This is a genomic window from Noviherbaspirillum sedimenti, from assembly GCF_003590835.1.
In the GTDB taxonomy this organism is placed as follows: domain Bacteria; phylum Pseudomonadota; class Gammaproteobacteria; order Burkholderiales; family Burkholderiaceae_D; genus Paucimonas; species Paucimonas sedimenti.
Window position 1 is genome coordinate 4,306,741 of record NZ_QYUQ01000002.1, and the last position, 230,686, is coordinate 4,537,426.

Annotated in this window: 212 protein-coding genes, 1 tRNA gene, 1 other RNA gene and 2 pseudogenes (2 of these 216 running past the window's edge); 159 read left to right on the forward strand and 57 right to left on the reverse strand. The window is 60.1% G+C overall.

Features of this window, described 5'->3' with window-relative positions:
- The 3 genes in view from mutM to mutY are tightly spaced (at most 47 nt apart) and all read left to right on the forward strand, a layout consistent with a single transcriptional unit that may run on beyond the window.
- Positions 1-125, forward strand: partial view of a bifunctional DNA-formamidopyrimidine glycosylase/DNA-(apurinic or apyrimidinic site) lyase gene (mutM, locus tag D3878_RS20005; protein WP_119787084.1) — the 3' portion only. 697 nt of this gene lie to the left of the window's left edge; only the last 125 of its 822 coding nucleotides appear in the window; the start codon falls outside the window, past its left edge; it ends in the stop codon at positions 123-125.
- A 47-nt stretch (positions 126-172) separates the two neighbouring features.
- A complete protein-coding gene (locus tag D3878_RS20010; RefSeq protein ID WP_199688218.1) occupies positions 173-2,110 on the forward strand; it encodes a dynamin family protein in 1,938 nt (645 codons plus the stop codon).
- Between the two features lie 29 nt (positions 2,111-2,139).
- Entirely contained in the window at positions 2,140-3,264 is a 1,125-nt protein-coding gene (gene mutY, locus D3878_RS20015) for an A/G-specific adenine glycosylase (RefSeq protein WP_119787085.1), read from the forward strand.
- 26 nt (positions 3,265-3,290) lie between these two features.
- Here mutY and D3878_RS20020 read toward each other — a convergent pair whose 3' ends face one another.
- The 6 genes from D3878_RS20020 to ilvA form a co-directional block, all read right to left on the reverse strand.
- On the reverse strand, positions 3,291-3,947 hold the full coding sequence (locus tag D3878_RS20020) for an LON peptidase substrate-binding domain-containing protein (protein ID WP_119787086.1): 657 nt from the start codon (positions 3,945-3,947) through the stop codon (positions 3,291-3,293).
- Between the two features lie 16 nt (positions 3,948-3,963).
- The gene (gene rapZ, locus D3878_RS20025; protein WP_119787087.1) at positions 3,964-4,827 is read right to left on the reverse strand and encodes an RNase adapter RapZ; all 864 of its coding nucleotides are present in this window, start codon (positions 4,825-4,827) and stop codon (positions 3,964-3,966) included.
- 33 nt (positions 4,828-4,860) lie between these two features.
- Positions 4,861-5,799 (reverse strand): HPr(Ser) kinase/phosphatase, encoded by a 939-nt coding sequence (gene hprK / locus D3878_RS20030; protein WP_119788031.1) that lies wholly within the window; start codon positions 5,797-5,799, stop codon positions 4,861-4,863.
- A gap of 49 nt (positions 5,800-5,848) precedes the next feature.
- Positions 5,849-6,322, reverse strand: coding sequence for a PTS sugar transporter subunit IIA (locus D3878_RS20035; RefSeq protein WP_119787088.1), 474 nt, complete (start codon positions 6,320-6,322; stop codon positions 5,849-5,851).
- 187 nt (positions 6,323-6,509) lie between these two features.
- Positions 6,510-7,349, reverse strand: coding sequence for an NADPH-dependent 7-cyano-7-deazaguanine reductase QueF (gene queF / locus D3878_RS20040; protein WP_119788032.1), 840 nt, complete (start codon positions 7,347-7,349; stop codon positions 6,510-6,512).
- Between the two features lie 14 nt (positions 7,350-7,363).
- Positions 7,364-8,890: a threonine ammonia-lyase, biosynthetic gene (gene ilvA, locus D3878_RS20045; protein ID WP_119788033.1), complete on the reverse strand. Its 1,527-nt coding sequence runs from the start codon at positions 8,888-8,890 to the stop codon at positions 7,364-7,366.
- Between the two features lie 127 nt (positions 8,891-9,017).
- Between ilvA and D3878_RS20050 the strand changes: the two genes are divergently transcribed.
- The 13 genes from D3878_RS20050 (at position 9,018) to D3878_RS20110 (ending at position 24,867) form a co-directional block, all read left to right on the forward strand.
- Positions 9,018-9,509 (forward strand): YqaA family protein, encoded by a 492-nt coding sequence (locus D3878_RS20050; RefSeq protein ID WP_119787089.1) that lies wholly within the window; start codon positions 9,018-9,020, stop codon positions 9,507-9,509.
- Between the two features lie 175 nt (positions 9,510-9,684).
- The gene (locus tag D3878_RS20055; protein ID WP_119787090.1) at positions 9,685-13,680 is read left to right on the forward strand and encodes a DUF3683 domain-containing protein; all 3,996 of its coding nucleotides are present in this window, start codon (positions 9,685-9,687) and stop codon (positions 13,678-13,680) included.
- A gap of 2 nt (positions 13,681-13,682) precedes the next feature.
- The gene (locus tag D3878_RS20060) at positions 13,683-14,099 is read left to right on the forward strand and encodes a gamma-butyrobetaine hydroxylase family protein (protein WP_119788034.1); all 417 of its coding nucleotides are present in this window, start codon (positions 13,683-13,685) and stop codon (positions 14,097-14,099) included.
- Between the two features lie 80 nt (positions 14,100-14,179).
- Complete coding sequence (gene ubiE, locus D3878_RS20065; RefSeq protein ID WP_119787091.1) at positions 14,180-14,914, forward strand: bifunctional demethylmenaquinone methyltransferase/2-methoxy-6-polyprenyl-1,4-benzoquinol methylase UbiE; 735 nt, start codon at positions 14,180-14,182, stop codon at positions 14,912-14,914.
- Between the two features lie 28 nt (positions 14,915-14,942).
- The gene (locus tag D3878_RS20070) at positions 14,943-15,695 is read left to right on the forward strand and encodes a Tim44 domain-containing protein (RefSeq protein ID WP_119787092.1); all 753 of its coding nucleotides are present in this window, start codon (positions 14,943-14,945) and stop codon (positions 15,693-15,695) included.
- Positions 15,696-15,802: 107 nt separating this feature from the next.
- Complete coding sequence (locus tag D3878_RS20075; protein WP_420799551.1) at positions 15,803-16,381, forward strand: ubiquinone biosynthesis accessory factor UbiJ; 579 nt, start codon at positions 15,803-15,805, stop codon at positions 16,379-16,381.
- A gap of 12 nt (positions 16,382-16,393) precedes the next feature.
- Entirely contained in the window at positions 16,394-17,965 is a 1,572-nt protein-coding gene (gene ubiB, locus D3878_RS20080; RefSeq protein ID WP_119787094.1) for a ubiquinone biosynthesis regulatory protein kinase UbiB, read from the forward strand.
- 150 nt (positions 17,966-18,115) lie between these two features.
- Positions 18,116-19,579, forward strand: coding sequence for a high affinity choline transporter 1 (locus D3878_RS20085; RefSeq protein WP_119787095.1), 1,464 nt, complete (start codon positions 18,116-18,118; stop codon positions 19,577-19,579).
- Between the two features lie 99 nt (positions 19,580-19,678).
- Positions 19,679-19,972, forward strand: coding sequence for an FmdB family zinc ribbon protein (locus tag D3878_RS20090; protein ID WP_119787096.1), 294 nt, complete (start codon positions 19,679-19,681; stop codon positions 19,970-19,972).
- Between the two features lie 60 nt (positions 19,973-20,032).
- Complete coding sequence (locus D3878_RS20095; protein ID WP_119787097.1) at positions 20,033-20,665, forward strand: DUF502 domain-containing protein; 633 nt, start codon at positions 20,033-20,035, stop codon at positions 20,663-20,665.
- Between the two features lie 38 nt (positions 20,666-20,703).
- The gene (aspS, locus tag D3878_RS20100; RefSeq protein ID WP_119787098.1) at positions 20,704-22,509 is read left to right on the forward strand and encodes an aspartate--tRNA ligase; all 1,806 of its coding nucleotides are present in this window, start codon (positions 20,704-20,706) and stop codon (positions 22,507-22,509) included.
- 218 nt (positions 22,510-22,727) lie between these two features.
- A complete protein-coding gene (gene nudB / locus D3878_RS20105; RefSeq protein WP_119787099.1) occupies positions 22,728-23,231 on the forward strand; it encodes a dihydroneopterin triphosphate diphosphatase in 504 nt (167 codons plus the stop codon).
- Positions 23,232-23,301: 70 nt separating this feature from the next.
- Positions 23,302-24,867: an acyl-CoA synthetase gene (locus tag D3878_RS20110; protein ID WP_233556404.1), complete on the forward strand. Its 1,566-nt coding sequence runs from the start codon at positions 23,302-23,304 to the stop codon at positions 24,865-24,867.
- Between the two features lie 245 nt (positions 24,868-25,112).
- On the opposite strand, the gene D3878_RS20115 is transcribed toward D3878_RS20110, so the two are convergent.
- The 4 genes from D3878_RS20115 to D3878_RS20130 all read right to left on the reverse strand — a co-directional run bounded on the left by D3878_RS20115 (position 25,113) and on the right by D3878_RS20130 (position 29,415).
- On the reverse strand, positions 25,113-26,249 hold the full coding sequence (locus tag D3878_RS20115; RefSeq protein ID WP_119787101.1) for a porin: 1,137 nt from the start codon (positions 26,247-26,249) through the stop codon (positions 25,113-25,115).
- Between the two features lie 230 nt (positions 26,250-26,479).
- On the reverse strand, positions 26,480-27,808 hold the full coding sequence (locus D3878_RS20120) for an IS1182 family transposase (RefSeq protein WP_119783739.1): 1,329 nt from the start codon (positions 27,806-27,808) through the stop codon (positions 26,480-26,482).
- 64 nt (positions 27,809-27,872) lie between these two features.
- On the reverse strand, positions 27,873-28,952 hold the full coding sequence (locus D3878_RS20125; RefSeq protein ID WP_119783788.1) for an IS630 family transposase: 1,080 nt from the start codon (positions 28,950-28,952) through the stop codon (positions 27,873-27,875).
- 181 nt (positions 28,953-29,133) lie between these two features.
- Positions 29,134-29,415, reverse strand: coding sequence for a hypothetical protein (locus tag D3878_RS20130; protein WP_119787102.1), 282 nt, complete (start codon positions 29,413-29,415; stop codon positions 29,134-29,136).
- A 186-nt stretch (positions 29,416-29,601) separates the two neighbouring features.
- On the opposite strand from D3878_RS20130, the gene D3878_RS20135 reads away from it, so the two are divergent.
- The 10 genes from D3878_RS20135 (at position 29,602) to D3878_RS20180 (ending at position 41,170) form a co-directional block, all read left to right on the forward strand.
- Positions 29,602-30,516 carry a LysR family transcriptional regulator gene (locus D3878_RS20135; protein WP_119787103.1) on the forward strand — a complete coding sequence of 305 codons (915 nt, stop codon included), beginning with the start codon at positions 29,602-29,604 and terminating at the stop codon, positions 30,514-30,516.
- 44 nt (positions 30,517-30,560) lie between these two features.
- Positions 30,561-31,367 (forward strand): endonuclease/exonuclease/phosphatase family protein, encoded by an 807-nt coding sequence (locus D3878_RS20140; protein ID WP_119787104.1) that lies wholly within the window; start codon positions 30,561-30,563, stop codon positions 31,365-31,367.
- Positions 31,368-31,440: 73 nt separating this feature from the next.
- A complete protein-coding gene (gene clsB / locus D3878_RS20145; RefSeq protein ID WP_119787105.1) occupies positions 31,441-32,610 on the forward strand; it encodes a cardiolipin synthase ClsB in 1,170 nt (389 codons plus the stop codon).
- 20 nt (positions 32,611-32,630) lie between these two features.
- A complete protein-coding gene (locus D3878_RS20150) occupies positions 32,631-33,017 on the forward strand; it encodes an RNA-binding S4 domain-containing protein (RefSeq protein WP_119787106.1) in 387 nt (128 codons plus the stop codon).
- A 135-nt stretch (positions 33,018-33,152) separates the two neighbouring features.
- On the forward strand, positions 33,153-33,755 hold the full coding sequence (locus tag D3878_RS20155) for a TetR/AcrR family transcriptional regulator (RefSeq protein WP_119788035.1): 603 nt from the start codon (positions 33,153-33,155) through the stop codon (positions 33,753-33,755).
- Positions 33,756-33,770: 15 nt separating this feature from the next.
- Positions 33,771-35,561: an acyl-CoA dehydrogenase C-terminal domain-containing protein gene (locus D3878_RS20160; protein ID WP_119787107.1), complete on the forward strand. Its 1,791-nt coding sequence runs from the start codon at positions 33,771-33,773 to the stop codon at positions 35,559-35,561.
- 22 nt (positions 35,562-35,583) lie between these two features.
- Positions 35,584-37,983 carry a 3-hydroxyacyl-CoA dehydrogenase/enoyl-CoA hydratase family protein gene (locus tag D3878_RS20165; RefSeq protein WP_119787108.1) on the forward strand — a complete coding sequence of 800 codons (2,400 nt, stop codon included), beginning with the start codon at positions 35,584-35,586 and terminating at the stop codon, positions 37,981-37,983.
- A 30-nt stretch (positions 37,984-38,013) separates the two neighbouring features.
- Positions 38,014-39,210: an acetyl-CoA C-acyltransferase gene (locus tag D3878_RS20170; protein ID WP_119787109.1), complete on the forward strand. Its 1,197-nt coding sequence runs from the start codon at positions 38,014-38,016 to the stop codon at positions 39,208-39,210.
- Positions 39,211-39,214: 4 nt separating this feature from the next.
- Positions 39,215-39,985 carry an enoyl-CoA hydratase gene (locus D3878_RS20175; RefSeq protein ID WP_119787110.1) on the forward strand — a complete coding sequence of 257 codons (771 nt, stop codon included), beginning with the start codon at positions 39,215-39,217 and terminating at the stop codon, positions 39,983-39,985.
- A gap of 129 nt (positions 39,986-40,114) precedes the next feature.
- Positions 40,115-41,170 (forward strand): IS630 family transposase, encoded by a 1,056-nt coding sequence (locus D3878_RS20180; RefSeq protein ID WP_119787672.1) that lies wholly within the window; start codon positions 40,115-40,117, stop codon positions 41,168-41,170.
- Between the two features lie 25 nt (positions 41,171-41,195).
- Here the strand turns inward: D3878_RS20180 and D3878_RS20185 are convergent, their stop codons facing one another.
- Complete coding sequence (locus tag D3878_RS20185; protein ID WP_119787111.1) at positions 41,196-42,008, reverse strand: FadR/GntR family transcriptional regulator; 813 nt, start codon at positions 42,006-42,008, stop codon at positions 41,196-41,198.
- 216 nt (positions 42,009-42,224) lie between these two features.
- Here D3878_RS20185 and D3878_RS20190 point away from each other — a divergent pair, with 216 nt between their 5' ends.
- From D3878_RS20190 to eno, 11 genes are all read left to right on the forward strand, one after another.
- Positions 42,225-43,556 carry an MFS transporter gene (locus tag D3878_RS20190; protein ID WP_119787112.1) on the forward strand — a complete coding sequence of 444 codons (1,332 nt, stop codon included), beginning with the start codon at positions 42,225-42,227 and terminating at the stop codon, positions 43,554-43,556.
- A 48-nt stretch (positions 43,557-43,604) separates the two neighbouring features.
- Positions 43,605-44,531 (forward strand): L-threonate dehydrogenase, encoded by a 927-nt coding sequence (ltnD, locus tag D3878_RS20195; protein ID WP_119787113.1) that lies wholly within the window; start codon positions 43,605-43,607, stop codon positions 44,529-44,531.
- A gap of 12 nt (positions 44,532-44,543) precedes the next feature.
- Positions 44,544-45,821 carry a 3-oxo-tetronate kinase gene (gene otnK, locus D3878_RS20200; protein ID WP_119787114.1) on the forward strand — a complete coding sequence of 426 codons (1,278 nt, stop codon included), beginning with the start codon at positions 44,544-44,546 and terminating at the stop codon, positions 45,819-45,821.
- The gene (locus D3878_RS20205; protein ID WP_199688219.1) at positions 45,818-45,967 is read left to right on the forward strand and encodes a hypothetical protein; all 150 of its coding nucleotides are present in this window, start codon (positions 45,818-45,820) and stop codon (positions 45,965-45,967) included. Before otnK (D3878_RS20200) ends, D3878_RS20205 begins: the two co-directional genes overlap by 4 nt.
- 15 nt (positions 45,968-45,982) lie before the next feature.
- Positions 45,983-46,759, forward strand: a complete 777-nt coding sequence (gene otnI, locus D3878_RS20210; RefSeq protein ID WP_119787115.1) for a 2-oxo-tetronate isomerase — start codon at positions 45,983-45,985, stop codon at positions 46,757-46,759.
- 23 nt (positions 46,760-46,782) lie between these two features.
- Positions 46,783-46,962, forward strand: coding sequence for a hypothetical protein (locus D3878_RS20215; protein WP_119787116.1), 180 nt, complete (start codon positions 46,783-46,785; stop codon positions 46,960-46,962).
- 23 nt (positions 46,963-46,985) lie between these two features.
- On the forward strand, positions 46,986-47,972 hold the full coding sequence (gene denD, locus D3878_RS20220) for a D-erythronate dehydrogenase (RefSeq protein ID WP_119787117.1): 987 nt from the start codon (positions 46,986-46,988) through the stop codon (positions 47,970-47,972).
- Between the two features lie 16 nt (positions 47,973-47,988).
- Positions 47,989-49,617: an NADP-dependent glyceraldehyde-3-phosphate dehydrogenase gene (locus tag D3878_RS20225; RefSeq protein ID WP_119787118.1), complete on the forward strand. Its 1,629-nt coding sequence runs from the start codon at positions 47,989-47,991 to the stop codon at positions 49,615-49,617.
- A gap of 184 nt (positions 49,618-49,801) precedes the next feature.
- Positions 49,802-52,558, forward strand: a complete 2,757-nt coding sequence (gene ppc / locus D3878_RS20230; protein WP_233556405.1) for a phosphoenolpyruvate carboxylase — start codon at positions 49,802-49,804, stop codon at positions 52,556-52,558.
- A 92-nt stretch (positions 52,559-52,650) separates the two neighbouring features.
- Positions 52,651-54,084, forward strand: a complete 1,434-nt coding sequence (gene pyk, locus D3878_RS20235) for a pyruvate kinase (RefSeq protein WP_119788037.1) — start codon at positions 52,651-52,653, stop codon at positions 54,082-54,084.
- 65 nt (positions 54,085-54,149) lie between these two features.
- Complete coding sequence (gene eno / locus D3878_RS20240; protein ID WP_119787119.1) at positions 54,150-55,436, forward strand: phosphopyruvate hydratase; 1,287 nt, start codon at positions 54,150-54,152, stop codon at positions 55,434-55,436.
- A gap of 133 nt (positions 55,437-55,569) precedes the next feature.
- Here the strand turns inward: eno and denD (D3878_RS20245) are convergent, their stop codons facing one another.
- Positions 55,570-56,556: a D-erythronate dehydrogenase gene (gene denD, locus D3878_RS20245; protein ID WP_119787120.1), complete on the reverse strand. Its 987-nt coding sequence runs from the start codon at positions 56,554-56,556 to the stop codon at positions 55,570-55,572.
- 147 nt (positions 56,557-56,703) lie between these two features.
- On the opposite strand from denD (D3878_RS20245), the gene D3878_RS20250 reads away from it, so the two are divergent.
- The 17 genes and pseudogenes from D3878_RS20250 (at position 56,704) to D3878_RS20330 (ending at position 77,160) form a co-directional block, all read left to right on the forward strand.
- The gene (locus D3878_RS20250; protein WP_119787121.1) at positions 56,704-57,477 is read left to right on the forward strand and encodes a FadR/GntR family transcriptional regulator; all 774 of its coding nucleotides are present in this window, start codon (positions 56,704-56,706) and stop codon (positions 57,475-57,477) included.
- Positions 57,478-57,500: 23 nt separating this feature from the next.
- Entirely contained in the window at positions 57,501-58,769 is a 1,269-nt protein-coding gene (gene otnK, locus D3878_RS20255; RefSeq protein WP_119787122.1) for a 3-oxo-tetronate kinase, read from the forward strand.
- The gene (otnC, locus tag D3878_RS20260) at positions 58,766-59,404 is read left to right on the forward strand and encodes a 3-oxo-tetronate 4-phosphate decarboxylase (RefSeq protein WP_119787123.1); all 639 of its coding nucleotides are present in this window, start codon (positions 58,766-58,768) and stop codon (positions 59,402-59,404) included. The genes otnK (D3878_RS20255) and otnC overlap by 4 nt, the downstream gene beginning before the upstream one ends.
- Positions 59,405-59,416: 12 nt before the next feature.
- Positions 59,417-60,253 (forward strand): 2-oxo-tetronate isomerase, encoded by an 837-nt coding sequence (gene otnI, locus D3878_RS20265; protein ID WP_119787124.1) that lies wholly within the window; start codon positions 59,417-59,419, stop codon positions 60,251-60,253.
- A gap of 22 nt (positions 60,254-60,275) precedes the next feature.
- On the forward strand, positions 60,276-61,262 hold the full coding sequence (locus tag D3878_RS20270; protein ID WP_119787125.1) for a TRAP transporter substrate-binding protein: 987 nt from the start codon (positions 60,276-60,278) through the stop codon (positions 61,260-61,262).
- A 55-nt stretch (positions 61,263-61,317) separates the two neighbouring features.
- A complete protein-coding gene (locus D3878_RS20275; protein ID WP_119787126.1) occupies positions 61,318-61,830 on the forward strand; it encodes a TRAP transporter small permease in 513 nt (170 codons plus the stop codon).
- 18 nt (positions 61,831-61,848) lie between these two features.
- A pseudogene (locus D3878_RS20280) lies at positions 61,849-63,134 on the forward strand (TRAP transporter large permease).
- Positions 63,135-63,214: 80 nt separating this feature from the next.
- A complete protein-coding gene (locus D3878_RS20285; RefSeq protein WP_119787127.1) occupies positions 63,215-64,483 on the forward strand; it encodes a glycerate kinase type-2 family protein in 1,269 nt (422 codons plus the stop codon).
- 400 nt (positions 64,484-64,883) lie between these two features.
- The gene (gene aspA / locus D3878_RS20290; RefSeq protein WP_119787128.1) at positions 64,884-66,305 is read left to right on the forward strand and encodes an aspartate ammonia-lyase; all 1,422 of its coding nucleotides are present in this window, start codon (positions 64,884-64,886) and stop codon (positions 66,303-66,305) included.
- A gap of 35 nt (positions 66,306-66,340) precedes the next feature.
- A complete protein-coding gene (locus tag D3878_RS20295) occupies positions 66,341-67,648 on the forward strand; it encodes a dicarboxylate/amino acid:cation symporter (protein ID WP_119787129.1) in 1,308 nt (435 codons plus the stop codon).
- A gap of 105 nt (positions 67,649-67,753) precedes the next feature.
- Complete coding sequence (locus D3878_RS20300; RefSeq protein ID WP_119787130.1) at positions 67,754-68,509, forward strand: sulfite exporter TauE/SafE family protein; 756 nt, start codon at positions 67,754-67,756, stop codon at positions 68,507-68,509.
- A 30-nt stretch (positions 68,510-68,539) separates the two neighbouring features.
- Positions 68,540-70,414: a sensor histidine kinase gene (locus D3878_RS20305; protein ID WP_119787131.1), complete on the forward strand. Its 1,875-nt coding sequence runs from the start codon at positions 68,540-68,542 to the stop codon at positions 70,412-70,414.
- Positions 70,407-71,741, forward strand: a complete 1,335-nt coding sequence (locus D3878_RS20310) for a sigma-54-dependent transcriptional regulator (RefSeq protein WP_119787132.1) — start codon at positions 70,407-70,409, stop codon at positions 71,739-71,741. Before D3878_RS20305 ends, D3878_RS20310 begins: the two co-directional genes overlap by 8 nt.
- Before the next feature lie 152 nt (positions 71,742-71,893).
- Positions 71,894-73,327 carry an aldehyde dehydrogenase family protein gene (locus D3878_RS20315; RefSeq protein WP_119787133.1) on the forward strand — a complete coding sequence of 478 codons (1,434 nt, stop codon included), beginning with the start codon at positions 71,894-71,896 and terminating at the stop codon, positions 73,325-73,327.
- A gap of 4 nt (positions 73,328-73,331) precedes the next feature.
- Positions 73,332-74,141, forward strand: coding sequence for a shikimate dehydrogenase family protein (locus D3878_RS20320; protein WP_119787134.1), 810 nt, complete (start codon positions 73,332-73,334; stop codon positions 74,139-74,141).
- 13 nt (positions 74,142-74,154) lie between these two features.
- Entirely contained in the window at positions 74,155-75,555 is a 1,401-nt protein-coding gene (locus D3878_RS20325) for an FAD-binding oxidoreductase (protein ID WP_119787135.1), read from the forward strand.
- A 6-nt stretch (positions 75,556-75,561) separates the two neighbouring features.
- On the forward strand, positions 75,562-77,160 hold the full coding sequence (locus D3878_RS20330) for a GMC family oxidoreductase (protein WP_119787136.1): 1,599 nt from the start codon (positions 75,562-75,564) through the stop codon (positions 77,158-77,160).
- A gap of 38 nt (positions 77,161-77,198) precedes the next feature.
- Here D3878_RS20330 and D3878_RS20335 read toward each other — a convergent pair whose 3' ends face one another.
- The gene (locus D3878_RS20335) at positions 77,199-78,227 is read right to left on the reverse strand and encodes a LacI family DNA-binding transcriptional regulator (RefSeq protein WP_119787137.1); all 1,029 of its coding nucleotides are present in this window, start codon (positions 78,225-78,227) and stop codon (positions 77,199-77,201) included.
- Between the two features lie 214 nt (positions 78,228-78,441).
- Here D3878_RS20335 and D3878_RS20340 point away from each other — a divergent pair, with 214 nt between their 5' ends.
- From D3878_RS20340 to D3878_RS20365, 6 genes are all read left to right on the forward strand, one after another.
- On the forward strand, positions 78,442-79,656 hold the full coding sequence (locus D3878_RS20340; RefSeq protein WP_119787138.1) for an ABC transporter substrate-binding protein: 1,215 nt from the start codon (positions 78,442-78,444) through the stop codon (positions 79,654-79,656).
- Between the two features lie 67 nt (positions 79,657-79,723).
- A complete protein-coding gene (locus D3878_RS20345) occupies positions 79,724-80,596 on the forward strand; it encodes a branched-chain amino acid ABC transporter permease (protein ID WP_119787139.1) in 873 nt (290 codons plus the stop codon).
- Positions 80,597-80,610: 14 nt separating this feature from the next.
- Positions 80,611-82,398 (forward strand): branched-chain amino acid ABC transporter ATP-binding protein/permease, encoded by a 1,788-nt coding sequence (locus tag D3878_RS20350; protein ID WP_119787140.1) that lies wholly within the window; start codon positions 80,611-80,613, stop codon positions 82,396-82,398.
- The gene (locus D3878_RS20355; protein WP_119788038.1) at positions 82,382-83,086 is read left to right on the forward strand and encodes an ABC transporter ATP-binding protein; all 705 of its coding nucleotides are present in this window, start codon (positions 82,382-82,384) and stop codon (positions 83,084-83,086) included. The genes D3878_RS20350 and D3878_RS20355 overlap by 17 nt, the downstream gene beginning before the upstream one ends.
- Before the next feature lie 33 nt (positions 83,087-83,119).
- A complete protein-coding gene (locus tag D3878_RS20360; protein WP_119787141.1) occupies positions 83,120-84,121 on the forward strand; it encodes an NAD(P)H-quinone oxidoreductase in 1,002 nt (333 codons plus the stop codon).
- Entirely contained in the window at positions 84,108-84,872 is a 765-nt protein-coding gene (locus D3878_RS20365) for an SDR family oxidoreductase (RefSeq protein ID WP_119787142.1), read from the forward strand. The genes D3878_RS20360 and D3878_RS20365 overlap by 14 nt, the downstream gene beginning before the upstream one ends.
- A 25-nt stretch (positions 84,873-84,897) precedes the next feature.
- On the opposite strand, the gene D3878_RS23580 is transcribed toward D3878_RS20365, so the two are convergent.
- Positions 84,898-85,233 carry a hypothetical protein gene (locus tag D3878_RS23580; protein WP_147384049.1) on the reverse strand — a complete coding sequence of 112 codons (336 nt, stop codon included), beginning with the start codon at positions 85,231-85,233 and terminating at the stop codon, positions 84,898-84,900.
- A gap of 44 nt (positions 85,234-85,277) precedes the next feature.
- Here D3878_RS23580 and D3878_RS20370 point away from each other — a divergent pair, with 44 nt between their 5' ends.
- Complete coding sequence (locus D3878_RS20370) at positions 85,278-86,444, forward strand: efflux RND transporter periplasmic adaptor subunit (protein WP_119787143.1); 1,167 nt, start codon at positions 85,278-85,280, stop codon at positions 86,442-86,444.
- A gap of 9 nt (positions 86,445-86,453) precedes the next feature.
- Positions 86,454-89,537, forward strand: a complete 3,084-nt coding sequence (locus D3878_RS20375; RefSeq protein WP_119787144.1) for an efflux RND transporter permease subunit — start codon at positions 86,454-86,456, stop codon at positions 89,535-89,537.
- A gap of 67 nt (positions 89,538-89,604) precedes the next feature.
- Here D3878_RS20375 and D3878_RS20380 read toward each other — a convergent pair whose 3' ends face one another.
- A complete protein-coding gene (locus D3878_RS20380) occupies positions 89,605-89,859 on the reverse strand; it encodes a hypothetical protein (RefSeq protein WP_119787145.1) in 255 nt (84 codons plus the stop codon).
- Between the two features lie 218 nt (positions 89,860-90,077).
- Between D3878_RS20380 and D3878_RS20385 the strand changes: the two genes are divergently transcribed.
- From D3878_RS20385 to D3878_RS20395, 3 genes are all read left to right on the forward strand, one after another.
- A complete protein-coding gene (locus tag D3878_RS20385) occupies positions 90,078-90,584 on the forward strand; it encodes a hypothetical protein (RefSeq protein ID WP_119788039.1) in 507 nt (168 codons plus the stop codon).
- A 270-nt stretch (positions 90,585-90,854) separates the two neighbouring features.
- Complete coding sequence (locus tag D3878_RS20390) at positions 90,855-92,582, forward strand: sensor histidine kinase (RefSeq protein WP_158592341.1); 1,728 nt, start codon at positions 90,855-90,857, stop codon at positions 92,580-92,582.
- 21 nt (positions 92,583-92,603) lie between these two features.
- Positions 92,604-93,341, forward strand: a complete 738-nt coding sequence (locus D3878_RS20395; RefSeq protein WP_119787147.1) for a response regulator — start codon at positions 92,604-92,606, stop codon at positions 93,339-93,341.
- Between the two features lie 38 nt (positions 93,342-93,379).
- Here D3878_RS20395 and D3878_RS23930 read toward each other — a convergent pair whose 3' ends face one another.
- Entirely contained in the window at positions 93,380-93,550 is a 171-nt protein-coding gene (locus D3878_RS23930; RefSeq protein ID WP_158592342.1) for a hypothetical protein, read from the reverse strand.
- Between the two features lie 211 nt (positions 93,551-93,761).
- Between D3878_RS23930 and D3878_RS20400 the strand changes: the two genes are divergently transcribed.
- The 19 genes from D3878_RS20400 to cynS all read left to right on the forward strand — a co-directional run bounded on the left by D3878_RS20400 (position 93,762) and on the right by cynS (position 111,786).
- Positions 93,762-93,938 (forward strand): Flp family type IVb pilin, encoded by a 177-nt coding sequence (locus D3878_RS20400; protein WP_119788040.1) that lies wholly within the window; start codon positions 93,762-93,764, stop codon positions 93,936-93,938.
- Positions 93,939-94,023: 85 nt separating this feature from the next.
- Positions 94,024-94,221 (forward strand): Flp family type IVb pilin, encoded by a 198-nt coding sequence (locus D3878_RS20405; RefSeq protein ID WP_119787148.1) that lies wholly within the window; start codon positions 94,024-94,026, stop codon positions 94,219-94,221.
- Between the two features lie 39 nt (positions 94,222-94,260).
- Complete coding sequence (locus D3878_RS20410; protein ID WP_119787149.1) at positions 94,261-94,836, forward strand: A24 family peptidase; 576 nt, start codon at positions 94,261-94,263, stop codon at positions 94,834-94,836.
- 23 nt (positions 94,837-94,859) lie between these two features.
- Positions 94,860-95,480 (forward strand): methyltransferase family protein, encoded by a 621-nt coding sequence (locus D3878_RS20415; protein WP_119788041.1) that lies wholly within the window; start codon positions 94,860-94,862, stop codon positions 95,478-95,480.
- 113 nt (positions 95,481-95,593) lie between these two features.
- Complete coding sequence (locus D3878_RS20420) at positions 95,594-96,859, forward strand: ATP-binding protein (protein WP_233556406.1); 1,266 nt, start codon at positions 95,594-95,596, stop codon at positions 96,857-96,859.
- A 112-nt stretch (positions 96,860-96,971) separates the two neighbouring features.
- Positions 96,972-97,823, forward strand: coding sequence for a Flp pilus assembly protein CpaB (cpaB, locus tag D3878_RS20425; RefSeq protein ID WP_119787150.1), 852 nt, complete (start codon positions 96,972-96,974; stop codon positions 97,821-97,823).
- 25 nt (positions 97,824-97,848) lie between these two features.
- A complete protein-coding gene (locus tag D3878_RS20430; RefSeq protein ID WP_119787151.1) occupies positions 97,849-99,471 on the forward strand; it encodes a type II and III secretion system protein family protein in 1,623 nt (540 codons plus the stop codon).
- Positions 99,472-99,481: 10 nt separating this feature from the next.
- Positions 99,482-99,769 (forward strand): pilus assembly protein, encoded by a 288-nt coding sequence (locus D3878_RS20435; protein ID WP_119787152.1) that lies wholly within the window; start codon positions 99,482-99,484, stop codon positions 99,767-99,769.
- Positions 99,770-99,801: 32 nt separating this feature from the next.
- Positions 99,802-101,352, forward strand: coding sequence for a pilus assembly protein TadG-related protein (locus D3878_RS20440; RefSeq protein WP_119787153.1), 1,551 nt, complete (start codon positions 99,802-99,804; stop codon positions 101,350-101,352).
- Positions 101,353-101,357: 5 nt separating this feature from the next.
- Positions 101,358-101,852 carry a TadE/TadG family type IV pilus assembly protein gene (locus D3878_RS20445; protein ID WP_119788043.1) on the forward strand — a complete coding sequence of 165 codons (495 nt, stop codon included), beginning with the start codon at positions 101,358-101,360 and terminating at the stop codon, positions 101,850-101,852.
- A 9-nt stretch (positions 101,853-101,861) separates the two neighbouring features.
- Positions 101,862-102,371 (forward strand): TadE/TadG family type IV pilus assembly protein, encoded by a 510-nt coding sequence (locus tag D3878_RS20450; RefSeq protein ID WP_119787154.1) that lies wholly within the window; start codon positions 101,862-101,864, stop codon positions 102,369-102,371.
- A gap of 53 nt (positions 102,372-102,424) precedes the next feature.
- Positions 102,425-103,579, forward strand: a complete 1,155-nt coding sequence (locus D3878_RS20455) for a CpaE/TadZ family protein (RefSeq protein WP_233556407.1) — start codon at positions 102,425-102,427, stop codon at positions 103,577-103,579.
- A 42-nt stretch (positions 103,580-103,621) separates the two neighbouring features.
- Positions 103,622-104,992, forward strand: a complete 1,371-nt coding sequence (locus tag D3878_RS20460; RefSeq protein ID WP_119787156.1) for a TadA family conjugal transfer-associated ATPase — start codon at positions 103,622-103,624, stop codon at positions 104,990-104,992.
- Between the two features lie 6 nt (positions 104,993-104,998).
- Positions 104,999-105,976, forward strand: coding sequence for a type II secretion system F family protein (locus tag D3878_RS20465; RefSeq protein WP_119787157.1), 978 nt, complete (start codon positions 104,999-105,001; stop codon positions 105,974-105,976).
- A 36-nt stretch (positions 105,977-106,012) separates the two neighbouring features.
- Positions 106,013-106,957, forward strand: a complete 945-nt coding sequence (locus D3878_RS20470; RefSeq protein ID WP_119787158.1) for a type II secretion system F family protein — start codon at positions 106,013-106,015, stop codon at positions 106,955-106,957.
- 95 nt (positions 106,958-107,052) lie between these two features.
- Positions 107,053-108,039: a LytR C-terminal domain-containing protein gene (locus D3878_RS20475; protein WP_158592343.1), complete on the forward strand. Its 987-nt coding sequence runs from the start codon at positions 107,053-107,055 to the stop codon at positions 108,037-108,039.
- A gap of 48 nt (positions 108,040-108,087) precedes the next feature.
- Complete coding sequence (locus D3878_RS20480) at positions 108,088-110,391, forward strand: Ig-like domain-containing protein (RefSeq protein ID WP_119787160.1); 2,304 nt, start codon at positions 108,088-108,090, stop codon at positions 110,389-110,391.
- Between the two features lie 255 nt (positions 110,392-110,646).
- A complete protein-coding gene (locus tag D3878_RS20485; RefSeq protein WP_119787161.1) occupies positions 110,647-111,198 on the forward strand; it encodes a DNA-3-methyladenine glycosylase in 552 nt (183 codons plus the stop codon).
- A gap of 144 nt (positions 111,199-111,342) precedes the next feature.
- Positions 111,343-111,786 (forward strand): cyanase, encoded by a 444-nt coding sequence (gene cynS, locus D3878_RS20490; RefSeq protein WP_119788044.1) that lies wholly within the window; start codon positions 111,343-111,345, stop codon positions 111,784-111,786.
- A gap of 29 nt (positions 111,787-111,815) precedes the next feature.
- Here the strand turns inward: cynS and D3878_RS20495 are convergent, their stop codons facing one another.
- A complete protein-coding gene (locus D3878_RS20495) occupies positions 111,816-112,874 on the reverse strand; it encodes an AI-2E family transporter (protein WP_119788045.1) in 1,059 nt (352 codons plus the stop codon).
- A 140-nt stretch (positions 112,875-113,014) separates the two neighbouring features.
- Here D3878_RS20495 and D3878_RS20500 point away from each other — a divergent pair, with 140 nt between their 5' ends.
- Both D3878_RS20500 and D3878_RS20505 read left to right on the forward strand, forming a co-directional pair.
- Positions 113,015-113,437, forward strand: a complete 423-nt coding sequence (locus tag D3878_RS20500) for a hypothetical protein (protein WP_338016817.1) — start codon at positions 113,015-113,017, stop codon at positions 113,435-113,437.
- Positions 113,438-113,578: 141 nt separating this feature from the next.
- A complete protein-coding gene (locus D3878_RS20505; protein WP_119787162.1) occupies positions 113,579-114,397 on the forward strand; it encodes a protein phosphatase CheZ in 819 nt (272 codons plus the stop codon).
- On the opposite strand, the gene D3878_RS20510 is transcribed toward D3878_RS20505, so the two are convergent.
- The 4 genes from D3878_RS20510 to D3878_RS20525 form a co-directional block, all read right to left on the reverse strand.
- Positions 114,394-115,341, reverse strand: a complete 948-nt coding sequence (locus D3878_RS20510) for a hypothetical protein (RefSeq protein WP_147384051.1) — start codon at positions 115,339-115,341, stop codon at positions 114,394-114,396. The two genes, D3878_RS20505 and D3878_RS20510, sit on opposite strands and share 4 nt — an antisense overlap.
- Before the next feature lie 142 nt (positions 115,342-115,483).
- Positions 115,484-116,107 carry a trimeric intracellular cation channel family protein gene (locus D3878_RS20515; RefSeq protein WP_119787164.1) on the reverse strand — a complete coding sequence of 208 codons (624 nt, stop codon included), beginning with the start codon at positions 116,105-116,107 and terminating at the stop codon, positions 115,484-115,486.
- A gap of 179 nt (positions 116,108-116,286) precedes the next feature.
- Positions 116,287-116,601, reverse strand: coding sequence for a hypothetical protein (locus tag D3878_RS20520; RefSeq protein WP_119787165.1), 315 nt, complete (start codon positions 116,599-116,601; stop codon positions 116,287-116,289).
- A gap of 197 nt (positions 116,602-116,798) precedes the next feature.
- Positions 116,799-119,255, reverse strand: a complete 2,457-nt coding sequence (locus D3878_RS20525; protein WP_119788047.1) for a penicillin-binding protein 1A — start codon at positions 119,253-119,255, stop codon at positions 116,799-116,801.
- A 325-nt stretch (positions 119,256-119,580) separates the two neighbouring features.
- On the opposite strand from D3878_RS20525, the gene D3878_RS20530 reads away from it, so the two are divergent.
- Positions 119,581-119,841, forward strand: coding sequence for a hypothetical protein (locus tag D3878_RS20530; protein ID WP_119787166.1), 261 nt, complete (start codon positions 119,581-119,583; stop codon positions 119,839-119,841).
- 90 nt (positions 119,842-119,931) lie between these two features.
- On the opposite strand, the gene D3878_RS20535 is transcribed toward D3878_RS20530, so the two are convergent.
- The 5 genes from D3878_RS20535 to D3878_RS20555 all read right to left on the reverse strand — a co-directional run bounded on the left by D3878_RS20535 (position 119,932) and on the right by D3878_RS20555 (position 122,660).
- Positions 119,932-120,237, reverse strand: a complete 306-nt coding sequence (locus D3878_RS20535; RefSeq protein WP_119787167.1) for a hypothetical protein — start codon at positions 120,235-120,237, stop codon at positions 119,932-119,934.
- 401 nt (positions 120,238-120,638) lie between these two features.
- Positions 120,639-120,926, reverse strand: coding sequence for a hypothetical protein (locus D3878_RS20540; protein WP_119787168.1), 288 nt, complete (start codon positions 120,924-120,926; stop codon positions 120,639-120,641).
- Positions 120,927-121,003: 77 nt separating this feature from the next.
- The gene (locus D3878_RS20545; RefSeq protein ID WP_119787169.1) at positions 121,004-121,276 is read right to left on the reverse strand and encodes a hypothetical protein; all 273 of its coding nucleotides are present in this window, start codon (positions 121,274-121,276) and stop codon (positions 121,004-121,006) included.
- A gap of 122 nt (positions 121,277-121,398) precedes the next feature.
- A complete protein-coding gene (locus tag D3878_RS20550; protein ID WP_119787170.1) occupies positions 121,399-121,710 on the reverse strand; it encodes a hypothetical protein in 312 nt (103 codons plus the stop codon).
- A gap of 152 nt (positions 121,711-121,862) precedes the next feature.
- Positions 121,863-122,660 carry a DUF4184 family protein gene (locus D3878_RS20555; RefSeq protein WP_119787171.1) on the reverse strand — a complete coding sequence of 266 codons (798 nt, stop codon included), beginning with the start codon at positions 122,658-122,660 and terminating at the stop codon, positions 121,863-121,865.
- Between the two features lie 186 nt (positions 122,661-122,846).
- Here D3878_RS20555 and minC point away from each other — a divergent pair, with 186 nt between their 5' ends.
- The 3 genes from minC (at position 122,847) to minE (ending at position 124,830) form a co-directional block, all read left to right on the forward strand.
- Positions 122,847-123,608, forward strand: coding sequence for a septum site-determining protein MinC (gene minC, locus D3878_RS20560; protein WP_119787172.1), 762 nt, complete (start codon positions 122,847-122,849; stop codon positions 123,606-123,608).
- A 141-nt stretch (positions 123,609-123,749) separates the two neighbouring features.
- Entirely contained in the window at positions 123,750-124,565 is an 816-nt protein-coding gene (minD, locus tag D3878_RS20565) for a septum site-determining protein MinD (protein ID WP_119787173.1), read from the forward strand.
- 1 nt (position 124,566) lies between these two features.
- The gene (gene minE, locus D3878_RS20570; RefSeq protein ID WP_119787174.1) at positions 124,567-124,830 is read left to right on the forward strand and encodes a cell division topological specificity factor MinE; all 264 of its coding nucleotides are present in this window, start codon (positions 124,567-124,569) and stop codon (positions 124,828-124,830) included.
- A 45-nt stretch (positions 124,831-124,875) separates the two neighbouring features.
- Here minE and cls read toward each other — a convergent pair whose 3' ends face one another.
- Complete coding sequence (cls, locus tag D3878_RS20575) at positions 124,876-126,171, reverse strand: cardiolipin synthase (RefSeq protein WP_420799552.1); 1,296 nt, start codon at positions 126,169-126,171, stop codon at positions 124,876-124,878.
- 90 nt (positions 126,172-126,261) lie between these two features.
- On the opposite strand from cls, the gene rnpB reads away from it, so the two are divergent.
- The 18 genes from rnpB (at position 126,262) to lpxC (ending at position 146,189) form a co-directional block, all read left to right on the forward strand.
- An RNA gene (rnpB, locus tag D3878_RS20580) (RNase P RNA component class A) lies at positions 126,262-126,613 on the forward strand.
- Between the two features lie 508 nt (positions 126,614-127,121).
- A complete protein-coding gene (gene mraZ / locus D3878_RS20585; RefSeq protein ID WP_119787175.1) occupies positions 127,122-127,550 on the forward strand; it encodes a division/cell wall cluster transcriptional repressor MraZ in 429 nt (142 codons plus the stop codon).
- A 6-nt stretch (positions 127,551-127,556) separates the two neighbouring features.
- A complete protein-coding gene (gene rsmH, locus D3878_RS20590; RefSeq protein WP_119787176.1) occupies positions 127,557-128,525 on the forward strand; it encodes a 16S rRNA (cytosine(1402)-N(4))-methyltransferase RsmH in 969 nt (322 codons plus the stop codon).
- Positions 128,522-128,794, forward strand: coding sequence for a cell division protein FtsL (ftsL, locus tag D3878_RS20595; RefSeq protein ID WP_119787177.1), 273 nt, complete (start codon positions 128,522-128,524; stop codon positions 128,792-128,794). The genes rsmH and ftsL overlap by 4 nt, the downstream gene beginning before the upstream one ends.
- Positions 128,791-130,569, forward strand: a complete 1,779-nt coding sequence (locus tag D3878_RS20600; RefSeq protein WP_233556408.1) for a peptidoglycan D,D-transpeptidase FtsI family protein — start codon at positions 128,791-128,793, stop codon at positions 130,567-130,569. The genes ftsL and D3878_RS20600 overlap by 4 nt, the downstream gene beginning before the upstream one ends.
- Positions 130,569-132,104 (forward strand): UDP-N-acetylmuramoyl-L-alanyl-D-glutamate--2,6-diaminopimelate ligase, encoded by a 1,536-nt coding sequence (locus D3878_RS20605; RefSeq protein ID WP_119787178.1) that lies wholly within the window; start codon positions 130,569-130,571, stop codon positions 132,102-132,104. The genes D3878_RS20600 and D3878_RS20605 overlap by 1 nt, the downstream gene beginning before the upstream one ends.
- Positions 132,104-133,462, forward strand: a complete 1,359-nt coding sequence (locus D3878_RS20610; RefSeq protein WP_119788050.1) for a UDP-N-acetylmuramoyl-tripeptide--D-alanyl-D-alanine ligase — start codon at positions 132,104-132,106, stop codon at positions 133,460-133,462. The genes D3878_RS20605 and D3878_RS20610 overlap by 1 nt, the downstream gene beginning before the upstream one ends.
- Before the next feature lie 89 nt (positions 133,463-133,551).
- Entirely contained in the window at positions 133,552-134,721 is a 1,170-nt protein-coding gene (gene mraY / locus D3878_RS20615; protein WP_119787179.1) for a phospho-N-acetylmuramoyl-pentapeptide-transferase, read from the forward strand.
- A gap of 21 nt (positions 134,722-134,742) precedes the next feature.
- Entirely contained in the window at positions 134,743-136,242 is a 1,500-nt protein-coding gene (gene murD, locus D3878_RS20620; protein WP_119787180.1) for a UDP-N-acetylmuramoyl-L-alanine--D-glutamate ligase, read from the forward strand.
- On the forward strand, positions 136,239-137,444 hold the full coding sequence (gene ftsW, locus D3878_RS20625; protein ID WP_119787181.1) for a putative lipid II flippase FtsW: 1,206 nt from the start codon (positions 136,239-136,241) through the stop codon (positions 137,442-137,444). The genes murD and ftsW overlap by 4 nt, the downstream gene beginning before the upstream one ends.
- A gap of 100 nt (positions 137,445-137,544) precedes the next feature.
- A complete protein-coding gene (murG, locus tag D3878_RS20630) occupies positions 137,545-138,612 on the forward strand; it encodes an undecaprenyldiphospho-muramoylpentapeptide beta-N-acetylglucosaminyltransferase (RefSeq protein WP_119787182.1) in 1,068 nt (355 codons plus the stop codon).
- 13 nt (positions 138,613-138,625) lie between these two features.
- A complete protein-coding gene (gene murC, locus D3878_RS20635) occupies positions 138,626-140,026 on the forward strand; it encodes a UDP-N-acetylmuramate--L-alanine ligase (RefSeq protein ID WP_119787183.1) in 1,401 nt (466 codons plus the stop codon).
- Positions 140,027-140,047: 21 nt separating this feature from the next.
- Positions 140,048-141,034: a D-alanine--D-alanine ligase gene (locus D3878_RS20640; RefSeq protein WP_119787184.1), complete on the forward strand. Its 987-nt coding sequence runs from the start codon at positions 140,048-140,050 to the stop codon at positions 141,032-141,034.
- 18 nt (positions 141,035-141,052) lie between these two features.
- Positions 141,053-141,814, forward strand: a complete 762-nt coding sequence (locus D3878_RS20645; protein ID WP_119787185.1) for a cell division protein FtsQ/DivIB — start codon at positions 141,053-141,055, stop codon at positions 141,812-141,814.
- Between the two features lies 1 nt (position 141,815).
- Complete coding sequence (ftsA, locus tag D3878_RS20650) at positions 141,816-143,048, forward strand: cell division protein FtsA (protein WP_119787186.1); 1,233 nt, start codon at positions 141,816-141,818, stop codon at positions 143,046-143,048.
- A 225-nt stretch (positions 143,049-143,273) separates the two neighbouring features.
- Positions 143,274-144,470, forward strand: a complete 1,197-nt coding sequence (gene ftsZ, locus D3878_RS20655) for a cell division protein FtsZ (RefSeq protein ID WP_119787187.1) — start codon at positions 143,274-143,276, stop codon at positions 144,468-144,470.
- A 233-nt stretch (positions 144,471-144,703) separates the two neighbouring features.
- Positions 144,704-145,210 carry a peroxiredoxin gene (locus tag D3878_RS20660; protein WP_119787188.1) on the forward strand — a complete coding sequence of 169 codons (507 nt, stop codon included), beginning with the start codon at positions 144,704-144,706 and terminating at the stop codon, positions 145,208-145,210.
- A 43-nt stretch (positions 145,211-145,253) separates the two neighbouring features.
- Positions 145,254-146,189, forward strand: coding sequence for a UDP-3-O-acyl-N-acetylglucosamine deacetylase (gene lpxC, locus D3878_RS20665; protein ID WP_119787189.1), 936 nt, complete (start codon positions 145,254-145,256; stop codon positions 146,187-146,189).
- Positions 146,190-146,238: 49 nt separating this feature from the next.
- Here lpxC and D3878_RS24475 read toward each other — a convergent pair whose 3' ends face one another.
- Positions 146,239-146,526, reverse strand: coding sequence for a hypothetical protein (locus D3878_RS24475; protein ID WP_233556409.1), 288 nt, complete (start codon positions 146,524-146,526; stop codon positions 146,239-146,241).
- A gap of 286 nt (positions 146,527-146,812) precedes the next feature.
- On the opposite strand from D3878_RS24475, the gene D3878_RS20675 reads away from it, so the two are divergent.
- Entirely contained in the window at positions 146,813-147,775 is a 963-nt protein-coding gene (locus D3878_RS20675) for a M23 family metallopeptidase (RefSeq protein WP_119787191.1), read from the forward strand.
- On the opposite strand, the gene D3878_RS23935 is transcribed toward D3878_RS20675, so the two are convergent.
- Complete coding sequence (locus tag D3878_RS23935) at positions 147,767-147,919, reverse strand: hypothetical protein (protein WP_158592344.1); 153 nt, start codon at positions 147,917-147,919, stop codon at positions 147,767-147,769. The genes D3878_RS20675 and D3878_RS23935 overlap by 9 nt on opposite strands.
- Positions 147,920-147,976: 57 nt before the next feature.
- Between D3878_RS23935 and secA the strand changes: the two genes are divergently transcribed.
- From secA to D3878_RS20695, 4 genes are all read left to right on the forward strand, one after another.
- The gene (gene secA, locus D3878_RS20680) at positions 147,977-150,742 is read left to right on the forward strand and encodes a preprotein translocase subunit SecA (protein ID WP_119787192.1); all 2,766 of its coding nucleotides are present in this window, start codon (positions 147,977-147,979) and stop codon (positions 150,740-150,742) included.
- A gap of 107 nt (positions 150,743-150,849) precedes the next feature.
- A complete protein-coding gene (argJ, locus tag D3878_RS20685) occupies positions 150,850-152,088 on the forward strand; it encodes a bifunctional glutamate N-acetyltransferase/amino-acid acetyltransferase ArgJ (RefSeq protein WP_119787193.1) in 1,239 nt (412 codons plus the stop codon).
- A 20-nt stretch (positions 152,089-152,108) separates the two neighbouring features.
- The gene (locus D3878_RS20690) at positions 152,109-152,975 is read left to right on the forward strand and encodes an ATP-binding protein (RefSeq protein WP_119787194.1); all 867 of its coding nucleotides are present in this window, start codon (positions 152,109-152,111) and stop codon (positions 152,973-152,975) included.
- Between the two features lie 21 nt (positions 152,976-152,996).
- Complete coding sequence (locus D3878_RS20695; RefSeq protein ID WP_119787195.1) at positions 152,997-153,422, forward strand: NUDIX domain-containing protein; 426 nt, start codon at positions 152,997-152,999, stop codon at positions 153,420-153,422.
- 51 nt (positions 153,423-153,473) lie between these two features.
- On the opposite strand, the gene yacG is transcribed toward D3878_RS20695, so the two are convergent.
- From yacG to ispB, 9 genes are all read right to left on the reverse strand, one after another.
- A complete protein-coding gene (gene yacG, locus D3878_RS20700) occupies positions 153,474-153,650 on the reverse strand; it encodes a DNA gyrase inhibitor YacG (protein ID WP_119787196.1) in 177 nt (58 codons plus the stop codon).
- A 13-nt stretch (positions 153,651-153,663) separates the two neighbouring features.
- Positions 153,664-154,419 carry a cell division protein ZapD gene (gene zapD / locus D3878_RS20705; RefSeq protein WP_119787197.1) on the reverse strand — a complete coding sequence of 252 codons (756 nt, stop codon included), beginning with the start codon at positions 154,417-154,419 and terminating at the stop codon, positions 153,664-153,666.
- An 86-nt stretch (positions 154,420-154,505) separates the two neighbouring features.
- A complete protein-coding gene (coaE, locus tag D3878_RS20710) occupies positions 154,506-155,123 on the reverse strand; it encodes a dephospho-CoA kinase (protein WP_119787198.1) in 618 nt (205 codons plus the stop codon).
- A gap of 6 nt (positions 155,124-155,129) precedes the next feature.
- The gene (locus tag D3878_RS20715; RefSeq protein WP_119787199.1) at positions 155,130-155,996 is read right to left on the reverse strand and encodes a prepilin peptidase; all 867 of its coding nucleotides are present in this window, start codon (positions 155,994-155,996) and stop codon (positions 155,130-155,132) included.
- Entirely contained in the window at positions 155,996-157,228 is a 1,233-nt protein-coding gene (locus D3878_RS20720; protein WP_119787200.1) for a type II secretion system F family protein, read from the reverse strand. The genes D3878_RS20715 and D3878_RS20720 overlap by 1 nt, the downstream gene beginning before the upstream one ends.
- Positions 157,229-157,245: 17 nt before the next feature.
- A complete protein-coding gene (pilB, locus tag D3878_RS20725; protein ID WP_119787201.1) occupies positions 157,246-158,973 on the reverse strand; it encodes a type IV-A pilus assembly ATPase PilB in 1,728 nt (575 codons plus the stop codon).
- 348 nt (positions 158,974-159,321) lie between these two features.
- Positions 159,322-159,498, reverse strand: coding sequence for an NF038104 family lipoprotein (locus D3878_RS20730; RefSeq protein WP_233556410.1), 177 nt, complete (start codon positions 159,496-159,498; stop codon positions 159,322-159,324).
- Between the two features lie 145 nt (positions 159,499-159,643).
- Positions 159,644-159,720: transfer RNA gene (locus D3878_RS20735), tRNA-Pro, on the reverse strand.
- A 44-nt stretch (positions 159,721-159,764) separates the two neighbouring features.
- Positions 159,765-160,748: an octaprenyl diphosphate synthase gene (ispB, locus tag D3878_RS20740; RefSeq protein WP_119787203.1), complete on the reverse strand. Its 984-nt coding sequence runs from the start codon at positions 160,746-160,748 to the stop codon at positions 159,765-159,767.
- Between the two features lie 256 nt (positions 160,749-161,004).
- On the opposite strand from ispB, the gene rplU reads away from it, so the two are divergent.
- The 4 genes from rplU (at position 161,005) to proB (ending at position 164,046) form a co-directional block, all read left to right on the forward strand.
- Positions 161,005-161,316 carry a 50S ribosomal protein L21 gene (gene rplU, locus D3878_RS20745; RefSeq protein ID WP_119787204.1) on the forward strand — a complete coding sequence of 104 codons (312 nt, stop codon included), beginning with the start codon at positions 161,005-161,007 and terminating at the stop codon, positions 161,314-161,316.
- A 37-nt stretch (positions 161,317-161,353) separates the two neighbouring features.
- Positions 161,354-161,611, forward strand: coding sequence for a 50S ribosomal protein L27 (rpmA, locus tag D3878_RS20750; RefSeq protein WP_119787205.1), 258 nt, complete (start codon positions 161,354-161,356; stop codon positions 161,609-161,611).
- Positions 161,612-161,740: 129 nt separating this feature from the next.
- On the forward strand, positions 161,741-162,850 hold the full coding sequence (gene obgE, locus D3878_RS20755; protein WP_119787206.1) for a GTPase ObgE: 1,110 nt from the start codon (positions 161,741-161,743) through the stop codon (positions 162,848-162,850).
- A gap of 77 nt (positions 162,851-162,927) precedes the next feature.
- Positions 162,928-164,046: a glutamate 5-kinase gene (gene proB, locus D3878_RS20760; protein ID WP_119787207.1), complete on the forward strand. Its 1,119-nt coding sequence runs from the start codon at positions 162,928-162,930 to the stop codon at positions 164,044-164,046.
- A gap of 29 nt (positions 164,047-164,075) precedes the next feature.
- Here proB and D3878_RS20765 read toward each other — a convergent pair whose 3' ends face one another.
- Positions 164,076-164,636 carry a CNP1-like family protein gene (locus tag D3878_RS20765; protein WP_119788051.1) on the reverse strand — a complete coding sequence of 187 codons (561 nt, stop codon included), beginning with the start codon at positions 164,634-164,636 and terminating at the stop codon, positions 164,076-164,078.
- Positions 164,637-164,644: 8 nt separating this feature from the next.
- A complete protein-coding gene (locus D3878_RS20770; protein ID WP_233556411.1) occupies positions 164,645-165,223 on the reverse strand; it encodes an RNA pyrophosphohydrolase in 579 nt (192 codons plus the stop codon).
- Positions 165,224-165,421: 198 nt separating this feature from the next.
- Here D3878_RS20770 and D3878_RS20775 point away from each other — a divergent pair, with 198 nt between their 5' ends.
- The gene (locus D3878_RS20775; RefSeq protein ID WP_119787208.1) at positions 165,422-167,155 is read left to right on the forward strand and encodes a proline--tRNA ligase; all 1,734 of its coding nucleotides are present in this window, start codon (positions 165,422-165,424) and stop codon (positions 167,153-167,155) included.
- A complete protein-coding gene (locus tag D3878_RS20780; protein ID WP_233556412.1) occupies positions 167,156-167,839 on the forward strand; it encodes a lytic transglycosylase domain-containing protein in 684 nt (227 codons plus the stop codon).
- Positions 167,840-168,047: 208 nt separating this feature from the next.
- On the opposite strand, the gene D3878_RS20785 is transcribed toward D3878_RS20780, so the two are convergent.
- On the reverse strand, positions 168,048-168,530 hold the full coding sequence (locus D3878_RS20785; protein ID WP_119787209.1) for an SWIB/MDM2 domain-containing protein: 483 nt from the start codon (positions 168,528-168,530) through the stop codon (positions 168,048-168,050).
- Positions 168,531-168,816: 286 nt separating this feature from the next.
- Here D3878_RS20785 and D3878_RS24740 point away from each other — a divergent pair.
- A pseudogene (locus tag D3878_RS24740) lies at positions 168,817-168,975 on the forward strand (helix-turn-helix domain-containing protein); the annotation flags it as partial.
- A 204-nt stretch (positions 168,976-169,179) separates the two neighbouring features.
- On the opposite strand, the gene D3878_RS20790 reads toward D3878_RS24740, so the two are convergent.
- Positions 169,180-169,767: a response regulator transcription factor gene (locus D3878_RS20790; protein WP_119787210.1), complete on the reverse strand. Its 588-nt coding sequence runs from the start codon at positions 169,765-169,767 to the stop codon at positions 169,180-169,182.
- Between the two features lie 51 nt (positions 169,768-169,818).
- Positions 169,819-171,843 carry a sensor histidine kinase gene (locus D3878_RS20795; protein ID WP_420799553.1) on the reverse strand — a complete coding sequence of 675 codons (2,025 nt, stop codon included), beginning with the start codon at positions 171,841-171,843 and terminating at the stop codon, positions 169,819-169,821.
- A 150-nt stretch (positions 171,844-171,993) separates the two neighbouring features.
- On the opposite strand from D3878_RS20795, the gene D3878_RS20800 reads away from it, so the two are divergent.
- The 6 genes from D3878_RS20800 (at position 171,994) to D3878_RS20825 (ending at position 177,850) form a co-directional block, all read left to right on the forward strand.
- Entirely contained in the window at positions 171,994-172,986 is a 993-nt protein-coding gene (locus D3878_RS20800) for a TRAP transporter substrate-binding protein (protein ID WP_119787211.1), read from the forward strand.
- A 193-nt stretch (positions 172,987-173,179) separates the two neighbouring features.
- Positions 173,180-173,923 (forward strand): TerC family protein, encoded by a 744-nt coding sequence (locus D3878_RS20805; RefSeq protein ID WP_119787212.1) that lies wholly within the window; start codon positions 173,180-173,182, stop codon positions 173,921-173,923.
- Between the two features lie 68 nt (positions 173,924-173,991).
- A complete protein-coding gene (locus D3878_RS20810; RefSeq protein ID WP_119787213.1) occupies positions 173,992-174,417 on the forward strand; it encodes a universal stress protein in 426 nt (141 codons plus the stop codon).
- A gap of 273 nt (positions 174,418-174,690) precedes the next feature.
- On the forward strand, positions 174,691-175,668 hold the full coding sequence (locus tag D3878_RS20815) for a tripartite tricarboxylate transporter substrate binding protein BugD (RefSeq protein WP_119787214.1): 978 nt from the start codon (positions 174,691-174,693) through the stop codon (positions 175,666-175,668).
- A 196-nt stretch (positions 175,669-175,864) separates the two neighbouring features.
- Positions 175,865-176,326, forward strand: a complete 462-nt coding sequence (locus D3878_RS20820; protein WP_119787215.1) for a tripartite tricarboxylate transporter TctB family protein — start codon at positions 175,865-175,867, stop codon at positions 176,324-176,326.
- 21 nt (positions 176,327-176,347) lie between these two features.
- Complete coding sequence (locus D3878_RS20825; protein ID WP_119787216.1) at positions 176,348-177,850, forward strand: tripartite tricarboxylate transporter permease; 1,503 nt, start codon at positions 176,348-176,350, stop codon at positions 177,848-177,850.
- A 257-nt stretch (positions 177,851-178,107) separates the two neighbouring features.
- On the opposite strand, the gene ffh is transcribed toward D3878_RS20825, so the two are convergent.
- Complete coding sequence (gene ffh / locus D3878_RS20830) at positions 178,108-179,475, reverse strand: signal recognition particle protein (protein WP_119787217.1); 1,368 nt, start codon at positions 179,473-179,475, stop codon at positions 178,108-178,110.
- A 141-nt stretch (positions 179,476-179,616) separates the two neighbouring features.
- On the opposite strand from ffh, the gene D3878_RS20835 reads away from it, so the two are divergent.
- The 10 genes from D3878_RS20835 to D3878_RS20880 all read left to right on the forward strand — a co-directional run bounded on the left by D3878_RS20835 (position 179,617) and on the right by D3878_RS20880 (position 191,212).
- A complete protein-coding gene (locus D3878_RS20835; RefSeq protein ID WP_119787218.1) occupies positions 179,617-180,429 on the forward strand; it encodes a cytochrome C assembly family protein in 813 nt (270 codons plus the stop codon).
- Positions 180,426-180,677 (forward strand): PP0621 family protein, encoded by a 252-nt coding sequence (locus D3878_RS20840; RefSeq protein WP_119787219.1) that lies wholly within the window; start codon positions 180,426-180,428, stop codon positions 180,675-180,677. Before D3878_RS20835 ends, D3878_RS20840 begins: the two co-directional genes overlap by 4 nt.
- Before the next feature lie 11 nt (positions 180,678-180,688).
- Entirely contained in the window at positions 180,689-182,452 is a 1,764-nt protein-coding gene (locus D3878_RS20845; protein ID WP_338016818.1) for a sensor histidine kinase, read from the forward strand.
- Between the two features lie 42 nt (positions 182,453-182,494).
- Complete coding sequence (locus tag D3878_RS20850; protein ID WP_119787221.1) at positions 182,495-183,943, forward strand: sigma-54-dependent transcriptional regulator; 1,449 nt, start codon at positions 182,495-182,497, stop codon at positions 183,941-183,943.
- Entirely contained in the window at positions 183,930-184,556 is a 627-nt protein-coding gene (ampD, locus tag D3878_RS20855; protein ID WP_119787222.1) for a 1,6-anhydro-N-acetylmuramyl-L-alanine amidase AmpD, read from the forward strand. The genes D3878_RS20850 and ampD overlap by 14 nt, the downstream gene beginning before the upstream one ends.
- 338 nt (positions 184,557-184,894) lie before the next feature.
- Positions 184,895-187,840 (forward strand): ribonucleoside-diphosphate reductase subunit alpha, encoded by a 2,946-nt coding sequence (locus tag D3878_RS20860; protein ID WP_119787223.1) that lies wholly within the window; start codon positions 184,895-184,897, stop codon positions 187,838-187,840.
- Between the two features lie 85 nt (positions 187,841-187,925).
- Positions 187,926-189,095 carry a ribonucleotide-diphosphate reductase subunit beta gene (locus D3878_RS20865; RefSeq protein WP_119787224.1) on the forward strand — a complete coding sequence of 390 codons (1,170 nt, stop codon included), beginning with the start codon at positions 187,926-187,928 and terminating at the stop codon, positions 189,093-189,095.
- A 500-nt stretch (positions 189,096-189,595) separates the two neighbouring features.
- Positions 189,596-190,258: a histone H1-like repetitive region-containing protein gene (locus D3878_RS20870; protein ID WP_119787225.1), complete on the forward strand. Its 663-nt coding sequence runs from the start codon at positions 189,596-189,598 to the stop codon at positions 190,256-190,258.
- Positions 190,259-190,358: 100 nt separating this feature from the next.
- Positions 190,359-190,901, forward strand: coding sequence for a YggT family protein (locus D3878_RS20875; RefSeq protein WP_119787226.1), 543 nt, complete (start codon positions 190,359-190,361; stop codon positions 190,899-190,901).
- Complete coding sequence (locus tag D3878_RS20880; RefSeq protein ID WP_119787227.1) at positions 190,898-191,212, forward strand: DUF167 domain-containing protein; 315 nt, start codon at positions 190,898-190,900, stop codon at positions 191,210-191,212. Before D3878_RS20875 ends, D3878_RS20880 begins: the two co-directional genes overlap by 4 nt.
- Before the next feature lie 65 nt (positions 191,213-191,277).
- Here the strand turns inward: D3878_RS20880 and D3878_RS20885 are convergent, their stop codons facing one another.
- The 8 genes from D3878_RS20885 to D3878_RS20920 form a co-directional block, all read right to left on the reverse strand.
- Positions 191,278-192,210 (reverse strand): carbohydrate kinase family protein, encoded by a 933-nt coding sequence (locus D3878_RS20885; protein ID WP_119787228.1) that lies wholly within the window; start codon positions 192,208-192,210, stop codon positions 191,278-191,280.
- Between the two features lie 41 nt (positions 192,211-192,251).
- On the reverse strand, positions 192,252-193,583 hold the full coding sequence (locus tag D3878_RS20890) for a DUF3426 domain-containing protein (RefSeq protein WP_119787229.1): 1,332 nt from the start codon (positions 193,581-193,583) through the stop codon (positions 192,252-192,254).
- 3 nt (positions 193,584-193,586) lie between these two features.
- Positions 193,587-194,534, reverse strand: a complete 948-nt coding sequence (prmA, locus tag D3878_RS20895; protein ID WP_119787230.1) for a 50S ribosomal protein L11 methyltransferase — start codon at positions 194,532-194,534, stop codon at positions 193,587-193,589.
- Between the two features lie 9 nt (positions 194,535-194,543).
- A complete protein-coding gene (accC, locus tag D3878_RS20900; protein ID WP_119787231.1) occupies positions 194,544-195,920 on the reverse strand; it encodes an acetyl-CoA carboxylase biotin carboxylase subunit in 1,377 nt (458 codons plus the stop codon).
- Positions 195,921-195,953: 33 nt separating this feature from the next.
- Entirely contained in the window at positions 195,954-196,412 is a 459-nt protein-coding gene (gene accB, locus D3878_RS20905; protein WP_119787232.1) for an acetyl-CoA carboxylase biotin carboxyl carrier protein, read from the reverse strand.
- A gap of 85 nt (positions 196,413-196,497) precedes the next feature.
- Complete coding sequence (aroQ, locus tag D3878_RS20910; protein WP_119787233.1) at positions 196,498-196,935, reverse strand: type II 3-dehydroquinate dehydratase; 438 nt, start codon at positions 196,933-196,935, stop codon at positions 196,498-196,500.
- Positions 196,936-197,011: 76 nt separating this feature from the next.
- Positions 197,012-197,536 (reverse strand): TlpA family protein disulfide reductase, encoded by a 525-nt coding sequence (locus D3878_RS20915; RefSeq protein ID WP_119787234.1) that lies wholly within the window; start codon positions 197,534-197,536, stop codon positions 197,012-197,014.
- On the reverse strand, positions 197,533-198,150 hold the full coding sequence (locus D3878_RS20920) for a hypothetical protein (protein WP_119787235.1): 618 nt from the start codon (positions 198,148-198,150) through the stop codon (positions 197,533-197,535). The genes D3878_RS20915 and D3878_RS20920 overlap by 4 nt, the downstream gene beginning before the upstream one ends.
- Before the next feature lie 71 nt (positions 198,151-198,221).
- On the opposite strand from D3878_RS20920, the gene mpl reads away from it, so the two are divergent.
- The 8 genes from mpl (at position 198,222) to corA (ending at position 206,775) form a co-directional block, all read left to right on the forward strand.
- Positions 198,222-199,625 carry a UDP-N-acetylmuramate:L-alanyl-gamma-D-glutamyl-meso-diaminopimelate ligase gene (gene mpl, locus D3878_RS20925; protein WP_119787236.1) on the forward strand — a complete coding sequence of 468 codons (1,404 nt, stop codon included), beginning with the start codon at positions 198,222-198,224 and terminating at the stop codon, positions 199,623-199,625.
- Positions 199,626-200,210, forward strand: a complete 585-nt coding sequence (locus D3878_RS20930; protein ID WP_119787237.1) for a YqiA/YcfP family alpha/beta fold hydrolase — start codon at positions 199,626-199,628, stop codon at positions 200,208-200,210.
- Between the two features lie 2 nt (positions 200,211-200,212).
- Positions 200,213-200,890, forward strand: coding sequence for a chorismate--pyruvate lyase family protein (locus D3878_RS20935; protein ID WP_119787238.1), 678 nt, complete (start codon positions 200,213-200,215; stop codon positions 200,888-200,890).
- Complete coding sequence (locus D3878_RS20940) at positions 200,887-202,965, forward strand: ribonuclease catalytic domain-containing protein (RefSeq protein WP_119787239.1); 2,079 nt, start codon at positions 200,887-200,889, stop codon at positions 202,963-202,965. The genes D3878_RS20935 and D3878_RS20940 overlap by 4 nt, the downstream gene beginning before the upstream one ends.
- A 64-nt stretch (positions 202,966-203,029) precedes the next feature.
- Positions 203,030-203,917 carry a TonB C-terminal domain-containing protein gene (locus D3878_RS20945; protein ID WP_119788054.1) on the forward strand — a complete coding sequence of 296 codons (888 nt, stop codon included), beginning with the start codon at positions 203,030-203,032 and terminating at the stop codon, positions 203,915-203,917.
- 40 nt (positions 203,918-203,957) lie between these two features.
- Complete coding sequence (aroE, locus tag D3878_RS20950; RefSeq protein ID WP_119787240.1) at positions 203,958-204,773, forward strand: shikimate dehydrogenase; 816 nt, start codon at positions 203,958-203,960, stop codon at positions 204,771-204,773.
- A complete protein-coding gene (gene mtgA / locus D3878_RS20955; protein WP_119787241.1) occupies positions 204,770-205,465 on the forward strand; it encodes a monofunctional biosynthetic peptidoglycan transglycosylase in 696 nt (231 codons plus the stop codon). Before aroE ends, mtgA begins: the two co-directional genes overlap by 4 nt.
- Before the next feature lie 344 nt (positions 205,466-205,809).
- Positions 205,810-206,775, forward strand: a complete 966-nt coding sequence (gene corA, locus D3878_RS20960; RefSeq protein ID WP_119787242.1) for a magnesium/cobalt transporter CorA — start codon at positions 205,810-205,812, stop codon at positions 206,773-206,775.
- Between the two features lie 76 nt (positions 206,776-206,851).
- On the opposite strand, the gene hemL is transcribed toward corA, so the two are convergent.
- Together hemL and thiD are read right to left on the reverse strand one after the other, a co-directional pair.
- Positions 206,852-208,135 carry a glutamate-1-semialdehyde 2,1-aminomutase gene (gene hemL / locus D3878_RS20965; RefSeq protein ID WP_119787243.1) on the reverse strand — a complete coding sequence of 428 codons (1,284 nt, stop codon included), beginning with the start codon at positions 208,133-208,135 and terminating at the stop codon, positions 206,852-206,854.
- Positions 208,136-208,192: 57 nt separating this feature from the next.
- Positions 208,193-209,044, reverse strand: a complete 852-nt coding sequence (thiD, locus tag D3878_RS20970; protein ID WP_119787244.1) for a bifunctional hydroxymethylpyrimidine kinase/phosphomethylpyrimidine kinase — start codon at positions 209,042-209,044, stop codon at positions 208,193-208,195.
- A 95-nt stretch (positions 209,045-209,139) separates the two neighbouring features.
- Between thiD and D3878_RS20975 the strand changes: the two genes are divergently transcribed.
- The 6 genes from D3878_RS20975 (at position 209,140) to D3878_RS21000 (ending at position 219,517) form a co-directional block, all read left to right on the forward strand.
- Positions 209,140-209,292 carry a rubredoxin gene (locus tag D3878_RS20975; protein WP_119787245.1) on the forward strand — a complete coding sequence of 51 codons (153 nt, stop codon included), beginning with the start codon at positions 209,140-209,142 and terminating at the stop codon, positions 209,290-209,292.
- Between the two features lie 148 nt (positions 209,293-209,440).
- Positions 209,441-209,842: a response regulator gene (locus tag D3878_RS20980; protein ID WP_119787246.1), complete on the forward strand. Its 402-nt coding sequence runs from the start codon at positions 209,441-209,443 to the stop codon at positions 209,840-209,842.
- A gap of 22 nt (positions 209,843-209,864) precedes the next feature.
- Positions 209,865-210,230, forward strand: a complete 366-nt coding sequence (locus D3878_RS20985; RefSeq protein WP_119787247.1) for a response regulator transcription factor — start codon at positions 209,865-209,867, stop codon at positions 210,228-210,230.
- Positions 210,231-210,240: 10 nt separating this feature from the next.
- Positions 210,241-210,816 (forward strand): chemotaxis protein CheW, encoded by a 576-nt coding sequence (locus D3878_RS20990; protein ID WP_119787248.1) that lies wholly within the window; start codon positions 210,241-210,243, stop codon positions 210,814-210,816.
- Positions 210,817-210,876: 60 nt separating this feature from the next.
- Entirely contained in the window at positions 210,877-213,192 is a 2,316-nt protein-coding gene (locus D3878_RS20995; RefSeq protein WP_119788055.1) for a methyl-accepting chemotaxis protein, read from the forward strand.
- A 112-nt stretch (positions 213,193-213,304) separates the two neighbouring features.
- Positions 213,305-219,517 (forward strand): FimL-related protein, encoded by a 6,213-nt coding sequence (locus D3878_RS21000; protein ID WP_233556413.1) that lies wholly within the window; start codon positions 213,305-213,307, stop codon positions 219,515-219,517.
- A 12-nt stretch (positions 219,518-219,529) separates the two neighbouring features.
- Here the strand turns inward: D3878_RS21000 and D3878_RS21005 are convergent, their stop codons facing one another.
- Together D3878_RS21005 and D3878_RS21010 are read right to left on the reverse strand one after the other, a co-directional pair.
- Positions 219,530-220,609, reverse strand: coding sequence for an IS630 family transposase (locus D3878_RS21005; protein ID WP_119783788.1), 1,080 nt, complete (start codon positions 220,607-220,609; stop codon positions 219,530-219,532).
- A 174-nt stretch (positions 220,610-220,783) separates the two neighbouring features.
- A complete protein-coding gene (locus D3878_RS21010) occupies positions 220,784-221,137 on the reverse strand; it encodes a deoxyribodipyrimidine photo-lyase (protein WP_119787249.1) in 354 nt (117 codons plus the stop codon).
- A gap of 99 nt (positions 221,138-221,236) precedes the next feature.
- Between D3878_RS21010 and D3878_RS21015 the strand changes: the two genes are divergently transcribed.
- The 6 genes from D3878_RS21015 (at position 221,237) to D3878_RS21040 (ending at position 225,887) form a co-directional block, all read left to right on the forward strand.
- A complete protein-coding gene (locus D3878_RS21015; protein ID WP_119788057.1) occupies positions 221,237-221,896 on the forward strand; it encodes a YqgE/AlgH family protein in 660 nt (219 codons plus the stop codon).
- Between the two features lie 17 nt (positions 221,897-221,913).
- Complete coding sequence (gene ruvX, locus D3878_RS21020) at positions 221,914-222,303, forward strand: Holliday junction resolvase RuvX (RefSeq protein WP_119787250.1); 390 nt, start codon at positions 221,914-221,916, stop codon at positions 222,301-222,303.
- Positions 222,290-222,796, forward strand: coding sequence for a bifunctional pyr operon transcriptional regulator/uracil phosphoribosyltransferase PyrR (gene pyrR / locus D3878_RS21025; protein WP_199688221.1), 507 nt, complete (start codon positions 222,290-222,292; stop codon positions 222,794-222,796). Before ruvX ends, pyrR begins: the two co-directional genes overlap by 14 nt.
- The gene (locus D3878_RS21030; RefSeq protein WP_119787251.1) at positions 222,789-223,748 is read left to right on the forward strand and encodes an aspartate carbamoyltransferase catalytic subunit; all 960 of its coding nucleotides are present in this window, start codon (positions 222,789-222,791) and stop codon (positions 223,746-223,748) included. The genes pyrR and D3878_RS21030 overlap by 8 nt, the downstream gene beginning before the upstream one ends.
- Before the next feature lie 79 nt (positions 223,749-223,827).
- Complete coding sequence (locus tag D3878_RS21035; protein WP_119788059.1) at positions 223,828-225,114, forward strand: dihydroorotase; 1,287 nt, start codon at positions 223,828-223,830, stop codon at positions 225,112-225,114.
- Positions 225,111-225,887, forward strand: a complete 777-nt coding sequence (locus D3878_RS21040) for a lysophospholipid acyltransferase family protein (RefSeq protein WP_119787252.1) — start codon at positions 225,111-225,113, stop codon at positions 225,885-225,887. Before D3878_RS21035 ends, D3878_RS21040 begins: the two co-directional genes overlap by 4 nt.
- A gap of 28 nt (positions 225,888-225,915) precedes the next feature.
- On the opposite strand, the gene D3878_RS21045 is transcribed toward D3878_RS21040, so the two are convergent.
- Positions 225,916-226,734, reverse strand: coding sequence for a symmetrical bis(5'-nucleosyl)-tetraphosphatase (locus D3878_RS21045; protein ID WP_119787253.1), 819 nt, complete (start codon positions 226,732-226,734; stop codon positions 225,916-225,918).
- 266 nt (positions 226,735-227,000) lie between these two features.
- On the opposite strand from D3878_RS21045, the gene D3878_RS21050 reads away from it, so the two are divergent.
- The 3 genes in view from D3878_RS21050 to waaA are tightly spaced (at most 31 nt apart) and all read left to right on the forward strand, a layout consistent with a single transcriptional unit that may run on beyond the window.
- Positions 227,001-228,926 carry a polysaccharide biosynthesis protein gene (locus D3878_RS21050; protein ID WP_119787254.1) on the forward strand — a complete coding sequence of 642 codons (1,926 nt, stop codon included), beginning with the start codon at positions 227,001-227,003 and terminating at the stop codon, positions 228,924-228,926.
- Positions 228,927-228,957: 31 nt separating this feature from the next.
- Positions 228,958-230,334: a phosphomannomutase/phosphoglucomutase gene (locus D3878_RS21055; protein WP_119787255.1), complete on the forward strand. Its 1,377-nt coding sequence runs from the start codon at positions 228,958-228,960 to the stop codon at positions 230,332-230,334.
- Positions 230,335-230,356: 22 nt separating this feature from the next.
- On the forward strand, positions 230,357-230,686 hold the start of the coding sequence (gene waaA / locus D3878_RS21060) for a lipid IV(A) 3-deoxy-D-manno-octulosonic acid transferase (RefSeq protein ID WP_119787256.1). The gene runs 948 nt beyond the window's last position; only the first 330 of its 1,278 coding nucleotides appear in the window; it begins with the start codon at positions 230,357-230,359; its stop codon lies beyond the right edge, outside the window.

Sequence of the window (230,686 nt, forward strand, 5' to 3'; positions counted from 1 at the left end):
ACTTCCAGCAGAGCTATTTCGTCTACAGCCGCGCCGGCCTGCCGTGCCGCGTCTGCGGCAAGCCGGTGCGGCAGATCCAGCAGGGGCAGCGCTCGACCTTTTACTGTGTAAATTGTCAAAAGTGATGGCGAATGCTAGTGTAGCGAGACAAAAGAATGAATCCGGGGAACGCGTGAGCCATCTGATACAAAAATTTCAAGAATATAGTGGCTGGCGCAGCAGCGTAGTCGATGCGCTGGCGCGCTACCAGGACTGGATTGTCGCTGCCGGGCTCTCCGATGCCGCCTGTGAACAGCGCCTGGCGCAGTTGCGGGGGCGGCTGACCGATGACAAGTTGTCGATTGCCTTCGTCGCCGAATTCTCGCGCGGTAAATCCGAACTGATCAACGCCATCTTTTTCGCCGATTATGGCCAGCGCATCCTGCCGTCGTCGGCCGGCCGCACCACCATGTGCCCGACCGAGCTCTTGTACGATGAAACCTTCCCGCCCTGCATCCGCCTGCTGCCGATCGAAACCCGCGCCGAGGCGCTGTCGACTTCCGACCTGAAGGAACAGAACCAGGTATGGACCGTGCTGCCGCTGGATATCCAGTCAGGCGAGGGCATGCTGGAAGCATTCAGGCAAGTGAGCCTGTCCAAGCGCGTGCCGCTCGAGGAGGCGCAGCGCTATGGCTTGTACGACGAGGATGACCCGGAACAGCAGCAGACGGTGGGCGCCGATGGCCTGGTCGAAATCTCGCAGTGGCGCCATGCGATTGTCAATTTCCCCCATCCCCTGCTCAAGCAGGGCCTGATCATCATCGATACCCCCGGCCTGAATGCCATCGGCACCGAGCCGGAATTGACCCTGAACCTGATTCCGAACGCCCATGCGGTCTTGTTCGTCCTGGCCGCCGACACCGGCGTGACCCGGAGCGACATCGATGTCTGGCGCAACCATATCGGCGGCGGCGCCGGCCGCCTGGCAGTGCTGAACAAGATCGACAGCATGTGGGATGAATTGCGCTCGCCCGAAGAAGTGGCGCGGCAGATTGCCCGGCAGGTGGCCTCGGTGGCGCAGACCCTGGGTATTGAAGAACAGCAGATTTTCCCGGTGTCCGCGCAAAAGGGCCTGGTTGCCAAGATCAACCGCGACGCCCCCTTGCTGGCGAAAAGCCGGATCATGCAACTGGAGCAGGCGCTGTCGCAGGAATTGCTGCCGGCCAGGCAAGGCATCATTCGCGCCCAGTTATCCAGCGAGTTTCGTGAACTGGCCGGCGCCCGCCAGACCCTGCTGGCGGCACGCACCCGCAACGTCGTCGAGCAACTGGTCGAGTTGAAGAGTTTGCGTGGCAAGAACCAGAACATCATTGCCCACATGATGAAGCGCATCGAGATGGAAAAGCGCGAATTCGACACCAGCCTGGTCATGCTGCAAAGCACGCGCTCGGTATTTGCCCGGCTGTCGGCGAACGTCTACGCCCACCTCGGCATCGGCGTGCTCAAGCAGGACGTTCGCAAGGCCGCCGCAGCGATGGAACGCAGCATGTTCTCGGCGGGGTTCCGCGAATCGGTGAACGGCTTTTTCGATGCCACCCGCGACAATCTCTGGCAATCCGGCCACAAGATCGACGAAGTCGCCGAAATGATGACGGTGATGTACCGCAAATTCTCCACCGAGCATGGCCTGGCGCTGACCACGCCGATGCCATTTTCACTGAAAAAATATCGCGACGAACTTGACCAGATCGAGGCGGTCTATCACAAGCAGTTTGGCGCCGCCGCGCTGTTGACCACGCACCAGGCCGTCCTGATGCGCAAATTTTTCGATTCGATCGCCTCGCGCGTCAAGCACATTTTGTTGCAAGCCAATCGCGATGTCGACGCCTGGCTCAAGGTGGTGATGGCGCCGCTGGACGCGCAAATCCGCGAACACAAGCTGCAATTGAAACAGCGCCAGAAATCGGTCGAACGAATTTTCGAGGCGACCGACAGCCTGGAAGAGAAGATTACCTCCTTCGAGCAGATGCAGGCCGAACTGGCCCGGCAGCTGCAGGCCTTGCGCGCGCTGGAAGCCGGGCTGGCACAGGCGATCGCGAGCGACATGCCAACGCTTGCGGCCGCTGCATAAATTTCGCAGTAAAAATTGAACCCTTATCGATGAAACGTGTTGTTCCCGCGCCGGCCGCAGGCGATGGCCGGCAATTCGCCGACCCCACATTTTCCGCCACGGTAATTGCCTGGCAAAAGCAGCATGGCCGCCATGCGCTGCCCTGGCAAAATACCCGCGACGCCTACCGCATCTGGCTGTCTGAAATCATGCTGCAGCAGACCCAGGTGAGCGCAGTGATTCCCTATTACCTGCGCTTCCTGCAGCGTTTCCCCGACGTCGCGAGCCTGGCGGCGGCGCCGGTCGAGGACGTCATGGCGCACTGGAGCGGGCTGGGTTATTACACCCGGGCACGCAACCTGCATCGCTGCGCGCAGCGGGTGGTCGCCGAACATGGCGGCAACTTCCCGGCCGATCCCGCGATGCTGGCGGAGCTGCCCGGCATCGGCCGCTCGACCGCGGCGGCGATTGCGGCATTCGCCTGCGGCGCGCGCGCGGCCATCCTCGACGGCAACGTCAAGCGGGTGTTCGCGCGGGTGTTCGGCATTGACGGCTATCCCGGCGAGAAAAAGGTCGAGGATGCGTTGTGGCTGCGCGCCGAGGCGCTGCTGCCGCAGGCGGATATGACGGCGTACACCCAGGGCCTGATGGATCTCGGCGCCACTGTCTGCGCGCGCAGCCGGCCGGCGTGTCCCGCCTGTCCGCTGGCGACGCGCTGTGTCGCCTTCAATACCCTGCGCACAGCAGAGCTGCCGGTGCGCAAGCCGAAAAAGGCGGTGCCGCAAAAACACGCGGCGCTGCTGGTCATCCTGCACGAGGGGCAGGTATTGCTGCAGCAACGGCCCGAAACCGGCATCTGGGGCGGCCTGCTGTCGCTGCCGGAAGTGGGCGGTTTTACGCCGCTGGAAAATAATGCCGATGCGCTGCCGGCCCTGGCCGAACATGCGCTATTGCAGGCGGCGGCGCCTTATGGCGTGGCCGAAGGCAGCGAGCGGTTGCCGGTCATCGTTCACGTTTTTACGCATTTCAAGCTGCATATCACGCCCTACCGCGTGCGCCTGGCGCGCCGTTTGCCCATGGTGGCGCAGGACGGCCATGTCTGGCTGGCGGCGTCGCAGCTGGCGCAGGCGCCATTGCCGGCGCCGGTCAAGAAACTCTTGCTCGGGATCGCCTGACTATAGGGCCGGATTACAGGGTCTGACTACAGGATTTTGTGCTGCTGGAGATACTGGTGGATGATTGCCAGGCGGGCTGGTGCATCTTCCAGTTCCAGCAGCTTTTGCCGGGCCTTGAGCGGAATCGGCAGGATCTCGCTCCAGCGGTTGGCGACCCAGCCGCTCTGGTCGAATTGCAGCGGCGCAGCGATGGGATTGACGAACGCTTCTCCCTGTTCGGCACGGCCCTTGGCCTGGATCGCCGCGGCGATGGTTTTCAGCGCCTTGGCGCAGCTGAGATGCGCATCGCTGACTGCTTGCGTAGGGGCGTCGGCGGTGATCATCTCGATACGCGCTTCGAGCAGCTCGCTGGCTTGCCGGCGCGTTTCGAGAATGCGGAAGCGCTCGCCGCCACGCGTGCGCAGCAGCAGTACGCCCGGCTGGTCCATGTCCCAGTCGGTGATGTGGGCAAGACAGCCGACGCCTTCCGGCTCGGCGGCGGTTCCGACTTCCTGGCCCGCCTTGATCAGCACCACGCCGAAGGGCGTCTCGCGCTTCATGCAGTCGCGTACCATGTCGACGTAGCGCGTCTCGAACACCTTGAGCGGCAGCACGCCGCCGGGGAACAGCACGGTCTGTAGTGGAAACAGCGGCAGCCAGTCATCCGCCTGGGAGCGAATCAGCGAGAGGTGGGAAGATGCCATGGAATGTGCGTGGGGACTAGGCGAGTTCGCGATGCCGCAACACCACCCGCTCGGTTTGCTGGAAATGTCTTGCCAGTTGTTCGACCATATAGACGGAGCGGTGCTGGCCGCCGGTGCAGCCGATCGCCACCGTCAGGTAGCTGCGGTTGTCGTTCTTGAAGGCAGGCAGCCATTTTTCGACGAACTTGCGAATGTCGGCATACAGGTCGGTGGCTTCCGGTTGCGCCTGGAGAAAGGCGATGACCGGTTCATCCCTGCCGCTGAAAGGCCGCAGCGCCAGGTCGTAATACGGATTGGGCAGTACCCGCACATCGAACACCAGGTCGGCGTCGAGCGGCACGCCGAACTTGAAGGCGAAGGACTCGAACAGCAGGGTCAGCGGCGCCTTTTCGGATTCCACCAGTTCCTTGACCCAGGCGCGCAGCTTGTTGGCCGACAGCCCGGAAGTATCGATCACGTGGCCCAGTTTTTCGATCGAGCCCAGCATTTCGCGCTCGCGCAGGATGCATTCGGAAAGGGTGGGACGGTCGGCGGGATTCTGGTCGGCGCGCAACCGGTGCGACAGCGGATGGCTGCGGCGGGTTTCGGAAAAACGGTTGATCAGCGATTCGGTCTTGGCGGTCAGGAACAGCACCTTGACGTCGTGGCCTTCATCTTTCAGGCGCTTGATATCGGCCGGCAGGCCGGCCAGCGAATCGGCGCTGCGCGCATCCACCGCCACCGCCAGATTGGCGGCGCCTTCCTGCATGCGGGTGTCGACCAGCGCGCGCAACAGCGTTGGCGGCAAGTTGTCGACGCAAAAGTAGCCCGCGTCTTCGAGGGCGTTCAGGCAGACGGATTTGCCCGATCCGGAGATGCCGGTAATGAGTATGATGCGCATGACAGAATCATACCATCATGCGCTTGATCGATATCAGTCGCTGTCCATGGCTTTTTGCTGCCGGTCCATGAATTCCTTGAGGGTGTCGATGCCGCGCAATTGCAGGATGGTATTGCGTACCGCGGCCTCCAGCAGCACCGCAAGGTTGCGGCCGGCTTCGACAGGAATGATGACCTTGCGAATCGGCAGGCCCAGCACTTCCTCGGTTTGCGAATGCAGCGGCAATCGCTCGTAATTTTCTTCCAGGGTCTTGCGGCGCACCAGGTGGACGATCAGCTTCAGGCGCATCTTGCGGCGCACCGCGGTTTCGCCGAAGATGGTCTTGATGTCGAGCAGGCCCAGGCCGCGCACTTCCAGCAGGTTTTGCAGCAGCGGTGGGCAGCGTCCCTCGATCATGTTGGGGGCGATGCGGGCGAATTCGACGACGTCGTCGGCCACCAGGCCGTGGCTGCGCGAAATCAGTTCCAGGCCGAGTTCGCTCTTGCCCAGGCCCGACTCGCCGGTAATCAGCACGCCTACGCCCAGCACATCCATGAACACGCCATGCATGGTAATGCGCTGCGCCAGTTTTTTCGACAGGTACACGCGCAGGTAATCGATCACCTGCGCGGCCGGCAGCGGCGTCGAAAATAGCGGGATGTTGTGTTCTTCGCACACCTCGATGAATACCGGCGGCGTTTCCAGTCCCTGCGCCACCACGAAGGCCGGCGGGTTGCCGGCGACCAGTTCGGTGATCAGACGGTTGCGGCCGTTGGGCGACAGGCGCTTGTAATAATCGATCTCCTGGTGGCCGAAGACCTGGATGCGGCCGGGATGGACCAGGTTCAGGTGGCCGACCTGGTCGGCGGCAGAGGCGGCGTCGCCCGAAATCAGCTTTTCGCCCCCGGGGAATCCGGCAAACCATCCCAGTTCGAGGTGTTCGCGGTTTTCATCGAAGAGCTCCTGGATGGACAGGGGAGTAGAAGCGGGCATGATGGAGAACTGGAGCGGGGACAAGGGCTAACCTGGCCTGGTTGCAGGATTACGCTTCGTGGCTGATGCTGGAGCGCCAGCCGACGATCCGGTTGAAGACAGAGACCGGATCGGGATCGGCCGCCAGCGCTGCGCGCAAGGCGTCGTCGGAAAACATTTCGGCGATTTCCGAGAGGATTTCCAGGTGCTGTTGCGTGACATTGGCCGGCATCAGCAGGAAGATCAGCAGGTTGACCGGCTGGCCATCGGGCGATTCAAAGGGAATCGGCTCGGCCAGCCGCACGAAGGCCGCCATCGGCGCCTTCAAATCCTTGATGCGGCCATGCGGCACGGCGACACCGTGGCCCAGGCCGGTCGAGCCGAGCCGTTCGCGGGCGAACAGGTTTTCCGAGACGACCGAGCGCGCAATGCCGCAGTTGTTTTCAAAAATCAGTCCGGCTTGCTCGAAGGCGCGCTTTTTGCTGGAGACTTCCAGGCCAAGCACGACGTTTGCGGGCAACAGGATTTTAGCGAGATTGGTCATGGCATACTGAAATTGGTGCGGCGCACAAATACGGCGTCGAGGCAAATTATAGGCCGGTTTTGGGCTTGTGCAATCCCAATTTTCCGCTTGTTGGAAATGTGTCTAAAAAAAGCCGCAGGCATGCTTGACGGTTTCATCATATGCATGAGTCCGCTTCGGGCTTGCGGGACACCAAAGTAGTTAGTGTTCACTGTCGTGCATGGCGTGAATTTGCAGGGGGCTGCCCGGTGCTGAAATTGCTGCGCCAGGGGTTGATGTCGAGGCCGCCGCGGCGCGTATAGCGTGCGTACACCGACAATTTCTGCGGGCGGCACTGGCGCAGGATATCCATGAAAATACGCTCGACGCATTGCTCGTGGAATTCGTTGTGCTCGCGAAATCCGATCAGGTAACGCAACAAGCCTTCCTGGTCGATTTGCGCGCCGACATAGCGGATTTGCACGCTGCCCCAGTCCGGCTGGCCAGTCACCAGGCAATTCGATTTGAGCAGGTGCGACACCAGGCTTTCCTCGACATCGGCTTCGTCGTGCCGGGCGCTCAGCAAGGACGGATCGGGTCGGTACTCCGTTACCTCGATATCCAGGCGGTCGAGCAGCAAACCGCTCAATTCCCCCATCCGCAATTCGCCGAAGGCTTCCGGCAAGGTCAGCGCCACCTGCACCGGTGCGCCGAAGCCGCTGGATAAATCGGCGCGCAGCAGTGCCACCAGGGCGTCTGGGCTCGCCAGGCGGGTCTGGTTGAAGGAATTCAGGTAAAGCTTGAACGACTTGGATTCGATGATGTTGGGCGAATCGGCCGGCACGCTGAAGGTGGCGATGGCAACCTGCGGCTTGCCGCGGGCATTGAGCCAGGATACTTCATAGGCATTCCAGATATCCATGCCAAAAAACGGCAGGGTGCCGGCAATACCCAGTTCGGCGCGCTTTTCCGCGCGCGCGATCGGAAAAAGCAGCGAAGGATCGTATTCGCTGCGGTAAGTGGCCGGCTTGCCCAGTGGCGAAGCGGCGGCGATGCTGACATCGGACATGCTGGTTTCTTCCATCACCCCAAAAACAGTTTATACGCCGGATTTTCGCTTTCGTCCCAGTAGCGATAGCCGAGGCCGGCAAGAAATTGGCGGAACGCCTTCATTTCTTTTTTCGGCACCTGCAGACCGACCAGGATGCGGCCGACGTCGCCGCCCTGATTGCGATAATGGAACAGGCTGATATTCCAGTTCGGCGCCATCGATGCCAAAAAGCGCATCAGCGCACCGGGGCGCTCGGGGAATTCGAAGCGGTACAACAATTCATCCTGCGCCAGCGCGCTTTTGCCGCCCACCAGGTGGCGGATATGCAGCTTGGCCAGTTCATCCTGGGTGAGATCGAGCGCCTTGAAGCCGTGTTTTTCGAAATTCTTGACCAGTTTGGCCGATTCGTCGCGCGCGCCGGTCTGCACGCCGACGAACACATGTGCCTGCTTTTCATCGCTGATGCGATAGATGAACTCGGTGACATTGCGCGGCCCGACCTGTTCGCAAAAGCGCCTGAAGCTGCCGCGTTCTTCGGGAATCGTTATGGCCAGCACGGCTTCGTGCGCTTCGCCGACTTCGGCACGCTCGGCCACGAAGCCCAGGCGGTCGAAGTTCATGTTGGCGCCGCAGGCAATCGTCACCAGGGTTTGGTTTTTCAGCGGCTTCTTGCCGGCTTTGGCGCGTTCGACGTATTTCTTGGCGCCGGCAACCGCCAGCGCGCCGGCGGGTTCCAGGATGCTGCGGGTGTCCTGGAACACATCCTTGATGGCCGCGCAGACTTCGTCGGTATCGACCAGGATGATTTCGTCGACGTATTTTTTGGTCAGGCGGAAAGTTTCTTCGCCGACCAGCTTGACCGCGGTGCCATCGGAAAACAGGCCGACGTCGGGCAGGGTGACGCGGCGGCCCGCCTTGAGGCTTTTCGCCATGGCGTCCGAATCCATGGTTTGCACGCCGATGATCTTGATGTCGGGGCGCACTGCCTTGACGTAGGCCGCCACGCCGGAAATCAGGCCGCCGCCGCCAATGGCCACGAAGATCGCATGGATCGGCGCCGAATGCTGGCGCAGGATTTCCATGGCGATGGTGCCCTGGCCGGCGATGACGTCGGGATCGTCAAAGGGGTGAACGAAGGTCAGCTTGAGTTTCTTTTCCAGTTCCGACGCATGCTGGGCGGCATCGGAATACGAGTCGCCGAACAGCACGACTTCGCCGCCGCGCGCCTTGACGGCGTTGATCTTCAGTTGCGGGGTGGTGGTTGGCATCACGATCAGGGCGCGGCAGCCCAGGCGCTTGGCGGACAATGCCACACCTTGCGCGTGGTTTCCTGCGGAGGCGCAAATGACGCCGCGCTTGAGTTGCGCCGGGGTCAGGTTCGCCATTTTGTTGTAGGCGCCGCGCAGCTTGAAGCTGAACACACTTTGCATGTCTTCACGCTTGTAGTAAATCTGGTTGTCCAGGCGCGCCGACAGCGAATGGCCCAGTTCCAGTGGCGATTCGATGGCGACGTCATAGACGCGGGAAGTGAGGATTTTCTGTAGATAATCGGTGCTCATGGTTTCCAGAGGATGGGCGCCGGCGGAAAGCGGGGCGCGCAAATTAAGCTCTCATTATAATGGAGCCCCCCTGAACCGGCGGAAACTGGCCGAAAGCGCCGGGTTTTTCGCTTTTTTCGATTGTTTGATGCTTATTTCCGCCATCTATTGGTTGCTGGGTATGCTGGCGCTGCCGAACATCGGCCTCGCCGCGGTCTTCCTGGTCAGTTTTCTCGCGGCTACGCTGCTGCCGCTGGGGTCGGAGCCGACCTTGTTTGCCGTGGTCAAGGCCAATGAGGCCTTGTTCTGGCCGGCAATAGCGGTGGCGACCCTGGGGAATACCCTGGGTGGCATCGTCGATTACGGCATCGGCTACGGCGCGCGCCAGGCCTTTGCGCGGGAGCGCGCGACGCGCTGGTTCGGCTGGCTGGAGCGCTTTGGCGCCAAAACCCTGTTGCTGGCCTGGGTGCCGGGAATTGGCGATGCCCTGTGTACCGTGGCGGGCTGGCTGAAACTGCCGTTCTGGTCATGCGCACTGTACATGGCGATCGGCAAGTTCCTGCGCTATGTGGCCATCACGACGATCCTTTTGTATGTGCCCGACGGCTGGTGGCATCGCCTGGCGCACTTGCTGGGCTAGCGGCGTGTTTTTCTTGCCGGGTCCTGCCGGGCCGTCACGGGAACGCATAAGCCGTACGGAAGCCGGGGCGATTCCTGCCTGCTGCGCCGCGATACGGTAAAATGCTTCTTTAGGCATTGCGGGAAAGAGTCGAGCGCAGCACGGCCCCGTCCCCCACACATTTTATCTGGAACAGATGAACGCCCCCGCACAAATCCAGGCCCTTCTGGCCGACGCCCCGATCGGCGCCGCTCCCACGCGCTTGCGCGAAATTCCCTACAACTACACGTCGTTTTCCGACCGCGAAATCGTCATGCGCCTGCTGGGCGAGGATGCCTGGCGGCTGCTCGACGAGTTGCGCAGCGAGCGCCAGACAGGCCGTTCGGCGCGCATGCTGTATGAAGTGCTCGGTGATATCTGGGTGGTGCGGCGCAATCCGTACCTGCAGGATGACATGCTGGACAACCCCAAGCGGCGCCAGTCATTGATCGATGCCCTGAACCACCGTCTGGGCGAAGTCGACAAGCGCCGCCTCGATACGGCCGCCGCCGACGATCCGGCTGCGGCGCGCCGCAGTGCCCATGTCGGCACCCTGCTGGAAGCGGCGCGGCGCGCGGTGGCGGACTTTGCCGAGGAATTTCGCCAGACTTACGACTTGCGCAAGCGCGCCAACCGCGTGCTGGGGCGCTATACCGCCAAGGACAATATCAAGTTCGATGGCCTGTCGCGCGTCTCCCACGTTACCGACGCCACCGACTGGCGCGTCGAATATCCCTTCGTGGTGCTGACCCCGGACACCGAGGATGAGATGGCCGGCCTGGTCAAGGCCTGTATCGAGCTTGGTCTCACCATCATCCCGCGTGGCGGCGGTACCGGCTATACCGGCGGCGCCATTCCGCTGACGCCGATGTCAGCCGTCATCAATACTGAAAAGCTGGAGCAGTTGGGCGAAGTCGAGATGACCCGCCTGCCGGGTGTGGACCGCGATTACGCGACCATTTATTCCGGCGCCGGCGTGGTCACCAAGCGCGTTTCCGACGCCGGCGAGAAAGCCGGCTTCGTGTTCGCGGTTGATCCGACCTCGGCCGAGGCATCCTGCATCGGTGGCAATATCGCCATGAATGCCGGCGGCAAGAAAGCCGTGTTGTGGGGCACCGCGCTGGACAATCTGGCCAGCTGGAGGATGGTCGACCCCAACGGCGACTGGCTGGAAGTCACGCGCCTGGACCATAACCTGGGCAAGATCCATGACGCCCCGGTGGCCCGCTTCAAGCTGGAATGGACCCATCCGGCCGAACGCGGCCGCAAGAACGCGCCGTTCAAGACCGAGATCCTGGAAATCGAAGGCCGCCGCTTCCGCAAGGAAGGCCTGGGCAAGGACGTCACCGACAAGTTCCTGGCCGGCCTGCCGGGCATCCAGAAGGAAGGCACCGATGGCCTGATCACCTCGGCGCGCTGGATCCTGCACAAGATGCCGAAATTCACGCGCACCGTCTGCCTGGAATTCTTCGGCCAGGCGCGCGACGCGATTCCGTCGATCGTCGAGATCAAGGATTACCTCGACGCCGAAACCCGCAAGGGCGGCGCCATCCTGGCCGGTCTGGAGCACCTCGACGAGCGCTACCTGCGCGCGGTCGGCTACGCCACCAAGTCCAAGCGCGGCGTGTTGCCGAAGATGGCGCTGTTCGGCGACATCGTCGGCGACGATGAGGACGCCGTGGCGCGCGCCGCCTCGGAAGTCATCCGCATGGCCAACACCCGCGTGGGCGAAGGCTTCGTTGCCGTCTCGCCGGAAGCGCGCAAGAAATTCTGGCTGGACCGCGCCCGCACCGCGGCCATTTCGCGCCACACCAACGCCTTCAAGATCAATGAAGACGTGGTGATTCCGCTGAACCGCATGGGTGAATACACCGACGGCATCGAGCGCATCAATATCGAACTGTCGATCCAGAACAAGCTGGCCTTGCTGGATGCCCTGCGCGAATTCTTTGCCAAAGGCGATCTGCCGGTGGGCAAGAGCGAAGATGCCGAAGGCGAGGATATTTCCGACGCCGAACTGCTGGGCGACCGCGCCCAGCAAGCCCTGCAGCTGATCGACGCGACAAAGGCGCGCTGGTCGTACCTGCTGGAACATATGGACCAGCCGCTGGCCGCCACGCGCAACGACCTCATCGGACTGGGCCTGGAAAAGCTGGCGCTGGAATTCGACGAACGCGTGGACAGGCAGCCACAGGTCACGGTATTCCACGTGCTGCAGGACCGTACGGTGCGCGTGTCGTGGAAGAAGGAAGTGCGCGCCGCCCTGCGTCAGATCTTCAATGGCGCCGCCTACCGCCTGATCCTCGAGGAAGCCAGCGCGATCCACAAGAAAGTATTGCGCAGCCGCGTGTTCGTGGCGCTGCACATGCATGCCGGCGACGGCAACGTGCATACCAATATCCCGGTCAATTCCGACGATTACGAAATGCTGCAGGTCGCGCACCGCGCGGTCGAGCGCATCATGGTGCTGGCAAGGTCGCTCGATGGCGTGATCTCGGGCGAACACGGTATCGGCATCACCAAGCTGGAATTCCTGACCGACGCCGAAATGCAGGACTTCCGCGCCTACAAACAGCGCATCGATCCGGAAGGGCGCTTCAACAAGGGCAAACTGCTGAACCTGCCGGAGTTGCATGCCGACCTGCGCAATGCCTACACGCCGTCATTCGGCCTGATGGGCCATGAATCGCTGATCATGCAGCAAAGCGATATTGGCGCCATCGCCAACAGCGTCAAAGACTGCCTGCGCTGCGGCAAGTGCAAGCCAGTGTGCGCCACCCATGTGCCGCGCGCAAACCTGCTGTACTCGCCGCGCAACAAGATCCTGGCAACTTCGCTGCTGGTCGAAGCCTTCCTGTATGAAGAACAGACCCGCCGCGGCGTCTCGATCAAGCACTGGGAAGAGTTCGAGGACGTGGCCGACCACTGCACGGTCTGCCACAAGTGCGTCACGCCCTGCCCGGTGGATATCGACTTCGGCAATGTCTCGATGAACATGCGCAATCTGCTGCGCAAGATGGATAAAAAATCCTTCAACCCCGGTTCCGCGGCGACCATGTTTTTCCTGAACGCGACCGATCCGGCCACCATCAATGCCACCCGGCAGACGATGATCGGCTGGGGCTACAAGGCGCAGCGTTTCGGCCATGAGGTGCTGAAGAAATTCGCCAAGAAGCAGACCACGCTGCCGCCGGCCACGCATGGCAAGCCGCCGATCAAGGAACAGGTCATCCACTTCATCAACAAGAAGATGCCGGGCAACCTGCCGAAGAAGACGGCGCGCGCCTTGCTCGACATCGAAGATAACGAGGTCGTGCCGGTCATCCGCGATCCAAAGGCCACCACGGCCGATACGGAAGCGGTGTTCTACTTCCCGGGCTGCGGCTCGGAGCGCCTGTTCTCGCAGGTGGGTCTGGCCACCCAAGCCATGCTGTGGCATGTCGGCGTGCAAACCGTGCTGCCGCCAGGCTACCTGTGCTGCGGCTACCCGCAGCGCGGCGCCGGCCAGTACGACAAGTCCGAGAAGATGATCACGGATAACCGCGTGCTGTTCCACCGTGTCGCCAATACCTTGAACTACCTCGATATCAAGACGGTGGTGGTGTCTTGCGGCACCTGCTTCGACCAGTTGCAAAACTATGAATTCGACAAGATATTCCCGGGCTGCCGCATTCTCGATATCCACGAATATCTGCTGGAAAAAGGTTTGAAGCTGGAAGGCGTCAATGGTACGCGCTACATGTACCATGACCCCTGCCACTCGCCCATGAAACAGCAGGATCCGCTGAAGACGGTGAATGCCCTGATCACCACCGTCGACAATGTCAAGATCGAGAAGAACGACCGCTGCTGCGGCGAGTCCGGTACGCTGGCTGTGACGCGCCCGGACATCTCGACCCAAGTGCGCTTCCGCAAGGAAGAGGAAATGATCAAGGGTGCCGACAAGCTGCGCGCCGACGGCTTCACCGGTGACGTCAAGATCCTCACCTCCTGCCCGTCCTGCCTGCAGGGCTTGCACCGCTACGACGACGATTCCGGCACCGATGCCGATTACATCGTGGTCGAAATGGCGCGCCACCTGCTGGGCGAGAACTGGTTGCCGGAATATGTCGAGCGCGCCAACAATGGCGGCATCGAGCGCATCCTGGTGTGATGATGGCGGCGAGCGAACCGGGCAGCAGCACGCCGACCGCGCTGACGGTGCATACGCAGTCGCGCCTGCTGGAAATCGCCTTCGACGACGGCAGTGGTTTTTCGCTGCCATTCGAATTGCTGCGGGTGTATTCGCCTTCGGCCGAGGTGCGCGGCCACGGCGCAGGCCAGGAGGTGCTGCAGACCGGCATGCGCAACATCCTGGTCACGGCGCTGGAGCCGGTCGGCAATTACGCCGTGCAGCCGCATTTTTCCGACGGTCATAATACCGGGATCTATACCTGGGATTACCTGCACTGGCTGGGCGCCAACCAGGTGCAATTGTGGCAAGACTACCTCGGGCGCCTGGAGGCGGCCGGCCATGGTCAGGAGGCAGGACGGGACTTGCCCATGCCCCGAAAAAGCGGGCATGCGCATTAAGTAGCGTCAAATCCATGTGCCCTGGCAAGTATTGCCGGGCATTTTCACTTTATAATGCCAATTCACCAATAGTTCCTGCCATGACTAATAGCACCCATTTCGGTTACCAGACCGTCGCCGAGGAAGACAAGGTCAAGAAAGTCGCGGAAGTCTTCCATTCCGTGGCCGCCAAGTATGATGTCATGAACGACTTGATGTCGGGCGGCCTGCATCGCCTGTGGAAGACGTTCACCATCGCCCAGGCCGGCGTGCGGCCCGGCTTCAAGGTGCTGGATATCGCCGGCGGCACCGGCGACCTGGCCAAGGCCTTCGCCAAACAGGCGGGGCCTTCCGGCGAAGTCTGGCTGACCGACATCAATGAATCGATGCTGGGAGTCGGGCGCGATCGCTTGCTGAACAAGGGCATGGCGATCCCGACGGCCCTGTGCGACGCGGAAAAACTGCCGTTTCCCGATAATTATTTCGACCGCGTCAGTGTGGCTTTCGGCTTGCGCAACATGACCCACAAGGATGTGGCGCTGGCGGAAATGCGCCGTGTGCTCAAGCCGGGTGGCAAGCTGCTGGTACTGGAGTTTTCCAAGGTTTGGCAACCGCTGCAAAAGCCGTATGACGTGTATTCGTTCTCGGTGTTGCCGTGGCTGGGCAAGCGGATCGCCAACGATTCCGAAAGCTATCGTTATCTGGCCGAATCGATCCGTATGCATCCGGACCAGGAGACCCTGAAAACCATGATGCAGGATGCCGGCCTGGATAATGTCAATTATTTCAACCTGACTGCCGGCGTGGCGGCCTTGCATACCGGGGTCAAGCTGTAGCCTGTTGATTCGCCTGGGGGAGAAGTGCATGAAGAAACGTCTGAATGCCTTGCTGTTTGCCGCCGCCATCCTGGGCGTTTCTTCCCTGCGGGCCCAATCTGCCGAGCCGGAAGCCCAGACCCAAGCAGGGCTGGCGCCGCAGCCTGACGGCCTCTGGCAAGGATTGCTGGAACGCCCTGCGGTGCTGATCATGGCACTGCTGGCGTTGGTCATTTTGCTCGGCGTGGCGGTCGTATTATGGCGAAGGGCTGCCAGCAAGGGTGAGCCCGCCGGTTTCGACAACACTTATGACGACGGTTTTGAAACGATCCAGCCGGCCCGGCTGCCGCGCAAGGATCCCAACCTGCGTCCGCTTTCCCTCGATACCGTGACCGGCGCCAGGACCGATACGGTGGTTGCGCCCTGGAGCGTGCCGGCCGATTTCGACGTACCCCGCTTCCTGCGCAAGTCCAAGGCCGCCTTCATCCGCCTGCAGACCGCCTGGGACCAGGCCGACCTGAACGATATCCGGCGCTTCACCACCAAGGAATTGTTTGGCGAATTCTGCCGCCAGTTGAACGAGCGCGGCGATGCGCCAAATGTGACGGAAGTCGTGACGCTGGGGGCGGAATTGCATAGCGTGGAAACAGTGGGGGAGTATTCCATTGCGAAAGTAAAATTTTCCGGCATGATCCGCGAGGATGGGGCGGCGCAGGTGGCCCCATTTAACGAAGTCTGGAAGCTTTCCAAGCCGCTCGACGGCCACCGCAGCTGGATCGTGGCCGGGATCGAACAGTCTTAGCCGGGCCTGGCGCCCGGCATTTAGAGCGGCAATTGCCCGGCATTACCGGGCAAGCTGTTACACTGCAAGCCGTCCGCCGATCGCCGCGGACGGCTTTGATTTTTTGAATGATGACTTCCTTATTTTTACTCCCCCCTGCACCCTTGAACCATTTGCTGGCGCAGGAAGCCTGGGCGCGCGCCAAGCTGGCCGCGCATGCCGGCAAGATCGCCCGGCTGGACGCCGGTGTGCTCGCCGTGAACTGGCAAGTGACGGCCGAAGGCTTGCTGAAAACGGCGGAGTCCGGCGCAGCGCCGCACGTCGTGATCCGGGTGAGACTGGCAGACTTGCCGCTGATCATGCAAAATCGCGAGCGCGCGGTATCCTATGTCAGGATTGAAGGGGATGCCGATTTCGCCAATGCCATTTCGCAAGTGAGCCAGTCGCTGAAATGGGAAGCCGAAGAAGATCTGGGGCGCCTGATCGGCGATATCGCCGCGCGCCGGCTTGTCTCGTCGGCAAGGTCGGCGCTGGCAGGGGCGCGCACCCGCCGCTTGGCACTGGAAGAAAATATCGCTGAATATTTTCTTGAAGAAAATCCGATGCTCTTGCGCCCTGAGCCGGTTGCCGGTTTCGGCCGCGAGGTCGGCAAGCTGCGTGACGATATAGCACGTCTGGAAAAGCGCTTGCGCAAACTGGACCGATAAGATGGGTTTTTCATGTTGATGAAATTTTTACGGGTCTTGAAAATCGGCCGGATAGCCTTGCGCTATGGCTTGGACAATATCGCCATGTCCGGCCTGCGCGTGCCGCGCACCGCAGCGTTGTTTTCCCTGCTGTTTTTCTGGCGTGATATTTCGGCGCCGCGCGGCGAACGCTTGCGCAAGGCGCTGGAAGAACTCGGGCCGATTTTCGTCAAGTTCGGCCAGGTATTGTCGACCCGGCGCGACTTGCTGCCGCTGGATATGGCCGAAGAGTTGGCGCTGTTGCAAGACCGGGTGCCGCCCTTCGATCCGGACCTGGCGATCGCGGAAATCACCCGCTCGCTGGGCGCTCATCCTGACCGGCTATTTGCCTCCTTCGACCGCGTGCCGGTGGCGTCAGCCTCGATCGCCCAGGTGCATTTCGCCACCCTGAAAGACGGCCGGGAAGTGGCAGTGAAAGTATTGCGTCCGAATATGCACAAGTCGATCTCGGAAGATATCGGCCTGATGTATATCGCCGCCGGTCTGGTCGAGCGCCTGTGGGCCGACGGCAAGCGCCTGAAGCCGCGCGAAGTGGTGGCGGAATTCGACAAGTATCTGCACGACGAACTGGACCTGATGCGCGAAGCCGCCAACGGCAGCCAGTTGCGTCGCAATTTTGGCGAATCGAAGCTCTTGCTGGTGCCGGAAATGCACTGGGATTACTGCTCCAGCAATGTGATCGTGATGGAGCGCATGAGCGGCATTCCGGTTTCGCAGACCGAGCGCCTGGCGGCGGCCGGCGTCGACCTGAAAAAATTGTCGCGCGATGGCGTTGAGATTTTTTTCACCCAGGTCTTCCGTGATGGCTTCTTCCATGCGGATATGCATCCTGGCAATATCCTGGTCTCGACCGATCCGGCCACCTTCGGCCGCTATATCGCCCTCGATTTCGGCATCGTTGGCACGCTGACCGATTTCGACAAGGATTACCTGTCGCAAAATTTCCTGGCTTTCTTTCTCCGCGATTACAAACGGGTGGCACAGGCGCACATCGAATCCGGCTGGGCACCGCCGGAAACCCGGGTCGATGAGCTGGAGTCGGCGGTGCGCGCCTGCTGCGAGCCGATTTTCGACCGGCCCTTGAAAGATATTTCCTTTGGTCAGGTCTTGTTGCGCCTGTTCCAGACGTCGCGCCGCTTCAATATTGAAGTGCAGCCGCAACTGGTGCTGCTGCAAAAGACCCTGTTGAATATCGAAGGCCTGGGGCGGCAGCTTGATCCGGAGCTGGATTTGTGGAAAACCGCCAAGCCCTACCTGGAGCGCTGGATGCAAAACCAGATCGGCTGGCGCGGCCTGGTCGAACGTCTCAAGACCGAAGCGCCGCATTACAGCAAGCTGCTGCCGCAATTGCCGCGCCTGGCCCATCAAGTGCTTTCGCAATCGGCCCAGGGCAGCGGGCGCGATCGCGAATTGCTGCAAGCCTTGCTGGACGAGCAAAAGCGGACCAACCTGCTGCTGAACATGGTGATTTATTTCGCCGGCGGCCTGGTCGCCGGCATCGCTTTGATGCAGCTTTACTGGCGCTGGGGTAGCCTGCTGCAGTAGCGTGTCCATGAGGAAATTATGCGTGGTGCGTGCGCAACGCCCACGATCAAGACGACGGCAGCAGGATAGTCATCGTCTTTATTTTGTAAGTATGCTATTTGGCAAGCAATTTTCTTTATAATCGCGGGATTTTTACCCAAAGCGACCGCCATGAACTATACGCTTGTCTCCTTTGTCGTCCTGTATTTGCTGGGCACGCTCGCGGTGGGCGTCTGGGCCGGCACGCGCATCAAGAACACCAGCGATTTCGCCATCGCCGGCCGCAGCCTGCCGCTGATCATGGTGGTGACGACCACCTTCGCTACCTGGTTCGGCGCCGAAACGGTCATGGGGATTCCGGCCAAGTTCGTCCAGGGCGGCTTGAGCGCCATCGTCGAGGATCCGTTCGGCGCGGGCACCTGCCTGATCTTGGTCGGCATGTTCTTCGCCGCCAAGCTGTACAAGCACAATCTGCTGACTATCGGTGATTTCTATCGGCAGCGCTACGGCAAGGGGATCGAAGTGTTCTGCTCGGTGGCCATCATCCTGAGTTACCTGGGCTGGGTGGCGGCCCAAATCACCGCGTTGGGCCTGGTATTCTCCGTTTTGACCGATGGCGCGATGTCGCAAACGACCGGGATGATCGTCGGCACGCTGGCAGTGTTGGTCTATGTGGTGATCGGCGGCTTTCTCGCCGTCGCCTGGACCGATTTCATCCAGATGATCGTGCTGGTGATTGGCCTTTCCATCATCGCCTTCTTTGCCGCCGACCTGGCGGGCGGCGCCGGCCAGGTGCTGGATATGGCGTCGCAAGCCCAGCTGTGGAATTTCCTGCCGCCCCCCACATTCACTGAAATCGCCTTCTTTATCGGCGCGGCCCTGACAATGATGCTCGGCAGTATTCCTCAGCAGGACGTGTTTCAGCGGGTGATGTCGGCCAAGGATGCGCCCACCGCGCGCACCGGCGCCATCATCGGCGGCGTCAGCTACATCCTGTTTGCCTTCGTGCCGATGTTCATCGTCGCTTCCGCCGTCATTGTCATGGGTTCGGACGCGCTCGAGCTGGCAAAAAACGATTATCAGCGCCTGCTGCCTACCTTCATCATGACCAAGATGCCGCTGGTCATGCAGATCTTGTTTTTCGGCGCGCTGCTTTCTGCCATCAAGAGCACCTCGTCGGCGACCTTGCTGGCGCCTTCCACCAGTTTCGTCGAAAACATCCTGAAAAACCTGCGTCCCGAAATGACTGACAAGGAGCAGCTGTTTGCCATGCGCAGCGCGATCGTCGTATTTGCCGGGCTGGTGCTGGCCTATGCGATTTCGATGCAGGGCACTTCGATCTACGAACTGGTCTCCGGGGCTTATCAGGTGACGCTGGTCGGCGCCTTCGTGCCGCTGCTGACGGGCTTGTACTGGAAGCGCGCCACCACGCAGGGCGCAATCGTTTCGGTGGCCGCGGGCGTGGGCGTCTGGATTCTGTTCTTCCCGCAGGTGTCCGGCCTGGGCGAGCACTTTCCCGGCCAGCTTGCCGGTTTGATCGCTGCATTTGCCGGCATGTGGGCCGGTTCGATGATGCCGCAGGCGCTGAAGAACCGTCACGAGTTGGTGCAAGCGGTCGAAGGCTTGGGCGCCTGAGCAAACCTGCAGCGCAACGCGGCGGCGCCCTGTCCGCAAAAATCCCGGCAAAACCTTTATAATTCAGGGTTTTGTAAATTTTTTTAGCTGGGGATTTTCATGCCGATTTATGCTTACCGCTGCCAGTCCTGCGGTTTCGCCAAGGACGTGTTGCAAAAGATATCAGATGCGCCCTTGACCGATTGCCCCGAGTGCCAGCAGCCAAGTTTCAAGAAACAATTGACCGCCGCCGGTTTCCAGTTGAAAGGCACCGGCTGGTACGCTACTGATTTCCGCGGCGGTGCCAGTGCGACTGCGGCGCCCGCAGCGTCCGCCGAGCCGGCTGCGGCTGCCAGTAGTGCGACCGCTTCCGGTAGTGCCGCCGCCGACAGCAAGCCCGCATCGACCACCTGAGCACCGAGCCATCCTCATGACGCGCGGCGGCGGTGCCCGCCCGCGACGAAAGCACGAACCATGCGTAAATATTTCATTACCGGCTTGCTGATTCTGGTGCCCCTGGCGATCACGCTATGGGTATTGAACCTGATCATTACCACCATGGACCAGACCCTGCTGCTGTTGCCGCAGCAATGGCGCCCCGAGGTATTCCTGGAATTCAGCCTGCCCGGCATGGGCGTGATCCTGACGCTGCTGATCGTGTTTTTCACGGGGCTGGCGGCGCACAATTTCATCGGCCGGCGCGTAGTCATCCTGTGGGAAGCAATCCTGGTGCGCATCCCGGTGGTCAATTCGATCTATACCGCCGTCAAGCAAGTCTCCGATACCTTGTTTTCCTCGTCCGGCAATGCCTTCCGCAAGGCGGTGCTGGTGCAGTATCCCCGGCAGGGCAGCTGGACTATTGCCTTTTTGACTGGCACGCCCGGTGGCGACGTCGCCAACCACTTGCAGGGCGACTACATCAGCGTTTACGTGCCGACCACGCCGAACCCGACGTCCGGTTTTTTCCTGATGATGCACAAGTCCGAGACGGTCGAGCTCGACATGTCGGTCGATGCCGCGCTCAAGTACATCGTCTCGATGGGCGTGGTTGCACCGGAATTGGCCGAAAGGAAAACGCCAGAGGAACTGCCCAAGGTCGGCACCTGATTAACCCAACACCAGAAAATATATAACCGGAACCCGATATGTCAATGCGAACCCAATACTGCGGCCTTACCACTGAAACGCTGCTCGGCCAAACCGTCAGCCTGTGTGGCTGGGTGCACCGCCGGCGCGATCACGGCGGCGTGATTTTCATCGACTTGCGCGACCGCGAAGGCCTGGTGCAGATCGTCTGCGACCCGGACCGTGCCGAGGTATTCAAGAAGGCGGAAAGCGTGCGCAATGAATTCTGCCTGCGCGTGACTGGCCTGGTGCGCAACCGCCCGGAAGGCACCGGCAACGCTGGTCTCAAGTCCGGCAAGATCGAAGTGCTGTGCCATGAACTCGAAGTGCTGAACCCGTCGGTGACGCCGCCGTTCCAGCTGGATGACGACAACCTGTCGGAAACCACCCGCCTGACGCACCGCGTGCTGGACCTGCGCCGCCCGCAGATGCAAAACAACCTGCGCCTGCGTTACAAGGTGACGATGGAAGTGCGCAAGTTCCTCGATGCCAATGGCTTCATCGATATCGAAACGCCGATGCTGACCAAGTCCACGCCGGAAGGCGCGCGCGACTACCTGGTGCCGTCGCGCGTCAACCCGGGCAACTTCTTCGCCTTGCCGCAGTCGCCGCAATTGTTCAAGCAATTGCTGATGGTGGCTAACTTCGACCGCTATTACCAGATCGTCAAGTGCTTCCGCGACGAAGACTTGCGCGCCGACCGTCAGCCGGAATTCACCCAGATCGACTGCGAAACCTCGTTCATGAACGAGCAGGAAATCCGTGACATGTTCGAGGGCATGATCCGCGGCGTGTTCAAGAATTGTCTCGATATCGACCTGCCCAACCCGTTCCCGGTGATGGATTACGCCGAAGCGATGGGTGTGTATGGCTCGGACAAGCCCGACATGCGCGTCAAGCTGCAGTTCACCGATCTGACGGCGGTCATGAAGGATGTCGACTTCAAGGTGTTCGCTGGTGCGGCCAACATGGAAGGCGGCCGCGTGGTCGGCTTGCGCGTGCCCGGCGGCGCCGCCATGCCGCGTTCCGAAATCGATGCCTACACCGAATTCGTCGGCATCTACGGCGCCAGGGGCCTGGCGTACATCAAGGTCAATGAAAAGGCCAAGGCCCGTGACGGCCTGCAATCGCCGATCGTCAAGAACCTCCACGACGCCGCGCTGGCGCAGGTGCTGGAACTGACCGGTGCCGAGGATGGCGACCTGATTTTCTTCGGCGCCGACAAGGCCAAGGTAGTCAATGACGCCATCGGCGCCTTGCGCGTGAAAGTCGGTCATAGTGATTTCGGCAAGAAAAACGGCTTGTTCGAGGATGCCTGGCGGCCGCTGTGGGTGGTCGACTTCCCGATGTTCGAATTCGACGAAGACAACCAGCGCTACGTCGCCGCGCACCATCCGTTTACGTCGCCAAAGGATGGCCACGAAGACTTCCTGGAAACCAATCCGGGCAAGGCGATTGCCAAGGCCTACGACATGGTCCTGAACGGCTGGGAACTGGGCGGCGGCTCGGTGCGTATCCACCGCGCCGAGGTGCAGAGCAAGGTGTTCCGCGCCCTGAAGATCGATGCCGAAGAAGCGCAGCTGAAATTCGGCTTCCTGCTCGACGCCCTGCAATACGGCGCGCCGCCGCACGGTGGCCTGGCCTTTGGTTTGGATCGTATCGTCACCATGATGACCGGTGCAGAATCGATCCGCGACGTCATCGCCTTCCCGAAAACCCAGCGCGCGCAGTGCTTGCTCACGCATGCGCCGTCGGAAGTCGACGAGAAGCAATTGCGCGAATTGCATATCCGCCTGCGCGCGGTCGAGCCGGCGGTAAAAGGCTAAACCGGAGCGATTGCGTAATGATTGGGGAAAGTATCCTTGCAATTGGGGACAGAGTTAAGCGCAGTGGTACTCTGTCCTCAACCGATTAAGGTGAAAGCGGTACTCTGTCCCCAACTGATTAAGGTAGAGCGGCACTCTGCCATTGACTTGTTTTTGCTGGATAATAAAAGGCGCGGACTTCCGCGCCTTTTTTCGTATCGATACCGTCCTGGCCCTGCATGCACAAGCCCTACAAGATTCCCGAATCCGTTCTTGTCGTGATCCATACCGCCGAACTCGAGGTGCTGCTGATCGAGCGCGCCGACAAGGCCGGTTACTGGCAATCGGTGACCGGCTCGAAAGATGCCGAAGACGAGCCGCTGCGGCAGACGGCGGTGCGGGAAGTTTTCGAGGAAACCGGGATTTGCGTGGCAGCGGAGGGGGGCGCCTGTGCAGCGCAGGAAGGGTCAGTGCCGGCGCATCATCTGCGCGACTGGCAACTGACTAACGTGTATGAAATCTACCCGGTGTGGCGGCATCGCTACGCCCCTGGCGTGGTGAAAAACACCGAGCATGTTTTCGGCTTGCTGGTGCCGCGCACCATGCCGATCACCCTGAGTCCGCGGGAGCATGTCGCTCATGCCTGGCTGCCCTACCGGGAAGCCGCCGACCGCTGCTTTTCGCCGTCGAATGCGGAAGCGATACTGCAGTTGCCGCATTACCGGACGCATTGCCGCAATTAAGCATCCTGGTTTCGGTTTTGCCAACGCATGTAAAAACACCCGGGCGCAAGACATAAGGAAAATGGAAAAAATGACCGATGGTTTTTCAGGGCTGCGATCCAGCGCACTTGGCCTGGCGGAATGGTTGCGGCGCAGGACCCTGCGCGCGCCGCACCGGCCAGCCCTGACTTGTGATGATGTCACATGGACCTACGGCGCGCTGTGGGACCATGTCGAGCGGCTCTCGGCCGTGCTGCAGGCGCACGGTGTGCAGCGTGGCGACCGCGTCGGCTATCTGGACTTCGACGGTCCGATGTTCCTGGCAAGCCAGTTCGCCGCAGCCCGTATCGGTGCCATTTTCGTCCCCCTCAATTTCCGTCTGGCCGCGCCGGAACTGGCATTCATCATCAACGATGCCGGTTTGCGCCTGCTTCTGGCCGGACGCGAGCATCAAGGCGTCATCGACGGTATCCGCGCTGGTCTCTGCTGTTGCCATTATCTCAGCCTCGCGGATGCCGCGCCTGGCTGGCCAGCCGTGCCGGCGCTCATGGCGCAATGCAAGGATATTCCGCCACAGGCAAGCGTCGATGCGGATGACGTGGCCCTGCTGATGTACACCTCGGGGACCACCGGGCATCCCAAAGGCGCCATGCTGACGCACCAGAACATCTGGTCGCAGAACCTGAATGTCCTGCTGACGAAAGACCTGGTATCGTCCGACATCACGCTCGGTTTCGTGCCATTGTTCCATGTCGGCGGGATGTTGACGGTCACCTTGCCCACGCTGCTGGCGGGCGGGCATGTGGTTTTGCAGCGCGGCTTCGACGCCGGCGCCGTCCTGCAAGCCATCCCGCGGTATCGCATCACGCTCGCCTTTGCGGTGCCGGCGATGCTGCTGTTCATGAGCCAGCATGCGGATTTCGATCGCACCGATCTCGGCTCGCTGCGGCTGCTCTCGGTCGGCGGCGCACCAATGCCGGAGCCGCTGCTGCGCCTCTATGAGCAGCGCGGTATTCCGCTACATCAAGGCTATGGCATGACCGAGACATCGGCCACCATTACATTCCTGCATTCCGACCGGGCCGCCGACAAGCTGGGTTCCTGCGGCACGCCGGGACTGCTGACGGAGATTTGCCTGAAAGATTTGTCCGGGAAAATTATTTCCCAGGCAAATATCAAAGGCGAAGTGTGTGTGTCGGGAAGCAATGTGATGAAGGCTTACTGGAATAATCCGGAGGCAAGCGCGGCAGTGTTCGACACCGATGACTGGTTTCATACCGGCGATGTCGGATACCTCGACGACGAAGGATTTCTGTATCTCTGCGACCGTATCAAGGATGTACTTATCACTGGCGGCGAGAATGTTTATCCGGCTGAAGTGGAGAACGTGCTGTATGCGCATCCGGCCATCGCACAATGCGCTGTCGTCGGCGTCCCGGATGACAAGTGGGGGGAGCGCGTGGTCGCCGTCGTGGTGCTCAAGCCCGCCGCCGCCCTGACGCTGGAAGAATTGCGCAACTTTGCGGCGCCCAGGCTTGCCCGCTACAAGCTGCCGCGCGCACTTTATCTTGTGGATGCCTTGCCGCGCAATGCTGCCGGAAAACTGCAAAAGTTCCGCATTCGTGAACAACTCAAGGAAGTGGCCGCATTACCCTGATCCCAGGGTTGCATAATTGGAATCAATCGAATGCGGCATTAGGATGGCGTGGGCGGGCTTGTTACTTGGTGCGGCAAGGTGTTCCGCGCCCGGAAAAGCGGCGAGGCAGGGCATCCGCATGAATCTCCTGATAAATAAAGGGCTGGCGTCAGGTTGGTGGTAGTAAACATGAAACGGGCGCCGAAGCGCCCGTTTGTGTATTACTCGGAAAGTACTTGCCAGGGCGTAGCCCTGTGTCCGCGGAATCAGAATGTGTGCTTCACGCCCAGGGCAAGGGTCGAGGCCGTTTCACCGGCCACCAGACTCGATCCGGTGAAGGACGTGCCCGCATTGAAGGGTTGATAGACCCCGTTGGCATCGTTGTCGAGGCGACTGTAATACACCCCCACGTTGGTGCGCTTGGAAAGCGCATAGTCGTAGCCCACGGTGTACATCTTGGCACCCGTATCGTTACCGGTGTTCGCGGCGAGATTGGCATTCCCTGCGGATAAGTCGCCTGCTTTGGTAAAGGAAGCCAGGAAGGTGTTGTTGCCGAGGGTATAGCTGACCGGGATCGACCAGGCGGTGCGCGACGACTTGCCGCCGCCCACCGCTTCGCGGGAAGCACGGTCGGCCATCAGGCCAAGTTTGATGCCACCGAACTTGTAGGAACCGTGAAAGCGCAATTGCTGGTCATCGTTACTGCCGGCAGCGCGGCCTTCTGCGGTGAAGTCGCGGTAAGCCAGGGCGAGCGCCAGTGGGCCGTTGTTATAGCCGCCTTGCAGATAATACTCACGGCCATCCTCATATGTGGAGGTGCCATCAATTACGCCTTCATTACCGGCGCTGGCGGTGGAAATGCCGGCCACGCCGCTGAAACCGCTTACGACCGGTGAACGGTAAGTGACCGAATTGGCGCGCCGGGTGGTATCCAGGTTGCCGACTGCCTGATCCATAATGGAGTACGTCGCCAGCATGCTGGTCGGTATGGCAAGATTGTTGCCGGAGGCGGATACATACTCCGTCGTCAGGCCTTGCGTCGACATCCAGGAATGCTTGCCGACAGTAATTTGCCCCCAACCCCCTTTCAAGCCCACATAGGTCTCGCCGTTGGCCAGGCCAGCGCCGGTGCCGGTAGCTTGCGGCTGGTCAGCGTTGAAACGGTTTTCAACGTAGAACAGGGCTTTCAGGCCGCCACCCAGATCTTCGGTGCCGGTCAGCCAGAAACGCGAGTTGAGGTCATCGTCAACCCGCAGTTCATTGCTGGTTTGGCGCGCGCTGTTGCTGATCTTGTAGTTCTTTACGTTGGCGTGAAGTATGCCGCCGATCGAAACATTGGTTTGTGCTTGAGAACCGGTAGTGAACGCGCCCAGAACTGCGAGGGCAAGTAGAGATTTTTTCATTTTAATTTTTTAAAATAGTGACGTAAAAAATACATTGCGAAGTCAATGTTGATTTTTGTACTCGGTAATGGCGCTAGGAGTCTGCGCGGCAAACAGAATTTGAGCGAGCGAAACGGGCGCAACGCCAGCCGGGCTGATATTGGCCCGGCATTGAATTCTGAAATTGCTGACTGATAGGCGTTTTTGAGCTGCGGCGCGACACCGGAATGTGCGTTTTCCCCATTTTTAAACTACGCACACATCATATTTGCCATTCTTCGCAGGTTAAGCGCAGCGCAGACGAGTTTCCACTCTGCCTGGGCCTTGGCGATGCCGCGCATGCTAAATTGTCGGAAGCCCAGTACGTGCTTGATCCAACCATTTGGCGGTTCGGATAACCACTTGCGCCGCCGGTAGGCATCTTGGGTGGCGGTGGATTTGAATCGTTCTGCCATGGCCGCCGAGAGTGGGCGTTTGTTCGGATCAATCCCAAGCGCTTGTCTACCTTCGCGCCCAAGGGCAACGATGATCTCGGCGGGATGATCACGCAGCGTTTCAAACACGGCCTCGGATCGATAGCCTGCATCGGCGACGACCTGGTGCGGATCGTCGCCCGTATTCGCCTTGACCGCCGCCAGCACCGCGGGCAATTGACGGCTATCGGCGCCGCTATTGGTCAGTTCGGCAGCGACGATGATGTGCGCCGTATCATCGACTGCGGCTTGCGCGTTGTAGCTGTAATCGAAGCCGCCACCGGCGCGCTTCATGATCCGGCTTTCCGGGTCGGTAAAGTTGTCCTGGGCCTTGGGCTTGGGCTCACCGAACTTGTACTTGTATTTCGACTTCTTGAGCGCCTTACCATCGCCGTCTGGCGGCGTATTGTCGTCGTCAGCGCTGCGGCCACGCTCGGTATCTGCCTGACGCTGGCGTTCCTCCAGCCGTGCGCGCGCCGCGCCAATGGCTGCAAGCCGGTCCTCGCGTCGGCTTATCTCAGCTGGAATGTCCAGTGCCGGCTCGTTCTTCTCGGCCAGGTCGGCTGCCTTGGCCTTGGCCAGTAGCGCGTCGATCTGCGCCTTCAATTCCAGCTCCGATTTCTTCATGCGCTCATAACTCATGGCCTTGTGGCGCGATGCGTTGGCCTTAATCTTGGTCCCATCCACAGCGATGGTTCCCAACTTGACCAGGCCGCACTCGCGCGCCAACTTCACCACTTGCACGAACAAGTCGGACAACTCTTTCAGATGGAAAGCACGGAAGTCGCAGATCGTGCGGTGCGCGGGATAATTGCCAGCAGCAAGTACCCGGAAGGCAACGTCTTCATGCAGCTTCTTTGCCAGCTTGCGCGACGAGAACACCCCGGTCGCATAGCCATAAACCAGCACTTTGACCATCATCGCCGGATGAAAGGGCTGATTGCGCGGCCCGCCACCTGCATATCGCGCATGGAAGGTGCTCAGATCAAGCGCATCGATCGTATCGCTGATGTAGTACGCAAGATGGCCATCTGGTAGCCACTCTTGCAATGCAGGGGGAAGCAGCATTTGCTGCTGCGGATCGTAGGGAAGATAGCTCGATGTCATCACGAATCAACGTTTACGAATCTATTCGGATGACATCAGCGTTCTGCCGCGCAGACTCCTAGTGTCATGAGTTTGAAATTCGCAGACAAAATCGTTCAATACTGGCCATGATGTCATCAGCGGACTTGGTCCAGACAAACGGCTTGGGGGCGGCGTTATTGAGTTTGAGGTAATCGCGAATGGCGTCTTCCAATTGACGGGTCGAACGATGGGTTCCGCGGCGAATTTGTTTTTCGGTCAGCGTGGCGAACCAGCGCTCGACCTGGTTGAGCCACGAAGCAGAGGTCGGCGTGAAATGTACGTGGAAGCGCGGATGACGGGCGAACCAATTGCGGATGGTTGGTGTCTTGTGCGTACCATAGTTATCCATCACCAAATGAATGTCCAAATCGCTCGGAACGGAGGCTTCGATCGTGCGTAAGAATTTCAGAAATTCACTGCTGCGATGCCGCCGGTGCAACTGCCCGATGACTTCGCCCGTGGCAATGTCGAGCGCGGCAAACAAGGTCGTCGTGCCATGACGTTGGTAGTCATGGGTGCGCCGTTCTGCAACGCCAGGAGCCAGCGGCAAGATTGGCTGGGTCCGATCCAACGCCTGAATCTGGCTCTTCTCATCGACGCACAGCACCATCGCCTTGACCGGCGGATCGATGTACAGCCCCACGATGTCGCGGGTCTTCTCGACAAACAGCGGATCGGTGGATAGCTTGAAGGTTTCCTGACGATGCGGTTGCAAGCCAAATGCGCGCCAGATACGGCTGACCGCCGTTTGCGACAGCTTAGCTTCGCGTGCCATGGTGCGCGTACTCCAGTGCGTGGCGTTCGACGGTTTCTCTTCCAGCGTCTTGGCGATCACGGCATCGACGCGCGCATCATCGATCGTGCGCGGCGCGCCCGAGCGGGGGGCGTCCAGCAAACCATCCAATCTCATTTGCACAAAGCGCCCGCGCCATTTCGATACCGTCTGCCCCGTCACTGCAAGTTTGGCGGCGACCGCCTTGTTCTCCGCTCCGTCGGCACATTCCAGCACGATGCGCGAACGCAGAGCCAATGCTTGCGCCGTCTTGCGTCGGCGTGCCCAAGCATGCAATTGTTCTTGTTCTTCTGCGCTCAACACCAACGCCGCTTTCGGTCTGCCTGCCATATCATCCTCACTGTCGAAAACAATAAAACTGGGACAGCGAACAGGCAAAATAATTCAACGAATTTCAAACTCAGGACACTAGTGTCTGGCGGAGAAATGTAAAAACACCGGCAGGCGATGCCGCATGCCAGCTGGTGTTTTACTGGATGGCGTGCAGCGGAAAAATCCGGCTTTCTCTCGCTTACTTGCGGGTTGCCGAAGAGGCGGGATCTTGCGCGGTCACTACCCAGGGCTCCATCGTGTTGGCGAAATTCACGGCAGGCGTTGCCTGTTTGCCGATACCGGCGCCGGCACTGGCATTGGCTGCCTGAATATCCGGTCCGCTGGATACGCCTTTGTCCTGGGCGGTCACTTCATAAGGCGTCAGGGAATTCTGAAAAGTCACTTCAGGGGTTTCCACAGCATAGGCGCTGGCGGCGCAGAGAGTGGCGGCAACGGTGGCGATCAGTTTTTTTGCATTCATTTTTCATTCTCCGAAATTTCAGTTCAAGTATCCGAACGAGCGCATGTCTTACGATGCGATCGACTGCGGTTCTGGGGAGGAGCTTGCGTTCATGCGTTCCCGATGAGCAAACTTTATCGGTTTCTGATTCGGAGAAAAAGAATGTAAATCACAGTACACTATTGCGAAATCAGCAGGAATTGAAAAATGGATCGATTGCAATCAATGCGTGCGTTTGCGCGGGTCGTCGAGCACGGGGGCTTTGCCCGTGCCGCCCGCAGCCTGAACGTTTCGGACACGGTGGTCACCCGCCTGGTCGCCGACCTGGAAACCCATCTTGGCACGCGATTGCTTAACCGTACGACCCGCAAGCTGTCCCTGACGGAAACCGGTCAGGTGTATCTGGAACGCGTAAGCCAGATCCTGCTGGATATCGAGGATGCCGATGCGGCGGCATCCTTGATGTCGAAAACGCCTGCGGGGACCTTGCGCATCTTCTCTTCGGTTGGCATCGGCAAGTCCCAATTGTCGGCGCTGCTGCCCCGGTTTGCCGCAGTCAATCCGGAAATCGTCCTGGATACGACGTTTGCGGACAGGCCGGCGGACCTGGTAGAAGAGGGCTTCGATGTCGGCGTCCTGATCGGCACAGTTCAGCAATTCGATGCGACGATGATCGCCCGCCAGCTGTGCATCACCCAGACATTCCTGGTGGCCTCGCCGGGATATGTCAAAAAATACGGCGCACCGAAACGTCCTGACGATCTGACCAGGCATCAATGCCTTACCTATCCGTTCGAATCGGTAAGGCATCGCTGGACCCTGCACAATGCCCGGGGCAGTGTCGATGTCCCGATCACCGGCCGGGTGATCACCAACAGCGTCGACCTGTTGCGCGAATGTGCGCTGGCGGATATGGGGATATTCATTCTCCCCTCGTTTGCAGTCAGGGACGGCCTGTCGTCCGGGCGCCTGGTCCGCGTGCTGCCCGATTACCACCTTGAACGGCTGCCGATCATGCTGGTCTATCCGAGCCGCCGTCTTTTGTCGGCAAAAGTGCGGGCTTTCGTGGATTTCATGGTGGCACGCTTCCCCGACCCGGAAGCTGACAGTTGGCTGCCTTGAACCACCGTCACGTAGCCGGGCATGCCAGACGCTATAATTAAAAAATGAAATTGCGCATTGCCACCTACAATATCCACAAGGGCGTCTCATCCATCGGTAGCCGCCCGCGCATTCATGCCATGAAGAACGCCGTCGGCAATTTACATGCCGATATCCTGTTCTTGCAGGAAGTTCAGGGGCGTCATGATCTGCTGGCGGCGAAACATGCCACCAACTGGCCGGAAGTGGGGCAGCATGATTTCCTGGCGGGAGACGAGTCCTACCACGTTGCCTACGGCATGAACGCGGTCTATGACCATGGCCATCACGGTAATGCCCTGGTGAGCCGCTATCCGATTGCCTCGTTCAGCAACCAGGATGTTTCCGACCATGCATTTGAGAAGCGTGGCATCCTGCATTGCGTGGTGCGTCCGGCGGATTGCGGTACCGATATTCATTGCTTTGTGATCCACCTCGGCCTGTTTTCCGGCAGCCGAAAGCGGCAAACCCTGGCCCTGGTCGAGGCGGTCAGGGAACTGGCGCCGCCGGATGCGCCGCTGCTGATCGCCGGCGATTTCAACGACTGGACCAACCAGCTGAGCGCCAAGCTGCGCGCCGAACTGGGCGTGTGCGAAGTATTCGATGAAACCATTTCGCGGCGCGGTTTTGGCACCTATCTGCGGCGCCTGGCCGGGCGCGGTCCGACAATGGCGCCGGCGCGCACCTTTCCGGCCGCCATGCCATTTTTGCAGCTGGACCGGATTTATGTGCGCGGATTTACGGTGGAAAACGCCCGCGTCTTGCATGGCGGCTTGTGGTCCCGGCTGTCCGACCATGCGCCAATTGTGGCAACATTGCATTTAAAAAAATAAACACGGATCCCAATGCGCAGACCTGCCTGATCCTGTTGCGGCCGTTGCCCATTCCTGTCGATGATGATGATTTATGCGCTCGGTAAAATTTACCGCTGATAACATTGTTACCTTGCTCCATTGCGGCGCCGAATTTTTTCCGGCGCTGGCAGCGGCAATCGATGCCGCGGAAGTTGAAGTGTATTTTGAAACCTACATCTTTGCGGACGACGAAACCGGCACGCGCATCGCCGCGGCCTTGCAGCGTGCGGCCGCCCGCGGGGTCTTTGTCAATGTCATCGTCGACTGGCTCGGCACCGGCGAGGCGCAAAGCCTGCGCCTGAAGCAGGAATTCGCCCGGACAGGGGTGAATTTTCGCCGTTATAACCCGTGGTTCCGGCGCGGCATGAGCCGCATGCATCGCAAATTGTGCGTGGTTGACCGGCAGATCGGATTTGTCTCCGGCCTGAATATCAACGACGACATGCGCGACGACGAGGATAGCCGCGTGATCCTGCCGGCGCCGCGCTGGGATTTCGGGGTTTCCATCATTGGCCCGCTGGTGACGGAAATTCAGCAGGAAATGGAAGCGCAATGGGTCAGCATGGGGCGTTTGCAATTGAACTTGCGCGCGCGTCTCGAACGCCTGAAGGCGTATCGCCATCCACCGCCCGACGTGACGGTGGCGCCGGCCATGGCGGCGCTGGTGGTGCGCGACAACCTGCGCAACCGCCGTACCATCGAGCGCGCCTATCTGCAGGCACTGGGGCGCGCGCGCAACGAGGTTTGGCTGGCCAACCCGTATTTTGCGCCGGGACGCAAGATGCGGGTGGCGCTGGCGGCGGCTGCTGCCCGCGGGGTCAGCGTCACCCTGTTGTTGGGCGTCGGCCAGTTTCGCCTGCAGGATGCGGTGGCGCGCTCGTATTACCCGAAACTCCTGAAAAGCGGTGTGCGCATCCTTGAGTACCGCAAGACCCAGTTGCATGGCAAGGTGGCGGTGGTGGATGACCAGTGGGCAACGGTTGGCTCCAGCAATTACGATGGCTTGAGCCTGTTCATCAACCAGGAAGCCAACGTCGTGGTGCGGGATGTTGCGTTTGCCACTGCCTTGCGCCAGCAAATTGCCAGCGGCGTCGCCGACAGCGTGGCGGTGCGGCAGGAAGACTTTGCAAAAATTCACTGGTGCAAGCGCATCGGCTATCGCATTGCCTATTTTTTTTACCGCAATACCATCCGCTTCATCACCTGGGCTAACGAATCCTGATCAGCAAGCCGAGAGCGAACATGAATACCAGCAGCGCCGCCGTGCGCATCGACAAATGGCTGTGGGCAGCCCGTTTCTTCAAGACCCGTTCGCTGGCGACCGCTGCGGTCGATGGCGGCAAGGTGCGCTTGAATGGCGAACGGATCAAGCCGGCGCGCGGTGTCAAGCCTGGCGACACCCTGGCCATCGACAACGGTGCGACCGAATGGGAAGTGGAAGTGCGTGCGCTGTCGGAAACGCGTGGCCCCGCCGCCGTGGCCCAGACCCTGTACGAAGAAACTGTGCAAAGTATAGCCAAGCGGCAACATAACGACGAACAAAGGCAATTTTTGCATGAGCCGAGCGAGGCGATCCGTGGGCGGCCAACCAAGCGCGATCGTCGCAAGCTGGACCGCTCATCCTGGTAATCGTACACAATCTGCCGGTTACGCAAATTCCGCAAATCTTGTTTGACTTTTGCCACGCCATGCATAATAGTACGATCGTACGATTATTTGGCAATCGTTTCACAGGACAATGCACCCGGCATGGCATCACGACATTTGAGCAAGGGCGAGCAAACCCACGTCGCCATCCTTGACGCAGCGCTGGCCATGGCCAGCCGCGAAGGGCTGGAAGGCTTGACGATAGGTTTGCTGGCTGACAAGATGAGCATGAGTAAATCGGGCGTGTTTGCCCATTTTGGCTCGCGCGAGGAGTTGCAGATCGCCGTGGTCAAGCGCTACCACGATCAGTTCGAGCAAGAGATTTTCTTTCCCAGCATGAAGCAGCCGCGCGGCTTGCCGCGCCTGCGCGCCCTGTTTTCCGCGTGGGTCAGGCGCGTCACGATAGAGATCGCCTCGGGCTGCATCTATATCAGCGGCGCGGTCGAATACGACGACCGTCCGGGTGCCATCCGGGAAGAGCTGGCGGCGATGGTGCGTACCTGGCAGGGCAGCCTGCGGCGTTGTGTGCAGCAGGCGATCGACGAGGGCCATTTGCGCGCCGATACCGATCCTGACCAGATGGTGTTCGAAATGTATGGCCTGGTGCTGGCGCTGCACCATGATGCCCGTTTCATCCAGCGTCCGGGCAGCGTGCAGCATGCGCAAACCGGTTTTGAACGACTGATCGAGAGCTATCAAACCACGAACAATAGCAATTAACCTCAGGAGACCGTCATGGGACAATACGTCGCCCCCCTGCGCGACATGCAATTCGTGCTGCACGAATTGCTGCATGTCGAAGAAGAGTTGAAGCAGTTGCCAAAACACGCCGAACTCGACGCCGACACCATCAACCAGGTGCTGGAAGAGGGCGGCAAGTTTGCCTCCAGCGTCCTGTTCCCGCTGAACCATGCCGGCGACCGCGAAGGCTGCCGCCTCGACAAGGCCACGCATGCGGTCACCACCCCCAAGGGCTTCAAGGAAGCGTACCGGCAGTATGTCGAAGGCGGCTGGCCGGCATTGTCCTGTGATCCCGACTACGGTGGCCAGGGCTTGCCGCTGGTGGTCAACAATTCATTCTATGAAATGGTCAATGCCGCCAACCAGGCCTGGACCATGTATCCGGGCCTGAGCCACGGCGCCTACGAGTGCCTGCAAGCGCACGGCACGCCGGAACAGAAGCAGCTGTACCTGCCGAAGCTGGTGTCCGGCGAATGGACCGGTACCATGTGCCTGACTGAGGCGCACTGCGGCACCGACCTGGGTCTGTTGCGCACCAAGGCCGAGCCGGCGGCCGACGGCGCGTACAGTATCACCGGCGGCAAGATTTTCATCTCGGCCGGCGAACACGACATGGCGGAAAACATCCTTCATCTGGTGCTGGCACGCTTGCCGGATGCGCCGGCCGGCACCAAGGGCATTTCGCTGTTCCTGGTGCCGAAGTTCATTCCTGCTGCCGGCGGCACGCCGGGCGCGCGCAATCCCATCACCTGCGGCGCCATCGAGGAAAAGATGGGCATCCACGGCAATGCCACCTGCCAGATGAACCTCGACGGCGCCACTGGCTGGCTGATCGGCGAGCCCAACCGCGGCTTGCAGGCGATGTTCGTGATGATGAATGCGGCGCGCCTCGGCGTCGGCATGCAATCGCTGGGCCTGACCGAAGTGGCTTACCAGAACGCCGTCACCTACGCCAAGGACCGCCTGCAAATGCGCAGCCTCTCCGGGCCCAAGGCGCCGGACAAGCCGGCCGATCCCATCATCGTGCATCCCGACGTGCGCCGCATGCTGCTGACCGCGCGTGCCTGGGCCGAGGGCGGGCGTGCCTTCAGCTCGTATGTCGCGCTGATGATCGACCGCGAGCTGAACCACCCGGACGAGGAAGTCCGCAAGGATGCCGCCGATCAGGTGGCGCTGCTGACGCCGATCGTCAAGGCCTTCCTGACCGACAATGGCTTTGCCGCCGCGTCGGAAGCCTTGCAAGTGTATGGCGGCCACGGCTATATCGCCGAGTGGGGCATGGAGCAGTTTGTGCGCGATGCCCGCATCAACATGATTTACGAGGGCACCAACACCATCCAGTCGCTGGATTTATTGGGCCGCAAGGTGCTGATGGATAACGGTGCCAAGCTGCGCAAGTTCGGTGCGCAAATCCAGGCTTTCGTGGAAGAGCACGGTACCGACGAGGCGATGAGCGAATTCATCACGCCGCTGGCCGATATCGGCGACAAGGTGACGAAGCTCAGCATGGAAATCGGCATGAAGGCTTTCCAGAACCAGGACGAGGTCGGCGCCGCCGCCGTGCCTTACCTGCGCGTGGTTGGCCACCTGGTGTTTGCCTATTTCTTCGCGCGCATGGCGAAGATCGCGCTGGACAAGCAGGATAGCGGCGACAGCTTTTACAAGGCCAAGCTGGCGACTGCGCGTTTTTATTTCGCCCGGCTGCTGCCGGAAACCGCGATGCTGATCCGTCAGGCGCGCTCCGGTGCGGCCAGCCTGATGGCGCTCGATGCCGATTTGTTTTAAAGAACATAGAAAGGTTTAGTCCATGTCCAATTTCATCGTCAAGAAAGTCGCCGTGCTCGGCGCCGGCGTGATGGGCGCGCAGATTGCCGCCCACTGCATCAACGCCCGCGTGCCGGTCATCCTGTTCGACCTGCCGGCCAAGGAGGGGCCGAAAAACGGCATCGTCCTGAAAGCCATCGAGAACCTGAAAAAGCTCAGTCCGGCGCCGCTCGGCAACAAGGACGATGCCGTCCTGATCCAGGCCGCCAACTATGAGGAAAACCTCGACTTGCTGCAGGAGTGCGACCTGATCATCGAAGCGATCGCCGAGCGCATGGACTGGAAGCACGACCTGTACAAGAAAGTCGCGCCGCATATCGGCGCCAATACCATCTTCGCCTCCAACACGTCGGGCTTGTCGATCACGGCACTGTCCGATGGTTTCGATGCCGAACTCAAGGGGCGTTTCTGCGGCGTGCACTTCTTCAACCCGCCGCGCTACATGCACCTGGTCGAATTGATCCCGACTGGCGCTACTGCGCCGCACATCCTCGACCAGCTCGAAGGCTTTCTCACCACCACGCTCGGCAAGGGCGTGGTGCGCGCGTTTGACACGCCCAACTTCATCGCCAACCGGGTCGGCGTCTTCGGCATGCTGGCGACCATGATCGAGGCGGAAAAATACGGTCTTTCGTGCGATGTGGTGGATGACCTGACCGGTGCCAAGCTGGGCCGCGCCAAGTCCGGCACTTTCCGCACCGCCGACGTGGTGGGCCTGGATACCCTGGGCCACGTGATCCGCACCATGCAGGAGACGCTGAAAGAAGACCCGTTCTACGGCGCCTACGCGACGCCGCCGGTACTGGCCAAGCTGATCGAATCCGGCGCGCTGGGCCAGAAGACCGGCGCCGGCTTCTACAAGAAAGTGGGCAAGGATATCCTGCGCCTGGATGCTGCCAAGGGCGATTACGTGGCCGGCGGCGGCAAGGCGGATGAACTGATCGGCCGCATCCTGAAGGAAAAAGACCCGGTCAAGAAAATGCAAGCGCTGCGGGCATCGACCAACCCGCAGGGGCAATTCCTGTGGGCGATCTTCCGCGACGCTTTTCACTATATCGCGGTGCACCTGGAGTCAATCGCCGACAATGCGCGCGACATCGATTTCGCCATGCGCTGGGGCTTCGGCTGGAATGTCGGCCCGTTCGAGACCTGGCAGGCGTCCGGCTGGCAGCAGGTGGCCGCCTGGGTCAAGGAAGACATCGACGCCGGCAAGGCCTTGAGCAGCGCGCCGCTGCCGGCCTGGGTGTTCGAGGGTCCGGTGGCGCAAAATGCCGGCGTGCATACGCCGCAAGGTTCCTATTCGCCGAAGAAAAATGCCTGGGTGCCGCGTTCGGACTTGCCGGTGTACCGGCGTCAGGCTTTCCGCGCCCAGCTGGTCGGCGACAACGGTGCCAGCGGCAAGACCGCCGGCACCACCGTCTTCGAGGACGATGCGGTACGCATCTGGCACCAGGACGACGAGGTGCTGATCCTGTCCTTCAAGACCAAGATGCATGTAATCAGCCCGGAAGTGGTCGAAGGCATGAAGCGCGCGCTGGCTGAAGCGGAAAAAAACTACAAAGGCCTGGTGATCTGGCATGCCGACGCTGCCGAAGGCGGGCCGTTCTCGGCCGGCGCCGATCTGCAGGCGATGCTGCCGCTGTTCATGTCGGGCGGCGTCAAGGCCATCGAGCCGGAAGTCTCGCGCTTGCAGAATGCCCACATGGCGCTGAAATACGCCAACGTGCCGGTGGTGGCGGCGGTGGCCGGACTGGCGCTGGGCGGCGGTTGCGAATTGCTGCTGCATGCGGCAAAAAGGGTGGCCGCGCTGGAGTCCTATATCGGTCTGGTCGAGGTGGGCGTCGGCCTGATCCCGGCCGGCGGCGGCCTGAAGGAAATCGCCCTGCGCGCGGCGAAACAGGCGAAGGGCACCGATATTCTGCAATTCCTGAAAGAGACCTACATGCATGCGGCCACGGCAGCGGTGTCGAAGTCGGCGCTGGAAGCGCAGCAGCTGGGTTACCTCTCGGCCGACGATGTGATCGTCTTCAATCCCCATGAATTGCTGCACGTCGCCAAGGTGGAAGCGCGCGCCATGTACGACGCCGGCTACCGGCCGCCGCTGCGCGCGCCGTTCCCCGTGAGCGGCCGTTACGGCAGCGCCACCATCGGCGCGCAACTGCTCAACATGCGCGACGGCGGCTTCATCTCGGCGCATGACTACAAGCTGGGATCGATGATCGCCGATGTGGTCGCTGGCGGCGATATCGAGCCGGGCAGCCTGGTCAACGAGCAATGGCTGCTGGACCTGGAACGCAAGTACTTCATGGAGCTGCTCAACCATCCGAAGACGCAGGAACGGATCATGGGCATGATGCAGACCGGCAAACCAGTGCGAAACTAAAAAGCCAACACTTCAGAATAGAGGTTCAAGATGACCAAACAAATTCAAGAAGTCTACATCGTCGCCGCCACCCGCACCCCGGTCGGCAAAGCGCCGCGCGGCATGTTCAGGAACGTGCGCCCGGACGACCTGCTGGTGCATGCCATCCGCTCCGCCGTCGCCCAGGTGCCCAATCTCGATCCGCAACTGATCGAGGATGCGGTGATCGGCTGCGCCTTCCCGGAAGCCGAGCAGGGCCTGAACTTCGCGCGAATGGGCGTGCTGCTGGCCGGCTTGCCGAATACGGTGGGCGGCATCACCGTCAACCGCTACTGCGCTTCGGGTCTGTCGGCGATCGCGATCGCTGCCGACCGCATCCGCGTGGGGCAGGCCGACGTCATCATCGCCGGCGGCGCCGAATCGATGTCGATGGTGCCGATGATGGGCCACCATCCCTCGATGAACCCGCTGGTGCTGAAGGACGAGAATATCGGCATGGCCTACGGCATGGGTATCACCGCCGAAAAAGTCGCGCAGCAATGGAAAGTTTCGCGCGAAGCGCAGGATGAATTCGCCCTGAATTCCCACAGGAAGGCAATCGCGGCGCAGCAAGGCGGCGAGTTCGGTGACGAGACCACGGCGTTCGAGATCGTCGAAAAATTCCCCAACCTGGCCAGCGGCCAGATCGACGTGAAGACCCGTACTGCCGGCCAGGATGAAGGCCCGCGCGCCGACAGCAGCATCGAAGCCTTGGCGAAGTTGAAGCCCGTGTTTGCCGCCAAGGGCTCGGTCACCGCCGGCAACAGTTCGCAAATGTCGGACGGCGCCGGCGCCCTGATCCTGGTCAGTGAAAAAATCCTCAAGCAGTTCAACCTGACGCCGCTGGCGAAGTTCAGCTCGTTCGCCATCCGTGGCGTGCCGCCGGAAATCATGGGCATCGGCCCGAAGGAAGCGGTGCCGCTGGCGCTGCGCGCGGCCGGCATCACCCAGGACCAGCTCGACTGGATTGAATTGAACGAAGCCTTTGCCGCGCAGGCGCTGGCAGTCATAGGCGACCTGCAGCTCGACCCCTCCAAGGTCAATCCGCTGGGCGGCGCGATTGCCCTCGGCCATCCGCTCGGCGCTACCGGCGCCATCCGCGCCGCCACCGTGGTACATGGCTTGCGTCGCCGTAACCTGAAGTACGGCATGGTCACCATGTGCGTTGGCACCGGCATGGGTGCGGCTGGCGTGTTCGAGCGGGTTTGATGCCATGGAAATCTTAAGCAGCAATGCCGATGGCGTCTTCACCATCCAGTTCAACCGCCCGAATAAAAAGAATGCATTCACGGCCGCGATGTACCAGGCCATGAGCGATGCCATGCACGAAGCGGAGCGCGACGCGTCTGTGCGCGTGATCCTCTTTACGGGCAATGCGGATGCATTCACCGCCGGCAACGACCTGGAAGATTTCGTGAATGATCCGCCCATGAGCCCGGACGCCCCGGTATTCCGCTTCATGCAGGCGGTGAGCGACGCCGCCAAGCCGCTGGTGGCCGCCGTGGCGGGCAATGCCGTCGGCATCGGCACCACGCTGCTGCTGCATTGCGAACTGGTGTATGCCGCCGAAAATGCCAAGTTCGCGCTGCCGTTTTCCAAGCTGGGCCTGTGTCCCGAATTTGCCGCCAGCTTCTTGCTGCCGCAACTGGCTGGCTACCAGCGCGCAGCGGAAGCGCTGCTGCTGGGTGATGCCTTTGGCGCCGAGCAAGCGTATGACATGGGACTGGTCAGCCGGGTATTGCCGAAGGATGAGCTGTTTGCGTTCACGCAGGCGCAGGCTGCCAAGCTGGCGGCCTTGCCTGCGGCATCGGTACGCACCACCAAGCGCTTGATGAAGGCGCAGCAGCAGGCGGCGGTTGCGGCGCAGATGGCAGAAGAAATTCGCAATTTTGCCGCCATGCTACCCGCGCCGGCAGCCCGGGAAGCCGTATCGGCATTCCTGGAAAAGAGAAAGCCGGATTTCAGCAATCTTCCGCAGGAGTGATCCTGACAAGGCGGCAGGCCGTAAAGTGACACATAAGTTGGGATTATTGTCACATAAGGTGAGATTTTTGCCAGACTAGTGGACTGTAACATTTAAAAACGAAGTATACTCATGCTCATGGAGGGCATGATGATACTCACCAAAAGCGAACGCATGGAGCTCCAACAACAGGTCAGTGCGAGGAATGGACGGGCAGATACTGCACGTCGCGCCCGGCTGATTTTGCTGCTGGCCGATGGCCATACCTGGGCCGATATCCGCGCCAAGCTCGATTGCAGCGACAGCTTCATTGATCTCTGGAGCAAGCGTTTTTCCGCAGACCGGCTTGCCGGACTGTTTTCGCGCCATGCCGGGCGGGAACGCTACAAGGTCACCGACCGCATCGAGGCACGCGTACTGGCCCGAACCACGAAACACAAACCGGCCGATGGTTCGACGCACTGGTCGACACGCAAGCTGGCTGCCGAACTGGGCGGGGGGATTTCGCACATGGCGGTCGCGCGCATTTGGACCAAGCATGGCATCAAGCCGCATCGCCTCGAAGGCTATCTCGCCTCCAACGATCCCGACTTTGAAACCAAGGCCGCCGATGTGATTGGCCTCTACATGAATCCGCCCCAGCACGCGGCCGTGTTTTGCGTGGACGAAAAAACTGCGATCCAGGCGCTGGATCGGAAAGACCCAGTGCTGCCGTTGTCGCCCGGACGCGCCGAACGCCATGGATTCGAATACTACCGGCACGGCACGCTGTCGTTGTATGCCGCCTTCAACACCAGGACTGGCGAGGTGCTGGGCAAGACCGCTGTGCGACACACCTCGGCTGAGTTCGTGGCCTTCCTCACAGACATCGTCGCCAACCAACCCAAGGGCAAAGAAATCCACGTCATCGCCGACAATCTCTCCGCGCACAAAACCAAGCTCGTCGCGGCATTTCTGGAGGCGCATCCCACGGTGCATATGCATTTCACTCCTACATATTCATCCTGGCTGAATCAGGTCGAACTGTGGTTTGCAAAAATCGAACGCGACGTCATTGCGCGGGGCGTTTTCACATCGCTGACGGATCTCAAGAGAAAACTCATGCGTTACATCCGTCACTACAACACCCAGCCAAAGCCAGTGAAGTGGAAGTACTTCGATCCAAGCAAGCGAATCACTCCCGAATCAATTGTTACAGTCCACTAGTTGAGACTGGAGTGGTTCTCCTTTATCACTTGGCGTCTGCATCTTCACCTAGTGCAGACACCAGGTGGCGGGCCAGTTCTCCGCCATCGCCTCGCCAGAACTCGCGATCAGCCAGGCGGACACGCTGCGCAGCTTGTTCCATGTGTTCTCGGGCGGCTGCGCGGGCCAGTTCCGGATCGCCCGCCACAATCGCATTCACGATTTTTTCATGCTCGGCCTGTACCTGGCGCGCGAAATCTTTTCTTCTGGCTTCGTTGGCGCGGGTGACCTTGACCGCCGACTGGATCGTTTGCGCGAACATGTCGACGAAGCGGACCCAATAGGGATTCCCTGTTGCCATCGCTATCGACTGGTGAAATTTCGCGTCTTCCGCCACGCCGTCTGAACCGCCAGCTACTGCTTCTTCGATGCGCCGCAACGCGTATTCGATATCGGCAAGCTGTCCCGGACTGCGACGGACTGCAGCAAGCGCGGCCGTCTCGGCTTCTATCCCGCGACGTACCTCGATCACATTCAATAGAGATTGAATCGACTGTTCAGTGAGACGGTCGGTCCTCAAGGCATGCGCTGCTTCGGCGCTGCGCACGAAGGCGCCGCTTCCCTTGCGGGTTTCCAATATGCCTTCCGCTTTCAATGTCGCGATCGCCTCCCGAACCACGGTGCGGCTGACCCCGAAATGCAGCGCCATGGCTTGCTCGGACGGCAGGCGCGCGCCCGGCGCGAGATCTTCCAGGCGGATTTTGTTTAACAGCTGTTCGGCTACCCGGGAACCGAGCGTGCCGGTGGTGAAGCTGTTATCCGGGGAAGTCTTCAAATTGAACGGGTTTGTCTGATCCATCGTCTTTCCTTTCTCAGTGAATCAACCCACGCAATGGAGGGAATTCACCTAGCTGTCTAATAACTATACAGCATTAATCCTAAAGATATATCTTGACATACAGGATTCGCATATCTATCATACAAATATACATCTTTCATACAGCTTAGTGAAGCATCCAATAATAAAGCTCTTGTAAGGCTGCATCCTTTCAAAAAGCCAACATACGGAGACAGTATGACAACCAGTACCACGCAGACCGCCGGATCTGCAAAGTTCGTATCCTCATCGGCTGTCGGTATTGACGAAGCATCAACTTATCGCAAAGTCACCTGGCGCCTGATTCCCTTTTTGATGTTGTGTTACGTCGTCGCCTATCTCGACCGGGTAAACGTCGGTTTTGCCAAGCTGCAGATGCTGAACGACTTGAAGTTCAGCGAAACCGTGTTCGGACTCGGTGCCGGCGTGTTCTTTCTCGGCTATTTCCTGTTCGAGGTGCCCAGTAACGTGATCCTGCATCGGGTCGGCGCGAGAGTGTGGATCGCCCGCATCATGATCACCTGGGCCGTCATCTCCGGCGCGTTCATGTTCGTCACTACGCCGACCATGTTCTACATCATGCGATTTCTGCTCGGGATCGCCGAAGCCGGCTTCTTCCCCGGGATTATCCTGTACCTCACCTATTGGTACCCGGCGGAGCGCCGCGCACGGATCGTCACTACCTTCATGACCGCGATCCCCGTGTCGGGAGTGTTCGGCGGTCCCCTGTCTGGCTGGATCATGGAATCGTTCGCCGGCGTCAACGGCTTGTCCGGCTGGCAGTGGATGTTCGTGCTGGAAGCGGTACCGGCCGTTGTGATGGGTCTTGCGGTGCTGCTGTACCTGGATAACGGCATCCGTTCGGCCAAGTGGTTGAGCGAGGATGAAAAACGCTTGCTCGAAGAGCGCATCGCACATGATGCCAAAGGCAAGATCGAACATCAGTCGATCGGCGCGGTATTTGCCGATCGCCGGGTATGGTTGATGTCCCTGATCTACTTTTGCTGCGTCATGGGCCAATACGGTCTGACGTTCTGGATGCCCAGTTTGATCAAGGCGGCCGGCATCAAGGGTGTGCTCAACATAGGGTTGTTCACCGCCATTCCTTATAGCGCAGCAATCATTGCAATGCTGTTGCTCGGACGCAGCGCGGACCACAAGCGCGAACGCCGCTGGCACCTTGCCATTCCGATGTTGCTGGGTGCGGTCGGCCTGGTAGGCAGCGCGCTGGCGGGAACCAATACCGGGATTGCCATCGCCTTTCTTACCTTGGCCGCAGCCGGCGTGGTCGCGTCCGCACCATTGTTCTGGAGTTTGCCGACCGCGTTCCTGGGCGGCGCGGCGGCGGCGGCGGGCATTGCCGCCATCAATTCGGTCGGCAATCTGGCCGGCTTCGCCAGTCCGTATCTGATCGGTTGGCTCAAAGACCTGACGCAAAGCACAAACATCGGCATGTATGTACTGGCCGGCGTTCTTGTGGCCGGCTCGCTGGTTGTACTCAGCATACCGGCGCGCCTGGTCAATCGCTGAATCAGGCCTGGCGCGCCAGTCATCAATCTTCATTCAAGGAGCAATCAAATGAACCAGCAAGCGTGTCGTGTCGGAGTAATAGGTCTGGGCGCAATGGGAATGGGCGTCGCAGGGTCCCTGCTGCGCGCCGGTTTCGAGGTGTATGTGCGCGACGTACGGCAGGAAGCGATGCAGAAGGCAGTTGCTGCCGGCGCGCAAGCAGTCGTGTCCCCGGCGACCTTCGGCGAGTTGGACGTCTTGCTGATCTATGTCGTCAATGCGCAGCAAACCGAGCAGGTGCTGTTCGGCGAGCATGGCGCGGCTGCGCATCTCCGCCATGGCACCGTGGTGATCGGCAGTTCGACGGTAGCGCCGGAATTTGCCGAAATGCTGGGTGCGCGACTGAACGCAATGGGACTGCAATTCATCGACGCGCCGGTATCCGGCGGCGCCGTCAAAGCCGCGGCAGGCGAGATGTCGATGATGGCATCCGGCGCCCCTGAGGCATTTGCCCGTTGTGGCCCGGTGTTCGAGGCGATCTGCAGCAAGTTGTACCGGCTCGGCGATCAGCCGGGACAGGGTTCGAAAGTAAAGATGATCAACCAGCTGCTGGCGGGCGTACATATCGCGGCTGCCGCCGAAGCGATGGCGCTGGGATTGCGCGCCGGTTGCGACGCCGATGCCTTGTATGAGGTGATCAGTAATAGTGCAGGCAGTTCCTGGATGTTCCAGAATCGCGTGCCGCACATCCTGGCGGGCGACTACACGCCGTTGTCGGCGGTGAATATTTTCGTCAAGGATCTTGGCATCGTGCTCGATTACGCAAAGAAGAGCGTATTCCCGCTGCCCTTGTCGGCAGCGGCACACCAGATGTTCATGCAAGCCTCTGCCGCCGGACATGGCGGCGAAGACGACTCGGCCGTCGTGAAGATATTTCCCGGCATCGAACTGCCCGCGCCAAAGGCGGCAAGGCAGGCAACTGAACAAGCAGCCTGAACGGAGCGAAAAATGACCGTTTTATTGGGATGCATCGCAGACGATTTCACGGGCGGCACCGATTTGGCCGGCATGCTCGTGAAAGCCGGGATGCGTACGGTGCAGCTGATCGGCGTGCCGACCGAACCCATAGCGGACGATGTCGATGCAGTCGTGATCGCGCTCAAGTCGCGCACCAGCCCGGTCGACCAGGCGGTATCGGAATCGCTTGCGGCTTTGCGGTGGCTGCAAAGTGCGGGCTGCAAGCAAATTTACTTCAAGTACTGCTCGACCTTCGATTCCACGCCACGCGGAAATATCGGACCGGTTACCGAAGCCTTGATGACAGCGTTGGGCGCCGAGTTCACGATTGCCTGTCCGGCATTCCCGGCCAATGGGCGGACGATCTATAAAGGCTACCTGTTCGTCGGCGAGATGCTGCTGAGTGAATCGGGCATGCGGAATCATCCGTTGACGCCGATGACCGATTCCAATCTGGTGCGGGTCATGCAACAGCAGACCGAGCGCAAGGTCGGTCTGGTCGACAGCGCCGTGGTAGACCAGGGCGCTGCCGCAATCGGCGAACGTATTGCCGGTTTGCGCGAACGCGGATACGGCCTGGCGATCGTCGATGCCTTGTCCGATGTCCACCTCGAATCGATCGGCGCAGCCTGTGCCGACATGCCGCTGATAACCGGCGGCTCCGGCATCGCGCTCGGATTGCCGGAAAATTTTCGCCGTCGCGGATTGCTTTCCCGCACCGTTGCGGCCGATGTGCTTGCCGCGACCGGCGGATTGCGCGCCGTCATTTCGGGCAGTTGCTCCGTGGCGACGCAAAGGCAGGTAGCGCTGATGCGTGCATCCTTCCCCGCGTTCAAGATCGATCCCTTGCTTCTCGCGCGCGGCGAAGACCTGGTATCGGCTGCGCTCGATTGGGCCGGCGGCCGCATCGGCAAGCAACCGGTATTGATCTATGCCACGGCGACTCCCGAGACGGTCAAGCAGGCGCAGCTGGAACTTGGGGCTGAACAAGCCGGCGGCCTGGTCGAAAATGCGCTTGCAGAAATTGCCAAGGGACTGGTGCGGCTCGGCGTCGGACAAATGATCGTGGCGGGCGGCGAAACTTCCGGTGCGGTGGTCAACGCGCTCGGCATCAAAGGCTTGCGCATCGGCCCCGAAATCGATCCCGGCGTGCCGTGGACGACCACGTTGCCGCACGACGCAAGCGTACAGCCACTGGCGCTTGCACTTAAATCGGGTAACTTCGGCAGCGAGGATTTCTTCCTCAAGGCCTGGGACAAGCTGCAATGAACACCATGATCCAGACCGGACGGGATGAGACTGTGCTGCGCGAACAGATCGCCAAATTATTCCTGCTGTTGCGCAATACGCCAACCAATCCGTTGAACGGCAAGCAGATCGAAGAACTCAAGTCGGTCTTCAAGCTCGACCTTTAACCAAAGAGAACCGCAATGCCAAAATTTGCCGCCAACCTGACCATGATGTTTAACGAGCTTGCATTCCCCGAACGGTTTGCCGCCGCAGCCAAGGCCGGCTTCCAGGCCGTCGAATTCTTGTTTCCCTATGATCATGCGCCGCATGAAATTGCGCACTGGTTAAAGGAAAACCGATTGGAAAATGCGTTGTTCAATTTGCCGCCGGGGGATTGGGCCGCAGGCGAACGCGGGATTGCCGCGCTTCCCGGCCGCGAGGATGAATTCCGGACCGGCGTTGCGCTCGCGCTGGAATACGCGCAGGCGCTCGGCACGCAGCGCCTGCATGTGATGGCGGGTCTGTTGCCGCCGGGCGCGGAGCGCGGCCGTTATCTGGAAACCTATATCGAGAACGTGCGCCATGCCGCGCGCGAACTGGCAAAGCATGGCCGTACCCTATTGCTCGAACCGATCAACCCGCGCGACATGCCTGGCTATTTTCTCAATTCCCAGCACGAGGGACACGCGATCCGCGAAGCGGTGGGTGAGCCCAACGTCAAGGTGCAGATGGACTTCTACCATGCACAGATTGTCGACGGCGATCTCGCCATGACGCTCAGAAAATACTTCGGCGGTATCGGCCATATTCAGATCGCCGGCGTGCCGAGTCGCAATGAGCCGGACGACGGCGAGGTTGATTACCGCTATTTGTTCCGCCTGCTTGACCAGCTCGGCTACGACGGCTGGGTCGGCTGCGAATACCGGCCGCGCGGCCGCACGGAAGACGGGCTCGGCTGGCTTCGGGCGCTGAAATAAAACGCATTGGCGAGGAGACGAACATGTACCGGATCAATCAACCCAGCAAACAAGAAGTGCGCGCATGGCTCCTGCAGCGCCGCGCCGTCTCCCGGCCGCCACCGGATGTCGAGCAGATCCGGCGCGAACTGGCCTGGAGTGTCATGGCAGAAGGGGACGATGGAAATCGGGATCCGGCACAACCGCGGTTGGCCGGCAATTAGTTTCAATTACTGGAGTCGAAGATATGAACGTAATGATTACCGGCGGCGCGGGCTTTCTCGGACAGCGCCTTGCGCGCCGCCTGCTTGAACTTGGATACCTCACCGATTCGAACGGCAGCAAGCGGGCCATCGATCGGATTCTCCTGGTGGACGTGGTGCCGGCACATGATTTCGGCGATCCGCGCGTAGTCACGGTCGCCGGCGATATTGCCGATGCCGCTTTGCTGCACGATGTGATCGATACGCAGACGACATCCATTTTCCACCTTGCGGCAGTGGTCAGCGGGCAGGCTGAAGCCGACTTCGAACTCGGCATGCGGATCAACCTCGATGCATCGCGCCAGTTGCTGGATCGGTGCCGCCGCCTCGGACATCGCCCGAAAATCGTTTTTACCAGTTCGGTCGCCGTCTACGGCGGCCAGTTGCCTGCCATTGTGCAGGACAGCACCGCGCTCAATCCGCAGTCGTCGTATGGCATGCAGAAAGCGATCGGCGAATTACTGCTGAACGACTATAGCCGCAAGGGATTTGTAGACGGTCGCGTGCTGCGTTTGCCAACCATCTGCGTACGTCCCGGCAAGCCGAACAAGGCCGCTTCGTCCTTTGTCAGCGGCTTGATCCGCGAACCGCTCAACGGGAAAGAAGCTGTTTGCCCGGTCGCGCCCGATACTCGCCTGTGGCTGCTGTCGCCGCGCAGCGCGATCGAGTGCCTGATTGCCGGCCACGAGCTGGCGGCGGCTTCTCTGGGCAGCAACCGCATCGTCAATCTGCCAGGAATCTCGGTCAAGGTCGAGGACATGCTCGCCGCGCTGGCGCGCGTTGCCGGACCGGAACTGATCAAGCGCATCCGCTGGGAGCGCGATCCGATGGTCGAACGCATCGTCGGCGGCTGGCCCGGCGCCTGGAACGTCGCGGCGGCGCACGCACTCGGCCTCCTCGGCGATACCGATTTTGACAGCATTGTCAGGGCGTATATCGAGGATGACCTGGAACCCAATACTGTTTCCTGACACTGGAGAGCTTGAAATGAAAAACCAACGGGAATTACTGACGCTTTTCCCCGCGCAGCATGAGATACCCGATGCGCATCGCCTGCCGGCGCCGCTGCGGCAGCGAACCTACCTGGTCAACGGTGAACTGAAAACATGGGACGGCGAGGTCCAGCGTGTGTTGTCGCCGGTGTGCGTGCGTTCGGCCGACGGCGAACTTGAGCAGATCGAGATCGGCAGCTATCCCATGCACGATGAAGCGGCCAGCGACGCCGCGCTTGACGCGGCGGTCAATGCCTATGACAACGGCCGCGGCGAATGGCCGACCATGTCGGTTGCCCAGCGCATCGATTGCATCGAAAATTTCACGCGGCAGATGGTGGCGCAGCGGCAGCGTATCGTGCAATTGATCATGTGGGAAATCGGAAAAAGCCTGGCGGATTCTGAAAAGGAGTTCGATCGCACGGTGGAATACATCAAGGCGACCGTCGAAGCGTTGAAGGAGCTCGACAACAGCAACTCGCGCTTCACCGTGGTGGAAGGCACGATCGGCCAGGTGCGCCGCACACCGCTGGGTGTGGTTCTGTGCATGGGGCCGTACAACTATCCGCTCAATGAAACGTTTGCCACGCTGATTCCGGCCCTCATCATGGGCAATACGCTTGTGTTCAAACCTCCCAAGTTTGGCGTACTTCTGTTCGCTCCGCTGCTGGAGGCGTTTCGTACGGCGCTGCCAAAAGGCGTGCTCAACACCGTGTACGGGCCCGGTGCTGTAATCGTGCCGCGCATGCTCAATTCCGGCAAAGTCAACGTGCTGACCTTGATCGGATCGAGCAAGGTGGCGGACCATCTGAAGAAACAACCTCCCAAGGCGCACCGCCTGCGCGCGATCCTGGGACTGGATGCCAAGAACGCCGCGATTGTGCTGCCGGATGCGGATATCGAACTTGCGGTCAGAGAATGTCTGCTGGGAGCCTTGTCGTTCAACGGACAGCGCTGCACCGCGCTCAAGATGCTGCTCGTGCACCAATCGATTGTCGATAAATTCCTGCAGCGTTTCGTGGAAGAGCTGGACAAACTGAAGATCGGCATGCCGTGGGAGAAGGGCGTGCAGATTACGCCGTTGCCGGAACTCTCAAAAATTTCTTACCTGACCGACTGCATCAAGGATGCGCAACAAAAGGGCGCGCGGGTCATCAACGACGGTGGCGGAACGGTCTGCGGCACCCTGTTTTACCCGGCCGTGGTATATCCGGTGCGCGAAGGCATGAAGCTGTATCGCGAAGAACAGTTCGGTCCGGTAGTACCGGTCATGGCTTTCGACGACATTGAGACTGCTCTCGAATACGTGATTACGTCCGAGCACGGTCAGCAGGTCAGCATCTTCGGCACGGATCCGGACTTGATCGGAGCAATGGTCGATCCTCTGGTCAACCAGGTATGCCGCGTCAATCTCAATTGCCAGTGTCAGCGCGGCCCCGATGTATTCCCGTTCGCGGGACGAAAGGACTCGGCCGAGGGAACCTTGTCGGTGACAGACGCATTGCGGGCATTTTCGATCCGTTCAATGGTGGCCGCAAAGCAGACCGACGACAGCAAGCAATTGCTGGACGCGATCGTGCTTGGCCACAAGTCGAATTTCATCAATACACGTTTTATCTTGTAGTCGCCTGCCTCAGGCAGCGCCGGCTCCTGAGGAAAAAAGCAGTCCAAATTGAGGAAACGACCATGTCAGGCATTCGCGTCAAAACGATCTGCAGAGTTACCGCTTTATTCGGTTGGCTTTGCTTTATATCGCTTCGGGCCAAGGCGCAAGTCAACGTGCATGCGTTCAGAATCGGCAGCAGCTCATGATGCATTCTCCCAATGATGTTGAAGATGAGTTCCTTAGCCGAGATATTCGCCGTCTGAAAAACATCCTGAGTGACGTTATCCAATCGCTTCATGGGAATGACGTTTTCAATCGGATCGAGAACATACGCCAGTTGTCCATCCGGTTCCGCCGGGATCAGGATGAGCCTACGCGACTCGAGTTCGAGGCTGCGCTGCATGCGCTTTCGGAGGAGGAGACGAAACAGCTGATCCGCTCCTTCAGTTATTTTTCTCTGCTGGCCAACATTGCGGAAGACCAGCACCATATCCGGCTTGCGCACTCGCACCTGATTGCCGGATCGGCCGCCAGGGAAGGCAGTCTGGCGCACGCCGTCGACAGCGCCTTTCGCGCCGGTCGGGGCGACGCCTTCAAGGACTTCTTTGAACAAGCCTTTATCAGCCCCGTGCTTACCGCGCACCCCACCGAGGTCCAGCGCAAGAGCATTTTGAACTGCCAGACGGCGATCGCCCGCTTGTTGAATGAGCGCGACCGGATTCGGATGACGCAGGCTGAAGCGGCTCGGAACGAAGAAGGATTGATGCGCGGAATAGCGACGTTGTGGCAGACCAGGCTGCTTCGAACTGAAAAATTGTCGGTGATGGATGAGGTGGAAAATGGCCTGTCGTTCTTCGACAATACCATCTTGACGGAGCTGCCGAATCTGTACGCGTCGCTCGAGGATATGCTTGCCGGGCACGATGCCGGCTGGACCGGCACGGAACTGCCGGCATTCATGAAAGTCGGCAGCTGGATCGGCGGCGACCGCGATGGCAATCCGTTTGTCACGGCCGATGTTCTTCGCAGCACGCTTCAGAAGCAGTCTGAGCGGGCACTGGGTTTTTATCTGGCCGAACTGCACAAACTGGCTTCCCAGCTGTCTCTGGCACAAGCCTTGAGCGGCTGTACCGAGGAACTCAGGCAGCTCGCGGATCGTTCCGAGGACCAGTCGCCGCATCGACTCGACGAGCCATATCGCCGCGCGATATACGGCATCCATGCACGACTCGCCGCCACCAAAGCGGGATTTTCCAAGGTGGCGGAAGAGTCCGGCGGACCGTCTGGTACTGAGCCATACGGTTCCGCCGATCAACTGCAGTCGGATCTGGACGTGGTTCATCGGTCTTTGATGTCGAGCGGCTCCAGTATGCTGGCTCGAGGCCGATTACGGCATTTGCGCCACGCGGTAAAAATATTCGGGTTCAGCCTGGCGCCGATCGATTTGCGGCAGAACGCGGAGGTGCATGAGCGCGTCGTCGGCGAGCTGCTATTGCACGCCGCGCCTGGCATCGCATATGACCAGCTCGGCGAAAGCGAGCGCGTCGCATTGTTGCTGAAAGAACTGGAGTCGTCCCGGCCCTTGCTATCGCCTTTCGTGACGTATTCCGTGGAAACCATGTCGGAACTGGACATATTTCGCGTGGTGAAGGAGGCGCATCGAAAGTACGGCCGTGAAGCTGTCCCTAACTACATTATTTCAAAGGCCTCCAGCGTATCCGACCTTCTTGAAGTGGCGCTTCTATTGAAAGAATCCGGTCTTCTTCGACCGCATGACGCTACACTCGACGTCAACATCATTCCGCTGTTCGAAACCATCGACGATTTGCGCCAGGGTCCGGCCGTGATGGCGCGCGCCTTCAGCATGCCTCTGTACATGCGCTTGCTTGAGTCCAGGAATCGCATGCAAGAAATAATGGTGGGGTACTCCGACAGCAACAAGGACGGCGGTTTTCTCACCTCCGGCTGGGAGTTGTATAAAGCGGAAGTCGGCCTGGTTCAGGTGTTCAAGGAACACGGCGTCAAGCTTCGGCTGTTCCATGGCCGCGGCGGGTCGGTGGGGCGTGGCGGCGGCCCCAGTTATGAGGCGATTCTCGCGCAGCCGGCCGGCGCCGTCCAGGCAAGAATTCGCGTGACTGAACAAGGCGAGGTGATTACCGCGAAATATGCGAATCCGGAAGTCGGGCGGCAGAACCTCGAACTGCTCGTCGCAGCGACGATCGAGACGAGTTTGCCGCCGCAGCGGCAGACGGAGCCTGGCGCTGATCATCTCGCAGCAATGGAACAGTTGTCGGCGGAGGCGCTGAGCGCCTACCGTTCACTGGTTTACCAAACCGAAGGTTTTGAAACCTATTTCTGGGAGTCGACGGTCATCTCGGAAATCGCCGCACTCAATATTGGAAGCCGGCCGGCATCGCGAAAGCCATCTACATCGATTGAAGACTTGCGGGCTATTCCGTGGGTCCTGAGCTGGGCGCAATGTCGTTTGATGCTGCCGGGATGGTACGGGTTCGGCTCGGCGGTCCGCTGTTTTCTGGAAGCGCATCCTTCGGACGGGATGAAGATATTGAATCAGATGTATGCCGAATGGCCTTTCTTTTCTTCGCTCGTTTCAAATATGGATATGGTTCTGGCGAAAAGCGACATGGTCATCGCCGGCCGGTACGCTGCATTGGTCCAGGATGTCGCGCTTCGAGACTCCATATTCAGGCGGATATGTTCCGAGCACCAGTTGACCCTTGACGCGCTAAAGGCGATTACGGGACAAACAGGCGGGCCGGAAAAGAATCCCTTGCAACAGCGATCTGTTCGGCATCGCCTTCCTTATATCGATGCGCTCAATCACGTGCAAGTCGAATTACTGAGGCGGTTTCGGGAGCGGCGTCAGGACAAGAGCGCCCGGATTGGCATCCACCTTTCCATTAACGGCATCGCTGCCGGGCTGCGCAATAGTGGATAGGCATTCACAAAAAACTGCGCCGCACTTCGTCTTTTCACATCATTCACAGAAAGGAAGATGCGCCGGATCATGGCGTGTCGATCATCAATCACATGCTTAGAGCCACAAAAATCGTCGCCACCATCGGACCCGCTTCGAGCGACTTGGCGACATTGGTCCGTATGTTCGAGGCCGGCGTCAATGTCGTGCGCCTGAATTTTTCACACGGCAAGGCCCTGGATCATATCGACCGTGCACGGCTGGTACGTGAAGCAGCCGGCAAATGCGGACGCGAAGTGGCCATCATGGCCGACTTGCAAGGTCCGAAGATACGAGTCGGGAAATTCGAAAACGGGAAAATCCAGCTTGAAAACGGCGCCCGCTTTATTCTGGATGCCGAATGCGAATTGGGGAACGAGCAACGTGTCGGCCTCGACTATAAGGAACTGCCGCGCGATCTGAAACAGAACGATGTCTTGCTTTTGAACGATGGCTTGATCGTGCTGGTGGTCGACCAGATCATCGGTGCCGCAATTCATACGACGGTCAGGATTGGCGGCGAACTCTCGAACAACAAGGGCATCAACCGGCAAGGCGGCGGCCTGTCGGCACCGGCGTTGACCTCAAAAGACATGGAAGACATCAAGACGGCGATGAGTTTTCAAGCCGACTATGTCGCCGTCTCATTTCCAAAAAATGGAACCGACATGGTGATGGCGCGCCAGCTGGCCAATATCGCCGGCGAACCGCACCGCCACAAGCCGATGATGATCGCGAAGATCGAGAGAGCGGAGGCGATTCCGGCATTGCAGGAAATTGTCGATGCGTCGGATGGCATCATGGTGGCGCGCGGCGACCTTGCGGTAGAGGTGGGGAACGCGGCGGTTCCCGCCCTGCAAAAACGCATGATAAAAATGGCGCGCGCATCCAATAAACTCGCCATTACCGCCACCCAGATGATGGAGTCGATGATCGTCAACGCCATGCCGACGCGCGCGGAAGTGTCCGATGTTGCGAACGCCGTGCTGGACGGTACGGATGCGGTCATGACGTCTGCCGAGACGGCGTCTGGAAAATATCCGGTGGAAACGGTGGAAGCAATGGCTGCAATCTGTCTTGAGGCAGAGAAATCGGACACCTGCAAGCTCGACGCCGATTTCCTGAACACGACGTTCAACCGGATCGACCAGTCAGTTGCGTATGGAGCCTTGTTTATCGCGCATCACCTGCGCGTGAAGACAATCGCCGCATTGACGGATTCGGGTGCCACCGCGCTTTGGATGAGCCGCTATAACATCGACATTCCCATCATTGCCATCACGCCAAATGTCGCGACTCAGCGAAAATTAGCGCTTTACCGGAATGTCCGTACGCTGGAGTTGAAGCTATCGTACGACCGCGACGCTGCGTTGAACGCCGCAAAAGAGCTGCTGCTTGAGCGGCGCCTGGTTGCCAAGGGCGACACGATTGTGTTGACATGCGGAGAACCGATGGGTGAAGCGGGCGGCACGAACGGGCTCAAAATCATGAAAATCGGCCACCACTAAATCGACCGCGGTATTTCAGGTGTAGTTTCAGTTTTTATTGAATTAATTTAATGGAGTAAAAAGCAATGAGTACCATCATCGATGTCATCGGCCGCGAAGTAATCGATTCGCGCGGCAATCCGACCGTCGAATGCGACGTCCTGCTGGAATCCGGCGTGATGGGCCGCGCCGCCGTGCCCTCGGGCGCTTCCACCGGTTCGCGCGAAGCGATCGAATTGCGCGATGGCGACAAGAGCCGCTATTTCGGCAAGGGCGTCCTCCAAGCCTGCGAGAACATCAATACCGAAATTTCCGAAGCCATCATGGGCCTGGATGCCAATGAGCAGGCGTTCCTCGACCGCACCCTGATCGATCTCGACGGTACCGAGAACAAGGGCCGCCTGGGCGCCAACGCCATGCTGGCCGTGTCGATGGCCGTTGCCAAGGCTGCTGCCGAGGAATCCGGCCTGCCGCTGTACCGTTACTTCGGCGGTTCGGGCGCCATGCAGATGCCGGTGCCGATGATGAACGTCATCAACGGCGGCGCACATGCCGACAACAACCTCGACCTGCAGGAATTCATGATCATTCCGGTGGGTGCTCCGAGCTTCCGCGAAGCGATCCGCTACGGCGCCGAAGTGTTCCATACGCTGAAGAAGATCCTGCACGACAAGGGCCTGACCACCGCGGTCGGCGACGAAGGCGGTTTTGCACCATCGGTCGCCAACCATGAAGAAGCGATCAAGCTGATCATCCAGGCCATCGAGCAGGCAGGCTATGAGCCGGGCACGCAGATCGCGCTTGGCCTGGATTGCGCCGCTTCCGAGTTCTACAAGGATGGCAAGTACCACCTGTCCGGCGAAGGTCTGAGCCTGTCCTCGACCGATTTCACCAACCTGCTGGCCACCTGGTGCGACAAGTACCCGATCATCTCGATCGAGGATGCGATGGCGGAAAACGACTGGGAAGGCTGGGCCACCCTGACCAATGCCCTGGGCAAGAAGGTGCAGCTGGTGGGCGACGACCTGTTCGTCACCAACACCAAGATCCTGCGCGAAGGCATCCAGAAGAACATCGCCAACTCGATCCTCATCAAGATCAACCAGATCGGCACCCTGACCGAAACCTTCGCCGCCATCGAAATGGCCAAGCGGGCCGGCTACACTGCCGTGATTTCGCACCGTTCCGGCGAAACCGAGGATTCGACCATTGCCGATATCGCGGTCGGTTGCAATGCCCTGCAGATCAAGACCGGCTCGATGTCGCGTTCGGACCGCATGGCCAAGTACAACCAGCTCCTGCGCATCGAGGAAGATCTCGGCGACATCGCCAGCTATCCGGGCCGCAGCGCGTTCTACAATTTGAGTCAATAGGTTTGACTGGGCGCGGTGATTGGACGACCGCCTAACCACGACAAAGTGCCTGCTTTGGAAAAATTTAGCGCGATATCGACTCAAGGTCACTCGGCAAAGGCGCTTGCGCGCCTTTGCCGCCGCGCGAGCTTAATTAGGCGGCGATCTGCCCTTTCAGCTCATCTTCCACATAGGCACGCACGATGCTGTCAAAATCCGCGTCGCGCTTGAACCCCATGGCGTCGCCGCGTTTAGTATCGAAGTTGCCCGGCCAGGAATTGACGATCTTGATGATGGCGTCGTCGCGTTCCCAACGGATGCGCTTGACGACGTTGCTGCCGGCGACGCGCTCAAGCGCGGCCACCATTTCCTGCACCGTTGTTGCCAGGCCCGGCAGGCTTAATGCGCGGCTGTAGCCGAAGGCGCTGCCATCGATGTCGTGCCCGTGGATCAGGCTGTTGATTGCATAACGCGGCGAGAGCAGCCACATCGGCGTTTCCGGCGCAACCGGGCACACGGCTTCCACGCCATTGAGCGGCTCGCGGATAATGCCGCTGGCAAAGCTGGATGCCGCCTTGTTCGGTGCGCCGGGACGCACGCACACCGTTGGCATCCGCAGCGCGCGCCCGTCAATGAATCCCTTGCGGCTATAGTCGGTGACCAGCAGTTCGCCCATCACTTTTTGCGCGCCATACGAGCTTTGCGGCGTGAGCACCTGCGTGTCGGGCACTTTCGCAGGCAGGTCGCCGCCGAATACGGCGACAGAACTGGTAAACACGACCCGCGGACGGTTGCCGTTGTGGCGCGCGCGCTCCAGGATCAAACGGGTCGCATCGAAGTTGATGCGCATGCCCAGATCGAAATCCGCTTCGGCGTGACCGCTGACGATGGCCGCGAAATGGAAGATCGACTGGGTAGCCGGGCTGATGACAGATTCGATGGTTTTGGGATCAGCGATGTCGCCGGTCACGATCTTGATGCGCTCATCGGTAAAACCCTGCGCCGGCACTACGTCCAGCAGGGTGATGCGCGAAATCGGGGTTTGCTTTCCCTGGGCATCCGCCAGCGTGCCCCGCTCGAGAAGCTGCCTGGCCAATCGCGCCCCCAGCAATCCTGCACCGCCTGTAATCAATACTTCCATGTTGTCCTCTTGAAAATACGCGCCGAGGCGCGGTTACTTTGAAAATTGCTTTTAGGAAGTTTTTTAGACTTACCGAAGCAACTTGCCGTTTAACTTGTAAAGTTATATGATAAGCTCATATGTGATATTCACCAAACCAAAATTTGCATGGCTACCGATTCACTATTTCAAGTCGAACCCCTTGCCACTCAGGCAAAAATGCCGGAACGGGTGACGCTGGCTTTGCAAGAACTGATTCGCAAAGGCGCGTACCCGCCCAAATCGCGCCTGCCATCCGAAGCGGAAATGGCGCAGCATTTCGGTGTCAGCCGGACGGTGATCCGGGAAGCGGTAACGCGGCTGAAAGCGGAAGGCTTGGTGGAATCACGGCAAGGCAGTGGCGTCTTCGTGCGCGAAGCCGGCCTCGATACGCCATTCCGGATCGATCCCGGCGTGATCGATTCCATCCAGGAAGTGCTGCAGGTGGCAGAGTTGCGGCGCGGCGTCGAGGCTGAAATCGCGGCGCTGGCTGCGGAACGTGCGACCAAGCAGCAGATCAAGGAAATCGGCATGAGGCTCAAAGCAATCGATGCCGATGTTGCGGCCGGGGGCGATGGCGTGGCTGCCGATATCGAGTTCCACCGCAGCATTGCGCGTGCTACCGACAATCCGCATTTCCTCGCCCTGTGGGATTTTCTCAGCCAGTTCCTCAAGGGCACGATCAAGCTGACGCGCGCGTGGGAAGCACAGCGCAAGGAAAGCCGCAACCAGGTATTGGAAGAACATCGCGCGCTGTATGCCGCAATTATGCAGCGCGATCCGGAAGCCGCCCGCGCAGCCGCACGCAGGCATATGGAAATGTCATCTCACCGGATTCGCACCATCGATCCCGATTTTGTGGCGCAGAACGACCAAAAATTTGCCGGTAAGCGCGGCAGTTAAATAATCTTACAACAGACAATTGTATGGCTCTTTTACTCGGATGCATTGCCGACGATTTCACCGGCGCCACTGACTTGGCCGGCATGCTGGTGCGCGCCGGCATGCGCACGGTGCAAATGATCGGCGTGCCGCAAACACCCCTGCCCGGCGATGTCGATGCCGTGGTGATTGCATTGAAGTCGCGCACCATTCCCGCTCAGGAAGCGATCGAGGAATCGCTCGCCGCCCTGACATGGCTGCAGAATGCCGGTTGCCGCCAGTTTTATTTCAAGTATTGCTCGACCTTCGATTCCACCGACGCCGGCAATATCGGTCCGGTGACGGATGCGCTCATGCGCGCGCTGAATACGGATTTTACGATCGCCTGCCCCGCCTTCCCGGAAAATAAACGCACGATTTTCAAAGCTTACCTGTTTGTCGGCGATGTGCTGCTGAATGAAAGCGGCATGCGCGACCATCCGCTCACACCGATGACCGATGCGAATCTGGTACGGGTGCTGCAGCGGCAGACCAGCCGCAAGGTGGGCTTGATCAGTCATGACGTCATCGCTGGCGGCAGCGGCGCGATCAATGGCCATATCGCCGCGCTCAAGCGCGACGGCGTTGAGATCGCTATTGTCGATGCCGTCTCCAATCAGGACCTGATGATCATCGGCGAAGCGCTGGCCGACATGCCGCTGGTGACCGCCGGCTCCGGCATTGCGCTTGGCTTGCCGCAGAACTTCAGGAAGGCAGGATTGCTCAAGACAGGTGAGGCAGCGGATGCATTGCAAGTGCCGCAAGGCTTGCGCGCCATCGTCTCCGGCAGCTGCTCGGTAGCGACCAATGCGCAAGTCGCGCATTTCATCGAAGCCGGCCGCCCGGCATTTTCCATCGACCCGTTGCGCCTGGCAGCCGGAGAAGATGTCGTCGGTACGGCGCTGGCATGGGCCACACCCCTGCTGCAGGAAGGCCCGCCGCTGATCTATGCCACCGCCAAACCGGAAAGCGTGAAAGCCGCCCAGGCAAAACTCGGCGTGGAGCGCGCCGGCACGATCGTGGAAGAAGCGCTCGCATCGATTGCCAGAGGCCTGGTCGAGCGCGGCGTTCGTCAATTCCTGGTCGCCGGCGGCGAAACGTCGGGCGCCGTGGTCAAGGCGCTTGGTGTGACCGGCTTGCATATCGGTCCGCAAATCGACCCGGGCGTGCCATGGACGACGACCCTGGGCGAGAAGCCGCTGGCGCTTGCCCTCAAATCCGGCAACTTCGGCAGCGTCGATTTCTTCACCAAAGCCTGGAGCCTGCTGCCATGAATGAATCGGCACTGCGTGAACATATCTGTGAATGCGGCAAGTCGCTGTACGACCGCGGCCTGGCCACCGGCAGCAGCGGCAATATCAGCGTGCGCCTGGACGATGGCTGGCTGCTGACGCCCACCAATGCCTGCCTGGGCAAGCTCGATCCGGCCCGACTCTCCAAGCTGGACTGGCAGGGCAATCTGGTGTCCGGCGACCCGGCATCCAAGGAAGCCTTCCTGCACCGCGCGATGTACGAAGAGCGCAGCGGCGCCGGCGCCATCGTGCACCTGCATTCGACCCATTCTGCCGCGGTGTCCTGCATGTCGGGACTGGATGCGTGTGACTGCATTCCGCCGCTGACGGCCTACTTCGTGATGAAGATCGGCAAACTGCCTTTGATTCCCTATCATCGGCCGGGCGATCCCAAATTGGGCGACGCGATTCGCGGACTCGCCGGCAAGCATAACGCCGTGCTGCTGGCCAACCATGGCCCGGTCGTTTCAGGAAAGAACCTGGAAGCGGCACAGTATGCCACCGAGGAATTGGAAGAAACCGCGAAGCTATTCCTGCTTTTGCGCGGACATAATCCCCGCGCATTGAATGCAGAGCAGATTAATGAATTAAAACAAGTGTTCCAGCTGGATCAGTAACAAGGAAATATTGTGCCGAAATTTGCCGCCAACCTAACGATGATGTTCAACGAAGTGCCGTTCATGGAACGGTTTTCCGCCGCGGCGCAAGCTGGCTTTACCGCGGTTGAATTCCTGTTCCCGTACGAGCATGCGGCGGAAGACATCGCCCGCCAGCTGCGAGAGCATGGCTTGCAGAATGTGCTGTTCAATATGCCGCCGGGGGACTGGGGCGCGGGCGAACGCGGCATCGCGTCGCTGCCCGGACGCGAAGCCGAGTTTCGCGACGGTGTCGCCAAGGCCATTGAATATGCCAAGGCGCTCGGCACGCCGCGCCTGCATGTGATGGCGGGACTCTTGCCGGAAGGCGCAGACCGCGCCCGCCACCGTGCCGTGTATATCGACAATGTGCGCTATGCATGCCGGGAAGCGGCAAAGCATGGCATCACGATCCTGCTCGAACCGATCAATACGCGCGATATCCCTGGGTATTTTCTGAATACGCAAGCCGATGCACATGCCATCCGTGAAGAAGTTGGCGCGGAAAATCTCAAGGTCCAGATGGACTTTTACCACGTGCAGATCGTGGAAGGCGACATTGCCATGAAAGTGCGACGCTACCTTCCCCATATCGGACATATCCAGATTGCGAGCGTGCCAATGCGGCATGAGCCGGATACCGGCGAAGTCAACTACCCTTATTTGTTTGCACTGCTCGACGAATTGGGTTACGACGGATGGCTTGGTTGCGAATACCGTCCGGCCAAAGGCACCGTGGAAGGCCTTGGATGGATGCAAGCCTATACGACGAACCGAACTGTCACAGAAGATGAATCACCCCGCAGTACCGGCGATATTCGCCAAACTTAAATAAAGCCCTAGGAGACAAAGCATGAAAACTTTACGCGTAACCGCCATTGCCCTTGCTGTATCCAGTTTGGCATTGAGCTTCGTACCGGCTGCAGCAACCGCGCAAACCGTGATGCGCATCAGCGTCTCGACCGCGCAAAACTCGCACCAGGGCGTCGCCATCGACACCCTTGCCAAGGAAGTCGAAAAGCGCACCAACGGCCGCTACAAGATCCAGACCTTCTACGGCGGCGCGCTCGGCGGCGAGCGCGAAGCAACCGAAGCCGTGCAGCTCGGCACCCAGGAATTGACCTGGACCTCGACCGGCCCGATTCCGAATTTCGTGCCGGACGTGAAGATCCTCGACATCCCGTTCCTGCTCCGCGACTATGCGCATGCGCGCGCCGTGCTGGACGGCCCGATCGGCCAAGACATGCTGAAGAAGTTCGATGCCAAGGGAATCAAGGCGCTGGCCTGGGGCGAAAACGGCTACCGTCACATGACTAACAACAAGCGCCCGATCCACACGCCGGAAGACTTGAGGGGGCTCAAGTTGCGCACCATGGAAAACCCGGTGCACATCCAGGCTTACAAGGGCTTCGGCCTCATCCCGACGCCGATGGCCTTCACCGAGGTATTCACGGCAATGCAGCAGGGGACTGTCGATGGCCAGGAAAACCCGCTGTCGGTCATCGTCGCCAACAAATTCGAGCAAGTGCAAAAACACTTGAGCCTGACCGGTCATGTCTATTCGCCGGGTATCTTCCTGATGAACAAGGAAGCATTTGAAAAGCTGTCGCCGGCCGACCAGAAGGCATTCCTCGAAGCCGCCAAGGTCGCCGCCAAGGCCAACCGCGACCGCGTCGACCAGGATGAAAAGACGGCGGTAAAAGACTTGCGCGCCAAAGGCATGCAGGTGGTCGAGAACGTCGACCGAGCCAAGTTCCAGGCGGCGTTGACGCCGGTGTTCGCCGAATTTGAAAAGCAATTCGGCAAAGCCAACATCGACAAGATCCGCGACTACAAATAAGTGGCCAGTCCCATGCCCCGCGGATTGCGGGGCATTTCACCATTTCGGAACTCCTATGAACAAGTTCGAACAGATGTTCATCGCGGCCAACCGCTGGATATTGATTTTCCTGCTGGCGGCGATGTCGGTTATCGTCTTCGCCAACGTCGTCATGCGCTATGTGACCGATGCCTCGATCCCCTGGTCCGAGGAAGTGTCGCGCCACATGATGATCTGGCTGACCTTTATCGGCGGCGGACTGGTGCTGCGCAGCGGCGGCCATATCGCCATCGACAATCTGCAAGACGCGCTGTCGACCCCTGCGGCGCGCGCCATGCGCGGCTTCGTGCTGGCGCTGATGGTCATCTTCTTGCTGCTGCTGGTCTATCACGGCTGGAATTACGTCAGCCGCACGATGGTGCAGACCACCGCGGCCACCGAGATCCCGTTCGGCTACATCTATCTGGCCATGCCGATCGGCGCTGCGCTGATGCTGGTGCACCTGGCGCTCATCGCGCGCCGTTGGCTGCTGCATCGCGAGTTCATCGCCGACGAGGATTTCGATGCCACTTCCAGCGCCTCACTATAGTCAGGATAAAACATGAGCATGAGCCTAATTCTCGTCATTGCCGCCTGCGCGCTGCTGGCAATCGGCATGCCGGTGGCATTCGCCCTCGGTCTTGCGACCAGCATCGCCGTGCTTGCGGCCGGCAATTTTTCAATGATCGTGGTGCTAAAGGAAACTTTCACCGGGATCGACAGTTTTCCGCTGATGGCGGTGCCCTTCTTCATCCTCGCGGCGGAGCTGATGAGCGGAGGATCGCTGACCATGGTATTGCTGCGTTTCGCGTCGCAGTTCGTCGGCCACAAGCGCGGCGGCCTGGGCTATACCAACATCGCGTCGCTGACCTTCTTCTCCGGCATTTCCGGCTCGGCGCTGGCCGACGCGGCCGGCCCCGGATCGATGATGATCAAGATGATGGACAAGGCCGGTTACGACCGCGCCTACTCGGGCGCGCTGACCGCTTCGACGGCGATCGTCGGGCCGATCATCCCGCCTTCGATTATCATGATCATCTACGGCCTGCAGGACGAGCGGGTATCGATCGGCGCCTTGTTCATGGCCGGCTTCGTGCCCGGTATCCTGATCGCAATCGCCATGTCGGTGGTCAACTGGCGCATTTCCACCAAGCGCAATTATCGCGGCGAAGGTTGTTTTCCGCCTTGGAGCGAAGTCTGGCGTAATACGGTGCAGGCGGTGCCGGCGCTGATGCTGCCGGTCTTGATTCTGGGCGGCATGCGGGCCGGTTGGTTCACGCCGACTGAAGCATCTGTGGTGGCGGTATTCTACGCGCTCGTCTGCGGCAAATGGATGTATCGGACATTGGAATGGAAAGCCTTGCCGCATATTCTCATCCGCTCGGCGCTGCTGACGGCATCCGTCTTGATTATCATAGGATTTTCGGCGGCATTCGCATGGGTGCTGACGGTCGAGCGCGTGCCTTATGCAATGGCCGAATGGATCACGCAGTTGCAACTGTCGCCCTGGATGCTGCTGATCGCTATCAATATCCTGCTGCTTGTCTTCGGCATCTTCATCGAGCCGCTGCCGGGCGTGATGGTGCTGGTGCCGATCTTGGCGCCGGTGACTGCGGCGGCTGGCATCGACCCTATCCACTTTGCGATAATCGTGATCTTCAACCTCACGCTGGGCATGATCACACCGCCGGTGGGGGGCTGTTGTTCGTCACGTCAAATGTCGCCAAGATTCCGCTTCCGGCGCTGACCCGAGAGCTGAAACCATTTTTGTATGCGCATGGCGTGGTGCTGATTTTATTGACCTTCATTCCCTCGCTGTCGACGGGATTGCCGCATCTGCTAGGCTTTAAATAGGCCCATCGGCGAAAAGCAGCGCGGTTCGGCGGCGCCGGACCGCCTGCGCGTATAACAAGTCATTCACAAGGGATCTCACTATGACCGCGATCGATGCGCATCAGCTTTTGCTCGACATGTACGCCGGCGCGGTGGCCGCCGTCAGCGCTGAAAAATGTCTCCCGCCATTTTTGCCCGAACCGCCGGTCAATGGCCGCACGCTGGTCATCGGCGCCGGCAAGGGCGCAGCCGCCATGGCACAGACCGTCGAACGGCACTGGCAGGGCGACATGAGCGGCCTGGTGGTGACGCGCTATGGACACGGTGCCGCATGCCAGCGCATCGAAGTCGTGGAAGCTGCGCACCCGGTGCCGGATGAAGCAGGCAGGCGAGCTGCCGCGCGCATGATGGATATGGTGCGCAACTTGAGTGCAGACGACTTGGTGCTATGCCTGATCTCCGGCGGGGGCTCCGCCTTGCTGACCATGCCGGCGCCGGGCACCACGCTGGAACAGAAGCAGGCCTTGAACAAGGCGCTGCTCAAGAGCGGCGCGACGATTTCCGAAATGAATTGCGTGCGCAAGCATATCTCTGCCATCAAGGGCGGCAACCTGGCGCTGGCCTGCGCACCGGCCAGGGTGGTGACTTTGCTGATTTCGGATGTGCCCGGAGACGACCCGGGCGTGATCGCCAGCGGACCCACGCTGCCCGACCCCACCACCTGCGAAGATGCTTTGGCAATCTTGCGCAAGTACGCCATCGACATTCCCGATAATGTCCGGGAACATTTGGCGTCAGGTAAAGGCGAGACGCCCAAGCCCGGGGATCCGCGCTTTGCACGCAATGAGCACCATGTGGTCGCCACCGCGCAGCAGGCGCTGGAAGCCGCCGCGCAAGTCGCACGGGCGGCTGGCGTCACACCCTACATCCTGTCCGACGAAATGGAAGGCCAGGCACGCGACGTCGGGCTGGTGCATGCGGCGCTGGCCCGGCAGGCGGCGCTGCGCAATCAGCCGTTTGCCAAACCCTGCGTATTGCTCTCCGGCGGCGAGACAACGGTGACGGTACGCGGCACGGGCCGTGGCGGGCGCAACGCGGAGTTTTTGCTCAGCTTTGCCGCCGCGATGAATGGCTTGGGGGGCGTGCATGCGATTGCCTGCGACACCGACGGCATTGACGGCTCGGAAGACAATGCTGGGGCAATCTATGATCCTGAGTCCCTGACGCGCGCTCAGCAACTGGGCCTGAATGCGGCATCCATGCTCGACAATAACGATGGCTATGGATTTTTCAGCGCGCTCGGCGACTTGGTGGTGACTGGACCGACGCGTACCAATGTCAATGATTTCCGGGCGATTCTGGTCCTTTAAGTTCTGCATTTACTCAGTAGTCGGCAAGTAAGACAACATGTGCCAGGCTTTCCCGTATGGAGAAGGGCTAATTTTGTCGTCTTAGTTGGCGACGCCTGAGTAATGACAGTATCCGACCCAGTCCGCAATTCTGCCGGCCGGGTAACTTTGGAGCCCTCCCACAAATGTCAGAAGCAGTGGTCGTCGGCTGTATGACTAGTCGCACCTGACCCGTTCATTCGGATTTCCGAACACCCTTGCCGGATATTTTCCGGAAAACCGTCCGATGAGGCGCCACTTGAAGAAAATTACATAGAATAATCAATGGGTTGCGATTGATTTGTGATTGGCATGCTCCGTGCAATAGAGGCAGTACGCCGCGCACTCGCGTGGTAGCCAAACATATAACGGAGATACACCCATGAATGCAGCTACAACCCGCATCGAGCACGATCTGCTCGGCGACCGAGAAGTCCCCGGTGCGGTCTATTACGGCGTCCATACGCTGCGTGCGCTGGAAAATTTCGATATCACCGGCATTTCGATTGCCGTCTACCCTGACCTGATCCGCGCCCTTGCGCAGATCAAGCAGGCCGCCACCCAGGCCAACCATCAGCTTGGCCTGCTTGACGCCAGGCGCGCCGACGCCATTGTCGCCGCCTGTAAAGAGCTGATCGACGGCCGCTGGCATGAACAGTTCGTCGTCGATGTCATCCAGGGCGGCGCAGGCACCTCGACCAACATGAACGCCAACGAGGTCATTGCCAATCGGGCGCTGGAAATCCTCGGACACGCCAGGGGCGAGTACCAGCATCTGCACCCGAACCAGCACGTCAACATGAGCCAGTCGACCAACGATGTCTATCCGACAGCGCTCAAGCTTGCCACCTACGCCGGGATTTTCCGCCTGGTCGATGCCATGGCCTACCTGCGCTGCGCCATGGAGCGCAAGGCCAAGGAATTCGCTGACGTGCTGAAAATGGGCCGCACCCAGTTGCAGGACGCCGTGCCGATGACCCTCGGCCAGGAATTCTCCACCTACGCTGTCATGCTGGGCGAAGACGAGGAGCGCCTGAAGGAAGCTGCATTGCTGATTTGCGAGATCAATCTGGGCGCCACCGCCATCGGCACCGGCATCAACGCCCACCCGGATTACGCCGCGCTGGTGTGCCGCCGCCTGGCCGACATCAGCGGCGTGCCGGTGGTCACGGCGCCGAACCTGATTGAGGCAACGCAGGATTGCGGCAGCTTTGTGCAACTCTCCGGTGTGTTGAAACGCGTCGCCGTCAAGCTTTCCAAGGTCTGCAACGACCTGCGCCTGCTCTCGTCCGGCCCGCGCGCCGGCTTCGGCGAGATCAATCTGCCGCCGCGCCAGGCAGGATCTTCTATCATGCCCGGCAAGGTCAATCCGGTCATCCCGGAAGTGGTCAACCAGATCGCCTTCGAAGTCATCGGCAACGACACCACCGTGACCTTTGCCGCCGAAGCCGGCCAGCTGCAGTTGAATGCCTTTGAACCGATCATCGCCCACAGCCTCTTCAAGAGCGCACAGCACCTCGCCAAGGGGTGCAAGGCGCTGGCCGATTACTGCATCGATGGCATCACTGCCAACCGCGACACGCTGCGCGCCAGCGTCGAGCGCTCGATCGGCATCGTCACCGCGCTCAATCCCTACATCGGCTACGCCAACGCGACCGAAATCGCCGCCGAAGCCCATCTCAGCGGCCGTGGCGTCGCCGAGATCGTGCTCGAACGACAGCTGATGAGTGTCGAGCGCCTGGCCGAGGTGCTGCGTCCCGAAGTGCTGACCAAACCGCAAATGATTCCGGCCCTGGCTGCCTGAGCCGCGCCGTATTTCTAAACATTAAGGAAACCATCATGAAAATGAACCGGTTAACATCGCTGATCATGATTGCCATGGCACTCGGCGTCATTGTCGGCTACGCGTGCAATACGCTCGCCGGCAGCCCGGCTGAAGCCAAGGAAATTGCCTCCTACTTCGGCATCCTGACCGATATCTTTCTACGCATGATCAAGATGATCATCGCCCCGCTGGTCTTTGCCACCCTGGTGGCCGGACTGGCCGGCATGGGGGATTCGAAAGCGGTTGGCCGCATCGGCGTCAAAGCCCTTGGCTGGTTCGTCGCTGCATCGCTATGCTCGCTGGCCCTGGGGCTGGTGTTCGCCAACCTGTTCCAGCCGGGCGCGCATCTGGACGTGCCGCTGCCGGAGGTCGGCAGCGCGGTCGGTCTGAAAACCAGCGCCTTGAACCTGAAGGATTTCATTACCCATGTCTTCCCGAAGAATATCTTCGAGGCGATGGCCGGCAACGAAATCTTGCAGATCCTGGTGTTCGCGGTCTTTTTCGGGCTGGCCCTGGGCCAGTTGCATAACCGGGCGGCGCATAGCCTGGTGGGCACGCTCGAAGAAGTTGTGCATGTCATGCTCAAGGTCACCGACTTCGTCATGCGCTTTGCTCCGATCGGCGTCTTCGGCGCAGTGGCCGGCATCATTACGACCCAGGGGCTGGGCATGCTGGCGGTGTTCGGGAAATTCCTGCTGTCCTTCTACATCGCCCTGGCTGCCCTGTGGCTGGTGCTGATCGCGGCCGGTTACTGCGTGCTCGGCAAGGATGTCTTCCGCCTGCTCAAGCTGATCCGCAGCCCGCTGCTGCTCGGCTTTTCCACCGCGAGCAGCGAGTCGGCCTACCCAAAATTGATGGAGCAACTGGAAAAATTCGGCATCCGGGATCGCATCACCGGCTTCGTGCTGCCCCTGGGTTACTCCTTCAACCTCGATGGGTCGATGATCTATTGCACATTTGCCGCGCTCTTCGTCGCCCAGGCCTATGGCATCGAGCTGACCCTCACCACGCAGATCACCATGCTGCTGATCCTGATGATTTCCAGCAAGGGGATCGCCGGCGTGCCGCGCGCCTCGCTGGTGGTGGTTGCAGCGGTGCTGCCGATGTTCGGGCTGCCGGAGGCAGGTTTGCTGCTGATTCTCGGCATTGACCACTTCCTCGACATGGGACGGACGGTGACCAACGTGCTCGGCAATGCCATTGCCACCGCCGTCGTGGCCAAATGGGAAAACGGCATCGCTACGGTGGACGACGCCGTCGCCGAAGCCGAAGGCGCCCTGCCGGCTCCCGAGGATGCGCTGGCGCTTGCCAAGGCGGCATGAGCAGCGCCGCCTGAAATCTGACGTCTCTCCGGTGTGGCGCTGCCTGCGCTATACCGATTCCGGACCCGGCGGCATGCTTGCCGGGTCCATTTTTTTGCGAATCAAATGATAGTTGACTGGTACATCCTTGCTCCTGCCGCCTTCTTCGCCGGCATGGTCGATGCCGTGGTGGGCGGCGGCGGCCTGATCCAGATTCCGGTGCTGCTCGCCCAGTTTCCGCAGACGGCCATTCCGGCGCTGTTCGGCACCAACAAGGTGTCGAGCATCGCCGGCACCGGCGCTGCGCTCTGGCGCTATGCGCGCAGCGTGCGCATCCCCTGGGCCGTGGTGCTGCCCGCCACCGTCGCCGCGCTGATCGGCGCCTGGGGCGGCGCCGCGCTGGTCGCCTGGATTCCGCGCCAGACGATGCAGCCGATGATCGTCGTCCTGATGGTCGCCGTCGGCCTCTATACTTTCCTGAAGAAAGACCTCGGTCAGCAAGTGACGCGCGTGCTGCACGGCGGCGACCGCTGGAAGGGCGCATTGTTCGGCTTCGTCATCGGCGCCTACGATGGCTTTTTCGGGCCGGGCACCGGCAGCTTTCTGATCTTCGGCTTCGTCCGTCTTTTCGGCATGGATTTCGTGCAGGGATCGGCCAGCGCCAAGGTCATCAATTTCGCCACCAACCTCTCGGCGATCGCCTTTTTCGCCAGCCACGGCCCCATCCTGTGGAAGGTCGGGTTGATCATGGCGGCCTGCAACCTGGCCGGCGCCTATCTCGGCACCCACTTGGCGATAAGGCACGGCGCCGGCCTGATCCGCAAGGCTTTCCTCGGCGTCGTCGCCATTCTGGTCATCAAACAACTGGTGGAAATCCTCTAGAATAGACTTTCCAGCCGCCACGCCGCCGCCATGCCCAGCCGCCCCCTGCGCTATCTGCCGATCCTGATGCTGTTCCTCATCCTGACGGCGCTGAGCGGCTTCATTGCGCACCGTCTTGCCCTGCAACTCGGCTTGGCCGAATTGCAGGCAACAGGCCAGCACCGGCTCGACCTGTATACCGCCAGCCTGGAACGCGAAATCGGCAAATATGCGTTTCTACCCGGTACGCTCGCCCTCGAGCGTGATGTGCTGGCGCTGCTCAGGCAAGGCAAGGACGCCAGGTTGACCGCGCAGGTCAACGCCTATCTCGAGCAGCTCAACGACCGCGCCGGCACGCTGTCGATCTACGTCATCGACACCGCCGGTCATGTCGTCGCCTCCAGCAACTGGCGCAGCGCCGACAGCTTCATCGGCGAAGACCTCGCTTTCCGCCCATATTTCCTCGAGGCGATGGAAAGCGGCAGCAGCAACGGGCGTTTCTTCGGCATCGGCACCACGCGTGGCGAGCCCGGCTATTACCTGGCCTCGGCGCTGGCCGACGATGCCACGACGCTGGGCGTGGCCGTCATCAAGGTCAGCCTGGAGCAGTTTGAAAAGTCATGGACCACGGTCGAAGCTCCCGCCCTGGTGAGCGACGAGAATGGCGTGGTCATCCTCAGTTCGGTCGCCGACTGGAAATTCACCACGCTGCGCCCGCTCGACGATGCGACGCGCAGCGCCTTCGACCGCACCCGGCAGTACAACCGCCGCGCCCTGACGCCGCTCGGCCTGAAAGCGCTGCGCGAACTCGGGCACGGCGCACAGCTCGTCAGCATCGCCAGGGAGAGCCCCGGAATGGCTTTGCCCTCCCCGCTGGCCGGGCGCTTCCTGGCGCAATCGCGCGCGCTGCCCGGCACGCCGTGGACGCTGACCGTACTCTCGCATCTGGAGCAGGTCGACGATATCGCACAAAGCCGGGCTGCCGTGGCCGTCGCCGCCGCCGCGTTGCTCTTCCTGCTGGGCCTGATCGCCAACCAGCGCCGGCGTCACCTGAGAGACCGCCTGGCCGCGCGCGAAGCGCTGCAGACAGCGCACGACCAGCTGGAGCGTAAGGTGGACGAGCGCACCGCCGATCTCTCGGCTGCCAACCAGCAGTTGCAGGATGAAATTGCCGAGCGCATCCGTGCTGAGCGGACCTTGCGTGCCGCCCAGGACGGACTGGTGCAGGCAGGCAAGCTGGCAGTCATCGGCCAGCTATCGACCGGCATTGCCCATGAGCTCAATCAGCCGTTGGCTGCACTGCGCACGCTCTCCGGCAACAGCGTGCGCTTCCTCGATCGCGGCGACCTTGCTACCACCCGCACCAATCTGGAACGCATTGCCCAATTGGTCGATCGCATGGGGCGCATCACCGGCCAGTTGCGCAACTTTGCGCGCAAATCCAGCGGCCAGTTGCAGGCGGTGCCGCTGTGCCGCGCCATCGACAATGCGCTGGCGCTGCTCGAAGCGCGCCTGATTCAGGCCAATGCCGAGGTGCGCCGCAGCTGCCCGCTGCCCGAGCCGGTCGCCCTGTGCGACGTCAACCGGCTGGAACAAGTGCTGATCAACCTGATCGGCAATGCCCTGGACGCCATGGAAGGCCAGGACGCGCCTTGCATCGACATCGGCTGCGAACGCATCGGCCGCCAGGCGCGCCTGACGGTGCGCGATTACGGGCCAGGACTGGACGACGACGCCATCCAGCACCTGTTCGAACCGTTTTTCACCACCAAGCAGGCCGGTGTGGGCCTGGGTCTTGGCCTGACTATTTCCGCCGGCATCATTCGCGATTTCGGCGGCACCCTGGCTGGCGCCAACCATCCCGAGGGCGGCGCCATATTTACCCTGGAAATCCCCCTCTGTGACGAGAACGAACACAATGACTGAAGCCTTGAAAGTACTGATCATTGAAGACGACCCGGATGTCGCGCTTGGCTGTGAGCAAGCCCTGCAGCTCGAAGGCATCGCCGCCGAATGCGTCGGCAGCGCCGAGCAGGCCCGTCGCCGGCTGGGTCCCGATTTCCGCGGCATCGTCATCAGCGACATCCGGCTGCCGAAAATGGACGGCATGAGTTTTTTGCGTGAAATCCTGGGCATCGACCCGGAATTGCCCGTGGTGCTGATCACTGGCCATGGCGATATCTCGATGGCTGTGCAGGCGATGAAGGATGGCGCGCACGACTTCATCCAGAAGCCGTTCGCCCCGGAATACCTGGTCGAAGTGGTGCGCCGGGCGCTGGAAAAGCGCAGTCTCGTTCTGGAAGTGCGCGATCTGCGCCGCCAGCTCGAGCAGCGCGATCAGCTCGAAGGCCGGTTGATCGGCCGTTCGCTATCCATGCAAAAAGTCCGCAGCATGGTGGCCGGCCTGGCCAACAGTGCCGCCGACGTGTTGATTCATGGCGAAACCGGCACCGGCAAGGAGCTGGTCGCGCGCTGCCTGCATGAGGCCAGTGCGCGCCGGCACGGCAACTTCGTTGCCATCAATTGCGGCGGGTTGCCGGAAACCCTGTTCGAAAGCGAGATTTTCGGCCACGAAGCCGGGGCTTACACGGGCGCCGCAAAAAAACGCATCGGCAAGATCGAACACGCCAACGGCGGCACCCTGTTCCTCGACGAAATCGAGAGCATGCCGCTCGCCATGCAGGTCAAGCTGCTGCGCGTGTTGCAGGAACGCACGCTGGAACGTCTTGGTTCCAACACGCCGATTCCCATCGACTGCCGCGTCATTGCCGCGACCAAAACCGACCTGGTCGAGCTTGCCGCCAAGGGCGGCTTCCGCAGCGATCTCTATTACCGGCTCAGCGTGGCCACGCTGGATCTGCCGCCACTACGCGAACGGCGCGAAGATATTCCGCTGCTTTTCGAACATTTTATACTTCAAAGCGCGGCCCGCCATCAACGCCAGGTTCCAGAAATGACGCCCGGCCGCATCAGCCAACTGGTCGGCTATGGCTGGCCGGGCAACATCCGCGAACTGCGCAATGTCGCTGACCGCTGCGTCCTCGGCATCGAGAGCGGCTCTCCCCCTTTCGGCCAGCCGCAAACCGACGGCCCGACACCGCTCGCCGAGACGGTCGAGGCTTTTGAGCGCGCATTGATCGCCGATGCCCTGCGCCGCCATGGCAGCCTCGCCCGCACTGCCGAAGCGCTGGCCGTGGCCAAGACGACGCTGCACGACAAGATCAAAAAATACGGGCTGGATGAAAGTAGTTAGTTGGACTAGGCATCGCGTCTATCGCTTGCTTAATTGGCCACCATTTTGCGAAAAAATGAAGCGCTTCAAATTTATCTTTACATATTTTAATTTGTTTTGTAAATTAGGCGAATATTTAATATTGAAGCGCTTCAAATACAGGTGGTGTCCCCATGTTTAAAAATTATATTGCTGGTGAATGGATTGATGGCGTCGCCGCCAATTGCAATGTCAATCCTTCGGATACCAACGACATCGTTGGTGAATACGCCAGGGCGGATGCACGGCAGACTACCATGGCGGTGGATGCGGCCTTCGAGGCTCAGTGGGTCTGGCGCAAGCTGACGGCGGAGGATCGCGCCGACGCCATGGATCGCATCGGTAGCGAGCTATTGGTCCGGCGAGAAGAGCTCGGTCGCTTGCTGTCTCGCGAGGAGGGAAAAACGCTTGCCGAAGGCATAGGCGAAGTGGTCCGCGCCGGGCGAGTTTTCAAGTTTTTTGCCGGCGAAGCGCTGCGCCTGGGGGGAGAAAAGCTGCCGGGCATTCGCCAGGGCGTCGAGGTGGATGTCGTCAGGGAGCCCGAAGGGGTCGTCGGGATCATCACGCCGTGGAATTTTCCGATTGCCATTCCTGCCTGGAAAATCGCACCGGCGCTGGCCTATGGGAATGCGGTGGTGTTCAAGCCCGCCGACCTGGTGCCAGGGAGCGCCTGGGCGCTCAGTGAGATCATCGCTCGTGCCGGCAATTTGCCTGCGGGCGTTTTCAACCTTGTGATGGGACCCGGCTCGCAAGTGGGGGATACGATCGTGAAATCGCCCAAGGTTCGTGCCGTCAGCTTTACCGGTTCCACCGGGACCGGCCGTCGCATCGGCATCGAATGCATGACGCGTGGTGCGAAAGTCCAGCTTGAGATGGGCGGCAAAAATCCGCTGGTCATTCTCGATGATGCCGATATCGATGTCGCCGTATCGGTTGCCTTGAGCGGTTCCTTTTTCTCGTCCGGGCAGCGCTGCACCGCTTCGAGCAGGTTGATCGTGCAGGCTGGAATTCACGATGACTTCGTGGCAGCGATGATCGAGCGGCTGTCGCGTCTGAAAGTCGGCAATGCCTTGCATTCGGATACCGAGATGGGGCCGGTGGCGTCCCGGGACCAGCTGGATCAGGATATCGCCTACATTGAATCCGCCCGTGCCGACGGTTGCGTTCTCGCCTTCGGCGGCGAAGTCCTGCAGCGCGAAACGCCGGGCTACTACCTGTCTCCAGCACTGTTTACAGAAACCCGTAACCACATGAAGATCAATCGTGAAGAAGTGTTCGGGCCGGTCGCGACCGTCATCAAGGTTGGCGATTACGAGCAGGCGCTTGCCACCGCAAACGATACCGAGTTCGGCCTTTCTTCCGGGATTTGCACCACCTCCCTGAAATACGCGAGCGACTTCAGGCGCTCTTCCAGCGCGGGCATGGTCATGGTGAACCTGCCCACGGCGGGTGTCGACTATCACGCGCCATTCGGCGGACGCAAAGGGTCCAGCTATGGCGCCAGGGAGCAAGGCGCCTATGCACGCGAATTCTATACGTCTGTGAAAACTTCCTACACTCTGGCTTGAGATCATGAGAGAGATTACTGGAGCAACGCGGCTGTACGCCATCATTGCCGACCCCATCCATCACGTTAAAACGCCGCAGGCGATCAATCGGCTGTTTCAGGAGCAGGGCGCGGACTCGGTGATGGTGCCGATACATGTAAGCCCGGAAGGTTTGAGCAATGCCGTGGCGGGCCTGCGGGCCATGAAAAATCTGGATGGCTTCGTTGTGACCGTGCCGCACAAGACGTCAATCGTCGCCTTGTGCGACGAGCTGACCCCGGCGGCAGAACGCATCGGCGCAGTCAATGTCGTGCGACGCGACAAGGACGGCCGTTTGCACGGCGACATCCTGGATGGCCAGGGCTTCGTCGCTGGCCTGAAGCGGGAAGGCATCGACCCCGCCGGCAAGAGCGTTTATCTGGCTGGGGCGGGCGGGGCGGCAAATGCGATCGCCTTTGCCCTGGCGGACGCGGGTGTCAGGCATCTGACTGTCGCCAACCGCACGCAATCGAAAGCACGGGATTTGCTCGATCGCATCGTTTCGGCGTATCCGGGGCTTTCTTCTTCGGTCGGCACGGATGACCCTGCCGGCCATGATCTGGTGGTCAATGGCACTTCCCTGGGATTGCGGCCAGAGGATGCGCTTCCTTGCGACGCCAGCCGTCTCGATTTTTCCCAGACTGTCGCCGAAATCATCATGCAACCGGCGGAGACGCCGTTGCTGGCGGCCGCCAGGGAAAAAGGCTGCCGCATCCATTTCGGCGCCCCCATGCTGGCGTGCCAGATCGAATTGATGGCGGCTTTTATGAGCGGCTCGGGAAAACAATGTGGCTGAAGGGAAGATACGAATGAATCCGGATATTCTGATCGAGCGTTTTCTTGAGATCGTCGGTGATCGCGGCGTGATTACCGATCCAGCGGATCTTGAACACTATTGCACGGACTGGCGCGGCGTCTTCAAGGGAAAGGCGATGTGTGTCGTGCTGCCGCAGGCCACAGCGCAGGTCGCGGCGGTCGTCAGGCTGTGTGCGGCGGAAAATGTGCCTCTGGTTCCCCACGGCGGCAACACCGGTCTTTCCGGCGGCGCCACGCCGGACGACAGCGGTCAGCAGGTCATTCTCTCGTTGTCGCGCATGGCCGCGATCCGCAGCATCGATGGCATCGGCGAGACGATGGAAGTCGAAGCCGGCTGCATCCTGCAGGTGGCCCAGGAGGCCGCCGCCGAGAGCGGCATGCTGTTGCCGATCAGCCTCGCCGCGGAAGGTTCAGCCAAGATCGGCGGCATCCTGTCAACCAATGCAGGCGGCACCAATGTGCTCCGCTACGGCATGGCGCGCGGGCGGGTGCTGGGGCTGGAAGTGGTGACCGCGGAAGGCGAGATCGTCAATGGGCTGCGTCAACTACGCAAGGATAATGCCGGATACGACTGGAAACAGCTCTTCATCGGTACCGAAGGCACGCTCGGGATTATTACCGCGGCGGTGCTCCAGCTGGCCCCCATGCCGCGTCACAAGGCCACGGCCTTCATCGCGGTCGATTCGCCCGAGGATGCCTTGAAAGTGTTGCGGGCGGCGCGCCAGGAAATCGGCGAGGCACTGAACGCATTCGAATTGATGTCGGGGCCGTCGGTCGATCTGGTCGTGCGCCACCTGGGCATCGCCTTGCCGGTCGGCGCAGCGCCCTGGTACGTGCTGCTCGAAGCCACTTCATCGCTGGGGGGCTTGCGCGAAGGCGTCGAGCAGCTTTTCGAGAAGGTGTTCGAGCGTGAAGAGGCGAGCGATGGCGTGATCGCCGAGTCCGAACGGCAGGAGATGGAGCTGTGGAGCATTCGCGAGTCCATCACCGAATGCGAATCCCGCGCCGGACGCTCGGTGAAGCATGATGTTTCCGTGCCGATTTCCAGCATTCCGTCATTCCTGCAGGTTGCCAGCGAGGCGGTCGAGCGCGCGTTCCCGAATGTGCGCGTGAATGCCTTCGGCCACGCCGGCGACGGCAACATGCACTTTAATGTAATTGTGCCGCCGGAGACCGATGCGCTTGCGCTCAACCGGCTGGTGCATGATCTGGTTGTCCAGTACGGCGGCAGCATCTCCGCCGAACACGGCATCGGCCAGTACCGGGTCGGCGAACTCGTACGTTGCCGCTCCGAACCCGAGCTGAAGCTGGCGGTTCGGGTCAAGCGTGCGCTCGATCCCAGAAATTTATTAAATCCGGGAAAAGTGCTTCCCGCATTCTTGATAGCCAAGTAAAAAATAATGAGCAACTTCGATTACATCATTGTCGGCGGCGGTACGGCTGGATGCATACTTGCCAATCGTCTTAGCGCGTCAGGCAAACATCGCGTCCTGATGTTGGAGGCGGGCGGCGAGGCGAAAAGCATGTGGATCAATATTCCAGCCGGCTTTACCAAGCTGCTGGTCAATCCCAGGTACAACTGGCGCTTTCAGACCGAACCCGAGGCGAATACGCAGGGGCGTGTCATTGCGGTCCCCCGTGGCAAAGGCTTGGGCGGATCAACCCTGATCAACGGCATGATCTACGCGCGCGGACAACCTGAGGATTACGATTGCTGGGAAAAATCCGGGGCGCAAGGCTGGGGATTCAAGGATGTCGAGCCGTATTTCAAGAAACTTGAAAACTATTCGCCCGGTAATGACCGGCGCGGCCGCCAAGGTCCGATGTACCTTGAACAGGTCCGTGAGCGTTTTCCGGTATCCGACGCGTTCTTGCAGGCTGCGCATGAGGATGGGCATCCCTACAATGAAGACTACAACGCGGGACGTCAGGATGGATTTGGTTATTATCAGGTCAATCAAAACAAGGGGCGTCGCTGGAGTGTCGTTGACGCTTACCTGAACCCTGCCAGGAATCGGAAAAATCTGACGATCGAAACGCATGCCCATGTTCTTCGTCTGGACCTGAAGGGACGGCGCTGCGTCGGTGTCACGTACCGCAAGGGGGGCGCGGAATTTTCGGTCAAGGCGAATATTGAAGTGATCATGGCAGCCGGCGCCATACAGACGCCGCAGATTCTCGAGCTGTCCGGAATCGGCAACCCGGCACTGTTGCAATCCCTCGGAATCGCGGTGACGCATGCCTTGCCGGGCGTTGGTGAAAACTACATCGACCATTTTGCGACGCGCATGAACTGGCGGGTCAAGGACACGCTCACCCTCAATGAATTGTCCCGCGGTTGGCGGCTCATGCGGGCCGTCGCCGAGTACTATGCCCGCAAGAGGGGCATCCTGACCCTGGGCACAGGCCTGGTCCATGGTTTCGTTAAAACGGACCCGGCGCTGGCCACGCCGGATGCACAGTATTTTTTCGTTCATGCGAGCTATGCGAATGCCGCCGAGCGCAAACTGGATCGCCATCCCGGCATGACGATAGGCGTGGCGCAGTTGCGGCCGGAGTCGGTCGGCAGCATTCATATCCGTTCCGCCGATCCGCTCGCCGGGCCTTCGATTCGCCCCAATTTCCTGGCTGCCGAGGTCGATCGGCAGTGCATCGTGCGCTCGATGCAGATCGCCCGGCGGATCGTCGAACGGCCAGCCATGATGCCTTACGTTGAATCCGAGACGAGCCCCGGCGCCGCGGTGCAGCGGGACGAGGATTGGCTGGCGTTCGCACGCGCGAACGGGCAAACGATTTATCATCCGATTGGCACCTGCCGCATGGGCAAGGACGATGCCGCCGTCGTCGATCTTCGGCTCAGGCTGCAAGGCTTGACGGGCTTGCGGGTGGCCGATGCTTCGGTGATGCCGAAGATGGTGTCCGGCAATACGCAAGCCGCAGTCATGATGGTCGCCGAAAAGGCGGCGGACCTGATCCTGGAGGATGGTAGGGCGAGATGATGGGGGGAGGGGCGGCGCGCGCGTCGCCTCCAGCTATATCACTTATGTGGCGGGGGCGGCGCCAGGCTGCCTCTTTCGATGATTTCCGTTGTCAGGCGCTCGTCCTCGGTCATCTCCTGGTTTTCGATCAGGGCGACGATCTTTTTCGCGGTGCGTACGCCAATTTCGTTAATCGGCACGCGAACAGTCGTCAGCGGCGGCGTGGTGATGCGGGCGAAATCGATGTCGTCAAAGCCGGTGATGGATAGTGACGCCGGCACATCGATGCCGCGCCGGGCGCATTCATGAACGGCGCCGATTGCGTGAAGGTCGGTTCCGCATATGAGTGCGGTCGGGTGGTACTTTCCTTGCCAGAGTTTGTCTATCGCATATTCGCCGCCTTCGATTGAAAACGGCGCTTCGATGATCCACTCCACAGGGATATCCAGACCGGCTTCCTTCAGGCCCGCAAGAGTGCCGGACAGGCGGGCCCTGGAGCGCTCATTGTGCATGGTCGGGCCGCCGCAATAGGCAATGTGCTTGTGCCCTTTTGCAACAACCCGGCAAGCCATCTCGTATGCCGCGAAATGGTTCGAGAACCCGACCTTGTGCTGGTAATCCGTTTCATCGACCGACCAGGTGAGGACGTAAGGAAGGTTCCGCTGGCGAATCAGATTGAAAATACCATCATCGTGATCCGCGCCGATCAGAATGATGCCATCGATGCTGCGCTCGACAATGGCGCGCACGACGCTGAGCTCGCCCTCGGGGTTGTATTCATGGCTGCCTATGATGAGCTGATATCCGAGCTCGGCCAAAGTCTGCTGAAGGGAGTCGATCGAATTGGCAAACATGGGGTTCTTCAGCGTCGGATAGATCACGGCGATGGAACCCGTTTTCCGTGACGCAAGCGCCCTGGCGGCGCCGTTTCGAACATAACCCAGCTGGGATACGGCGGTCATGACCTTGGCAAGCGTTTTCGGCTTCACCTGGTTGGGGACTGACAGGGCGCGCGAGGCGCTGCCGAGCGAGACGCCGGCCAGTTTGGCAACGTCTTCCAGTCGGGCTAGGTTTTGGGGTTTGTTCATGACTGACTCCGGATGGCGTGCAAATCGCTGTGGTCGCGAGGATATACGGAATAGCCGGCAGGCGGCAAACAAATAAATTCTTGTAAAATGAAGCGCTTCAAAAAAATGTATGCTAATCTTTCCATACATGGAGATGCAAGGTCTCCATCAATAATAAAGCGCTTCATTTTGCTTGTATACATAAGTATCTTCAAATTAAAAAGAGGAGACATACATGAATAAATTCACTCGGAAGTGCCTGTCCCTGGCTGTGGGATTGGGCGTGTCGCTGGCCTCGGCCGGTTCTGTTTGCGCGGCTGACTTGAAAGTTGGCGCGCTGTATCCCTTTAGCGGCGGTTTGGCCTTGCTGGGCAACGAAAGTTTCCGCGGTCTCGAACTCGCGATCGAAGAACGCAACGCTGCCGGTGGCGTTGGCGGGCAGAAGATCGTCCTGGTCAAGGCGGATGCGGTTGACGCCAACCAGGCTGTCGGCGAAGCCCGTCGCCTGACGTCGGTGGAGGGCGTGTCGGCTGTGTTCGGTAGCTATTCCTCGGCGCTGGCGTTTGCTGCAACCCAGGTGACCGAACTGGCGGGCATTCCCTATTTCGAATTGGGGGCGGTATCCGATCCGGTCACGGGGCGCGGCTACAAATACGTTTTTCGCAGCAATCCGACTGCCAAGTCCTTTGCCGAAGCCATGCTGGACGGTGTGAAGCATGTCGTTGCCCCGGCCTTGAAGGTGGATCCGAAGTCGCTGCGCATTGCGATCATTCATGAAGACAGTCTGTACGGCACCACCATCGCCGGTTTTCAAAAGGAATTCGCCGCCAAGCAAGGCTTGAATATCGTCGAAACGCTGCCCTACTCGGCAAAATCCGTCGACTTGTCTTCGCTGATCCTGCGCCTGAAGGGCGCGAAGGCTGATGTCGTGCTGCAGACCTCGTACCAGAACGACACCATCCTCTTCTTTAGCCAGGCCAAGGCTGCCGGCTATAAGCCCAAGGCAGCGATCGGCGCCGGTGGCGGTTACTCGATGGCCGACACCGCCGCGGCACTGGGTGACACTCTGAACGGTGCGTTCAGCGCCGACTTTACCCAGTATGAAACCCGCGAGGATGGCGCCCCTGGCCTGTCCAAGTTTGTCGCCCTGTACCAGAAGCGCTATGGCAGCGCGCCGCGTTCCGGCCACAGCCTGGCCAACTATACCGGCGCGAAGGCATTCCTGGACGTGCTTGCCACAGCCGGTTCCACCGACAAGGACAAGATCCGTGCCGCAGTCCTGGCCTACAAGAAGAATGCCGGCACGACTCCCGCCGGATGGGGTTTCGAATTCGGCGAGGATGGCCAGAACAAGCTGGCCAGGGCCAACCTCATGCAGTGGCAAAACGGCAAGCTGATGACCGTTTACCCGAAAGCGGCCGCCGTGGCCGAGCCGGTGGTCGGCCGCTAATCCTGTCCTGATCTGCTTTCGCCGCGCGTCCCGCTAGCCGGGTAGCGCGGCGAATCAAGGGGTAAATATGGAAATTTTCTTCCAGCTCGTCTTGAACGGCCTGCTGCTGGGCGGCGCTTACGCCATCATCAGCATCGGTCTGACGCTGATTTTTGGTGTCGTGCGCGTGGTTAACTTTGCGCATGGTGAACTTCTGATGATCGGCATGTACGCCGTTTATCTGGCTGCTACCCATCTGGGCTTGCATCCTTACCTTTCCGCCTTGCCGGTTGCGCTGCTGTTGTTTGCGGTCGGGGCGCTGCTGCAGCGCTTCATCATCCAGCCGCTGCTGAAGGCGGATCCGCACATCCAGATCTTCGCCACCGTCGGCGTGTCGACTGCGCTGCTCAACCTGGGCTTGCTCGTCTTCGGCGCCAATGTGGTGCGGGTCCAGACGGCAATCGGCAGCGGCAGTTTCCAGTTTGGCGAATTCACCATTGTGAGCGGCCAGCTGCTTACCTTCCTGGTTGCCATCGTCCTGGTTGGCGCACTGCACTGGTTCCTGGGTAACACCTATACCGGCCGCGCTTTCCGCGCCGTGTCTCAGCATCGCTATGCGGCATCGCTCATGGGGGTCAATGTCGACCGCATGTATGTGTATGCGTTCGGCTTGGGCGCCGCCTGCGTCGGTCTGGCCGCCGCATTGCTGTCAACGCAATATCCGGTGTTCCCGACAGTCGGCAGCTATTTCACCCTGACTGCGTTCGTTGTGGTCGTGCTCGGCGGCATGGGTAACCTTTACGGGGCTTTGGTCGGCGCCTTGCTGATCGGCCTGGTCGATAGCCTTGCGGGTTATTACATCGCGCCCGATCTCAAGGAAGTCGTCTACTTCATCATCTTCATCTTCATTCTGATCGTTCGTCCGACCGGCCTGTTCGGCCTGGGGCGAGGATCTGAATAAACGGAGTACGCACCATGATCCCGAATCTGCGTCATCCGCGGACCTACGTCAGCCTGCTGTGCCTGTCGCTGCTGATCCTGGTTCCGCTGGGCTTCAATTCTCCTTTCGTGTATCACCTGTTCGTGCTGATCTGCATCTACGGTGCCTTGTCGACCGCCTGGAACCTGGTCGGCGGCTTCGCCGGACAGCTGTCGCTGGGGCATGCTGTTTTCTATGGCGCCGGCAGCTATGCCGCGGTACTGCTGACCATCCATTACGGGGTTTCGCCCTGGATCGGCATGTTCGCGGGCGCGGCAGTGTCGGCTGTGCTGGCGCTGCTGATGAGTTACCCGACGATGCGCCTGCGCGGTCCATTCTTCGCCCTGGTGACGATCGCCGTGCTTGAAGTGGTCAAGCTGCTGGTGATTCATCAGGGAAGCTGGACCGGCGGTTCGGCGGGCCTGAGCGTGCCGCTGAACATCGGCTTCAAGTGGATGATTTTCCGCGAGAAGACATCTTATCTCCTGGTCGCTTTCGGCTTCCTGATGATGACCCTCTGGGTGTCGTGGTACATCCGCCAATCCAGGCTGGGCTTCTATCTCCTGGCGGTCCGCGAGCGCGAGGATGCGGCGCAGGCGGTCGGGGTGAACACGGTCCGGGTCAAGATCCTGATCGCCGTGCTGTCCGGCGTCCTGACCAGCCTGGTCGGCACCTTCCATGCGATGTACCTGACTTTCATCGAACCGTCCGCGGCGTTCTCGCTCGACCTGTCGATCCAGATCGCCATGTTCTCCCTCATCGGCGGCCTCGGCAGCATCGGCGGCCCGCTGGCTGGCACCGTGCTCGTGCTGCCGATCGCGGAACTTGCGCGCGGCTGGCTCAGCAGCCTGGGCAGCGGCACGCATGGCTTCATCTATGGCGTCATCCTGGTCGTCGTCGTGCTCACCATGCCGAAGGGGATCGTGGGTCAGTTCGGCCTGCGCATCCGGAACCGGGTGGACCGCTTGCCCTATCTCGGTCCGCGCCGCGAGCACAAGGTTGCGGTCCAGGCGCACAAGGTCCAGCGTCCGCCGGTCGGCCAGCCTATCCTGCAGGCCGCCAATCTGAATAAGCGCTTTGGCGGTCTGAAGGCAACCGATGACGTTTCGCTGACCCTGCATTCCGGAGAAATTCTCGGCGTCATCGGTCCGAACGGCGCTGGCAAGACTACTGTGTTCAACCAGCTATCCGGGTTTATCCGGCCCGACAGCGGCACGGTCCAGATCATGGACAACCAGGGTAACTGGGTGCAGCCGGGCTCGCCGAATGAGTTCGCCAGGGCGGGTGTCGGCCGGACTTTCCAGATCGCCCAGCCGTTTTCCGGTCTCAGCGTCCTGGAAAACATCATGCTCGGCGCCTTCCTTCATACCCGCAATCGGCTGGAGGCCGAGCAGATCGCCCGTGAAGTGGCCGAGATTACCGAGCTGACTTTGCTGCTGGATACCGAGGCCAAGAACATGACGGTGGGCGGCCTGAAACGGCTGGAAGTCGCACGGGCGCTGGCAACCCGTCCCAAGATCCTGCTGCTGGATGAAGTCATGGCAGGCCTGAATCCATCCGATGTCGACAAGGCGATCCTGATGGTGCGCAAGATTCGCGACTCCGGCGTCTCGGTGCTGCTGATCGAACACCTGATGCAGGCAACCATGGCGCTTTCCGACCGGGTCCTGGTGATCAACACCGGCCAGGTCCTGACCAGCGGACTTCCTGAAGAAGTCGTCAAAAACACCGAGGTCATCCAGGCCTATCTCGGGAAAGGGTATGAACATGCTCAACGTGCGTGATTTACGGGCAGGCTACGGCAAGAGCGAGGTATTGCGCGGTATTTCATTCGATGTCCATCCGGGCGAAGTGGTCACCATCGTCGGCGTCAATGGTGCGGGCAAAAGCACCACGCTGCGGGCGCTTTGCGGGGCGGTTCCCGCCTTGGCCGGCACGATCAGTTTCGATGGCGCCGACATTACCAACCGCTCGTCTGCCGAGATTGTGGAGCGCGGCTTGACAATGATTCCGGAAGGGCGGCAGCTGTTTCCGTTCCTGACCGTCAAGGACAACCTGTTGATGGGGTCCTACAAGAAATCTGCGCGTGCCGGTTTCGATGAGCGTTTAGACGAAGTGCTGCAAATGTTCCCGCGCGTCGCCGAGCGCCTGGATCAGTATGCCGGCTCGCTTTCGGGCGGCGAACAGCAGATGGTGGCGATTGCGCGCGGGATGATGGCTGCGCCGAAGCTGATCATCTTCGACGAACCTTCGCTGGGCTTGTCGCCCCTGCTGGTCGAAACGATGTTTGAAGTCGTTGAAAAGATCGCCGCACGCGGAATTACCGTGCTGCTCGTCGAGCAGAATGTGTTTCATACGCTGCAACTGGCCGATCGCGGCTACGTCCTTGAAAACGGCGAAATCTCGCTTACTGGCACCGGGCAGGAACTGCTCAGGAGCGACCACGTGCGCAAAGCCTATCTGGGCATGTAGCCGGTTAATCCAGCATAAAAGGGGAATACAGCAGTGAAGCGGATAACACATGGCGCAGGCGGCGGCATCGACGTCTTGCGTATTTCGGAGGACGATCGGCCGAGCCCGGGAGCGGGGGAGGTATTGATCGAGGTGCACTATGCCGGCGTCAACCGGCCCGACATCCAGCAGCGTTCGGGCAGCTATCCACCGCCGCCTGGCGCCTCGCCCTATCTGGGACTGGAGGTCTCGGGAACCATTGCCGCGCTTGGCCCGGGGGTGTCTAACAGGAAGGTCGGCGATCAAGTGTGCGCGCTGACGCCGGGAGGCGGATATGCCGAGTTCTGCCTGGTGGACGGGCGGCATTGCCTGCCGATTCCTGCCGGTTTGACCCTGTTGCAGGCAGCAGCGCTCCCGGAAAACTATTTCACCGTCTGGGCCAATGTATTCGACCGCGCGCAATTGCAGGACGGGATGTCTATCCTCGTTCACGGCGGCTCCAGCGGCATCGGCCTGACGGCGATCCAGCTGGCGCATGCCTTCGGCGCAAAAGTCTTTACAACAGCGGGCAGTGCGAAAAAGCTGGAGGCTTGCCTGGCAGCCGGAGCAAGCGCGGCCTTCAATTACCGTGAGGAGGATTTTGTCGAAGCCATCCTGCGCGAAACCGATGGACGCGGCGTGGATATCGTTCTGGATATGGTGGGCACGCCCTATGTCGAGCGGAATATCCAGTGCCTGGCTGTGGAGGGGTGTCTGTTGCAGATTTCGTTCCTGATGGGGAGCCATTTCTCATTCGACGCGACGCCGCTGATGCGCAAGCGACTGACCCTGACCGGTTCGACCCTGAGAGGGCGCACCGACCAGCAAAAGGCGGAAATCGCCCGCAATCTCAAGGCCAATGTCTGGCCATTGCTGGCGGCGGGCAAGTGCCTTCCCGTCATCGATTCTGTATTCTCCTTTGAACAGGCAGGAGAAGCACATGCGTTGATGGAAAGCAGCCAACATATAGGAAAAATCATGCTTGCAGTGAAAGGAGACCGCGATGCGGCACAATAAGAAAATCGCCCTGGTGACGGGCGGAAGCGGCGGGATCGGGGCCGCCATCGTCGATCGCTATCTCGCGGAAGGCGCGGCGGTCGCGATTGTCGACTACAACCAGGAGCTGGGACAGCAGCAGGCGCGCCGACTTTCTGAAAAAGGCGGACGCGTGCACTTCGTCGCCGCCGATGTTGCCGATTTTGATGCATGCGCCAACGCCTGTCGCGAGATCGAACAGGTGCTGGGGCCTGTCGATATTCTCGTGAATAACGCCGGCATTTCGCCCAAACATGACGGCCGCCCCATGCCGATCCATATGATGGATCCAAAGGAGTGGCTCCAGGTTGTCGGCGTCAACCTGAACGGGGCTTTCAATTTTTCCCGCCTGGTTACCGGCGGAATGATCGAGCGTAAATATGGCCGGATTGTTTCGATGTCCTCGGTAGCAGGCAAGGCTTATCTTGGCGATATCGTCGCGGCCCACTACAGTACAACCAAGGCCGCATTGATCGGTTTTACCCGGCATCTGGCGGGCGAGCTCGGCCCCTATGGCATCACGGTGAATGCCCTGGCGCCGGGCCGCATCGCCACGCCCCTGGTGCGCACCGTGTCCGAGGAAGCCAACCTTGGCGTGATCAACGACACGCCGCTGCGCCGTCTTGGCGAGCCGAGCGAGGTTGCGGATGTCTGCTGCTACCTTACTTCGCCGGACGCCAATTTTGTCACTGGCCAGGTAATCGACGTCGCCGGCGGATGGCTGATGACTTGATTTATTGATCCGGCCATTAAATGTCTCAACTCGGCGCGACCGTAGTGTACGGGCTGCGCCGCCGAAGGCGTGTTCGAGCGCGTCTAAGCGTTAAAGCAACGCATTCATCCACGAAGCCGTACGGTGCGAAGCTGTACGGCTTTTTTTGCGGCATGATTCGCGCAACATTGAGCGCGTATTGTTTTTTTACAGATGCGAACCATGGAGCAACTGGCAGTTCGCTTCTGTCTTGTCCTTCCTGGATGCCGGAATTGTGATCGATTCCTCCTAAAACCCCGGCAAACCGTATTTTTACTGCAACGGTTTTTGCTTGCGACAGTACCGTTCTCCCTATAATGTATTTTTTGGCAATTGCGCTCACATATTGCCGCGCGCCTTGCCGCACAATCGAGACGAATGCCGTCCATGAAAAAAGTCAAAACCACTCCACTGGCGGTGTCCCTGCTGAGCTTAGTCATCGTTTCGACGCTGGCATTCGCGCTGCTATCCACGCGCTCGAATGCCGCCGGCGACAAGCCAGCGCAGCAGCAAGCCAGGCCGGCGCTGACGGTCACCACCATCCAGCCCGCAGCGGCCAGCCTGCCGCTGCGCCTGGCCGCCAACGGCAATGTCGCCGCCTGGCAGGAAGCCATCATCGGCAGCGAAGCGACCGGCTTGCGGCTGGCCGAGGTGCGCGCCAACGTCGGCGATGAGGTCAAGGCGGGCCAGCTGCTGGCGCGCTTTGCCGCCGAGACGGTGCAGGCCGACGTCGCGCAAGCACTGGCCAGTCTTCGGGAAGCCGAAGCGCGCGTGCAGGAAGCCGCAGGCAACGCCGAGCGGGCGCGCGCCTTGCAGGCCTCCGGCGCCATGAGCCGGCAGGAAGTCAGCCAGCTGCTGACGGCGGAATTGACCGCGAAGGCGCGGGTCGAGGCGGCCAGGGCGACACTGCAGGTGCAGCAGTTGCGTCTGCAGCAAACCCGCGTGGTGGCGCCGGACGACGGTGTGATTTCATCGCGCAGCGCCACCGTCGGCGCAGTGGCCGGTAACGGCGCGGAATTGTTCCGCATGATCCGGCAGGGGCGGCTCGAATGGCGCGCCGAAGTGACTTCAGCGGAGTTGCCGCGCATCCGCCCCGGCAGCGTCGCGACAATCACTGCTGCCAATGGCACGCAGGTGCAAGGGACCGTGCGCATGGTGGCGCCGACCGTCGATGTGCAAAGCCGCACGGCCCTGGTGTATGTGGACTTGCCTCGCGCGCTGCCGTCACTGGCGCCGCAGGCACAGGTGCGGGCCGGCATGTTCGCCCGCGGCGAATTCAATCTGGGTGAAACTGCCGCGCTGACCGTGCCGCAGCAGGCGGTGGTGTTGCGCGACGGTTTCACTTATGTATTCCGCCTCAATCCCGATTCCCGCGTCAGTCAGCTGAAAGTGCGCACCGGCCGGCGATTTGGCGAGCAAGTAGAAGTGCTCGAAGGCATCAAGCCGCAGGATCAGCTGGTGGCCAGCGGCGCCGGATTCCTTAACGAAGGCGACCTGGTCAAGGTGGTGCCGGCCGCAGTCCAGCCCGCCGCAGTCCAGCCCGCCGCGCGCTAGGGAGATCGCGTGAATTTTTCCGCCCTCTCGATCAGGAATCCGATCCCGGCGATCATGCTGTTCGTGCTGCTCGGATTGGCCGGGCTGCTGGCCTTCAAGGCAAACCCGGTGCAGGATTTTCCGGATATCGAGCTGCCGGTGGTGACGGTGACGGCGAGCTTGCCGGGCGCGGCGCCGGCGCAGCTGGAGACGGAAGTTGCGCGCAAGCTGGAGGATTCGATCGCCACGCTGCAGGGCGTCAAGAATATCTATTCCCGCATCCTCGATGGCTTGGTAGTGGTGACGGTCGAGTTCATTCTCGAAAAACAGATATCCGAAGCGGTCAACGAGGTGCGCGACGCGGTGGCGCGGGTGCGCGCCGACCTGCCGAGCGACTTGCGCGACCCCGCAGTGACCAAGACTTCGACCTCCGGGCGGGTGGTGCTGACCTTCGCCGCCGCCGCCGCGCAGGAGGCCGTCGCGGGCAGCCGCCTCGACCAGCAGGAACTGAGCTGGTTCGTCGATAACACCGTCTCCAAGCGTCTGTTGGCCGTGCCGGGCGTGGGGGCGGTCAAGCGCATGGGCGGCGTCTCGCGCGAGGTGCGGGTGGAACTCGACGCGGCGCGGATGGCGGCCCTGAACGTGTCGGCGCTGGATGTGTCGCGCCTGCTGCGGCTGGTGCAGCAGGAGGCGCCCGGCGGGCGCGGCGACGTCAGCGGCGCCGAACAATCGGTGCGCACCATCGCCACCGTGCGCACCGCAGCCGAACTGGCGCTGCTCGAGATCCCCTTGGCGACCGGCCGCACGATCCGCCTCGACCAGATTGCCAGCGTCACCGATACGGTCGCCGAGCCGCGCGCGCTCGCCACGCAGGACGGCAAGCCAGTGGCTGGCTTCGAAATCTTCCGCACCAAGGGCGCTTCGGAAGTGGCGGTGGCCGAGGGCGCACGTGCGGCCTTGGCGGAATTGCAGGCGGCGCATCCAGATATTGTGCTGCGCCAGGTGATCGACAATGCCGCACCGGTGGCGGAAAACTTTCAAGGTTCGATGGAGCTGCTGTACGAAGGGGCGCTGCTGGCGGTGCTGGTGGTGTGGTGGTTCCTGCGCGACTGGCGCGCCACGCTGGTGGCGGCTGCCGCCTTGCCGCTATCGGTGATTCCGACTTTTCTTGGCATTTATTACTTCGGCTATACCTTGAATACCGTGACGCTGCTGTCGCTGGCGCTGGTGGTCGGCGTGCTGGTGGACGATGCCATCGTCGAGATCGAAAACATTGCGCGGCATCTGCGCATGGGCAAGACGCCGATGCAGGCGGCGCTGGAAGCGGCCGACGAGATCGGCTTGGCGGTGATTGCCACTACCTTCGCGCTGGTGGCGGTGTTCCTGCCGACGGCTTTCATGGGCGGCGTGCCCGGGCTGTTTTTCAAGCAGTTCGGCTGGACCGCGGTACTGGCGATCCTGGCCTCGCTGGTGGTGGCGCGCCTGCTCACGCCGATGATGGCGGCGTACCTGTTGAAGCCGGTCGCGCATGCCGAACATGGCGATGGCTGGATCATGCGGCGTTACTTGGCGGTCATGCAATGGTGCCTGCGTCACCGGCTGGTGACGGCGATTGCCTCGGCGCTGTTTTTCATCGGCTCGCTGGCGCTGGTGCCGCTTTTGCCGACCGGTTTCGTGCCGCCAGCCGACCGCGCGCAAACCCAGATCAACATCGAGCTGCCGCCGGGCAGCACGCTGGCGGAAACCGCCGCCACGGCCGAGCGGGTGCGGCTGGCGGCGATGCAGGTCGCTGGCATCAAGGGCATCTTCAGCTCGATTGGCGGCGGCTCCAGCGGCGACGCCTTCGCGCCAGGGGCGGCGGCCGAGGCGCGGCGCGCGGTACTGACGCTGACCACCGCGCACCGCGGCGAACGCAGCGAATCGCTGCAGCAGATCGAGGCGGGCATCCGGGCGCGGCTGGCGGAGATTCCGGGAGCGCGCTTCACGGTCGGCCCGCCGGATACCGGCGTCAAGATGCAACTGGTGTTGCGCAGCGAAGACCCGTTGGCGCTGGCGGAAGTGGCGCGCCGCGTCGAGCGCGAATTGCGCACCCTGCAGGGAATCGGCAATGTGAATTCCAGCGCGGCGCTGGTGCGCCCGGAAATCATCGTGCGCCCGGACTTCGCCCGCGCCGCCGACCTGGGCGTGACGGCGGCCGCCATCGGTGAGACGGTGCGCGTGGCCACCGCCGGCGACTATGACATCAACCTGCCGAAGCTGAACCTGTCGGAGCGCCAGGTGCCGATCCGGGTCAAGCTGCCGGATGCGGTGCGTGCCGACCTGGCGGCCATCGAGCGCCTCACCGTGCCGGGCAAAAACGGCCCCGTGATGCTGGCCAATGTCGCCAGCGTCACGATGGATAGCGGCCCGGCGCAGATCGACCGTCTGAACCGCAGCCGCAACGTCATCCTGGAAGTGGAATTGGGCACGCGCGCGCTGGGTGAATTGAATGCCGAGGCGCGCGCGCTACCGTCGATGCAGAACCTGCCGCCGGCAGTGCGGATCGCCGAACTCGGCGACGCCCAGGAAATGCAGGCGCTGTTCGCCAGCTTCGGCACCGCCATGCTGATCGGCGTGCTGTGCATTTATGGCGTGCTGGTGCTGCTGTTCAAGGATTTCATGCAGCCGGTGACGATCCTGGCGGCGCTGCCGCTGTCGATTGGCGGCGCCTTCGTGGCGCTGCTGTTGACCGGCAATGCCTTGTCGATGCCGTCGATGATCGGCCTGATCATGCTGATGGGGATCGTCACCAAGAACTCGATCCTGCTGGTGGATTACGCGATCCTGGCGCGCCGCAAGGGCATGGGGCGCTTCGCGGCGCTGGTCGACGCCTGCCACAAGCGCAGCCGGCCGATCGTCATGACGACGATTGCCATGGGCGCCGGCATGTTGCCGCTGGCGCTGGGCTGGGGCGCCGACCCCAGCTTCCGCGCGCCGATGGCGAGCGCCGTGATCGGTGGCCTGATCACCTCGACCCTCCTGAGTCTGCTGGTGGTGCCGGCGGTGTTTACCTACATCGACGACTTGCAGGGCTGGCTACGCCGGCGATTTTTACCGCGAGCGCACGTAGACTGACACATCGCTGCTGTTGCCAAGTGCAGTTTGCCTATATTCGCCGGTCGCGCCAACCGTCAATCTCTGATCAGGAATGCATTCTGTTAGCGCTGCTTTGACCGAATCTGGCGCGCTTGAAAATTCGGCTCAGCGCAAAGCCGAGCCGGTCCTTCAGGGGCAGCGGCAGATTGGCCGGGCGCGGCGGACGAGCGGCTTCGCCGAACAGCAGCAGGTCTTCATAACGCATTGTGGCGGTGCCCAGATCCGGATAGATATCGCGTATCCATTTTCCCCAGGCGGTGGAATAGCTCCATACCTCATAACGACAACGGTGCATGCTCATTTCTCCCTGCTACTTTGTTATTCGCGTTCATGGCGATTTGCCACAGCGTGGCAAAATCTGCGTTATGAATAGTTATGCTATTGTTACCAGCGCGCTGCACTATGAGATTGCGCAAATTCATCATGCAGGAAGCTAAGGCGCGGCAGCGCCATTTGACCGGACTCGCATGCGCACATGGACACGATGCTGAAACAGCCAATTTTCAGGGGGATAACACCATGCATGCCAAGTTCCGAAAATTGTTGTTGCTGGCGGCGGGCATGCTGCTGTTCGCCTGCGACCAGAATGGCAAGCCGATCGAGGAGGCTGGATTGAACAAGCTGGGCAAGGGTGTTTCATCCGAAGCCGATGTGCGCATGGTCATGGGGAAGCCGGACACCGTATGGGAAGACGATGACGGCACCCGCACGCTTGAATATCCCAAGGGGCCGGAAGGGGCGCGCACCTGGATGTTTACCATCGACCGCTTCGGCAAGCTGCAGGATTATCGGCAAGCGCTCACCGCCGAGAATTTCGCCCGCATCCAGCCCGGTCTGAGTCGCGACGAGGTGCGCCGTATGCTTGGCAGGCCAGGCAGCGTGGTGCAATTCAAACGCAAGAACGAAGAAGTATGGGATTGGCGCTTCCTGGATGGCGTCGACACCAAGATGTTCAATGTGCATTTCGATATCGGCAGCGGCAAAGTCACGCAGACTTCTATCTCGGAAATTCACTTCGGCGGTTGAACCTACGGCCTTTGCCGACCTTTCGCTTCCCCTTTCAAATCTGCCATTCCGGCAGGGCGACTGCTGCGCAGTCGCGCCTCATGATGCCCAAACATTGATGTCAAATAAGTTTCTCAATATTAAAGAATATTGTTAGGAACTAAATTTCACGTAGGCATGAGTGAGATCAATTTCTCATAGTGCATAAAAGCGTCTACTTCTCACTGGGAGGAGGTTCCATGAATTCATGCGCTTTCTGATTTGGCGCAAATTTCATGGGACATGGGTTCGATGATGGAATTTGATACACCGGATAGTGAGCGCAAGCGCATCATGGTCAATGACAGTCGCGACACAAATGGAAAAAGCGCTTTCGGCCTGGCTGACGCCGGCGTCGAGGCAAGAATGGTCTGTGGCATCCGGCTGATGCTGGCCGTTTCGGCATTGCCGATGATCTGGGTCAATCCGGCTGGCTTGGCCGGTTTTTCGGAGTATGCCTTGCTGCCTGTTGGCGGCTACGCCATTTACAGCGCGGCGCTTGGCGTTTTTGTCATTCTGCGAAAACATTTCATCGTCAACAAGCGCATCCACTGGATCGATCTTGGCTGGTATGCATTGATCGTTTTTTATACGGGCGGCGTCAACAGTATTTTCTTCCTATTTTTCTTTTTCCCCATCTTGACTGCATCGTTTCATTGGGGGTTCGAGGAAGGGGCGCGGATCGCCATTGCGGCTGCGGCATTATTCATGGCCATTGAACTGTTTGTGCCGGATAGCGCCGAATTGCCGAGGCTGTTGCTGTGCACGACATTTTTGCTGGCGTTCGGCTACTTGTGCGCAAAATGGGGCGAGTCAAAAGTCGCGTCAGGGCGGCGGCTGGCGCTGCTGCGCGACGTCAGCCGCCTGTCCAATCCCCGCTTCGGCGTCGACCATACGATTACCAATGTCCTGGCCAGGATACGGGATTTTTTCCAGGGCAGCAGTTGCATCCTGGTGACGCGCGACGGCGATGCTGCAGTGTACGCGTTGCGCAGGGTGGGCGATGGCAATGCAAAGACTTCCACACTCGCAGAGAAAATCATGGCCGAAGCGGCGGCGCCGCTCATGGAGTTATCGCAGGCGAAAATCATCGCGTTTTCCCGGCCGAGCCGGACTGCCGTCTCGTTGTTCGGCTGCGCAGACGCCTACGATGTCAGCAAGGAAGCCTGGGAGACCTATGATCTTCGGCCCAGTCAAAAAGTGGCTAATTTGCTGGAGGCGGAATCGTACGTGAGCGTCCCGATACTCCTGAAAAATGGCGAAGGGCGGATTTACGTGACGTCCTCCCGCCGTGCCTTCAACAAGGCCGATGCGCTTTTCCTCAATCACGTGGTGGTGCAGGCATTCCCCGTCATCGAGAACATCGAGCTGCTTGACCGCATTGCCTCGCATGCCGCGCTGCGCGAGCGCCAAAGGTTCGCCTGGGACTTCCACGATACCGCCATCCAGCCCTATGTCGGCCTGAAGATGGGCTTGAGCGCCCTGCGCAACAAGGCCACAGAAGATAATCCGCTGATTCCGGAACTGGACAGACTGTTGCTCATGGCCGGGCAAGTCATTGGCGAATTGCGCGATTACGCCGGGATGGTCAAGTCCGGCGCGGGGGTGACCGAGCCTGTCTATCTGCTCTCGCTGCGAAGGCAGGCAACCCAGACCAGAGAATTCTACGGCGTCGATATCACAGTCAACGCAGGCAATGGCGTTGGTATCAGCGATCGCCTGGCGGCGGAAGTGCTGCAGATTGCCAGGGAAGGCATCAGCAATATTTGCAGGCATACGACCGCGCGGCGTGGTGCGATCGATATTCAGGCCGCAAACGGATGGCTTGCCATCCGGATCGAAAACGAAAGCGTCGGGGCACCGTCGCAGAAATTCATGCCGCGCTCCATCATGGAACGAACCGCTGCGCTCGGCGGCAATGTGATTGTGGAGCAGGATGTCAAATCCGGGACGTGCGTGCATGTCGAAATTCCGATTTGAAGGAATTTGAGGGAGCGAGCAATGAACTTGAATAAAAAACCAATACGCGTATTGCTGGTTGATGATCACCAGACGATGCTATGGGGTTTGGGGAAATTGATCGAGGGCGAAAATCCCAGGATGGAAGTCGTCGGCACGGCCAGCAATTGCGAAGAAGCCCGTGACAAGGCAGGCACGCTGATGCCGGACGTGATTCTGCTTGACCTCGATCTGGAAGGGAGAAGTTCGCTCGACTATCTCCCCGCCATGCTGGCCAATGGCGTGTCGCGCGCCCTGATATTGACGGCGGAACGCCAGCAAGCCATCCTGGACCAGGCCGTCCAGCACGGCGCACGCGGCGTGCTGCACAAGATCGCATCCGCCGAACAGGTATTGAAAGCCATCGAAAAGGTGCATCAGGGCGAATTGTGGATTGAAAATGAAATGCTCAGTCGCGTCCTTGGGAAATTCATGAGTCCGGCGACGAAGAGCGCCCCCGACCCGGAAATGGCCAGGATCGCGCAACTGACCCTCAAGGAGCGCAAGATCATCGATACCATCGTCCGTGAAAGCGGGGCATCCAACAAGGTGATTGCGCAGCGGCTTTTCATCTCGGAGCATACCTTGCGCAATCACCTGACCTCGATTTATCAAAAACTCGACCTGAGCAATCGGCTGGAGCTGTATGTTTACGCCGTCAAGCATGCCCTGGACAGTGCCCGCCAGGAGCCGCGGCCAGGCGACAAGCGCCGCGACGCCCGCGAGCCGTCCGTGGCCTAGTAAGCCGCCCTGGCGAAATAGGCTTTAGTACAAAAGTCCTACTCGCCACCGCGAAAAGCAGTCGTTTCGTACTCAAAGAAAAAGGACATTTTTCCGATGTCTGGCAATGCCAGAGCCCCTATAGTTGATTCATCAGCGCGGATGTTGTTGCCGACTGAGACAAGCCAGGCAAAGCGGTAAAAAAACATCTGGAGCGAAGTCTGCGTCATTGCGTTACTTCAGTTGGCAAGGGCACTTGGCTTGTTCCAATTCCTCGCTGGAAAGACGGGAATTGGTTGTCTGAATACAGTGGGAGGTTTCCGGGATTGTGGTCCCGCAAGGTTGCAGCACCGGTCAACAATAAAATCCACCGAGCAGAGCCTGTAGTAAGAACCTTAAGTAATGTTGAATTTTAATCTTAAATCTGAAAAGGAAATCACCATGAACTTCATCAAGAATTTTCTGCGGGAAGAAGACGGCGTAACGGCTATCGAATACGGTCTGATTGCGGCGCTGATTGCTATAGTCATCATCGCGTCCGTAGATGCGGTCGGCGATGCTCTCATCGTTGTTTTCGACAACGTCGAAACCGCATTAACCACCGGCGCCGCCCCTTAAGCAGACGGACGTCGCAGCTTAAAGATGTTCCCGGTAGATTTCTCTGCCGGGAACATTGTTCAAGAACCTGAAAAGCGAGTAAAAAATGCGACTTCATCGCCTGCGCAACCTGGTAGCTTCCGAAGATGCGGTCACCGCGATTGAATATGCCTTGTTGGCCGCATTGATCGCAGTGGTGATTCTGGGCTCTGTAACACTGGTTGGCAGCAGGACCCTTGACCTGTACCAGAGAGTTTCAAATTGTGTCGACTTCGCTGTGACCGGTAACGGCAATTGTTCCTGAAAACGCTATCCAAACATCTTTCGTAAAACCGGGACCCCTATGACCCAGCACGGATTATTTCATCTTGGCGGCTTCTCCATCGAAGTCAACGCGGCCATTTTGATTACGCTGCTCGGCGTTGCGTCATGCTTCGACATCAAGTCGAGGCGGATTCCCAACTGGCTGGTGGCTGCCGGACTGGTATTCAGCCTCGGCGCCCATGCTTTCCTCGGCAACGGCGGTTTCTCTGCGTGGGCCCTGGGTCTCCTGGTCGGATTCGGCCTGTTTCTTCCCCTCTATGTGGTGCGCGCCATGGGCGCGGGCGATGTGAAGTTGATGGGCATGGTCGGCGCCTTTCTCGGGCCCGCCTCAGCCGCTGGTGCCGTACTGACGACCCTCGTCGCAGGTGGAGTTCTCGCCATCGCCGTGGCGCTGTGGAGCGGCGCTTTACGGAACACCCTGGCAAACGTGCGATCCCTGATGATTCAAACGATGTTCAGGACCTTGCATGGCGGCAGCGTGCGGATAGAAGCGCTGCCGGCTTCAGCGGGCAAGCTTCCCTACGCTGTTGCTATCGCAGCTGGTACTTTTATTCACCTGCTTCTGATACGCAGCGGCCATGCGCTGTTCGCATGAACAGGCACGCAAAGGATATCGACATGAAACAACAATTGCAATTACCCGATTCGGCGGCGATTCACCTGCTGCTCGGATGCGTCATGGCAGCGCTGTGGGGATTGTTCGCCTATCGCCATATGCTTGCGTTTCATAACACCGGTGACTGGTCTTATTTGATGGTGTGTATTTCAGAAACGCTCACCGCAACGTTTTTTGTATTCCGCAGCGCGCCGGCGACGGTTTCAGCGGATCCGCTGGATTGGCTTTTTGCCTTGGCGGGAACCTTCACGCCGCTTTTCTTTGCGCCCGCGTCATGGGGGCTGCTGCCAGCGGCCAAGGCGCTCGTTTTTGTCGGCATCGGGATGCAAATTTTTGGCCTGCTCTCGCTAAATCGCAGCTTTGCGCTGGTCGCCGCAAAGCGAAAGATCAAGACCAGGGGAATGTACCGCTTGGTGCGCCATCCGCTGTACGCGAGTTACTGGGTGATCTTCACTGGATACATCCTGGCAAACACGACATGGATGAACTTTGTTCTCTACGTCATGACGATGGGGTTCCTGTTTGTCCGCCTGGTACGGGAAGAGAAACACCTAGCCCTCGACCCGGCGTATGGCCAGTACATGCAACAAGTGCGTTACCGCGTCATTCCATTCGTATTTTGATGATCATCGTACCGACCATCGAAACCCCTGCCAATGCGACTACGAGGGATTTGAACATGCTTACAAGTCAAACAGAAAGCAAGGTAATAAGCCTTGATTCAGCCTCTACATTATTGCCCCGCGCGCCACGCACCCCGGAGGAAACCGGCCTGCCGTTTTTGTTCCTGGTCGAATTGGTCTCTAAAGTGCTGTTCCTGCGCGGGCAGGTGGGACTCGTCGAGCTTTCCGCGCATCTCAAACTGACTGTCGGCGTGCTAGATCCGCTGATCGTCTTCATGCGCGCCGAGAAGCTTTGCGAAGTCACCCGCCGTGGCGGCAGCGGTACCGACGCTGACCTTACTTACAACCTCACTGATCTTGGCCGTACCCGGGCAACGGAGTTCATGAGCCGCAACGCCTATGCCGGCCCGGCGCCGGTAACCCTTGCCGCTTACTGCGCACAGGTCGAAGCACAAAGCGTGGCGCAGATGCACATCATGCGCGAGGACATGGCGAACGAATTCGCCGACATCGTGGTCAGTCCGATCGTGCTTGAGCAACTAGGCACGGCCATGAATTCCGGACGAGCCATTTTCGTTCATGGCCCGGCGGGCAGCGGCAAGACTTACCTGGCCGAGCGCCTGGCGGGCCTGTTGCATGGCGATATATTGGTGCCGCATGCCATCGTGGTCGATGGCGAAGTAGTGCAAGTCCATGATCCCGTCGTGCATCCACCGGTTGATGGCATGGCAGAACAGGCGGATGTGTTTGATAAGCGCATGCTGCTTGACGCCCGCTGGCTGCGGACCAGGCGTCCGGCTGTTCTGACAGGCGGCGAGCTCACGCTCGACATGCTTGACCTGCAGTTTGATCCAGGCACACGCTTTTATCAGGCGCCGCCACATCTCAAGGCCAACGGTGGAATCTTCATCATCGACGACCTTGGACGACAACGCTGCTCCCCGGCCGAACTGATGAACCGCTGGATCGTCCCGATGGACCGTCGCGTGGATTTCCTGTCGCTGCACACCGGTTACAAGTTCCTGGTGCCCTTCGATGTCATCGTGGTGTTTTCTTCCAACTTCCCGCCTGAACAGCTTGCCGATGGTTCCTTCCTGCGGCGGCTTGGCTACAAGATCCACGTCGGGCCGCTTACGGAAGCGCAATATGAACGCATATTCCGTCAGGTGTGCAAACAATTTGAAGTACCTTACTCTGACGATGCCTTCCACTACCTGGTGCACCAACACCATTATCAGGAAGAGCGTGCGCTGCTTGCCTGCTATCCGCGTGACATCCTTGCACAGGTTCGCGATCTTGCGCTGTACGAGGGCAGGGCGCCGAGTCTCGACCAAAGGGTGCTGGATTGGGCATGGAACAACTACTTCATCGGCGCCTGACGCCGATGCCATAAAAGAAGGAAGCAGGAGCGGGAGCGGGAGCAACGGTGGCAGGTCGCCAATGACAGGGCCGGCGTAAAACGAACATGTCGGGCCAATTAGGGGAAATCAAATGAGAAATACGCGTGCTTGGATAATGATGGTGGTGGCGATCGTCGTCGCATTCGGGGCAGTCATCGTGGCGGCCCGCTGGATCAATGCTCAAGCCTCCGGAACCACCAACAAGGTGGCGGTCGCCCTCGTAGATATCAGTCTCGGCGCCAGGCTGAGCCCGGAAATGGTCCGCATGGTCGACTGGCCCTCGAGCGCCATGCCGCCCGGCGCATTCACCGATGCCAAGCTGGTCGAAACGCGCGTTGCGCGCACCAGCATCCAGCTTGGCGAACCCATCATGGAAGGCAAGCTTGCGCCACCCGGAACCAAGGGCGGACTGTCCGCCGTGGTCGCGGATGGCAAGCGCGCCATGACCGTGCGCGTCAACGATGTGGTCGGCGTAGCCGGGTTCGCCTTGCCCGGCAATTTCGTCGACATCCTGGTCAATACCCAGGAAGAGGGAGCGAAAAACAATGCCAACAAGGACCTGAGCATTTCCAAGATCGTGCTCGAGCGCATTCTGGTGCTGGCCGTTGCCCAGGAATCGAGCCGCGACGAAACCAAGCCCAAGGTGGTCAATGCCGTAACCCTCGAACTCACGCCAGATCAGGCGGAAAAACTGGATCTGGCGCGTAGCGTCGGCACCCTCTCGCTGGTTTTGCGGAACCAGATCGACCCGAATCCGGTGAACACGGAAGGCGCGACCAAGACAACGCTGCTCGATGTAAAGGCAGTCCCCGTGGCAGTCCCCGCGCCGGCCGCCAAACCTGCCAAGGTGAAGCTGAAGCGCGCAGTCATCGTTCGCACGCCTGCCCCCGGATATCAAGTGGAGGTTATCAAAGGCCTGGACCGCAGCACCCAACAATTTTAAATAAGAATACCTAGGGAGGTAGCAAATGAGTACATTCTGCATCGGGGAAAAACCGGCTGTCTCGCGCATGGCGATCGCTGTGGCGGGCATGATAGTGACGGCATCACTGGCGCATGGCCAGGTAGCGGGGGAAGCCGGCGTGCTTGCCACAAAAAATAATCAAGCCAATGCGGCATCGAAGCCAGTCAAAGGCGCCGCCGTCAAACCCGCCGCTGTCAAGCCTGCGGATCTCAAGATCCAGTCGCCGATAACTCGATCCGGGTCATCCATGACTGGCAACGTGGAACTGGCGCCACAGATCAATCTTTCGGAAGGGAAGTCCACGCTGATGCGCCTGCCCCATCCCGCATCGCGTATGTCCGTAGGCGATGCGTCGATTGCCGATGTGATCCTGCTGAATCCAAGCGAGGTGTACATGCTCGGCAAATCGGTCGGCTCTACCAACCTGATCCTGTGGAACAAGAACAACGACGCGACCATCGTCGACATCTCCGTCGGCATCGATACCGTGGCGCTGCACGGGCGACTCGCCGAGCTTCTTGCCAGCGAGAAGGATATCAAGATCACGACTGCCGCGGATACCATTATCCTCTCCGGAACAGTTTCCGATGTGGTCAAGGCCGATCAGGTTCTGGCGCTAGCCAACGCCTATGTCCAGCGCAGCGCCCGCGGGGCGCAGGCCCGCGGCGCAGGGGCCGCTGCTCCGGCTGCTGGCGCTGCTCCGGGCGGTGCAGCGCCAGCAGCCGGCGGCGGCCAGGCTAATGTGCCCAAAGTCGTCAACATGCTGTCCATCGCCGCGCCGCAGCAGGTCATGCTGGAAGTGAAGGTGGCTGAAGTGTCCAAGACGCTGGTGGACCAGTTGGGCGCCAGCATCGGCGCCAGCAAAACGCGCGGAAGCTGGACTTATACCCTGCTTTCGAACCTGCTCAGCGGCAATCCCAGCCTTGTCGATGGCTTCAAGACGAACGGGAATTTCGCGACCCTGGATGCGCAAAAGCGCGACGGCCTGGTGAAGGTATTGGCTGAACCGACAATCATGGCGATCAGCGGGCAGGAAGCAAGCTTCCTGGCTGGCGGAAAAATCTTCATCCCGATTAGTCAAACCAATAATGGCGGCACGCCGACCATTACGCTGGAAGAAAAGGAATTCGGCGTTGCGGTGAAGTTCACCCCTACCGTTCTCGAAGGCGGCCGCATCAATCTCAAGGTGGCGCCCGAGGTTTCTGACCTGAACAAGGAAGGCGTGGGCATCACGGCAACGGGTGTCAGCACTACGGCGATCCTTCCTTCTTTCACCACACGCCGCGCGACCACCACAGTCCAGCTTTACGACGGCCAGAGCTTTGCCATCGGCGGCCTGATCAAGAACAACGTCACGGCCAACATCAAGGCGTTCCCGCTGTTGGGTGAAGTGCCAGTCCTTGGCGCGCTCTTTCGCAGCAGCGATTTCCAGACCGACAGATCGGAATTGGTGTTCATCATTACCCCGCATCTGGTCAAGCCGCTGCCGCCTGACTACAAGCTGCCGACCGACGCTTACATTCAGCCTAGCCGCGCCGAGTTTTTCCTGGGCGGCAAAATGGAAGGTTCGGCCCCGCCGGAAGAAATGATGCCAGCACAGCCTGCGACCGGCTTTGAACTCAAATAGGAGAGCAATCATGCATCGTACTCACTTTCGTACCGCAGGCGTGCCATGCGTGGCGTTATTGCTGCTGGCAGTTGCCGGCTGCGCATCGCAGACGCCGAATCTGGACCGGCATTTTGGCGAGGCCGTCAATCTGGTGAAAGCGCAGCAAACGATTAACCCCGACGCCTGGCGCAATGCCGATCCCGTCACAGGAATCGATGGCAAGGCGGGAAAGAGCGCTTATGACCAGTACCAGAAGTCATACAGGATGCCTGAGCCGCAGCCGAGTGCATTCACCATTGGGATTGGTGGCCGCTAAGTTAAGTGTGCCACGGACAAAAGGAGGTTGCGATGAGATCACCGTTTCGCTCACGACGTAGACAAAAAGGCGCGGTTGCCATCGTCTTCGGCTTAAGCGTTGTCACCTTGTTTGCGATGGGTGGCGTTGTGCTGGACCTCGGCCATCTGTATGTCGCCAAAGCGGAGCTGCAGAACGCGGCCGATGCCGCAGCGTTGGCGGGGGCGAAGGATCTCAACGAAACCCCCGCCGGCATCGACAGTGCTGTCCTTCAAGCGCAGGGCATAGCACAGAAAAACAAATACAACTTTTCCACAGACGTTACCCTCGCGCTAACGAATATTGAATTTGGCCCAAGCCCGGACGGTCCATGGTCCAGCGTTGGCGCCGCGAAAGCTAACCCGCAAGGCAAGACTTTTATCAAAGTGGATACCGGGGCGAAATATCTCAATACTTACCTGATGCGCGTCGCCGGCGCTGCCTTCAACACGGTAAATACATCCGGGTTCGCCGTCGCTGGCCGGTACGTCACTGACATCACGCCGATCGGGGTGTGCGCCGTTGATCCCGCGAATAAAACGGCAAAATACACCTACCCTACGACAGGTCAAACCGAACTGGTCGAATTCGGCTTCCGGCGCGGCGTGACTTACGATATTTTCGGCCTGAATCCGCTGGGCGGCGGCCCTTCTGATCCGTATCTGATTAACCCGGTTGACGCGCCGCCAGTTGGATGCAATCCCGCTCATTCCAGCGCCAACTTTACCGCGCCTTTCCTGTGCGGCGGGAACAGCGCCGTCATTTCGAGCGGCGTAGGTCAGGTGTATACCAACACCGGCTTGACGGCCTCTTTGGCAGAATCGCTCAATTCGCGTTTCGGTGACTATAAACCGTCTGGCAAGTGCATCCCAGCATCCGCTCCTCCGGATACGAACATCAGGGAATACCCTTGCAAGGGTCCTAGCAGCGATCCGCGATGCGTCAACACGACCCCCTCCTCTACCTGGATGGAGCCGGGTGGCAGCACTCTACCCAGCTGGCAGTCCGTGGAGGTAAACGCTGCAAAAAAGCCGAAATACCAGTTGCCCGCAGCCGGCCCGACGCCCGTTCCCAGTGCCGATCCTGCATTATTTGCTCAGTTCGCAAAATATGGAGTCCTGTGGTCCTATGGCCCGGCGTACCAGGCTGACGCCAGCACGCCACCGAAGGCCGGCGCTGCGTTCACGCCGCTAGAGGCTAATCTGAATCCGATGTACAACGCGACCGCCATTAACTACTTTGATACGGCCAACTATCCGGCGGCGGCGGGTGCTGGCTTTCCCGCTGGCACTCCCGCTGCGCCTTACAACCAAACAAGCGGACTTTACTTCCAGTCAGGTGGGGCAGCAGGCATACGCAATCGCCGCATCCTCAATATCGTCCTGGTGGATTGCCGCGTGCCTGCGGTCGGGTCGGCCTCTTGCGGTCGAATGGACGCGGTCGGCATCGGCAGATTCTTCATGCAGACGAAAGCCGACTTCACCTCGAGCCCTAAACGCCTGGACCTCGAGTTTGCCGGACTGATCAAGCCGGCTCCGAAGTCCGAGATCAAGATTTATCGGTGACCGACATGATCCTGCAACCATCCATCCCTTGCAAAAGACGTCCGGCACGCCAGCATGGCGCCGCCGTTATCGAATTCGCGTTGATCCTCGCCCTGCTGATCAGCCTGCTGGCTGGCATTTTCGAATTTGGCCGCGCCTTCTGGTATTACGATGCGCTCACCAAGGCCACGCGGGATGGGGCACGCGCAATGTCGGTCAGCGCCACGGCAGACATCGCCTCGGTCGGTGTTGGCCTTGCAAAAAAGGAAGTGGCGGACGCTGTGACAGCTGCGGGCGTACCGGATTTCACGGAAGGCAATGTCGCAGTGACCTGCCTAAATGATGCTTTCGATGACGCCGCTTGTACCGATGGCGCAACCCCGGGTGGCGTGCGGGTCCAGATCGTTGGCTACACGATGAGCATCGGTCAGTTCATTCCATTCCTGATCGGCGCAAGTTCTTCGTATTCGGCGACGCTTTCGCCGCACACCACGATGCGCTACATGCTGCCAGTTTTGTAAGAGAAAAAAATGCGAACCTTCCATCTGCCACCCGATAGTCAACGCGGCGCTGCTGCCGTCGAATTTGCGATTGTCTGCCTGCTGTTTTTCACCATCCTGTTCGCGATTCTTGAATTCGGTCGGATGCTCTACGTCTATAACACGATGCAGGAAGTGACCCGGCGCGCCGCGCGGGCAGCGGTCGTGCGCTGGATCGACCAGACGGCCTCCATCAAATCGATCGCCTTGTTCGGCGGCACATCGATTCCTGCTGGCGCCGAAGTGACAGCAGACAAAATCAATATTGCCTACTTGAATAAGGCTGGCGCTGTGGCCGCCCCGTTACCAGTCGACCCGGGCGACAACCTGTCAGCCTGCGGAGATGCTTTACGAACAGCCGAGTGCATCTACACCGTGCGCGTTTCCATCGACGGCGTGGCTTACAGTCCGATGGTCAGTCTGTTCAGTTTTCTGAACATCGCGCTGCCGACATCGGTTGTCACCATGCATGCAGAGAGCCTTGGATTTGAATCTAACTAAGCTACATCACATCACGCAGCCGGGGACTTAAATTGAAAATCGCCGCCATATCAATGAATGACAAACACCTTGCGGAGATAGCCAGGCTGCTCCGCGAGCGCAACCCGTCCGATCAGGTGGACATCGTTTCCGGCACGCTGGAAAAGCTGGCCGGGAACGTCGATCTCGCGCCGCCGGATGTGCTGGTGCTCGACCAGCCGTCGGTAGAGGACGGCGACCTGGAGCGGCTGGAACGATTGATTCATTCGTATCCGCGCATGGCTCCCATTCTTCTTTGCCAGCAGCACTCGCCCGAGTTTCTTCTCCGGGCCATGCGCGCCGGCGTGCGCGAGGTGTTGCCCTCTCCGGTGAGCTCCAGTAACCTGTTTCCCGCCATTGCCCGCATCGAGGAAAAGCTCGACAGCCGTTCGCAGGCCAACGGCAAGGTTCTAGCATTCATTTCCTGCAAGGGCGGCAGCGGCGCGACCTTCCTCGCCACCAACCTGGGGTATGCGCTGGCGACGCTGGAAAAAAAGCGCGTTGCCCTGATCGACCTGAATTTGCGGTTCGGCGACGCATCGCTGTTCGTGTCCGATCAAAAACCGGTGGCGACCCTGTCCGACGTGGCCCAGCAAATCCATCGGCTGGATCCTTCATTCCTTGCATCGAGCATGCTCAACGTAACGCCGAACTATGGCGTGCTGGCCGCCCCGGAAGACCCGGCGCATGCGAACGACGTCAAGCCGGAGCATGTCGATGCGATCCTCAAGCTGGCCCGGCGCCAATACGACTTCATCCTGCTTGATATCGGTCGCAGCCTGGACGCGGTCAGCGTTCGCGCGCTGGACCAGGCCGACATGATTTTTCCGATCCTGCAGACCACGCTGCCGTATATCCGCGATGGCAAGCGGCTTTTGGAGGTGTTCCGTTCCCTGGATTATCGCAAGGACAAGATTCATCTGATCGTGAACCGCTATGAAAAGAGCGGCGAAATCCGGCTGCGGGATCTGCAAACTGCTTACGGCGCCAGCATCTTCAGGACCCTGCCCAACCACTATGAAGCAGCGGCGGCTTCGGTCAACCAGGGAGTGCCGATATTGAAGCTTGCCAGGAGCAGCCCGATTTCAAAGTCCCTTCAGGAGTTTTCCCGGTCGCTGGCGGGAGACGCCACCGAGGCATCACAGGGTTGGTCACCGGGTTGGTTTTCGCGGGTTTTTCAACACGCTTGATGCGCCGCATTCAAGAATATGTTAGCCAAAGGAGATGTCGCCATGAAAGCAGAGAGCCTATCAATCAGAGACCGTCTGGGGAACGGCAATGCCAACGGCCATGCACAATTCGCAGGCCACCGCCCGGGCGGCATTGACAACCGCGCTTACCAGGCACTGAAGCACCGTATCCATCAAACCCTGCTTGATCGGGTTGACCTGGAAAGCATGCAGCGTCTTTCCCAAGAGCAGATTCGGGACGAACTCAGGATGCTGGTTGAACGCCTGCTCGAAGAGGAAATCGTCGTCATCAACGACATCGAGCGAAAAAACCTGACCCGCGACATCCAGAACGAGATGCTAGGTTTCGGCCCGCTGGAAACGCTGCTGGCCGATCCGTCCGTGTCCGACATACTGGTCAATACTTGCAAGCAGGTCTATGTGGAGCGGCGCGGCAAACTGGAACTGACCGACGTCACCTTCACCGATGATGCGCACCTGATGAAGATCATCGACAAGATCGTCTCGCGGGTCGGTCGCCGCATCGATGAGTCTAGCCCGATGGTGGACGCGCGCCTGCCCGACGGTTCACGCGTCAATGCCATCATTCCGCCGCTGGCCATTGATGGTCCCATCATGTCGATCCGCCGTTTTTCCGCCGAGCCGCTGCGCCTGGCCGACCTGGTCGAATACAAGAGCCTGACCGCCGACATGGCGGAAATCCTGCAAGGACTGGGCAAGGCCAAGCTCAACATCCTGATCTCCGGCGGCACCGGCAGCGGCAAGACCACCATGCTCAATGTCATCTCCGGTTTCATCGGCGCTTCCGAGCGCATAGTGACGGTCGAGGATGCGGCCGAGCTGCAGTTGCAGCAGCCGCATATCGTGCGCCTGGAGACGCGTCCGCCGAACATCGAAGGCAAGGGCGAGGTCACGCAGCGTGCGCTGGTGCGCAACGCGTTGCGCATGCGGCCGGACCGCATCATCCTCGGCGAGGTGCGCGGCGGCGAGGCGCTGGACATGCTGCAGGCCATGAATACCGGCCACGAAGGCTCGATGGCAACCATACACGCCAATACCCCGCGCGACGCGCTCACGCGGCTGGAGAACATGATCAGCATGGCGGCGGCGAGCCTGCCCACCAAGGCCATGCGGCAGCAGATCAGTTCGGCCATCAGTGTCGTGGTGCAGGTGGCGCGGCTGACCGATGGCAAGCGCAAGGTGATTTCGATTCAGGAGATTACCGGCATGGAGGGCGAGGTGATCACGATGCAGGAAATCTTCAGCTTCAGGCAGACCGGGCTGGGCGAGAACGGCGCCGTGGTGGGACATTTCTGTTCAAGCGGGGTACGCCCGCGATTCCTCGAGAGGCTGCGCACCTTCGGCATCGCCGTATCCGAAACCCTGTTCGACCCGACCAAGCAATATCACTAGACCGCCATGGACTACCTCTACTACCTCTTCGGTACGCTCATCTTCATCGCGGTCGTCCTCCTTGTCGAGGGCGTGTACCTCACCTGGAATTCCGCCAAGGGACCTGAAGCCGAGCGCGTCGCGCGCCGGTTACGCGTCATGTCGGCGGGCGGGAAGGGCGGTGACCAGGCCATTTCGATTGTCAAGGAACGGTTGCTGAGCCAGACTCCCACGATGCAGCGCATCCTGCTGCAGATCCCGCGCGTTGGCACGCTGGACCGCCTGCTGCAACAATCGGGGCTGTCCTGGAGTGTCGCCGAACTCCTCGGGATGAGCCTGCTGGCGTTTCTCGTCCCATTCTTTGCGGGTGGTTACTTTGCCGTGCCGTTGCTGCTCCGGCTGGCGGTCGCCGGCGCAGCAGCGACGCTGCCGATTTTTTATGCCATGAGGGCGAAGGACAAACGCCTCAATCGCATCGAGCAGCAACTGCCCGATGCGTTGGACCTCATGGGGCGGGCCTTGCGCGCCGGCCACGCCTTTCCGACCGCGCTGAAGATGGTCGGCGACGAGATGAACGATCCCCTGGCAAGCGAATTCCGCGCCGCTTTCGACGAGGTCAACTTCGGCATCGCCATGCCAGAGGCCCTGATGAACCTGGCAACGCGCGTTCCCAGCACCGATCTGCGCTACTTTGTGATCGCCGTTCTGATCCAGCGGGAAACCGGCGGCAACCTTTCCGAACTGCTGGCTAACATCAGCGCCATCATCCGCGACCGCATCAAGCTGATGGGCCAGATTCGCGTGCTGTCCGCCGAGGGCAAGATGTCTGCCTGGGTGCTGTCCTTGCTGCCATTCGGGGCGGCGCTCATGATCCAACTGACGAATCCGGAGTTTCTCGAGGTGCTGTACACCGATCCCGCCGGCCGCAAGATGCTGGCCGGCGCCGCCGTAATGATGGTGCTCGGCATCCTCGCAATGCGCAAGATTATCCGCATCCGGGTGTGAGATGAACCAGCCAGATTTTTCAGGAGCAATAGCGCCATGACCCCACTTCAATTTGCGTTTTTAGCCTTGCTTTTTCTGCTTGTGTTCGGTGTCGTAATGCTGGCACAGCGCCTGTTCGCTTCGAACCCCGTGCAGGACCGCCTGGATGCTGTCATCGGTCGGCCAGCCTCGGCTGCCGGCGGAGAGCCCAGTCCATGGGTGGCGCAAATCATCAAACTGACCGGCCCGCTGGCAAAGCTTTCCGTGCCCGATGATGGTTGGGAAAATTCAATCCTTCGTACCCGTTTCATGAATGCCGGGTTCCGCCACCGTTCCGCTCCGGCCATATTCTTCACAGCCAAAACCGTGCTGGCCGTTGGCCTGCCGCTGACGGCGTTTGTTGTCCTGAGTACCTCCGGCGCCAAGTACGGCGCCAACACTTTCCTGTTCTGGCTGCTCGGCGCGGCGGCCATCGGGTATTACCTGCCTAATATTTTGTTGAGTAACCTGATCGCGCGCCGCCAGCGCGAAGTCTTCGAGAGCTTTCCTGATGCGCTCGACCTGATGACCGTTTGTGTGGAGGCAGGGCTTGCGATGGACGCCGCGCTTGCCCGCGTCGCTACGGAGATCGGCTTGAAGAGTGCGGTTCTCGCCGATGAACTGCACCTGGTCACGCTCGAGCTGCGAGCCGGCAGCGCCAAGGAAAAGGCGTTGCGCAACCTGGCGCTTCGGACCGGCGTGGAGGATGTCGACGCGCTGGTAGCCATGCTCATCCAGGCGGAGCGTTTCGGCACCAGCATTGCCGATTCGCTGCGCGTGCAATCCGACCAGTTGCGCACCAAGCGTCGCCAGCGCGCCGAGGAACAGGCGGCAAAAATCGCGCTGAAGCTGCTGTTTCCGCTGATCTTTTTTATCTTCCCGTCGTTGCTGGTAGTGCTGATGGGGCCGGCATTCATTCAGATTTACCGCGTGCTGTTGCCCACCATGGGCGGCGGCAATTGATAAGGAGATAGCTGATGTTCAAACTCCGCCCGATCGTAGTTGTCTTGGGTGCATGCATGTTGCAGGCTTGCGTAGCGCCGCCCACTAAACAGGAAATGACCATACAGCCGCTGCTGCGGGTGCGCCATTCTGCTGACCAGAGCGCGGCAACCTACTATCAGCTCGGCAAATATTATCAGGAACGCGGCAACCTCGATCTTGCCCACAAGGCCTATACGCAATCGATCGCGCTCGACCGCCGGCAATTGGAAGCGCGCAACGCACTCGCCGCCATTTATTCCCGACAAGGCAGGCTGGATGAGGCGAAGGCCTTGCTGCTTCAACTCGTTGCCGACTTCCCCGCGGTTGCGCATCCGTATAACAACCTTGGTTATGTCTACTATTTGCAGGGTGATTTCAATGCGGCAGTGACAACCCTGCAACGCGCACTGGTGCTGGATTCAGGAAACGAGTGGGCACGTAACAATCTGAAGGCGGTGCAGACGGCACTGGCAAGCCATGGCGAGCGCGCTGCAGTCGCCATGGAGCTTTCCCCGCCGGCGCCCGCTACACGCCCGCAGGGGCTCGCAAACGTGGTCCCGCCGTCGGTGCCGCAATCGCGCATGGAGGTGGTGCAGATTGTGCCCAACGTGTATGAGCTCAAGCTGAAAGCCGCTGTCACGCCAGTCGTCGCTGAACGGTCTGTCGAGAAACCGGCTTTGGCAGCTGCGACCTCCGCCCCTGCTATCGTTACCGCTGCCAAAACGTTCAATGTGGAAATCGCCAATGGCAACGGCATCACCGGCATGGCAAGGCGGATGAGGCATGTGCTAGGCCAACGCGGCATCGCAGTGAATCGGCTTAGCAATCAACGTCCCTTTAAGCATCTGAATACGGAGATCCAGTATCGGGTCGGTTACAAGCAGGAGGCGCAAGCATTGCAGATCGCGTTGCGAGGCTATGCGGTTGTGGTACCGGTCAATGACTTTTCGGGCAATTCCGATGTGCGGCTGGTCCTGGGGAAAGACGTTGTCGCGCAGATGGCCCGGATCGAAGGCTCGGCTATCGAGTCGCCTTTGGCATTGAACGTGGCGACGAACTGAACGGATCACATTATTGACTTCGCATTGAATAACAATAGGGAGCGGAACATGTTTGAGAATATGAGACTCGCAAGGAAAGCAAAGTTTTTCGCGGTCGGCATGCTGGGTGGATTGCTGGTTGCTTGCGGCGGCGGCGGCGGGGCCGATCAAGGATGTACGAACCTCGATCCAGCGCGCAATCCGAATTTGCCGTCGTGCGGGGCAAGCACTGGCTCGGCCACGTCGACAACTTCGGCAGCTTCGGCAGCACTCGCCCCGCTTACGCTTTCATTGACCGACGCGGCCGGCGCGACCATCACATCGGTTTCTCCTGACCGCGCCGGAACGCTTCAAGCGTCAGTGAAAGACAGCAAGGGGAACGCCGCGCCAAACATCGCGGTCACCTTCACCACGACGGATAAAACAGGTGCGTTCGTGCCTTCGTCCGGCACGGCGTTGACCGATGCGAGCGGCGTGGCGCGGGTAAGCTTGCCAGCGGGGACCCAGGCAGGCGCATTCACGGTGACAGCCACCGCCGCCGTCGGCAGTTCGACTTCCACGGGAGCGGCCGGGTACACGGTCACGTTTCCGACGCTCACGCTGAATCCACTGACGATCACGCCCGCAAGCCTCTCGGCTGGTGGAACGGCAAGCCTCAGTGTGACTGTATTGAACGGGTCGAGCCCGTTCACTTCCGCGCAGTCCATCAGCTTCACTTCCCCGTGCGCGACTGCGGGAAAAGCGACGATCAGCTCGCCGGTTACCACGGTAAACGGTGTGGCGAGCACTTCATACACGGACAAGGGCTGTGGCGGAGCTGACACGATCACGGCTTCAACCAGCCTGGGCGGTGCGACCTTTACCCAGACCGGAACCGTGACCGTGCTGGGAGCGACAGCCGGCCAGATCGCATTCGTTTCGGCGCTACCGCAAAATATTGCATTGAAAGGCACTGGCGGCGCCGGTCGTCAGGAAAGCTCTACCTTGACTTTCAAGGTGCTTGACACGAATGGCAATCCTGTTTCCGGACAAAGCGTCGGTTTTTCCTTGAATACAAGGTTAGGCGGACTTGATCTGAGTCCATCACTTCCCCCTGCGCCCGCACTTGGAACGGTTTTTGCGACGTCAGCTGCAGATGGTGCCGTGTCCATTGTTGTCGTAGCCGGGACTGTCAATACACCGGTGCGCGTGACGGCGACCTTGGCTGGTACTTCGATCAGCACCTTGTCTGATCAGCTTGTGGTATCGACGGGCGTACCTGATCAAAACAGTTTTTCGCTGAGTACTCAGGTATTCAATGTCGAAGGCATGAATCACGACGGTTGCGAAGGCCCGGTTGGCTCGACGGTCAGGGTCAGTCTTGCCGACCACTTCAATAATCCTGTGCCCGATGGTACCGCCGTAAGCTTCACCGCCGAAGGAGGCGCGATCGATGCATCGTGTCTGACAGGTCTGATCCAGGTCCCGCAGACCGACGGCACCAAGGTTCTAAAGCCAGGTATTCCCGGCCAATGCAGCGTGCGGTTCTGCGCCGCAAGCCCGCGTCCCGCCGACGGACGCATAACTATCCTTGCTTATGCACTGGGCGAGGAAAGCTTTGCCGATACGAACGGAAATAACCTGTTTGAATCCGGTGAAGAATTCCAGGATCTGGGAGAACCATTCAGAAATGATCGCGCAATCACAAATCTGAACGCAAACGCAAACTGGGGCGTGATTGCAAACTCACTTGTTCCGGCGAACCCCGATAATATCTGGGCGACGGGCAACGCGACTCGGGCTCCAGGTGAAATATTCATCGACACCAATTCGAGCGGCACGTGGACTAGCTTAGGCGATGTAATTTATAATGGGGTCCTGAAGTCTCCTCAGACCTTCAACAATCAGGCGACTCATGTGCGCGGCGCTTTGGTTCAGGTGTTGTCCACGAGCGAGGCGAATATTACGGCGATTGACGCTGTGCCGGTCGCCTTGAGCCATTGTGTTGACGGCACGGCGTTTGCGAACACGGCAAAAACCATCCGCCTTGCCATTCGGGACGGTAACGTGACAGTATTTCCCGGTAATAAGGCGGGTGTCGCGCCACTGGTTCTGCCCTTTGATTTGCCCGGAAATATTCTACCGGCTGGTACAAAGATTGAGTTCACTGCTTCCAATGGCACGATACTGAGCGGCGCGAGCTTTATCGTGCCCAATACCAATGAGCCGAGCGCTGCAGCGTGGATATATCCGGTGCTTATTCAGAGCGATGCCGTACAAGGCGGCGCGCCAGCTCTTGCTTGCATCAACCAGGTCGCAAGTGGATTATTGACGGTGAAAGTGACGACACCGCTCGGGATAATCACAACGCAGTCTTACCCGGTTACCGATTAGTTCAATGTGGCCCTTCAGGGGTGGCCTGGATTTCCTTTGGCGGCAAACCTGACAGGGCCATGCGGTCACCAAAATAGTAGCAATGCTGGCTTCGAAAGGCGCATCGTAAAAGCGCCGACTTGGGGCTGGCATTGTGCAGAAATGGCAAAGAGCCTGTCTAGGCTATATAGACAGAATGGAATTCAGTAGTGTCCAGTTTATTTAAGCCGTACCGGCTGGAAACGCCAGTAAATTAAGAATGCCTGTACGAAAACGATGCGCAAGCTGCCCCGCTCCTTCTACGCGCGCGACACGGTCAAGGTCGCGCGCGAGTTGCTCGGCAAGTATCTGGTCCATGTGATTGACGGCGTGCCCCATATCGGCCGCATCGTCGAGACCGAAGCCTATATCGGTGTGCATGACCTGGCGGCGCATTCATCCCGGGGCATTACCCCGCGCACCAGGGTCATGTTCGGTCCGCCCGGTTTCGCCTACGTTTACCTGATATATGGCATGTACCACTGCATCAATGTGGTGACCGAGCGCGAAGGGAACGGCGCCGCCGTATTGTTGCGGGCGCTGGAGCCGATCCGCAACCTGGACGGCAAAACCAGCGGGCCGGGCCTGCTGTGCAAAGCGATGGGGATTGACTTGCGCCTGAATGCGCATGACTTGTCGAGCGACGATTTATATATCGCCGACGACGGCGCACCGCAATCGCAGACCATCGTCAATCGACCCCGCATCGGCGTCGATTACGCCGGCGAGTGGTCCGGTCGCGAATTGCGCTTTTATATCCAGGGTAATCCCTGCATATCGAAAAAATAATATTGCTTCCAAATGGGGCGCTGCCGCCGTACGCACCGAACTGATTCCCGCCTCTGCACTGAAACCGTGATCTTCGCGCGAATTCGCGCCATGTGATTGGCACGTGCCTTGCTTTTCTTTATTTACACCAACAAGGAGTGCTACATGGACCGCAATGAAGTGACGAAAAAAATCCTGACCACCAAAGTCAAAAACAAACTGAGCTGGGCAGCGATTGCCGAGAAAATCGGCCAGAGCAAGGAATGGACGACCGCCGCCATGCTGGGGCAGATGACCTTCGATGCCAGGCAGGCAGCCGTGGCCAAGGAACTGTTCGGTCTGACCGACGAGGAAACCGCCTGGCTGCAGATCGTGCCGTACAAGGGGTCGTTGCCGACGCCGGTGCCGACCGATCCGTTGATCTATCGCTGGTACGAGATCGTCAGCGTGTATGGCACCACCATCAAGGAATTGATCCATGAAGAGTTTGGCGACGGCATCATGAGCGCCATCGACTTTTCCATGGATATCACGCGCGAAGCCGACCCCAAGGGCGATCGCGTCAATGTCGTCTTGAGCGGCAAGTTCCTGCCGTACAAGCAGTACTGAGCCGCACCGGCACGCAAGGGCAACGCAAGCTAAGCCTTGCGTCCCTCCTTTTCAATGCGGAACAGGTCCCATGCGGCGATGAACAACGCCGCCACTACCGGCCCCAGCACGAAGCCGGTAAGCCCGAACAGCGCCAGCCCGCCCAGCGTCGAAATCAGCACGAGGTAATCCGGCATTTGCGTGTCCTTGCCCACCAGGATGGGGCGCAGCACGTTGTCGATCATGCCGATCACTAAAGTGCCAACGGCAATCAGGATGACGCCTTTCCAGAGCTCACCGGTGACCAGCAGGTAGATTGCCACCGGCCCCCAGACCAGCGCCGCCCCCACTGCCGGCAGCAGCGACAGGAAAGCCATCACGGCGCCCCACAGCAGCGCCCCCGGCACGCCGAGCAATGCGAAGGTCAGTCCGCCCAGCGCGCCTTGCGCCGCAGCCACCAGGATGTTGCCCTTGACCGTGGCGCGCAGCACGGTGTTGAACTTGCCGACCAAAAGCCGCTGGTGTTCGTTACTGATGGGGAGGGCGCGGCGGATACTGTCGGCCACGCTGGCGCCGTCGCGCAACAGGAAAAACAGCAGGTACAGCATGGCTGCGAAGCTCACCAGGAAATCGAAAGTGTCCTGGCCGATGTTGAATACCCGCGCCAGCATGACCTGGCTGCCCTCCGCCAGCACGGCGCTGAGTTTCGCCTGCAGTACCGTCATGTCGGTCCATCCCTGACGCGCCAGTATGCCGGCCAGCCAGTCCGGCAGCAGATGCATGATCTTCTGGTGGTAGGCGCCGAAGTCGAGCGGCGCGGCACGCAAGGCTTCGAGCAGCCGGGTGCCTTCGCTGACCAGCGAGGATACCAGCAGGATGAGCGGCAGGATCACGACCAGCACGCACAGCAGCAGCGTGACGGCCGCCGCCAGGTTGCGCCTGCCGCCGAAGCGCACCAGGAGCTTGCGAAACAGCGGCGAAAACAGGATGGCGAACGCCGCTCCCCAGAAGATGGCGCCAAAAAACGGCAGCAGGATCCAGCCGAATACGATGGATACGGTCGCCAGCAGGAACAGGAAGAATTTGTTTTGCAGTTCGGGATAAACCATATTGCTCCGCGCGCTGATACGTTGATCGATAAGTTGTTTGCATCGCAATATTACCTGAGAGCGCGCCGCCGCTTGCAAGAATTCGCCGGGATGGCGATACTCGACGTTTTTTGTATCGGCCTGGCGGAAAGTATGCAGCAATGATGGAAGACAGCGATAACGCGCGACAAGACGAGCTCAGGGAGCGCCCATGGATCGTTTTGTCGACCACGTATGACGTGGAAGCCTGGATCGACCAGTTCAACAGGGATTTGCAGCAGGCGGTCAAAAAGCCGCATGCCGGCCGCCACGGCATCTGCTTTCGGCTTGCGCATGGCGGCGCGCTATTCCTGCATACGTCCGGGGAAGGCGATGTCCTGCTGGATGTGACGCCGGAAGCGGCCTGGGTGACGCCGGTGATTGTCGCGGCCACCGGCTGCAACCCGCCGGCCTCGCAAATCTGGCCCTTGCCGGGCAGCCGGCTGACCGAACTGCTGCTGGGTCTGAGCAGCCTGATCGAGGCAACCAGGATCGTCACCGATCACGACTTCAGGATCAGGAAAAGGTCGTGGCAGGACGGCTGAAAGTGTCGCGCCGCGCGGCTTTTTTGGTGCGTCCGCTGGTGCGCTGGGGAAGGAAGCGTTGTACCATAGCCCGAGGCGCGTCGGCGCCATCCTGCAACCCTATGCCTGCGTTTGCGTGCATCCTTTACGGAGTGGCGGTTTATGTCGAATGAAACGGACGATCTGGAAGCCTTGTTCGAAGCCGAATCGGTGCGCTACGGCCAGACAGCGGCGGCTGAACCTGCTTCCGCACCGGCCGTTGCACTGTTGCCGGCAGATGAGGGCGGGCTGGACCGCTATTACCAGGCAGTGTCCGGGCTGTATCTGCGCGGTGCCGATGACGTTGCTGCATCGGCTGCCGATTCCGCCGCTGGTGCGCACTCCGCCGACGCGGTCGATGCTTCGATGTACGAGCGCCTGGGCAGCATCGTGCGCCAGCTGCATGATTCCCTGCGTTCGCTGGGCTACGACAAGTCGCTGGCCGAGGCCAATTCGCAAATTGCCGATGCACAGGACCGGCTTGCGCATATCGCCGCGCTGACCGAGCAATCGGCCGTGAAGGTGCTCAATACGCTCGAAGCAGCAATGCCGGCGCAGGAAGCCATGATCCGGCAGGGGCGCGAGATGGAAGAGCGCTGGGCACAGCTATTTGCCGGCAAGATCGGCATCGAGGAATTCAAGGTGCTTGCCGCCGATGCGCGCGCATTTTCCGCCAGCGTGGCCGCCGAGGGCGAGCGCGAAAAGGCGCGCCTGCTGGAAATCATGATGGCGCAGGACTTCCAGGACCTGACCGGCCAGATCATCAAGAAGGTCGTGGGCGTCACCCACGGCATCGAGCAAGACCTGGCCCGGCTGTTGCTGGACAATGCGCCGGCGCCGGTCAGGGAAAAGCATGTCGAGCTGATGGCGGGGCCTTCAACTCCGGGTGTGGCGCTGGTGCAGGGCGACGTCGACGACTTGCTGGCCGACCTCGGCTTTTAATTGCCGGGTGTCCCCGGCGCCAGTACCGGTTCGGGCTGACGCCGCAGCAATTCATGCAGGCGGCCTTCGTCCAGCACCTGCTGCAGATATCCCATGTTGCGTTCGATCGCCTCGATGTAAGGATTGGCGCCGCCGAACAGCGGTTCCACGAAACGGTAGCTGGCCCGGAAATCGGCATCGAGGCGTTTTTTTACCATGCCGGCGTAAAACGCCGGCGTCTTGCTCAGCAAATCCCAGCTTGAGTCGTATAACACCTCGATGCTGCCATCGGCATGGCGCCGTTTGGTGAGGCCGCCCAGTTCGAATTCCTCGTACAGGTAGTCACGGCATTTTTCCAGGTACACGCGGTCGGCCATTTGCGCGATGAGGTCGGCCGTGCCGATCAGGTGCCCCAGGCGCTGGTCGAGCGGGTCGTCCAGGCGGATCTGCTCCAGCGGGATTTCATAGCCCGTGAAATGGATCAGCTTGACGGCGCGGCGCGCCCAGTCGCCATGTCCTTCCTGTGTCAGGAAATGGCTGAGCAGGCGTCCACCGCGCGCGACATGGTGCAAGGTGTACTGGGCGCCATGCCAGCAGCGGCGGTCCTGGCGGCGCCGGATATAGCCGGCATCGTGAAACAGTGCGACGATGACGCCAAGCGCGAGCCGGCCGGCGCCCAGACGCCCGGAAGATGCATGCGCGCATTCATGGCCGGCCTGCATGCGCGCGCATGCCAGCGTCACATCGAGCGCGTGCTGCATGTCGTGGTAGAGCGTTTCGCAACCGTGGTAACCGGGCAGGGTGCCGGCATACAGGCTGGAGAAGACCTCGAACGCGCGGCTGATCAGACTGCGGTCGATTGCTGCATCTTCCTTGCCCAGCAATTCGCACACCGCGTTGCAGACCGCAGGGGGATCGGTCAGGTCGATGGTATGCGTGACATCCAGATGGTCGAACTCTTGCATGGCCGCGTTCTCCTCGCGTTGCTTCGGATACATTGTCCGTCGCATTGTTGCTATGTCAATGTTGCATTTTAAAATTTTATAATTAATGCAACTTATTGGCCATTATGCCAGCATTTTGTTCGATTAACGAGAGGCATCGCTTTCAGTCAAAACCGCGATAATCCGCGTTTTTGAAGCTGGGAAGTTGCCACCTGTAATGAATTGCCAGCATGCGGAACAACACGCCGCCGGCCAGCGCCGCCACCGAAGCGGTGCCGGCGCCAATGCCGAGTTGAAGCATCGCCACATAGGCAGCACCGGCTGCCAGGGACACCATGGCGTAGATTTCCTTTTGCAGCACCAAGGGCATCTGGTGGCATAACAAATCGCGCAACAAGCCGCCAAAGACCCCGGTCACCATGCCGGCAATGATGGCAATACTGAAATGGAGGCCGCCCGCCAGGCCGATATTGCAGCCGATGATCGTGAATGCCACCAGGCCCAGTCCATCGACCACTAGGAACAGATAGCGCAAATGGTGCAAATGACGCACGGTGAAGGTCGTCGCGATTGCAGCCAGGGTGGTGTACAAAAGATATTCCGGATGCTTCACCCAGCCGATCGGATAATGGTTGAGCAGGATATCGCGGATGGTGCCGCCGCCGAGCGCCGTGATGGTGCCGATCAGGCAAATGCCGAAGAGGTCCATGCCGCGGCGCATGGCCATGATGGCGCCGGACATTGCCTCCGCAATGATGGCAATGAGGTAAATTGTGGTGAGTAACATCTGTTCAGTATTCTTGTTGCACCCGGTATTTTCTCACCAACAGCAGATGATCGTCTGCGCAAAGTGGAATTTGACGGCTGCAGGCTTAGGCCAGTGCCACTGAGGGGGCGGCTGGCCGGCCTGGAATTACGCTACTGAACAGTGCTGCAGTGGCATGCGCGAAGGCACGCCTGAAAAAATCAGGGCGCCAGCGCGCCACTGTGACGGCGGCTCCATTGACGCAGCTTGCCAACGCCGATCGCCACGGCGGCGCCTGCTGCGGCAACCAGCGCGAATACGCCCGTCAGCATGGCAAGCATGACTACTGCGAGCGTCGTGAAAAGCGCCGCGCCAAGAATTTTCCAGCGCCACCAGGGACCCATCGCGGCCCGCAAAAACTGTTTCATGCCTGGTGCTGCGCCGGCCTGGCTTTGTGCGCCAGCTTGCGAGCGCCATTGCGATCCCGCCGCCGAACTTGCTTCATCGACCAGTTCCCACTCTGTTTTTTCCTGCATGCTGTACTCCTTCCTAAAAATGCGTGGATATCCCGGACAGTCTGGCTGGAGCATTTACGTTGCCTGCCGCCGCCGGGGGTATCGCAGCGAAACTCCATGATAAAGGCATTTACCATCAATTAAAATAGGAATTAATAGATGAATTTGTTCTGAAAAACAGAGGATTTGCCTACTCTTGCCGGGCTTGCGCCAAACGGCTACCGGCCATCTCTCGGCGCTTCCGTGACTTCCGCCGGGCGCGGCTGGCCGCCCGCCTGATCATTGCGCGTACCGCCCTGGAGTTCAATTTCGCGACGCACGCTTTCCAGGGCCTTGACCGGCTCTTCGATGGCTTTTTCGAATCGGCGCTGCTCGCGTTCAATGATTTGCGCGACATCGCGCGCCTGGGTGATGATGCGCTCGACTTCATCGAGCGGCGCCTCGGGCGCGGGTTCTTCTTCCGGTTCGACGGGCGATGGCGGCGCAGGCTGGGGCTTTTTCCGCCCCAGCAGGTCATCGATCTGTTGGAGCAGCGGGGCGAACATGCTGTCCTGCGGTTGCGGGAATTGCACGCGGCCGTCGACCATGTGCCCGTTCAAGGCCTGGCGGAAAAAGTCGCCCACCACCAGCAGGGCATTGTGGCCGCCCTGGCCCCAGTAATCGCTGCGCATGGTCACCCGCGCATCGTTGAAACCGACCCAGGAGCCGGTCACCAGGCGCGGGTGCATCAGGATGAACCAGCCATCGGTGTTGTTTTGCGTGGTGCCGGTCTTGCCGGCGACGTCGGCGACGATGCCAAAGCGCGAGATCAGCCCGCGGCCGGTGCCTTGCCGGACGGCGCCGCGCAGCATGTCGATCAATTCCTCGGCAGTTTCACTGGACATGGCGCGCTTGCTCTTGCTGGTGAAGCTGGCGAGCTGCCGCCCCTGCTTGTCCTCGATGCTGGCGACGAAGACCGGTTTGCGGTACTCGCCGCTGGCGGCGATGGTGCCGTAGGCGGAGACCATTTCCATCAGGCTGACCGGGCTGACGCCAAGCGCCAGCGCGGGCACAGCATCCAGCTCGCTTTGCTGGATGCCCATTTTGCGTGCCAGCGAGATGGTCCGGCGCGGGCCGACTTCCTGCATGACTTGCGCAGTGATGGTGTTCTTGGAATAGACGAGGCCTTCGCGCACCGTCATCATGCGACCGCTCGGCGCCGACATGTCCGTCGGGCGCCATACCGTGCCGTCGTCCATGGCGATTTCGATTGCCGTATCGGCGAAACGCCGGTCCGACGGCATGCCGTCTTCCAGCGCCGCGCCATAGACAAACGGCTTGAAGGTGGAGCCGGGCTGGCGCCGTGCCTGCGCCACGTGGTCGAACTGGTCGCTGCCGTAGTCGCGGCTGCCGACCCAGGCCCTGACTTCGCCGGTGGCCGGATCCATCGCCACCAGTCCAGCCTGCAGGCGGGTCTTGTCGGCGCGCAGGCGCTCCATGAAGGCGGCGTCGCGCTTGAGTTGCGCCAGCACGGCCTGCGGCGCTGCACCGGCTTCGACCGCATTGCGGTAAGCGCCGGTTTCGCGGATGAAGGCGTCGGCCAGGTCGTTCTTGCTGGCCCAGAAATGGCCAAAGGGCTTCACGTGCCGCTGCATGCCGAGGTAAGTGGCGGGGCTGGAGGAAATCAGACGCGCCGAGGGTGAGGCCCATTCGACGTCGGCTACCGCCTGCAATCCGGCCAGCTGGCGCTGCACTGCCTGGTTGGCGGCCGCCTGCAGGCGTGAATCGATGGTGGTGCGAATCACCAGGCCATCGGCGTAGATGTTGTAGTCGTTCTGGTCGGCCCAGTCGATCAGCCATTTGCGCGCGTGTTCGGCAAAATGCGGCGCCATGCCTTGCGGCTCCTGCTGGCGTTCGAAGTCCAGCCGCAGCGGGCGCTTTTTCAGGCTGTCGAACTCGGCCTGGGTAAGCACGCCGCGCTTGAACATTTGCGACAGCACCACATTGCGCCGCCGCTGTGCACGTTCCGGATTAAGCACAGGATTGTAGTAGCTGGTGCCCTTGAGCATGCCAATCAGGGTGGCGCTTTCCTGCACGTTCAGCCTGGCTGCCGGCTTGTCGAAATAGGTGCGCGCGCCCATTTCGATGCCAAAGGCGTTGTACAGGAAGGGCATGGTGTTCAGGTAGGTCACCAGGATTTCCTGCTTGGTGTAGGTGAGCTCGATCTTGAGCGCCGTGATCAATTCCTTGATCTTGCGGGTGATTGAGCGTTGCCGTCCGATTTCTTCCGGGTAGAGGTTGCGCGCCAGTTGCTGGGTCAGGGTGGAGCCGCCCTGCGGGTCGCCCTGCAAGGTGTGGAAGATGCTCGATGCCGTGCGCTTGAAATCGATGCCGTGATGTTCGTAGAAACGGTGGTCTTCGGTGGCGATCAGCGCCTTGATGACATGTGGCGAAATTTCCTTGAGCTCGACCCATTCGCGGTTGTTGCGGCTGAAGCTGGCCAGCTGCTTGCCATCGGACGACAGCAGGATGGCAGGCTGGTCCACCTTGGCCTTGCGCAGATCGGCGATCCCGGGCGTGAAGGGGATCAGCACGAGAGCGTAGGTAAACAGCAACACCAGCACAACCAGGACGAGCGATCCCAGTCCCTTGAAAAGGAAGCTTATCCTTGCGCCAGCTGGCAGGGAGGCGTCCATGCCAGCCTTGAAGTAGCCGAAAATGTGCAGATAAAGGCGTTTGAGCTGCGCAATGCGCTTGCGCCAGTTGAGACGTTTGAACCAGTTGTGATGCTCGCGATTTGCTTCCAATGTGATATCCCGTACTGAATTAGGCGGGCGCGGGCAAGGTGCGCGCCGGGCCATATTGTACGGTTTGTCGCATGGACGCGACAGATATGCTGCGAATTGCGGCTGATTGGAAAAAATGCAGCGGGTTTTTCAATCCTGATATTTCATTCCTGGCGCGCTTACCTAGAATGAAAAAATTGAAGAAACTGAAAAAAACAATTCAAGGGAGCTTACGATGGAAAAAGAAGATGCAATCGTGCTGATGCGTCAGCTGAGCGACCGCCTGACCCATACCTGGGCGCTGGAGGATCTGGTCTCGCCGTTCGCCGAATTCATGGCGCACATGGAATCCAGGGTTTCGGAAGAGGAGTTTGCTTTTCTTGGCACCATCGGTGCGATGATTTACCAGCGCGGTTCGAGTCAGTACGATGCCAGCGTGCAGGCAGACCAGTTACTGCGCAAATTGCAGCGCGGTTCGGAAATCGACGAGACGTGAACCTGTCGTAACGATCCTTCAGGAGCCGTTGCTGGCAACGGACCTTGCAATGTCAGGCCGGGCAAATTCAAGGAAATGCCGGGCTGTTGCTTACTCGCCTTCGCCTTCGGATTGCTTGGGCTTGAACTGTTCCGGGCTGATGCGGAATTTTTCGCGACGATCACCCATCAACAGGCGCAGTTCCCTGATGCTCAGGTCGCTGACTTCATGCATGCGGATCAGCAGCGACGCGCCCACCGGCAAACGACGATGGCGGATCTTGCTGATAACAGGGGGTGCCACTTCCAGCGCGCGCGATAGCGCGGCGTCGTTTTTCAATCCCAGCTTCTCGATCAGAGAATCCAGCAGGTTATTGGGATCGTATTCGGGCCGATTTAACAGTGGGTTGCTGTCCATAATCATCCTTGTAATTAATTTAATTAATTAATTTTATTACAGGTTAGGGTCAAAAGCATAATATTGATTTTTGACACTATTGTACTTCGGAATCTATTGCGATGCAGAATGACTATGTCACGGAACTGTAATACTATTCGCTCGCAGTTACAAAAATCCAAATCCGGAGAGGGTGGGAGACAGTGGCCGCAGCGAGAGGATTCTCGCTGCGTGCTACACAAACGCAGACGAGTTCTGCATGGTATTCATTTTGTGAATGTCAGTTATCGAAAAAATAAAGCAGACTTGGGGTCAGGATGTCAGTAAAGTTACACCTGTCTCCTCCAAGTCTCTATGAATTGGATTTAGCCCGCTCCGCAAGGAGGCGGGCTTTTTTTTGCTTTTTTTCTCCTGATGAGGGGCTAGCGTTTGCAATATGAGCGGCGAATCGCGTACGCGGGACGCCAGGTGGCACGGCGGTCACCCAGGAAAAGGCGCAGTTCCCGCATGCTGAGGCCGCTGGCTTCCTGCATCCATAACAGCATCGAGGCGGCGACTGGCAGATGTCCGTGCCGAATGGAAAAAATCACCTGGTTTGCCACGTTTAACCGGCGCGATAACGCAGTATCGTTGTCGAGATGAAGATGATGCAATAACGCATCAAGCAAGCGGGCGGGATCGTAGCTTGCGTTGGTATTTCTTTTGTTCATTGCCTTGTCATTCCTTTCAAGCGGATACGAATCCCTATTGATTTGGCCTCGCGCTTGAAGTTCCATTGGCAAGAAACTTATGGCGGGTTGGCGCCGTGCCTGCGATCCCGCCAGCGGCGCAGCCATGCTGGTAACTGGATGATCCAGGAAGGCAGGCTGGCGACCATGGCTTCGGTATTGTCGACGGTTTGGCGGAACTGCATGCGTTCTGCTGTATGTTCCTTGCCACAGGCGGCACATGCCAGCCTGGCATCCGAATAGAGTCGCGCCAGCGTTTCCTTGCGCTGCGCGCCGCAATGTTCGCAGCGGGTGGCGATCAGGATATCGGGCTTGAAGTAGTGTAGTGGCATGCGAATATCTCCGGACAGGAGTGGAACTTTAAAAATTCTACAAAATTTGCCAATTTTGCCGTTCGCTTTGCATCAAGGTGTGCTTTGCCCGGTGCGGTGCGGCGGCGCCGGATCGCTTGACTTTAATTGGTTGGCAAGATATTCACATGCGGCAAGCGGCGCACGCAGTCCAGTTCATTTCCTTCGGGATCTTTCTCCGCCAGCGCGTGCACCCAGCCAAGCACTTCGTCGGCGCTCACGACCCCGCTGATCAGGCTGGTTCGCAGGCGAAAGTAGGCTTCAAGTATCAGCGGATCGATTGCGATGTCGGGATCGATATCCGTTGACAGTGCAATCAGACTTTCGATATTGGCCAGTTCATTAACCAGGATTTCGCGCAATGCGCTTACGCCAGAAACGGCATCGTCTGTATGCCGTACACGCATCTTTTCCATTTGCTTGCCTCTTTATTTGCTGGCTTTCGGGAAGCCGCTTGCCAGGTGGCGGATTTCTCATGAGAGCAAGCAAAGCATGTGCCCGGGGATATGCGTCGAGGCAGCAATAATACGTGGCTGGATTGGGCAGCAACGGGTGCCGGCAGCAAAGCTTACGTTGCGCTGCGGTTCCTTTGAAAAAGGAACATATGCCAGACCAGGCTATAGGCGATCAACAGCAGGCCGAAGCTTGAGATGGCGGTAACCACCGCTTCACGCACGACATCCTGCAACGCCATCGCCTCATAGGAGACGCTAAAGGCTTGCGCCGCCATGCCGGTGCCGACCAGCGGCGGTGCGGCCAGCAGGATGCCAATGATCGTAAGGCGGTTGCGGCTGGCCAGGGTGGTGGGTGGCAATTGCTGCGGCATGGCAGCCTGCCGCAGCCAGCACCGGGTCCAATGCCACAGCAGCAAAACGCCGCCAACGGTGCTGGCATGCTGCAGCAGCTTATAAGGATAGACGTGATAGCTTCCCACGGAAAACAGGTGGGTGCTCAGGAACGGCAATATAAAGACGCTCAAAAATCCATAATGGGTGAACGCATCCCACGCGAGATGGGTGACGATGCCGAGCAGGAGCGATAGCAAGATCCTCTGACCGGATACGGACGGCAAGAGCGGTGCTGGCCGGGTAACGGCCAGACGCGCCGCAACCGCTGGCGGCAGCAGTTCGCACAAGGGCTTTTTCAGGAGCAGGTGAAATGCCAGGTAAAGGAGCATGCCAAGCGGCAGGCAAAACCAGAACATGCCCGCCAGGCTGTGGCTGTCGCTGCGGTCGACGTCGAAAGGCAGGAAATTCTGGAAATCCGGTGCCATGCTGCCAATGACCAGCGCCGACAGCACGACATGGCGGCGCAGTGCCCAGTGCAGGGGAATGACGGCGGCCGGATGGGCAAAGGTGAATGGCATGCAGGAAAAATCGATACAAAACGGGCATTATCCTTGAAAACGCCGTGTGGACGGAATCGCGACAGCAAGGAGTTTTCTTGCCCAATTGCGAAACTTGTCCCTATACTTGCCAGCCGCACTTCTATTGTGTTTTGTCAGTATTCGCCGCCACGCTATCGCATTTTCCGTTTTTTGAGTCTCGTTTTCATGTCAAAAATTCAATCTCGCAAGCCCGTCGAAATCAAGATTTCCACTGTTGTGGCAGTCTCGGTCATCCTGCATGAAATCGAACTACCCTTGCTGAGCCAGGCGATGGACGAGATGACAGGGGGCGCCGCCGATTATTTCGACGATGAGTTTGCCGTCATCGATGTCGGTGCCATTGACCTGAGCGGCAAGTTGGTGGACTGGCCGGCGCTGGTGGTCTTGCTGAAGTCCTATCGCCTGAACCCGGTGGCCGTCCGTAACGCTGCGCCCGAGTTGGCGCCGGAGATCATTGCCGCCGGCCTGAGCCTGGATGTGCTGGCGCCCGCGCCGCGGACGGCGGAGCCGGATGTCACGCCGCCGCCCGTAGAGCCGGTGGCCACGGCGGCGCCGGCCGCTGTTACCGTGCCGGCCGCACCGCCGGCTGCGCATACCCTGATCATCGACACTCCGGTGCGCGCCGGCCAGCGCGTCTATGCGCGTGGCGCCGACCTGGTGGTGACGGCGATCGTCAATGCCGGCGCCGAGCTGATTGCCGACGGCAGCATCCACGTCTATGCCCCGCTGCGCGGACGCGCGCTGGCCGGTGCTTCCGGTAATACCGCCGCGCGCATCTTTGCATTGAACATGGAAGCCGAGCTGGTTTCGATCGCCGGCATCTATAGCACCTTCGAGAATGGTTTCGCCGCCAATGTCTTCCACCATCCGGTGCAAGTGCGGCTGGAAGGCGACAAGATCGAACTGGTGCCGGTCAATCCGAATTAAAATTGCAATTTATTAATCATTTGGCGACGGCAAATTGTTTTTACCTTGCCTTGATCAGTTGAGGACAGAGTACCGCTTCGCTTAATTCTGTCTCGCAAGGAAAAATACGCTTTCCCGCAATATTTATAAAAGGAGCTTTTCGTGGCAAAGATTATCGTGGTGACATCGGGCAAGGGGGGCGTCGGCAAGACCACCTCGAGCGCCAGCTTTTCTTCCGGCCTGGCTCTGCGCGGCCACAAGACCGCCGTGCTGGACTTCGACGTCGGCTTGCGCAACCTCGACCTGATCATGGGCTGCGAGCGTCGCGTGGTGTATGACATGGTCAATGTCCTCAACAATGAAGCCACGCTGAACCAGGCGCTGATCAAGGACAAGCACTGCGAAAACCTGTTTGTGCTGCCGGCGTCCCAAACCCGTGACAAGGATGCCTTGACCGAGGAAGGCGTCGAGCGCGTCCTCAACGACCTGGTGGCGATGGGCTTCGAATATATCGTCTGCGATTCGCCCGCCGGCATCGAGCGCGGCGCGGTGATGGCGCTGACCTTCGCCGACGAAGCCGTGGTGGTGACCAATCCGGAAGTGTCGTCGGTGCGCGATTCCGACCGCATTCTCGGCATCATCCAGGCCAAGTCGCGCCGCGCCCGCAACGGCGGCGAACCGGTCAAGGAACACCTGCTGATCACCCGCTATGTGCCCAAGCGCGTCGAGGCAGGGGAAATGCTGTCATACACCGACGTCCAGGAAATCCTGCGCATTCCGCTGCTGGGCATCATCCCGGAATCGGAATCGGTGCTGCATGCCTCCAACCAGGGCAACCCGGCGATCCACATCGCTGGCAGCGATGTGGCGCTAGCCTATCAGGACGTGGTGGCGCGCTTCCTCGGCGAGGAAGTGCCGCTGCGCTTTGCCGATTATGAGAAGCCTGGCCTGCTCAAGCGTATTTTCGGAGGCAAGTGACATGGCGCTCCTTTCCTTCCTGTTCAATACCAAGCCAAAATCGGCCGCTGCCGCCAAGGAAAGGCTGCAGATCATCATCGCGCATGAGCGCAATGACCGCGATGCCCCGGATTTCCTGCCAGCGTTGCGGCAGGAATTGATTGCGGTGATTTCCAAGTACACCAAGGTCAGCCATGAGGACATCAAGATCTCGCTGGATCGCCAGGGTAATCTGGAAGTGCTGGATGTGAATGTAATATTGCCTGACGCAGTGTCGGCCAGGTAATTCGGCCTTGCCGTGACGCATGCCTGCCTCTCAAGCCTGCATGCGTCATAGCAGCGGCGCTGCCAGCGCCAGCGTATGTTCGACAATTTTTTCCAGGAGTGGCCGGGCTTGCCATTGCGCCAGCGTGATGTGGTGCGATTGCTGCAAGTCTTGCCGGAAAATGGCGATTTGCTGCTGCGCAAAATCTTCATTATAGATATTCAGGTTGGCTTCGTCATTGAGCCTGAACGAGCGGTCGTCGAAATTGGTGGAGCCGACCGATACCAGCAATTCATCCACGATCATTACCTTGCAGTGGAACATGGTCGGTTGGTACTCAAAAATTTCCACGCCCGCCTCCAGCAGCTTGCCCCATTGTCCGCGTGAGGCGCGGCGCACGATATCGGTATCGATGTGTTTTCCTGGTGTAATGATCTGCACTTTGACGCCGCGCCCGACGGCATCGATCAGCGCCTGCAGTACCAGTTCGTCCGGGACGAAATAAGAGCTCGACAGATAAATTGATTTTTTGGCTGCGGTAATCGCCAGCAGGTACATCAGCTCCATGCTTTCGCTGCCACCGGACGGTGAGCTGGAAAACATTTGCGCCGCACTGTCGCCCGCCGGCTGCTGCATCGGGAAATAGTCGGCGCCGTGCAATACCTTGCCAGTGGTTTGCATCCAGTTGTCCATGACGACCGCCTGCATCTGCGTCACCACCGGCCCTTCGACGCGAAAGTGCGAATCGCGCCAGTGATCGGGGTCCTGCGCATTGCCAGTCCATTTGTCGGCAATGCCGACGCCGCCGGTAAAGCCGATGGCGCCGTCCACCACCAGCAGCTTGCGATGGGTGCGGTTATTGATGCGGCTGATGTTATACCAGCGCAGCGGCCGGTATTTCAGCACTTCCACGCCTGCCTGCCGCATCTCGTCGATTTGCGCATCTTCCATCTTGCTGCTGCCGACCCAGTCCAGCAGCACATGCACCTTGACGCCGGCGCGGGCACGCTCGGCCAGCGCATCGGCAAATTGCCGGCCAATGTCGCCGGACCAGTAAATATAGGTTTCGAAGGTAATGGTTTGCTTTGCGGCGCGAATCGCTTCCAGCATCGCAGGGAAAATCCCATCGCCATTGACAAGCACTTCCACGCGGTTGCCTGGCACGATGGTCGGCCCCAGCATGACGCCCATCGTGCGCTGGAACTGCGGGTCATGCACCGTATACAGATGTGGAATGTCGCGCCGTATCTTCTTTTCACCCAGCGTGAAATTCGTCACGATGAACATGACGATCAACGTGGCAAGGACGCTGGCAAGGATAAGGAACATTTTGCTTTTGGCGGAACGCTGCTGCCACGTCATGATGGAGTGCCTGCTGAATGCCTCCCCGCACACTATCCCAGGACAAGCCTGACAAGGTTGGCATGTATCAATTGCGGTACAATCACGCCTGAAGCAAGCCAGACAGCCGCTGGCCGGCGGCATTCATGTCGCTGGCGGGAGGAAGGTCCGGACTCCACAGAGCAGGGTGACGGTTAACGGCCGTCCGCTGAAAGCCGCAAGCCTTTGGCTTCGGTATAAGGCGAGGAACAGGGCCACAGAGACGAGCGTATTCAGTTACGGTGAAACGCGGTAACCTCCACCTGGAGCAATTCCAAATAGGCACGCGTTGATGTTGCTCGCGGAGCGTGCGGGTAGGAAGCTTGAGCCGTGGAGTAATTCACGGCCTAGAGGAATGGCTGTCATAGCCGGCGGGGCAACTCGTCGGCCGTAACAGAATCCGGCCTATCGGCTTGCTTCATTTTTGCCGTGCGTCATGTCATCAGCACGCGTCGACACCAGGTTCCCCCTTCTTTTTCTTCCGACATACATTTCCATTGGGAACCTGATTTCAGTTACGCGGTCTCAAGCGACGCAGAACAAGCGACACAATGCTTACGGACTGAGCGCCTCGGAACGCCTGCGCAGGCGTTTTTGCAGATTATTTCCCTTCGGAATTTCTCCCATTAGAGTTGTTGTAATTATAAACACATGTGTTTATCTGAGAGCCTACTTTCATAGTTCTCGATAAGTACTTCATTTTTCTAGAAAAATCTCTAAAGATGCAATTCAAGGAAGTACGCTAAGTGTTTGACTGGAAAGAAAAAAAGTTCATTTCGTGTCCTGAATATTACTTGACCGCAAAAATTCCATCCTCTAAAGTGGGTGCAAGTGTCAAAAAGTGTATTTTTGTGGGGGGGCATTTCGCTCCATAGCGCGCCGCAAAATACTTTCCAGTTTCGCAGTAACAACAAAAAGTGAGGGTTTTCTCAGTGTTCCAGGGTGCGTCAGCCTTGAATCTCGATGCCAAGGGCCGGATGTCGATTCCGGCCCGGCATCGTGACGTCCTGTCGCTGCAATGCGAGGGCCGCATCACCCTGACCAAGCACCCGCATGGCTGCCTGCTGCTGTTTCCGCGTCCGGTATGGGAGCAGCACCGCGAACAGATCGCCGGCTGGCCGATGTCGGCGCGCGCCTGGCAACGCATTTTCCTGGGTAATGCCTCCGATGTCGAAATGGATACTGCCGGTCGCATCCTGATCGCGCCCGAATTGCGCAGCGCCGCCGGTTTGTCGCGCGACGTCATGGTGCTGGGGATGGGGAGCCACTTCGAGGTCTGGGATGCGGCCAAGCTGGCCGAAAGCGAGGCCGAGGCGATTGCCAAGGGCATGCCTGACGTGTTGAATGATTTTTCCTTCTAGCCCGCGATGACTTCTGATCAAGCGGTGCCAGAGTTCCAGCACCGTACAGTGTTGCTGGAAGAAGCAGTGGATGCACTGGATATTGCCGGCGCGCGCGCTGATGGCTGGTATGTGGACGGTACTTTCGGACGCGGCGGCCATAGTCGCCTGATCCTCGAGCGGCTCGCCCCGGCAGGGCGCTTGCTGGCATTTGACAAGGATTTGCAGGCGATCGCGGCGGCGCAATCGATCGCCGATCCGCGCTTTGGGGTGGTGCATGGCAGTTTCGCCGGCATGCACGAAGCGCTGGCGCAACGCGGCGTGTTGCAGGTGCAAGGGGTGTTGCTGGACCTGGGTATCTCCTCGCCGCAAGTCGATGATGCGGCGCGGGGTTTCAGTTTTCGCGGTGATGGTCCGCTCGACATGCGCATGGATACCACGCGCGGCATGTCGGCGGCAGAGTGGCTGGCCACCGAAGACGAACGAATTATCGAGAAAGTGATACGGGATTATGGGGAAGAACGGTTTGCTTTTCAGATTGCAAAGGCGATTGCTGCTCGCCGGGCAATCGAGCCAATTTCAGGCACACGACAGCTTGCCGAGATCGTGGCACACGCCGTCAAAACCCGCGAGAAGGGCAAGGACCCGGCAACTCGCACCTTTCAGGCTATCCGGATTTTCATCAATAAAGAGCTTGAAGAACTCGAAATAGGACTGGAGCAGGCGTTCCAGCTGTTGGCGCCGGGGGGGAGAATGGCTGTGATCAGCTTTCATTCGCTGGAGGATCGCATCGTCAAACAGTTCATGGCCGGCAAGGCACGACTGCCGCAGCCCGACCGCCGCCTGCCGATTCGCGCCGTCGATTTGCCGCAGCCGCTATTGAAACTGCTGGGCAAAGCGAAACCTTCCGACGCCGAGATTGCCGCCAATCCACGTGCGCGTTCTGCCGTGCTGCGCGTGGCGGAACGCCTGTCGCCTGCCGGGGAGCGCGCATGAGCGGCCGCCTGAGCCTGGGGCTGACCGTGATGCTGGTCGTGTGCGCACTGGCGCTGGTCAATGCACAGTACAAGTCGCGCCAGCTGTTCATCGAGCTGGAGCGCGCCCAAGCCGCCGCCAGGCAACTTGATATTGAATGGGCGCAGCTGCAACTGGACCAGTCGACGCTCGGCAAGCATGCCCGTATCGAAGCCAATGCCCGGCGCGACCTCGCCATGGTGGCGCTGACGCCGGCGCGCGCGCAATACCTGACGGCGGGGGCTCGGTGAGGCGGCCCTCGCTGCGTTCCGGTAGCGGCGCCAGGGTGGCGGCTTCCAAGGGCCTGCCTTTTTCCGCCAGTCCGGTGCTGGCGGTGAAGCTGCCGGCCTGGCGCTCACGTCTCGTGCTGTTCTTCCTGTTTGCCGCGTTTGCCGCCCTGATCGGCCGGGCGCTCTGGCTGCAGGGGATTTCCAACGAATTCCTGCAAAAGCAGGGCGCATACCGCTACGCCCGCACCCTCGAATTGCCGGCGACGCGCGGCAAGATCACCGACCGCAGTGGCCAGGTGCTGGCATCGTCGGTGCCGGTCAAGGCGATCTGGGCGATTCCCGAGGACGTCGCCGATGCGCCGCAAGACAAGCTGCGCATGCTGGCGCGCCTGCTGGAAATGAGCGAGCGCGATCTGAAAACCAAGCTTGATTCCGACCGCAGCTTCGTCTATCTCAAGCGCCAAGTCGAAATGGATATCGCCGACCAGATCGTCAAGCTCGGCATCGGCGGCATTTATACGCGCAAGGAATACAAGCGCTTCTATCCGCAGGGCGAAGTGATGGCGCATATCGTCGGCTTCACCAATGTCGAGGATGTCGGCCAGGAAGGCATCGAACTGGCGGCGCAGAAAGACCTGGCCGGTATCACCGGTAGCCGGCGTGTCATCAAGGACCGGCTCGGGCGCATCGTCGAGGATATCGAGGCAATCCGCGAACCACATGACGGCAAGGATCTGGCGCTGTCGGTCGACAGCAAGATCCAGTACATCGCTTTCACGCAGTTGAAGGAGGCGGTCGAGAAGTTTAGCGCCAAGGCAGCCGGCATCGTGGTGCTGGATGTGAAGACCGGCGAGGTGCTGGCACTGGCCAACATGCCGACCTATAACCCGAACCAGCGTTCCGGCCTGACCGGTGCGCAATTGCGCAACCGCGTGCTGACCGACACCTTCGAGCCAGGCTCGTCCATGAAAGCATTTTCGGTGGCGCTGGCACTCGAACGTCGCCTGGTAACGCCGGCGACTCAGATCCAGACTGCGCCGGGACGCATGACGATCGGTTCGGCGACGATTGGCGACGCCCATGCGCATGGCATCCTCACTGTATCGGAAGTGATCCAGAAATCCTCCAACATCGGCACTGCCAAGCTGGCGCTGCAGATGCCGGCGCAGGAAATGTGGGAAATGTTTACCACGCTGGGCTTTGGCCAGCAGCCACGCTTTGGCTTCCCCGGCGCGGTAGCTGGCCGGGTGCGGCCCTACAAGTCCTGGCGTCCGATCGAGCAGGCCACCATGAGCTATGGCCACGGCATGTCGGTGTCGCTGTTGCAGCTGGCGCGCTCCTATCTGGTTTTCGCCCGCGACGGCGATATCATTCCGCTGTCGTTCCACAAGATTGCCGATATGCCCGCCAGCCAGCGCGTGTTCAGCGAAAAAACCGCGCACGAAATGCGCGCCATGCTGGAGTCCGTAACCCAGCCAGGTGGCACCGCGACCCAGGCACAGGTGCCCGGCTACCGCGTCGCCGGCAAGACTGGCACTGCGCACAAGCTGGTGAACGGCCGCTATGCCAACAAATACATCGCATCTTTCGTTGGCTTCGCACCGGTTTCTGACCCGCGCATCGTGATCGCCGTGATGGTTGACGAGCCAACTTCCAAATCCTATTACGGCGGCGCCGTTGCGGCACCCGTATTCGCAGCGGTGGCGGCAAATGCCCTGCGGTCGCTGAATGTCTCGCCGGATTCCACCGTGACCGACATTATCGTTCCGCCGGAATCGCTCAGGGAGAGCCTGTGATGACCAGTCCGACACCGCTCCTGGACCAGATCGTGGCATGGCTGCAGGCGACCGCGCCGGCGGCGCAACTTGTCGCCGATTCGCGTGCCATTACTGCGGGCGACGTGTTTTTCGCTTATCCTGGCGAGGCTGCCGATGGCCGTCGTTTCATTGCGCAGGCCATCGCCGCCGGCGCCGCCGCGGTCGTGTACGAAGCAGAAGAATTTGAGTGGGATGGTAACTGGACCGTGCCGCAGCTGGCGGTCGCCGGCCTGAAATACCTGGCGGGCGAAATCGCCAGCGGTTTCTACGGCCAGCCCGAGCGCGACATGTTCGTGGTGGCGGTGACCGGCACCAACGGCAAGACTTCCTGCACCCAATGGCTCGGCGCCGCGTTGTCGCGTCTGGGTACGCCCACCGGCGTGGTCGGTACGCTCGGCACCGGTATTTACCGGGGCGGGGCGGCGCTCGACTTCGCTGTCACTGGTAACACAACGCCGGATGCCCTGCTGCTGCAAGCCAGCCTGAAGCAGATGCGCGAGGAGGGTGCCAGCGCGCTGGCGATCGAGGCATCCTCGATTGGCCTGTTGCAGCGGCGCATGGCCGGCATGCATGTGGACGTGGCGGTATTTACCAATCTCACGCGCGACCATCTCGATTACCACGGCGATATGGCGGCCTACGAGGCGTCCAAGGCCGCGCTGTTTGACTGGCCGGGATTGCAGCATGCTGTCATCAATCTGGATGACGAAATGGGCATGCGCCTGGTGCAGCGCCTGCGGGGCAATGCTTCACCTGCCACCCTGATCGGTTACAGTATCAGTGGCAAGACGGCAGCTGACGTGGCAGTACTGCAGGCCGAGCAGATCCGTACCAGCCATGCCGGCACCACGTTTGCGCTGAGTTCGCCGTTCGGCTCGGCACAGGTGAAAATCCAGCTGGTGGGACATTTTAATGTCAGCAACGTGCTGGCGATCATCGCGACCTTGCTGGCCAGGGGCGTGGAATGGCGCTTGGCGATTACCACGGTGGAAGCTTTGACGGCAGTGCCGGGGCGCATGCAGCAACTCGGCGGCCAGGATGCGCCGCTGGTGGTCATCGATTATGCGCATACGCCGGATGCGCTGGAAAAAACCCTGGCGGCGCTGCGGCCAATCGCGCAGGAACGCCATGGCGCTTTATGGTGCGTGTTCGGTTGCGGCGGCGACCGCGATCCGGGCAAGCGCCCGCAGATGGGCAAGGTGTCATTGCTGGCCGACCATGTGGTCGTCACCAGCGACAATCCGCGCAGCGAGGCGCCGGCGGACATCATTGCACAAATCATGCAAGGAATGGAAGGTTTGGAAAACATGAAACACACGCCGCTGGCGATCGAAGATCGCGCCGGCGCCATCCTGTGGGCGGTCAAGCACGCGGAAAAAAATGACGTGATCCTGCTGGCCGGCAAGGGCCATGAGACCATGCAAGAAATAAAGGGCCGGAAGCTGCCATTCCTGGACGCCGACCATGCGGCGCTGGCCCTGGCCACGCGCGCCATGCAGGGAGGAGGCTCATGATGCACGGAAAACTGGCGCAATTGCAGCCGCATCTGGCGAAAGCCCGTCTGACGCAGGATGCTGCCTTTACTGGCGTGTCCACCGACAGCCGTAGCGTTGCCGCAGGCAAGCTGTTTGTGGCGCTCAAGGGCGAGCGTTTCGATGCCCACGATTATCTGGAACAAGTCGCGGCGCAAGGCGCGGCTGCAGTGTTGGTTGAACGGGTGCCGGCCGGCTTTTCGCTGCCGGCCCTGGTGGTGCCGGATACGCGTGCCGCGCTCGGTGAAATGGCCGCCTGGTGGCGCCGGCAGTTCGTGTTGCCGGTCATCGGCGTCACCGGCAGCAATGGCAAGACCACGGTCAAGGAAATGATCGCCGCCATCCTGGCGGCAGCCCATGGCGCGGAACATATTCTGGCAACGCGCGGCAACCTGAACAACGACATTGGCGTGCCGCTGACGGTGTTCCGGCTGGACGCGAATTGTCGCGCCGCGGTCATCGAACTGGGCATGAACCATCCGGGCGAAATCGCCGTACTGACGGCGATCGCGCAACCGCTGGTCGGTCTGGTCAACAATGCACAGCGCGAGCACCAGGAATTCATGGCCAGCGTGGCGGCGGTGGCCGAGGAAAACGGCGCGGTGATCCGCGGCTTGCCGGCCGACGGTATCGCGGTGTTTCCGGCGGACGATCCATTCACGCCGCTGTGGCGCGGCTATGCCGGCGGCCGTCGCGTACTGGGCTTCGGTTTCAATCCAGAGGCCGAGGTGCGCGGCGAATACACGCCGAATGCTTTCGGCAGCGACATCAGGATCACGGCGGGAGCGCAACAGTTCAGCGTCAAGCTGGCGGCGGCCGGCGAACACAATGTCAGGAATGCCCTGGCGGCGGCGGCTTGCGCGCTGGCCATTGGCATCGATGGCGAGACGGTCAGGCGCGGGCTGGAAGCGTTCGCGCCGGTCGACGGTCGCCTGCAAAGAAAAACCGCCGTCAATGGCGCGCTGGTGATCGACGACACTTACAACGCCAACCCGGATTCGGTGCGCGCCGCCATCGACGTGCTGGCGCAGGCGCCGGCGCCGCGCCTGCTGGTGCTGGGCGATATGGGCGAGGTTGGCGACCAGGGGCTGCAGTTTCATCAGGAAGTGGGCGCCTATGCTGCCGCGCGCGGCATTGAACGCCTGCTGACCCTGGGCGAGATGGCGCGTGATGCCAGCGCCGCGTTCGGTCCGGGTGCCACGCATTTCGACAATATAGAAGAAATCAATCATGCCGCAGCAGCGGGCCTTGCGCCCAATGCCACCGTATTGGTCAAGGGATCGCGCTTCATGAAGATGGAGCGCGTGGTTACACATCTGGTTTCGGGAATTGCGGGATAGTGTTTTACGAATTGGGGACAGAGTTAAGCGCAGCGGTACTCTGTCCTCAACTGATTAGCAAATTTTAAGATTTTAGGAAACGCATTAGCATGTTGCTCTGGTTAGCACAATATTTTCAACAAGACATCGGCACTTTCCGTGTCTTCAATTTCATCACCTTCCGCGCGGTGTTCGCCACGCTGACGGCGCTGGCGATCGGCCTGTTCTCGGGACCGGCGGTGATCCGTACGCTGGCACGTCTGAAAGTCGGTCAGGCGGTGCGCACCGATGGCCCGCAAACCCATCTGATCAAGAGCGGCACGCCGACCATGGGTGGTGCCCTGATCCTGATCGCCATTGGCGTCTCGGTGCTGCTGTGGGCCGACTGGAGCAATCGCTTCATCTGGCCGGTGCTGATCGTCACGCTCGGTTTTGGCGCGATCGGCTGGGTCGACGATTACCGCAAGGTTGTCTACAAGGACCCGAACGGCATGCGCTCGAAGGAAAAGTATTTCTGGCAATCGCTGATCGGTCTTGCGGCAGCGCTGTACCTGGCGTTCTCGGTGTCGGCGCCGAGCAATAGCGGCGTGTGGGAACTGTTTCTCGCCTGGGTGCAGTCTGGTTTCAGCATGGACCTGCCGCCCAAGGCTGACCTGATCGTGCCTTTCTTCAAGACCATCAGCTACCCGCTGGGGGTATGGGGTTTCATCGCATTGACGTATTTCGTCATTGTCGGCACCAGTAACGCGGTCAATCTGACCGATGGCCTGGATGGTCTGGCGATCATGCCCACCGTAATGGTGGGAAGCGCGCTCGGCCTGTTCGCCTACCTGACCGGTAGCGTCACTTATGCCAAATACCTGCTGATTCCGCATATCCCCGGCGCCGGCGAATTGCTGATCTTTTGTGGTGCGATGGCGGGCGCCGGACTGGCTTTCCTCTGGTTCAATGCGCATCCGGCGCAAGTGTTCATGGGCGACGTCGGCGCGCTGGCGCTGGGCGGCGCGCTGGGCACCATTGCGGTGATCGTGCGCCAGGAAATCGTTCTGTTCATCATGGGCGGCATCTTCGTGGTCGAAACCTTGTCAGTGATGGCGCAAGTGATGTACTTCAAGTTCACCAAGAAGCGTTACGGCGTCGGCCGGCGCATCCTGCTGATGGCGCCGCTGCACCATCACTATGAACAAAAGGGCTGGAAGGAAACTCAGGTGGTGGTGCGTTTCTGGATCATCACCATGATGCTGGTGTTGTTTGGATTGTCTACTTTGAAGTTGCGATAAGTCGGGTTAAAGGTTAAATAAGTGGATTACCAAGGCAAACATGTTCTGGTACTGGGGCTCGGCGAATCGGGCCTGGCGATGGCGCTGTGGCTGGCACGCTGCGGCGCCTCGGTGCGTGTTGCCGATACGCGGGCGACGCCGGAGCGTCTGCCGGAACTGCAGGAAAAAATTTCGGCGGCAGAATTTGTCGCCGGCCCCTTCGGCGTCAGCCTGCTGGAGGGTATCGACTTCGTGGCGCTGAGTCCGGGGCTGGCGCCGGGACGGGAACTGGCCGAAATCGCGCCGGCAGCCGCCGAGCGCAATATTCCGCTGTGGGGCGAGATCGAGCTGTTCGCCCAGGCGCTGGCAGCACTCAAGGACGAACATGGTTATGCGCCGAAGGTCATCGCGATCACGGGCACCAATGGCAAGACCACCGTCACCAGCTTGACCGGCCTGCTGTGCCGGCGCGCCGGCCTCACTGTGCAAGTCGCCGGCAACATCAGCCCGGCCGCGCTCGATGTATTGCGCGCCGCGCTTGATGGCGACAACCTGCCGCAGGCCTGGGTACTGGAGTTGTCAAGTTTTCAGTTGCACAGCACTTTCAGCCTGCAGGCAGATGCCGCGACTGTGTTGAATGTTACGCAAGACCATCTCGACTGGCATGGCGACATGCAAGCCTATGCTGCCGACAAGGCAAAAATCTTTGGCGTCAGCACCGTACGCGTACTCAATCGTGACGATGCCTGGGTGATGCGCATGTCATCCCCGGCAGGTGTGCAATGCAGTTTCGGCGCGAACGAGCCGGACCAGGCAAACAGTTTCGGCCTGGTCGAGGAAAGCGGCATGCAATGGCTGGCGATGGCGGAAGCGGCCGAGGAAGGCCAGAAAAAGCGCCGCAAGAAGGGCAGCGATGAAGAACTGCCCGTGACGGTAAAGCGCCTGATGCCGGCCGATGCATTGAAAATCCGCGGCCGTCACAATGCCATGAACGCGCTGGCCGCGCTGGCTTTGTGCCGCGCCATCGACTTGCCGCTGGCGCAGCTATTGCATGGCTTGCGCGAGTATACCGGCGAGCCGCACCGGGTTGAGCCGGTGAGCTGCATCGGCGGCGTCGACTATTACGATGACAGCAAGGGTACCAATGTCGGCGCCACTGTGGCTGCATTGAATGGGCTGGGTTCCGACATGTCCGGTTCCAGCAGGAAGCTGGTATTGATTGCCGGCGGCGATGGCAAAGGGCAGGAATTCTCGCCGCTGGCCGAGCCGGTTGCAAGGTATGTGCGCGCGGTGCTGTTGATCGGCAAGGACGCCGGCGCCATTCGTGCCGCCCTGGCCGAGACCGGCGTGGCGCTGGACGAATGCAGCAGCCTGGAACAAGCCACGCAACGCGCCGCTCAGCTGGCGCAGCCGGGCGACGCCGTGCTGCTGTCGCCGGCTTGCGCCAGCCTCGATATGTTCAGGAATTATGCGCATCGCGCCCAGGTATTCATCGATGCGGTGCGCGATATCGCGGCTGGGCGCGGTGAGGTACTCGCATGAAATTCGCCATGCCATTCTTTTCCGGCGCAACGGCGCAACCGGTTCCCGGCATGGCGCAACGCTCCAGGATGATGGAGTACGACCAGCCGCTGGTCTGGGTGGTCGTGCTGCTGATGTTGTTTGGCATGGTGATGGTGTATTCGGCTTCGATCTCGCTGCCGGATTCGAGAAAATATGCGAACTACACAAACCATCATTTTCTGGCGAGGCAGGCGACCTTCATCAGCGTGTCGATGGTGGCTGCCTTGTTCGCCTTCCGGGTGCGCATCGAGACATGGCAAAAGTTGGCGCCCTACCTGTTCGTTGGCGTATTGATCCTGCTGGTGCTGGTGCTGGTGCCCGGCTTGGGCAAGGGCGTCAACGGCGCCAAGCGTTGGCTGTCGTTCAAGGTGTTCAACCTGCAGCCTTCGGAACTGATGAAGCTGGTGGTCGTGCTGTATGCGGCTGACTACACGGTGCGCAAGCAGGAATACATGCACAAGCTGACCAAGGGCTTTTTGCCGATGATGGGCGCGGTCGCCTTTGTCGGCTTGCTGCTCTTGCTGGAGCCAGACCTGGGCGCCCTGGGCGTGATCGTCTGCATCGCCATGGGCATCCTGTTTTTGGGCGGCATCAACGGTGTCTGGTTCGGCGGCATCGCCGCCACTCTGGTCGGTATCTTCACCATGGTGATCATGCTGTCGCCGTGGCGACGCGAAAGAATTTTTGCTTACCTCAATCCATGGGAAGAGGCAAACGCGCTGGGCAAGGCCTACCAGCTATCGCATTCGTTGATCGCTTTCGGCCGCGGCGAATGGTTTGGCGTGGGACTCGGCGGCAGCGTTGAAAAGCTGCACTACCTGCCGGAAGCGCATACGGATTTCTTGTTGGCTGTCATCGGCGAGGAGCTCGGATTCGTTGGTGTGCTGGTGGTGGTGGCGATGTTTTACTGGATCGTCAAGCGCGCATTCGAGATTGGCCGCCACGCCATCGCCGTGGACCAGACCTTTGCCGGATTGACGGCCAAGGGCATCGGCATCTGGATCGGCGTGCAGGCCTTCATCAACATGGGCGTGAACCTGGGCTTGCTGCCGACCAAGGGACTGACCTTGCCGCTGATGAGTTATGGCGGCTCGGGCGTGCTGATCAACTGCGTCGGTCTGGCGATCCTGTTGCGGATCGATTATGAAAACAGGGTCCTCATGCGCGGAGGCCGCGTATGAGGACCCTGTTTCGGCGCAGGCTAACTTTGCGCAGCAAAGTTAAAGGAGCGCAAGCGACTGGCCGGAGGCAAAACGCCTTGAATACTATAGGAGGTCGCGTATGAAGCGCCTGTTGATCATGGCGGCCGGCACCGGCGGGCATATTTTCCCCGGGCTGGCGATTGCGCAGACCATGCGCGAGCGCGGCTGGCAAGTGACGTGGCTTGGCACCGCGCACGGCATGGAGCGCGAGCTGGTGCCGCAGCGGGGCATCGCGATGGATACGATTGATTTTGCCGGCCTGCGCGGCAAGGGCTGGCAACATACATTGTCGGGCGCCTGGAAAATGGCGGCAAGCTTCGTGGCCTGTTTTCGCATCATCGGACGCAGACAGCCGGACGTGGTGCTGGGCATGGGCGGTTACGTGACTGTGCCGGGCGGCCTGATGGCAAGGCTGCGCGGGGTGCCTCTGGTGCTGGTCAACGCCGATGCCGCCCTGCTGTTGTCGAACAAGGCGCTGAGCGGCGCCGCGCAACGCGTATTGTTTGGCTTTCCGGCGGATTTCGGCAAGGCTGGGACAAAGGCGCTGGTGACCGGCAACCCGGTGCGTGGCGAAATCCTCGCACTGGCGGCGCCCGCCGAGCGTTTTGCCGGACGCAGCGGCCCGCTGCGCATCTTGATCGTCGGCGGCAGCCTGGGCGCGCGGGTATTGAACGAATGCGTGCCGCAGGCGCTGGCTGCCATGCCGGCGGCAACGCGACCGCAGGTGGTGCACCAGTCTGGCAGGCAGCATATCGATGCCTTGCGTGCGGCGTATGCGGCGGCGGAAGTGCAGGCGGAAGTGTTGCCCTTCATCGACGACATGGCGCGCCGTTACGCCGAGGCGGATCTGGTGATCTGCCGCGCCGGCGCCATCACGGTGTCGGAGCTGACGGCAGCCGGTGTGGCCAGCGTGCTGGTGCCGTTGCTGGCATCGACCACCACGCACCAGCGCGACAACGCCAGCTGGATGGCGGGGCAGAAAGCCGCCATTCATCTGCCGCAGAGCGAACTGAACCCGGACAGCCTGGCGCAGTTGTTGCGGAAACTGACTCGGGAGGACTGCCTGGTCATGGCCAAGGCAGCCCATGAAAACGGCCGGCGCGATGCCAATCAGGCGATTGCGCGGGTCCTGGAACAAGTAGCATGAATAGCAGGTACGAATGAAACACAAGGTTAAAAACATCCATTTTGTCGGCATCGGCGGCTCTGGTATGAGCGGCATTGCAGAGGTGCTGCTCAACCTCGGCTATACCGTGTCCGGCTCGGATCTCGGCAGTAACGCCGTCACCCAGCGCCTGGCTGGACTTGGCGCCAGGGTAGTGCAGGGACATGCGCCGGAAAACATCGGCGAGGCGGACGCAGTCGTCACCTCTACGGCAGTCAAGGCCGACAACCCGGAAGTGGTCGCGGCTCGCGAAAGGCGTATTCCCATCGTGCCGCGTGCGGTGATGCTGGCCGAGTTGATGCGCCTGAAGCAGGGCATCGCAATTGCCGGCACCCATGGCAAGACCACCACCACCAGCCTGGTGGCCAGCGTGCTGGCCGAAGGTGGACTGGACCCGACCTTTGTGATCGGCGGGCGCCTGACCAGCGCCGGCGCCAATGCCAAGCTGGGCTCCGGCGAATTCCTGGTGGCCGAGGCCGATGAGTCTGATGCTTCTTTCCTGAATCTGTCGCCATGCATCGAGGTCATTACCAATATCGATGCCGACCACATGGAAACCTACAACCACGATTTCGGCAAGCTGAAACAGGCATTCGTCGATTTCACCCAGCGCCTGCCGTTCTATGGCATTGCCATGCTGTGCCTCGACGACCCGCATGTGCGCGAAATCATGCCGCAGATTTCCAAGCCTGTCGTCACCTATGGCTTTCATGAGGAAGCGCAGGTGCGGGCGGTGGATGCCCGTGCTGTCAACAGCCACATGGAATTCACGGTGCTGCAGGAGGATTACGCGCCCCTGCATGTGCGCCTGAACCAGCCGGGCATGCACAATGTGCAAAACGCCTGCGCCGCGATTGCGATCGCGCGTGAACTGGGCGTCGATGACGCTGCCACGCAAAAGGCGCTGGCTGAATTCCATGGTGTCGGCCGGCGTTTCACCCGTCACGGCAAGATCGCGATCCCGGCGACGGAAGGAAGTGGGGGCGGTACGTTCACGCTGGTCGATGATTATGGCCACCATCCGGTGGAAACTGCCGCCACGCTGGCTGCGGCGCGCGGCGCTTATCCGGGGCAGCGCCTGGTACTGGCATTCCAGCCGCATCGTTATACCCGTACCCGCGACCTGTTCGAGGATTTCGTCAAGGTCTTGTCGAGTGTGGATGCGCTGGTGCTGGCCGAAGTGTATGCCGCCGGCGAACAGCCCATCATCGCCGCTGACGGGCGGGCGCTGGCACATGCCTTGCGTGTGCGGGGCAAGGTTGATCCGGTGTTTGTGGAAAACATCGTCGACATGCCGGCCACTATCCTGAGCCTGGTGCGGGACGGCGATGTAGTGGTTACGATGGGGGCGGGTTCGATCAGCGGCGTGCCGGGCAAGCTTGCGCAAGGCGCTTGAGCGAACGGGAGCAAAATGAATATGGGTAAACAGGACATGAGCAGGGAATTCGGTAAAGTAGGCGTTCTTTATGGCGGTCGCTCGGCCGAGCGCGAAGTGTCGCTGATGTCGGGCGCCGGCGTGCTGCAGGCTTTGCGCAACCAGGGCGTCGATGCGCACGGTTTCGATACGGGGCTGTGCAGCCTGTCGGAACTGGCGGCGGAAAAATTCGATCGTGTGTTCATCGCCTTGCATGGCCGTTACGGCGAGGATGGCAGCCTGCAGGGGGCGCTGGAACAACTGGGCATTCCATACACGGGCTCAGGGGTGATGGCATCGGCAATCGCCATGGACAAGGTGATGACCAAGCGTATCTGGCTGTCCCACGGCTTGCCCACGCCGCGTTTCGCGGCGTTCGACGCCCAGGCCACGCCGGCAGAGGAGTTGCACCGGACCGCAAGCGAGCTGGGCCTGCCGCTGATGCTGAAAGCGCCGCACGAAGGCTCGACCATCGGCATCAGCAAGGTCAACAGCGCAGCCGACCTGGAAGCCGGCTTTGCCCTGTGCGCGAAATACGATGAAGTGGTGCTGGCCGAGGAATTCATCAGCGGGCGCGAGCTGACCGTGCCGGTACTGGGCAAGGGACGCACGGCGAGGGCTTTGCCGATCGTCGAAATCCGCGCACCGCAGGGTAATTACGACTACCAGAACAAGTATTTCAGCGACGATACCCAGTACCTGTGCCCGGCCCCGCTGGACGTGGAACTGACGCAAACAATCCAGGCGCTGGCAGTGCGCGCATTCAATGCAGTGGGTTGCTCGGGCTGGGCACGTGTTGATTTCATGCTGCGCGCCACCGACAATGCGCCTTATCTGCTGGAGCTGAATTCTTCGCCTGGCATGACTGGGCATTCGCTGGTACCGATGTCGGCGAAGGCGTCTGGTGTCAGCTATGAAGAATTGTGCGTCGAGATCCTGCGCTCGGCGGCGCTGGAACTGCATCAGTCGCAGGACTGGAAACCGGAATAAGGGCATTGCGCAAGCGCCATGTGGAACGACGTCAAAATGTTGAATGCGGCAGCCGGCGCCTTGCTGGGACTGTTCGTGCTCGCATTGCTGGGCGGTGGCCTGTGGTGGCTGGCACAGAGGCCGATGTTCACCTTGAAGGAGATCCGCATCGAAGGCGCGGGAGCGGAGTTGCGGCGGGTGAATGCCTCGACCGTCAGGACCACGGCGCTGCCGCGCATCAAGGGCAATTTTTTCAGCGTCGATCTGAATGCCGTGCGTACGGCTTTCGAGGCTGTCCCCTGGGTGCGCAAGGCTGCTGTGCGGCGCGAATGGCCGAACCGCCTGGTGGTGACGCTGGAGGAGCATCTGCCGCTGGGAACCTGGGGTCAGGAGGGCCGCCTGCTGTCGGTGCAGGGCGAGGTATTCGTCGCCAACCTGGCAGAAGCGGAGGAAGACGGCAATTTACCGGAATTTTCCGGGCCGGACGGCAGCGAGAGGGAAGTGCTGATGCGCTACCGCGAGTTGCTGGCATGGTTTGCGCCGGTGAGCCTGGCGCCGGATGCGGTGCAGCTGTCCGGGCGCTATGCATGGACGGTGAAGCTGGACAATGGCATGACGGTGGAGCTGGGGCGCGAGCAGTCCAGCACTACCTTGAAGGAGCGTGTCGCGCGGCTGGTTGCGGTTTATCCGCAACTGGCGGCACGGCTGCAGGACCGGATCGAAAACGTCGATATGCGCTATCCGAACGGCATGGCATTAAAGGCGGGTGGTCTGGCATTGGGAATGGGGAAAACGAAATAACATGACAAAAGACGCAAAAAATCTGATCGTCGGTCTCGATATCGGCACTTCCAAGGTGGTGGCGGTCGTTGCCGAAGTGCTGCCCAATGGCCGGCATGAGGTGATCGGCCTTGGCCAGCATGAATCCAAAGGCCTTAAAAAAGGCGTCGTGGTCAATATCGAAGCCACTATCGAGTCGATCCAGCGCGCGCTTGAAGAAGCCGAGCTGATGGCCGATTGCAAGATCAGGAATGTCTTCACCGGCATTGCCGGCAGCCATATCCGCAGCTTCAATTCCAGCGGCATGGTGGCGATCAAGGACAAGGAGGTCACCGCCACCGACATTGCGCGCGTGATCGAGACCGCCAAGGCGGTCAACATCCCCACCGACCAGCAGCTTCTACATACGGTGCCGCAGGAATTCATTGTCGATAGCCAGGAAGACGTCCGCGAGCCGATCGGCATGAGCGGAATCCGCCTGGAAGTGAAGGTGCATATCGTCACCGGCGCAGTATCTGCTGTGCAGAATATCGTCAAGTGCGTGCGCCGTTGCGGCCTCGAAGTGTCCGACCTGATCCTGCAGCCCATGGCTTCGGCCGATGCGGTGCTGACGCCCGACGAGAAGGAGCTGGGCGTGGTGCTGGTGGATATCGGCGGCGGCACCACCGATGTGGCGATCTTCACCGAAGGCGCGATTCGCCACACTGCCGTGATCCCGATCGCCGGCGACCAGATCACCAATGACATTGCCATGGCCTTGCGCACGCCGACCGCAGAAGCCGAGGAAATCAAGCTGCGCTTTGGCGTTGCCAAGCAGGTGCTGGCCGATCCAAACGAGACGCTGGAGGTCCCTGGCCTGGGCGACCGTGGTTCGCGCACGTTGTCGCGCCAGGCGCTGGCGGCGGTGATCGAGCCGCGCGTCGAGGAATTGTTCGCGCTGGTGCACCAGGTGGTCCGCGAATCCGGCTACGAGGAAGTATTGTCGTCGGGCGTCGTGCTGACCGGCGGCACGACAATGATGCCGGGCATGGTGGAAATGGCCGAGGATATTTTTCTCAAGCCGACCCGCCTTGGGATGCCTGAATACAGTGGCCAGTTGGCCGACGTGGTGCGCAGCCCGCGTTATGCCACCGTGCTGGGCCTGCTGCTGGAAGCGAAGAAGCAATACCTGCGAGGCCATATCGTCAGCCGCCAGGATGGTTCGGCAAAGGCGATCTGGCAGCGCATGAAGGAATGGTTTTTGGGTAACTTCTAGCAAATTGGGGACAGCGTTCCTGCTATTGCGGGACAGAGTTAAGCGAAGCGGTACTCTGTCCTCAACTGAATATAACTAAATAGATTTTTTGGTTTTGTTATTTGCAGCGGTATTTTCGCAGTAGTTTTTTATTTTTATGTAACCACCCGCAGTTAGCAGTTGCTAGGCGCCACACCGCGTGGTGCCTAACGACTGAAAACTGCATACTAATGATAGGGAGTCATCATGGAAATCGATATGCTGGACAATGCATCTTTGGGTACAGTGATCAAGGTCGTGGGGGTCGGCGGTGCCGGCGGCAATGCCGTCCAACACATGATCAACAAGGGTGTGAGCGGCGTGGAATTCATCGCTGCCAATACCGATGCACAGGCGCTGGCGCAATCCAAGGCGCATAACGTCATCCAGATCGGTGAAACCGGCCTGGGCGCAGGCATGAAGCCGGAAGTCGGCCGCCAGCTGGCGGAAGATTCGCGTACCCGTATCGAGGATGCCTTGCGCGGCGCGCACATGGTGTTCATCGCCGCAGGCATGGGCGGCGGCACCGGCACCGGCGCTGCACCTATCGTGGCACAGGTTGCCAAGGAGCAGGGCGCCCTGACCGTGGCGGTGGTTTCCAAGCCGTTCTCCTACGAGGGCAAGAAGTGCATGGAAATCGCCGACGAAGGCCTGGAAGCGCTGAGCCAGCACGTCGATTCCCTGATCGTGATCCTCAACGAGAAGCTCGAAGAGATCTATGAAGACGACAGCATGATCGAATGGCTGCAGCATGCCGACGACGTGCTGAACAATGCCGTGGCCGGAATCGCCGAAATCATCAATGTGCCGGGCCACATCAACGTCGACTTCAACGACGTCAAGACCATCATGGGCGAGCAGGGCAAGGCCATGATGGGCACCGCCACCGCGTCCGGCATCGATCGTGCGCGCATCGCCGCCGAGCAGGCTGTGGCATCGCCGCTGCTGGACGGCATTGATCTGTCCGGCGCGCGCGGCGTGCTGGTGAATGTTACCGCCAGCCGTGGCCTGAAGGGCAAGGAAATCAAGGAAGTGATGGCGACCGTGCGCGCATTTGCCGCACCCGACGCCTCGATTGCCCAGGGCATTGCCTACGATGACACGATGGGCGACGATATCCGCGTCACCGTGGTGGCCACGGGACTGGGCCGCGCGCGCAAGAACGTGCAACTGGTACAAACGCCGATGCTGCGTACCGGTACGCACAACGAGCCGATCGCTGCCATGGGCGGCAACCAGCTTGGCACCGGCATGGCGCAATCAGCCGCGCCTGCTTTTGAAGGATTGAAGGCGCCAGCGGTGTGGCGTCACAATTCCTCGGCGTCGGAAACCGTGCGTGCGCTGGAAAAGAATGGCATGGAAACCTACGATATTCCTGCCTTCCTGCGCAAACAAGCCGACTGATTCCTTGTTCTGCAGGAATCTGCAGAACAAGGCATACTGAGGTTCCAACGCGTTGCGGGACAGCGTATTTTCCGTTGCGGGATAGAGTTAAGCGAAGCGGTACTCTGTCCCCAGCTGATTAAGGTGAAAGCGGTACTCTGTCCCCAACTGATTAACGTCAAAGCGGTACTCTGCCGCCAACATTCTAGAAGCGCGCTACCCGCCGGTGGCGCGGTTTTTTTTAAAGGATTCTCATGACCATCCAGATCGGTGACCGTTTGCCCGCAGGTGAGCTGCGTGAATTTATTGAAGTCGAATCCGAGGGCTGCTCCCTTGGTCCCAACAAATTCAACGTTGGCGATCTGGCAGCGGGCAAGAAGATTGCGATTTTCGCCGTGCCCGGCGCATTTACCCCGACATGTTCGGAAAAGCATGCGCCCGGCTATATCCAGCATGCAGCCGATTTCAAGGCCCTCGGCGTGGATGAAATCTGGTGCATCGCCGTCAACGATCCTTTCGTGATGGGCGCGTGGGGACGCGAACTGAAGGCCACCGGCCTGGTGCGTATGCTGTCCGATGGTAATGCTGAATTCACCAAGGCGCTCGGCCTGGATGCGGATTTCAGCAAGGGTGGCCTGGGTACGCGCTCGCAGCGTTATTCGATGCTGGTCGAAGATGGCGTCGTGCGGCAATTGAACGCCGAACAAGCCGGCAAATTTGAAGCGTCGGATGCGGAAACCTTGCTGAAGCAACTGGGATAATTTTCGTTACAATAAAACCTCGGTAAATCCATATAGCCCCGGCATGCTCAAACAACGCACCGTCAAACAACTGATCAAGACCATCGGTATCGGCCTGCACTCCGGCACCAGGGTTGACCTGACGTTGCGTCCGGCGCCGCCGGATACCGGCATTGTGTTTCGCCGCGTCGACCTGGCCCCCCCCGTTGAGTTGCCGGCCAGTGCAGTGGGGGTGGGCGACACCCGCATGGCATCGACCCTGGACAAGGATGGGGTGAAGGTCTCGACCGTCGAGCATCTGATGTCTGCCTGTGCCGGGCTGGGCGTCGATAACCTGTATATCGATCTGACTGCGGAAGAAATCCCGATCATGGATGGCTCCGCGTCTTCGTTTGTATTTCTGCTGCAGCAGGCCGGCTTGCAGGAGCAGGAGGCCGCGAAGAAGTTCATTCGGGTCAAGCGGACGGTGGAAGTGCGCGAGGGCGAAGGCGACAAGCTCAAGTGGGCGCGCCTGGAGCCTTACAATGGCTTCAAGCTGAAATTCTTCATTGAGTTCAATCATCCGGCGGTTGACCGTACCGGTCAGATCGCCGAGGTCGATTTCGAGGCCGAATCCTATGTCAAGGAAATCGCCCGCGCCCGCACCTTCGGCTTCATGCAGGACGTCGAAACCTTGCGCGGAATGGGCTTGGCCCGTGGCGGTTCGCTGGAAAACGCCATCGTCATGGATGAGTATCGGATCCTGAATCCGGATGGCTTACGCTATGAAAATGAATTCGTGCGGCATAAGATTCTCGACGCCATAGGCGACCTGTATCTGGTCGGTCACCCGTTGCTCGCTGCCTATGTCGCCCACAAATCCGGCCATGGCTTGAACAATCAATTGCTGCGCGCGCTGCTGGCGCAGCCGGATGCCTACGATATCGTCACGTTCGATTCGCTCGAGCAAGCCCCGCGCAGCTATACCCTGCAGGCCGGCGAGGAGTGGGCGCTCGCCTGAAAGGGGTCGGGGACGGATTCATATTCACGCAAGGGTGGACCACACCCCGCTAGCCGCCACCCTGGTGGCGACTCAGCATGGCTTGCAGCGCGGCCTTCAGGCCGGAATTGCGTGATGATGGTTCAAGCGCATCTTCTAGTGCGGCAAATGCCGTCAAAGCGCGATTTGACAGCGCAATTTGCTTGGAAGTATTTGATTTTTCGTGGATTTTCCCAACTTGCACTTTGATGCGGATTGCGTTAACCTGCCAGCCTTGTTGCTGCAAAAAATTTTGCAATTTTGGCAATTGCTGCTTCAGTTTGCTTGCAAGCGCCGCATTCGGTGCGGCAAGCACCATTTGGCCTGCTTCCAGGTTCAGTACCGAGCAAGTTTCAAACATGACAGGTAGCGCCGTGGCGCAAGCCTTTTCCAGGGCGCCCAGGCGCTCCAGGGTGGGGAGCAGCGTGCCCAGCTGGTCATGTGTTTGCAAAAAGTCCGTGACGCCCAGTGCCGTCCGGGCAGAGCCGCCGCGGGACGGGCGTTTCTGTGGATTCTGTGGTTGCTGTGGGTAAGGGGATGAATATGAGGAAGCCATTTGCCCACCTTATCACACCTCCGCAGGCAGAGCGAGTAACGGAGCCTAGATGCAAATCATAGTTTTACATCCGCGTTTCAGCGCCAGGACGGTGACCCTGACCAGCCGTCACATTGTCGCTTTAGGCGTGCTTTTTCTGGCTGCCGTGCTGACAGTGGCGGCACTGTTGTATTACCTCACCCTGGCGCATGCGGGCAGTGTGCGCCTGCCATTCGCGGGGCAGGCCATGGCTGCGCCAAGTCAGGACGAAGCCGGCCGAAAAGAGCGCTATGTCCGCGAAAACCTGACTGCAATGGCAGTCAAGCTGGGGGAGATGCAGGCACAGTTGATGCGCCTGGATGCCTTGGGCGAGCGGGTGCAGGGCCTGGCCGGGGTCAAGCCCGAAGAGTTCAATTTCAAGGAAAAACCGCCGCGCGGCGGCGCCGATCCCGCCAGTTCTGGCAGTCGCGGGGGTTCGCGTGAATTGAGCATGCAGGAATTTCAGCAAACCCTGGATGCCCTGGCCAGAGATCTTGAGCATCGTGCGGATTACCTGAATGTGGTGGAGTCCTCGCTGATGGCCGACAAGATCAGGTTCAAGCTGCTGCCCACCATTAAGCCGGTCAACTCCAGTTACAACGCTTCCAGCTTTGGCTGGCGCCTGGATCCGTTCAGCGGCCGTAGCGCTTTTCATGAAGGGCTCGATTTTGCCGCCCCGGCCGGTACGCCGATTGTCGCCGCCGCCGGTGGCGTGGTGATCGCTTCCGAATACCACCACCAGTACGGCAATATGCTGGAGATCGACCATGGTAACCAATTGGTCACCCGCTATGCCCATGCTTCCAGGCTGCTGTCGCAGGTGGGCGACATTGTCAGGCGCGGGCAGCATGTGGCTGACCTGGGATCCACCGGCCGCTCGACCGGCGCGCACCTGCATTTCGAGGTGCTTCTCAAGGGCGTGCCTCAGGATCCGCACAAATTCCTGATTGCGGGAGGGCCGCAGGAAAAAGCAGCGGCCCTGGTGTCAAGATAGGACGGCGCTGGTCTCATTCACGCCAAAGGTGTGGCGCGGATGAGACCAGCATGCCTGCTGGCGGCCGATGCGCCCGCCAATTGCACCTGCAGGATTGTCCCATTCTGCCTGCATGATAAAATCTTCAATTTGGCCCAGTTCCACTAGCCTGTTCCGGAATCGAACAGAGTTTATTTACGGCGTCTTTTATACCATTCGAGCATGTCATTCCTGACCAAGATTTTCGGCAGCCGCAACCAGCGGCTGATCAAGCAATACCAGCAAACCGTTCGCGCCATTAATGCACTCGAACCGGCAATGGAAAAACTGTCGGATGTGGAGCTGCAAGCCAAGACACCTGAATTCAAGGAACGCCTCGCCAAGGGGGAGGCGCTCGACAAGCTTTTGCCGGAAGCGTTTGCGGTATGCCGCGAAGCCAGCCGGCGCGTCCTGAAGATGCGCCACTTCGATGTGCAGCTGATCGGCGGCATGACCCTGCATTACGGGAAAATCGCCGAAATGGGCACCGGCGAAGGCAAGACGCTGATGGCGACCTTGCCAGCCTACCTGAATGCCTTGTCGGGCAAGGGTGTGCATATCGTCACCGTCAACGATTACCTGGCCCAGCGCGATGCCGAATGGATGGGGCGCCTGTATGGCTGGCTGGGACTTTCCACCGGCATCAACCTGTCGCAGATGCCGCATGACACCAAGCAGGGCGCCTATGGTTCCGACATCACCTACGGCACCAACAATGAATTCGGCTTCGACTACCTGCGCGACAACATGGTCTACGACAGCCGCGAGCGCGTGCAGCGCGGCCTGAATTTCGCCATTGTCGATGAAGTGGACTCGATCCTGATCGACGAGGCGCGCACCCCGCTGATCATTTCCGGTCAGGCCGAAAGCCATACCGACCTGTACCAGAAACTGAATGCTGTGCCGCCGTTATTGACCTTGCAGGTCGGCGAGGAAACGCCGGATGGCAAGGGCAAGATCGAAGTGCCCGGCGACTATACCAAGGACGAGAAGGCGCATCAGGTCCTGCTGACCGAAGCCGGCCACGACAAGGTGGAGCAGATCCTGACCCGCATGGGCTTGCTGCCGGAAGGCGCTTCGGTTTACGATTCCGCCCATATCAGCCTGATCCATCACCTGTACGCCGCGCTGCGCGCGCATACGCTGTACTACAAGGATCAGCACTATGTCGTGCAGAACAATGAAATCATCATCGTTGATGAATTCACCGGCCGCCTGATGTCGGGCCGGCGCTGGTCCGATGGCCTGCACCAGGCAGTCGAAGCCAAGGAAGGCGTCGAGATCAAGGCCGAAAACCAGACGCTGGCATCGATCACCTTCCAGAATTTTTTCCGCATGTACGGCAAGTTGGCCGGCATGACCGGTACTGCCGACACCGAAGCCTACGAATTCCAGCAAATCTATAGCCTGGAAACCGTGGTGATTCCGCCCAACCGGCCGAGCCAGCGCAAGGACAAGCAAGACCAGGTCTACAAGACTGCCGAGGAAAAATACGGCGCCATGCTCAAGGATATCCAGGAGTGCCAGGAGCGCAGCCAGCCGGTGCTGGTCGGTACCACTTCGATCGAGAATTCGGAACTGCTGTCGGGCCTGCTCACCAAGCACAAGCTGCCGCATAACGTGCTCAATGCCAAGCAGCATGCGCGTGAAGCGGAAATCATCGCGCAAGCCGGCCGTCCGAAAATGATCACCATTGCCACCAACATGGCCGGTCGCGGCACCGACATCGTCCTGGGCGGCAATGTCGAAAAGCAGATCCAGATCATCGAAGCCGATGCCAGCGTCGGCGAAGACGAAACTCAGAATAGGGCGCAAAAGCTGCGCGACGAATGGCAAGCCCTGCACGACCTGGTGGTCGGCGCCGGCGGCTTGCACATCATCGGCACCGAGCGCCACGAATCGCGCCGGGTAGACAACCAGCTGCGCGGCCGCTCGGGCCGCCAGGGCGATCCCGGATCTTCCCGTTTCTACCTGTCGCTGGATGACCAGTTGCTGCGTATTTTTGCCGGCGACCGCGTGCGCGCGATCATGGAACGCCTGAAAATGCCGGAAGGCGAGCCGATCGAAGCCGGCATCGTGTCGCGCTCGATCGAATCGGCGCAACGTAAGGTCGAGGCGCGCAATTTCGACATTCGCAAGCAACTGCTTGAATACGACGATGTCGCCAACGACCAGCGCAAGGTGATTTACCAGCAGCGCAACGAGCTGCTCGAATCGGGCGATGTCGCGGAGATGATCGCCTCGTTGCGCCAGGGGGTGTTCACCGAGCTGTTCCGCGGCTTCGTGCCCGAAGGCGCGATGGAAGAGCAGTGGGATATCAAGGGGCTGGAAGCGGCGCTGGCTGCCGAATGGCAGCTGGAGGTGCCGCTGGCGACGATGCTGGCGGCCGAGCCGAACCTGTCCGACGAAGAACTGCTGGAGCGTGTGCTGAAGGCCGCCGAGGAAAGCTATACGGCCAAGGTCGGGGTGGTCGGCAAGGAAGCATTCGGCGGTTTCGAACGCAGTGTCATGCTGGAGAGCATAGACCGGCATTGGCGCGACCATCTGGCGGCACTCGACCACTTGCGCCAGGGTATCCATCTGCGCGGCTATGCGCAGAAGAACCCTAAGCAGGAATACAAGCGCGAAGCCTTCGAGCTGTTTGGCCAGATGCTTGATCTGGTCAGGAATGAAGTGGTGCGGATAGTGACGACTGTACGCATCCAGTCGCGCGATGAAATCGATGCTGCCGAACAGGAACTGGCGCAGTCGCATATATCCAATGTGCATTACCAGCACGCTGATTTCAATCCCGATGCCGCGCCGGAAGATTTGCTGGCACCGCGCGCGGATGCTGAAGCGGCCAGGGGGCAGACGATGATCAACGCGCTGCCCAAGGTCGGACGCAACGACGCTTGTCCCTGCGGCAGCGGCAAGAAGTACAAGCAATGCCACGGCAAGCTGGCATAAACAAGCGCCTGCATGCCGAAATGAACCCGCAATTGCGGGTTCATTTCATTGGGCGGGCACAAATGCCTGCCATGTCAATAAACTTTGATTTTTGAAAGCGTGAAACCATGGCCGTCAATCTTCCTCTTCCCGTTCCCGCCAGCCTGAAGCCGGTTGCCGGCATTGCGCTTGGTCACGCCGAAGCCGGCGTGCGCAAAGCCAACCGCAAAGACTTGCTGGTAATGAAACTGGCGCCGACAGCAACCGTCGCCGGCGTCTTTACCACCAACCGTTTTTGCGCCGCGCCGGTGCAGGTCTGCAAGGCGCACCTGGAAGCCTTGCGCATCTCGGAGTCCCCCATCCGCGCGCTGGTGATCAATACCGGCAATGCCAATGCCGGCACCGGTGAGGCCGGCCTGGTCAACGCCAATGCCACCTGCGCCGCCCTGGCCGAACTGCTCGGCTGCGAAGCTGCGCAAATCCTGCCGTTTTCCACCGGGGTGATTCTCGAGCCCTTGCCGGTCGATCGCATCAAGGCGGGGCTGCCGCAAGCGGTTGGGAATCTGCAGGAAGACAACTGGTACAACGCCGCCGAGTCGATCATGACCACCGATACCCAGCCCAAGGCGGCTTCGCGCACGGTGACCATCAATGGCGTGACCATCACCCTGACCGGCATCAGCAAGGGCGCCGGCATGATCAAGCCCAACATGGCGACCATGCTCGGCTTCATGGCCACCGACGCGAAGGTGGCGCAGCCGGTGCTGGAGCACATGGTCAAGGAAGCGGCTGACAAGTCGTTCAACTGCATTACCATCGATGGCGACACCTCGACCAACGACTCCTTCATGCTGGTTGCAACCGGCGCCGCCGCACTGGAGGTCAGCGATATCGATTCGCCTGAATACGCGGCGCTGCTGGCGGCGGTGACCGGCCTGTCGCAGGAATTGTCGCAGATGATCGTGCGCGATGGCGAGGGCGCCACCAAGTTCATCACCATCACGGTCGAGGATGGCGCGACGGTCGAGGAGTGCCGGAAAATTGCTTATTCGATCGGCCATTCGCCGCTGGTCAAGACCGCATTCTTCGCCTCCGACCCCAATCTTGGCCGCATTCTGGCGGCGATCGGTTACGCCGGCGTGGATGACCTGGACGTCAGCAGGCTCAACCTCTACCTTGACGATGTGTGGGTGGCGAAGAATGGCGGGCGCAATCCTGATTATCGCGAAGAAGACGGCCAGCGCGTGATGAAGCAAAGTGAAATCACGGTACGGGTCAAGCTCGCTCGCGGCGAGGCTGCCGCCACCATCTGGACTTGCGACTTGTCGCACGACTACGTATCGATCAACGCGGATTACCGCTCGTAAGCCAAGGTGCAAAGAACAACATGACGCAACTGGACCAATTTCTGACGCGTGCCGAAACCCTGCTGGGACGGCTGGAAGCGCTGCTGCCGGCTACGCATCCGGCCCCTGACTGGAAACTGGCGCATGCCTTCCGCTGGCGCAAGACGGGCGGGCGCGGCCATCTGCAGCCGGTCACACATGCCTCGGCGATCCGCCTGTCCGACCTGCATCACATCGGACCGCAAAAAGAACAGATCGAACAGAATACCCGTCAGTTCGTCGAAGGCAAGCCGGCCAACAATGTCTTGCTGACCGGCGCGCGCGGCACTGGCAAGTCGTCGCTGATCAAGGCTTGCCTGAACCAGTTTTCGGCGCAAGGCCTGCGCCTGATCGAGGTCGACAAGACCGACCTGGCCGACCTGGCGGATATCGTCGAGCTGGTGGCCGGACGTCCCGAGCGCTTCGTGATTTTTTGCGACGATCTTTCCTTCGAAGAGGGGGAGAGCGGCTACAAGGCGCTGAAAGTGGCGCTGGACGGCAGCGTTGCCGCGCAATCCGACAATGTCCTGATCTATGCGACCTCGAACCGCCGTCACCTCATGCCCGAGCGCATGGCCGACAATGCCAGCTATAGCCATGACGACAACGGCGACTTGCATCCCGGCGAAACCGTCGAGGAAAAGATTTCGCTTTCCGAGCGTTTCGGCCTGTGGGTATCGTTTTACCCCTTCAAGCAGGACGATTACCTGGAAATCGTCGCCCACTGGCTGGGCCATTTCGGCTGTCATTCCGCCCAGATCGACGCGGCCCGGCCGGACGCCTTGCGCTGGGCGCTGCAGCGTGGCTCACGCTCGGGCCGGGTGGCATGGCAATTTGCCCGTGATTACGCCGGCAGGAATCAGGCATAAGTGGCAATTCAGGACCCATTTATGAAGCAGCCCGCATCTGCATCCGCAGCCGCGCCGATCGATGTGGCGGTCGGTATCCTGATGCAGGCGGATGGCGACATCCTGCTGGCGCAGCGCCCGCCGGGCAAGCCGTATGCCGGTTACTGGGAATTCCCTGGCGGGAAAGTGGAGGCGGGCGAATCCATCCTCGATGCCCTGAAGCGCGAATTCGTCGAGGAGCTCGGGGTCGAGATCCTGTCGGCAGAGCCCTGGTGCGGTGTCGAGCATGTCTACCCGCATGCGCATGTGCGCCTGCATTTCTACATCAGCCGCCACTGGCGCGGTGCGCCGCAAAGTCTGGAAGGCCAGGCCTTCGCCTGGCAGGGCAGTGTGCAGGTCGCGCCGATTTTGCCGGCGACTATTCCCTTGCTGGAAGAACTCGACAAGCGGCGCTACGACACCCGGTAGAGCGTCCAGTTGAATTCGGAGGCCGCATCATGATGCGGCCTACTACTCCTACTACTGCTGGTCGTCGAAATCCTTGGGCGGGTTGACTGCCGGGATCGTATATTTTTCTTCTGCCCAGGCGCCCAGGTCGATTTGCTTGCAGCGTTCCGAGCAAAACGGCCGGAATTTATTTTTCTCGCTCCATTCGACCTTTTTGCCGCAGGTCGGACAATCCACTGTCGTAGCCATAACTGTAAGCGATTCAGAAATTACAAAGAGTCAGTTCGAACGGCACATCGATTTCCAGGGGCTTGGGTTTCATGTCGCCACCCTGCGATGTAAAACGTATCCACAGCATATACTTGTTGGCGGAAATCTCCGGGATGGCCCCCAGGCTTTCATCGATGTTGAGACGCAGCATTTGATAGACCTTGCCTTGCAACATCTGCTGGTAACTCCCCGCTTGCGCGATCATCTTGGCCGGCCGGCCGGATTCACGCAGTAGCCGCAATACTAGCGCAATTGCCTCGAACAGGGGCGCCAGCGGCGCGAACCAGGCGGCGATATCGGCGCTGCGCGCCTCTGCCGAACGATGCTGCCAGGCATAGTAGGAGGGCAGGTCAAATTCGCAGGCCCCCCCAGGAATGATGGTGCGCCCCCGTATGCTCATCAGCCATTCATTCTCGCGCACATTCTGGCCGGTCTTTCCCTGCGCCGCCATGAGCGCACTGCTGGTGCGGTCAAGCTCCCCCAGGATGGCATCGAGCATCTCGGCCTGAACATTCGGATTGGACTTGAAGCCGAGCAGCGTTTGCTTTTGTCGTTCGAGTTCTTGCAGCAGGTCGGACTTGAGGTCGGCGCGACCGGCGACTTCGAGCATTTCGAAAATCGTGGCAAGCGCGGCGTGGTGTTGCAGAGGGTGCGTCTGGTGAAAGAAGAAATTGAATTTCTCGTACAGGTCTTCCAGCCGCAACAAGGTGCGAATACGCTCGTTGAAAGGGTATTCGTAGACAATCAAAGTAGCATCCTTTTAAAGTTGTGCCGGCCCAATAGATTGTGATTCTGAACGATGCGGCAAAAAATTACAAATGCTGCAGCAATTTTTTATGTTCCGGCATGCGCCAGCGAACAATACAAGGCATGTAGTCGCTCGACTTGCGGATCCAATGCCGCCGGATCGCCATCGTTCAACAGGATATCATCGGCTGCCGCCAGGCGTTGCGCGCGCGTCGCCTGGGTCGCCATGATGGCGCGCACCTCGGCTTCGCTCAAGCCATTGCGGTCCATGACCCGAAGCAGTTGCTGCTGTTCGGGACAATCGACCACCAGCACCCGCGACACACGTTCCTTCCAGTTGCCCGATTCCACCAGCAGGGGTACCACGAATATCCGATACGGTCCCTGTGCCTGTTGTGCAAGCCGCTCGCATTCGCTCTTGATCAAGGGATGCAGAATCGCTTCCAGGCGCTTTTTTGCCGCCGGGTCCGCAAACACGGCGGCACGCATGCGGGCACGGTCCATGGCTCCGGTCGAAGCAATGAAATCCGCGCCGAATTGCGTGGCGATGGCGGGCATGGCGATGCCCCCCGGCTGCGTCAGCGCGTGGGCGATCTGGTCGGTATCGATGAGTGCCGCGCCGCGCGCGGCAAACATGTTGGCAACGGTCGTCTTGCCGGAGCCGATGCCCCCAGTTAAACCTACCGAAAATGCCGCAGCAGCCATGTTGCTTCAGAATAGATATTCGAGGTAAGCCGAAGTAATGGAATTTCCATACAACATGGCGATCATGCCCGCCGCCGCCAGGTAGGGACCGAACGGGATCGGCTTCTCCCGTCCATGCTTGCTGAGGACGATCAGGGCGATGCCGACCACCGCGCCCACCAGAGAGGACAGGAGGATGATCACTGGCAGCATTTTCCAGCCCAGCCAGGCGCCCAGCGCGGCCAGCAGCTTGAAGTCGCCATAGCCCATGCCTTCCTTGCCAGTGGCCAGCTTGAACAGCCAATAAACCGACCATAGCACAAGATAGCCGGCGGCCGCGCCGATGACGGCGTCCGTCAGCGGCACGAAAGCCCCTTGCAGGTTGATCAGCAAGCCAGCCCATAGCAGCGGATAAGTCAGGTCGTCCGGCAGCAACTGGGTATCGGCATCGATGAACGTCATGGCAATCAGCAGCCAGGCGAACAGCAGGCTCGCCAGGCCGGCAGCGCCACTGCCGAAATGCCAGATCAGGAAAAAGGACAGCGCGCCGGTCAACAATTCCACCGCCGGATAGCGTGCAGAGATCGGCGCCTTGCAGGCGACGCATTTGCCGCGCAAGATCAGGTAACTGAGTACCGGGATGTTTTCCCAGGCGGTGATGGCGTGGCCGCAGTGCGGGCATGCCGAGAGCGGCATCACGAGGTCGTAGCGGTCCTGGTGCGGCAGCGGCTTGCCGCTTTCACTGGCGACATAGTTGTCCGATTCGCGCTGCATCATTTTCGGCAGGCGATGGATCACGACGTTGAGGAAGCTGCCGATCAACAGGCCGAGTATGCCGGCCACCGCGGCGCTGGCCAGGCTGCCCGGCGCCGCGAACAAGAGTGCATCCCACATCAGACCACCGCGCCCAATTTGAAGATTGGCAGGTACATGGCAATCACCAGGCCGCCGATCAGTACGCCGAGAATTGCCATGATCAAGGGTTCCATCAGGCTGGAGAGCGACGCGACCGCTTCATCGACTTCCTCTTCGTAAAAATCGGCGACCTTGCCCAGCATGGAATCGAGCGCACCGGATTCTTCGCCGATCGCCACCATTTGCGTGACCATCGAGGGAAATACATTGGCATTTTGCATCGCGGAAGTCAGGCTGGTACCGGTGCTGACTTCAGTCTGGATTCTTTTTGTGGCATCGACATAGACGGCGTTGCCCGAGGCGCCGCCCACCGAATCCAGCGATTCGACCAGCGGCACGCCGGCGGCGAACATGGTCGCCAGCGTCCTGGTCCAGCGCGCGATCGTCGCCTTGCGAATGACGTTACCGAAAATTGGTGCTTTGAGCAAGGTGCGGTCCATGAAATGCTGCACTTTTGCTGAACGCCTCCAGGACTGGAAGAAAAGATAAAGCGCGGCGAATATGCCGCCGAATATGATATACCAGTAGGCGACAAAGAAATCCGAGATCGCCATTACCATCAGGGTAGGTGCCGGTAGATCAGCGCCAAAGCTGGCGAAGACTTCCTTGAAGGCGGGAACTACCCAGATCATGATGACGGCGGTAACGACGAAGGCAACTACCAGAATCGAAATCGGGTAAAACAAGGCTGATTTGATCTTGGCCTTGATTGCCAGAGTTTTTTCCTTGTAGATCGCCAGGCGTGTCAGCAAGTCTTCCAGAATGCCCGCCTGTTCGCCGGCGCCGACCAGGTTGCAGAAGAGCGCGTCAAAATACAGCGGGTATTTGCGGAAGGCCTGGTTCAGGCTGGTGCCAGTTTCGACATCGGCGCGGATATCCAGCAGTAGCTTGGCCACCGAGGGATTGGCATGGCCTTTGGCGACGATTTCAAACGATTGCAGCAGCGGCACGCCGGCTTTCATCATGGTCGCCAACTGGCGGGTAAACAGCGTGATGTCCTTGTCGGTGATTTTCTTGCCGCTGCTAAAGGATCGCTTCTTGACCTTCGTCACCATGATGCCTTGCCGGCGCAAGGTGGCGTTGACCACCGCTTCGCCATTGGCGCGCATCTCGCCCTGGACGATCTTGCCTTGCCGGTCCTTGCCGTGCCAGACATAGACGGCTTCCTTCGCCGAGCCCGACATTGTGGTTTTGCGTGCGGCTGTGGCCATGCTTTATCCCCTCTGTATCATTCGTTGGTGCAGCCCACGACTTCTTCCAGGCTGGTCAATCCGAGCCTGACCTTGACCAGGCCGGATTGCCGCAAGGTCCTGATGCCTTCGCGCCGCGATTGTTCTTCGATTTCCAGCGCCGTGCCATGGCCGAGGATGATGCGTTCGATTTCTTCGGAAATCGGCATCACCTGGTAAATGCCGACGCGGCCCTTGTAGCCGCTGCCACTGCAGCGCTCGCAGCCGACCGCCTTGTACGGTTGCCAGCTGCCGTCGAGTTCTTCTTCCTTGAAGCCGGCGTCCAGCAGTGCCTCGTCCGGGATGGTGGTGGCTTGCTTGCAGGTGCACAGGCGCCGCGCCAGGCGCTGTGCCGTGATCAGGATGACCGAAGAGGCGATATTGAAGGGCGCCACCCCCATGTTCATCAGACGCGTGAGCGTTCCCGGCGCATCGTTGGTGTGCAGGGTGGAAAACACCATGTGGCCGGTTTGTGCCGCCTTGATGGCGATATCCGCCGTTTCCAGGTCGCGGATTTCGCCCACCATGATGATGTCCGGATCCTGCCGCAGGAAGGCTTTCAGCGCGACCGGGAAGGTAAGGCCGGCGCGGTCGTTGATGTTGACCTGGTTCACCCCTGGCAGGTTGATTTCAGCCGGGTCTTCCGCGGTCGAGATATTGATGCCTGGCTTGTTCAGGATATTCAGGCAGGTGTACAGCGACACGGTCTTGCCGGAGCCGGTCGGGCCGGTCACCAGCACCATGCCGTAGGGGCGTTCGATCGCATCGAGCAATAGCTCTTTCTGGTCCGGATCGTAGCCGAGCGCATCGATGCCCATCTGCGCCTGGGTTGCATCCAGGATACGCATGACGATCTTTTCGCCGAATAGCGTGGGCAGGGTGCTGACGCGGAAATCGATCGACTTGGTCTTCGATACCACCAGTTTCATGCGGCCGTCCTGCGGCACCCGCTTTTCCGAGATGTCCAGCTTGGAAATGACCTTGATGCGCGAAGCCAGCTTTTCCTTGATCGCCAGCGGCGGCTGCGCGACTTCACGCAGGATGCCGTCGACGCGCAGGCGGATGCGGTAAAACTTTTCGAAAGGTTCGAAATGCAGGTCCGAAGCGCCCAGATTGATGGCATCGATGAGGATTTTCTGCAGGAACCTGACGACGGGCGCATCGTCGATATCGGTCGTTGGCCCGCTTTCCACGGCGGTCGTGGTATCGACATCGGCAAAATCGATGTCCAGGTCGTCACCGATCAGTTCATTCAGATTTTGCTCGGCGCTTTGTCCAAGCTTTTCGATCAGTTGCAAGAGCGCCGGGTGTTCGACAATGACCGGTTCGACCGACAATTGCGTCTGGAACTTGATCTGGTCCAGCGCCTGGGAATTGGTTGGATCGGAAATCGCTACCGAGATCTTGTTGCCGCGTTTGGCCAGGGCAATGACGCGCTGGCTTTGCATCAGCTTGACATCGAGGATGCCTTCCGGGCGTGTATTCATGCTGAAACTGCCGATATCCAGGACAGGATAGGCAAAAGTTTCCGAGCAGAATGCGGCCAGGGCGCGCGGTTCTATGTGTTTGCTTTGAACCAGTGCATCAATAAACGGAATTTTCTCTGCCTGGACCCGTTTGGTTAATGCCTCAACTTGCTGCGCAGAAAGATGTCCGGCATGCAGCAATACCCGCGCCAAAGCGGGAATCGCGGTGCTGGAAACCGTATTGGGGAAAACTGCCGCCATAAAGTTGTTGTGCTGAGTACCAGAAAATCATCCAAGTCGCGTTAGATGATGCCTATAGGCATCTGATTTGTAAAGATATTGTGATTCTTTGTTAAGTCATCAGTGTGTGAATCGATACACTTTGGGGCGCTGCAATGCGCGCATGCGGGGTGGAAATATTATCGTTTTGATAATTTTCTGATGAGAGCAAGCAATGCGACGAGGTGGGCAAAAAATAGGGGGGTCAAAAATGCACGTCGCCAGGATGCATTGGTTTCGGGCTCAAAGCGTATGAGCAAGGACAAGAGAATTGTCTTTGAGAGTACCTTTGTCCCCAGTGGGCATCAACGCCAGCATTTACTGCGAGACTTACTCTTCATCTTCATCGTCCGGGATCACGGCATCGGCCACTGCGCCGACCGTCTTGGCGGCAACCTTGACGCCAGTCGCGGCGACCGTGACAGCGGCATCCACTACGGTGACGACAGCGCATCCGGTCAGGCAGAGCGCAAGGGCGATCATCAGCAACGTTCGGAGTAGTTTCATGGTCATGTGAGCAGGCGCAAAGCTTAACAGGCGAATACCGGGTTTTAGCGTCTTGGCGCTGCTGGAATCGATGCCGTCACCGTGGTCCGGCCCATAAAATGCAAACAGGTCCCGCGCAGGGACCTGTGAGAGCGGGAGGGAATTCTGGTCGGGGTGAGAGGATTCGAACCTCCGGCCTCTACGTCCCGAACGTAGCGCTCTACCAGGCTAAGCTACACCCCGATTGCGGCGCCGACCCTAACCGAATCCCCTTGAGGATTCTCGGCTCAATGATTGCGGCCCACCGCGAAAGCGCATAATTCTAGCAAAGATTCCTTGGCTTGGCTATTGCCCCAGCCACGGATTGCATCGGCTGCGCGCTGGGCGGCCTGTTCTGCGGCGCGTTTGGTGTAATCGAGCGCGCCGGAGCTGGTGACTGCATCCAGAATGGCGGCGAAGTGGGATTCGTCGCCATTCTGGATGCAGGTGCGCACCAGTTCACGCTGGCTCGGGGTGCCGTGCTGCAGCAGGTATATCAGCGGCAGGGTGGGTTTGCCTTCGCGCAGATCGTCGCCGACGTTCTTGCCGATCTCTTCCGCGTTGCCCGAGTAATCCAGCACGTCGTCGATCAACTGGAAGGCGGTGCCCAGTGAGCGTCCATATTCTGCCGCTGCTTCGACGTCGGCCGCCGAGGCGCCGGCAGCCAGCGCGCCGATCTGGGTCGCGGCCTCGAACAGCTTGGCGGTCTTGGAGCGGATGACCTGCAGGTAGCGCGCCTCGTTGACATCCGGGTCGTGCATGTTCAATAGTTGCAGCACCTCGCCTTCGGCGATGACATTGGTGGCGTCAGCAAGAATTTGCATGATCCGCATGTCGCCGACCGCAACAATCATCTGGAAAGCGCGTGTATAGATGAAATCGCCGACCAGTACCGAGGCGGCATTGCCGAACAGGGCGTTGGCAGTCTGGCGGCCGCGCCGCAGCGACGATTCATCCACCACGTCGTCGTGCAGCAGGGTGGCGGTGTGGATGAATTCGATCAGGCCGGCCAGCGTATGGTGAATATTGCCTTGGCAGGCGTGCGCATTGGCGGTCAGCAGCACCAGCATTGGCCGGATGCGCTTGCCGCCGGCGCTGATGATGTATTCGGAGATCTGGTTGACCAGCGGGACATCCGAGTTCAGTTGCTGGCGAATCAGATGGTTAACCGCTTCCATGTCGGCGGCGATGGGCTGGAGGATGCTTGCTTGGGTAGAAAGGGTGGCGGACAAGGGTAAGCCTGCGAAATCATTGATATCTTGCGAATTATACGATGAGAAGCGGCTGTGATCGGGCCTCTGGACTTGTGGCAAGTTCGCTATCGGTTAGGGCGTGGGTAAAAACGGATTGTCGCGCGGCTTTGACTGGGCGGCTAAGTCCATGTATAATTTGAGGTTTTCCCGATTCTTGGCAACTTTCTGTTGTAAGGAAATAAAAAGGAAAGAAAGAGATTTTAAAAAGTTTTTAACCCAATTGATGAGGTTCACCATGTACGCGGTCATAAAAACCGGCGGCAAACAATATAAAGTTGCTGCTGGCGAAAAACTCAAAGTAGAACAGATACCTGCAGACATCGGCGCCGACATCACCTTGGATCAAGTGCTCGCATTGGGCGCTGGCGATACCATCAAGTTTGGTGCGCCGCTGATTGAAGGTGCTACGGTTCTGGCTAAGGTATTGGCGCAAGGTCGCCACGATAAGGTCAAGATTTTCAAGATGCGCCGTCGTAAGCATTACCAGAAACGTCAAGGCCATCGCCAAAATTACACCGAATTGCAAATCGTCTCGATCAACGGCTAAGCGCCGGTCGAGCTAACCAAATACCAAGGAGTCTGAAATGGCACATAAAAAAGGCGGCGGCACTACGCGCAACGGCCGTGATTCTGAGTCGAAACGACTGGGCGTCAAGGTCTACGGTGGTCAGTCCATCAATGCCGGCGGCATCATCATCCGTCAACGCGGCACCAAAGTACATCCTGGCGAAAACGTCGGCATGGGCAAGGATCACACCCTGTTCGCGCTGATCCCGGGCAAAGTACAGTTTGTCACCAAGGGCGCTGCACAGCGTCACATGGTGACTGTGGTTGCTGCTTAATCCACTGCAATGAGTCACTGCAATAAGCAGTTGCTATAAGTAGCTGCAAATCGCAGGCAAGGCGCAAGCCTTCTATCAAAAAGGCTCTGCCACAGGTAGGGCCTTTTTTAATTTTTTTGGCGGCAAAACATGAAGTTCATCGACGAAGCAAAAATCGAAGTCATTGCCGGCAATGGCGGCAACGGCGTTGCTTCCTTTTGCCGCGAGAAATTCCGTCCTTTCGGCGGTCCCGACGGCGGCGACGGCGGCAAGGGCGGCAGCATCTGGGCAGTGGCTGACCGCAATATCAACACCCTGGTCGACTACCGCTATTCCAAGATGCACAAGGCAAGGAATGGCGAAAACGGTCGTGGTTCCGATTGCTACGGCAAGGGCGCCGACGACATTACCCTGCGCATGCCGGTAGGCACCCTGATTACCGATTTTGAGTCGGGCGAAATCGTCGCCGACCTGACCGAGCATGGCCAGACTGCGCTGCTGGCGCAGGGTGGCGAAGGCGGTTGGGGCAATATCCATTTCAAGTCCTCCACCAACCGGGCGCCGCGCCAGAAGAGCGATGGCAAGGAAGGCGCGCGACGCGAACTGAAGCTGGAGTTGAAGGTGCTGGCCGATGTCGGCTTGCTCGGCATGCCCAATGCAGGAAAATCAACCTTCATTACGGCGGTGTCCAACGCGAAGCCGAAGATTGCCGACTATCCGTTTACCACCTTGCATCCGAATCTGGGCGTGGTGCGCGTCTCCCATGAAAAAAGCTTCGTGATCGCCGATATTCCCGGCCTGATCGAGGGGGCGGCAGACGGTGCCGGTCTGGGCGTGCAGTTTTTGCGCCATTTGCAGCGTACCGGCTTGTTGCTGCATATCGTCGATCTGGCGCCATTCGACAATGTCGACCCGGTCAAGGAAGCCAAGGCCATCGTCAAGGAATTGAAGAAATACGACGAGTCACTGCACGCCAAGCCCCGCTGGTTGGTGCTGAACAAGCTGGATGTGGTGCCGGCGGACGAACGTGTGAAACGTGTCAAGGATTTCATCAAGCGCTTCGCCTGGAAAGGGCCGGTGTTTGAAATTTCGGCGCTGACGCGCGAAGGTTGCGAAGACCTGGTCATGGCGATCTATGAGTATCTGGCCGAACAGCGCCAGCAGGAACATCGTGCCGAAGAAACGCAAATGGTCCAGGAAGCGCGCAGCATCGCCTCGATTGACCCGGACGATCCGCGTTTCAAGCTTGCCGATAGCTGAGCCCGCAGCTCATTTTATTTCATGCGCAATATTGCCGACTTGCCGTCAGACAGCCTCAATAGCCCTGCTCAAGAACCATGAATTCCGTGATACAGAATGCCAAACGATTGATCGTCAAGGTGGGATCTTCCCTGGTGACCAACGACGGCAAGGGTCTTGACAGTGCAGCCATTGCAAAATGGGCGGCGCAAATCGCGCAATTGCGCCAGCTGGGCAAGGAAGTGGTGCTGGTCAGCTCCGGCGCGATCGCCGAAGGCATGCAGCGCCTGGGCTTCGACAGGCGCCCCACCGGGGTCCATGAATTGCAGGCTTGCGCCGCGGTCGGTCAGATGGGACTGGCGCAAATCTATGAATCGAGTTTCCGCGAGCATCGCTTGCGTACTGCGCAGGTATTGCTGACCCATGCCGATCTGGCCGACCGTGAGCGCTATCTGAATGCGCGCTCGACCCTGTTTACGCTCTTGCGTCTTGGCGTGGTGCCGATCATCAATGAAAACGATACGGTGGTTACCGACGAAATCAAGTTCGGCGACAATGACACGCTGGGCGCCCTGGTCGCCAATCTGATTGAAGGCGATGCCCTGATTATCCTGACTGACCAGAACGGCTTGTACACGGCCGACCCGCGCAAAAATCCTGCGGCGCAGTTCGTGCATCAGGCCGAGGCCGGCGATCCCGCTCTGGAAGAGATGGCCGGCGGCGCCGGCAGCAGCATCGGTCGCGGCGGCATGCTGACCAAGATACTGGCGGCAAAGCGTGCCGCTTCCTCGGGGGCGCACACGGTGATCGCCTGGGGGCGCGAAGATCAGGTGCTGACCCGGCTGGCGGCGGGCGAGGCGATCGGTACCCAGCTCAACGCCCCGACGGCGCGGCTGACGGCGCGCCAGCAATGGATGCGCGACCATTTGCACACGGCCGGCAAGGTCATGCTCGATAGCGGCGCGGTGCAGAAACTGACCGCCGACGGCAAGTCCCTGTTGCCGGTCGGCGTGGTCAAGGTCTCGGGAAAATTCGGCCGCGGCGACGTCATCACCTGTACCGACCCTGATGGGCGTCCGGTGGCGCGCGGCATCTCGAATTATGCCAGTTCCGAAGCGCGCCGCATCATGGGCCATCCTTCCGCCGAGATCGCCGGCATCCTCGGCTTTGAGGAAGAGCCCGAGTTGATCCACCGCGATAACCTGGTGTTACTCTGAGTCAGAGCCCGGGCACCTGAAACGGTGCGTCAGCCGCCGGAGGGCAACACCTGGATCAATGGTCGCTTGTCACGTAATCTGCGCGTGATCTGCTCGGTGCTGCCTTCGACTACTGAGCCCGTGCAGAAATAATCGCGTGCCAGCGTTGCATGCTGGCGGTTGGCCGCGGTGCCGGTAAAGCGTTCCCAGCGGTCGCGCCGCGAACGGCTCCAGCTGCCATCCTTGTGGCCGAATGCATACAGTTTTCTTTCCTGCGTTTCACAGCGTATGCCTTCGTAGCTGATGTTTTCCGCGCCAGAGGGGCTACGGCTGACCAGCGTATAACGCACCACGCCATCGCCGCCAACCGAAATTGACCTGGCATCAACGGCGAAGTGCATGCTGGTGGAGTTGCCCGCATCGAAATCCAGCAAATTTGCCTTTTCGGGTACGGCCGGCAGCTGGACGGAAATTTCCTGCCAGGGCTTGTTGGCGTCGTCGAAGTCCTCCTCGAAGTGCGACTGCGCCTGGCTGGCACCGCTAGCCGCCGCCAGCAGAGCCAGCAGGCCCGCCTGTGCAAGTTTGACGGGCAATGAAATTGTGACTGCCATGAATATCTTCATTCGTTATGGTGTTGGATCTCGGGATGGTCGGACGCATGCGCCTGGACCGGACCTGGGTCTTGGGATGACCGTGGCTCGCGGGGATTCTGATGGCGTTGCGTCGGCCGCGCCACATAACGCGACAATTCCTGCAACGCCCTCTGGTAGACGTCGCGCTTGAATTCGATGACGACTTCCAGCGGCACCCAATAATTGTGCCAGCGCCAGGCGTCGAATTCCGGATGGTCGGTCAGGCGCAGGTTGATATCGCAATCGCGGCCGACCATGCGCAGCAGGAACCAGATCTGTTTCTGACCGCGATAATGGCCGCGGATATCGCGCTTGATGAAGTGATCGGGCACCTCGTAACGCAGCCAGTCGCGCGTACGCCCGATGACTTTCACATGTTCGGCTTTCAGGCCGATTTCTTCCTGGAGTTCCCGGTACATTGCCTGCTCCGGGGTTTCGCCGTACTTGATCCCGCCCTGGGGAAATTGCCACGAATGCTCGCGCACGCGTTTGCCCCACCACACCTGGTTATGTGTGTTTAGCAAGATAATGCCGACGTTCGGGCGAAAGCCTTCACGATCCAGCATGATTCCACCTCAAACTTTCCGCGGTCAACGCACCCGGTCAGGTATGCAGCACAGGCCTTTTCATGTCCAGCATCCCTGAAGCAGGGGCTGTGAACAGGCAAAAACAATCAAATGTGCGAAGAATGGGCGCATCGACCAGCTAATCCTATAAAATTGAGTTGATTATAACCCTCTCTTTTTAAAAAAGAATTCACCGATATGCGCGCTTCACGTTTTTTTATTTCAACCCTCAAGGAAGCTCCCGCCGACGCCGAAATCATCAGCCATCAACTGATGATGCGGGCGGGCATGATCAAACGCCTGGGCTCGGGAATTTATACCTATATGCCGATGGGCTTGCGGGTGATCCGCAAGGTGGAAAATATCGTGCGCGAAGAAATGAATCGCGCCGGCGCGATCGAGCTCTTGATGCCGCTGGTGCAACCTGCCGAGCTGTGGCAGGAAACCGGGCGCTGGGACAAGATGGGACCGGAATTGATGCGGGTGAAAGACCGCCATGGCCGCGATTTTGCCATCCAGCCAACTTCGGAAGAGGTCATCACCGATGTGGTGCGCTCCGAAATCAAGTCTTACAAGAAGCTGCCGGTCAATTTTTATCACATCCAGACCAAGTTCCGCGACGAGCGCCGCCCCCGCTTTGGACTGATGCGCGGTCGCGAATTCACCATGAAGGATGCCTATTCCTTCGATCGGGATGTCGCCGGCATGCAGCAGTCCTACCAGGTTATGTATGACGCCTATGTGCGCATCTTCAATCGCTTCGGCCTGCAGTTCCGCGCCGTCGCCGCCGATAACGGCGCCATCGGCGGCTCCGGTTCGCATGAGTTCCATGTGATTGCCGATACTGGCGAAGATGCGCTGGTGTATTGTCCACAGTCGGATTACGCCGCCAACATGGAGGCGGCCGAAGCCCTGGCGCCGACTGGCGTGCGGGCGGCCGCTAGCGCCGATCTCGTCAAGACGGCGACGCCGGGAAAATCGAAATGCGAGGACGTTGCAGCCTTGCTGGGCTTGCCCCTGGCGGCGACCGTCAAGTCCATCGTGCTGGCGGTGGATAGCGAAGAGGACGACAAGACGGCGACGCAAATCTGGCTGCTGCTGTTGCGCGGCGACCATGAGCTCAATGAAGTCAAGGCCACCAAGGTTCCGGGACTGGCCAATTTCCGCTTCGCTTCAGAGGCGGAAATTGTCGACCATTTCGGCACGCCGCCTGGCTATCTGGGGCCTGTCGGCCCCCGCAAGCCGGTAAAGATCGTGGCCGACCGCACGGTGGTTGCCATGAGCGACTTCGTCTGCGGCGCCAATGAGCCGGGTTTTCACTATACCGGCGCCAATTGGGAGCGCGATATCGCCGAGCCGCTGGTCGCCGATTTGCGTAACGTGGTGGCGGGCGACCCTTCGCCCGACGGCAAGGGCGACCTGGCCATCCAGCGCGGTATCGAGGTAGGCCATGTGTTCCAGCTCGGCACCCGCTATTCGCAAGACATGCAGGCCACTTATCTGGATGAAACCGGCAAGCCGCAGTTGATGCAGATGGGTTGTTATGGCATTGGTGTTACCCGTATCCTGGGGGCGGCGATCGAGCAGAATTTTGACGACAAGGGCATCATCTGGCCGGCATCGATTGCACCCTTTGAAGTCGTGCTCTGTCCGATGGGTTACGATCGCAGCGAAGCGGTCAAGGCGGAAACCGACCGCCTGTACCAGGAATTGCTGGATGCCGGCGTCGATGCGATCCTCGATGACCGCGGCGAGCGCCCCGGTGCGATGTTCGCGGACTGGGAATTGATCGGCGTGCCGCACCGGATCGTGATTGGCGAGCGCGGCCTGAAGGACGGCAAGCTGGAATACCAGGGGCGGCGCGATGCCGAAGCCACCAGCGTGCCGCCGGCCGACATGGCGGTGTTCATGAAAGCCAGGCTGGCCGCTTGAATGGCAGCGGCGAAGGCGGGCATGCCGTGCGGGCGGAGCAGTAGCTTCAAGCGCCTACTCTGGGCAGCGATCCTGGCTGCGCCATTGTGCTGTGTCGCGCTGGTCCATGCCGGCAACCAGAAGGAAGAAGCCCTGGCTGACTCGGTGCGCATCGCCTTGTCGCGCGCCATTACCGACGCCGCACCGCCCAAGCCGCAGTTCGACGATATCAATGCGCGTATCAAGCACCTGCATTGGCTGGGAGAGATGTCGGCCCGTCTGAAGAAAAAGCTGCCTGATGCGCAAGTCAGGCTGGAGTTCCTGCGCACCGCCTGGTATGAAGCCACGCGCGCCGGCCTGGATCCGGCGCTGGTGCTGGGTTTGATTCAGGTTGAATCGGCATTTCGCAAGTACGCGGTTTCGCCGGTGGGCGCGCATGGCTACATGCAGGTGATGCCATTCTGGAGCCGCGTCATCGGCGATGGCGACCGCAGCAAGCTGTTCCATATGCAAACCAATCTGCGCTATGGCTGTTCGATACTGCGGATGTATCTCGACATGGAGCGCGGCAATCTGTATCTGGCGCTCGGCCGTTACAACGGCAGCCGCGGCCGCCCTGAATACCCGAATGCAGTGCTGGCAGCCTGGAAGAAATGGGAATACCACCACGCATCCGGCGATGCACCGGTGCTAAGCCAAAAGTAAGCCAATTGGGGACAGAGTTAAGCGAAGCGGTACTCTGTCCCCAACTGACTATAACTGGAGAGGTTTTGTTAAGCGAAGCGGTACTCTGTCCCCAACTGATTCTAACTGGACAGGTTTTGTTAAGCGAAGCGGTACGCTGTCCCCAACTGAGTTTGCAAACAAAAACGCCCGCGCGATGCGGGCGTTTTTGTTTGGCGCCTGGCAAAAATTAGCTCAAGTGGCCGGAAATGAGCTTGGTCATTTCGAACATCGACACTTGTTTCTTGCCGCCAAAGACCGCCTTCAGCTTGTCGTCTGCATTGATGTTGCGCTTGTTGGCTTCATCCTGCAGCTTGTTCTTCTTGATGTACTCCCATACCTTCTTGGTGACTTCCGTACGCGGCAGGGGATTTGCGCCAACCACGGCAGCCAGGACGGCGGACGGCGTCAACGGTTTCATGAAGGCTGCATTCGGCTTGCGGGGCGTTGTCGGCTTTGCTGCCGCTTTCTTCGCTACCGGCTTGGCGGCTGCTGCTTTCTTGGCAGGCGCCGCTTTTTTGGCTGGAGCTGCTTTCTTCGCTACTGGCTTGGCGGCGGCCTTCTTGGCTGGAGCTGCCTTTTTGGCTGGCGCCGCTTTTTTTGCTACGGTTTTCTTTGCTGCTGGCTTCTTGGCGGCCGGTTTGCTGGCCGCGGTTTTTTTGGCTGTTGCCATCTGTGGACCTCCTTCACAATAAGTGTTGGGAAATGCGCCATTTCACGCACCGCTAATAGTGGTAGCGTTTTATATGGGATGCAAGTGTTTTTTGCTGCTTTTGGCAGGATTTTGTAGGGGAGGCGCCACGGCAGGCGTCTGGGCGGGGCTGAAGAGTGGCGGGCATGCGGTGGCGTGCCGGGCGGCGCAGTGCGGAACTATCCCTATTTGAATTGCTAATTATTTTTAGCGCCTTAATTTGATTCATTAAGCCATGACTTCCCCCCTTCCTTTGCCCGTTGAGCGCATGCTGCATCGTCTGCGGCAGAGTATCTCCCTGGCTCGGCGCCGTCGACACATGTCCCAAGAAATGCTGGCAGTGCGCATTGGTGCGTCTCTCAATACGGTGCGACGCCTGGAGGCTGGCGATCCCAGTATTGCCCTTCAGAATTTCATGCGCGCCCTGCATGTTTTTGGTGAACTCGGCAAGCTGACTTATGTGAAGGACGGTCAGCGGCAGTTCTCACAGTTTGCGTATGGGGAAGCCTGGCTTGCAGACGGCAATTTTTTGATATCTCGCCTGACCTTGTGCGCACTGTTGGCTATCAAATCCGCAAGCCTCCGGCAAGGAGAGACCGGCGAGGTTATACAGCATGCTGGCGGCGGTGGATCATTTCAACAGGCCTGCCAGTTCCACCGCGGTCTTGACTTGCATTTTTTCAAACACGTGCGCGCGATGCACTTCGACCGTGCGCATGCTGATGCCGAGTTCGTCGGCGATCACCTTGTTCATCTTGCCAGCCAAAATCAGGTCCAGCACTTTGCGTTCGCGCGCCGACAGGCTGGCCAGCCGCGCCTGCACCTGCGCCTGCACTTGCGCGTCGCGCGAGGCGGCCAGCGCTTCCTGCACCCGGTCCATCAACTTGTTGTCATTGAACGGTTTTTCAAAGAAATCGAAGGCGCCGCGCTTGAGCAAGTCGACCGCCATTGGTACATCGCCATGCCCGGTCAAAAAGATCGCCGGCAATTGCCGCGTCATTCCGCGCGCGACCAGGATGTCGAACAGCGCGCCGCCGCTCAAAGCCGGCATGCGCACGTCGAGCAGCAGGCAGTCGCCGCCGGCGTCGAACCGCAGCGCCTCGAGCGCGGCAAGGAATGCCGCCGCGCTGTCGTAGGCGGTGGCGGCAATCGCGCGCGAGCCGGCCAGCCACAGCAGCGCATCGCGGATCACTTCTTCATCATCGATTATGTGCAGCATGCTGGTGGCGTTTCGGGTGCGGTAAATGGAAGCAGCGGCATTGTCATGTCATCAGTAGGTGGCGCTTGCCGGCAGCGCCGGCAATGAAAACTGGAAGATTGTGCCGCCTTGCGGATTGTATGCATGGGTCAGCATGCCGCCATGGAATTCGATGGCGGTGCGGCAAATGTTCAAGCCCATGCCCATGCCTTGTGCCTTGGTCGAAAAAAATGGCGAAAACAGGCGGGCCGCGACTTCCGGCGCGATGCCGTGGCCGCAATCGATGATCGACACCACCACGTTCGGCTGCGTCTGCACCGACTTGTCGAGCGCGGCGACAATCTTCAGCAGGCGCTCTTTCGGCGGCGTTTGCTGCATCGACTCGATCGCATTGCGCGTCAGGTTCAGCAATACCTGCTCGATCAGGATGCGGTCGGCCAGAATCGGCGGCAGGCCGGGCGCGATGCTGGTCTGGATCGTCACGAACAACGGGCGCGCCTGCAACTCGATCAGCGGCAGCACGCTGTCGACCAGCACGGCAATCGTGACCGCCTCGCGCGTCGGCTCGCGTTTTTTCGCGAATGCATGCACGCTGCGGATGATTTGTCCGGCGCGCTGGGCCTGGGCGCCGGCTTTTTCCAGCGCCTGTTTTAACATGGCCACATCCATGCCGCCGGCCGCGCGCGCGTCATTGTCCAGCAGGTTCAAGGCGCCCGTGGTATAGCTGGAAATGGCCGCCAGCGGTTGGTTCAGTTCATGCGCGAGCGTTGACGCGATTTCCCCCATGCTGGCCAGGCGGGCGCTGGCCTGCAGCTTTTCCTGCTGCTGGCGGTTCAAGTCCTCGATGCGCTTCTGGTCCGAGATATCCAGGATCGAGCCCATCCAGCCGGTTTGCCGGCCGCTGTCGTCGACCAGCGGCGACTCGAAGATCAGGACTGGAAAGCGCTCGCCATTGGCGCGCTGGAAAATCGTCTCGAATCCCTGCGGCGTGACGGTGCCGGCCAGGACCTGCGCAAAGCGCTGCTGGTAATCCTCCATCGCTTCCGGCGCCCAGTACGGCATCGGCGGCAGCTTGCCGACCAGATCTTCCGTCGCCAGCCCCAGCATTCGGCAAAACGCCGGGTTGACATAGGTGACGCGTCCCTCCAGGTCGCGCGCGCGCAAGCCGGTGACCAGCGAATTTTCCATCGCGGCGCGAAACGCCACCTGCTGGCGCAACGCGCCTTCGGCGGCGAGACGCCGGGTGATGTCGCGCCACAGCGCAACCAGGCTCCACAGCAAGCCAGCTGACAGCACGATGACCGAGCCGACCAACAGGTTCGGCAACAGCTTCGGCGCGCTCTTGACGCTGTTGGTCAGCAGGATGACGGTTGCGCCCGGCAAATCGAGCGCGCGCCGGTGGGTATAGACGCTGCGCCCGGCGCCGCCGGACAGGCGCCGGGCAAGCACGCGGTCGTCGCTGTCGGCCAGCGTGATTTCATTATCCTGCGCAAACCACCATGGCACTGTTTCATCGAGAATGCCGGACAGGCGGTAGGTGGCGACCAGGCTGCCGAGGTATCGGTCCGCCAGGTGGATCGGCACCACGTAATCCATCAGCACCGGCGTGTCGGCGGCGGCCGCCGCCGGCTGGCTGTAGCGCGGCGTGCGCGATGCGCGCGCCAGTTCGATCGCGGCACCGGAATGTCCCGATACCAGGTCCCGCGGGCTTGCCGCGCCCTGGGTGGAGGCGGCCACGGCGCCGCCGGCGTCGCGCCAGTCGATCCGTTGCAATTCCTTGTTGTTGCGCACCAGCGTGGCCAGCCGCTCCCGCAGGCGTTCGCCTGTCAGGTGGCCGGAGGCGATTTCGCTGCCGATCAGGCGCAGGCTGTCCTCATGGCGGCCAAGCTGGAAGCGGATCGATTGTTCGACCCACAAGGTGTCGGCGATCAATTGTTCCTGGCGTTCGTTGGCTTCCATCTGCTGCGCCTGCCACGGCAGGTAGAGCAGCGTCGACACGAACAGCAGCACGAACAGGATCGGCAGCAGCCAGTGCCATGGCTGTTTCGGGCCGAACCGGCCGAACATGGACAGGGGGAGACGCTTTGCGATGGACATGATGCGCGAGTGTAGCTGAATACTTGCCGGTGCGGCGGCGGCAGGACGTCGACAATGGATTGTGGATAACCACAATTGCCATGCCGGGGAGGTAAAACGATAATGCGGGGGAAAACAAGCCGGATTCCACCGGATTATCGGGAGACCCACATGCGATTCATCACATTGCTGCTTGGGCTGGCGCTGGCCAACGGCTGCGCGGCCGCGCAGCCGATTGTCATCAAGTTCAGCCACGTGGTCGCCAGCCACACCCCGAAGGGCAAGGCGGCGCAGCGCTTCAAGGAACTGGCCGAACAGGCCACCGGCGGGCGCGTGACGGTCGCGCTGTATCCGAACAGCGAGCTGTACAAGGACAAGGAAGAGCTGGAGGCGCTGCAACTGGGAGCGGTCCAGATGCTGGCACCGTCGCTGGCCAAGTTCGGCCAGCTCGGCGTGCGCGAATTCGAATTGTTCGACCTGCCTTATATTTTTCCGGATAGCGCCGCGCTGCACCGTATCACCGAAGGCCCGATCGGCCGGGACGCGCTGAAAAAGCTGGAAGTCAAGGGCATCGTCGGGCTGGCCTACTGGGACAACGGCTTCAAGGTGATGTCGGCCAACCGCCCGCTGCTGTGGCCGGCCGATTTCGACGGCTTGAAAATGCGCATCCAGCCTTCGAAGGTACTGGATGTGCAAATGCGCGCGCTAGGCGCCAATCCGCAAGCGCTGGCGTTTGCCGAAGTGTATGCTGCGCTGCAGCGCGGCGTGGTCGACGGCACCGAGAATCCGCCATCGAATTTCTATACCCAGCGCATGTATGAGGTGCAACGTCATCTGACGGTATCGAACCATGGCTATCTGGGCTATGCGGTCATCGTCAACAAGAAATTCTGGGACCGGCTGCCGTCCGAGCTGCGGGAAAAGCTGGAGCAGGCGATGCGCAGCGCGACCGTGTACGCGAACGCCATCGCGGAAAAGGAAAATGCCGACGCGCTGGAACGCATCCGGCAAGACGGCAAGACGGCAGTCCACCATTTGTCGGCCGCGCAAAAGGAGGCTTGGCAAAAGGCGTTGTTGCCGGTGCATCAGGAGCTCGAGGGCCGTATCGGCAAAGAGTTGATCCAGGCAGTCAAACGCGAAATCAACCGGCCGCATCTGCGATAAACATTGTTGGGCGATATACCCCGGTTTCGCAAGTGACAAGTTATTTGCTGCGTTTTAATTAAGATGCAGGAATGCGCGCTTGCCGACATCGTCGTTCCCGATTGCATCATTTCTTGTGCATCGTCGGAACAAGTCGCATTCGGCAAGCATAGGCGCGCCGCCATTGCTTATATTTTTAACAGGAAAGGTAATTATGGATTTCAGTAGCCCGCAATTCTGGGTCGCGTTGTTGCAGATCGTGGCAATCGACATTGTGCTGGGAGGAGACAATGCTGTGGTCATCGGCTTGGCATGCCGCCGCCTGCCGGACCGTGAACGCAGGCTCGGCATCATCTGGGGCATGGCCGGTGCGGTCGGCTTGCGCGTGGTCTTGATTTTTTTCGCCGTCTCGCTGCTGGCCGTGCCGTACCTGAAAATCGTTGGCGCCGTGTTGCTGTTCTGGATCGGCATCAAGCTGTTGCAGCCGGAGCCGGAAGAGGGCGGTCATGAAATCAAGGCGGGCGTCACCCTGTTCGATGCGATCAAAACCATCATCATCGCCGATGCGGTGATGAGTCTCGATAACGTGATCGCGATCGCCGGCGCGGCCGGCGACAGCCGCTTCCTGATAGTGTTCGGCCTGTTGCTGAGCGTGCCGATCATCGTGCTGGGCAGCCAGCTGGTGATCAAGCTGATGGATCGCTTTCCGATTGTCATCGTGGCCGGCGGCGCGCTGCTAGGCTGGATTGCCGGTGGCATGGCGGTCACCGACGTGGCAGTCCATGACGCGACGCTGGCTGCGCTGCCGTCGGCCAAATGGATCGGCCCGGTGGCCGGCGCCATTTTTGTGGTGGTTGTCGGTAAATGGCTGGCGCTGCGCACCGAAGCCAGGCGCTCGAAAGTCTTGGTCGACTTGGCCGGGAACAAGCAGCCGCCGCAGCCGCCCGCCGCCGGTTGAGCGCCGCTGGTCCGGTTGGTTGACACAATTGCACTATTTGCACGATCCGATTCCTAGGGGATGACACAATGTCGAAAATTTTGATTGCCGTCGATGGCTCGCCCAACGCGTTGCGCGGCGTGGCCCATATCATCAACCAAACTCGCGCCGGTCAGCCGGGCGCGGAGATCCACCTGATCAATGTGCAGCATCCTTTGCACGGCGGCATCAGCAGTTTTATCAGCGCCGGCCAAATCCGCCAGTTGCATCAGGAAGAAGGCGAAAAGGCACTGTTTGATGCGCGCAAGATGCTCGACGATGCCGGCATTGCATATCAACATCACCTGTTCATCGGCGATCCGGCGCACGTCATGGTCCAGTTCGCCAATGATGGCGGCTTCGATGAAATCGTGATCGGTACCCGCGGCCTGAGCGCGGTGTCCAACATGCTGCTCGGTTCGGTGTCGGCCAAGCTGGCCCATCTGGCGAACATGCCGGTATTGTTGGTGAAATAAGAGGCTGGTAGGCCGGAATCTCGGCGATGCGTAATTGATTCGGCGAGCAATGGTAGTAGCGGGCGATGGCGGCAATCGCATCGAGATAGGCAGTTTGCGTGCGGGGGGCAGGCCGCGAATTTGCAGGAGTGCGGTTTTCCACAATTGTGCAGAGATTGCAACGCGAGAATAATGGTGTATGGCACGCAAGGCATCGGCTGTGACCGGCTGCCAGCGGGTTTATCGCAATCCCTGTTGCGGATTGCATTATAAAAATGCATGAGAGGAGCACACATGAAACTCAAGTCCCTGCGGTATTTTTCCGGTATTGCCGTACTGGCAAGCGCTGCCGCCCACGCCCAATCCGACTATCCTGCCAAGATGATCACGATGATCGTGCCGTTCTCGGCGGGCGGGCCGACCGATACGGTGGCGCGGCTGGTGGCGCAATCGATGAGCACGACATTGAAGCAGCAAGTCATCATCGAGAACGTCGGTGGTGCCGGCGGCACCATTGGCGCGGCGCGCGTGGCCAAGGCGGCGCCGGACGGTTATACGATTTTCCTGCATCACATCGGCCAGTCGACCGCGCCGGCGCTGTACCGCAAGCTGACCTATGACGCAATCGACAGCTTCGAGCCGGTCGGCCTGATCACCGATGTGCCGATGACGTTTGTGACGCGCAAGGATTTCCCGGCCAAGGATTTCAAGGAATTGCTCAGTTATGTGAAAGCCAATGCCGCCAAAGTCACCTATGCCAATGCCGGCGTCGGTTCGGCGTCGCACCTGTGCGGCATGCTGTTCATGTCGGCGATCAATACCGATCTGACCACGGTGCCGTACAAGGGTACCGGTCCGGCGATGAACGACTTGCTCGGCGGCCAGGTCGATTTCATGTGCGACCAGACCACCAACACCACCAGCCAGATCAAGGGCGGCAAGATCAAGGTGTATGGCGTGACCACTAAGACCAGGGTGCCGTCGCAGCCGGATGTGCCGACCCTGAACGAAGCTGGCTTGGCGGGATTTGAAATCGCGGTCTGGCATGGCATGTATGCGCCGAAAGGCACGCCGAAACCGGTGATCGCCACGCTGAGCGGCGCGCTGCAAAAAGCATTGAAGGATCCGAACGTCAAGCAGCGTTTCGCCGACCTCGGCACCGAGCCGGTGCCGGAAAACCGCGCCACGCCGGACGCGTTGCGCGCCCATCTGAAGGCGGAAATCGACAAGTGGGAACCGGTGATCAAAAAGGCTGGCGTGTTCACCGACTGATTACGCCGCGCCGCGATTGAATCGCACTTGCCGGCGCGGAGGTGGCCACGGCCACCTCCGCGCCGGCAGCCGGTTGTTCGTCACTAATTTCAATCAAATTTTTCTTCACCGATACGGCTTTCCGCCGCGTCGGTGATCCGGCGCGGCCGTCACAACGATGCGATTGCGGCCCGACCGACGACAAGGAGACTTCATCGTGCCCTCAATCATCCGCCACCCGAAGGATTTCTGGACCGGGGTTATTTTTCTCGCGCTCGGCTTGGCCGCCATGATCATCGGGCGCGATTATCCGATGGGCACCGCCGGCAGGATGGGGCCCGCCTATTTCCCGACGGTGCTGGGCGGCTTGCTGGCCCTTGTTGGCGCCGCCGCGGTAGGGCGTTCCTTCTTCCGCAGCGGCGAAGCGGTCGAGAAATTCGCGGTCAAACAATTGCTGCTGATCCTCGCAGCAGTGCTGCTGTTCGGTTTCCTGATCCGCGGCGCCGGGCTGGTGGTGGCAGTGATGACGACAGTGGCCGTCAGCGCGTTTGCCTATCAGCGGTTCCGCCCGGTGCCGGTGCTGCTGCTGGCGGGGGGGCTGGTCGCATTTTCCGTTCTGGTCTTCGTCAAGCTGCTTGGCTTGCCGATCGCCATCGTCGGTCCCTGGTTTGGCGCCTAACCGGGCATAAAAGGAATAAGCATGGAAATCTTTGGCAATCTCGCGCTCGGCTTCGATACCGCGTTTACGTTTGTGAATCTGGCCTACTGCCTGCTCGGGGTGTTCCTCGGCACGGCTATTGGCGTGCTGCCGGGTCTCGGGCCGGTGGCGACCATTGCGATGCTGCTGCCGGCGACCTTCGGCTTGCCGCCGGTATCCGCGTTGATCATGTTGTCCGGCATTTACTATGGCGCGCAATACGGCGGCTCGACCACCGCGATCCTGGTCAACCTGCCGGGCGAATCGTCGGCGGTGGTCACCGCGATCGACGGCTACCAGATGGCGCGCCAGGGTCGCGCCGGCAAGGCGCTGGCCACCGCCGCGATCGGCTCGTTTTTCGCCGGAACCGTCGCTACCGTCCTGCTGGCATTGTTTGCCCCGCCGCTGGCCGACCTCGCGTTGAAATTCGGCCCGGCTGAATATTTTTCGCTGATGGTCTTGGGCTTGATCGCGTCGGTGGTGCTGGCCAGCGGCTCGCTGCTCAACGCGATCGGCATGGTGATCGTCGGTCTTTTGCTCGGCATCGTCGGCACCGACGTCAACTCTGGCGCGGCCCGCTACACGTTCGACGTGCCGCAACTGGCCGACGGCATCAATTTCGTCTTGGTCGCGATGGGCATGTTCGGCCTCGGTGAAATCATCCGCAACCTCGAACATGCAGAGGCGCGCCACCTGGTGATGAAAAAGGTGTCCGGCCTGATGCTGACCAAGGACGAGTTCAAGCGCATTATCGCGCCGATCTTCCGCGGCACGGTGCTGGGTTCCGCTTTAGGCATTCTGCCCGGCGGTGGCGCGATGCTGGCGTCGTTTGCCGCGTATTCGATTGAAAAGAAGGTATCGAAGAATGCCGCCGAATTCGGCCGTGGCGCGATCGAAGGCGTGGCCGCGCCGGAGTCGGCCAACAATTCGGGCGCGCAAACCTCGTTCATCCCGATGCTAACCCTCGGCATTCCGTCGAACCCGGTGATGGCACTGATGATCGGCGCGATGATCATCCAGGGTATCCAGCCAGGACCGGCGGTGATGACGGAGCAGCCGGCGCTGTTCTGGGGCTTGATTGCATCGATGTGGATCGGCAACCTGTTTTTGATCATCCTGAACCTGCCGATGATCGGGCTGTGGGTGCGCATGATTACCGTGCCGTATCACTACCTGTATCCGGCGATCCTGGTGTTTTGTTCGATCGGTGTCTTCAGCCTGTCTAACAGCGAATTCGATGTCTACCTGATGGCGCTGTTCGGCCTGTTCGGCTACATTTGCGCGAAGCTTGATCTGGAGCCGGCGCCGATGCTGCTGGGCTTTATCATCGGCCCGATGATGGAAGAATACCTGCGGCGCGCGCTGCTGCTGTCGCACAGCGACCCGATGGTGTTTCTGACCCGGCCGATTAGCGCAACGATGTTGGGCATGGCGGCGCTGGCGTTGCTGGTGGTGTTGAGCCCGGTGTTGCGCAAGAAGCGCGAGGAAGCATTCAAGGAAGAATAGCTATTTGCCGCAGGCCTGTGCCGGTTGAGCGCCGCCTTCCATGTCGGCGTCAAGCGCTGGCTGTTGGCGCACGAGGGCGTGCATCGTTTTTAATGGACGTCGCGCCCAAACCACGAGATCCGCCTTGATGGCACATGAGGGTGCGCTGCTCGAGCAAAGCGAAAAGACTGTACACCTGCAAGCGCTGCTGGCGGAGAAGGGCATCAAGATTCGCGCCTGACACTGATACTGGCACTGGCGCGTACGCGGACGATAGTTCAGCGCATCCCGGGCAGCATGCCCTTCATGCCGCGCATCATTTTCATCATGCCGCCGCCCTTGAGCTTTTTCATCATCGACTGCATTTGCTCGAATTGCGCCAGCATGCGGTTGACTTCCTGCACCTGTACGCCTGCGCCGGTGGCGATGCGCCGCTTGCGCGTGGCCTTGATCAACTCGGGTTTGGCGCGTTCGGCTGGCGTCATCGAATTGATGATGCCTTCCATGCGGCGCACCTGTTTTTCCGCCTGGTCCATGCTGGCGCCGGCGGCGGCCTGCTGGAATTGCGCCGGCAGCTTGTCCATCAGGCTGGACAAGCCACCCATTTTTTTCATCTGGCTCAGCTGAGCCTTGAAGTCGTTCAGGTCGAACTTGCCGCCGCCTTTGATCTTTTGCGCAAGATCCTTGGCGGCCGCGACGTCCACGCCCTTTTGGGCTTCCTCGACCAGCGCCAGGATATCGCCCATGCCGAGGATGCGGTTGGCCATGCGCTGCGGGTCGAAGGCTTCCAGGCCATCGAGTTTTTCGGCGACGCCAGCGAACTTGATCGGCTTGCCGGTGATGTGACGTACCGACAGCGCGGCGCCGCCACGGGCGTCGCCGTCGAGCTTGGTCAGCACCACGCCGGTCAGCGGCAGCGCGTCGCTGAAGGCCTTGGCGGTGTTGATGGCATCCTGGCCGAGCATGGCATCGACCACGAACAGGGTTTCGATCGGCTTGACCGCGGCGTGGATGGCGGCGATTTCCTGCATCATGGCTTCGTCGATGCCGAGCCGGCCGGCGGTATCGACGATCAGGACGTCATGGTAATGCTTCCGGGCATAGTCGAGCGCCGCCAGCGCGATTGCCACCGGCTGGTCGCTGGCTTGCGACGGGAAAAAATCGGCGCCAACCTGGCTGGTGACAGTCTGCAGCTGGCCGATCGCGGCCGGCCGGTAGACGTCGGCCGAGACCGTCAGGACTTTCTTCTTCTTTTGCTCGCGCAGGTATTTGGCCAGCTTGCCGACGGTGGTGGTCTTGCCGGCGCCTTGCAGGCCGGCCATCAGGATCACGGCCGGCGGCTGGGTGGCGAAATTCAGCTGGCTGGCTTCGGGGCCGAGATCGGCGCCCATCAGGGCGGCAAGCTCGCGCTGGACGACGCCGACCAGGGCCTGTCCCGGCGTGAGCGAACCGATGACTTCCTCGCCCAGGGCTTTTTCCTTGACCTTGGCGATGAATTCGCGCACCGCCGGCAGCGCGACGTCGGCTTCCAGCAGGGCCAATCGTACCTCGCGCAACATCTCGGCGGTATTGGACTCGGTCAGGCGCGCTTCGCCGCGCATGGTTTTGACGGCTTTGGCAAGGCGTTGGGTCAGATTGTCGAGCATGGATAGGATGCAAAAATGTAAGTCAGACAAGGGGCCGGACCGGGGGCGTTCCCGCCGGGCGCAAGACCTGACATTCTACCCGATGCGGGATGCGGCGACGAAGGCACTGGCCAGGAGCATTACATGGTGTAAACTAAAACGATGCAAACCACCATTTTTATCCTGTCGGCGTTCCTGTATGGCGTGTGCGCCGCGTTGCCGGCCGGCCGGCGCCAGGCGATCGCCGTCGGCGTCTGTGCTGGCTGGCTGCTGCACGGCGCCACATTGGCCATGGATGTATTGTCACCATCAGCATTGCGGCTCGGTTTCGCGGTCATGTTGTCGGCCACCTTGTGGATTTCAGTGGCGGTCTATTGGATTGAGAGCCGCAATTTCCCGCTGGATGGCTTGCGTGCGCTGGTCTTGCCATGTGCCGCCGTCGCTGTGCTGCTGCCAGCCGTTTTTCCCGGCAGTGTGGTTTCGCTGGAAGGCAAGTCCGCCTTGTTTGCCTGGCATGTCGCCATCTCCCTGCTGGCCTATAGCACATTGACGATCGCCGCCTTCCATGCCGTTCTGATGGCACTGCAGGAATCGAAATTGCACACGCGCGCGCCGGCCGCGCGCCAGCCTGGCTGGTTTTCCGCGGCGCTGGATCGCCTGCCAGCCTTGCTGACCATGGAAAAACTGTTGTTCCGCCTGATCGGTCTCGGCTTTGTGCTGCTGACCCTGACGGTGCTGTCCGGGGTGATATTTTCCGAACAATTATTTGGCCAGCCGGTGAAATGGAGCCACAAAACCATTTTCACCATGCTGTCGTGGCTCATGTTCGGCCTCCTGCTGGTCGGGCGCCGCTGGCGCGGCTGGCGTGGCAAGACTGCGCTCAGTTTCACCTTGAGCGGTTTCGCCACCTTGCTGCTGGCTTACGTGGGTAGCCGCTTTGTACTGGAAGTCGTGTTGCATCGGGGATTGGCATGAAGTTATTGATCTGGCTGGTGATTGCTTTCCTGGTGCTGGCCTGGGTGATGCGTAGCAAAAAAGCACCGGGTCCGGACGCTTCCGACCAGAACAAGCCGCTGGCACCGGATCGCAACATCCCGCCGGAACCCATCCTGCAATGCGCCCGCTGCGGCTTGCATGTCCCCGCTTCGGAAGCCGTCACGCATGCGTCCGGCAGCGTGTTTTGCAGCGAGGAGCATCGCCGCCAGAGTTTTCCTGGCGCCTGAACGGGAGTGTCTTGAATATCCCTTTGCCATCGAACGATCTTAAGCGCCTGGTGCTGCCGACCGGGCGGCTGGCCGCTTCACCTGATGCATCAGGTGTCTCGCGGGAAGCCTTTTGGCGCTCGTTGCAAACTTTTTCAATAACCCGGGTCGTCATTGCCATCGTCTTGCTGATTTATGTCAGTTTCAATGGCAAGAAGACGTTTCTGGAGGCGGATCGGCTGTTCGACCTGGCTACCTGCCTGGTTTACCTGCTGCTTGCGCTGGGATTCTTGGCGCTGGTCTTGCATTGGCGGCGTCGCTTCCTGCTGCAGTTGCTGTCGCAAATCCTGGCCGATATCGGAGTGATTTCCTTGCTCTATGTAAGCGCGGGCGGGGCCAAGAGCGGCCTGGCGATCCTCTACCTGTTTCCGCTGGCAGGTTGCGCGATTCTCGCGCCACTGGTCTGGGCGCTGTTTTTCGTCTCGCTAGTCAGCCTGATTCTGTTGGGAGAAAGCGGCTATCAACTGACACAGGGGGCGGCCGACGTCTCGATTTCGCAATCCGGCCTGTATGGCGCCGCTTTTTTCGCGGCGGTGCTGGTGATTAATCGGCTGGCGGCCAAGCTGATCAGGCAGGAGGCGCTGGCAGCGCGACGCGGCAAGGATTTGCAGCTGCAGCAGGCGATCAACCGGATGGTCATCGCCGACATGGGCGACGGCATTCTCGTGGTATCCGCCGATGGCGGCATCCTGACCGTGAACCCGGCCGCCGAACGCATGCTGGGCATGGCTTTCCTGGATGCCGAGGCGCGCGTCAAGTTGACTGACATTGCTGCATTGACGCCGTTGGCGGAGGCCTTTCGCGCGTGGCTGGAGCGTTCCGCCGGCGGCCTGGATGCGCCGCGGGGGGGCGAGGGGCAGGCGGTGTTTGTCATGATCAAACCATCGGAAGAGTCGGTTTCTTATGCAGGCAGTGCCATGCGCGGCATGCGGCGCGACCTGGTGGCGCACTTGAAACTGCGTTTTGCGAAAGTTTATGCGGAGGATGGCGTGGCTGATCGCACTGTGATTTTCTTGCAGGATGTAACGGAAATCGAGAACCAGGCGCAGCAGTTGAAGCTGGCATCGATGGGCCGGCTGACAGCCAGCATCGCCCATGAGGTACGCAATCCGCTGTCCGCCATTTCCTATGCGGCCGCGCTGCTCGGCGAGGAACAGGCGAGCCCGGCGCAAGACCGTCTGCTGGCCATCGTTGGCGATAATGTGAAGCGCCTGAATTGCATGATCGAAGACATCCTGAAGCTCTCGCGCAAGGCGCAGCCGCAGACGGCGCCCCTGGCGCTGGCAGATTTTTTCGCGGAAACCCTGGCCGAATTCCGCGAGACGCATGGGCTGGCTGCCGATTTGATCCAACTGGAGAGCATGGCGGCGCTGCAGGTCTGGTTCGATCCCCTGCATTTGCGCGAAGTGATCCTCAACCTGTTGTCGAATGCGCTGCGTTATGCTAGTGGCCGCTGTGGCAGCATCCGCATCCATGCAGTGCCGGATTCGGCTGGCCGCCTCGAATTGCATGTGCAGGATGACGGCGCGCCGATCACGCCGGATGTCCGGGCGCACCTGTTCGAGCCGTTTTACACGACATCGAGCAAGGGCACCGGGCTGGGACTTTACCTAGCGCGGGAATTGTGCATGAATAATGGCGCCATGCTCGATTACGCGTATTACGCCGGCGACGGCGGGGGCGGATCAGCTGGCGGTCGCTTCGTCATCACCCTGGCCCTGGCGAATTCGCATTGACTCGCATTGACTCGCATTGACTATTAATAACAAGAATTTCATATGACCGTACCCCGGATATTGGTGATTGACGATGAGGCCGATTTGCGCGAGCTGGTCGAGATCACCTTGCTCAAGATGGGGCTGGATGTCGATAGCGCCGAGAGCCTGGCCACTGCCCGCACGCTATTGCGCGAGCAGGAGTATGCACTGGTGTTGACCGACATGCGGCTGCCGGATGGCATGGGCCTTGAGCTGGTGCGGGAAGTGGCGGGCACCAGCCGGAATACGCCGATTGCGGTCATCACTGCGTTCGGTAGCGCCGACAACGCGGTCACCGCATTGAAAGCGGGTGCCTTCGATTATCTGAGCAAGCCGGTCGGGCTCGACCAGTTGCGCCTGCTGGTGCAGTCCGCCTTGCGCATCAGCGCAGCCCCGGTGGCGGCGGACAAGGCCACGCCTGCGATGGACGGCGGCACGGCCTTGCGGCTGATGGGCGAATCGGCGCTGATGCGCGATTTGCGTGCGCAGATCGTGCGCCTGGCCCGCAGCATGGCGCCGATCGCCATCAGCGGCGAATCGGGTAGCGGCAAGGAATTGGCGGCGCGCGACATCCATGCGCAAAGCGCGCGCGTCGACAAGCCGTTTGTCGCGGTCAATTGCGGCGCGATACCGGAATCCCTCATGGAAGCTGAATTTTTTGGCTACCGCAAGGGGGCGTTTACGGGCGCCGCGGACGATCGCGACGGCTTTTTTCAGGCCGCCAACGGCGGCACGCTGCTGCTCGATGAGGTCGCCGACTTGCCGCTGGCAATGCAGGTCAAGCTGTTGCGCGCGATCCAGGAGCGCCGCGTGCGCAAGGTGGGTGCGACTGTCGAAGAGCCGGTGGATGTGCGCCTGATCAGCGCGACGCATCAGGACCTGGCCGAGTGCGTCGAAAAAGGGCGATTCCGGCAAGACTTGTATTACCGCCTGAACGTGATCGAATTGCGCTTGCCGCCGCTGCGCGAACGGCTCGACGATATCGGCATGCTGGCCGATGCCATACTGGCGAAGCTGGCTGCGCCAGGTGCGCGCCGGACGACGCTGACGCCGGCGGCGCTGGCGGCCTTGCGGGCCTATGCCTTTCCGGGCAATGTGCGTGAACTGGAAAATATTCTTGAGCGCGCCCTGGCTTTTGCCAACCATGATGTCATCGAAGTTGCCGACCTGGCCTTGAGGTCGGCGAGCCTGCCCGCAGGCCTGCCTGCGGCTGCACCGGAGCCCGACTTGCCGGCGATTGTGCCAGCACCGTTGCCGCCGACCTGGAGTGCCGCAGCGCCGGCCATGGTGGCGACGCCCGCTCTGCCGGTTGCGTTGCCGGACCACCTGGACCAGGTTGAGCGTGAGATTATTTGCCGCGCGTTGGGGCAAACACGTTTTAACCGCACGCAAGCTGCGGAATTGCTGGGCATTAGTTTTCGCCAGTTGCGCTATCGGATGCAGAGGCTGGATATCCATGAACCCGATTGAGCGTTCGTCCCTGGCCATTGATGCAGCCGGCTGGTGCCACCCGGCGCAGCACCGGCCGTCTCCCAATTTTGATGTGCGTCCGGCATCGGTAGACATCGATCTGCTGGTGATTCATAATATCAGTCTGCCGCCGGGCCAGTTCGGCGGGTCCTATATTGCCGATTTGTTCGGCAATTGCCTCGATTGCGATGTTCATCCGTATTTCGACCAGTTGCGCGACTTGCGCGTATCTGCCCACTTTCTGATCCACCGCGATGGCAGTCTGGCACAGTTCGTCTCCGCCGATGCGCGCGCCTGGCATGCCGGCGTATCCTCGTTCGACGGGCGCGAGAGGTGCAACGATTTCTCGATCGGCATCGAACTGGAAGGCAGCGATTTCGTGCCTTTTGACGAGCGCCAGTATCGTACCCTGGCGGATTTGACTGCCGCTCTGCGGCAACGCTACCCCTTGCGCGCGGTGACGGGGCATGAACATGTCGCTCCCGGGCGCAAGACCGATCCCGGGCCCTTTTTCGACTGGGATGCTTATTGCTCCCTCGTGCGGCAATGTGAAAAAGCCGACGGCGATTCCGCTCCCTTGCGCTTTCCGCCTTTGGAAGCGAGTCGATCCTGATTGTCAACCGTTGTACGGCATAAAAATTATTTTTTTGACTGTAAAAATATATTGCGCACGACAATCTCAGGTACTAGAATTAGTTCTGATCACAAATAAAACCACTAGATGTAGTGGTAAATCTTCTGGGAAAGTAAATTTTCCCCGGTGTCATCCAGGCGTTGGTCCTGGCGAACAGAGGGGGATTTACTTCTCAAAAACAAGCCCGGCCTGAATTGCAGCAGGCGGGCAATATGGCGAAATCAGATTTATCTTAAGGGGGGAGCCCGGCGCTTGCGGGCTTTCAGAACAACCGTCAACAGCATCCGGCTGTTGGCAAGACAGTATTAGGAGGTCAAGTGCATTCAACTCAAGAAATTTCCGTCAACGCTCCCGTCGATCACGGTGCGGTATCTCCTGCAGCCGGTGCGTCCACCCCGGCCGTCGCGGTATCCGCCGCAGCGTCCGGGCTGGGCGACTACCGCATCCTCCGACGCAACGGCGCCGTGGTTGGTTTTGAGCCGTCGAAGATTGCGATTGCCATGACCAAGGCCTTCCTGGCGGTCAATGGCGGGCAGGGTGCGGCTTCGGCGCGCGTGCGCGAACTGGTCGAGCAACTGACTTCCGGCGTGGTGGCCGCCCTGGTGCGGCGCCAGCCGGCCGGTGGCACCTTCCACATCGAAGATGTGCAGGACCAGGTGGAACTGGCGCTGATGCGCTCCGGCGAACACGACGTGGCGCGCGCCTATGTGCTGTACCGCGCCAAGCGCATGGAGGAGCGCGCTCAGCAGCAGGCCGCCAGGCCGGTAGTGCAGTCGCCGCAGTTGCATGTGACTGAAGCCGGCCAGCGCCGTCCGCTGGATCTGGTGAAGGTGCGCGCCATGATCGACGCCGCGTGTGTCGGCCTGGAAAAGCATGTCGATGCCGAAGCAATCATGAGCGAAACCCTCAAGAACCTGTACGACGGCGTGCCGGTCGAGGAATTGCACAAGTCCGCCATCCTGGCGGCGCGCGCGTTGATGGAAAAGGATCCGGCGTATAGCCAGGCCACCGCACGCCTGTTGATGCACACCATCCGCAAGGAAGTGTTTGGCCTGGAGGTGGCGCAAGCCGATGCCCCGGCTCACTACCTTGACTATTTTCCGAAATTCATCAAGAAGGGTATCGAAGCTGATCTGCTCGACGCCAAGCTGGGCCAGTTCGACCTGGCCCGTCTGGCCCAGGCACTGAAGCCCGAACGCGACCTGCAATTCGGCTATCTCGGCCTGCAAACCCTGTACGACCGCTATTTCCTGCACATTAACGACGTGCGTATCGAAATGCCGCAGGCTTTCTACATGCGCGTGGCGATGGGCCTGGCCCTGAACGAGAGCGACCGCGAGGCGCGCGCCGTCGAGTTCTACAACCTGCTGTCGTCGTTCGATTTCATGAGTTCGACGCCAACCCTGTTCAATTCCGGCACCCAGCGCTCGCAGCTGTCTTCCTGCTACCTGACCACGGTGGCCGACGACCTCGAAGGCATCTACGAAGCAATCAAGGAAAACGCCCTGCTGGCCAAGTTCGCCGGCGGTCTGGGCAATGACTGGACCCCGGTGCGCGCACTCGGCGCCCATATCAAGGGTACCAACGGCAAGTCGCAAGGCGTGGTGCCGTTCCTGAAAGTGGTCAACGACACCGCCGTGGCGGTCAACCAGGGCGGCAAGCGCAAGGGCGCAGTCTGCGCCTACCTGGAAACCTGGCACATGGATATCGAGGAATTTCTCGACCTGCGCAAGAATACCGGCGACGACCGCCGTCGCACCCACGACATGAACACCGCCAACTGGATTCCTGACATGTTCATGAAACGGGTCATGGAAAAAGGCGAATGGACCCTGTTCTCGCCCTCCGACGTGCCCGACCTGCACGACAAGTTCGGCAAGGCTTTCGAAGTTGCCTATCTCGGCTATGAAGCCGCAGCGGCGCGCGGCGAGCTCAAGCTGTTCAAGAAGCTGCCGGCAATGGACCTGTGGCGCAAGATGCTGTCGATGCTGTTCGAGACCGGACATCCCTGGATCACCTTCAAGGATCCGTGCAACATCCGTTCGCCGCAGCAACACGTCGGCGTCGTCCACAGCTCTAACCTGTGCACCGAGATTACGCTCAACACCAACGATTCCGAAATCGCCGTGTGCAACCTTGGTTCGGTCAACCTGCCGGCCCACATGAAGGACGAAAATGGGCAAAAGCGGCTGGACCTGGTCAAGCTGCAAAAGACCATCCGCACCGCCATGCGCATGCTGGATAACGTCATCGACATCAACTACTATGCGGTCAAGAAGGCGCGCGACTCCAACCTGCGCCATCGTCCGGTCGGCCTGGGCATCATGGGCTTCCAGGACTGCCTGCACATGATGCGCGTGCCCTACGCTTCAACCGACGCGGTGGCTTTCGCCGACAGTTCGATGGAAGCGGTGTGCTACTACGCCTACTGGGCTTCGACCGAGCTGGCCGAAGAGCGCGGCCGCTACAGCTCCTACCCGGGCTCGCTGTGGGACCGCGGCATCCTGCCGCAGGATTCCCTGAAGTTGCTGGCCGAGGAGCGCGGCGGCTATCTGGAAGTCGATACGGCGGAAAGCATGGACTGGGCGCCCCTGCGCGGGCGCATCCAGCAGCACGGCATGCGCAATTCCAACTGCGTGGCGATTGCGCCGACGGCGACGATTTCCAACATCATCGGCGTGTCGGCCTGTATCGAGCCGACTTACCAGAACCTGTACGTGAAGTCGAACCTGTCTGGTGAATTTACCGAGATCAACGAATACCTGGTGCGTGACCTGAAAGCGCGCGGCCTGTGGGACGAAGTGATGATCGCCGACCTCAAGTACTTCGACGGCACCCTCGCCAAGATCGACCGCATCCCGCAGGATCTGCGCGAGATCTACGCCACCGCCTTCGAGGTCGAGCCGAAATGGCTGGTCGAGGCGGCCTCGCGCCGGCAGAAATGGATCGACCAGGCGCAGTCGCTGAACATTTACATGGCCGGCGCCTCCGGCAAGAAGCTCGACGAAACCTACAAGCTGGCCTGGCTGCGCGGCCTGAAGACCACCTACTACCTGCGCACCATGGCCGCAACCCACACCGAGAAATCGACCTCGCGTGCCGGCGCCCTGAATGCAGTGTCGGCTGACGGCAGCGCCAGCGGCGGCATGGCGGCGGCGGGTGGTTTCGCGGCAGGCCCGATCGCGGCGGAAGAGCTCGCCGGTCCGGCATGCACCATGCGTCCGGGCGACCCGGGCTTTGAAGAGTGTGAGGCTTGTCAATAAGCTGTTTTGACTGTGCGCGATCATGAGCAGGATTTGATCGCGCCCACGATAAGCCGGATAGCTACAGAATAGATATGAGGATTTTATGTTAAGTTGGGACGAAGAAATTACCCCTGCAGCGCAACCCGCGCTGCAGCCGCTGGCACCAAGCCAGACGCAAGCTGGCGCGGCGCTGCAGGACGTGGCGCTGAACCCGGCGCTGGTGGCCCGCCCGGATGCAGTCGAGGGCGGCACCGAACGTCGCGTCAATGCGGCCGACAAGCGCATCATCAATGGCCAGACCGATGTCAACCAGCTGGTGCCGTTCAAGTACAAGTGGGCCTGGGACAAATACCTGGCCGGCTGCGCCAACCACTGGATGCCGCAGGAAATCAACATGCAGCGCGACATCGAGCTGTGGAAGAACCCGAACGGCCTTTCCGAAGACGAGCGCCGTCTGGTCAAGCGCAACCTCGGCTTTTTCGTCACGGCCGATTCGCTGGCCGCCAACAACATCGTGCTGGGCACCTACCGCCACATCACGGCGCCGGAGTGCCGCCAGTACCTGCTGCGCCAGGCTTTCGAGGAAGCGATCCACACCCATGCCTACCAGTACATCGTCGAGTCGCTGGGTCTGGATGAAGGCGAGATCTTCAATGCCTACCATGAGGTCGAGTCGATCCGCGACAAGGACGAGTTCCTGATCCCGTTCATCGACATCCTGACCAATCCAGAATTCAAGACTGGCACCACCGAGACCGACCAGCAGCTGCTGCGCTCGCTGATCGTGTTCGCCTGCCTGATGGAAGGCTTGTTCTTCTACGTCGGCTTCACGCAGATCCTTGCGCTCGGCCGCCAGAACAAGATGATGGGCGCGGCAGAACAGTACCAGTACATCCTGCGCGACGAGTCGATGCATTGCAATTTCGGGATTGATCTGATCAACACGATCAAGATGGAAAATCCGCATCTGTGGACGCCGGAGTTCCGCGAAGAGATCAAATCGTTGTTTTTACGCGCGGTGGAGTTGGAATATCGTTACGCAGAGGATACAATGCCGCGTGGTGTGCTCGGTTTGAATGCCGCGATGTTCAAGGGTTATTTGCGATTCATCGCTAACCGCCGCGCGCAGCAAATCGGTCTCGAAGCCTTGTTCCCGCAGGAAGAGAATCCCTTCCCCTGGATGAGCGAGATGATCGATCTGAAGAAGGAACGAAACTTTTTCGAGACACGCGTAATCGAATACCAAACCGGTGGCGCCCTTAGCTGGGAATAAGTGGTTCGACAGCGCGTGAAAGAACAAGGCACAAGCGGAGACAATGCAGGGCGGTCGCAAGAGGGCCGCAAAACTCAAAGGCATTAGCCGAATTAATGAACAGTCGAAGACTGAATCGATCTGACCTGTCGATGCCGCTTTTCCCGATTTTTTCGGGCAAGGCGGCTTTTTCTTTGAAAAATCGATTGGGTTTTTTGAATTTGAATTCCAGCGCTGGCAAGTTGCCGGCGTGTTTTTAAGGCGAGAGCAGCCTGGTTGCTCGCCATGCCTTGACAGGCATGGCCTCTGGTGACGCTGTGAGTGCGTTCACACAGAGCTGGCCGAAGATGGCTGAAGTGCTGCATAGATGAGGGGATGCAGCAGTTCAGCTGGTGCCGAATTCATTAGCGCAAGCAGAAGCTTGCTTGTGCCGATGAATAATCCGCATGAGGCATCGCGATGCCTCATGCGGGTTTCAAACCTAGTAGTTTGATTTTTTCCATCACGTGAAGGAGAAACAAATGGCAACAGCCGCTAAGAAACCCGCAGCGAAGAAACCCGCTGCAAAGAAAGCCGCTGCGAAACCCGCAGCGAAGAAGGCCGCAGCTCCGAAAAAAGCCGTAGCCGCCAAGAAGCCGGTAGCGAAGAAGGCAGCAGCACCGAAAAAAGCAGTAGCCGCCAAGAAGCCGGTAGCGAAAAAAGCCGCCGCGCCGAAAAAAGCAGCAGCCGCCAAGAAGCCGGTAGCGAAAAAGGCAGCAGCGCCGAAGAAAGCCGTCGCCGCCAAAAAGCCGGTAGCGAAAAAGGCAGCAGCCGCCAAGAAGCCGGTAGCAAAGAAGGCAGCAGCGCCGAAAAAAGTCGCAGCCGCCAAAAAGCCGGTAGCGAAAAAGGCAGTAGCCGCCAAAAAGCCGGTAGCGAAGAAGGCAGCAGCACCGAAAAAAGCTGCAGCAGCCAAAAAGCCGGTAGCGAAGAAGGCAGCAGCGCCGAAGAAAGCAGCAGCCGCCAAGAAGCCGGTAGCGAAGAAGGCAGCCGCGCCGAAAAAAGCAGCAGCCGCCAAGACGCCGGTAGCGAAGAAGGCAGCAGCACCGAAAAAGGCGGCAGCGCCGAAAAAGGCCGCCGCACCTGCTGTCAAGACCGTGTTGAACCCGGCAGCGGCTTGGCCGTTTCCGACCGGCACCCGTCCTTAATTCCAACAAAGCTTGGAAGCCCGGATAAGTTCGGGCACAATCCCGCTGTATGGCTCCGCGTCATGCAGCGGTTTTTTTATTTCATCAAGGAGAGGCTTCCGTGCTGCAGAGCATAGTTACGTTGATTGTCGAAACTGTTGCGGGATTGCTCGCGGTGGTACTTCTGCTGCGGTTCTGGATGCAGGCAGTGCGCGTGCGGCCGCCCATGTCGGTGGCTCACTTTACATTCAAATTGTCGGACTGGCTGGTCAAGCCCTTGCGCCGTATCGTGCCTGGCGTCGGCGGCTACGATTGGGCCAGCCTGCTTGGCGCGCTGCTGGTCGCGCTCCTGTCGGTTGTCGTCACCACCTGGCTGTTTTATCCATTGCCAGTGCAACTGATCCTGCTGCTGGCGTTGTTGCGATTCGTCCAGTGGATCTTTTACGGCTTCATGGGCATGATCATCGTCGAGGTGATTTTCAGCTGGGTCAATCCGCATGCACCGCTCGCGCCTTTCATCGGCGCCCTGACCGAGCCCTTGCTGCGCCCCTTGCGCCGCGTGCTGCCGCTGATCGGCAATATCGACCTGAGCCCGCTGGTAGCGCTGGTCCTGCTGCAGATTGCCTTGCGTGTGATTAGCGGAATCCTGCCTGGGCTCGCATGAGCCGTAAAGGCGGCAAGCCAGGCCAGCTGTGTGTGCGCCTGCAAGTGCAGGTGATGCCCAACGCCAAGCGCACCGGCGTGGCAGGCATGCATGGCGATGCCGTCAAAATCCGTCTGCAGGCGCAGCCGGTCGAAGGCAAGGCCAATGAGTCCCTGGTCAGGTTTGTCGCCGATGCGCTGGACTTGCCGAAAAATGCGGTCAACGTGTCGCATGGCTTGACGGCCAGGCACAAACTTCTGGAAATCGCCGCGCCGGGCCTGACTGTCGAGGGTATCCGGCAAGCCCTGCTTGCCTTGGTCAGCCCGGATTAAGGATGGGGAGGGCGGTCGATACCCGCCCGAGGAATTTTCGCCGGGCAGGGTGGTGCGCAGGATGCTCAGAAACGGTAGCCGAAAGCCCGTTCGAAACGTGCCTCGATGTCTTCCCTGGCGGGAGCGTGGTTCTGCCCACCCTGGTGGGCGATCTTGATGGCGCCCATCAGGCTGGCCAGGCGTCCGGTGGTGGGCCAATCGAATCCATTGGTCAGCCCGTACAGGATGCCGGCCCGGAATGCATCGCCGCAGCCGGTGGGGTCGACCACGGCATCGGCCTTCACCGGCGGAATGGCGATATGTTCACCCTGGACGAAAATGTCGGCACCCAGTTCGCCGCGGGTAACGATCAGTGCCTTGACCCGCTGTGCGATTTTGTCCAGCGTCAAACCGGTGCGCTCCATCAGCAATTCGGCTTCATAATCATTCACCGCAATGTAGCTTGCCATTTCGATGAAGTGCTCCAGTTCCTTGCCGTTAAACATTGGCAAACCCTGGCCTGGATCGAAGATAAAGGGGATGTCGAGCGCCACACAGTCGGCAGCATGCTGCAACATGCCGTCGCGGCCATCCGGCGCGACGATCGCCAGTTTGACTGGGCCGGCTGCGGCGACCTTGTTCTGGTGCGAGGCTGTCATGGCGCCGGGGTGGAAGGCCGTGATCTGGTTGTTCCCGCTGTCGGTGGTGATGAAGGCTTGTGCTGTGTAAGCGGTTTCGATGGTGCGAATGCCGCGGGTCGCGATGCCCAGTTTCTCCAGCCTTTCCAGGTAGGGACTGCCATCCTGGCCGATCGTCGCCATGATCAGCGGATCGCCGTTCAGGAGTTTCAGGTTGTAGGCGATATTGCCGGCACAGCCACCGAATTCGCGGCGCATTTCCGGTACCAGAAAGGCGACATTAATCTTGTGCAATTGATCAGCCAGCAGGGCTTCGGAAAACCTCCCGCCAAACAGCATGATGCTATCGAAGGCGAGGGAGCCGCAAATCAGTGAGGTCATGTTTCCAGTTCCAGAAATTGAATGTATTAGGTGATGGCGCTTCAGGGATAAAACAGGTAAACGCGATAATCCGAAGCCTGCAACTGGCTCAGTTCAAAGGATCGGCTCACCACCTGCTCTGATCGGGCAGCAATGCCCTGGGAGGGATCCTTGTCGGATGGAAGGTATTCGCGCGGCGCCAGCGCCCGGCGCACGAGCGCTTTGCCGTTATTGTCGTTCAGGGTCAATTCGATGTGGGGCCAGGCCTGTGCCACCGCACTGCGATTGTGCAACAGCAGTCTGAGCGTGAAGGCATTCTTGTTGTTGGCCTGCGCCTGCAATTCATTCGATTCGATCGATACTTGCTCGATCTGCGCCGGCAGACGAATCTGGCAGCCAGCCAGTTCGCACAGGCGGGAGAGCGCGGGCCTGGTCTGCGGGTGCCATGCGGCCAGCAGGTCGCGGAAGGCGTAAGCCCCTTGCCCCAACGCTGCCATAAAGAGCAGGATGGAGGCGAGCGCCATGAATATGTGCCCGGCCCGGCGCCGGCGCTGGCGGCGTCGTCCGCTGGTAACAAAGGCGGGCTCCTCGCTCTCTTCGGCGCTTTCTGCACGCTTGCCTTCGTCCGCCGCGATTGTCGTCGCTGTCGCGTCCTGCGCCTCATCTTCTGCCGCGGCTTCGGCGAAGGATGCAGCGGCAGATGTCTTCGGCATTGCTTCGAAGCGGTCCTGGTCCGACGTTGCGGCATTTTCTTCGACGATTGCGCTGCGCCCTGGGCCATCCGCCGGCGGCGCGGCGAGTGTGTCGGCCGACCATGTATCGACTACCGCATCCGGCGGCAATTCCAGGGGCGCGGCTTGTGGCGGGACAGCGACCGGCGCCGGCGTTTCAGGTTCGGCGATGCCTGCCCGGCTGTCCGGCCAGATCTCGCTGTCGTCCACGGACGGTGCGGCCGCCGTGGCGCGCTCCTGAGGCGAGGCCTGGTCCGTGTCTTCGCTGAAAACGCTGAAATCCACCAGCGTCATGCGTGTCAGCGGGTCATCTTCGGTCTCGGCCTCTGCCTCTGCGGCAGGCTCCGGTGAAAGGATGCGCGTTTGCGTTTCGGGATCGTCGATGGCAATGAATTCCAATGCATCGATTGCGGTTTCGGTGCCGGCGTGGGGGGGCGTCGCCGCATCGCCTTGCGGCGGGATGGCGGCCGCGGGCGGAGCGTGGTTTTCCGGTGACGCAGGCGTGCTGCCCGTCGCGCTCAGTTCGGGCGGCACCAGGTGCTCGATGCCATTGAAAATCTGCTTGCAGGCGCCGCAGCGGACCAGCCCCGCGCGCAGCTTCAACTGGTCATGGGCGACCTTGAAGGTGGTCTGGCAATGCGGGCACTGGGTCGCGAGGGCCATTGCTCAGGCGGGCGTGGCGTCCGGTGTTGGCGGCTGGGCGGGCAGGGTGCCCGACAAGGCGACCCAGCCGTCGCGTTCGGCCCAGACGCGCATGGGCATGAAGGAGGCATAAGCGGCAGCCACTTCATCGGCTTGCCGGGCAAGGATGCCCGACAATACCAGCCGGCCACCAGGGGCGACCCGGCCGCACAGCATCGGCGCCAGCAATTTCAGCGGGCTCGAAAGGATGTTGGCGACGACGACATCGAATGCAGTGCAGGGGTGTGCCTGGGCAAAGTCGTCCGGCACGTAATAATCGATTTCGCAGCCGTTACGCTGGCTGTTGTTGCGTGCCGCTTCAATGGCTTGCGCATCGATATCGACACCAACCACCCGTTGCGCGCCCAACTTCTTGGCGACCAGCGCCAGGATGCCGGAGCCACAGCCGTAATCGAGCACCGACAGGCCGGCTGGCGCATGCGCTTCCAGCCATTCCATGCAAAGCCGGGTGGTGGGATGGCTGCCAGTGCCAAAGGCCATGCCGGGATCCAGTTCCAGCACCAGCGCGGCGGGATCAGGGGCATCGTGCCAGCTCGGCACTACCCAGATATTCTTGCCGATATGGATGGGTTCGAACTGCGACTGCGTCAGACGCACCCAGTCCTGATCAGCCACCGGGCGCAGCGTGTACGGCAGTTTGGTCGTCTGCAGCGGTGGCTCGCACAGGGCGATTGCCTGTGCGACCAGCGCCGCATGGTCTGCTTCCAGCGGCGCCAGCGCCACCACCCGGCTGCGTTCCCATGCCGTGTGTTCCGGCTCCATGCCGGGTTCGCCAAACAGCGGTTGTTCGGCGTCCGTGCCCAGGTCGGCATCTTCCACCGACACCGACAGCGCCCCAGCCTCCATCAGGGCGTCCGACAAAGCATCGGCCTGGTGAAGGGGAACCTCGATGACGATTTCAGTCCAGCTCATGCGCATGCCTTAGGATTTTGGGCCTGGAGTTTTGGGCAAGTCAGGTTTGTTGGCCAGCTTGTGCTCCAGGTAGTGGATATTGGTGCCGCCTTCGAAGAAGCGGGCATCGACCATCAACTCGCGGTGCAGCGCGATATTGGTCTGAATCCCTTCGACCACCATTTCGGAAAGGGCGATTTGCATGCGCTTGATCGCTTGTTCGCGCGTGGCGCCATAGGCAATCACCTTGCCGACCATCGAATCATAGTTGGGCGGCACGAAATAACCGGCGTAGACGTGCGAATCGACCCGGATGCCGGGCCCGCCGGGCGCATGCCACGACACGATGCGGCCGGGCGATGGCGTGAACTTGAACGGGTCTTCGGCATTGATGCGGCATTCGATCGCATGGCCGTTCAGGACGATGTCGCGCTGGCGGTAGCGCAGCTTTTCGCCGGCGGCAATGCGGATCTGTTCCTGCACGATGTCGACGCCGGTGATCATTTCGGTCACCGGATGCTCGACCTGGACACGGGTATTCATTTCGATGAAATAGAACTCGCCGTTTTCGTACAGAAATTCGAAGGTGCCGGCGCCACGGTAGCCCATTTTCCGGCAGGCATCGGCGCAGCGGTCGCCGATACGCTCGACGATCTTGCGGGGGATGCCCGGCGCCGGCGCTTCCTCGATCACTTTCTGGTGGCGACGCTGCATCGAGCAATCGCGCTCTCCCAGCCAGACGGCATTCCTGAATTCGTCGGCGAGGATCTGGATTTCCACGTGGCGCGGGTTTTCCAGGAATTTCTCCATGTAGACTTCCGGGTTGCCGAAGGCGGCACCGGCTTCAGTCCTGGTCATGGTGACGGCATTCAGCAGTGCCGCTTCAGTATGCACCACGCGCATGCCGCGTCCGCCACCGCCGCCGGCGGCCTTGATGATGACCGGATAGCCGATCTTGCGGGCGATGCGGACGATTTCCTTGGGGTCATCCGGCAGCGCGCCGTCGGAACCGGGTACGCACGGCACGCCGGCTTTGATCATGGCCTGCTTGGCTGAAACCTTGTCGCCCATCAGGCGGATCGATTCCGGCCGCGGGCCGATGAAGACGAAGCCGGATTGTTCGACGCGTTCGGCGAAATCGGCGTTCTCCGAAAGGAAGCCGTAGCCAGGGTGAATCGCTTCGGCGTCGGTCACTTCGGCGGCGCTGATAATCGCCGGCATGTTCAGGTAGCTCTGCGCCGAGGGTGCCGGGCCGATGCATACGGATTCGTCGGCCAGTTTCACGTATTTCGCTTCGCGGTCGGCTTCCGAGTGGACGACCACGGTCTTGATGCCCATCTCACGGCAGGCACGCTGGATGCGCAAGGCAATTTCGCCGCGATTGGCGATCAGGATTTTTTCAAACATAGTAAAGAGATGTGAGCGTCATGGAGCGGATGCTTAGCCGATCACGAACAGGGGTTGGCCGAATTCGACCGGCTGGCCGTTTTCGACCAGGATTTGCTTGACCACGCCAGAGACTTCGACATCGATTTCATTCAGCAGCTTCATGGCTTCGATGATGCACAAGGTGTCGCCTTCCTTGACGCTGGAGCCAATATCGACGAAGGCGGCGGCGCCCGGCGCCGAGGCGCGGTAGAACGTGCCGACCATGGGCGACTTGACGATGTGCCCCTGGATTTCCTCGGCGGCTGCCGGTGCTGCGGGAGCAACTGCGGCGGCGTTGACGGCGGGGGCGGGTAATTGGGCGGCCTGCGGCTGCATCATCACGACTTGTCCCTGCGGCGCGGTACCCGACTTGACGATGCGAACCTTGCTCTCGCCTTCGGTTACTTCCAGTTCTGCAATATCCGATTCAGCGACCAAATCGATCAAGGTTTTCAGTTTTCTGAGGTCCATGGCATATCCCTTAGCATAATTCTGCAAAATTTTAACAACCCAAGATTGCCGCGATTATAAGATGTTTGGCGACAAATGAGGGTACTTATAGATTTTTGGCGGCAAAATCGATTGCCGCCTGATAGCCTTCGATGCCCAGGCCGCAAATCACGCCGCGGGCAAGGTCGGAAAGGTAAGAATGGTGGCGGAAGGCTTCCCGCTGATGAATATTTGAAATGTGCACTTCAATGAACGGGATTGCAACGCCTGCCAGCGCATCGCGCAAGGCGACGCTGGTGTGGGTCAGTCCGCCCGGGTTGATCACAATGCCATCCACGCCTTCGGTTCTGGCTGCATGGATGCGATCGATCAGGGCACCTTCATGATTGCTTTGAAAGCAAGTAATTGTGGCGCCCGCTTTGACGGCTGCGGCCTGCGCCAGGTTTTCTACGTCAGTCAGCGTGGCCGAACCATAGATCTGCGGCTCGCGTGTGCCGAGCAGATTCAGGTTTGGACCATTGATAAGCAGTAGATTTTTTGCCATTAAAAAACTTCGTTTGACGAGGTTGGCCGAATTTTGCCGTTAAATGACGTCTATTGGCAAGGAGAAATGCTACTTGTCAGGAAAATAGACCGAGATCCCTGCGTACAGATTGCATATCGAGGCGGCCCATATAGGTCTTTTTCACCTGTCCATCCGGCCCGATCAAGAGCGTGAAAGGCAATCCGCCATGCTGGTTGCCCATTTTTCGCGCGAGTTCGATACCTCCCATGCCGGCAACATAAAGCGGATAGCTGATTTTATGTTTGGCGGCGAATTCGCGCATATTGTCTGCAGAATCGATGCCTATGCCAATGACTTGCAGGTTATTGAAACTTTGTTCATTTTGCAAGGAAGATAATTCTGGCATTTCTTCAACACATGGGGCGCACCAGGTTGCCCACAAATTGACTAATAATAATTTACCATGCCAATTAGACATTTTTTCATTTTTGTCATTGATGTCAGGTAAAGATTGACTAAAAAAATAATGCTGATCAGCAACTCCCGCCGACGGCGCTTCCCATTTTTTTAAGCCGAAATAGACGCCGATTGCACCTGCTAACAAGGCGACAAGGATCCCTAGCCAGATTTCTTTTTTCATTGTTCTTTGCTTTCATTGATCAATAGCGCCAAGGCCTGTGCATCGGCGCGCTCGATTGGACGTCCGTCCCTGCCTGATTTCAAATGGCGCGTATCCTCGACTGGCAGCAAGGTCAGGTGCACGCCTTCATCGCGCCACATGAAACTGAGGATTTCGATCGGATCCTTGCGTGAAATCGGGTGTGCGGTTTCAGTGAGTTCAAAAGAAACGCCCTTGTTCAGCAAGAATATTTCCACGTCCTTGGGGCTTTCGACAAACAAGTGCAAGTGGATGTCGGAATGTTCCCCGGCAGTACCATTCAAGACGGCGCCAGTCAGATAGGGTTTGTATTCTGCCAATTCCTGCATCAGCGTGAATGCTAGTTTGCGTAGATGTAACAGACGGCCAGGCTGGCTTTCTCCAAAAAATAATGCGTTATAGACGCGCACTTCCTCTTCAATCAGGGCATTGTCTGGCAAGATATCGCCTCGGACCTTATTATTCCCCAGAACCTGCTTTGCCGCCTTCCGTTTTGCCGAACTGTAATCAAGACCATCTTCGGCAATCAGGCGGGCGGCTGCAGCGGCAATTTCAGCGCGCAGCGATTCGGTATCGGAAGAGAAATGGGATGCCATGCCCACATGATACCCTGACCGATGGCGCGGCGCGGCTCGGGTAAAATCTCGTTTTTCATCTGGTTTTCAACATGCATATACATATTCTTGGCATTTGCGGCACCTTCATGGGCGGTTTGGCCGTGCTGGCCAAACAGGCCGGTCATCGGGTGACGGGCTGCGATGCCAATGTCTATCCGCCGATGAGCACCCAGCTCGAGGCGCAGGGGATCGAGCTGATCGAAGGATTTGGGCCCGAGCAAATCGGCCTGAAGCCAGATTTATTTGTGGTCGGCAATGTCGTTTCGCGCGGCAATCCCCTGATGGAAGAAATCCTTAACCGCGGCTTGCCCTATACATCAGGGCCGCAATGGATCGGCGAACATATTTTGCAAGGGAAATGGGTGCTGGCGGTGGCCGGTACGCATGGCAAGACAACAACTTCGTCGATGCTGGCCTGGATTCTGGAAGATGCCGGTTACGCCCCGGGCTTCCTCATCGGCGGCGTGCCGATGAACTTCGGCATTTCCGCGCGGCTTGGCGGCAAGGATGCCGACTCGCCCTTTTTCGTGATCGAAGCGGACGAATACGACACGGCCTTTTTCGACAAGCGCAGCAAGTTCGTTCACTACCATGCCAAAACGGCGATCTTGAACAACCTCGAATACGACCACGCCGACATCTTTCCGGACCTGGCGGCAATCGAAACCCAGTTCCACCACCTGGTGCGCACGGTCCCCGGCGTCGGTCGCCTGGTGCTCAATGGCGGCGAACAATCCTTGCGGCGCGTGATCGCGCGCGGCTGCTGGAGCGAGGCTGAATGGTTCGGCGGCGCGGGCGATCAGGGGCCAGGCGACTGGTCGCTGGGCGAGCATGCCGACGGCAGTTTCGACGTGATCTTCCAGGGCAAATGCGCCGGCACGGTGCACTGGTCGCTGACCGGCGCGCATAACCGCATGAATGCCCTGGCGGCGATTGCCGCCGCGCGCCACGTCGGCGTGCCGGTGGCACAGGCGATCGCCGCGCTGGGACAGTTCGGCAACGTCAAGCGGCGCATGGAGTTGCGCGGCACCGTCAATGGTATTGTCGTCTATGACGACTTCGCCCACCACCCGACCGCGATTGCCACCACGGTGGCCGGCTTGCGCAAGAAGGTCGGTGCCGCGCGTATCCTGGCGGTGCTCGAGCCGCGCTCGAACACCATGAAGCTGGGCACCATGAAGGACGCCTTGCCGGCCAGCCTGGCCGATGCCGACCTGGTATTCGGCTACGGCGCCAAGGGCGGCGGCAAGGATGCGCTTGGCTGGGACCTCGGCGCAGCCCTGGCGCCGCTGGGCGCCCGGGCGCAAGCCTTCGATGCGCTCGATGCACTGGTTGCATCGGTGGCGCAGGCGGCGCGCCCTGGCGACCAGATCCTTGCCATGAGCAATGGCGGCTTCGGCGGCGTGCATCAGAAAATCCTCGATGCCTTGAATGTTGCGGGCGCGCAGAAGTAAATGATCCTGTATTTGCACGGCTTCCGCTCGTCACCCCTGTCATTCAAGGCGCGCCTGCTGGGCGAGCGCCTGCGCGCGCTGGGGCGGGGCGATGAATACGCCTGTCCGCAATTGCCGGCGTCGCCGCGCCAGGCCATCGAACTGGCGCAGCAGTTGCTGCGCCAGCATCCGCCTGAAGATGTCGCGCTGATCGGCTCCTCCCTAGGCGGTTATTACGCCACCTGGCTGGCCGAGCAGACCGGCTGTCGCGCCGTACTGCTCAATCCCGCAGTCAAGCCGCCGCGCGAGCTGGAGCAATACGTCGGCGTCAGCACCGCTTACCATTCCGACGAGCCTTTCGAATTCAAGCGTGCATACATCGCCGAGCTGCAGGCATTGGCGGTGCCGCGTATCACCCGGCCGGAGCGCTATTTCCTGCTTGCCGCCACCGGCGACGAGGTGCTCGACTGGCGCGAAATGACCGCGCACTATCCGCAAGCGCGGCAGCGTGTCATCGAAGGCAGCGACCACGGCTTGTCCGACTTTGCCGAATATGCCGATGAGGTGCTGGCGTTTTGCGGCGTCGAGGGCGGGGGCCGCCAGTGAAAATGCATGCAAGCGGCCATGCGGCATGGTTTGCGCACGTGAGTGGCGTCAACCCGCCGCCACAGATGCGCCACTGGCTGACTGACCGCATTTCGCTGACGGTAAAACTGGCGGCGCATTGCCGGCAATTTCGTGTGCAGCGCCTGCATCAGCGGCGCGGCATGGTGCTGGCCGATGAATTCCGGGTGCTGGGCCTGGCGCGCCGGATTGGCGTGCGGGAGCGCGATGTGCTGTTGCGCTGCGATGACGCCCCGGTAGTGTTCGCCCATACCGTCGTGCCTTTGTCCGCCAGCGCCACCGACTGGCCTTTTTTCAGCAGCCTCGGTGAACGTTCGCTAGGTTTCACGCTGTTTTGCGACCCGCAAGTCGCACGCGGCGCGTTGCACTACGCCCGCTTGCATCCCGGTCATCCGCTGCTGCAGCGTGCCGCCGCCGCGATGGGCGTGACCGCGTTTTCCCAACCCCTGCTGGCGCGGCGCTGCCTGTTTCGACGCCGGCACGGCAGCTTGCTGGTTACCGAGGTTTTCTTGCCTGCGCTATCCGGACTGGCGCCGCAGCCAGGCAATCTGCGCCATGCCGGCCAGGTCTTGCGCGACATGCGCAAGGCTGGCAGCGGCCGCGCGCAAACAGGCGCCACACCAGCCGAATCCGCCATTACACATATATATAGCAAGCGATGAACTTATTTTTCGAAGAATCCGGCGATTTCAAGGCGGGAACCGTACTCTCCCAACAGGGCGAGGCTTATCAGGTCGAACTGCAAAGCGGCAAGCGCAGCAAGGTCAAGACGCGGGACGTGCTGCTGCAATTTACTTCCCCGGAGCCGGCACAGCTGATGCAGGAAGCCCAGGCGCTGGCCGCCGGGCTCGACCTCGACTTCCTGTGGGAAGTGGCGGGTCAGGAGGAATTCGGTTTTGCCGAGCTGGGGGCGGAATATTTCGGCCACGCGCCGCTGCCGCAGGAGGCGGCCGGCCTGTTGTTGAAATTGCATGGCGCCCCCATGTACTTCTACCGCAAGGGTAAAGGGCGCTACAAGGCCGCGCCGGAAGCCTCCCTGAAGGCGGCGCTGGCCGGCCTCGAAAAGAAGAAGCAGCAGGCTTTGCTGCAGGCGCAGTATGTTGAAGAACTCAAGGCCGGGCGCCTGCCCGAGTCGATGCGGCCGCAGGTCCGGCAATTGTTGTTCAAGCCGGACAAGAACAGTATCGAATACAAGGCGCTGGAGACGGCATGCGACGAACTGCAGACCAGCCCGGCACGGCTGATGCTGACGGTCGGCGGCCTTGCCTCGCCCAAGGATTTTCATTTTTCGCGTTTCCTCCTTGAGCACTTCCCGAAAGGCAGCGGTTTCCCGGCGGTGCAGTTACCGGCGCTGCCGACGCTGCCGCTCGCCGATGTACAGGCATTTTCGATCGACGATGTCACCACCACCGAGATCGACGATGCGCTGTCGGTGACTGTACAGGCGGATGGCACGCTGAAGATCGGCATCCATATCGCCGCGCCGGCGCTGGGTATCCGGCGCAGTGACGCCATCGAGGCAATCGCACGCCAGCGCATGTCGACCGTGTACATGCCGGGTGAAAAGATCACCATGCTGCCCGACGAGGTGGTGGCAGCATTCACCCTGGACGCCGGTGCGGCGCGCCCGGCCGTGTCGCTGTATGCCACCCTGAATCCGGATGACTGGAGCGTGCTGGCCACCGAAACCCGCGTCGAACTGGTGCCGATCGTCGCCAACCTGCGCCATAACGAGCTGGACGACCAGGTGACAGAAGAAACGCTGGCCAGCGGCAGCGGCGATTATCCGTACCGGCGCGAGCTGTCCCTGCTGTGGCAATGGGCGCAGGTGCTGGAGCAGGGACGCATGGTCAAGCGCGAGAGTTTCGGCCTGAAGCCGGAACAGGCCAACCGCGTCGATTTCAATTTTTATGTGGAAGACGACGTCGTTTCCATCGTGCGCCGCAAGCGCGGTGCGCCGCTGGACAAGATCGTCGCCGAGCTGATGATTTTCGCCAACAGCAGTTGGGGAAAATATCTGCATGAGCATGGCGTGCCTGGCATCTACCGCTGCCAGGGCAGCGGCGGCTGGGCCGCGCGCATGCAGGTGCGCATGCTGACCCACGCGGCGCCGCACCAGGGGCTGGGCGTGGACCAGTATGCCTGGAGCACCTCGCCGCTGCGGCGCTACACCGACCTGGTCAACCAGTGGCAAATCCTCGCATGCATCGAGCATGGCGTCACCGCTCCGCTGGCGGCACCCTTCAAGCCCAGGGATGCCGATCTGTTCGCCATCGTTTCTGCCTTCGACGCCGCCTACGGTGCCTATGCCGATTTCCAGACCAATATGGAACGTTACTGGTGCCTGCGCTGGCTGGACCAGCAGCAGGCCAGGCGCGTCGAAGCGGTGGTGTTGAAGGAAGAAGTGCTGCGGCTGGTCGACATCCCCCTGATCGTTCGCCTGCCCGGCATGCCGGCCGCGCCGCGCGGCGCCCAGGTCCGGCTCGACCTGCTGCGCTGGGATGAAGTGGAGCTGACGATAGAGGCACGCCTGATCGAAGTCTTGCCGGTGGAAGCGGACGCCAGCCTGGCCGAGGAAGTGCTGGACGAAGCGGTGCAGGACGAGCCGGCCGAAGCCTTGATCGAGGCCGAGGCGGATGCTGAAGTGACCACGACCGAGGGCGAGGTGACCGCGCCCGGGGCTGCCGATAGTGTCGCCGCAGCGACAGAATCGGCGCCACAGCCGGACAATCCTTAAAGCCAGGAAAAAATCCACGCGCTTTATCGTAAAATCCCTGTTTCGGTTGCCTCTCCGCATGCGTGTGAAGTCATTGTCGCAAAACCTGCCGCTCACCATTGCCGTCACCGTCTCGGTGGCGCTGCATGTGGCGTTGCTGGCAGTGCGCTTTACCGCGCCGGAAGCCTTCAAGTTCAAGCCTGCGGACCCCGGGCTCGAAGTCATCCTGGTCAATGCCAAGCATGACAAAAAGCCGCTCAAGGCGCAGGCGCTGGCGCAGGCCAACCTGGATGGCGGCGGCAATGCCGATGCCGGCCGGGCCAGTTCGCCCCTGCCGGATTTGCACAAGACCGAGGACGGCGAGAGCGCCAAGGCGGCAAAACGCCGTATCGTCGAACTGGAAGAGCAGCAAAGAAAGCTGCTCGACCAGATGAAGAAAAAATCGGCGGTGACCATCCCGCATGTGGCCGAAACGGTCAAGCCGCGCGAGATGCCGCAACTGGATGGCGCCGATTTGCTCGATAGCGCCAGGATGATTGCGCGCCAGGAAGCGGAAATCAACCGCCGTATCCAGGACGAGAACAGCCGCCCGCGCAAAACCCGGATCAGCCCCAGCACCCAGGAAGTCGGTTATGCGATGTACTACGATGGCGTCAAGCGGCGCATCGAAAATATCGGCACCCTGAATTTCCCGCAAAAAGATGGCAAGAAGCTGTATGGCGAACTGGTGATATCGATCCCGATTTTCCAGGACGGCAGCATTTACGAAAAGGAGGGCGGGCCGCAGGTCGAGCACTCCTCCGGCAACCCGGTACTGGACGAGGCGGCCAAGCGCATCGTGCGTCGTGCCGCGCCGTTCGCGCGCTTCCCCAAGAACATGCGATCGACCGACAAAGACGACATCTGGATCGTGTACACCCGCTTCAAGTTCACCCGCGAGGAAGCGCTTGAGACGGAATTGCGCGCCAACTAGCAGCCATCCGGCGCCACCCCATTGATGACCAGGTTTGATCATGACTGACCGCTACGCCGTCTTCGGCAATCCGATTGCCCACAGCAAGTCGCCCGAAATCCACGCCCGCTTTGCTGCCCAGGCCGGCCAGGACATGCAGTACGAGCGCCTGCTGGCGCCGCTCGACGGCTTTGCCGCCAGCGTGCATGAATTCATGCGGCAGGGCGGCAAGGGTGCCAATGTAACCGTGCCGTTCAAGCTGGAAGCCTATGCCCTGGCGACCAGCCTGACAGCGCGGGCCGAGGCTGCCGGCGCCGTCAATACCCTCAGTTTCAAGGATGGCACGATCCTCGGCGATAACACCGACGGCGTCGGCCTGGTGGCCGATATCGTCGTCAATGCCGGACAAGCCATTGCCGGCCGGCGTGTGCTGCTGGTCGGGGCGGGCGGCGCTGCCCGTGGCGTGGTGCTGCCGATCCTCGACCAGCATCCGGCGCAGCTGGTGGTCGTCAATCGTACCGCGCCCCGGGCGCAGGAACTGGCCGCGCAGTTCGATGGGCGCCTGATGGCCAGTACCTTCGATGACTTGCAAGGCGAATTCGATCTGGTGATCAATGCCACTGCCGCCAGCCTGGCAGGCGAAGTGCCGCCGCTGGCGCCGGCTTTGTTCGGTTCGCATACGCTGGCGTACGACATGATGTATGGCAAGGAGCCCACGGCTTTCATGCGCTTCGCGGCGCAGCAGGGCGCCGCCGTGCGCGATGGCCTTGGGATGCTGGTGGAACAGGCCGCCGAGGCCTTTTTCGTCTGGCGCGGCGTCCGTCCGCTCACGGCGCCAGTATACCAGGCACTGCGGGTGCAGCTGCAGCAGCAATGAAATTTCCACGCAAGCTATTGTTCTGGCTGGTCGCGGCGCCCGTGGCGCTGGTCTTGCTGGTGCAATTGTATTTTTTCCTGCAGATCGGCTGGTGGGTGCACTTCAATCCCGGTACCACCAGTTTCATGCGCCAGCAGCGCGCCGTCCTGCAGGAAAAGAATCCCGATTTCCAGCTCAAGCACAAGTGGGTGCCGTACCAGCAAATTTCGCGCAACCTCAAGCGCGCCATCATCGCTTCCGAAGACGCCAATTTCTCCGAGCATGAGGGGGTGGATTGGGAGGCGCTGCAACAAGCCTACGAAAAGAATACCCGCAAAGGCAAGGTGGTGTCGGGCGGCTCGACCATCACCCAGCAGCTGGCGAAGAACCTGTTCCTGTCCGGCGAGCGCAGCTACCTGCGCAAGGCGCAGGAATTCGTCATCGCCTACATGCTCGAATTCTGGATGAGCAAGGAACGCATTTTCGAAATATATCTGAACGTGGTCGAATGGGGCAACGGCGTGTTCGGCGCCGAAGCCGCCGCGCGGCACTACTTCGGCACCACCGCCGCCAATCTGTCGGCAAGCCAGGCCGCGCGGCTGGCCGTGATGCTGCCCAATCCGCGCTTTTATGACAAGCGGCGCGGCAGTGCTTACCTGACGCGCCGCGCCGGCCTGATCCTGCGGCGCATGGGCTCGGCCGAACTGCCGTAAGGGCGACTGCCCACGCCGGATTTCAGGATGGCGCAAAGCCTGCGAATGAGGCTTGCTTGTCGGGATCGTTAAACGTACACTTGCGCTGTTTTCGTATTCTGGAGACCCAACTTGGGTAGTCCTATATCAAGTGACTGGCCGACATCTTGCGGCCGGTCGGCGAGACGGCGTTTCATGTAAAGTCATAAAGCGCCTCTCGCCACGGGATTTGTCCAATGAGATAAATCCTTGCGCGGGCAGGCGCGTCCAGGCCGATGGCAGGCCGCGTCCCCCTGTTTTTTTCGACTTGCAGGTCACACTGCAGGCTGCGCCGTTGGCGTTTTCGCCGGCGGTTGGGAGGGTGCATGATCAACGTATTTGTATTGCAAAATGGCCGCTTGAATCAGGTCAATATCGATAGCCGGGGCGACCTGGAAAAGCTGGCGCCGGTCTGGGTCGACCTGACCGATCCCAACGATGAAGAACGTGCCTGGGTCAAGAGCATCTATGGCGTGACCCTGCCGGGCGAGGATGAAGTCAAGGATATCGAAGCGTCCGCCCGTTATTACGAAGCGGAGAATGGCGACCTGCATTTGCGCACGGATTTCCTGCTGGATGAGGACGAGGGTCCGGCGCGGGTGATCACGGTTGCCTTCATCCTGGCGCGCAATGTGCTGTTTTCCGTGCATACCGACGATTTGCCGGTGTTCCGCCTGGTGCGCCTGCGCGCACGCTCGCGGCCCGGTTCGATCGAGGATTACAAGGATGTGCTGCTGGACCTGTATGCGACCGACGCCGAATATTCGGCGGATGCGCTCGAAGGCATATACCAGAGCCTGGAAGAGGTCAGTCGCAGCGTACTGAAAAAAGGCTTCACCGACCAGGACGCGGCATCCGCCCTGAATGCGATCGCCCACGAGGAAGACTTGAACGGGCGCATCCGCCGCAACATGATGGATACCCGCCGCGCCGTCGGCTACCTCATGCGCGGCCGCCTGCTTAACGCCGAGCAGTTCGACGAGGCGCGGCAGATCCTGCGCGACATCGAATCGCTCGACGGCCATACCGCTTTCCTGTTCGACAAGATCAACTTCCTGATGGATGCTACTGTCGGCTTCATCAACATCAACCAGAACAAGATCATCAAGATCTTCTCGGTGGCTTCGGTGGCATTCCTGCCGCCGACCCTGATCGCCAGTATCTATGGCATGAACTTCAAGCTCCTGCCGGAGCTGGACTGGCAGTGGGGCTATCCCTTCGCCATTTCATTGATGCTGGCCAGTGCAATTGCTCCGTTTGCCTATTTCAAGCGGCGCGGCTGGCTGAAGTAATGCCGCAGCCTGCCGGCGACGCTCCCTGTCGGGACGATCGCCGGCAAGCCGGGTGCAGATCAGTTGCGGGCCCGGTTCATGCCAGGGCGGCAAAGGCCTTGCGGGCGGCGTCGACGGTCGCATCGATGGTCGCATCGTCATGTGCCGCGGATACGAAGCCCGCTTCGAAGGCTGCGGGCGCAAAAAAGTGCCCGGCATCCAGCATTGCATGGAAAAAGCGGTTGAACTTCTCGCGGTCGGTTTTCATCATCGCCGCATAACTGTCTGGCTTACTGTCGAGGAAATACAAGCCGAACATGCCGCCCACCGAATCGGCGCAAAATGCCACGCCGGCTTCGGCGGCCGCTGCGCTCAAGCCTTCCACCAGCCGGCTGGTCTGGCGGGTCAGGGATTCGAAGAATCCGGGTTCCTGGATCAGTTTCAGGGTGGCCATGCCAGCAGCTACCGCGACCGGATTGCCGGACAGGGTGCCGGCCTGGTAGACCGGCCCGACCGGGGCCATGTGTTGCATCAATTCCCGCTTGCCGCCGAACGCCGCCACCGGCAGGCCGCCGCCGATCACCTTGCCCAGCGCCGTGATGTCCGGCGTGATGCCATACAGCGACTGGGCACCATGCAAGGCGGCGCGGAATCCCGACATCACTTCGTCAAGGATCAGGATTGCGCCGTGCTCGGTGCACAGGCGGCGCATGGCATTGAGGAACTCCGGTGTGGCACGCACCAGGTTCATGTTGCCGGCGATCGGTTCGACGATCACGCAGGCGATTTCATCGCCCATCTTGGCGAACGCATCTTCCAGTTGTTGCGTATTGTTATAGTCGAGCACCAAAGTGTGCTGGACGAAATCGGCCGGCACGCCAGCCGAGGTCGGGTTACCAAAGGTCAGCAGGCCGCTGCCGGCTTTCACCAGCAGCGAATCGGCGTGGCCGTGATAGCACCCCTCAAACTTGATGATCCTGTCGCGGCCGGTGGCGCCGCGCGCCAGGCGCAGCGCGCTCATGGTCGCTTCGGTGCCGGAGGATACCAGGCGCACCTGTTCGATCGACGGTACCAGGCGGCAGATTTCTTCGGCAATGTCGATTTCGGCCTCGGTCGGTGCGCCAAAGCTCAAGCCTTTTGCGGCGGCGTCCTGCACCGCCTTGACCACTGCCGGGTGGGCGTGGCCGACAATGGCCGGTCCCCAGGATCCCATATAGTCGGTGTAACGCTTGCCGTCGGCATCCCACACATAGGGGCCTTCGGCATGGGTGATGAAGCGCGGCGTGCCGCCAACCGAGCGGAAGGCGCGGACTGGCGAGTTGACGCCGCCTGGCGTGGTGCGCTGGGCGCGTGCCATGAGGATATCGTTTTTGGAAGTCATGCTGTAATCGAAAGATGAGTGTTCAGGTTGGGTAACTTGTGGCGCGCTTGCGCTGACCTATTGCAGTGTGTCGCCCGCACCCTCGGCGGCGGCCTCATCCGGTTCGCGCGTCCAGAAATAACGGTCGGGAACCAGCTTGCCCATGCCCAGCCGGTGCGCGTTGGTCAACGCGGCGATGGTGAATTCCTGCGCCTCGAAGACCGCTTCCGGCACTTCCAGGCCGTTGGCCAGCAAAGCCGCGATGGTGGCCGACAGGGTGCTGCCGGCGCCGATGAAGGAGCCCGAGATGCGCTGCCAGTTATCCTGGCGCACCACGCCGCTGTCGGAAAACAGCGTATTGGCGACATCGTGCACATCGGCCGGGGTGCCGGTGACAAACAGGTATTCACAGCCGAGGTCGATGACGCGCATGGCGTCAGCCGTCAGGGTGTCGTCGCTGGAAGGTTCGCGCCATGTTTCGGCAAGGCGCCCGAGTTCGACTGCGGAGGCGAGCAAAAGCGTGGTTTGCGGAATCAGCAATTCGCGTATGGCCACCAGTAAATCTTCACTGTCCTGGCCCTGGTCGGGCAGCGCCGACAGGAACGGATCGAGGATCAGCGGGATGTCGGGGTAATCGGCGACGATTTCGGCAATCGCGGAAACATTTTCAATGCTGCCGACCGTGCCGACCTTGAAGGCCGCCACCGGCATGTCTTCCAGTATCACCCGCGCCTGGTCGGCCACGCAATCGACATCGATGACCTGGCTATCCTCGATGCGGGTGGTGTCGCCAATCAGCAGCGCGGTGACGACCGACAAGCCATGGCAACCCATGGCGGCAAAGCAAGCCAGGTCGGCTTGCAAACCGACCGCGCCGACCGGATCGCTGGCATTGAAGCTCAAAATAAGAGGAGAAGTTTGGATTTGCACGGCCAGTAGATTAAGATATCCGACTTTCCATTTTACTAGATTGAAGGGCAGTCAAAGTGAGTAACGCAACATCAAACGAAGAATTCAAAACCTGGATGTGCCTGATCTGTGGCTGGGTCTACGACGAAGCTGCCGGCCTGCCGGATGAAGGGATCGCGCCAGGCACGCGCTGGGCCGATGTACCGATGAACTGGACTTGCCCGGAATGCGGCGCGCGCAAGGAAGACTTTGAAATGGTCGTAATCTGAAGCACAAGTGACTTGTTGTGAATTGTGCAACTTTTGGCATAAAAACCACGGCGAAGGAAAACTCTGGTTAAACGTTGTTCTAAAGCATCTTGCTTTTTGTTACAGTGGAATCGTATATTGGACAAAATCTAAACGAGAATAAGCTTCCATGACAACACCGCAGGATAACGCCGGTATAAAGATTATGGTGATTGACGATAGCAGCACGATTCGCCGATCCGCCGAGATTTTCCTGGGGCAGGCTGGATACCAGGTAGTCCTTGCCGAAGATGGCTTCGATGCACTCGCCAAGATGAACGATCACAAGCCATCCCTGATTTTTTGCGACATCCTGATGCCGCGCCTGGATGGTTACCAGACTTGCGCCCTGATCAAGAAAAGCGCGAAGTTTCATGCGACGCCGGTGGTCATGCTGTCTTCCAAGGATGGCCTGTTCGACCGTGCGCGCGGCGCGATGGTGGGCTCGGATGCCTATCTGACCAAGCCATTTACCAAGGACAGTCTGCTCAGGACTGTCAGTGAACATACCGCACAAGCACTTTCCAAGTAATTTTTTGACGTAAAGGTTGAAGATGGCTATTAAAAAGATTCTTATCGTGGATGACTCGCCGACGGAACGCTATTTTCTGACGGATATCCTGGTCAAGAACGGCTTTTCAGTGTCGACCGCCGAAAACGGCGAGGAGGCGATCGTCAAGATCAAGGCGGACAAGCCGCACCTGATCCTGATGGACGTGGTGATGCCAGGCCAGAATGGCTTCCAGGTCACGCGTGCCATTTCGCGCGATCCTGAAACACAGGATGTGCCGATCATCATCTGCACCAGCAAAAACCAGGAAACCGACCGCATCTGGGGCTTGCGCCAAGGCGCGCGTGACTATGTGGTCAAGCCGGTCGATCCTCAGGAGCTCTTGTCGAAAATTGCCGCACTCGGCTAATTGAGCGCCCATGACCCAATCCATTTCGGATCCTGTCTCGGACAAGCCCGCCGGCAAGCCGGATGTACTGGCGCGGCGTACCCGTTTGCGCGAATTCCAGGCGCAGCTGGTCGAGCGCATGCAGGCCGCGCGAACTGGTGCCAGTCCTTACGCCCGCCAGCTCGGTGTGCTGATTGGCCAGCGTTACTGCCTGCTGAATCTGCAGGAAGCAGGCGAAATCATCTCGGTTGGCGCCATTACCACCGTGCCGCTGACGCATGACTGGTTCCTTGGCCTGACGAATGTGCGCGGCAGTCTGGTCAGCGTCATCGATCTGGCGCGCTTTCAGGGACAAGGGGCAACCCAGCTCGATCGAGAGAGCCGGATCGTGGTGTTTGCTCCTGGATTGTCGTTCAACAGCGGCATTTTGGTTTCACGCGTGCTTGGCTTGCGCAATGTCGCCGACATGCAGGAGCAAGCCAGTGCGGAGCAAGCCGGGGTGCCTTGGGCGGCCCGGCAATACGTCGATCGCGATGCCCAGGTCTGGACCGAACTCGATCTTTCACTGATCGTGCAGGATGCACAATTTTTGCATGTGGGTATATAAGCGCCAGGTTCCAGGGCCTGGCTGCAGCACAAACGGATTTTAGGAGACTCAGGAATGGCAATGGCGTTCAAAGTACCATTTTTATCCAAGGGCAATAAAGCGGCGCAGGGCAATGAGGCCGTCGGCCAGGACGAGGATTTGTCCGATGACCAGATCGCCGATTACAAGCCGTTGAGCGCCAATGCCAGCCAGGTGTCTGCTGAAAGCAGATCGGCCAGCGATTATCAGTCTGCGCCGAATCCTGATGCGACCTTCATTGGCGACGTGCTGCAAAAGAGCGGCAACATCCGCCTGCCCTGGATCGGCACGCTGCCCTTGCAGGAGCAGGTGCGTGTGCTCCTGCTGATGCTCGGACTGACCTTGTTGCTGGGCGCAATTTTCGCGTGGGCCAATTCGCGTGGCACTTCGCTGGCGGCGACCCAGACCCAGATTGCCGCCGAAGCGCTGATGCATTCGCAGCGCATCGGCAAGGCGGCGCCCAATGCAATCCAGGGCAACGAGGAAGCTTTCCGGCAATTGAAGGAAAGCCGCGACGCCTTGCAGGCCGACCTGAACATTCTGAATAATGGCGGCGCCTACCAGGGACGTAACATCGGTGCGCCCGCGCAATCCATGAAAGGCGCGGTGGAAGATACCCTGCGCGCCTGGGACAAGACGGAGAGTTCCGCCAGCACCATCCTGAAATTGCAGGGCGATCTGAGCGGCCTCGGGGCTACCCTGAAAAAAATGAATGACATTTCCCCGGACATGCTGGAACTGGCGGAACAGGTTGCCACTTTGAAGGCGCAGGGCGGTGCCGCTGCGCGCGAGATTGCTTCTTCGAGTCAGCTGGTGATGCTGACCCAGCGTCTGGCACGCAGCGCCAATGCTTTCCTCACCTCGCAGGGCATGAGCCCGGAAACTGCATTCCAGCTCGGCAAGGACACCAATACCTTCCATGACATTATCGAGGGTTTGTTGAATGGTAGTGAAGTCATGCGTCTGGGGGCGACCCGGGACGCCGATACGCGTGAAAAATTGCTTGAGCTGAAAGCGGTTTTCGGCGAATACCAGAAAGCGGTTGCTGGCATCCGTGGCAATGTGCAGGATTTCATCGCTGCAAAAAAAGCCGAACAATTGGTTTTTAATGAAAACGAGGCGCTCAAGCAAAGCCTGACAGCCTTGCAGGAAGTCTATCGGACGGATCAGAATTCGTTCAGCGTGTCTTTCTTCGCCATGGTGTTTTTCTCCGTTCTGGCGCTGATTGCTGCAGCGGGCGTGGCGCTGGTGGTACTGCAGGATAGCCGTAACCGCACCAAGGAAGCCGAAGACCAGCGCCAGGAAGCCGATGCCCAGCGTCAGCAAGCGCAGTTCCAGGAAGAGGAAGCCAAGCGCACCAATGACCAGAACCAGGCGGCGATTCTGCGGCTGATGAATGAGCTGCAAGAGGTGGCGGATGGTGACTTGACGGTGCAGGCGACGGTGTCGGAAGACATTACCGGCGCGATCGCCGACTCGGTTAACTACACGGTGGAAGAACTGCGCATCCTGGTCGGTCGTGTGACCAACACGGCCGAGCAGGTGACCACCGCTTCCACCCAGGCGCAAAATATTTCGACTGAACTGCTGGTCGCATCGCAAAAGCAATCGCGTGACATCCAGGAAACCGGCCAGGCCGTGCTGGAAATGGCGGAGCAGATTACCGATGTTTCCAAATCGGCCAACGAGTCCGCTGAAGTGGCGCGCCAGTCGGTGACGGCGGCGGAAGAAGGCGCCCGTGCGGTGGAAAACGCCATCAAGGGCATGCATGAAATTCGCGAGCAGATCCAGGAAACCTCCAAGCGAATCAAGCGCCTGGGTGAATCTTCCCAGGAGATTGGTGAAATTACCGAGCTGATTTCCGACATTACCGAGCAGACCAACGTGCTGGCGCTGAACGCGGCAATCCAGGCGGCGTCGGCAGGTGAAGCAGGACGCGGCTTCTCGGTGGTGGCGGAAGAAGTGCAGCGGCTGGCGGAACGCTCGGCCGAAGCGACCAAGCAGATTGGCGCGCTGGTGCGTACCATTCAGACCGATACCCACGATGCGGTGGCCGCTATGGAGAAATCCACGCAGGGTGTGGTCGAGGGGGCGAAGCTTTCCGACGCCGCCGGTACCGCACTGTCCGATATCCGCCGCGTGTCGAACCAGTTGGCAGAACTGATTCAGGGCATCTCGGCGGCAACCGAGCAGCAGGCGACCTCGGCCAATGGCGTGGCGCAAAGCATCCAGAGCATTCTGACCGTGACCGAGCATACCCAGGAAGGTACGCAACAGACCGCCGAATCGATTCGCGAGCTGACCAGACTGGCTGAAGAACTCAAGAACTCGGTGTCGCGTTTCCGCGTGGCTGCCTGACGGCAGGGCTGATTTTCAGCCAATCCAGGCCCGGTGCCCTGCTGTGTTGGGGCCGTTAGTGATGCATGGTGGTGGGCCGGCCCGTCACCTATAGAATTTCCGCGAGGTAGTCATGACCACCCAATCTTCGGTTCCGCCACAAGGTGCCCGAGACAACTTCGATGCCGGTTCCCTGTCCTGGGTGATGGGTGAAATCCGCGAAGCACTGGGCCGCTCCAAAACGGCCTTGTTCGAAGCCGTCGCACAAGATGCAGATAGTCGTTCGACCACGCTGCGCCAGGCCAAGACTTTCCTGCACCAGGCGCATGGCGCCCTGCAAATCGTCGATATCGATGGCGTTGCGATCATCACCGAGACAACTGAAGACTTGCTTGACCGGCTCGAATCGGGGCAGATCGAACTGACCGACAAGGTTGCGCAAACCATTGAAAATGCCTACCAGGCGCTGGCCGAATACCTGGAAGAATTGCTGGCCGGCGCCTCGCACCAGCCGGTGCGGCTGTTCCCTTATTACAGGTCGCTGCTGGAGGCGCGCGGCGCTGAACGCGTCCATCCTGCCGACCTGTTTTTCCCCAACCTGGCGATCCGGCCGCAATTGCCGCCGATCGATGCTGCGGCGTTTTCCGACACCATCGATTACGCCAGCTTGCGCCAGCGATTTGAAAAGGCCTTGCTGCCTTTTCTGAGAAAAAACGACGCAGCATCTGAAGCTGCAAATGCGCGCGCGATGCTGGACATCGTCGTCCAGGTCGAACGTAACCAGAGCAACCAGCAATCGCGTGTTTTCTGGTGGGTCCTGCATGCCTTGGCCGAGGCCGTTGCCGCAGGACAGATTCCGAAGGAAATCTACGTCAAGCAGCTGTTTGCCCGTATTAATCTGCAGATCCGCCGCCTTTCCGAGGGTTCCGCCAGCATCGCTGAACGACTGCTGCGCGATGCGCTGTTCTTCATCGCCCGCATCGAGCTGCCGTCGCCGCGTGCCGCGCAGGTGCGCGCCGCCTATCAGCTCGACGGCCTGGTGCCGGTCGATTACGACCGGAAGCGCTACGGCCAGATTGACGGCGAGGCGCTGGCGCTGGCCAAGACCCGCTTGAACCAGGCGAAGAACCTGTGGAACCGGATCGCCGCCGGCGACATCACCGTTGCCGAGGCTTTTGGCGCCGAGATGAAAGGCTTGACCGAAGCCGTCAGCAAGCTGGGTTCGCCTTCGTTGTTGAAATTGCTGCGCGAATTGAACGGGATTGCCCGTCATGCCGCGGCGACGTCGCAATCGGGCGGCGTACTCGGCCTGGAAATGGCAACCAGTCTGCTGTTCGTCGAAAATGCGCTGGGCAATATCAACCGGCTGGCCGATGATTTCGGCCCGCGTGCCGATGCGATGACGGCACGCCTGTTGTCGATTGTGGCCGGCGAACTGCCAACCGAGTCGGCGCAGTGGATGGATGAGATGTCGCGCGAGGCGCAGCAGCGCCAGACCATGGCAGCCCTGGGCGGTGAAATGCAAAACAGCCTGCGCCAGGTTGAAAAGCTGCTGGACGACTATTTCCGTGAGCCGGCTGGCCGGGCCGCGCTGGTGCAGATTGCGCCGGTCCTGCACCAGATCAGCGGCGCCCTGGCGATCCTCGACCAGGACGACGCCTTGCGTGCGGTCGAGCATACCCAGGAAGTGGTGCGCGGCTTTGTCGAAAGTCCAGAAGACGCCAGCCCCGATGTCGAAGCTTTCCAGCACGTGGCCCAGAATGTCGGTGCGTTGAGTTTTTTCATCGAAACCTTGCAATTGCAGCCGGAAAGCGCCAAACACCGCTTCTCGTTCGATGAAGGCAAGGGCCTGTTTCGCGCCAAATTGCTGGAACGGGATGCGGCGGGCGCCGCCGAGCAGGTCGTCATGGTGCCGGCGCTGGAAGAGGATGCCGGCGCGCCGGAAGCGTTGGTGGCAAGTGGCATCGATGAAGTTGCCTTGCCGACGGTTGAACAGGAGCTTGAACTGCATCAAAAGCAGTCGGCAGAATTAGCGAGGTGTCTTTCAGCTGAGCCAACTGACGCCCGGCTCCAGGAACAACTGAAGGAATCGCTCGAACAAGTCCAGTTCGCCGCCGCGCTGGTCGACAACCCGGAAGCGGGTGAGCGGGCCCGGGTTGCCATGGACATGCTGGAAAACGCCGCGGACGACGGTGCTTTGGGCAAATTGGTCAGCGCCACCGCTGAATCCGTAAGCGTATCTTTGCCCGTGGCCGCGCCGGCACCCGTGCCCGCTGCCGCGCCGATGGCTGCACCGCAAGCGCAAGCCTCGGACGAAGAGGTCGATGCGGAGTTGCTGGAAATCTTCCTCTTCGAAGCGGAAGAGGTACTCGAATGCATCAATACCACCATACCGCAGTCGCGCCAGGAGCCGCAGAACCAGGAACACTTGACGACCTTGCGCCGTTCCTTTCATACCTTGAAAGGCAGCGGCCGCATGGTCGGCTTGATGGCTTTCGGCGAAGGCGCTTGGAGCGTCGAGCAAGTCATGAACCTGAAGCTGGCTGATGGCCAGGGTGGCGATGCCGATTTGTATGCATTGCTGGGAAAGGCATCTGAATTACTGTCCGCATGGGTCGTTGACCTGCAGACTCAGGGCAGGTCGATGCGACGGCCAGATGCGCTGATCGCCGCCGCGGACCGGCTCAGGGATGGCGCGCCGTTTTTCTATGAGGAAGCCCCCGCGCCAGAAGCAGTCGTGGCCGATGCCGCTATCGCTGATGCGCTGGAATTTGCCGATCAGGAAGTCACGGCGCAGCCGCTCGTTGTCGATGTCAGTGTTGCACCAGACGAAGACGTGCGGATGCAATTTGATCCGGCGACCCTCGAAGCTATTGAGGCTATTGAGGGCATTGAGGGCATTGAGGCAAACGCCGCGGACGAAATGATTGAAGCGGCTGACGCCATCGAAGTCGCACAGGAAGCTGAACCGCTGACGGCTGACGAGGCAATGGATGGCCTGGCGCCGTTGACAGACCACTTCATGCTGCAAGTCGATGAGAGCGCCGTTGACGCCGCAGCAGATTTCTCTATGCCGGCAGAAGATGTGCCGGAATGGCAGGCACTGGACGAATTTTCTGAGCAATTCGCAGAGCCGGAAAATGCCGCGACGAATGAGATGATCGCGCAAGTGCAAGTAAGCGAGGATATTCCGGGCTTCGGCGAAATCGCCATTCCCCAGCCAGTACCGGTGGCGGAAATCATTGAATTTCCAAGCATGCAGGCCCCGCTTGCTGCGCGCGACGATGGTGTCAAATATATCGGCGATCTCGAAATCAGCGTGCCCTTACATAATATCTATCTGGCGGAAACAGATGAACTGGTGCGCATGCTGGCCAACGATATTGCCGAGTGGCGGCATGAGCCGGAACGCGTAGTCAATATCCTGGCCGTGCATGCTGCCCATTCGCTGGCGGGAAGCTCTGCCACTGTCGGCTTCTATACCCTGCAGGAAGTGGCGCATGGGCTGGAATTGGCATTGCAGTGCCTGTCGCGCAAGCCAGCCAGCCTGGCCCCCGAGGAGTTCGCCATCCTGGAGGCGAGCGTCGAGCGACTGAAAGCCATGCTGCAAATGTTTGCCTTGGGCGAGATGCCGGCACATGAGCCAGAAATGGTACAGTCGCTGGTCGATTTGCGGCATGCGGTGGACGCACGTACTGCTGCGCTGTCGGTCGAGCCGGGCGCCGATATTGAAGAGATGGTAGCGTTGGAGCCTACCTTGGCCGAGCTGGAAGCCGCGGAAGCGCTGGCGAGCTTGGGCGCAGTGCCGTCGCTCGAAGAAATACAAGTATTGCAAGTGGCGCCTGTCGAAGAAGTGCAAGTGGTACCTGCTGTGGTGTCGGCGCTCGTGCCTGCGCCGCAGCAGCAGGATGCACAGATTATGTCGTCCGATTTTGCGACCAAGCCAGCCGAGAATGACGCCGCTGCGCCGGCTAACGTCATCAAGGATGAACTGGATGCGGATCTGCTGCCGGTCTTCCTGGAGGAAGGGCGCGACATGTTGCCCGAAGTTGGCGAAAAGCTGCGCTCCTGGCAAGCGAACATGGCGGATGTGAGTTTTCCGCAGGCCTTGCTACGTCTTTTACATACCATCAAGGGCAGCGCCCGCATGGCCGGTGCGATGGGGCTGGGCCAGCACATGCATGAGATGGAAACTAGGATTGAAGCCATCACGCACGCCGGCTTCCCCTCGACGCAGTCGCTGGAAGATTTGCTGTCGCGTTATGACTATGGTTTGCAGTTGTTCGAGGTGTTGCAGAATCCGGATGCGGCCCGGCCGGCTCCGGTGCCGGCAGCCGCAGACGACAGCAATGCGCCAGCTGGCGCTGCGACGGGCCTGGTCGAGCTGAATTCGCTCATGCCGGCGCGCACCGCCAATTTCGCCGCAACGCCGGCGCCTGCCGCACAAAAAGCGGTCGCCGCCGGCGCACCGGTACCGCTGGTGCGGGTGCGCGCCGACATCCTCGACCGCCTGGTCAACCAGGCCGGTGAAGTGTCGATCTCCCGCTCCAAACTGGAAACCGAGGTTGGCACCCTGCGCGGTTCGCTGTCCGAATTGACCGAGAACATCACACGCTTGCGTACCCAGTTGCGCGAAATTGAAATGCAGGCCGAGTCGCAGATTTCCTCGCGCATGGCCTTGTCGGGCGATCGCGAGTTCGATCCGCTCGAATTCGACCGCTTCACCCGCTTGCAGGAATTGACGCGCATGATGGCCGAGAGCGTCAACGACGTCGGCTCGGTGCAGCAAAACCTGATACGTACGGTCGATAGCGCCAGCGACGACCTGATCTCGCAGGCACGCCTGACGCGTGATCTGCAACAAGATCTGATGCGTGTGCGCATGGTCCAGTTCGCCAGCATTTCCGAACGTCTGTTCCGCGTCACGCGCCAGGCATCGAAGGAGCTCGACAAGCGCGTCAACCTGGACATCCGCGGCAGTGCGGTGGAAATGGACCGCAGCGTGCTGGAGCGCATGGCCGGGCCGTTCGAACATTTGCTGCGCAATGCGATCGTGCATGGCGTCGAATCGAAGGAAAGACGCCGCGCCGCCGGCAAAAGCGAGATCGGCGAATTGCTGGTGGAAGTCCGCCAGGAAGGCAACGAGGTCGTCATCCAGTTCAACGACGACGGTCAGGGCCTGGATGTCGAACGCATCCGTGAAAAGGCGCAATCCCACGGCCTGCTCGGCGAAGGCATGAGCGAAAGCGAAGTGACCGACCTGATTTTCCATCCGGGCTTTTCGACCGCCGATGCGGTGACCGAGCTCGCCGGTCGCGGTGTCGGCATGGATGTGGTCCGTTCCGAAGCGGCCGCGCTGGGTGGCCGCGTGGCGATCAAGACAGAGCCGGGCAAGGGCGCGCAATTCACCATCCACCTGCCGCTGACGCTGGCGGTGACCCAGGTGGTGCTGCTGGCAACCGGCGGCAAAGTGTACGCGGTGCCTTCTGTGCTGGTGGAGCAGGTGCAGCAGTTGAAGACTGGCATGCTGACTGCGGCTTACAATGAAGGTGCCGTGATGTGGCAGGGGCAGCGGGTGCCGATGCAATACCTGGCAACCTTGCTGGGCGACCGTGATGCCACCGCTGTGGCGCAGCAATACACGCCGCTGGTCATCATGAAAAGCGGCAGCGACCGTGTCGCGCTGCACGTCGACCAGGTGATCGGCAATCGCGAGGTGGTGGTCAAGAACATCGGCCCGCAACTGGCGCGCATGATCGGCATCGCCGGCGCCACGGTGCTCGGTTCCGGCGAGATCGTATTGATCGTGAACCCGGTGCCACTGGCCCAGCGCGTGGCTCAGGAAAATATGCGCGCGCCGCGCCTGGTCGCTTCCGATGCGCCGGAGCACATGGGGGCGGTGGCCGAGATGGCGAGCGGCAAGCCGTCGGCACCGCAGTCGGAGTCGGTACAGGGCTTGCGCACGCAAAATATCGTCATGGTGGTCGACGATTCGCTGACGGTGCGTCGCGTTACCCAGCGCCTGCTGGTGCGCGAAGGCTACCAGGTGGTGCTGGCCAAGGATGGCGTCGATGCGCTCGAACAATTGCAGGCGATCACGCCTGACGTGATGCTGGTCGATATCGAAATGCCGCGCATGGATGGCTTCGACCTGACTCGCAACGTGCGCAGCGACGAGCGTACCAGGCATATTCCGATCATCATGATCACGTCACGTACCGCCACCAAGCACCGCAACTATGCGATGGAACTGGGCGTCAACGAATACCTTGGCAAGCCTTACCAGGAAGACGATTTGCTGAAATCGATTTCCGGTTTCATCAACAAGGAAACCCCGGTGAACTGAGTTGCGCTAGTGTCATGAGTTTGAAATTCGCAGACAAAATCGTTCAATACTGGCCATGATGTCATCAGCGGACTTGGTCCAGACAAACGGCTTGGGGGCGGCGTTATTGAGTTTGAGGTAATCGCGAATGGCGTCTTCCAATTGACGGGTCGAACGATGGGTTCCGCGGCGAATTTGTTTTTCGGTCAGCGTGGCGAACCAGCGCTCGACCTGGTTGAGCCACGAAGCAGAGGTCGGCGTGAAATGTACGTGGAAGCGCGGATGACGGGCGAACCAATTGCGGATGGTTGGTGTCTTGTGCGTACCATAGTTATCCATCACCAAATGAATGTCCAAATCGCTCGGAACGGAGGCTTCGATCGTGCGTAAGAATTTCAGAAATTCACTGCTGCGATGCCGCCGGTGCAACTGCCCGATGACTTCGCCCGTGGCAATGTCGAGCGCGGCAAACAAGGTCGTCGTGCCATGACGTTGGTAGTCATGGGTGCGCCGTTCTGCAACGCCAGGAGCCAGCGGCAAGATTGGCTGGGTCCGATCCAACGCCTGAATCTGGCTCTTCTCATCGACGCACAGCACCATCGCCTTGACCGGCGGATCGATGTACAGCCCCACGATGTCGCGGGTCTTCTCGACAAACAGCGGATCGGTGGATAGCTTGAAGGTTTCCTGACGATGCGGTTGCAAGCCAAATGCGCGCCAGATACGGCTGACCGCCGTTTGCGACAGCTTAGCTTCGCGTGCCATGGTGCGCGTACTCCAGTGCGTGGCGTTCGACGGTTTCTCTTCCAGCGTCTTGGCGATCACGGCATCGACGCGCGCATCATCGATCGTGCGCGGCGCGCCCGAGCGGGGGGCGTCCAGCAAACCATCCAATCTCATTTGCACAAAGCGCCCGCGCCATTTCGATACCGTCTGCCCCGTCACTGCAAGTTTGGCGGCGACCGCCTTGTTCTCCGCTCCGTCGGCACATTCCAGCACGATGCGCGAACGCAGAGCCAATGCTTGCGCCGTCTTGCGTCGGCGTGCCCAAGCATGCAATTGTTCTTGTTCTTCTGCGCTCAACACCAACGCCGCTTTCGGTCTGCCTGCCATATCATCCTCACTGTCGAAAACAATAAAACTGGGACAGCGAACAGGCAAAATAATTCAACGAATTTCAAACTCAGGACACTAGCCGGCGTCATCGGTTCCGTGAAAACCCGCACCTTTATTGGCTGTGGGTTTTTTATTGCTGCTTGACCACGACGAAGCGCGCCAGCGTCTGCGTCACTGCGCCACTGCGGCATCGTGCACATTGGCCTGCGGTTCATAATCCGTGTTGGTGAAGACCGCTTGTGCCTGCAACGGCCTTGCCAGTGCGGGAATCGCTTGCGTGGCGCATGCATGCAGGACGATCATCCTACTGCCAAGGAGTTGCAATTCGCCATGCAGTTCCATTACGCTGGCATGGATGAAGGCGACCCGGCGGTCGTCTGCCGTTAGCTTGTCGAGGATTTCCCGGTCAAAGATGAAAATGCAAAAAACCCATTCGCTTTGATACAGGGTGAAATGGCGGGCCGCATGATCCTCGGCGCGCAAGTCGCGCCGGAACCAGGCAATTGATTGGCGGAATCGTGCCATTGCTTTAAGGTATAACTGGCAACCCAGTTTAACGCTAGCCAGCGCCGGCGGGAAGGCCGGCTTCCATATCGGGAGGGTAAAACTGGTAAAATGGGCAGCATGGCAAACCATGGCAAGACCCGAAAATCCTTCTCCAAAACCGGAGCGTCCGAGGATATCCCTATTTTTTCCACCATGTCCGATACTGGCGCGACACCTGCCTTCAACCTGGTAAACCATTTCCTGATCGCGATGCCGTCCATGTTCGATCCGGTCTTCGGCGGTACGGTGGTTTATTTGTGTGAGCACAATGCCCAGGGTGCCTTGGGCTTGATCATCAACAAGCCGACCGACATGACCATGGACGTGTTGTTCGAAAGAATTGAGCTGGAACTGGAAATTGCGCCGCAAGCCGGCGGCAATCAGCCCGTCATGTTTGGCGGGCCGGTGCAGGTCGAGCGCGGCTTTGTCCTGCACAGTCCGCCGGGCGCTTATTCGTCGAGCATGCGGGTGACGGATGCCATTGCGCTGACGACCTCCAAGGATATCCTGGAAGCGGCGGCCACCGGCAAGGGGCCGCACAAGATATTGGTGGCATTGGGCTGTACCGGCTGGAGCGCCGGCCAGCTGGAAGAAGAAATCGTTCGCAACGGCTGGCTGACGGTGCCTGCCGATCCGGCAATCCTGTTTGATTTGCCGCTTGAGCAACGCTTTGCCGCTGCCATGAAATTGCTGGGGATCGACCCCGGCATGCTGGCCGGCGTCGCGGGCCACGCGTAAGCAGACGGATATCGCTGGTGGAAACGGTCCTCGGGTTTGATTTCGGCTTGAAGCGCATCGGTGTGGCAGTCGGCAATACGCTGATCCAGCAGGCGCAGCCGCTGATGGTAATCCGCGAGGCTACCAACGACGGCAAATTTGCCGCGATCGCCAGTCTGCTGGAGCAATGGCGGCCGGCGCGCTGCATCGTCGGGCTGCCGCTGCATCCAGACGGGGTCGAGCATGAAATGACGCTGCGTTGTCGTCGTTTTGCCAATCAGCTGCAAGGACGCTTCGGCATCCCGGTCGAGCTCGTCGACGAGCGTTACTCGTCCGCGGTCATCACGGCCAGGCGCGGCGAAACCATCGATGACCAGGCTGCCGCAATTATTTTGCAACAATACTTTGATCAACATGTCGAATCTTGAACTGGATGCCGAGGCGCTGTACAGGGCGTTGGCCGCGCAGGTGAAGACCGCCCTGGCCGGCACCGAACGGCTGGCCCTGGTGGGCATATACTCCGGCGGGGCCTGGCTGGCCGAACGCCTGGCCGCAGAATTGCAGCTCGATGGGCGGCTGGGTTTCATTGATGTTTCCTTCTATCGCGACGATTACGCGGAGAAGGGCTTGCCAGCTGCGGTCAAGCCGACCCAGATCGCCTTCGACGTTGACGGCGCCACCATCCTGCTGGTGGATGACGTGTTGTACACCGGCCGCACCACGCGCGCGGCCATCAATGAATTGTTCGACTATGGCCGGCCGGCGCGCGTCATGCTGGCTGCCCTGGTCGATCGCGGCGAACGGGAATTGCCGATCGCCGCCGATTTCGTCGCCGCCACCGTCGCGCTCGATGCCGGCGAGTCCTTGCTGCTGCAACGTGCCGATGATGGCAGTTTCACACTTTCGATCAAACATGCATAATCCGCAACTGAACAACAACGGCGAGCTGCAGCACCTGCTGACCATCGAAGGCTTGCCGCGGGATGTCGTCACCCACATCCTCGATACCGCTTCCTCCTTCGTCAGCATCGGCGACCGCGAAGTCAAGAAGGTGCCGCTCATGCGCGGCAAGAGCGTCTTCAATCTCTTCTTCGAGAATTCGACGCGCACCCGCACCACCTTCGAAATCGCTTCCAAGCGCCTGTCAGCCGACGTCATCAACCTGAATATTTCGGCTTCCAGCACGTCCAAGGGCGAATCGCTGCTGGATACCATCGACAACCTGGCGGCCATGCATGCCGACATGTTCGTGGTGCGTCATGCGCAATCGGGCGCGCCCTACCTGATCGCCAAGCATTTGAATGATATTGGCCAGCCGCACGTGCATGTGGTCAATGCCGGCGACGGCCGCCACGCCCATCCAACCCAGGGCTTGCTGGACATGTACACCATCCGGCATTACAAGAAGGATTTCTCCAACCTGACGGTGGCCATCGTCGGCGACATCCTGCACAGCCGGGTGGCGCGCTCGGACATCCATGCGCTCACTACCCTGGGCGTGCCGGAGATCCGCGCAATCGGTCCGCGCACACTGTTGCCGAGTGGCCTGGAACAGATGGGGGTGCGGGTGTTTACCGACATCAATGAAGGCCTGAAGGGCGTTGACGTCATCATCATGCTGCGCCTGCAGAATGAGCGGATGAGCGGCGCCCTGTTGCCCTCGGCCCAGGAATTTTTCAAAAGCTACGGTCTCACCACCGAACGCCTGGCGCTGGCCCGGCCGGACGCCATCGTGATGCATCCGGGACCGATGAACCGTGGCGTCGAAATCGAATCGGCCGTGGCCGACGGCAGCCAGGCGGTGATCCTGCCACAGGTGACTTTCGGCATCGCGGTACGCATGGCGGTGATGAGTATTTTGGCGGGTAATTAATAATTTTATGCATTGTGGGACAGAGTTTACAAGTCGCCGCAGCGCGACGAGTTACTCTGTCCCCAACATTATATAAATGATGAATATTTTAATTAAAGGTGGCCGCCTGATCGACCCGGCCAACGCCATCGATGCGCAACAGGATGTCTATGTCGCCGACGGAAAAATTGCCGCTATCGGCGCGGCCCCTGGCGGATTTGTCGCCGACCGCACTATCGATGCGCAAGGCTTGCTGGTGGTGCCCGGCCTGGTGGACCTGAGCGCGCGCCTGCGCGAACCCGGCTATGAACACAAGGCGACCCTGGAATCGGAAATGCAGGCAGCGGTGCAGGGGGGCGTCACCAGCCTGGTGTGTCCGCCGGATACCGACCCCGTGCTGGACGAGCCGGGGCTGGTGGAAATGCTCAAGCACCGCGCCCGTCTCCTGAACCAGGCGCATGTCTATCCGCTCGGCGCGCTTACTGCCGGCCTGAAGGGCGAGGCGCTGACCGAGATGGCGGAATTGACCGAAGCGGGCTGTATCGGTTTTTCGCAGGCCGACCAGACGATTTTCGACACCAACGTACTGCTGCGGGCCATGCAGTATGCGCAAACTTTCGGCTACACGGTGTGGCTGCGTCCGCAGGACCCGCACCTGGGGCGTGACGGCATTGCCCACAGCGGCGCGGTGGCGTCGCGCCTGGGTCTGTCGGGCGTGCCGGTGATGGCCGAGACAGTCGCCCTGCATACGATTTTCGAATTGATGCGCGTCACGGGCGCGCGCGTGCACCTGTGCCGCATGTCGTCTGCCGCCGGGCTGGAGTTGGTGCGCGCGGCCAAGAAGGAGGGCTTGCCAGTCAGCTGCGACGTCGGCGTGCACCACGTCCACCTGATCGACATGGATATCGGCTTTTTCGACGCCAATGCGCGCATGACGCCGCCGCTGCGCGCCCAGCGCGACCGCGATGCGATCCGCCAGGCCCTGGCCGACGGCACCATCGACGCCATCTGCTCGGATCATACGCCGGTCGATGACGATGAAAAATTGCTGCCGTTCGGCGAGGCGACGCCCGGCGCCACCGGCCTGGAACTGCTGCTGTCGCTGACCTTGAAGTGGAGCGAGGAGACGGACTCGCTGGAGCCGTTGCGCGCAATTGCCAAGATCACCAGCGATGCTGCGCGTGTTGCCGGCCTGGCGGCTGGCAGCCTTGGCGTGGGCAGTATTGCCGACATCTGCCTGTTCGATCCGGCCGCGCGCTGGAAAGTGGCGGCGAAGGCGCTCGCCAGCCAGGGCAAGCATACGCCGTTCCTCGGCTATGAACTGGCCGGCCAGGTGCGCGCGACCATCGTCGCCGGCCACCTTGCTTTCGAGCGGGGACTTGCTTGACGGCCCTGCGACTGGCGCGCATTTGCCTGCATCTGCTGGCGGGACTACTGACTTGCGCGCTGGTGTTCCCTTTTGCCGGTGAGACTGGCCGGGCGCGCTGCATCCGGCGCTGGTCGGTCAAATTGCTGGGATTGTGCCAGGTAGAGGTCGAGCTCATCGATGCGGCTGTCGGCGCCACGCCATCGCATGCGCTGATCGTCGCCAACCACATTTCCTGGCTGGATATTTTCGTCATCAATTCCTGGCATCCCTGCCGCTTCGTCGCCAAGGCGGATATCCGCGCCTGGCCGCTGTTGGGCTGGTTGTGCGAAAAGTCCGGGACGATTTTCATCGAACGTGGCAGCCTGCGCGCGGTACGGCATATTTATGCGGGACTGGTGCACCGCCTGCGTGATGGCGAACGTGTGGCTTTTTTCCCCGAAGGCACGACCAGTGTGCAGGGCAGCGTACTGCCCTTCCATTCCAACCTGTTCGAATCGGCGATCGAGGCGCAGGTGCCGGTACAACCGTTTGCCTTGCGTTACCTTAGCGTAGAGGGCGAGCCGGGGCGTTTTGGCGAAGCTAGTCGCTTTCATCCGGCGGTCACCTTTATCGACGACATGACTTTTGTCGAAAGCCTGCTGGTCATCCTCAAGGGGGGAAGGATCCGGGCAGAACTGGTGCGCCTGCCGCTGATCGAGACTGCGGGCGGCCATCGCCGCGACCTGGCGCAGGCTGCGCAGCGTGCCATCGCCGCCGAGGTGGCGGCCGCAGAGGGGCTGCGCGCGGCCTGAGTCACCGCTGCGCTGGCGTCGCCCACATTCAGCCGGGTTGCTGGTATTGCGGGCAGCTCACCTGAACGAGGGTACGGTCCTCCAGGCGTATTGCGCTCAGCTTGCCGCCCCATACGCAACCGGTATCCAGGCCGATCAGGTTCGGCCGCTGGATCAGGCCGAGCGTGGACCAATGGCCGAACACAATGGTCGTATCGGCGCTGCGGCGCCCCGGCATGTCGAACCAGGGCGTAAAGCCTGCCAGATGTGGCCCGAATGCTTCCTTGTTGCTCAATTCCATGGCGCCGTCGGGTGTGCAATAACGGATGCGGGTCAGGGCATTGACGATGCAGCGCAGGCGGTCGGTGCCGGTCAAGGCATTGTCCCATTGTGCCGGCTGGTTGCCATACATCTCGCGCAGGAAATCGGCCCAGTCCGGTCCGCGCAGTACGCTTTCAACCTCTTGCGCCAGGCTCAGGGTTTGCGCCACCGTCCATTGCGGCAGGACGCCGGCATGGACCATCAGGTAGCCGTTTTCCAGATGCGCCAAGGGCCGCCGGCGCACCCAGTCGAGCCAGTCGTCGCGGTCGGGCGCCTGCAGGATGTCGTCCAGGGTATCGTTGGCGTGGGCCTTGCGAATGCCCTGCGACACTGCCAGCAAATGCAGGTCATGATTGCCCAGCAAGGCGGTGGCGCGCGTGCCCAGGCTGCGGATGGTGTGCAGCGTTTGCAGCGATTGCGGTCCGCGGTTGACTAGGTCGCCGACGAAGATCAGGCTGGCTTGCGGACTTTCCTTTTCAATTTTCTCAAGCAGCAAGCTCAGGCTGGGGCGGCAGCCTTGCAGGTCACCGATGGCATAGGTGGACATGGAGTAAGAGGCCAGGGAAGTGTTCATTAGCTACATTGTATATTCTTCGAAACATGGAATTGTGCGGCCAATCTCATTACAATCACCGCAATATTTGCTTTTTCCCCTATTTAATTCGGGATGTTTGCACGCAATTCGCGGAAAGCATTTGCATCTTTCTGCGTGGGATCAGGCATTGGCCTTGTGTCTGGAGAAATACTCTCGGGGCGCGTAGTATAGTCATGTGGCGTACAATTATTAATTAATTAACAAATCATTCAGAGTGCATGAAAGCGTTCCTTGACTTACCACGGTTTTATAAAAAACTGATTGCCGTGGCGGCAGACCTGGTGTTTTTGCCGCTGGCATTTTACCTGGCCATTATCATGCGCTATGAGGGCATGACCATGGACTTGTTCAAGCAATACGTCTGGCTGATCCTGGCGGCGCCTGCAGTCTCCATTCCGATTTTCATCAAGTTGGGCTTGTACCGCGCCGTAGTGCGCTTCATCGACCACAAGATCGTGTATGTGGTGATCAGCGGCGTGACCCTGGCGGTCATGATCATGGCGGCACTCGTAACAATGATCCATCATGTCGGCTTATCGCGTGGGGCGCTGGGCATTTACTGGGTAATCGCCATTCTGTATGTCGTGGCTAGCCGCTTCGTGGCGCGTAGTTATTTTTTGCATGCAAGTTTTGCTGGCACTGATCGTCCGCGCGTGGCCATTTATGGCGCCGGCCAGGGTGGCACCCAATTGCTGGGGGCGCTACGTGCCGGCCAGGATTACTTGCCGGTGGCATTCATTGACGACAAGGCTGAATTGCACGGAACGACCATCGGCGGCATCAAGGTCTTTCCTTCCACCCACCTGGCTGCCATGGTCGCCAGAAAAAAAATCAACGGTGTCGTGCTGGCCATGCCATCGGTGACAAAGGCACAGCAAAAACACATCATCGATCGCCTGGAACCCTTGAAGCTCAAGACCTGGGTCATGCCGCCGATGGAAAATCTGATGTCGGGTACTTCGCGGGCACAGGATGTGCGGGAAATCGACATCGAGGACTTGTTGGGGCGCGATCCGGTGGCGCCGGATGCTGCCCTGATTTCAAAGTGCATTACCGGAAAAACCGTCATGGTCAGCGGCGCAGGCGGTTCGATTGGTGGCGAATTGTGCCGGCAAATTCTCAAGCAACGGCCCGATCGCCTGATTCTGCTGGAATTGTCGGAATTCGCGCTCTATTCGATCGAACAGGAATTGCAGGGATTGCAAAAAAGCTTGCGCCTTGAAATTGAAGTGCTGCCTTTTCTGGGGTCGGTGCTGGAGCAGGAAAAATGCGAGCGCATCATGCGCAATTTTTCCGTGGAAACCATTTACCATGCCGCCGCCTACAAACATGTGCCGCTGGTCGAGCACAATCCGATCGACGGCATTCGCAACAATGCACTGGGTACGCTGAGCCTGGCACGGGCGGCAATCGCCGCAGGGGTGAAATGCTTCGTGTTGATTTCCACCGACAAGGCGGTGCGTCCAACCAATGTCATGGGTTCGACCAAACGCCTGGCGGAATTGGTGATGCAAGCCTTCGCCCGCCAGCAAAAAACTACCCGCTTTTGCATGGTTCGATTCGGCAATGTGCTTGGTTCGTCCGGATCGGTGGTGCCGCTGTTCCGCAAGCAAATCATGGCGGGTGGCCCGATCACGCTGACCCATCCGGAAATCACCCGTTATTTCATGACCATCCCGGAAGCCGCGCAACTGGTGCTGCAGGCCGGCGCCATGGGCGACGGTGGCGATGTGTTCGTGCTCGACATGGGGGAGCCGGTGAAAATCGTCGACATGGCCAGGCGCATGGTGCATTTGAGCGGCCTGGAAGTCAAAAGCGATGAGTCGCCGGACGGCACCATCGAAATTCGCCATGTCGGCTTGCGCCCCGGCGAAAAGCTGTATGAAGAATTGCTGATTGGCTCGAATGTCGAGGGCACCGAACATCCGCTCATCCTGCGCGCGAAGGAAGCGGAAATTCCCTGGGGCTTGCTGCAGGAACTGCTCGGCAAGCTGGAAGCTGCCTGTGCTCGTTACGACCATGAGGAAGTGCGTGCATTGCTGTTGCAGATCGTGCCTGGCTACGCGCCGCAATGCGGTATCGAAGACCTGATTTGGCGTACCAAAAACGATTTATTGTTTTTGGGGAAAGCAACCCTGCATTGATCTCAGTTATTTTTATTAAAAGAAAGTCGTAATGTTGAAACTCACCCAAAGTATCTTCAAGGCTTACGATATCCGCGGTATCGTCGGCAAAACCCTGGATGCCGCGATTGCGCGGCAAATCGGCCAGGCATTCGGCAGTGCGGTGCGCGCCAGGGGCGAAAAAAATGTCGTGATCGGTCGCGATGGCCGCCTGTCCGGCCCGGAACTGGCCAGCGCCCTGGCCGCCGGCTTACAGTCCGCCGGGGTCGATGTGATCGATCTTGGCGTGGTGGCCACCCCGCTGGTTTATTTTGGCACGCACATGCTGGATGCCCAGTCCGGCATCATGGTAACCGGCAGCCACAATCCGCCGGATTACAACGGTTTCAAGATGGTGCTGGGCAGTGAGGCGATCTACGGCGACACCATCCAGGCGCTGTATCAGGCGATCGTCAAGGGCGAGTTTGCCATCGGCGCCGGCAGCTATCGCCAGCACGATATCAGGGATGCCTACCTGCAGCGCATCGTCGGTGACGTCAAGCTGGCGCGGCCGATGAAGATCGCCGTCGATTGCGGCAATGGTGTGGCCGGCGCTTTTGCCGGGGACTTGTATCGCGCCATGGGTTGCGAAGTGACCGAATTGTTTTGCGAGGTCGATGGCAATTTCCCCAACCACCATCCCGATCCGGCGCATCCGGAAAACCTGCAGGACCTGATTCGTTGTGTGCAACAGGGCGATGCTGAAATCGGCCTGGCTTTCGACGGCGACGGCGACCGCCTGGGCGTGGTGACCAAGGATGGCCAGATCATTTTCCCGGACCGGCAATTGATGTTGTTCGCCGAGGACGTGCTGTTGCGCAATCCGGGCCAGCAAATCCTCTATGACGTCAAATGCACGCGCCACCTGGCGCCCTGGATCGCGCAGCGCGGCGGCCAGCCGCTGATGTGGAAAACCGGTCATTCGCTGGTCAAGGCCAAGATGCGCGAGACTGGCGCCCCGCTGGGCGGCGAGATGAGCGGCCATGTCTTCTTCAAGGATCGCTGGTACGGCTTCGACGATGGCTTGTATGCCGGCGCGCGCATGCTGGAGCTCCTGAGCCGGCAGCAGGATCCCTCGGCCATCCTGAACGCCTTGCCGCAATCGGCGTCGACGCCGGAACTGCAGCTGCAATTGCAGGAAGGGGAAAATTTTGCGCTGATCGGCAAGCTGCAAGGCGAGGCGCGCTTCCCGGGCTCGGACCAGACCATCACCATCGACGGCTTGCGCGTCGAATACCCGGATGGCTTTGGCCTGGCGCGTTCGTCCAACACCACGCCGGTGATCGTGATGCGCTTCGAAGCCGAATCGCCGCAAGCCCTGCAGCGCATCCAGGGCGAATTCAAGCGTGTGATCCTGGCCGCCAAGCCCGACGCCGCCCTGCCGTTCTGATGGCTGCTGGCCTTTGCTCCTGATGCGCCGGCTGTATTCATTCGCCTGGTGGCTCGCGCTGCCGCTGGTGCTGGCGCGCCTGTGGTGGCGCGGCCGCAGGGAACCCGGCTACCGGCGGCATGTGAGCGAACGCCTCGGCTTTTATCGCGGCATTGATCGCAGCGTTGCGGCCGGTCGTCCCCTGTTATGGGTGCATGCGGTTTCGGTCGGCGAGACGCGGGCGGCAGAGCCGCTGATCGACAGCCTGCTGGCTGCCTATCCGGATGCGGCCGTGCTGCTGACGCACATGACGCCGACCGGTCGCGCCACCGGCCGTGCCTTGTTCGGCAAACACGGCGCGCGCCTCGTGCAA

Bases quoted from the DNA above. Each gene is read 5' to 3' on its own strand.
- mutY (WP_119787085.1), top strand. From the start codon at position 2,140: ATGAAACGTGTTGTTCCCGCGCCGGCCGCAGGCGATGGCCGGCAATTC.
- D3878_RS20020 (WP_119787086.1), bottom strand. From the start codon at position 3,947: ATGGCATCTTCCCACCTCTCGCTGATTCGCTCCCAGGCGGATGACTGG.
- rapZ (WP_119787087.1), bottom strand. From the start codon at position 4,827: ATGCGCATCATACTCATTACCGGCATCTCCGGATCGGGCAAATCCGTC.
- hprK (WP_119788031.1), bottom strand. From the start codon at position 5,799: ATGCCCGCTTCTACTCCCCTGTCCATCCAGGAGCTCTTCGATGAAAAC.
- D3878_RS20035 (WP_119787088.1), bottom strand. From the start codon at position 6,322: ATGACCAATCTCGCTAAAATCCTGTTGCCCGCAAACGTCGTGCTTGGC.
- queF (WP_119788032.1), bottom strand. From the start codon at position 7,349: ATGTCCGATGTCAGCATCGCCGCCGCTTCGCCACTGGGCAAGCCGGCC.
- ilvA (WP_119788033.1), bottom strand. From the start codon at position 8,890: ATGAGCACCGATTATCTACAGAAAATCCTCACTTCCCGCGTCTATGAC.
- D3878_RS20050 (WP_119787089.1), top strand. From the start codon at position 9,018: ATGCTTATTTCCGCCATCTATTGGTTGCTGGGTATGCTGGCGCTGCCG.
- D3878_RS20055 (WP_119787090.1), top strand. From the start codon at position 9,685: ATGAACGCCCCCGCACAAATCCAGGCCCTTCTGGCCGACGCCCCGATC.
- D3878_RS20060 (WP_119788034.1), top strand. From the start codon at position 13,683: ATGGCGGCGAGCGAACCGGGCAGCAGCACGCCGACCGCGCTGACGGTG.
- ubiE (WP_119787091.1), top strand. From the start codon at position 14,180: ATGACTAATAGCACCCATTTCGGTTACCAGACCGTCGCCGAGGAAGAC.
- D3878_RS20070 (WP_119787092.1), top strand. From the start codon at position 14,943: ATGAAGAAACGTCTGAATGCCTTGCTGTTTGCCGCCGCCATCCTGGGC.
- D3878_RS20075 (WP_420799551.1), top strand. From the start codon at position 15,803: ATGATGACTTCCTTATTTTTACTCCCCCCTGCACCCTTGAACCATTTG.
- ubiB (WP_119787094.1), top strand. From the start codon at position 16,394: ATGTTGATGAAATTTTTACGGGTCTTGAAAATCGGCCGGATAGCCTTG.
- D3878_RS20085 (WP_119787095.1), top strand. From the start codon at position 18,116: ATGAACTATACGCTTGTCTCCTTTGTCGTCCTGTATTTGCTGGGCACG.
- D3878_RS20090 (WP_119787096.1), top strand. From the start codon at position 19,679: ATGCCGATTTATGCTTACCGCTGCCAGTCCTGCGGTTTCGCCAAGGAC.
- D3878_RS20095 (WP_119787097.1), top strand. From the start codon at position 20,033: ATGCGTAAATATTTCATTACCGGCTTGCTGATTCTGGTGCCCCTGGCG.
- aspS (WP_119787098.1), top strand. From the start codon at position 20,704: ATGTCAATGCGAACCCAATACTGCGGCCTTACCACTGAAACGCTGCTC.
- nudB (WP_119787099.1), top strand. From the start codon at position 22,728: ATGCACAAGCCCTACAAGATTCCCGAATCCGTTCTTGTCGTGATCCAT.
- D3878_RS20110 (WP_233556404.1), top strand. From the start codon at position 23,302: ATGACCGATGGTTTTTCAGGGCTGCGATCCAGCGCACTTGGCCTGGCG.
- D3878_RS20115 (WP_119787101.1), bottom strand. From the start codon at position 26,249: ATGAAAAAATCTCTACTTGCCCTCGCAGTTCTGGGCGCGTTCACTACC.
- D3878_RS20120 (WP_119783739.1), bottom strand. From the start codon at position 27,808: ATGACATCGAGCTATCTTCCCTACGATCCGCAGCAGCAAATGCTGCTT.
- D3878_RS20125 (WP_119783788.1), bottom strand. From the start codon at position 28,952: ATGGCAGGCAGACCGAAAGCGGCGTTGGTGTTGAGCGCAGAAGAACAA.
- D3878_RS20130 (WP_119787102.1), bottom strand. From the start codon at position 29,415: ATGAATGCAAAAAAACTGATCGCCACCGTTGCCGCCACTCTCTGCGCC.
- D3878_RS20135 (WP_119787103.1), top strand. From the start codon at position 29,602: ATGGATCGATTGCAATCAATGCGTGCGTTTGCGCGGGTCGTCGAGCAC.
- D3878_RS20140 (WP_119787104.1), top strand. From the start codon at position 30,561: ATGAAATTGCGCATTGCCACCTACAATATCCACAAGGGCGTCTCATCC.
- clsB (WP_119787105.1), top strand. From the start codon at position 31,441: ATGCGCTCGGTAAAATTTACCGCTGATAACATTGTTACCTTGCTCCAT.
- D3878_RS20150 (WP_119787106.1), top strand. From the start codon at position 32,631: ATGAATACCAGCAGCGCCGCCGTGCGCATCGACAAATGGCTGTGGGCA.
- D3878_RS20160 (WP_119787107.1), top strand. From the start codon at position 33,771: ATGGGACAATACGTCGCCCCCCTGCGCGACATGCAATTCGTGCTGCAC.
- D3878_RS20165 (WP_119787108.1), top strand. From the start codon at position 35,584: ATGTCCAATTTCATCGTCAAGAAAGTCGCCGTGCTCGGCGCCGGCGTG.
- D3878_RS20170 (WP_119787109.1), top strand. From the start codon at position 38,014: ATGACCAAACAAATTCAAGAAGTCTACATCGTCGCCGCCACCCGCACC.
- D3878_RS20175 (WP_119787110.1), top strand. From the start codon at position 39,215: ATGGAAATCTTAAGCAGCAATGCCGATGGCGTCTTCACCATCCAGTTC.
- D3878_RS20180 (WP_119787672.1), top strand. From the start codon at position 40,115: ATGATACTCACCAAAAGCGAACGCATGGAGCTCCAACAACAGGTCAGT.
- D3878_RS20185 (WP_119787111.1), bottom strand. From the start codon at position 42,008: ATGGATCAGACAAACCCGTTCAATTTGAAGACTTCCCCGGATAACAGC.
- D3878_RS20190 (WP_119787112.1), top strand. From the start codon at position 42,225: ATGACAACCAGTACCACGCAGACCGCCGGATCTGCAAAGTTCGTATCC.
- ltnD (WP_119787113.1), top strand. From the start codon at position 43,605: ATGAACCAGCAAGCGTGTCGTGTCGGAGTAATAGGTCTGGGCGCAATG.
- otnK (WP_119787114.1), top strand. From the start codon at position 44,544: ATGACCGTTTTATTGGGATGCATCGCAGACGATTTCACGGGCGGCACC.
- D3878_RS20205 (WP_199688219.1), top strand. From the start codon at position 45,818: ATGAACACCATGATCCAGACCGGACGGGATGAGACTGTGCTGCGCGAA.
- otnI (WP_119787115.1), top strand. From the start codon at position 45,983: ATGCCAAAATTTGCCGCCAACCTGACCATGATGTTTAACGAGCTTGCA.
- D3878_RS20215 (WP_119787116.1), top strand. From the start codon at position 46,783: ATGTACCGGATCAATCAACCCAGCAAACAAGAAGTGCGCGCATGGCTC.
- denD (WP_119787117.1), top strand. From the start codon at position 46,986: ATGAACGTAATGATTACCGGCGGCGCGGGCTTTCTCGGACAGCGCCTT.
- D3878_RS20225 (WP_119787118.1), top strand. From the start codon at position 47,989: ATGAAAAACCAACGGGAATTACTGACGCTTTTCCCCGCGCAGCATGAG.
- ppc (WP_233556405.1), top strand. From the start codon at position 49,802: ATGATGCATTCTCCCAATGATGTTGAAGATGAGTTCCTTAGCCGAGAT.
- pyk (WP_119788037.1), top strand. From the start codon at position 52,651: ATGCTTAGAGCCACAAAAATCGTCGCCACCATCGGACCCGCTTCGAGC.
- eno (WP_119787119.1), top strand. From the start codon at position 54,150: ATGAGTACCATCATCGATGTCATCGGCCGCGAAGTAATCGATTCGCGC.
- denD (WP_119787120.1), bottom strand. From the start codon at position 56,556: ATGGAAGTATTGATTACAGGCGGTGCAGGATTGCTGGGGGCGCGATTG.
- D3878_RS20250 (WP_119787121.1), top strand. From the start codon at position 56,704: ATGGCTACCGATTCACTATTTCAAGTCGAACCCCTTGCCACTCAGGCA.
- otnK (WP_119787122.1), top strand. From the start codon at position 57,501: ATGGCTCTTTTACTCGGATGCATTGCCGACGATTTCACCGGCGCCACT.
- otnC (WP_119787123.1), top strand. From the start codon at position 58,766: ATGAATGAATCGGCACTGCGTGAACATATCTGTGAATGCGGCAAGTCG.
- D3878_RS20270 (WP_119787125.1), top strand. From the start codon at position 60,276: ATGAAAACTTTACGCGTAACCGCCATTGCCCTTGCTGTATCCAGTTTG.
- D3878_RS20275 (WP_119787126.1), top strand. From the start codon at position 61,318: ATGAACAAGTTCGAACAGATGTTCATCGCGGCCAACCGCTGGATATTG.
- D3878_RS20285 (WP_119787127.1), top strand. From the start codon at position 63,215: ATGACCGCGATCGATGCGCATCAGCTTTTGCTCGACATGTACGCCGGC.
- aspA (WP_119787128.1), top strand. From the start codon at position 64,884: ATGAATGCAGCTACAACCCGCATCGAGCACGATCTGCTCGGCGACCGA.
- D3878_RS20295 (WP_119787129.1), top strand. From the start codon at position 66,341: ATGAAAATGAACCGGTTAACATCGCTGATCATGATTGCCATGGCACTC.
- D3878_RS20300 (WP_119787130.1), top strand. From the start codon at position 67,754: ATGATAGTTGACTGGTACATCCTTGCTCCTGCCGCCTTCTTCGCCGGC.
- D3878_RS20305 (WP_119787131.1), top strand. From the start codon at position 68,540: ATGCCCAGCCGCCCCCTGCGCTATCTGCCGATCCTGATGCTGTTCCTC.
- D3878_RS20310 (WP_119787132.1), top strand. From the start codon at position 70,407: ATGACTGAAGCCTTGAAAGTACTGATCATTGAAGACGACCCGGATGTC.
- D3878_RS20315 (WP_119787133.1), top strand. From the start codon at position 71,894: ATGTTTAAAAATTATATTGCTGGTGAATGGATTGATGGCGTCGCCGCC.
- D3878_RS20320 (WP_119787134.1), top strand. From the start codon at position 73,332: ATGAGAGAGATTACTGGAGCAACGCGGCTGTACGCCATCATTGCCGAC.
- D3878_RS20325 (WP_119787135.1), top strand. From the start codon at position 74,155: ATGAATCCGGATATTCTGATCGAGCGTTTTCTTGAGATCGTCGGTGAT.
- D3878_RS20330 (WP_119787136.1), top strand. From the start codon at position 75,562: ATGAGCAACTTCGATTACATCATTGTCGGCGGCGGTACGGCTGGATGC.
- D3878_RS20335 (WP_119787137.1), bottom strand. From the start codon at position 78,227: ATGAACAAACCCCAAAACCTAGCCCGACTGGAAGACGTTGCCAAACTG.
- D3878_RS20340 (WP_119787138.1), top strand. From the start codon at position 78,442: ATGAATAAATTCACTCGGAAGTGCCTGTCCCTGGCTGTGGGATTGGGC.
- D3878_RS20345 (WP_119787139.1), top strand. From the start codon at position 79,724: ATGGAAATTTTCTTCCAGCTCGTCTTGAACGGCCTGCTGCTGGGCGGC.
- D3878_RS20350 (WP_119787140.1), top strand. From the start codon at position 80,611: ATGATCCCGAATCTGCGTCATCCGCGGACCTACGTCAGCCTGCTGTGC.
- D3878_RS20355 (WP_119788038.1), top strand. From the start codon at position 82,382: ATGCTCAACGTGCGTGATTTACGGGCAGGCTACGGCAAGAGCGAGGTA.
- D3878_RS20365 (WP_119787142.1), top strand. From the start codon at position 84,108: ATGCGGCACAATAAGAAAATCGCCCTGGTGACGGGCGGAAGCGGCGGG.
- D3878_RS20370 (WP_119787143.1), top strand. From the start codon at position 85,278: ATGAAAAAAGTCAAAACCACTCCACTGGCGGTGTCCCTGCTGAGCTTA.
- D3878_RS20380 (WP_119787145.1), bottom strand. From the start codon at position 89,859: ATGAGCATGCACCGTTGTCGTTATGAGGTATGGAGCTATTCCACCGCC.
- D3878_RS20385 (WP_119788039.1), top strand. From the start codon at position 90,078: ATGCATGCCAAGTTCCGAAAATTGTTGTTGCTGGCGGCGGGCATGCTG.
- D3878_RS20390 (WP_158592341.1), top strand. From the start codon at position 90,855: ATGATGGAATTTGATACACCGGATAGTGAGCGCAAGCGCATCATGGTC.
- D3878_RS20395 (WP_119787147.1), top strand. From the start codon at position 92,604: ATGAACTTGAATAAAAAACCAATACGCGTATTGCTGGTTGATGATCAC.
- D3878_RS23930 (WP_158592342.1), bottom strand. From the start codon at position 93,550: ATGACGCAGACTTCGCTCCAGATGTTTTTTTACCGCTTTGCCTGGCTT.
- D3878_RS20400 (WP_119788040.1), top strand. From the start codon at position 93,762: ATGAACTTCATCAAGAATTTTCTGCGGGAAGAAGACGGCGTAACGGCT.
- D3878_RS20405 (WP_119787148.1), top strand. From the start codon at position 94,024: ATGCGACTTCATCGCCTGCGCAACCTGGTAGCTTCCGAAGATGCGGTC.
- D3878_RS20410 (WP_119787149.1), top strand. From the start codon at position 94,261: ATGACCCAGCACGGATTATTTCATCTTGGCGGCTTCTCCATCGAAGTC.
- D3878_RS20415 (WP_119788041.1), top strand. From the start codon at position 94,860: ATGAAACAACAATTGCAATTACCCGATTCGGCGGCGATTCACCTGCTG.
- cpaB (WP_119787150.1), top strand. From the start codon at position 96,972: ATGAGAAATACGCGTGCTTGGATAATGATGGTGGTGGCGATCGTCGTC.
- D3878_RS20430 (WP_119787151.1), top strand. From the start codon at position 97,849: ATGAGTACATTCTGCATCGGGGAAAAACCGGCTGTCTCGCGCATGGCG.
- D3878_RS20435 (WP_119787152.1), top strand. From the start codon at position 99,482: ATGCATCGTACTCACTTTCGTACCGCAGGCGTGCCATGCGTGGCGTTA.
- D3878_RS20440 (WP_119787153.1), top strand. From the start codon at position 99,802: ATGAGATCACCGTTTCGCTCACGACGTAGACAAAAAGGCGCGGTTGCC.
- D3878_RS20445 (WP_119788043.1), top strand. From the start codon at position 101,358: ATGATCCTGCAACCATCCATCCCTTGCAAAAGACGTCCGGCACGCCAG.
- D3878_RS20450 (WP_119787154.1), top strand. From the start codon at position 101,862: ATGCGAACCTTCCATCTGCCACCCGATAGTCAACGCGGCGCTGCTGCC.
- D3878_RS20455 (WP_233556407.1), top strand. From the start codon at position 102,425: ATGAATGACAAACACCTTGCGGAGATAGCCAGGCTGCTCCGCGAGCGC.
- D3878_RS20460 (WP_119787156.1), top strand. From the start codon at position 103,622: ATGAAAGCAGAGAGCCTATCAATCAGAGACCGTCTGGGGAACGGCAAT.
- D3878_RS20465 (WP_119787157.1), top strand. From the start codon at position 104,999: ATGGACTACCTCTACTACCTCTTCGGTACGCTCATCTTCATCGCGGTC.
- D3878_RS20470 (WP_119787158.1), top strand. From the start codon at position 106,013: ATGACCCCACTTCAATTTGCGTTTTTAGCCTTGCTTTTTCTGCTTGTG.
- D3878_RS20475 (WP_158592343.1), top strand. From the start codon at position 107,053: ATGACCATACAGCCGCTGCTGCGGGTGCGCCATTCTGCTGACCAGAGC.
- D3878_RS20480 (WP_119787160.1), top strand. From the start codon at position 108,088: ATGTTTGAGAATATGAGACTCGCAAGGAAAGCAAAGTTTTTCGCGGTC.
- D3878_RS20485 (WP_119787161.1), top strand. From the start codon at position 110,647: ATGCGCAAGCTGCCCCGCTCCTTCTACGCGCGCGACACGGTCAAGGTC.
- cynS (WP_119788044.1), top strand. From the start codon at position 111,343: ATGGACCGCAATGAAGTGACGAAAAAAATCCTGACCACCAAAGTCAAA.
- D3878_RS20495 (WP_119788045.1), bottom strand. From the start codon at position 112,874: ATGGTTTATCCCGAACTGCAAAACAAATTCTTCCTGTTCCTGCTGGCG.
- D3878_RS20500 (WP_338016817.1), top strand. From the start codon at position 113,015: ATGATGGAAGACAGCGATAACGCGCGACAAGACGAGCTCAGGGAGCGC.
- D3878_RS20505 (WP_119787162.1), top strand. From the start codon at position 113,579: ATGTCGAATGAAACGGACGATCTGGAAGCCTTGTTCGAAGCCGAATCG.
- D3878_RS20510 (WP_147384051.1), bottom strand. From the start codon at position 115,341: ATGCAAGAGTTCGACCATCTGGATGTCACGCATACCATCGACCTGACC.
- D3878_RS20515 (WP_119787164.1), bottom strand. From the start codon at position 116,107: ATGTTACTCACCACAATTTACCTCATTGCCATCATTGCGGAGGCAATG.
- D3878_RS20520 (WP_119787165.1), bottom strand. From the start codon at position 116,601: ATGCAGGAAAAAACAGAGTGGGAACTGGTCGATGAAGCAAGTTCGGCG.
- D3878_RS20525 (WP_119788047.1), bottom strand. From the start codon at position 119,255: ATGGACGCCTCCCTGCCAGCTGGCGCAAGGATAAGCTTCCTTTTCAAG.
- D3878_RS20530 (WP_119787166.1), top strand. From the start codon at position 119,581: ATGGAAAAAGAAGATGCAATCGTGCTGATGCGTCAGCTGAGCGACCGC.
- D3878_RS20535 (WP_119787167.1), bottom strand. From the start codon at position 120,237: ATGGACAGCAACCCACTGTTAAATCGGCCCGAATACGATCCCAATAAC.
- D3878_RS20540 (WP_119787168.1), bottom strand. From the start codon at position 120,926: ATGAACAAAAGAAATACCAACGCAAGCTACGATCCCGCCCGCTTGCTT.
- D3878_RS20545 (WP_119787169.1), bottom strand. From the start codon at position 121,276: ATGCCACTACACTACTTCAAGCCCGATATCCTGATCGCCACCCGCTGC.
- D3878_RS20550 (WP_119787170.1), bottom strand. From the start codon at position 121,710: ATGGAAAAGATGCGTGTACGGCATACAGACGATGCCGTTTCTGGCGTA.
- D3878_RS20555 (WP_119787171.1), bottom strand. From the start codon at position 122,660: ATGCCATTCACCTTTGCCCATCCGGCCGCCGTCATTCCCCTGCACTGG.
- minC (WP_119787172.1), top strand. From the start codon at position 122,847: ATGTCAAAAATTCAATCTCGCAAGCCCGTCGAAATCAAGATTTCCACT.
- minE (WP_119787174.1), top strand. From the start codon at position 124,567: ATGGCGCTCCTTTCCTTCCTGTTCAATACCAAGCCAAAATCGGCCGCT.
- cls (WP_420799552.1), bottom strand. From the start codon at position 126,171: ATGACGTGGCAGCAGCGTTCCGCCAAAAGCAAAATGTTCCTTATCCTT.
- rsmH (WP_119787176.1), top strand. From the start codon at position 127,557: ATGACTTCTGATCAAGCGGTGCCAGAGTTCCAGCACCGTACAGTGTTG.
- ftsL (WP_119787177.1), top strand. From the start codon at position 128,522: ATGAGCGGCCGCCTGAGCCTGGGGCTGACCGTGATGCTGGTCGTGTGC.
- D3878_RS20605 (WP_119787178.1), top strand. From the start codon at position 130,569: ATGACCAGTCCGACACCGCTCCTGGACCAGATCGTGGCATGGCTGCAG.
- D3878_RS20610 (WP_119788050.1), top strand. From the start codon at position 132,104: ATGCACGGAAAACTGGCGCAATTGCAGCCGCATCTGGCGAAAGCCCGT.
- mraY (WP_119787179.1), top strand. From the start codon at position 133,552: ATGTTGCTCTGGTTAGCACAATATTTTCAACAAGACATCGGCACTTTC.
- ftsW (WP_119787181.1), top strand. From the start codon at position 136,239: ATGAAATTCGCCATGCCATTCTTTTCCGGCGCAACGGCGCAACCGGTT.
- murG (WP_119787182.1), top strand. From the start codon at position 137,545: ATGAAGCGCCTGTTGATCATGGCGGCCGGCACCGGCGGGCATATTTTC.
- murC (WP_119787183.1), top strand. From the start codon at position 138,626: ATGAAACACAAGGTTAAAAACATCCATTTTGTCGGCATCGGCGGCTCT.
- D3878_RS20640 (WP_119787184.1), top strand. From the start codon at position 140,048: ATGGGTAAACAGGACATGAGCAGGGAATTCGGTAAAGTAGGCGTTCTT.
- D3878_RS20645 (WP_119787185.1), top strand. From the start codon at position 141,053: ATGTGGAACGACGTCAAAATGTTGAATGCGGCAGCCGGCGCCTTGCTG.
- ftsA (WP_119787186.1), top strand. From the start codon at position 141,816: ATGACAAAAGACGCAAAAAATCTGATCGTCGGTCTCGATATCGGCACT.
- ftsZ (WP_119787187.1), top strand. From the start codon at position 143,274: ATGGAAATCGATATGCTGGACAATGCATCTTTGGGTACAGTGATCAAG.
- D3878_RS20660 (WP_119787188.1), top strand. From the start codon at position 144,704: ATGACCATCCAGATCGGTGACCGTTTGCCCGCAGGTGAGCTGCGTGAA.
- lpxC (WP_119787189.1), top strand. From the start codon at position 145,254: ATGCTCAAACAACGCACCGTCAAACAACTGATCAAGACCATCGGTATC.
- D3878_RS24475 (WP_233556409.1), bottom strand. From the start codon at position 146,526: ATGGTGCTTGCCGCACCGAATGCGGCGCTTGCAAGCAAACTGAAGCAG.
- D3878_RS20675 (WP_119787191.1), top strand. From the start codon at position 146,813: ATGCAAATCATAGTTTTACATCCGCGTTTCAGCGCCAGGACGGTGACC.
- secA (WP_119787192.1), top strand. From the start codon at position 147,977: ATGTCATTCCTGACCAAGATTTTCGGCAGCCGCAACCAGCGGCTGATC.
- argJ (WP_119787193.1), top strand. From the start codon at position 150,850: ATGGCCGTCAATCTTCCTCTTCCCGTTCCCGCCAGCCTGAAGCCGGTT.
- D3878_RS20690 (WP_119787194.1), top strand. From the start codon at position 152,109: ATGACGCAACTGGACCAATTTCTGACGCGTGCCGAAACCCTGCTGGGA.
- D3878_RS20695 (WP_119787195.1), top strand. From the start codon at position 152,997: ATGAAGCAGCCCGCATCTGCATCCGCAGCCGCGCCGATCGATGTGGCG.
- yacG (WP_119787196.1), bottom strand. From the start codon at position 153,650: ATGGCTACGACAGTGGATTGTCCGACCTGCGGCAAAAAGGTCGAATGG.
- coaE (WP_119787198.1), bottom strand. From the start codon at position 155,123: ATGGCTGCTGCGGCATTTTCGGTAGGTTTAACTGGGGGCATCGGCTCC.
- D3878_RS20715 (WP_119787199.1), bottom strand. From the start codon at position 155,996: ATGTGGGATGCACTCTTGTTCGCGGCGCCGGGCAGCCTGGCCAGCGCC.
- D3878_RS20720 (WP_119787200.1), bottom strand. From the start codon at position 157,228: ATGGCCACAGCCGCACGCAAAACCACAATGTCGGGCTCGGCGAAGGAA.
- pilB (WP_119787201.1), bottom strand. From the start codon at position 158,973: ATGGCGGCAGTTTTCCCCAATACGGTTTCCAGCACCGCGATTCCCGCT.
- D3878_RS20730 (WP_233556410.1), bottom strand. From the start codon at position 159,498: ATGAAACTACTCCGAACGTTGCTGATGATCGCCCTTGCGCTCTGCCTG.
- rplU (WP_119787204.1), top strand. From the start codon at position 161,005: ATGTACGCGGTCATAAAAACCGGCGGCAAACAATATAAAGTTGCTGCT.
- rpmA (WP_119787205.1), top strand. From the start codon at position 161,354: ATGGCACATAAAAAAGGCGGCGGCACTACGCGCAACGGCCGTGATTCT.
- obgE (WP_119787206.1), top strand. From the start codon at position 161,741: ATGAAGTTCATCGACGAAGCAAAAATCGAAGTCATTGCCGGCAATGGC.
- proB (WP_119787207.1), top strand. From the start codon at position 162,928: ATGAATTCCGTGATACAGAATGCCAAACGATTGATCGTCAAGGTGGGA.
- D3878_RS20765 (WP_119788051.1), bottom strand. From the start codon at position 164,636: ATGGCAGTCACAATTTCATTGCCCGTCAAACTTGCACAGGCGGGCCTG.
- D3878_RS20770 (WP_233556411.1), bottom strand. From the start codon at position 165,223: ATGCTGGATCGTGAAGGCTTTCGCCCGAACGTCGGCATTATCTTGCTA.
- D3878_RS20775 (WP_119787208.1), top strand. From the start codon at position 165,422: ATGCGCGCTTCACGTTTTTTTATTTCAACCCTCAAGGAAGCTCCCGCC.
- D3878_RS20780 (WP_233556412.1), top strand. From the start codon at position 167,156: ATGGCAGCGGCGAAGGCGGGCATGCCGTGCGGGCGGAGCAGTAGCTTC.
- D3878_RS20785 (WP_119787209.1), bottom strand. From the start codon at position 168,530: ATGGCAACAGCCAAAAAAACCGCGGCCAGCAAACCGGCCGCCAAGAAG.
- D3878_RS20790 (WP_119787210.1), bottom strand. From the start codon at position 169,767: ATGCTGCACATAATCGATGATGAAGAAGTGATCCGCGATGCGCTGCTG.
- D3878_RS20795 (WP_420799553.1), bottom strand. From the start codon at position 171,843: ATGTCCATCGCAAAGCGTCTCCCCCTGTCCATGTTCGGCCGGTTCGGC.
- D3878_RS20800 (WP_119787211.1), top strand. From the start codon at position 171,994: ATGCGATTCATCACATTGCTGCTTGGGCTGGCGCTGGCCAACGGCTGC.
- D3878_RS20805 (WP_119787212.1), top strand. From the start codon at position 173,180: ATGGATTTCAGTAGCCCGCAATTCTGGGTCGCGTTGTTGCAGATCGTG.
- D3878_RS20810 (WP_119787213.1), top strand. From the start codon at position 173,992: ATGTCGAAAATTTTGATTGCCGTCGATGGCTCGCCCAACGCGTTGCGC.
- D3878_RS20815 (WP_119787214.1), top strand. From the start codon at position 174,691: ATGAAACTCAAGTCCCTGCGGTATTTTTCCGGTATTGCCGTACTGGCA.
- D3878_RS20825 (WP_119787216.1), top strand. From the start codon at position 176,348: ATGGAAATCTTTGGCAATCTCGCGCTCGGCTTCGATACCGCGTTTACG.
- ffh (WP_119787217.1), bottom strand. From the start codon at position 179,475: ATGCTCGACAATCTGACCCAACGCCTTGCCAAAGCCGTCAAAACCATG.
- D3878_RS20835 (WP_119787218.1), top strand. From the start codon at position 179,617: ATGCAAACCACCATTTTTATCCTGTCGGCGTTCCTGTATGGCGTGTGC.
- D3878_RS20840 (WP_119787219.1), top strand. From the start codon at position 180,426: ATGAAGTTATTGATCTGGCTGGTGATTGCTTTCCTGGTGCTGGCCTGG.
- D3878_RS20850 (WP_119787221.1), top strand. From the start codon at position 182,495: ATGACCGTACCCCGGATATTGGTGATTGACGATGAGGCCGATTTGCGC.
- ampD (WP_119787222.1), top strand. From the start codon at position 183,930: ATGAACCCGATTGAGCGTTCGTCCCTGGCCATTGATGCAGCCGGCTGG.
- D3878_RS20865 (WP_119787224.1), top strand. From the start codon at position 187,926: ATGTTAAGTTGGGACGAAGAAATTACCCCTGCAGCGCAACCCGCGCTG.
- D3878_RS20870 (WP_119787225.1), top strand. From the start codon at position 189,596: ATGGCAACAGCCGCTAAGAAACCCGCAGCGAAGAAACCCGCTGCAAAG.
- D3878_RS20880 (WP_119787227.1), top strand. From the start codon at position 190,898: ATGAGCCGTAAAGGCGGCAAGCCAGGCCAGCTGTGTGTGCGCCTGCAA.
- D3878_RS20885 (WP_119787228.1), bottom strand. From the start codon at position 192,210: ATGACCTCACTGATTTGCGGCTCCCTCGCCTTCGATAGCATCATGCTG.
- D3878_RS20890 (WP_119787229.1), bottom strand. From the start codon at position 193,583: ATGGCCCTCGCGACCCAGTGCCCGCATTGCCAGACCACCTTCAAGGTC.
- prmA (WP_119787230.1), bottom strand. From the start codon at position 194,534: ATGAGCTGGACTGAAATCGTCATCGAGGTTCCCCTTCACCAGGCCGAT.
- accC (WP_119787231.1), bottom strand. From the start codon at position 195,920: ATGTTTGAAAAAATCCTGATCGCCAATCGCGGCGAAATTGCCTTGCGC.
- accB (WP_119787232.1), bottom strand. From the start codon at position 196,412: ATGGACCTCAGAAAACTGAAAACCTTGATCGATTTGGTCGCTGAATCG.
- aroQ (WP_119787233.1), bottom strand. From the start codon at position 196,935: ATGGCAAAAAATCTACTGCTTATCAATGGTCCAAACCTGAATCTGCTC.
- D3878_RS20915 (WP_119787234.1), bottom strand. From the start codon at position 197,536: ATGAAAAAAGAAATCTGGCTAGGGATCCTTGTCGCCTTGTTAGCAGGT.
- D3878_RS20920 (WP_119787235.1), bottom strand. From the start codon at position 198,150: ATGGCATCCCATTTCTCTTCCGATACCGAATCGCTGCGCGCTGAAATT.
- mpl (WP_119787236.1), top strand. From the start codon at position 198,222: ATGCATATACATATTCTTGGCATTTGCGGCACCTTCATGGGCGGTTTG.
- D3878_RS20930 (WP_119787237.1), top strand. From the start codon at position 199,626: ATGATCCTGTATTTGCACGGCTTCCGCTCGTCACCCCTGTCATTCAAG.
- D3878_RS20935 (WP_119787238.1), top strand. From the start codon at position 200,213: ATGCATGCAAGCGGCCATGCGGCATGGTTTGCGCACGTGAGTGGCGTC.
- D3878_RS20940 (WP_119787239.1), top strand. From the start codon at position 200,887: ATGAACTTATTTTTCGAAGAATCCGGCGATTTCAAGGCGGGAACCGTA.
- aroE (WP_119787240.1), top strand. From the start codon at position 203,958: ATGACTGACCGCTACGCCGTCTTCGGCAATCCGATTGCCCACAGCAAG.
- mtgA (WP_119787241.1), top strand. From the start codon at position 204,770: ATGAAATTTCCACGCAAGCTATTGTTCTGGCTGGTCGCGGCGCCCGTG.
- corA (WP_119787242.1), top strand. From the start codon at position 205,810: ATGATCAACGTATTTGTATTGCAAAATGGCCGCTTGAATCAGGTCAAT.
- hemL (WP_119787243.1), bottom strand. From the start codon at position 208,135: ATGACTTCCAAAAACGATATCCTCATGGCACGCGCCCAGCGCACCACG.
- D3878_RS20975 (WP_119787245.1), top strand. From the start codon at position 209,140: ATGTGCCTGATCTGTGGCTGGGTCTACGACGAAGCTGCCGGCCTGCCG.
- D3878_RS20980 (WP_119787246.1), top strand. From the start codon at position 209,441: ATGACAACACCGCAGGATAACGCCGGTATAAAGATTATGGTGATTGAC.
- D3878_RS20985 (WP_119787247.1), top strand. From the start codon at position 209,865: ATGGCTATTAAAAAGATTCTTATCGTGGATGACTCGCCGACGGAACGC.
- D3878_RS20990 (WP_119787248.1), top strand. From the start codon at position 210,241: ATGACCCAATCCATTTCGGATCCTGTCTCGGACAAGCCCGCCGGCAAG.
- D3878_RS20995 (WP_119788055.1), top strand. From the start codon at position 210,877: ATGGCGTTCAAAGTACCATTTTTATCCAAGGGCAATAAAGCGGCGCAG.
- D3878_RS21000 (WP_233556413.1), top strand. From the start codon at position 213,305: ATGACCACCCAATCTTCGGTTCCGCCACAAGGTGCCCGAGACAACTTC.
- D3878_RS21005 (WP_119783788.1), bottom strand. From the start codon at position 220,609: ATGGCAGGCAGACCGAAAGCGGCGTTGGTGTTGAGCGCAGAAGAACAA.
- D3878_RS21010 (WP_119787249.1), bottom strand. From the start codon at position 221,137: ATGGCACGATTCCGCCAATCAATTGCCTGGTTCCGGCGCGACTTGCGC.
- D3878_RS21015 (WP_119788057.1), top strand. From the start codon at position 221,237: ATGGCAAACCATGGCAAGACCCGAAAATCCTTCTCCAAAACCGGAGCG.
- pyrR (WP_199688221.1), top strand. From the start codon at position 222,290: ATGTCGAATCTTGAACTGGATGCCGAGGCGCTGTACAGGGCGTTGGCC.
- D3878_RS21030 (WP_119787251.1), top strand. From the start codon at position 222,789: ATGCATAATCCGCAACTGAACAACAACGGCGAGCTGCAGCACCTGCTG.
- D3878_RS21035 (WP_119788059.1), top strand. From the start codon at position 223,828: ATGAATATTTTAATTAAAGGTGGCCGCCTGATCGACCCGGCCAACGCC.
- D3878_RS21045 (WP_119787253.1), bottom strand. From the start codon at position 226,734: ATGTCCACCTATGCCATCGGTGACCTGCAAGGCTGCCGCCCCAGCCTG.
- D3878_RS21050 (WP_119787254.1), top strand. From the start codon at position 227,001: ATGAAAGCGTTCCTTGACTTACCACGGTTTTATAAAAAACTGATTGCC.
- D3878_RS21055 (WP_119787255.1), top strand. From the start codon at position 228,958: ATGTTGAAACTCACCCAAAGTATCTTCAAGGCTTACGATATCCGCGGT.